The 230,686-nt window shown below is 69.9% G+C and carries 198 protein-coding genes and 4 pseudogenes (1 of these 202 cut by a window edge); 89 read left to right on the top strand and 113 right to left on the bottom strand.

Annotated elements, in window-relative coordinates:
* Positions 1 to 786: the 3' portion of an alpha/beta hydrolase gene (locus Ahu01nite_RS30920; protein WP_203840192.1), read on the top strand. 450 nt of this gene lie to the left of the window's left edge; the window shows 786 of its 1,236 coding nt (coding positions 451-1,236); its start codon lies off the left edge, out of view; its stop codon occupies positions 784 to 786.
* A 78-nt stretch (positions 787 to 864) separates the two neighbouring features.
* Positions 865 to 4,455, top strand: a complete 3,591-nt coding sequence (locus tag Ahu01nite_RS30915; protein ID WP_203840191.1) for a S8 family serine peptidase — start codon at positions 865 to 867, stop codon at positions 4,453 to 4,455.
* A gap of 29 nt (positions 4,456 to 4,484) precedes the next feature.
* Here Ahu01nite_RS30915 and Ahu01nite_RS30910 read toward each other — a convergent pair whose 3' ends face one another.
* Together Ahu01nite_RS30910 and Ahu01nite_RS30905 are read right to left on the bottom strand one after the other, a co-directional pair.
* Positions 4,485 to 4,985, bottom strand: coding sequence for a cupin domain-containing protein (locus Ahu01nite_RS30910; protein ID WP_203840190.1), 501 nt, complete (start codon positions 4,983 to 4,985; stop codon positions 4,485 to 4,487).
* Between the two features lie 14 nt (positions 4,986 to 4,999).
* A complete protein-coding gene (locus tag Ahu01nite_RS30905; protein ID WP_203840189.1) occupies positions 5,000 to 5,887 on the bottom strand; it encodes an NADP-dependent oxidoreductase in 888 nt (295 codons plus the stop codon).
* A 116-nt stretch (positions 5,888 to 6,003) separates the two neighbouring features.
* Here Ahu01nite_RS30905 and Ahu01nite_RS30900 point away from each other — a divergent pair, with 116 nt between their 5' ends.
* Entirely contained in the window at positions 6,004 to 6,435 is a 432-nt protein-coding gene (locus Ahu01nite_RS30900; RefSeq protein WP_203840188.1) for a hypothetical protein, read from the top strand.
* 36 nt (positions 6,436 to 6,471) lie between these two features.
* Positions 6,472 to 7,398: a DUF808 domain-containing protein gene (locus tag Ahu01nite_RS30895; protein WP_203840187.1), complete on the top strand. Its 927-nt coding sequence runs from the start codon at positions 6,472 to 6,474 to the stop codon at positions 7,396 to 7,398.
* Positions 7,399 to 7,423: 25 nt separating this feature from the next.
* Here the strand turns inward: Ahu01nite_RS30895 and Ahu01nite_RS30890 are convergent, their stop codons facing one another.
* The gene (locus tag Ahu01nite_RS30890) at positions 7,424 to 8,353 is read right to left on the bottom strand and encodes a class I SAM-dependent methyltransferase (RefSeq protein WP_203840186.1); all 930 of its coding nucleotides are present in this window, start codon (positions 8,351 to 8,353) and stop codon (positions 7,424 to 7,426) included.
* Positions 8,354 to 8,469: 116 nt separating this feature from the next.
* On the bottom strand, positions 8,470 to 9,027 hold the full coding sequence (locus tag Ahu01nite_RS30885) for an SDR family NAD(P)-dependent oxidoreductase (protein WP_203840185.1): 558 nt from the start codon (positions 9,025 to 9,027) through the stop codon (positions 8,470 to 8,472).
* A 44-nt stretch (positions 9,028 to 9,071) separates the two neighbouring features.
* Here Ahu01nite_RS30885 and Ahu01nite_RS30880 point away from each other — a divergent pair, with 44 nt between their 5' ends.
* Positions 9,072 to 9,506 carry a MarR family winged helix-turn-helix transcriptional regulator gene (locus Ahu01nite_RS30880; protein ID WP_203840184.1) on the top strand — a complete coding sequence of 145 codons (435 nt, stop codon included), beginning with the start codon at positions 9,072 to 9,074 and terminating at the stop codon, positions 9,504 to 9,506.
* A 107-nt stretch (positions 9,507 to 9,613) separates the two neighbouring features.
* The gene (locus Ahu01nite_RS30875; RefSeq protein ID WP_203840183.1) at positions 9,614 to 11,182 is read left to right on the top strand and encodes a cellulase family glycosylhydrolase; all 1,569 of its coding nucleotides are present in this window, start codon (positions 9,614 to 9,616) and stop codon (positions 11,180 to 11,182) included.
* A gap of 42 nt (positions 11,183 to 11,224) precedes the next feature.
* On the opposite strand, the gene Ahu01nite_RS30870 is transcribed toward Ahu01nite_RS30875, so the two are convergent.
* Positions 11,225 to 11,851, bottom strand: a complete 627-nt coding sequence (locus Ahu01nite_RS30870; protein ID WP_203840182.1) for a TetR/AcrR family transcriptional regulator — start codon at positions 11,849 to 11,851, stop codon at positions 11,225 to 11,227.
* A 158-nt stretch (positions 11,852 to 12,009) separates the two neighbouring features.
* On the opposite strand from Ahu01nite_RS30870, the gene Ahu01nite_RS30865 reads away from it, so the two are divergent.
* Complete coding sequence (locus Ahu01nite_RS30865; RefSeq protein WP_203840252.1) at positions 12,010 to 13,593, top strand: amidohydrolase family protein; 1,584 nt, start codon at positions 12,010 to 12,012, stop codon at positions 13,591 to 13,593.
* 23 nt (positions 13,594 to 13,616) lie between these two features.
* Here Ahu01nite_RS30865 and Ahu01nite_RS30860 read toward each other — a convergent pair whose 3' ends face one another.
* The 5 genes from Ahu01nite_RS30860 to Ahu01nite_RS30840 are packed head-to-tail and all read right to left on the bottom strand — an operon-like array spanning position 13,617 to position 18,223.
* The gene (locus Ahu01nite_RS30860; protein WP_203840181.1) at positions 13,617 to 14,657 is read right to left on the bottom strand and encodes an aldo/keto reductase; all 1,041 of its coding nucleotides are present in this window, start codon (positions 14,655 to 14,657) and stop codon (positions 13,617 to 13,619) included.
* Positions 14,654 to 15,844, bottom strand: a complete 1,191-nt coding sequence (locus Ahu01nite_RS30855; RefSeq protein WP_203840180.1) for an MFS transporter — start codon at positions 15,842 to 15,844, stop codon at positions 14,654 to 14,656. Before Ahu01nite_RS30855 ends, Ahu01nite_RS30860 begins: the two co-directional genes overlap by 4 nt.
* 19 nt (positions 15,845 to 15,863) lie before the next feature.
* On the bottom strand, positions 15,864 to 16,562 hold the full coding sequence (locus tag Ahu01nite_RS30850; protein WP_203840179.1) for an alpha/beta fold hydrolase: 699 nt from the start codon (positions 16,560 to 16,562) through the stop codon (positions 15,864 to 15,866).
* A gap of 12 nt (positions 16,563 to 16,574) precedes the next feature.
* Positions 16,575 to 17,420, bottom strand: a complete 846-nt coding sequence (locus Ahu01nite_RS30845) for an enoyl-CoA hydratase/isomerase family protein (RefSeq protein ID WP_203840178.1) — start codon at positions 17,418 to 17,420, stop codon at positions 16,575 to 16,577.
* Positions 17,417 to 18,223 (bottom strand): alpha/beta hydrolase, encoded by an 807-nt coding sequence (locus tag Ahu01nite_RS30840; RefSeq protein ID WP_203840177.1) that lies wholly within the window; start codon positions 18,221 to 18,223, stop codon positions 17,417 to 17,419. Before Ahu01nite_RS30840 ends, Ahu01nite_RS30845 begins: the two co-directional genes overlap by 4 nt.
* Before the next feature lie 141 nt (positions 18,224 to 18,364).
* Between Ahu01nite_RS30840 and Ahu01nite_RS30835 the strand changes: the two genes are divergently transcribed.
* Positions 18,365 to 18,823: a winged helix-turn-helix transcriptional regulator gene (locus tag Ahu01nite_RS30835; protein WP_203840176.1), complete on the top strand. Its 459-nt coding sequence runs from the start codon at positions 18,365 to 18,367 to the stop codon at positions 18,821 to 18,823.
* Positions 18,824 to 18,826: 3 nt separating this feature from the next.
* Here the strand turns inward: Ahu01nite_RS30835 and Ahu01nite_RS30830 are convergent, their stop codons facing one another.
* Complete coding sequence (locus Ahu01nite_RS30830) at positions 18,827 to 19,291, bottom strand: winged helix-turn-helix transcriptional regulator (protein ID WP_203840175.1); 465 nt, start codon at positions 19,289 to 19,291, stop codon at positions 18,827 to 18,829.
* A gap of 145 nt (positions 19,292 to 19,436) precedes the next feature.
* Here Ahu01nite_RS30830 and Ahu01nite_RS30825 point away from each other — a divergent pair, with 145 nt between their 5' ends.
* On the top strand, positions 19,437 to 21,074 hold the full coding sequence (locus Ahu01nite_RS30825; protein WP_203840174.1) for an FAD-dependent oxidoreductase: 1,638 nt from the start codon (positions 19,437 to 19,439) through the stop codon (positions 21,072 to 21,074).
* Positions 21,075 to 21,153: 79 nt separating this feature from the next.
* Positions 21,154 to 21,873 carry an SDR family oxidoreductase gene (locus tag Ahu01nite_RS30820; RefSeq protein WP_203840173.1) on the top strand — a complete coding sequence of 240 codons (720 nt, stop codon included), beginning with the start codon at positions 21,154 to 21,156 and terminating at the stop codon, positions 21,871 to 21,873.
* Between the two features lie 55 nt (positions 21,874 to 21,928).
* On the opposite strand, the gene Ahu01nite_RS30815 is transcribed toward Ahu01nite_RS30820, so the two are convergent.
* Positions 21,929 to 22,234 carry a VOC family protein gene (locus Ahu01nite_RS30815; protein WP_344572411.1) on the bottom strand — a complete coding sequence of 102 codons (306 nt, stop codon included), beginning with the start codon at positions 22,232 to 22,234 and terminating at the stop codon, positions 21,929 to 21,931.
* A gap of 101 nt (positions 22,235 to 22,335) precedes the next feature.
* Positions 22,336 to 23,322: a saccharopine dehydrogenase family protein gene (locus Ahu01nite_RS30810; protein ID WP_203840171.1), complete on the bottom strand. Its 987-nt coding sequence runs from the start codon at positions 23,320 to 23,322 to the stop codon at positions 22,336 to 22,338.
* Positions 23,323 to 23,403: 81 nt separating this feature from the next.
* On the opposite strand from Ahu01nite_RS30810, the gene Ahu01nite_RS30805 reads away from it, so the two are divergent.
* Positions 23,404 to 24,018: a TetR/AcrR family transcriptional regulator gene (locus tag Ahu01nite_RS30805; protein ID WP_203840170.1), complete on the top strand. Its 615-nt coding sequence runs from the start codon at positions 23,404 to 23,406 to the stop codon at positions 24,016 to 24,018.
* A complete protein-coding gene (locus tag Ahu01nite_RS30800; RefSeq protein WP_239159270.1) occupies positions 24,015 to 24,848 on the top strand; it encodes a helix-turn-helix transcriptional regulator in 834 nt (277 codons plus the stop codon). Before Ahu01nite_RS30805 ends, Ahu01nite_RS30800 begins: the two co-directional genes overlap by 4 nt.
* On the opposite strand, the gene Ahu01nite_RS30795 is transcribed toward Ahu01nite_RS30800, so the two are convergent.
* Positions 24,795 to 25,667 carry a helix-turn-helix domain-containing protein gene (locus tag Ahu01nite_RS30795; RefSeq protein WP_203840168.1) on the bottom strand — a complete coding sequence of 291 codons (873 nt, stop codon included), beginning with the start codon at positions 25,665 to 25,667 and terminating at the stop codon, positions 24,795 to 24,797. The two genes, Ahu01nite_RS30800 and Ahu01nite_RS30795, sit on opposite strands and share 54 nt — an antisense overlap.
* 102 nt (positions 25,668 to 25,769) lie before the next feature.
* Between Ahu01nite_RS30795 and Ahu01nite_RS30790 the strand changes: the two genes are divergently transcribed.
* Together Ahu01nite_RS30790 and Ahu01nite_RS30785 are read left to right on the top strand one after the other, a co-directional pair.
* The gene (locus tag Ahu01nite_RS30790; protein WP_203840167.1) at positions 25,770 to 26,471 is read left to right on the top strand and encodes an SDR family NAD(P)-dependent oxidoreductase; all 702 of its coding nucleotides are present in this window, start codon (positions 25,770 to 25,772) and stop codon (positions 26,469 to 26,471) included.
* A gap of 116 nt (positions 26,472 to 26,587) precedes the next feature.
* Entirely contained in the window at positions 26,588 to 27,436 is an 849-nt protein-coding gene (locus Ahu01nite_RS30785; RefSeq protein ID WP_203840166.1) for an SDR family NAD(P)-dependent oxidoreductase, read from the top strand.
* On the opposite strand, the gene Ahu01nite_RS30780 is transcribed toward Ahu01nite_RS30785, so the two are convergent.
* Positions 27,411 to 28,004 (bottom strand): TetR/AcrR family transcriptional regulator, encoded by a 594-nt coding sequence (locus tag Ahu01nite_RS30780; RefSeq protein ID WP_203840165.1) that lies wholly within the window; start codon positions 28,002 to 28,004, stop codon positions 27,411 to 27,413. The genes Ahu01nite_RS30785 and Ahu01nite_RS30780 overlap by 26 nt on opposite strands.
* Before the next feature lie 78 nt (positions 28,005 to 28,082).
* Here Ahu01nite_RS30780 and Ahu01nite_RS30775 point away from each other — a divergent pair, with 78 nt between their 5' ends.
* Together Ahu01nite_RS30775 and Ahu01nite_RS30770 are read left to right on the top strand one after the other, a co-directional pair.
* Positions 28,083 to 29,138 (top strand): aldo/keto reductase, encoded by a 1,056-nt coding sequence (locus tag Ahu01nite_RS30775; RefSeq protein ID WP_203840164.1) that lies wholly within the window; start codon positions 28,083 to 28,085, stop codon positions 29,136 to 29,138.
* Positions 29,139 to 29,223: 85 nt separating this feature from the next.
* Positions 29,224 to 29,586 carry a nuclear transport factor 2 family protein gene (locus Ahu01nite_RS30770; RefSeq protein WP_203840163.1) on the top strand — a complete coding sequence of 121 codons (363 nt, stop codon included), beginning with the start codon at positions 29,224 to 29,226 and terminating at the stop codon, positions 29,584 to 29,586.
* Here the strand turns inward: Ahu01nite_RS30770 and Ahu01nite_RS30765 are convergent, their stop codons facing one another.
* From Ahu01nite_RS30765 to Ahu01nite_RS30740, 6 genes are all read right to left on the bottom strand, one after another.
* On the bottom strand, positions 29,587 to 30,105 hold the full coding sequence (locus Ahu01nite_RS30765) for a peptidase M23 (RefSeq protein WP_203840162.1): 519 nt from the start codon (positions 30,103 to 30,105) through the stop codon (positions 29,587 to 29,589).
* A 130-nt stretch (positions 30,106 to 30,235) separates the two neighbouring features.
* Positions 30,236 to 30,877: a fasciclin domain-containing protein gene (locus tag Ahu01nite_RS30760; protein ID WP_203840161.1), complete on the bottom strand. Its 642-nt coding sequence runs from the start codon at positions 30,875 to 30,877 to the stop codon at positions 30,236 to 30,238.
* Positions 30,878 to 30,954: 77 nt separating this feature from the next.
* Entirely contained in the window at positions 30,955 to 31,683 is a 729-nt protein-coding gene (locus tag Ahu01nite_RS30755; RefSeq protein WP_239159269.1) for an anti-sigma factor, read from the bottom strand.
* On the bottom strand, positions 31,637 to 32,215 hold the full coding sequence (locus tag Ahu01nite_RS30750) for an RNA polymerase sigma factor (RefSeq protein ID WP_203840160.1): 579 nt from the start codon (positions 32,213 to 32,215) through the stop codon (positions 31,637 to 31,639). The genes Ahu01nite_RS30755 and Ahu01nite_RS30750 overlap by 47 nt, the downstream gene beginning before the upstream one ends.
* Before the next feature lie 36 nt (positions 32,216 to 32,251).
* Positions 32,252 to 33,544 carry a glycosyltransferase gene (locus tag Ahu01nite_RS30745; protein WP_203840159.1) on the bottom strand — a complete coding sequence of 431 codons (1,293 nt, stop codon included), beginning with the start codon at positions 33,542 to 33,544 and terminating at the stop codon, positions 32,252 to 32,254.
* Complete coding sequence (locus Ahu01nite_RS30740) at positions 33,541 to 35,616, bottom strand: glycosyltransferase (RefSeq protein ID WP_203840158.1); 2,076 nt, start codon at positions 35,614 to 35,616, stop codon at positions 33,541 to 33,543. Before Ahu01nite_RS30740 ends, Ahu01nite_RS30745 begins: the two co-directional genes overlap by 4 nt.
* Positions 35,617 to 35,782: 166 nt before the next feature.
* Here Ahu01nite_RS30740 and Ahu01nite_RS30735 point away from each other — a divergent pair, with 166 nt between their 5' ends.
* Entirely contained in the window at positions 35,783 to 37,066 is a 1,284-nt protein-coding gene (locus Ahu01nite_RS30735; RefSeq protein WP_203840157.1) for a DUF1800 domain-containing protein, read from the top strand.
* 13 nt (positions 37,067 to 37,079) lie between these two features.
* Positions 37,080 to 38,324, top strand: coding sequence for a DUF1501 domain-containing protein (locus Ahu01nite_RS30730; protein WP_203840156.1), 1,245 nt, complete (start codon positions 37,080 to 37,082; stop codon positions 38,322 to 38,324).
* A gap of 7 nt (positions 38,325 to 38,331) precedes the next feature.
* Here Ahu01nite_RS30730 and Ahu01nite_RS30725 read toward each other — a convergent pair whose 3' ends face one another.
* From Ahu01nite_RS30725 to Ahu01nite_RS30715, 3 genes are read right to left on the bottom strand one after another with little or no spacing between them, the layout of a single operon-like run.
* The gene (locus Ahu01nite_RS30725) at positions 38,332 to 39,945 is read right to left on the bottom strand and encodes a sensor histidine kinase (protein WP_239159268.1); all 1,614 of its coding nucleotides are present in this window, start codon (positions 39,943 to 39,945) and stop codon (positions 38,332 to 38,334) included.
* Complete coding sequence (locus Ahu01nite_RS30720) at positions 39,942 to 40,379, bottom strand: ATP-binding protein (RefSeq protein ID WP_203840155.1); 438 nt, start codon at positions 40,377 to 40,379, stop codon at positions 39,942 to 39,944. Before Ahu01nite_RS30720 ends, Ahu01nite_RS30725 begins: the two co-directional genes overlap by 4 nt.
* Before the next feature lie 44 nt (positions 40,380 to 40,423).
* Positions 40,424 to 42,262, bottom strand: a complete 1,839-nt coding sequence (locus tag Ahu01nite_RS30715) for a sensor histidine kinase (RefSeq protein WP_203840154.1) — start codon at positions 42,260 to 42,262, stop codon at positions 40,424 to 40,426.
* A gap of 262 nt (positions 42,263 to 42,524) precedes the next feature.
* Here Ahu01nite_RS30715 and Ahu01nite_RS30710 point away from each other — a divergent pair, with 262 nt between their 5' ends.
* The 4 genes from Ahu01nite_RS30710 to Ahu01nite_RS30695 all read left to right on the top strand — a co-directional run bounded on the left by Ahu01nite_RS30710 (position 42,525) and on the right by Ahu01nite_RS30695 (position 52,449).
* Positions 42,525 to 43,544 carry a glycoside hydrolase family 11 protein gene (locus Ahu01nite_RS30710; RefSeq protein WP_203840153.1) on the top strand — a complete coding sequence of 340 codons (1,020 nt, stop codon included), beginning with the start codon at positions 42,525 to 42,527 and terminating at the stop codon, positions 43,542 to 43,544.
* A 64-nt stretch (positions 43,545 to 43,608) separates the two neighbouring features.
* Positions 43,609 to 44,481: a hypothetical protein gene (locus tag Ahu01nite_RS30705; RefSeq protein WP_203840152.1), complete on the top strand. Its 873-nt coding sequence runs from the start codon at positions 43,609 to 43,611 to the stop codon at positions 44,479 to 44,481.
* Between the two features lie 72 nt (positions 44,482 to 44,553).
* Positions 44,554 to 49,584: a fibronectin type III domain-containing protein gene (locus Ahu01nite_RS30700; protein ID WP_203840151.1), complete on the top strand. Its 5,031-nt coding sequence runs from the start codon at positions 44,554 to 44,556 to the stop codon at positions 49,582 to 49,584.
* Positions 49,585 to 49,647: 63 nt separating this feature from the next.
* Positions 49,648 to 52,449, top strand: coding sequence for an AfsR/SARP family transcriptional regulator (locus tag Ahu01nite_RS30695; protein WP_203840150.1), 2,802 nt, complete (start codon positions 49,648 to 49,650; stop codon positions 52,447 to 52,449).
* Between the two features lie 7 nt (positions 52,450 to 52,456).
* Here the strand turns inward: Ahu01nite_RS30695 and Ahu01nite_RS30690 are convergent, their stop codons facing one another.
* Both Ahu01nite_RS30690 and Ahu01nite_RS30685 read right to left on the bottom strand, forming a co-directional pair.
* Positions 52,457 to 54,598 (bottom strand): hypothetical protein, encoded by a 2,142-nt coding sequence (locus tag Ahu01nite_RS30690; RefSeq protein WP_203840149.1) that lies wholly within the window; start codon positions 54,596 to 54,598, stop codon positions 52,457 to 52,459.
* A 139-nt stretch (positions 54,599 to 54,737) separates the two neighbouring features.
* The gene (locus Ahu01nite_RS30685; RefSeq protein WP_239159267.1) at positions 54,738 to 56,402 is read right to left on the bottom strand and encodes a ricin-type beta-trefoil lectin domain protein; all 1,665 of its coding nucleotides are present in this window, start codon (positions 56,400 to 56,402) and stop codon (positions 54,738 to 54,740) included.
* Between the two features lie 253 nt (positions 56,403 to 56,655).
* On the opposite strand from Ahu01nite_RS30685, the gene Ahu01nite_RS30680 reads away from it, so the two are divergent.
* Positions 56,656 to 57,795 (top strand): Fic family protein, encoded by a 1,140-nt coding sequence (locus Ahu01nite_RS30680; protein ID WP_239159266.1) that lies wholly within the window; start codon positions 56,656 to 56,658, stop codon positions 57,793 to 57,795.
* Between the two features lie 49 nt (positions 57,796 to 57,844).
* A complete protein-coding gene (locus Ahu01nite_RS30675; RefSeq protein WP_203840148.1) occupies positions 57,845 to 58,621 on the top strand; it encodes an SAM-dependent methyltransferase in 777 nt (258 codons plus the stop codon).
* Here the strand turns inward: Ahu01nite_RS30675 and Ahu01nite_RS30670 are convergent.
* Both Ahu01nite_RS30670 and Ahu01nite_RS30665 read right to left on the bottom strand, forming a co-directional pair.
* Positions 58,505 to 59,665: a LacI family DNA-binding transcriptional regulator gene (locus Ahu01nite_RS30670; protein WP_239159265.1), complete on the bottom strand. Its 1,161-nt coding sequence runs from the start codon at positions 59,663 to 59,665 to the stop codon at positions 58,505 to 58,507. The two genes, Ahu01nite_RS30675 and Ahu01nite_RS30670, sit on opposite strands and share 117 nt — an antisense overlap.
* 51 nt (positions 59,666 to 59,716) lie before the next feature.
* Positions 59,717 to 59,929, bottom strand: coding sequence for a hypothetical protein (locus Ahu01nite_RS30665; RefSeq protein ID WP_203840146.1), 213 nt, complete (start codon positions 59,927 to 59,929; stop codon positions 59,717 to 59,719).
* A 301-nt stretch (positions 59,930 to 60,230) separates the two neighbouring features.
* Here Ahu01nite_RS30665 and chvE point away from each other — a divergent pair, with 301 nt between their 5' ends.
* The 5 genes and pseudogenes from chvE (at position 60,231) to Ahu01nite_RS30640 (ending at position 65,464) form a co-directional block, all read left to right on the top strand.
* Positions 60,231 to 61,343, top strand: a complete 1,113-nt coding sequence (chvE, locus tag Ahu01nite_RS30660; protein WP_203840145.1) for a multiple monosaccharide ABC transporter substrate-binding protein — start codon at positions 60,231 to 60,233, stop codon at positions 61,341 to 61,343.
* A 7-nt stretch (positions 61,344 to 61,350) separates the two neighbouring features.
* The gene (gene mmsA, locus Ahu01nite_RS30655) at positions 61,351 to 62,901 is read left to right on the top strand and encodes a multiple monosaccharide ABC transporter ATP-binding protein (protein ID WP_203840144.1); all 1,551 of its coding nucleotides are present in this window, start codon (positions 61,351 to 61,353) and stop codon (positions 62,899 to 62,901) included.
* The gene (mmsB, locus tag Ahu01nite_RS30650) at positions 62,898 to 64,100 is read left to right on the top strand and encodes a multiple monosaccharide ABC transporter permease (protein WP_203840143.1); all 1,203 of its coding nucleotides are present in this window, start codon (positions 62,898 to 62,900) and stop codon (positions 64,098 to 64,100) included. The genes mmsA and mmsB overlap by 4 nt, the downstream gene beginning before the upstream one ends.
* A gap of 177 nt (positions 64,101 to 64,277) precedes the next feature.
* Positions 64,278 to 65,021, top strand: a pseudogene (locus tag Ahu01nite_RS30645) (GH12 family glycosyl hydrolase domain-containing protein); the annotation flags it as partial.
* An 83-nt stretch (positions 65,022 to 65,104) separates the two neighbouring features.
* Positions 65,105 to 65,464, top strand: coding sequence for a hypothetical protein (locus Ahu01nite_RS30640; RefSeq protein WP_203840142.1), 360 nt, complete (start codon positions 65,105 to 65,107; stop codon positions 65,462 to 65,464).
* Positions 65,465 to 65,479: 15 nt separating this feature from the next.
* Here Ahu01nite_RS30640 and Ahu01nite_RS30635 read toward each other — a convergent pair whose 3' ends face one another.
* The gene (locus tag Ahu01nite_RS30635) at positions 65,480 to 67,456 is read right to left on the bottom strand and encodes an alpha/beta fold hydrolase (RefSeq protein ID WP_203840141.1); all 1,977 of its coding nucleotides are present in this window, start codon (positions 67,454 to 67,456) and stop codon (positions 65,480 to 65,482) included.
* Between the two features lie 86 nt (positions 67,457 to 67,542).
* On the opposite strand from Ahu01nite_RS30635, the gene Ahu01nite_RS30630 reads away from it, so the two are divergent.
* Both Ahu01nite_RS30630 and Ahu01nite_RS30625 read left to right on the top strand, forming a co-directional pair.
* Positions 67,543 to 68,703, top strand: a complete 1,161-nt coding sequence (locus Ahu01nite_RS30630) for a sensor histidine kinase (RefSeq protein WP_203840140.1) — start codon at positions 67,543 to 67,545, stop codon at positions 68,701 to 68,703.
* Complete coding sequence (locus Ahu01nite_RS30625) at positions 68,700 to 69,356, top strand: response regulator (protein WP_203840139.1); 657 nt, start codon at positions 68,700 to 68,702, stop codon at positions 69,354 to 69,356. The genes Ahu01nite_RS30630 and Ahu01nite_RS30625 overlap by 4 nt, the downstream gene beginning before the upstream one ends.
* A 23-nt stretch (positions 69,357 to 69,379) precedes the next feature.
* Here the strand turns inward: Ahu01nite_RS30625 and Ahu01nite_RS30620 are convergent, their stop codons facing one another.
* Complete coding sequence (locus tag Ahu01nite_RS30620; protein WP_203840138.1) at positions 69,380 to 69,847, bottom strand: MarR family winged helix-turn-helix transcriptional regulator; 468 nt, start codon at positions 69,845 to 69,847, stop codon at positions 69,380 to 69,382.
* Positions 69,848 to 69,958: 111 nt separating this feature from the next.
* Here Ahu01nite_RS30620 and Ahu01nite_RS30615 point away from each other — a divergent pair, with 111 nt between their 5' ends.
* The 4 genes from Ahu01nite_RS30615 to Ahu01nite_RS30600 all read left to right on the top strand — a co-directional run bounded on the left by Ahu01nite_RS30615 (position 69,959) and on the right by Ahu01nite_RS30600 (position 72,452).
* A complete protein-coding gene (locus tag Ahu01nite_RS30615; protein WP_203840137.1) occupies positions 69,959 to 70,705 on the top strand; it encodes an SDR family NAD(P)-dependent oxidoreductase in 747 nt (248 codons plus the stop codon).
* A gap of 10 nt (positions 70,706 to 70,715) precedes the next feature.
* Positions 70,716 to 71,585, top strand: coding sequence for an NAD-dependent epimerase/dehydratase family protein (locus tag Ahu01nite_RS30610; RefSeq protein WP_203840136.1), 870 nt, complete (start codon positions 70,716 to 70,718; stop codon positions 71,583 to 71,585).
* Between the two features lie 9 nt (positions 71,586 to 71,594).
* Positions 71,595 to 72,200 carry an alpha/beta fold hydrolase gene (locus tag Ahu01nite_RS30605; protein ID WP_203840135.1) on the top strand — a complete coding sequence of 202 codons (606 nt, stop codon included), beginning with the start codon at positions 71,595 to 71,597 and terminating at the stop codon, positions 72,198 to 72,200.
* Between the two features lie 66 nt (positions 72,201 to 72,266).
* Entirely contained in the window at positions 72,267 to 72,452 is a 186-nt protein-coding gene (locus Ahu01nite_RS30600) for an alpha/beta fold hydrolase family protein (RefSeq protein WP_203840134.1), read from the top strand.
* On the opposite strand, the gene Ahu01nite_RS30595 is transcribed toward Ahu01nite_RS30600, so the two are convergent.
* From Ahu01nite_RS30595 to arfA, 6 genes are all read right to left on the bottom strand, one after another.
* Positions 72,442 to 73,359 carry a glycoside hydrolase family 43 protein gene (locus tag Ahu01nite_RS30595; RefSeq protein ID WP_203840133.1) on the bottom strand — a complete coding sequence of 306 codons (918 nt, stop codon included), beginning with the start codon at positions 73,357 to 73,359 and terminating at the stop codon, positions 72,442 to 72,444. The two genes, Ahu01nite_RS30600 and Ahu01nite_RS30595, sit on opposite strands and share 11 nt — an antisense overlap.
* A gap of 86 nt (positions 73,360 to 73,445) precedes the next feature.
* Entirely contained in the window at positions 73,446 to 75,560 is a 2,115-nt protein-coding gene (locus tag Ahu01nite_RS30590) for a glycoside hydrolase family 43 protein (protein ID WP_203840132.1), read from the bottom strand.
* A gap of 3 nt (positions 75,561 to 75,563) precedes the next feature.
* Positions 75,564 to 76,421: a carbohydrate ABC transporter permease gene (locus tag Ahu01nite_RS30585; RefSeq protein ID WP_239159264.1), complete on the bottom strand. Its 858-nt coding sequence runs from the start codon at positions 76,419 to 76,421 to the stop codon at positions 75,564 to 75,566.
* Complete coding sequence (locus Ahu01nite_RS30580; protein WP_203840131.1) at positions 76,418 to 77,362, bottom strand: carbohydrate ABC transporter permease; 945 nt, start codon at positions 77,360 to 77,362, stop codon at positions 76,418 to 76,420. Before Ahu01nite_RS30580 ends, Ahu01nite_RS30585 begins: the two co-directional genes overlap by 4 nt.
* 2 nt (positions 77,363 to 77,364) lie before the next feature.
* On the bottom strand, positions 77,365 to 78,690 hold the full coding sequence (locus Ahu01nite_RS30575) for an ABC transporter substrate-binding protein (protein WP_203840130.1): 1,326 nt from the start codon (positions 78,688 to 78,690) through the stop codon (positions 77,365 to 77,367).
* An 11-nt stretch (positions 78,691 to 78,701) separates the two neighbouring features.
* Positions 78,702 to 80,210: an arabinosylfuranosidase ArfA gene (gene arfA, locus Ahu01nite_RS30570; protein ID WP_203840129.1), complete on the bottom strand. Its 1,509-nt coding sequence runs from the start codon at positions 80,208 to 80,210 to the stop codon at positions 78,702 to 78,704.
* 148 nt (positions 80,211 to 80,358) lie between these two features.
* Between arfA and Ahu01nite_RS30565 the strand changes: the two genes are divergently transcribed.
* A complete protein-coding gene (locus Ahu01nite_RS30565) occupies positions 80,359 to 81,348 on the top strand; it encodes a LacI family DNA-binding transcriptional regulator (RefSeq protein WP_239159263.1) in 990 nt (329 codons plus the stop codon).
* A 138-nt stretch (positions 81,349 to 81,486) separates the two neighbouring features.
* On the opposite strand, the gene Ahu01nite_RS30560 is transcribed toward Ahu01nite_RS30565, so the two are convergent.
* The 4 genes from Ahu01nite_RS30560 to Ahu01nite_RS30545 form a co-directional block, all read right to left on the bottom strand.
* Positions 81,487 to 82,344 (bottom strand): AraC family transcriptional regulator, encoded by an 858-nt coding sequence (locus Ahu01nite_RS30560; RefSeq protein ID WP_203840127.1) that lies wholly within the window; start codon positions 82,342 to 82,344, stop codon positions 81,487 to 81,489.
* A 30-nt stretch (positions 82,345 to 82,374) separates the two neighbouring features.
* Positions 82,375 to 83,244, bottom strand: a complete 870-nt coding sequence (locus tag Ahu01nite_RS30555; protein WP_203840126.1) for an MBL fold metallo-hydrolase — start codon at positions 83,242 to 83,244, stop codon at positions 82,375 to 82,377.
* A 144-nt stretch (positions 83,245 to 83,388) separates the two neighbouring features.
* The gene (locus tag Ahu01nite_RS30550; RefSeq protein ID WP_203840125.1) at positions 83,389 to 84,981 is read right to left on the bottom strand and encodes a cellulase family glycosylhydrolase; all 1,593 of its coding nucleotides are present in this window, start codon (positions 84,979 to 84,981) and stop codon (positions 83,389 to 83,391) included.
* A 20-nt stretch (positions 84,982 to 85,001) separates the two neighbouring features.
* Positions 85,002 to 87,344, bottom strand: a complete 2,343-nt coding sequence (locus Ahu01nite_RS30545) for a glycoside hydrolase family 9 protein (RefSeq protein ID WP_203840247.1) — start codon at positions 87,342 to 87,344, stop codon at positions 85,002 to 85,004.
* 205 nt (positions 87,345 to 87,549) lie between these two features.
* On the opposite strand from Ahu01nite_RS30545, the gene Ahu01nite_RS30540 reads away from it, so the two are divergent.
* Positions 87,550 to 88,752 carry a pectate lyase gene (locus tag Ahu01nite_RS30540; RefSeq protein ID WP_203840124.1) on the top strand — a complete coding sequence of 401 codons (1,203 nt, stop codon included), beginning with the start codon at positions 87,550 to 87,552 and terminating at the stop codon, positions 88,750 to 88,752.
* A gap of 130 nt (positions 88,753 to 88,882) precedes the next feature.
* On the top strand, positions 88,883 to 92,059 hold the full coding sequence (locus tag Ahu01nite_RS30535; protein ID WP_203840123.1) for a S8 family serine peptidase: 3,177 nt from the start codon (positions 88,883 to 88,885) through the stop codon (positions 92,057 to 92,059).
* Positions 92,060 to 92,114: 55 nt separating this feature from the next.
* Here the strand turns inward: Ahu01nite_RS30535 and fabG are convergent, their stop codons facing one another.
* The 18 genes from fabG to Ahu01nite_RS30445 form a co-directional block, all read right to left on the bottom strand.
* Entirely contained in the window at positions 92,115 to 92,816 is a 702-nt protein-coding gene (gene fabG, locus Ahu01nite_RS30530) for a 3-oxoacyl-ACP reductase FabG (protein WP_203840122.1), read from the bottom strand.
* The gene (locus Ahu01nite_RS30525; RefSeq protein WP_203840121.1) at positions 92,813 to 93,220 is read right to left on the bottom strand and encodes a MaoC/PaaZ C-terminal domain-containing protein; all 408 of its coding nucleotides are present in this window, start codon (positions 93,218 to 93,220) and stop codon (positions 92,813 to 92,815) included. Before Ahu01nite_RS30525 ends, fabG begins: the two co-directional genes overlap by 4 nt.
* A complete protein-coding gene (locus Ahu01nite_RS30520) occupies positions 93,217 to 93,660 on the bottom strand; it encodes an FAS1-like dehydratase domain-containing protein (protein WP_203840120.1) in 444 nt (147 codons plus the stop codon). The genes Ahu01nite_RS30525 and Ahu01nite_RS30520 overlap by 4 nt, the downstream gene beginning before the upstream one ends.
* Positions 93,657 to 95,075: a class I adenylate-forming enzyme family protein gene (locus Ahu01nite_RS30515; protein ID WP_203840119.1), complete on the bottom strand. Its 1,419-nt coding sequence runs from the start codon at positions 95,073 to 95,075 to the stop codon at positions 93,657 to 93,659. Before Ahu01nite_RS30515 ends, Ahu01nite_RS30520 begins: the two co-directional genes overlap by 4 nt.
* 13 nt (positions 95,076 to 95,088) lie before the next feature.
* Complete coding sequence (locus tag Ahu01nite_RS30510; RefSeq protein ID WP_203840118.1) at positions 95,089 to 96,207, bottom strand: 3-dehydroquinate synthase II family protein; 1,119 nt, start codon at positions 96,205 to 96,207, stop codon at positions 95,089 to 95,091.
* Positions 96,204 to 97,091 (bottom strand): 3-hydroxyacyl-CoA dehydrogenase family protein, encoded by an 888-nt coding sequence (locus Ahu01nite_RS30505; protein ID WP_203840117.1) that lies wholly within the window; start codon positions 97,089 to 97,091, stop codon positions 96,204 to 96,206. Before Ahu01nite_RS30505 ends, Ahu01nite_RS30510 begins: the two co-directional genes overlap by 4 nt.
* Positions 97,088 to 98,362 (bottom strand): arylamine N-acetyltransferase, encoded by a 1,275-nt coding sequence (locus Ahu01nite_RS30500; RefSeq protein WP_203840116.1) that lies wholly within the window; start codon positions 98,360 to 98,362, stop codon positions 97,088 to 97,090. The genes Ahu01nite_RS30505 and Ahu01nite_RS30500 overlap by 4 nt, the downstream gene beginning before the upstream one ends.
* 19 nt (positions 98,363 to 98,381) lie before the next feature.
* Positions 98,382 to 99,431: a 3-oxoacyl-ACP synthase III family protein gene (locus Ahu01nite_RS30495; protein ID WP_203840115.1), complete on the bottom strand. Its 1,050-nt coding sequence runs from the start codon at positions 99,429 to 99,431 to the stop codon at positions 98,382 to 98,384.
* Positions 99,431 to 100,009, bottom strand: coding sequence for a flavin reductase family protein (locus Ahu01nite_RS30490; RefSeq protein ID WP_203840114.1), 579 nt, complete (start codon positions 100,007 to 100,009; stop codon positions 99,431 to 99,433). Before Ahu01nite_RS30490 ends, Ahu01nite_RS30495 begins: the two co-directional genes overlap by 1 nt.
* The gene (locus Ahu01nite_RS30485) at positions 100,009 to 100,239 is read right to left on the bottom strand and encodes an acyl carrier protein (protein ID WP_203840113.1); all 231 of its coding nucleotides are present in this window, start codon (positions 100,237 to 100,239) and stop codon (positions 100,009 to 100,011) included. The genes Ahu01nite_RS30490 and Ahu01nite_RS30485 overlap by 1 nt, the downstream gene beginning before the upstream one ends.
* Before the next feature lie 34 nt (positions 100,240 to 100,273).
* Positions 100,274 to 101,290 carry a beta-ketoacyl-ACP synthase III gene (locus Ahu01nite_RS30480; RefSeq protein WP_203840112.1) on the bottom strand — a complete coding sequence of 339 codons (1,017 nt, stop codon included), beginning with the start codon at positions 101,288 to 101,290 and terminating at the stop codon, positions 100,274 to 100,276.
* Positions 101,287 to 101,703: a PaaI family thioesterase gene (locus tag Ahu01nite_RS30475; protein ID WP_239159262.1), complete on the bottom strand. Its 417-nt coding sequence runs from the start codon at positions 101,701 to 101,703 to the stop codon at positions 101,287 to 101,289. The genes Ahu01nite_RS30480 and Ahu01nite_RS30475 overlap by 4 nt, the downstream gene beginning before the upstream one ends.
* On the bottom strand, positions 101,700 to 102,482 hold the full coding sequence (locus tag Ahu01nite_RS30470) for a beta-ketoacyl synthase chain length factor (RefSeq protein WP_203840110.1): 783 nt from the start codon (positions 102,480 to 102,482) through the stop codon (positions 101,700 to 101,702). The genes Ahu01nite_RS30475 and Ahu01nite_RS30470 overlap by 4 nt, the downstream gene beginning before the upstream one ends.
* Complete coding sequence (locus tag Ahu01nite_RS30465; RefSeq protein ID WP_203840109.1) at positions 102,479 to 103,669, bottom strand: beta-ketoacyl-[acyl-carrier-protein] synthase family protein; 1,191 nt, start codon at positions 103,667 to 103,669, stop codon at positions 102,479 to 102,481. Before Ahu01nite_RS30465 ends, Ahu01nite_RS30470 begins: the two co-directional genes overlap by 4 nt.
* Complete coding sequence (locus tag Ahu01nite_RS30460) at positions 103,659 to 103,925, bottom strand: hypothetical protein (protein WP_203840108.1); 267 nt, start codon at positions 103,923 to 103,925, stop codon at positions 103,659 to 103,661. The genes Ahu01nite_RS30465 and Ahu01nite_RS30460 overlap by 11 nt, the downstream gene beginning before the upstream one ends.
* Entirely contained in the window at positions 103,922 to 104,200 is a 279-nt protein-coding gene (locus Ahu01nite_RS30455) for an acyl carrier protein (RefSeq protein ID WP_203840107.1), read from the bottom strand. The genes Ahu01nite_RS30460 and Ahu01nite_RS30455 overlap by 4 nt, the downstream gene beginning before the upstream one ends.
* The gene (locus tag Ahu01nite_RS30450) at positions 104,193 to 105,014 is read right to left on the bottom strand and encodes a 2-amino-3,7-dideoxy-D-threo-hept-6-ulosonate synthase (protein ID WP_203840106.1); all 822 of its coding nucleotides are present in this window, start codon (positions 105,012 to 105,014) and stop codon (positions 104,193 to 104,195) included. The genes Ahu01nite_RS30455 and Ahu01nite_RS30450 overlap by 8 nt, the downstream gene beginning before the upstream one ends.
* Before the next feature lie 227 nt (positions 105,015 to 105,241).
* Positions 105,242 to 106,351 (bottom strand): LLM class flavin-dependent oxidoreductase, encoded by a 1,110-nt coding sequence (locus tag Ahu01nite_RS30445; RefSeq protein WP_203840105.1) that lies wholly within the window; start codon positions 106,349 to 106,351, stop codon positions 105,242 to 105,244.
* A gap of 266 nt (positions 106,352 to 106,617) precedes the next feature.
* Here Ahu01nite_RS30445 and Ahu01nite_RS30440 point away from each other — a divergent pair, with 266 nt between their 5' ends.
* Together Ahu01nite_RS30440 and Ahu01nite_RS30435 are read left to right on the top strand one after the other, a co-directional pair.
* On the top strand, positions 106,618 to 108,144 hold the full coding sequence (locus Ahu01nite_RS30440) for an MDR family MFS transporter (protein WP_203840104.1): 1,527 nt from the start codon (positions 106,618 to 106,620) through the stop codon (positions 108,142 to 108,144).
* A gap of 335 nt (positions 108,145 to 108,479) precedes the next feature.
* Positions 108,480 to 110,045: an AfsR/SARP family transcriptional regulator gene (locus Ahu01nite_RS30435; protein WP_203840103.1), complete on the top strand. Its 1,566-nt coding sequence runs from the start codon at positions 108,480 to 108,482 to the stop codon at positions 110,043 to 110,045.
* A 47-nt stretch (positions 110,046 to 110,092) separates the two neighbouring features.
* Here Ahu01nite_RS30435 and Ahu01nite_RS30430 read toward each other — a convergent pair whose 3' ends face one another.
* The 3 genes from Ahu01nite_RS30430 to Ahu01nite_RS30420 all read right to left on the bottom strand — a co-directional run bounded on the left by Ahu01nite_RS30430 (position 110,093) and on the right by Ahu01nite_RS30420 (position 112,380).
* On the bottom strand, positions 110,093 to 110,878 hold the full coding sequence (locus Ahu01nite_RS30430) for an SDR family oxidoreductase (RefSeq protein WP_203840102.1): 786 nt from the start codon (positions 110,876 to 110,878) through the stop codon (positions 110,093 to 110,095).
* Complete coding sequence (locus tag Ahu01nite_RS30425) at positions 110,875 to 111,561, bottom strand: response regulator transcription factor (protein ID WP_203840101.1); 687 nt, start codon at positions 111,559 to 111,561, stop codon at positions 110,875 to 110,877. Before Ahu01nite_RS30425 ends, Ahu01nite_RS30430 begins: the two co-directional genes overlap by 4 nt.
* 222 nt (positions 111,562 to 111,783) lie before the next feature.
* The gene (locus tag Ahu01nite_RS30420) at positions 111,784 to 112,380 is read right to left on the bottom strand and encodes a TetR/AcrR family transcriptional regulator (RefSeq protein WP_203840100.1); all 597 of its coding nucleotides are present in this window, start codon (positions 112,378 to 112,380) and stop codon (positions 111,784 to 111,786) included.
* A 197-nt stretch (positions 112,381 to 112,577) separates the two neighbouring features.
* On the opposite strand from Ahu01nite_RS30420, the gene Ahu01nite_RS30415 reads away from it, so the two are divergent.
* Genes Ahu01nite_RS30415 through Ahu01nite_RS30400 form a run of 4 tightly spaced genes read left to right on the top strand, consistent with a single transcriptional unit; the run spans position 112,578 to position 118,185 of the window.
* Positions 112,578 to 113,774, top strand: coding sequence for an FAD-dependent oxidoreductase (locus Ahu01nite_RS30415; RefSeq protein ID WP_203840099.1), 1,197 nt, complete (start codon positions 112,578 to 112,580; stop codon positions 113,772 to 113,774).
* Positions 113,775 to 113,787: 13 nt separating this feature from the next.
* Positions 113,788 to 115,347, top strand: coding sequence for a class I adenylate-forming enzyme family protein (locus tag Ahu01nite_RS30410; protein ID WP_203840098.1), 1,560 nt, complete (start codon positions 113,788 to 113,790; stop codon positions 115,345 to 115,347).
* Positions 115,348 to 115,363: 16 nt separating this feature from the next.
* Entirely contained in the window at positions 115,364 to 116,593 is a 1,230-nt protein-coding gene (gene hemA, locus Ahu01nite_RS30405) for a 5-aminolevulinate synthase (RefSeq protein WP_203840097.1), read from the top strand.
* Entirely contained in the window at positions 116,593 to 118,185 is a 1,593-nt protein-coding gene (locus Ahu01nite_RS30400) for a long-chain-fatty-acid--CoA ligase (RefSeq protein ID WP_239159261.1), read from the top strand. Before hemA ends, Ahu01nite_RS30400 begins: the two co-directional genes overlap by 1 nt.
* A 105-nt stretch (positions 118,186 to 118,290) precedes the next feature.
* On the opposite strand, the gene Ahu01nite_RS30395 is transcribed toward Ahu01nite_RS30400, so the two are convergent.
* The 5 genes from Ahu01nite_RS30395 to Ahu01nite_RS30375 form a co-directional block, all read right to left on the bottom strand.
* Entirely contained in the window at positions 118,291 to 120,549 is a 2,259-nt protein-coding gene (locus tag Ahu01nite_RS30395) for a putative bifunctional diguanylate cyclase/phosphodiesterase (protein ID WP_239159260.1), read from the bottom strand.
* Positions 120,550 to 120,618: 69 nt separating this feature from the next.
* Entirely contained in the window at positions 120,619 to 121,473 is an 855-nt protein-coding gene (locus Ahu01nite_RS30390; RefSeq protein ID WP_203840095.1) for a carbohydrate ABC transporter permease, read from the bottom strand.
* A complete protein-coding gene (locus Ahu01nite_RS30385) occupies positions 121,473 to 122,423 on the bottom strand; it encodes a carbohydrate ABC transporter permease (RefSeq protein ID WP_203840094.1) in 951 nt (316 codons plus the stop codon). Before Ahu01nite_RS30385 ends, Ahu01nite_RS30390 begins: the two co-directional genes overlap by 1 nt.
* A gap of 63 nt (positions 122,424 to 122,486) precedes the next feature.
* Positions 122,487 to 123,773, bottom strand: coding sequence for an ABC transporter substrate-binding protein (locus Ahu01nite_RS30380; RefSeq protein ID WP_203840093.1), 1,287 nt, complete (start codon positions 123,771 to 123,773; stop codon positions 122,487 to 122,489).
* A gap of 29 nt (positions 123,774 to 123,802) precedes the next feature.
* Positions 123,803 to 125,671 (bottom strand): glycoside hydrolase family 127 protein, encoded by a 1,869-nt coding sequence (locus Ahu01nite_RS30375; RefSeq protein ID WP_203840092.1) that lies wholly within the window; start codon positions 125,669 to 125,671, stop codon positions 123,803 to 123,805.
* 282 nt (positions 125,672 to 125,953) lie between these two features.
* On the opposite strand from Ahu01nite_RS30375, the gene Ahu01nite_RS30370 reads away from it, so the two are divergent.
* Positions 125,954 to 126,970: a LacI family DNA-binding transcriptional regulator gene (locus Ahu01nite_RS30370; RefSeq protein WP_239159259.1), complete on the top strand. Its 1,017-nt coding sequence runs from the start codon at positions 125,954 to 125,956 to the stop codon at positions 126,968 to 126,970.
* A 51-nt stretch (positions 126,971 to 127,021) separates the two neighbouring features.
* Here the strand turns inward: Ahu01nite_RS30370 and Ahu01nite_RS51705 are convergent.
* Positions 127,022 to 127,706 (bottom strand): annotated as a pseudogene (locus tag Ahu01nite_RS51705) (transposase); the annotation flags it as partial.
* Between the two features lie 282 nt (positions 127,707 to 127,988).
* On the opposite strand from Ahu01nite_RS51705, the gene Ahu01nite_RS30360 reads away from it, so the two are divergent.
* On the top strand, positions 127,989 to 128,351 hold the full coding sequence (locus Ahu01nite_RS30360) for a hypothetical protein (RefSeq protein WP_203840091.1): 363 nt from the start codon (positions 127,989 to 127,991) through the stop codon (positions 128,349 to 128,351).
* A 521-nt stretch (positions 128,352 to 128,872) separates the two neighbouring features.
* On the opposite strand, the gene Ahu01nite_RS30355 is transcribed toward Ahu01nite_RS30360, so the two are convergent.
* Positions 128,873 to 129,490 carry a Cap15 family cyclic dinucleotide receptor domain-containing protein gene (locus Ahu01nite_RS30355; protein WP_203840090.1) on the bottom strand — a complete coding sequence of 206 codons (618 nt, stop codon included), beginning with the start codon at positions 129,488 to 129,490 and terminating at the stop codon, positions 128,873 to 128,875.
* The gene (locus tag Ahu01nite_RS30350; RefSeq protein WP_203840089.1) at positions 129,487 to 130,371 is read right to left on the bottom strand and encodes a nucleotidyltransferase domain-containing protein; all 885 of its coding nucleotides are present in this window, start codon (positions 130,369 to 130,371) and stop codon (positions 129,487 to 129,489) included. Before Ahu01nite_RS30350 ends, Ahu01nite_RS30355 begins: the two co-directional genes overlap by 4 nt.
* 420 nt (positions 130,372 to 130,791) lie before the next feature.
* Here Ahu01nite_RS30350 and Ahu01nite_RS30345 point away from each other — a divergent pair, with 420 nt between their 5' ends.
* The 3 genes from Ahu01nite_RS30345 (at position 130,792) to Ahu01nite_RS30335 (ending at position 136,097) form a co-directional block, all read left to right on the top strand.
* Complete coding sequence (locus tag Ahu01nite_RS30345) at positions 130,792 to 134,334, top strand: serine protease (protein ID WP_203840088.1); 3,543 nt, start codon at positions 130,792 to 130,794, stop codon at positions 134,332 to 134,334.
* The gene (locus tag Ahu01nite_RS30340; protein ID WP_203840087.1) at positions 134,322 to 134,681 is read left to right on the top strand and encodes a CU044_2847 family protein; all 360 of its coding nucleotides are present in this window, start codon (positions 134,322 to 134,324) and stop codon (positions 134,679 to 134,681) included. The genes Ahu01nite_RS30345 and Ahu01nite_RS30340 overlap by 13 nt, the downstream gene beginning before the upstream one ends.
* Before the next feature lie 270 nt (positions 134,682 to 134,951).
* A complete protein-coding gene (locus Ahu01nite_RS30335) occupies positions 134,952 to 136,097 on the top strand; it encodes an endo-1,4-beta-xylanase (protein WP_239159257.1) in 1,146 nt (381 codons plus the stop codon).
* Here the strand turns inward: Ahu01nite_RS30335 and Ahu01nite_RS30330 are convergent.
* Positions 136,094 to 136,933: a hypothetical protein gene (locus Ahu01nite_RS30330; RefSeq protein ID WP_203840085.1), complete on the bottom strand. Its 840-nt coding sequence runs from the start codon at positions 136,931 to 136,933 to the stop codon at positions 136,094 to 136,096. The genes Ahu01nite_RS30335 and Ahu01nite_RS30330 overlap by 4 nt on opposite strands.
* Positions 136,934 to 137,000: 67 nt before the next feature.
* Complete coding sequence (locus tag Ahu01nite_RS30325; RefSeq protein WP_239159256.1) at positions 137,001 to 138,002, bottom strand: MsnO8 family LLM class oxidoreductase; 1,002 nt, start codon at positions 138,000 to 138,002, stop codon at positions 137,001 to 137,003.
* 141 nt (positions 138,003 to 138,143) lie between these two features.
* Here Ahu01nite_RS30325 and Ahu01nite_RS30320 point away from each other — a divergent pair, with 141 nt between their 5' ends.
* Positions 138,144 to 140,423, top strand: coding sequence for a DUF4153 domain-containing protein (locus Ahu01nite_RS30320; RefSeq protein WP_275411790.1), 2,280 nt, complete (start codon positions 138,144 to 138,146; stop codon positions 140,421 to 140,423).
* A 244-nt stretch (positions 140,424 to 140,667) separates the two neighbouring features.
* On the opposite strand, the pseudogene Ahu01nite_RS50700 reads toward Ahu01nite_RS30320, so the two are convergent.
* Both Ahu01nite_RS50700 and mptB read right to left on the bottom strand, forming a co-directional pair.
* A pseudogene (locus Ahu01nite_RS50700) lies at positions 140,668 to 141,027 on the bottom strand (DedA family protein); the annotation flags it as partial.
* Between the two features lie 89 nt (positions 141,028 to 141,116).
* Positions 141,117 to 142,592 (bottom strand): polyprenol phosphomannose-dependent alpha 1,6 mannosyltransferase MptB, encoded by a 1,476-nt coding sequence (gene mptB, locus Ahu01nite_RS30315; protein ID WP_203840083.1) that lies wholly within the window; start codon positions 142,590 to 142,592, stop codon positions 141,117 to 141,119.
* Positions 142,593 to 142,780: 188 nt separating this feature from the next.
* Here mptB and Ahu01nite_RS30310 point away from each other — a divergent pair, with 188 nt between their 5' ends.
* Genes Ahu01nite_RS30310 through Ahu01nite_RS30280 form a run of 7 tightly spaced genes read left to right on the top strand, consistent with a single transcriptional unit; the run spans position 142,781 to position 148,198 of the window.
* Positions 142,781 to 143,779, top strand: a complete 999-nt coding sequence (locus Ahu01nite_RS30310) for a sensor histidine kinase (RefSeq protein WP_203840082.1) — start codon at positions 142,781 to 142,783, stop codon at positions 143,777 to 143,779.
* Positions 143,776 to 144,438, top strand: coding sequence for a response regulator (locus Ahu01nite_RS30305; protein WP_203840081.1), 663 nt, complete (start codon positions 143,776 to 143,778; stop codon positions 144,436 to 144,438). The genes Ahu01nite_RS30310 and Ahu01nite_RS30305 overlap by 4 nt, the downstream gene beginning before the upstream one ends.
* A 46-nt stretch (positions 144,439 to 144,484) precedes the next feature.
* A complete protein-coding gene (locus Ahu01nite_RS30300) occupies positions 144,485 to 145,054 on the top strand; it encodes an RNA polymerase sigma factor (RefSeq protein WP_239159255.1) in 570 nt (189 codons plus the stop codon).
* Positions 145,055 to 145,071: 17 nt separating this feature from the next.
* Positions 145,072 to 145,896 carry a zf-HC2 domain-containing protein gene (locus tag Ahu01nite_RS30295; protein ID WP_203840080.1) on the top strand — a complete coding sequence of 275 codons (825 nt, stop codon included), beginning with the start codon at positions 145,072 to 145,074 and terminating at the stop codon, positions 145,894 to 145,896.
* Positions 145,893 to 146,753, top strand: a complete 861-nt coding sequence (locus Ahu01nite_RS30290) for an ATP-binding cassette domain-containing protein (protein ID WP_203840079.1) — start codon at positions 145,893 to 145,895, stop codon at positions 146,751 to 146,753. Before Ahu01nite_RS30295 ends, Ahu01nite_RS30290 begins: the two co-directional genes overlap by 4 nt.
* Entirely contained in the window at positions 146,750 to 147,562 is an 813-nt protein-coding gene (locus Ahu01nite_RS30285; protein WP_203840078.1) for a hypothetical protein, read from the top strand. Before Ahu01nite_RS30290 ends, Ahu01nite_RS30285 begins: the two co-directional genes overlap by 4 nt.
* 6 nt (positions 147,563 to 147,568) lie before the next feature.
* Positions 147,569 to 148,198: a hypothetical protein gene (locus Ahu01nite_RS30280; RefSeq protein ID WP_203840077.1), complete on the top strand. Its 630-nt coding sequence runs from the start codon at positions 147,569 to 147,571 to the stop codon at positions 148,196 to 148,198.
* A gap of 123 nt (positions 148,199 to 148,321) precedes the next feature.
* Here Ahu01nite_RS30280 and Ahu01nite_RS30275 read toward each other — a convergent pair whose 3' ends face one another.
* Positions 148,322 to 148,894 carry a DUF4760 domain-containing protein gene (locus tag Ahu01nite_RS30275; protein WP_203840076.1) on the bottom strand — a complete coding sequence of 191 codons (573 nt, stop codon included), beginning with the start codon at positions 148,892 to 148,894 and terminating at the stop codon, positions 148,322 to 148,324.
* 89 nt (positions 148,895 to 148,983) lie between these two features.
* Here Ahu01nite_RS30275 and Ahu01nite_RS30270 point away from each other — a divergent pair, with 89 nt between their 5' ends.
* On the top strand, positions 148,984 to 149,394 hold the full coding sequence (locus tag Ahu01nite_RS30270; protein WP_203840075.1) for an ATP-binding protein: 411 nt from the start codon (positions 148,984 to 148,986) through the stop codon (positions 149,392 to 149,394).
* Here the strand turns inward: Ahu01nite_RS30270 and Ahu01nite_RS30265 are convergent.
* From Ahu01nite_RS30265 to pdxR, 3 genes are all read right to left on the bottom strand, one after another.
* Positions 149,378 to 149,839 carry a DUF8821 family protein gene (locus Ahu01nite_RS30265; RefSeq protein ID WP_203840074.1) on the bottom strand — a complete coding sequence of 154 codons (462 nt, stop codon included), beginning with the start codon at positions 149,837 to 149,839 and terminating at the stop codon, positions 149,378 to 149,380. The genes Ahu01nite_RS30270 and Ahu01nite_RS30265 overlap by 17 nt on opposite strands.
* Before the next feature lie 110 nt (positions 149,840 to 149,949).
* Complete coding sequence (locus tag Ahu01nite_RS30260; RefSeq protein ID WP_203840073.1) at positions 149,950 to 150,297, bottom strand: hypothetical protein; 348 nt, start codon at positions 150,295 to 150,297, stop codon at positions 149,950 to 149,952.
* Positions 150,298 to 150,327: 30 nt separating this feature from the next.
* Positions 150,328 to 151,731 (bottom strand): MocR-like pyridoxine biosynthesis transcription factor PdxR, encoded by a 1,404-nt coding sequence (gene pdxR / locus Ahu01nite_RS30255; protein ID WP_203840072.1) that lies wholly within the window; start codon positions 151,729 to 151,731, stop codon positions 150,328 to 150,330.
* 47 nt (positions 151,732 to 151,778) lie between these two features.
* Between pdxR and Ahu01nite_RS30250 the strand changes: the two genes are divergently transcribed.
* From Ahu01nite_RS30250 to Ahu01nite_RS30235, 4 genes are all read left to right on the top strand, one after another.
* Positions 151,779 to 152,240, top strand: a complete 462-nt coding sequence (locus tag Ahu01nite_RS30250) for a carboxymuconolactone decarboxylase family protein (protein ID WP_203840071.1) — start codon at positions 151,779 to 151,781, stop codon at positions 152,238 to 152,240.
* Entirely contained in the window at positions 152,237 to 152,974 is a 738-nt protein-coding gene (locus Ahu01nite_RS30245) for an isocitrate lyase/PEP mutase family protein (RefSeq protein WP_239159254.1), read from the top strand. The genes Ahu01nite_RS30250 and Ahu01nite_RS30245 overlap by 4 nt, the downstream gene beginning before the upstream one ends.
* Positions 152,971 to 153,711, top strand: a complete 741-nt coding sequence (locus Ahu01nite_RS30240; protein WP_203840070.1) for a GNAT family N-acetyltransferase — start codon at positions 152,971 to 152,973, stop codon at positions 153,709 to 153,711. The genes Ahu01nite_RS30245 and Ahu01nite_RS30240 overlap by 4 nt, the downstream gene beginning before the upstream one ends.
* Before the next feature lie 118 nt (positions 153,712 to 153,829).
* Entirely contained in the window at positions 153,830 to 154,102 is a 273-nt protein-coding gene (locus Ahu01nite_RS30235) for a hypothetical protein (protein ID WP_203840069.1), read from the top strand.
* A gap of 749 nt (positions 154,103 to 154,851) precedes the next feature.
* Here Ahu01nite_RS30235 and Ahu01nite_RS30230 read toward each other — a convergent pair.
* Positions 154,852 to 155,088, bottom strand: a complete 237-nt coding sequence (locus Ahu01nite_RS30230; protein ID WP_203840068.1) for a hypothetical protein — start codon at positions 155,086 to 155,088, stop codon at positions 154,852 to 154,854.
* A gap of 438 nt (positions 155,089 to 155,526) precedes the next feature.
* Here Ahu01nite_RS30230 and Ahu01nite_RS30225 point away from each other — a divergent pair, with 438 nt between their 5' ends.
* From Ahu01nite_RS30225 to Ahu01nite_RS30200, 6 genes are all read left to right on the top strand, one after another.
* Positions 155,527 to 156,249: a hypothetical protein gene (locus Ahu01nite_RS30225; protein WP_203840067.1), complete on the top strand. Its 723-nt coding sequence runs from the start codon at positions 155,527 to 155,529 to the stop codon at positions 156,247 to 156,249.
* 17 nt (positions 156,250 to 156,266) lie between these two features.
* A complete protein-coding gene (locus Ahu01nite_RS30220; protein WP_239159253.1) occupies positions 156,267 to 157,607 on the top strand; it encodes a copper amine oxidase in 1,341 nt (446 codons plus the stop codon).
* Positions 157,608 to 157,678: 71 nt separating this feature from the next.
* Complete coding sequence (locus tag Ahu01nite_RS30215; RefSeq protein ID WP_203840066.1) at positions 157,679 to 158,236, top strand: DUF305 domain-containing protein; 558 nt, start codon at positions 157,679 to 157,681, stop codon at positions 158,234 to 158,236.
* Between the two features lie 152 nt (positions 158,237 to 158,388).
* Positions 158,389 to 159,627 carry an EAL domain-containing protein gene (locus Ahu01nite_RS30210; RefSeq protein WP_239159252.1) on the top strand — a complete coding sequence of 413 codons (1,239 nt, stop codon included), beginning with the start codon at positions 158,389 to 158,391 and terminating at the stop codon, positions 159,625 to 159,627.
* A gap of 367 nt (positions 159,628 to 159,994) precedes the next feature.
* On the top strand, positions 159,995 to 160,273 hold the full coding sequence (locus Ahu01nite_RS30205) for a hypothetical protein (protein WP_203840065.1): 279 nt from the start codon (positions 159,995 to 159,997) through the stop codon (positions 160,271 to 160,273).
* A 12-nt stretch (positions 160,274 to 160,285) separates the two neighbouring features.
* A complete protein-coding gene (locus Ahu01nite_RS30200) occupies positions 160,286 to 160,987 on the top strand; it encodes a response regulator (protein WP_275411792.1) in 702 nt (233 codons plus the stop codon).
* Positions 160,988 to 161,009: 22 nt separating this feature from the next.
* Here the strand turns inward: Ahu01nite_RS30200 and Ahu01nite_RS30195 are convergent, their stop codons facing one another.
* From Ahu01nite_RS30195 to Ahu01nite_RS30180, 4 genes are all read right to left on the bottom strand, one after another.
* Positions 161,010 to 161,762 (bottom strand): GNAT family N-acetyltransferase, encoded by a 753-nt coding sequence (locus tag Ahu01nite_RS30195; RefSeq protein WP_239159250.1) that lies wholly within the window; start codon positions 161,760 to 161,762, stop codon positions 161,010 to 161,012.
* Positions 161,763 to 161,924: 162 nt separating this feature from the next.
* Positions 161,925 to 162,344, bottom strand: a complete 420-nt coding sequence (locus Ahu01nite_RS30190) for a (R)-mandelonitrile lyase (RefSeq protein ID WP_203840064.1) — start codon at positions 162,342 to 162,344, stop codon at positions 161,925 to 161,927.
* An 11-nt stretch (positions 162,345 to 162,355) separates the two neighbouring features.
* On the bottom strand, positions 162,356 to 163,390 hold the full coding sequence (locus Ahu01nite_RS30185; RefSeq protein ID WP_203840063.1) for a zinc-binding dehydrogenase: 1,035 nt from the start codon (positions 163,388 to 163,390) through the stop codon (positions 162,356 to 162,358).
* A gap of 113 nt (positions 163,391 to 163,503) precedes the next feature.
* Positions 163,504 to 164,205: an SDR family oxidoreductase gene (locus Ahu01nite_RS30180; protein ID WP_203840062.1), complete on the bottom strand. Its 702-nt coding sequence runs from the start codon at positions 164,203 to 164,205 to the stop codon at positions 163,504 to 163,506.
* 93 nt (positions 164,206 to 164,298) lie between these two features.
* Between Ahu01nite_RS30180 and Ahu01nite_RS30175 the strand changes: the two genes are divergently transcribed.
* A complete protein-coding gene (locus Ahu01nite_RS30175) occupies positions 164,299 to 164,667 on the top strand; it encodes a MerR family transcriptional regulator (protein WP_438874844.1) in 369 nt (122 codons plus the stop codon).
* Here Ahu01nite_RS30175 and Ahu01nite_RS30170 read toward each other — a convergent pair.
* Positions 164,664 to 165,533 (bottom strand): NAD(P)-dependent oxidoreductase, encoded by an 870-nt coding sequence (locus Ahu01nite_RS30170; RefSeq protein WP_203840061.1) that lies wholly within the window; start codon positions 165,531 to 165,533, stop codon positions 164,664 to 164,666. The two genes, Ahu01nite_RS30175 and Ahu01nite_RS30170, sit on opposite strands and share 4 nt — an antisense overlap.
* Positions 165,534 to 165,668: 135 nt before the next feature.
* On the opposite strand from Ahu01nite_RS30170, the gene Ahu01nite_RS30165 reads away from it, so the two are divergent.
* On the top strand, positions 165,669 to 166,937 hold the full coding sequence (locus tag Ahu01nite_RS30165; RefSeq protein WP_203840060.1) for an SGNH/GDSL hydrolase family protein: 1,269 nt from the start codon (positions 165,669 to 165,671) through the stop codon (positions 166,935 to 166,937).
* Positions 166,938 to 166,977: 40 nt separating this feature from the next.
* On the opposite strand, the gene Ahu01nite_RS30160 is transcribed toward Ahu01nite_RS30165, so the two are convergent.
* Positions 166,978 to 167,925 (bottom strand): DUF389 domain-containing protein, encoded by a 948-nt coding sequence (locus Ahu01nite_RS30160; protein ID WP_203840059.1) that lies wholly within the window; start codon positions 167,923 to 167,925, stop codon positions 166,978 to 166,980.
* 147 nt (positions 167,926 to 168,072) lie between these two features.
* On the opposite strand from Ahu01nite_RS30160, the gene Ahu01nite_RS30155 reads away from it, so the two are divergent.
* Together Ahu01nite_RS30155 and Ahu01nite_RS30150 are read left to right on the top strand one after the other, a co-directional pair.
* Positions 168,073 to 169,770, top strand: coding sequence for a DUF1996 domain-containing protein (locus Ahu01nite_RS30155; protein ID WP_239159249.1), 1,698 nt, complete (start codon positions 168,073 to 168,075; stop codon positions 169,768 to 169,770).
* A gap of 100 nt (positions 169,771 to 169,870) precedes the next feature.
* Positions 169,871 to 170,305: a PRC-barrel domain-containing protein gene (locus tag Ahu01nite_RS30150; RefSeq protein WP_203840057.1), complete on the top strand. Its 435-nt coding sequence runs from the start codon at positions 169,871 to 169,873 to the stop codon at positions 170,303 to 170,305.
* Between the two features lie 44 nt (positions 170,306 to 170,349).
* Here the strand turns inward: Ahu01nite_RS30150 and Ahu01nite_RS30145 are convergent, their stop codons facing one another.
* The 15 genes from Ahu01nite_RS30145 to Ahu01nite_RS30075 all read right to left on the bottom strand — a co-directional run bounded on the left by Ahu01nite_RS30145 (position 170,350) and on the right by Ahu01nite_RS30075 (position 194,576).
* Positions 170,350 to 174,831: a glycoside hydrolase family 2 TIM barrel-domain containing protein gene (locus tag Ahu01nite_RS30145; RefSeq protein WP_203840056.1), complete on the bottom strand. Its 4,482-nt coding sequence runs from the start codon at positions 174,829 to 174,831 to the stop codon at positions 170,350 to 170,352.
* A 96-nt stretch (positions 174,832 to 174,927) separates the two neighbouring features.
* A complete protein-coding gene (locus Ahu01nite_RS30140) occupies positions 174,928 to 175,785 on the bottom strand; it encodes a carbohydrate ABC transporter permease (protein ID WP_203840055.1) in 858 nt (285 codons plus the stop codon).
* A 3-nt stretch (positions 175,786 to 175,788) separates the two neighbouring features.
* On the bottom strand, positions 175,789 to 176,775 hold the full coding sequence (locus tag Ahu01nite_RS30135; RefSeq protein WP_203840054.1) for a carbohydrate ABC transporter permease: 987 nt from the start codon (positions 176,773 to 176,775) through the stop codon (positions 175,789 to 175,791).
* Between the two features lie 7 nt (positions 176,776 to 176,782).
* Positions 176,783 to 178,069: an ABC transporter substrate-binding protein gene (locus Ahu01nite_RS30130; protein ID WP_203840053.1), complete on the bottom strand. Its 1,287-nt coding sequence runs from the start codon at positions 178,067 to 178,069 to the stop codon at positions 176,783 to 176,785.
* A gap of 190 nt (positions 178,070 to 178,259) precedes the next feature.
* The gene (locus tag Ahu01nite_RS30125) at positions 178,260 to 179,504 is read right to left on the bottom strand and encodes a CE1 family esterase (RefSeq protein WP_203840052.1); all 1,245 of its coding nucleotides are present in this window, start codon (positions 179,502 to 179,504) and stop codon (positions 178,260 to 178,262) included.
* 14 nt (positions 179,505 to 179,518) lie between these two features.
* Positions 179,519 to 179,632, bottom strand: a complete 114-nt coding sequence (locus Ahu01nite_RS30120; RefSeq protein WP_203840051.1) for a cellulose binding domain-containing protein — start codon at positions 179,630 to 179,632, stop codon at positions 179,519 to 179,521.
* Between the two features lie 14 nt (positions 179,633 to 179,646).
* A complete protein-coding gene (locus Ahu01nite_RS30115; protein ID WP_203840050.1) occupies positions 179,647 to 181,026 on the bottom strand; it encodes a non-reducing end alpha-L-arabinofuranosidase family hydrolase in 1,380 nt (459 codons plus the stop codon).
* 22 nt (positions 181,027 to 181,048) lie between these two features.
* Positions 181,049 to 182,377, bottom strand: coding sequence for an extracellular catalytic domain type 1 short-chain-length polyhydroxyalkanoate depolymerase (locus Ahu01nite_RS30110; RefSeq protein WP_203840049.1), 1,329 nt, complete (start codon positions 182,375 to 182,377; stop codon positions 181,049 to 181,051).
* Complete coding sequence (locus tag Ahu01nite_RS30105; protein ID WP_203840048.1) at positions 182,374 to 184,005, bottom strand: glycoside hydrolase family 27 protein; 1,632 nt, start codon at positions 184,003 to 184,005, stop codon at positions 182,374 to 182,376. Before Ahu01nite_RS30105 ends, Ahu01nite_RS30110 begins: the two co-directional genes overlap by 4 nt.
* A 3-nt stretch (positions 184,006 to 184,008) precedes the next feature.
* Positions 184,009 to 185,166 (bottom strand): ricin-type beta-trefoil lectin domain protein, encoded by a 1,158-nt coding sequence (locus Ahu01nite_RS30100; RefSeq protein ID WP_438874843.1) that lies wholly within the window; start codon positions 185,164 to 185,166, stop codon positions 184,009 to 184,011.
* A gap of 373 nt (positions 185,167 to 185,539) precedes the next feature.
* The gene (locus tag Ahu01nite_RS30095) at positions 185,540 to 188,242 is read right to left on the bottom strand and encodes an FtsX-like permease family protein (RefSeq protein ID WP_203840047.1); all 2,703 of its coding nucleotides are present in this window, start codon (positions 188,240 to 188,242) and stop codon (positions 185,540 to 185,542) included.
* On the bottom strand, positions 188,239 to 191,349 hold the full coding sequence (locus Ahu01nite_RS30090; RefSeq protein WP_203840046.1) for an FtsX-like permease family protein: 3,111 nt from the start codon (positions 191,347 to 191,349) through the stop codon (positions 188,239 to 188,241). Before Ahu01nite_RS30090 ends, Ahu01nite_RS30095 begins: the two co-directional genes overlap by 4 nt.
* Entirely contained in the window at positions 191,346 to 192,023 is a 678-nt protein-coding gene (locus Ahu01nite_RS30085) for an ABC transporter ATP-binding protein (RefSeq protein WP_203840045.1), read from the bottom strand. Before Ahu01nite_RS30085 ends, Ahu01nite_RS30090 begins: the two co-directional genes overlap by 4 nt.
* Positions 192,020 to 192,898 carry an ABC transporter ATP-binding protein gene (locus Ahu01nite_RS30080; RefSeq protein WP_203840044.1) on the bottom strand — a complete coding sequence of 293 codons (879 nt, stop codon included), beginning with the start codon at positions 192,896 to 192,898 and terminating at the stop codon, positions 192,020 to 192,022. The genes Ahu01nite_RS30085 and Ahu01nite_RS30080 overlap by 4 nt, the downstream gene beginning before the upstream one ends.
* Before the next feature lie 91 nt (positions 192,899 to 192,989).
* Positions 192,990 to 194,576, bottom strand: coding sequence for a sigma-70 family RNA polymerase sigma factor (locus tag Ahu01nite_RS30075; RefSeq protein ID WP_203840043.1), 1,587 nt, complete (start codon positions 194,574 to 194,576; stop codon positions 192,990 to 192,992).
* A 482-nt stretch (positions 194,577 to 195,058) separates the two neighbouring features.
* Between Ahu01nite_RS30075 and Ahu01nite_RS30070 the strand changes: the two genes are divergently transcribed.
* Positions 195,059 to 196,432: a glycoside hydrolase family 10 protein gene (locus tag Ahu01nite_RS30070; RefSeq protein ID WP_203840042.1), complete on the top strand. Its 1,374-nt coding sequence runs from the start codon at positions 195,059 to 195,061 to the stop codon at positions 196,430 to 196,432.
* Positions 196,433 to 196,507: 75 nt separating this feature from the next.
* Here Ahu01nite_RS30070 and Ahu01nite_RS30065 read toward each other — a convergent pair whose 3' ends face one another.
* The 5 genes from Ahu01nite_RS30065 to Ahu01nite_RS30045 are packed head-to-tail and all read right to left on the bottom strand — an operon-like array spanning position 196,508 to position 200,744.
* On the bottom strand, positions 196,508 to 197,104 hold the full coding sequence (locus Ahu01nite_RS30065; protein ID WP_203840041.1) for an energy-coupling factor transporter transmembrane component T family protein: 597 nt from the start codon (positions 197,102 to 197,104) through the stop codon (positions 196,508 to 196,510).
* Positions 197,101 to 197,796, bottom strand: coding sequence for an energy-coupling factor ABC transporter ATP-binding protein (locus Ahu01nite_RS30060; RefSeq protein WP_203840040.1), 696 nt, complete (start codon positions 197,794 to 197,796; stop codon positions 197,101 to 197,103). The genes Ahu01nite_RS30065 and Ahu01nite_RS30060 overlap by 4 nt, the downstream gene beginning before the upstream one ends.
* Positions 197,796 to 198,938 (bottom strand): thiolase family protein, encoded by a 1,143-nt coding sequence (locus tag Ahu01nite_RS30055; RefSeq protein ID WP_203840039.1) that lies wholly within the window; start codon positions 198,936 to 198,938, stop codon positions 197,796 to 197,798. Before Ahu01nite_RS30055 ends, Ahu01nite_RS30060 begins: the two co-directional genes overlap by 1 nt.
* Positions 198,931 to 200,190, bottom strand: coding sequence for a class I adenylate-forming enzyme family protein (locus Ahu01nite_RS30050; protein WP_203840038.1), 1,260 nt, complete (start codon positions 200,188 to 200,190; stop codon positions 198,931 to 198,933). The genes Ahu01nite_RS30055 and Ahu01nite_RS30050 overlap by 8 nt, the downstream gene beginning before the upstream one ends.
* Positions 200,187 to 200,744 (bottom strand): biotin transporter BioY, encoded by a 558-nt coding sequence (locus tag Ahu01nite_RS30045; protein ID WP_203840037.1) that lies wholly within the window; start codon positions 200,742 to 200,744, stop codon positions 200,187 to 200,189. Before Ahu01nite_RS30045 ends, Ahu01nite_RS30050 begins: the two co-directional genes overlap by 4 nt.
* A gap of 67 nt (positions 200,745 to 200,811) precedes the next feature.
* Here Ahu01nite_RS30045 and Ahu01nite_RS30040 point away from each other — a divergent pair, with 67 nt between their 5' ends.
* From Ahu01nite_RS30040 to Ahu01nite_RS30025, 4 genes are all read left to right on the top strand, one after another.
* Positions 200,812 to 201,441 (top strand): TetR family transcriptional regulator, encoded by a 630-nt coding sequence (locus tag Ahu01nite_RS30040; RefSeq protein WP_203840036.1) that lies wholly within the window; start codon positions 200,812 to 200,814, stop codon positions 201,439 to 201,441.
* A 382-nt stretch (positions 201,442 to 201,823) separates the two neighbouring features.
* Positions 201,824 to 202,588, top strand: a complete 765-nt coding sequence (locus tag Ahu01nite_RS30035; RefSeq protein WP_239159248.1) for a TetR/AcrR family transcriptional regulator — start codon at positions 201,824 to 201,826, stop codon at positions 202,586 to 202,588.
* Between the two features lie 144 nt (positions 202,589 to 202,732).
* Positions 202,733 to 203,491 carry a DUF2382 domain-containing protein gene (locus Ahu01nite_RS30030; protein ID WP_203840035.1) on the top strand — a complete coding sequence of 253 codons (759 nt, stop codon included), beginning with the start codon at positions 202,733 to 202,735 and terminating at the stop codon, positions 203,489 to 203,491.
* 76 nt (positions 203,492 to 203,567) lie between these two features.
* Complete coding sequence (locus Ahu01nite_RS30025; RefSeq protein WP_203840034.1) at positions 203,568 to 203,993, top strand: YsnF/AvaK domain-containing protein; 426 nt, start codon at positions 203,568 to 203,570, stop codon at positions 203,991 to 203,993.
* Positions 203,994 to 204,164: 171 nt separating this feature from the next.
* On the opposite strand, the gene Ahu01nite_RS30020 is transcribed toward Ahu01nite_RS30025, so the two are convergent.
* Complete coding sequence (locus Ahu01nite_RS30020; RefSeq protein WP_203840033.1) at positions 204,165 to 204,614, bottom strand: universal stress protein; 450 nt, start codon at positions 204,612 to 204,614, stop codon at positions 204,165 to 204,167.
* A 185-nt stretch (positions 204,615 to 204,799) separates the two neighbouring features.
* On the opposite strand from Ahu01nite_RS30020, the gene Ahu01nite_RS30015 reads away from it, so the two are divergent.
* The 8 genes and pseudogenes from Ahu01nite_RS30015 (at position 204,800) to Ahu01nite_RS29980 (ending at position 215,238) form a co-directional block, all read left to right on the top strand.
* Complete coding sequence (locus Ahu01nite_RS30015; RefSeq protein WP_203840032.1) at positions 204,800 to 205,804, top strand: Acg family FMN-binding oxidoreductase; 1,005 nt, start codon at positions 204,800 to 204,802, stop codon at positions 205,802 to 205,804.
* 186 nt (positions 205,805 to 205,990) lie between these two features.
* Complete coding sequence (locus tag Ahu01nite_RS30010; protein ID WP_203840031.1) at positions 205,991 to 206,719, top strand: hypothetical protein; 729 nt, start codon at positions 205,991 to 205,993, stop codon at positions 206,717 to 206,719.
* Between the two features lie 88 nt (positions 206,720 to 206,807).
* A complete protein-coding gene (locus Ahu01nite_RS51455) occupies positions 206,808 to 207,419 on the top strand; it encodes a P-type ATPase actuator domain-containing protein (protein WP_275411789.1) in 612 nt (203 codons plus the stop codon).
* Complete coding sequence (locus tag Ahu01nite_RS50690) at positions 207,326 to 209,392, top strand: cation-translocating P-type ATPase (RefSeq protein ID WP_275411788.1); 2,067 nt, start codon at positions 207,326 to 207,328, stop codon at positions 209,390 to 209,392. The genes Ahu01nite_RS51455 and Ahu01nite_RS50690 overlap by 94 nt, the downstream gene beginning before the upstream one ends.
* A complete protein-coding gene (locus Ahu01nite_RS30000; RefSeq protein ID WP_203840030.1) occupies positions 209,389 to 210,327 on the top strand; it encodes a universal stress protein in 939 nt (312 codons plus the stop codon). Before Ahu01nite_RS50690 ends, Ahu01nite_RS30000 begins: the two co-directional genes overlap by 4 nt.
* A gap of 841 nt (positions 210,328 to 211,168) precedes the next feature.
* A pseudogene (locus Ahu01nite_RS29995) lies at positions 211,169 to 211,490 on the top strand (ATP-binding cassette domain-containing protein); the annotation flags it as partial.
* Positions 211,491 to 211,900: 410 nt separating this feature from the next.
* A complete protein-coding gene (locus Ahu01nite_RS29985; protein ID WP_203840028.1) occupies positions 211,901 to 214,042 on the top strand; it encodes a two-component system sensor histidine kinase NtrB in 2,142 nt (713 codons plus the stop codon).
* Positions 214,039 to 215,238 carry an HDOD domain-containing protein gene (locus Ahu01nite_RS29980; protein WP_203840027.1) on the top strand — a complete coding sequence of 400 codons (1,200 nt, stop codon included), beginning with the start codon at positions 214,039 to 214,041 and terminating at the stop codon, positions 215,236 to 215,238. The genes Ahu01nite_RS29985 and Ahu01nite_RS29980 overlap by 4 nt, the downstream gene beginning before the upstream one ends.
* Here Ahu01nite_RS29980 and Ahu01nite_RS29975 read toward each other — a convergent pair.
* The 3 genes from Ahu01nite_RS29975 to Ahu01nite_RS29965 are packed head-to-tail and all read right to left on the bottom strand — an operon-like array spanning position 215,204 to position 219,711.
* On the bottom strand, positions 215,204 to 216,355 hold the full coding sequence (locus Ahu01nite_RS29975) for a response regulator (RefSeq protein ID WP_203840026.1): 1,152 nt from the start codon (positions 216,353 to 216,355) through the stop codon (positions 215,204 to 215,206). The genes Ahu01nite_RS29980 and Ahu01nite_RS29975 overlap by 35 nt on opposite strands.
* The gene (locus tag Ahu01nite_RS29970) at positions 216,352 to 218,544 is read right to left on the bottom strand and encodes a PAS domain-containing protein (protein WP_203840025.1); all 2,193 of its coding nucleotides are present in this window, start codon (positions 218,542 to 218,544) and stop codon (positions 216,352 to 216,354) included. Before Ahu01nite_RS29970 ends, Ahu01nite_RS29975 begins: the two co-directional genes overlap by 4 nt.
* Before the next feature lie 30 nt (positions 218,545 to 218,574).
* Positions 218,575 to 219,711: an FIST N-terminal domain-containing protein gene (locus Ahu01nite_RS29965; RefSeq protein ID WP_203840024.1), complete on the bottom strand. Its 1,137-nt coding sequence runs from the start codon at positions 219,709 to 219,711 to the stop codon at positions 218,575 to 218,577.
* Positions 219,712 to 220,030: 319 nt separating this feature from the next.
* Here Ahu01nite_RS29965 and Ahu01nite_RS51445 point away from each other — a divergent pair, with 319 nt between their 5' ends.
* From Ahu01nite_RS51445 to Ahu01nite_RS29945, 4 genes are all read left to right on the top strand, one after another.
* The gene (locus Ahu01nite_RS51445; RefSeq protein WP_203840023.1) at positions 220,031 to 220,633 is read left to right on the top strand and encodes a TetR/AcrR family transcriptional regulator; all 603 of its coding nucleotides are present in this window, start codon (positions 220,031 to 220,033) and stop codon (positions 220,631 to 220,633) included.
* Positions 220,634 to 220,862: 229 nt separating this feature from the next.
* A complete protein-coding gene (locus tag Ahu01nite_RS29955) occupies positions 220,863 to 221,897 on the top strand; it encodes an aldo/keto reductase (RefSeq protein ID WP_203840022.1) in 1,035 nt (344 codons plus the stop codon).
* A gap of 11 nt (positions 221,898 to 221,908) precedes the next feature.
* A complete protein-coding gene (locus Ahu01nite_RS29950; RefSeq protein WP_203840021.1) occupies positions 221,909 to 223,375 on the top strand; it encodes an MFS transporter in 1,467 nt (488 codons plus the stop codon).
* A 139-nt stretch (positions 223,376 to 223,514) separates the two neighbouring features.
* Entirely contained in the window at positions 223,515 to 224,621 is a 1,107-nt protein-coding gene (locus Ahu01nite_RS29945; protein ID WP_203840020.1) for a DICT sensory domain-containing protein, read from the top strand.
* Between the two features lie 204 nt (positions 224,622 to 224,825).
* Here Ahu01nite_RS29945 and Ahu01nite_RS29940 read toward each other — a convergent pair whose 3' ends face one another.
* The 5 genes from Ahu01nite_RS29940 to kdpB form a co-directional block, all read right to left on the bottom strand.
* A complete protein-coding gene (locus Ahu01nite_RS29940) occupies positions 224,826 to 225,278 on the bottom strand; it encodes a hypothetical protein (protein WP_203840019.1) in 453 nt (150 codons plus the stop codon).
* A 246-nt stretch (positions 225,279 to 225,524) separates the two neighbouring features.
* Positions 225,525 to 226,202: a response regulator gene (locus Ahu01nite_RS29935; RefSeq protein ID WP_203840018.1), complete on the bottom strand. Its 678-nt coding sequence runs from the start codon at positions 226,200 to 226,202 to the stop codon at positions 225,525 to 225,527.
* Complete coding sequence (locus Ahu01nite_RS29930) at positions 226,199 to 228,697, bottom strand: DUF4118 domain-containing protein (protein ID WP_203840017.1); 2,499 nt, start codon at positions 228,695 to 228,697, stop codon at positions 226,199 to 226,201. Before Ahu01nite_RS29930 ends, Ahu01nite_RS29935 begins: the two co-directional genes overlap by 4 nt.
* A 21-nt stretch (positions 228,698 to 228,718) precedes the next feature.
* Positions 228,719 to 229,570 (bottom strand): potassium-transporting ATPase subunit C, encoded by an 852-nt coding sequence (locus Ahu01nite_RS29925; RefSeq protein ID WP_203840016.1) that lies wholly within the window; start codon positions 229,568 to 229,570, stop codon positions 228,719 to 228,721.
* Position 229,571: 1 nt separating this feature from the next.
* Positions 229,572 to 230,686 (bottom strand): potassium-transporting ATPase subunit KdpB (gene kdpB / locus Ahu01nite_RS29920; protein ID WP_203840015.1); only part of this gene is annotated, 1,115 nt, incomplete at its 5' end.

Below are 230,686 nucleotides of genomic sequence, written 5' to 3'. Positions count from 1 at the left end.
TACGAGCAGATCCAGAAGGACGCCGCAGCGGTGGTGCGGTTCGCCGCCCGGTCGCCGCGGGTCGACCCGTCGAAGATCTTCCTCCTCGGCCACAGCGAGGGCACGAACGTGGCCGCCAATCTCGCCGCCGAGCCCGCGAGGTTCGGGATCCCGAAGCCTGCCGGGGTGGTCGAGATGGGCGTCGTCGGCCTGCCGATCAAACAGCTGCTGACGTTCCAGATCTACGGCCGGCTGCTGGCCCAGCTGCACGACGAGTTCGACGTCGACGGCGACGGTCAGCTGACCGCGGCCGAGGCGGCCGACGGCCTGATCGGGCAGCCGGCGCAGGTCGCCGACCAGTTCCGCCCGGTCCTGCTCGACGGCCGGAAGGTCGCCGCCGCGACGGACAGCAACCACGACGGCCGGATCGCGATCGACGCCGAGGCGGGCGTCGTGCTGCGCGAGATCACCCACATCGGTCTCTACCCGAACCTGCCTGACCTGGACGCCTACACGATCAGCTACGCGAAGGACATCGCCCGCTTCCCGACGGTGTCGCAGGCGCTGCCGAAGTTCTCCGGCCCGACGCTGCTCCTCAATGGCGAGAACGACATCCAGACCCCGGCCCGCGCCGCGCTCGTCGCCGACGCCGCGGTCGCCGCGGCCGGCAACAAGGACCACAGGATCGTCATCTACCCGGGCATGGCGCACACCATGAACATCACCCCGAAATTCACGCCGGAGTTCGCCGGTCCTGACCAGCAGGTCATCACCGAGATCCGGGGCTGGCTCAAGTCCCACCGCTGACGAAAGTTACGAGATCAGTCCGAAATAAACGGTCCCCATAGTGTGCGGTGACACCCCATCGATCATCGTGAGGTTCCGTTGTCACTGTCACGCCTGCGTGGGATCGGGCTGGCCGTTCTCGTCACCACGCCGCTCACCATCGCCCCGGCCGCCGCGTCCGCTGCCGGGGCGCCCGCCACGCCACCGCCGCTGAGCAAGCCGGCGAGCACCGTCACCCTGATCACGGGTGACGAGGTCACCACGGCCACCGACGGCGGGGTCCAGGTGCGAGATCCACAGGGGCGGCCGGCCGGATTCCTCACCGGGCATCAGGGCGGTGACACGTACGTCTACCCGCACGACGCCCTGCCCTACCTGGCCTCCGGGCTGCTCGACGAGCACCTGTTCAATATCACCGAGCTGGTGGCGGACGGCTACGACGACGCGCACAGCGCCGGGATCCCGCTGATCGTCACCTACAACGGTACGGCGGCGAAGTCCCGGGCAGCGCCGAGCGGGACGAGCGGCGTACGCCCGCTCGAAAGTATCGGTGGTGCGGCACTGACCGCGGACCGATCCGGAGCGTTCTTCTCCTCGATCGCCGGCGGGACGAAGGCGAAGGCGAGCCTGCAGAGCGGCACCGTCAAGAAGGTCTGGCTCGACGGCAGAGCCGAGGCCGCCCTGGCCGAGAGCACCGCGCAGATCGGCGCCCCCGAGGTGTGGCAGAAGGGCAACGTCGGCACCGGCGTCGACGTGGCCGTGCTGGACACCGGCATCGACACCGCACACCCGGATCTGGCGGGCCAGGTGGCAGCCACCGCGTCCTTCGTGCCCGGCGAGTCGATCGAGGACGGCAAGGGGCACGGTACGCACGTGGCGTCCACGATCGCCGGCACCGGTGCCGCCTCCGCGGGCAAGGAGCAGGGCGTCGCGCCCGGGGCCCGGCTGCACATCGGCAAGGTGCTCGGCAACGACGGGTTCGGGCAGGACTCGTGGATCATCAGCGGCATGGAGTGGGCGGTGCGCGAGCAGCACGCCCGCGTCGTCAACCTGAGTCTCGGCGCCGATCCGACCGACGGCACCGACCCGATGAGCGTCGCCGTGAACGAGCTCAGCGCGGAGACCGGTGCGCTGTTCGTGATCTCCGCGGGCAACAGCGGGCCGGGTGCGTACACGGTGGGGACGCCCGGCGCGGCCGACGCGGCGCTGACCGTCGGCGCGGTCGACAACCAGGATCTGGTCACGTTCTTCTCCAGCCAGGGGCCGCGGCTCGGCGACCGGGCGCTCAAGCCCGATCTCACCGCGCCCGGGGCCAATATCCTGGCGGCCCGCTCGCACTACATCGAGGAGGGCGAGGGCTCGTACCTGTCGATGAGCGGCACGTCGATGGCCGCCCCGCACGTCACCGGCGCCGCGGCACTGCTGCTCGCCGAGCATCCCGGCCTCACCGGGCAGCAGGTCAAGGACGCGCTGGTCAGCACGACGAAGGCGACGCCGGACGTCACGGCGTACCAGGGCGGTTCCGGGCGGTTGGACGCGGCCGTCGCGACGAGCGCGCCGGTGTTCGCCACCGGGTCGGTGAACTTCGGCTATCCGGACTACCCGACGGCTCCCACCGGACCGGTCAACCGGACGATCACGTACACGAACGTCGGCGCGGTGCCGGTGACGCTCGCGCTGTCGTCCTCATTGGACCTGATCACGTTGTCGGCCGGGCAGATCACCGTTCCGGCGCACGGCACGGCCTCGGTGACCGCGACGACGTCGTTCGACAAGGTGCCCGCCGATCAGGCGTTCTCCGGCTTCGTTTCCGCGGGCGGGCTGCGTACTTCGGTGGCTGTGGGCCAGGAGGGCGTACGCCATCATCTGGTTCTGAAGGCACTTGACCGTGCGGGAAAGCCCGTCGCCGGTCAGCTTGTGTTGCTGGGCAAGGACAGCACGACAACCCGGCAGATCGATGCCACGGGTACGCTCGACCTGCGCCTGCCCGAGGACACGTACACGGCGTGGTTGAGCACCGACGTCGAGGGCACCCACGGGCCGGGCTCGAAGGGTCTCGCCGTGCTCCCCGTCACGAACATCGCCCTGAACCAGGACCGCACGGTCGTGTTCGACGCGACCAGGGCCCGCCGATCCACCGCGACCACACCCCGGCAGTCCACCGTGGCCGCCTCGCGGTTCGAGCTGATCCGCGATGTCGGCGGGAGCCCGTGGCTCGACGCGTGGTACCCGGGCCAGGAGTACGACAGCGTCTGGGTGCTCCCGACCGGCAAGGCCGCGCAGGGCCGGTTCACGCTGGCCGCGCGCTGGCGCCTCACCCAGCCGGCGCTGACCGTCGCCGGGTACGACGACCTGCGGGTCCAGCGCGGCGCGACACCGCTACCGGCGAGCGTGCACAGCCTCGAGGTCGTCACCGGCGGCAACGTACGCGGTAAGGCGCTGATCGTCCGGAACAGCGATACCGTCACGATCCAGGACCAGGCTGCTGCTGCTTCGGCCGCCGGAGCCCGGCTCCTGCTCGTCGTCAACAACGGCACGGGACGGCTCGCGCCCTGGCCGGGATCGGTGTGGGCGCCGGCCGACCCGCCACCGCTCACCGTCGCCACGCTCACCAGGGACGAGGGCGGCAAACTGATGACCCGCCGGAACGTACGGCTTGACGTCACCTCACACCCGGCCACCGAGTACGCGTACGACCTCGTCACCGACTACGACGGCACGATTCCCGCGGACCTCACCTACCGGGCGACGTCTCGCAACCTGGCGCGCGCCGACGTGTCGTTCCGCAACTGGCAGCCGGGTCGGGCTCTCGAGCAGCGCTCCGACACCGACCCGCTCGGGTCTACCGCCTCCCTGGAATACGCCGAGGCCCCGGCGCGCGGCGACCGCACCGACTGGGTCACCGCGGGCGAGAAGTGGGTGGCGGACGTGCTGATCCCGGGTGAGCAGTCACAGCACTCCGCGCCGGTCGCGTACCAGGCCGGGTCGGCTCACCCGGAGCGCTGGTTCGGGCCGGTGCAGCGGCCGCGGCTGGTCGACGAGCCGACCGGGCTCAGCGTGTTCCGGCAGGAGGGCGGCTGGCTGTTCGCGAACATCTCCGGCTGGGGCGACTCCGGCACCGCGCACGCGGGACGCACCAACGACAACCCCGCTGTGGACAATCGGATGGCGCTCTATCAAGGGGACAAGCTGGTCAGCTCGGCGGACCGGTACAGCCCGCTGCTGGTGGCGGGCCCGCTGGCCGCCGAGCGGCTTCCGTACCGGCTGGTGTCGGAGAACGACCGGGGCTCGTGGGCCGGGCCGTACTCCACGAGCACCCGCACCGAGTGGGCGTTCACCTCCGGCGACGTGGCCTCGGGAACGGTCGTCTCGCCGCCGTTGATCCAGCTCGACTATGCCGTCGACACCGACCGCGACGGCAAGGTGCAGCGCACCTTCGAGCTGGGAGTCGGCGCCTCCACCCTGCAGTCCGCAACCGGGCCCGGGAAGATCAAGGCGGTGACGGTCGACGTCTCGTACGACGACGGCGCCTCCTGGCACCGGGCGACGCTGAACACCCGTGCGGGCGGCTGGAGCACCCGGATCTCCGCACCTCGCGCCGCCCGGTTCGTCACCCTGCGCACCACGGCCCGCGACACCGCCGGCAACAGCGTGGATCAGCGCATCACCCGGGCCTTCGGCCTGCGATAACCGGCTCAGCATCACGGGCCACAACCGGCTCAGAGGAACTCGCTGCGATACGTCGCGGCGAGTTCCGCGGCCCGGCGGCGCTGGTCGGCCTGCTCCTCGGCCGACTTCTGCGGCGCCGGGGCGTCCCAGCCGTCGACGACGTCGCCGATGCGCAGGAAATACTCGTCCTGGCCGGCGGGGGTGCACATGCAGAGCATGCGAGCCGGTGCGCCGGAGACGTTACGGAAGTTGTGCGGCGCGTTGGCCGGGATGTTGACCGTGGACCCGGCAGGCACGACGTGCTTCTCGCCGCGGAACGTGAACTCGATCTCTCCTTCGAGGATGGTGAACATCTCCTCGAAGTCGTGGCGGTGCGGCGGCGGGCCGCCTCCGTCGGGGACGCGCATCTCGATGAGGCAGTACTGGCCGTTGGTCTGCTCGCCGGTGACGAGCATGGCGTACGTGTCGCCCACCAGGGACACGAACGTCGTCGCGGGATCGGCGGGGTTGGCCACGGTGAGCGTACGTTCGGGATTGTCGTCGGGAATCATGGTTTTCTCCTTGCTCAGAGAGTGACGGTGATTTTTCCGCTGGGCAGTTCGCCGGCGGCGGCCCGGGCGTGCAATGCGGGGAGCTCGGCCAGCGGCACCCGCTCGGCGATGTCGACGCGCAGCTGACCTGCGTCGACCTGGGTGACCAGCTGGGCGAGTTCCTGGGCGTCGCTGCGGACGAACATGTTGATTCCCGTGACGCCGCGCTTGTCGTCGGAGGGCGCGGGCATCCACACGGTCGTGTTCACGAGGGTGCCGCCGTCGCGGATGAGGGTGACGAGCGCGCCGAGCTGCTCGGGCTCGACGGGGGCGAGGTTGAGCACGACATCGACCGGCTCGATCGTCTCTTCGGTGGCGGCGGAGCTCCGCGGGCTGCCCTTGGCGATGACCTGCGCTCCGGCGTTCCCGGCCAGCTGGACGGCGTACCCACCGACAGCCCCACCGGCCCCGTTGATCAGGATGCGCTGCCCGGCGGTCAGCTTGGCGTGCTCGAACAGCGCCTGCCAGGCGGTGAGCCCGACCGTCGGAAGCGCGGCGGCGTCGGCGAGCGGAATGGTGGTGGGCGCCGCGGTCAGGACCTCGGCGGGTGCGATCACGTACTCGGCGGAAGCGCCGGCTCCCGTCATGGGCAGGAACCCGATGACCCGGTCACCGACGGCGACGTTGTCAACGCCGTCGCCGAGCGCCTCGACGGTCCCGGCCACGTCGATGCCCGGGGTGTGCGGCAGCTCAACGGGGATCGGGCCCTGCATGAAACCGCCGCGGATGTTCGCGTCGACGCCGTTGAACGAGGTCCCGGCCACCCGCAGCAGCACCTGCCCGGCACCCGGCACGGGCACCTCGACGTCCTCGTAACGCAGGACGTCCGGGCCGCCGTACTCGTGGAATCGAACTGCCTTCATGACAAGCTCCCTTTTCACTTTGCTTCGAACTCGAAGCACTTCTGAACAGTAGCATGCTTCGAATTCAAAGCAAGTGGGGCTTGTCACGTCCGGCAGGGTGTGATCGTCCTGGGCGTATGACTCTCCGCAGCAAACGCGTGTGCGTGCTTCTGCTGGCCGTGCTGGCCACCGTGGTCGGCACCTGGGCGGCGGCGTTCCCGGCGTCGTTCTACCGTGACTTCCCGTCGCCCGGCTGGGGCTGGGTGTCCGCGCTGGGCCCGTACAACGAGCACCTGGTCCGCGACGTCGGCGGCCTCTACCTGGCCCTCGCCGTCCTCAGCGTCTGGACCTGGCGCCGGCCGACATTCGCCCTGCTCCGCGTCACCGGCGGCGCCTGGCTCATCTTCAACGCCGAGCATTTCCTCTGGCACGCCCTGCACCTGAGCGTGTTCTCCACCTCGCACGCGATCGGCATCCTGGTAGCGCTCGGCGTTCCGCTGCTGCTGTCGATCCTGCTCCTGACCCCCGACCGGCTCTCAGTGACCTTTCAGCAAGCTCGGCGAAAATGAACAGGCCCGCGTTACTCGACCTTGGAAGGACTCCCCTTGGCCGGCGGACTCGTAGCCCTGCTGGATGACGTCGCGGTGCTGGCCCGGGCCGCCGCCGCGTCCCTCGACGATGTCGGCGCCGCTGCCGCCAAGGCCGGCGTGAAGGCCGCGGGCGTCGTCGTCGATGATGCCGCCGTCACCCCGCAGTACGTGCGGGGCCTGGCCGCCGAGCGGGAGCTGCCGATCATCAGGCGCATCGCGCTGGGCTCGCTGCGCAACAAGTTCCTGATCATTCTGCCGGTGGTGCTGCTGCTGAGCCAGTTCGTGCCCTGGCTGCTCACCCCGATCCTCATGCTCGGTGGCGCCTATCTGTGTTACGAGGGCGCGGAGAAGGTGTGGGCCAAGGTCGCCCACCATGAGTCGCACGGTGCTGACGACGCGGTGAAGGACGAGAAGTCGCTGGTGTCCGGGGCGGTGCGGACCGACCTGATCCTCTCGGCGGAGATCATGGTCATCACCCTGAACGAGGTGATCGACGAGCCGTTCTGGTCCCGCCTGGCGATCCTGGCCGTCGTCGCGGTCGTCATGACGGTCCTGGTGTACGGCGCCGTCGCCCTCATCGTGAAGATGGACGACGCCGGTCTGCGCCTGTCCCAGCTGCCCGGCGCCATCGCCGGCTTCGGCCGCGGCCTGGTCAAGGCGATGCCCGTCGTGCTCACCGTGCTGACGGTGGTCGGCACGGCCGCGATGCTCTGGGTCGGCGGGCACATCCTGCTCGTCGGCACCGACGAGCTGGGCCTGCACGCCCTCTACGAAACGGTCCACCACTGGGAGGAAGCCGCCCACGACGCCACGGGTGCGCTCGGTGGCCTCATCGGCTGGCTGGTCAACACGGCGGCCAGCGCCGTCCTCGGCCTGATCATCGGCGCGCTGATCGTCACGGTCATGACGTTCACGCTGCACCGCCGCAGGGCCGCCCACTGAGCTCCCGGTGGCCACTGCCTCCCGCTCAAGCCGCGGACGGCACGGTGAAGTCCCAGTAGCCGTCGACGTGGTGGTAGGCGTTCGCGCAGCCGTGGCAGGTCGCGGTGTCCGAGGTCCAGAACAGTGAACCCCGGCACGCCGGGCAGCGCATCCGGGCCGGCATCGACTCGGCGTCCGCGAGCTGGGGCAGGATGCTGCCGCGCTGGGCGTACACAAACTGACTCGGGCCCCACCAGCCGCGACCGCCGTGCCGGGCAGCGGTCTCCACGGCCTGCGCGACCGGGCGCAGCGTTCGCACCACCGCCGACGGCAACGCGCGGTCCCAGCGGCGCAGGTTGTTGACGCTGCCCGTCAGCCGGGTGTCCCAGCCCGCGGCGTAGAGCTGCTCGCGCACGGTGGACAGCTTGAAGTTCCAGAACGGCGTCTCGGAGTGCCCGGTCCGCAACGGCTGCGGGCCACGCACCGCGGGCAACTCCCCACGGACCGCCGCACGGGCCAGCCCGAGCGCGTGATGCTTGATCGGGATGTCCAGCAGCCACCGGTCCCGGACCGTCCGGCCCATCTCGACCAGCGCCGCCGCCATCTCGGGCAGGTGGTGCAGCACCCGGACGACCATGGCGGAGTCGAAAGCGGCATCGACGAACGGCAACCGGTTCAGATCAGCCCGGATCAGGAACGCCCGCCCGGTGCCGACGTCCCCGGCAAGCTCCCGCGCGGCGTTACGCAGGTTGGTGGCCGAGTAGTCGACGAGCACATAACGGCGGGCCCGGTCCCGGTAGTGCTTCGCGTTACGCCCGAAGCCGCCGCCGAAGTCCACCATCCAGTCCGGACGGCCCAGCAAAGGCACCATGTGCTCCAGCGCCCGATCCTCAGCCCACGCCTCGTAGTCCCGGCCGTCCCAGTAGGAACGGTAGTCGTAGTTGTTGCGGTCGTAGTCGGTGATGACTGCGCTCATGTCGATCTCCTCAACCGTGCGGTGACTCCGATGGCCTATTTCTAACGGCCACCACACATCGAGAGCCCTCATCACACCGACCGTGGCATGAATCCGCGAGACGACCGGTGGATCCTTCAGCCGTACACCGCGACCGGGAAGCGGGTGGCGGACTCCCGGAACGCCGTCGCCCCGGCCATCAGCCGCGCATGGAACTCGGGGGTGCCGGTGGGTCCATAGCCGATCTCCTCGGCCGCGCCGGTGGCGAGGACTCGGACAACCGTGTTGCAGAAATCGTCGACAGGAACCCCATGGCTCGCGCCGGGGCCGGCGAGCAGGATGTCGATCTCGGCCTGCCGCTGCTTCCACGGTGCGTCGTCCGCCGCCAGGGCGGTGCGTCGCTGGACACCCGCGTTGTTGATGAGCAGGTCGAGCCCGGGCATGGTGGCGCGTACGTGCGCAGCCAGCTCTTCGCGGCTTTCCGGCCGACCGACGTCGCCGGCGAAAGTCGTCAACCCGGGGTAAGCCTCGGCGGCCGTTTCGAGTTTCGCAAGGGACCGGCCGGCGATCAGGACGGTGCTGCCACCGGCCTGAAACCGTGCGGCCAGACCCAGACCGATGCCGTCGCTACCCCCGGTGATCAGGACATTCTGCACAGAATTCTCCACGGTCTCGACGTGTTTACATGTCAACACTAACCGGATCGTATTGACATGTAAACACCGGCTAGGCTGAGCGCATGGTGCACAGCCTCGACCCGGTGGAGATGGCCGGGTGGACGGCCTGGAAGCGGGCCGGCGACGTGGTGATGCGGGCCGTCGAGCGAGAGATCACCGCCGCCACCGGACTCTCCGCGGCCGACTTCGCGGTCCTCATCCGGCTCGTGGAGCTCGGCGACGGAAGCCTCCGGCAGCAGGAGCTCGCCAAGCTGCTCGGCTGGGAACGCAGCAGGCTGTCGCGGCAGATCTCCCGCATGCAGACCCGAGGGCTGGTCGACGCGGCCAGCGACGGCCCAGCCCGCATGATCACCGCCACCGACACGGGCCGCGACCACATCGCCGCAGCCCGCCCGGCCCACGCCGCCGCGGTACGCCGCACACTGCTGCAACTCGTGCCACCCGAGGACGCCGCCGCGTTCTGGAGCACGGTCGACAAGATCGCACAGCACCCATAACCGACGGGCCACTCCATCCCCGCCGGGGCGATTGCCGTGGAAGCGCTCCCATGTAACGATGAGCTTCAATACGGCCGATCCGCTTCGCCACCGAATGGAGTCGGGCCATGTCCTCAGCACGACTACGACCACGATCCGTCCTCGCTGCGGCAGCCGCCGTCCTCACGGCTGCAGCCTCCCTGCTCATCAGCACCGCCGCCCCGGCCTCCGCCGCGGCAGCCGCCGGCACCGGGACCGGGTACCTGCACACCTCCGGCAACCAGATCCTCGACAGCACGGGCGCCACCGTCCGGCTGACCGGGATCAACTGGTTCGGCATGGAGACCGACAACAAGACCTTCCACGGACTCTGGTCCAGCAATCCGTGGCGGTCCCAGCTCGACACGATGGCCCGGCTCGGGTACAACACGCTGCGGGTGCCGTTCTCCGACGACGCGCTCGCCTCCGGTGCGGTCGCCACCGGGATCAACGACTACGTCAATCCCGATCTGCTGGGACAGTCGCCGTTGCAGATCCTGGACAAGGTCATCGCGTACGCGGGCAGCAAAGGCATGCGGATCATCCTCGACCGCCACCGCCCGACGGCCGCGGGGCAGACCGCGCTCTGGTACACGGCGGGCGTACCCGAATCGACCTGGATCGCGAACTGGCAGGCCCTCGCCCGGCGCTACGCCGGCAACACCACGGTGATCGGCGCCGACCTGCACAACGAGCCGCACGCGGAAGGCACGAACCCCGCCGCGACGGGCTCCTGCTGGGGCTGCGGGGACACGGCTCGTGACTGGCGATTGGCCGCCGAACGCGCTGGTAACGCCATTCTGGGCGTACAACCCAATTGGTTGATCTTTGTGGAGGGCGTGAGCTGCCCGAGTGGCGGTCTTTCCAACGTCTGGGACAACGATCCCAGCAACGATGAGGACTGCGGGTGGTGGGGTGGCAATCTTTCCAAAGCAGGCCAGTTCCCGGTACGCCTGAACGTGGCGAACCGGCTCGTCTACTCCCCCCACGAGTACGCCACCTCGGTCTACCACCAGGCGTGGTTCGACGACCCGAGCTACCCCGCGAACATGCCGGCCATCTGGGACCACTACTGGGGTTACCTCTACAAGCAGAACATCGCCCCGATCATGATGGGTGAGTTCGGCACCACCCTGCAGAGCGACATCGACAAGGTGTGGCTGCAGAGCCTGCTCGCCTACACCGGCACCGGCTCGACCGGCATGTCGTTCACGTACTGGTCGTGGAACCCCAACTCCGGGGACACGGGCGGCATCGCGAACGACGACTGGACCACGATCAACACGGTCAAGCAGGCGATCATCCAGCCATACCTGATCGCCCCGGTCGCCACCACCGACCCCGGCACCCCCACACCCACCGCCGGCTGCACCGCGACCTACCACCAGGACAGCGTCTGGCAGGGCGGCTTCCAGGCCACTTTGACCGTACGCAACACGGGCAGCGCCACCGTCAACCCGTCAACGGTCACCTGGAGCTGGCCTGCCGGAGTGACCCTGGGCAGCGGCTGGAACGCCACCGTCACCCAGTCCGGCACCACGGTCACCGCGACCGGTCCATCACTGGCACCCAGCTCCGCGGTCACCATTGGATTCACCGCCAACGGACCGGCCACGGCCCCGGCCACGGTGAAGCTGGGCAGCGCCACCTGCTCATAACGCTGAGCCGCCCCGGCATCCCACCGGGGCGGCGACGCCGCGCTAAACCAGTTCGGCGATGAGGGATTCCCCCGCGCCGAACATCCGTAGTAGATCGGCGGCCAGGGCGTCCGCCATGCGGGCCTGCTCCGCCGGGTCACGCTCAGCCATGGCCCGGCGGATCGCCGCGATGGCACCGGCTGCGGCGATCACCGTGACCTCCGGGTCGGCGCCGGGCGTGGAAGGAGCCGGGCGCAGTTCGCGTACCGCGGCTGCTATGTCGTGTGCCAGGCCGGGGGCCGCAGCCGGGCTGTGGGTCGCGGACTCCGCGAGGCGGTGCGTCAGGATCCTGGACAGGCCCGGCTGCAGGGTGGAGAGCCTGCCGGTGAGCCGGACGTTCATCACGAATCTGCGCACCGGGTCGACACCCTCGGGCAGCTGAGCGTCACGCCAGGCGGCGTACCGGTCGAAGGCATCCTGGAACGCCGCGTCGAAGAGCGCTTCCTTGCTCGCGAAGTGGTTGGAGAACGACCCGAAGCCGACGCCGGCGCGGTCCGCGATCGCCTGGATGCTCACGCCGGTGTCGCCGCCCCCGGCCAGGATCTCCTGCGCGGCCTGGATCAGGGCGGCCCGGGTCCGGGATCTGCGCCGCGCGTGCCCGTTGACGGGCGCCCCGGTCTGCTCTGCCACAAGCCGCGACCCTACCCGACGGGCAGGCGCGATCCCGCACGTGGCGACCGCCTTGACAAAGTTTGATGATCTCATCAAACTTTTGCCCATGCCCCTGACAGCGGCGGTTCCTGCACCCAGGCCTGAGACAACTAGGCGATCGAGCGAAGGATGACGAGATGCCTGAGAACAACGACGGGCCGGACACTGAGCAGGGAGAACGTGGGAGCTCTCGGCGGACCTTCCTGAAGCGTGCGGGACTGGGTACCGCCCTTGTGGGGCTCGGGGTGGCCGCCGACGAGGCGATCGGGAGCGCGACAGCGCCGGCGGTGCCGCCACGAACCACCGTCACCGCTGCGGACGGCGTGCGGATCGACGACGTGACCGTCATAGACCCGGCCGACGGCAGCAGACGCGCCCGTCACACGATCTTCGTACGCGACGGGCGCATCGCCGACGTCATGGCGACCGCGTCGGCGCCGGTCGAGTCGTCTCTGCGGGTCATCGACGGCGCGGGGCGCTTCGCCGTTCCGGGCTACAACGACATGCACACCCACGTGCTTCAGTCACCCGACACCGAGCTCGGCTTCGCGCTGATGCTGGCCCAGGGCATCACCGGGATCCGCCAGATGGAGGGTTCCGAGGAGCTGCTGATCCGGCGCGCCGAGAACCGGCTCGGGCTGAACGAGACAGCCCCTCGGCTCCTGCATCTGCCGGGCGCACTGCTCCTGCCGTTCAACGCGAACACCGCCGACGACGCGCGAACCGAGATCGCCCGCCAGTGGGATCAGGGTGCCGACTTCATCAAAATGGTCCTCACCGACCAGGACGTCTTTTTCGCCGCTATTGAAGCCGCGCACGAGAAGGGCCTGCGCATCGCGGGTCACCTGCCTCCGCCGGTGCACATCGACGCCGCGGCCGAGAAGGGCTTCGACTCCATCGAGCATCTCGGGACCGGTTCGAGCGTCTTCCTCACGCTCTCCACGCGGGCCGACGAGCTCTGGGCACAGACCCCGTCCACGCTGCCGTTCCCCACGTGGGCGGCGAGGATCCCCTTCGCCGGCTGGGCCTTCGACAAGTTCCTGAAGAAGAACTTCCTGGGCCCGGCCACCAGCACCACCGACGCCGCCCAGCTCGCCCTCCTGAAACAGGCCTTCGCCACCTACTCGGAGGACCGCGCGGCCCAGCTCGCCGGATCCTTCATCGAGAAGCGGACCTGGAACATCCCGACCATGGCGAACATCAGGAGCAAGTACGTTCTCGACGATGCGGAGTTCCGTGACGACCCCTGGCTCCAGCGGCTCCCCGCCAAGGACCAGGAGGAACACCTCGCCACCGTCGCATCGTTCCGCTCCATCCCGCCGGCCGACCTCGACATCTTCCACGAGTACTACGAACGCACCCTGCAGACCGTGGGCATCTGGGCGAGGGAAGGAGCGCCGATCATGACGGGAACCGACGGCAACGGTCGCGGGGTCGGCAACAGCTTCGCGATCGAGTTCCGCGAACTGGGACGCGCAGGTCTCACCCCGCTGCAGGTGCTGCGGGCCACGACCAGCCAACCGGCAAGCTACCTCGGCCGCACCGACCGGATGGGCCGGATCGCGGCGGGGATGGACGCCGACCTGCTCCTTCTCGACGCTGACCCACTGGCCTCGATCGAGAACCTGAGCTCCATCTCCCTCGTCATGCGCAACGGACACGACTACACGTCCGCCGATCTCGCAGCACGCGTCGAACGGCTCATGACGGCGCAGGACTGATCCCCCGTCACCGGGCAGGCGCCTTACCGCCCTCGGAAGATGCGGAAGTTGTCCCGCTGCCCGCCGAGGACGGTGTCGAGGATGGCGGGCAGCCCCTCGTGGGGAATGCCGAGGGTGGGAGCGCTGACCGTGTCCAGTCGCGCGTAGTGCGTGGCAGCCAGGGTCACATCGAGAGCCTTCAGGTACGCGTCGAGCTGAGCCGGGGTACGCGGGCCGATGATCGGAATGATCGCGGTGGTTGACCTGCGGGCGCGTTCGAGCAGCCAGGCGATCGCGAGCACGGCGGGTTCGGTGCCGGTCTCGTCGCTGATCGCGAGGAGTTCGTCGACCGTGGCGGTCTTCTGGGCGTTGTCCTCACGCTGGATGATCGAGTTCATGGTGCTGAGCCGGCCCTCGGCGCTCGTACGGTACTTGCCGGTGAGCAGCCCACCCCCGAGCGGCGAGTAGACGGCGGCGCCGAGACCGAGGTTGTCCGCCATGGGCAGCAGCTCGCGTTCGCCGTCCCGCGCGGCCAGGCTGTATTCGAACTGGGTCGCGATGATCGGCGTACGGTGCTGCCCGGCGACGGCCGCGGAGACCTGCCAGGCGGGGAAGTTCGACAGCCCGCCGTGCAGGATCTTCCCCGCCCGGACGAGGTCGTCGAGCGCGCCGACCACCTCGTCGAGCGGCGTCACCGTGTCCGGCGCGTGGACCCAGTAGAGGTCGAGGTAGTCGGTGTCCAGCCGCTTCAGGCTGGACTCGAGCGCGTGCCGCATCGCCTTGCGGCTGTTACCGGTCTTGCCGACCCCGGTCTGCCCGGCGGTCCCGAACGTGAACTTGCTGGCGAGCGTGAAGTGTTCACGGTCGGAGGCGAGCAACGTCGCGAGGTACGTCTCGGAGTCACCCTGCTGGTAGGTGTCCGCGGTGTCGATGAACGTCCCACCGGCCTCGGCGAACGTCGTGAAGATGCGCGCCGACATCGCCTCGTCGGCGCCGGTCGGCCAGCTGGTGCCGAAGTTCGACGTGCCGAGGGCGATCTCGGACACCCGCAGTCCCGTACGGCGGCCGAAGGTCGTGTATTTCAAGGCTTCTCCAGGGTGCGGGACGTGGTGGCGACGGCGATGAGCGCCAGGGCGGCGACCACGGCGCTGTAGCCGAGGGCGGTGTGGGTCAGGCCGAAATGGGTGCTGACGATCCCGGCGATGATGGCCGGTACGGCGAAGGTCGCGTACCCGATGACGTAGGTGGCGGCGATGAGCGCGCCGCGCTCCGCCGGCCGGGCGAGCGCGACCAGGCTGCGGAAGGTGCCGGAGAAGGCCATACCGAAGCCGATGCCGGAGATGACGGCGCTGACGTAGAAGAGGTTTGCGCTCGTGAGGGCCGTCGCGACGACGGTCAGGCCCGATCCTGCGGCGAGGACCGCGCAGCCGCTCAGCATGCAGGTCCGGGACGCCCAGGTGCGGGTGGTGATGGTGCTCAGGCACGCGCAGCCGGTGAGCAGCACGACCGGGATCGCGCCGGGCAGGTGGCTGGTGCTGTGGCTGAGGGTCTTCGCGAGCGACGGGCCGAGGGAGAGGTAGAAGCTGTTCAGCGCCCAGGTCGCCAGCAATGACGGGATGGCCGCGGCGAAGGCGGTGCGGGCCTCGGCCGGTACGGCAACCCGCATCCGGATCCGGATGCGGGGCGTGGCTGTGCCGGTGACCGTTTCGCCGGCTCGGACCGTGACCGTCAGCGCGAGCACGATCAGCGCCACGAGGATGACGACGTAGGTAAGGCGCGCGGGGCTCCACGCGTACTGAACGAGCAGGCCGGACAGCAACGCACCCGCAGCCAGGCCGCCCGTCGAGAGGCTCGCGCCGAGCAGTGACGCGAGGCCGGGGCGGTGGCGTGGCTGGAGGTCCAGCAGCGCGGCTGAGGCGACCGCGGTGAGCAGCCCGGTGGCGAAGCCCTGCAGTGCCCGGGCGGCGATCAGGAGGGTAAGGCCGTCCGCGACCACGAACAGGACCAGGCTGACCGCGAGCAGGAAACTCGCGGTGAGGGCGACCGGCTTGCGGCCGATCTCGTCGGAGATGCCACCGAAGACGAGCAGAGAGATCAGCAGGGGTACGGCGTACACGGCGAAAACAACGGTCAGGGTGCTGTCGGTGAAGTGCCAGCGGACGGCGTAGTCGCCGTAGAGCGGGCTCGGGGCGCTGGCCGCGACGTAGAACAGCGCCAGCAGACCCGCGAACGGCCAGAATCCGCGGGCGTCGCCACGTGGGCCGGGACTCACGTGGCGACGGGTCAGCGTGTCAGGAGACGGCACGGACGGCGTTTGCGATGACGGTGGCGACCTCGTCGGGGCGGGAGATGGCGATGCTGTGCGAGCCGCCGTCCAGTTCTGTTGTCGTGGCGCCGATCTTCTTGGCGGTGTCGCGCTGGTAGCCGGGGTTGATGGCGTTGTCGGCGGTGCCGAAGACCCACCAGCTGGGTACGCGGCGCCAGGCCGGTTCGACGCCGAGGGGTTCGCCGAGGCCGGCTGCGGCGATGGGACGCTGGGTCGCGGCGCCCAGGGCGGCGTCCTCGGTGGACAGATCGGCGGCGAAGACGCGGTGGTACTGGTCGGCGTCGATGCTGAGCTCGGGCAGGTCGCTGCCGGGGTAGGTCCGGGGGCGCAGGGCCGCGATGAGGTCCGGTTCCGGGTAGCCGGCAGTGGCGGTCTGCGCCGCCTCACCCTGGTCGAGCCCGAAAGCGCCGACGAAGACGAGGGCTTTGGCGGTGCTTCCCGCGTACGTTATGACGGCCCCGCCATAGCTGTGGCCGACCAGAACGACGTCGCCTTCGGTTTGCGCGACGACGCTCGCGACGTAGTCGCCGTCGGCGGTGAGCCCGCGCAGCGGATTGGCCACGGCCCGCGCCGTGATGCCCTGCTGCCGCAGCCGGGTGATGACGTTGTTCCAGGACGAGCCGTCGGCGAAGGCGCCGTGGACGAGCAGGACGGTGGCGGTCATGGGGTGCGCTCCTCAGGCCTGGGCGATGGCGGCGATGTCGTCGCCGAGGTGGTATTCGAGCGGTCCGCGCTCCTGCAATCCCTTGTCGAACAGCCGCGACGCGGTGGTCCGGAACTCGGGGCGTCCGGCGGCACCCCAGAACGCGTCGGAGTGCAGCGGGAACTCGGTGTCGGGGAGCCGGGTGTACTTGTTGATGAAGGACTTGATCTCGCCGAGCGCCTGGTGGTTCCAGCCGGACACGCGCCGGGCGTAGTCGGTGACGAACGCTTCGAACTGCTCGTCGGGGATGGCGCGGTTGACGTAGCCGTACTTCTCGGCCAGGGCGCCGTCGTAGTCGTTGCCGCCGAGCAGGATCTCGAACGCGCGGCCCCGGCCGACCAGCGCGGGCAGCCGGCCACCGGCACCGCCACCGGCGACCGCGGCGAAGCCGACCTCCATCTGGCCGAGGACCGCCTTCTCCAGGCTCGCGAAGCGCATGTCGGTGGCGAGCGCGAACTCGCTGCCGGCGCCGCGGGCGATGCCGCGGATCGCGCTGATGGTGACGGCGGCGAGCTTGCTGATGCGTACGGTGATGTCAACCCAGGCCGCGTACCCGGTAGCGCTCGGCAGCGCCTCGGCCAGTGCGGGGTCTGCCGCCAGGTCGTAGTGCGCGAGGAAGAAGTCCGGGTCGGCGCTGTCGAAGAGCACGACGTTGACGGTGGTGTTGCTCTCCAGCTCGGTCAGCAGCGTCTTGAGGTCGCTCATCATCGCCGGGCCGATGACGTTGACCGGCGGGTTGTCGAAGGTCACGCGCCAGAACGCCGGCGACTCGGCGGTGACGGTCAGGTGGGTGGGCTTGAAGTCGTCGAGGAATGTCATCGGCCGGAGAGCTCCTTCTGGGAGAGGCTGGCGATCCAGCCGAGGGCGTACTGGGCCACGTCGCGCCAGCCGCTGTCGAAGACCAGGGAGTGGCCGCGGCCGGCGAACGCGTGGTATTCGGTGACGGACGGTGAGTTCGCGTACAGGCCGTACGCCTGGCGGCTCACGACCTCCGGCACGGTGTGGTCGTCGGCGGCGCCGGTGATCAGCAGCGGTCCCCGGGCGGCGGTCACATCGACCTCAGTGGGCGAGCTCGGGTCTTTCTTCGCCGCGGTGAGTTCGAAGATGGGGCGGCCGGGGCCCGGGATGGCGTACGCGTCGAACAGCCGCCGCGACTCCTCCTTGCTGATGGCGTTGCCGAACCCGTAGCGGAACTGACGTTCGCTGAGGGCGACCGCCCGGGTCTTGTTCCTGGGGTTGCTCAGCACCGGCAGAGCGGAGCGGATCTGGGCGAGCGGCAGCTTGGTGGCGCCCTTGATCGGCGCCGGACTGATCGCGACGGCGGCCTCCGCGGCACCGGTGGCCAGCAGCTTCTGCGCGATCAGGCCGCCGAAGGAGTGCCCGACGACGATCGGCCGGACCGGGAGCTTCGCGAGGTAGCGGGCGTAACCCTCGGTGAGCTCGGCGACACCGAGACCGGCCATGGCCTCGGGCCGGCTGCGGGTGGCGGCCGGCGTGGCGCTGTCACCGGTCCAGCCCGGGGCGTGGGTCTCGTAGCCGGCCTCGGCGAACAGGTCCTGCCAGGGTTGCCAGGCGGCGCTGTGGATCCAGAGGCCGTGGATGAAGACGACAGGGGTGGACATGGGGACTCCTTGCTTCTGCGGAGTTCGAGCATGACTCGCTGACTTGGAAAAAACAACTTAGATGTGTACCTTGTCACAGCTGGATTGGAAAAGTTGTACGCTGGAGGGAGCTGGACCCGGCACCCTCGGAGGCGAAACCCCATGCCCATCACCAAGCTGCAAGACAGCCCCTGCTCGGTCTCCCGCAGCCTGTCGGTCCTGGGCGAGCGCTGGACGCTGCTCGTCCTGCGGCTCGCGTTCGAGGGCGAGACCCGCTTCGAGGGGTTCCGCACCAACCTCGGCATGGCGGCCGACGTGCTCAGCGACCGGCTCAACACCCTCGTCGAGAACGGCGTGATGACCAAGCAGGCCTACCAGGAGCCCGGCAGCCGCGCGCGCTACGAATACCACCTGACGCCGGCCGGCAGGGAGCTGCACGTCGTCGTCGCCGGCCTGCAGCAGTGGGCCGACGACCACCTCCCCTGGAAAGAAGGCCCGACGGTGATCCGCCAGGCCCACGAGACGGCCGCCCGGGTCCGGGTCGCCTTCATCGACGACAGCGGTTGCGAGGTTCCCCTCGACGACGTCGACGCGGTGCGCACCGCCGCCTATCCGCGCTAGTCCTTACGTACGGTTCGGGTAACCACTGTGGTGGACCACGTCGATTTTCTCCTCCGGTAGCTGCCGCCCGCCCTCGTCGACGAACGCGACCCGGACCGGCTTCCCGGTGCGCCGATCGAGCCGCTCCGTCGACGGCCCGGACGGCCACGGCAGGTTCGCGTCGCCCCACATCTGCAGACCCCCGATGACGACGTGCAGCTGCCGGCCGGCATCGGTCAGGTGATATTCGCACCGGGACCGCGCCCCGGGCTCCTGGTAACTGCGCTTCTCCAGGATGCCGAAATCGACGAGTGTCGCCAGCCGATCGGCGAGCACGTCCGCGCCGAGACCCAGGGACTCCCGGAAGGCCTCGAACTTCGTCATCCCGCTCAACGCGTCGCGAACGATCAGCAGCGTCCAACGTTCCCCGAGGACGGACAGACTGCGCGACACCGAACAACTGGTCCTGGCGAGCTTGGCGATGGTCACAGCAGCTCCCTCACACCTCGGCGGTTTCCGGCGAACAATCCGGCGCCGCTGCGTTCGTCAGGACCGTAACGTACTTGGGTTGTAAAAAACAACCTAGCTGAGCCATCTAGATTGTAATTTCCAATTCAGCCGGTACGGTGGCCCCATGGACAACCGACCCGCTTCCGAAGCACGCCCCGTTCTCACCGGCGAGCAGTGGGCGCGCCTTCGCGCCTACGGCACGCCCTCCCAGCTGCCGGCCGGCGCCTGGATCTTCCAGGCCGGTGACGAGGTCAGCGACATGATCCTGGTCGAGTCCGGCCGGGTGGACATCGTGCGCCCGTCCACGAGCGACGATGACGAGGTCACCGTGGCCAGTTACGGCGCCTGCGAATTCAGCGGGGAGCTCAACCTGCTCACCCGGCAGTCGGCATATCTCAGCGCGTGCGCCGCCGAGGCGTCGGAGATCCGCCGGATCGGGCCGGAGGCGTTCCGTACGCTGATGGACAGCGACCCGGAGCTTTCCGACATAGTGCTGCGCGCGCTGATCGCCCGGCGCCGCGATCTGCGCGACGGGCAGGCAGCGCGCAGCCTGGAGATCGTCGGCACGGAGGCCTCCGCGGCGGCACTGGCACTCCGGACGTACGCCGCCCGCCTGCAACTCCCCCACACCTGGAACGAGATCGGCTCCCCGGCCGGGGCGGCGCTGGCCCGCGCGGTCTCCGCGACCGCCGGCGACCTGCCCGTTGTGATCACTTCCGGGGCGGTGCTGCGCCGCGCGACCACCAGCCTGCTCGCCGGGCACCTCGGGCTCTCCTACACGCCCGCCCCCGGCGAACAGGTGGACCTCGTGGTCATCGGCGCCGGTCCGGCCGGACTCGCCGCCGGGGTGTACGGCGCGTCGGAGGGCCTGCGAACGCTGGTGCTGGACTCGGTGGCAGCGGGTGGGCAGGCGGCGGCCAGCTCGCGTATCGAGAACTACCTCGGGTTCACCTCCGGCATCAGCGGTACCGAGCTGACCGCAGCCGCGGCGGTGCAGGCACAGAAGTTCGGTGCGCGGATCGCCAGCCCGTGCGAGGTCGCGGAGCTGCACTCCGAGCCCCACCGGGTACGCGTCGTGCTGAGCGACGGCACCACGATCGGAGCCGGGGCCGCAGTGATCGCCACCGGGGCGAGGTACCGCGCACTCCCCCTGGAGCGGTGGGCGGAGTTCGAAGGCGCCGGGATCTACTACGCGGCGACCGAGATCGAGGCCCGCGCGTGCGGGGCGAAACCGGTCGCGGTCGTCGGCGGCGCGAACTCGGCCGGGCAGGCGGCGCTCTACCTGGCCGCCAGGGGAAGTCAGGTCACGCTCGTCGTGCGCGGCGCCGACCTGCGCGCGGGCATGTCGTCGTACCTCGCCGACCGGATCGACGCCGACCCGCACATCACCGTGCGGACCGGCACCCACGTCACCGCGCTGCACGGCAACACCTCGCTGGAGCAGATCACACTCACCGGGTCACCGGCGCAGGAATGCGTGGGACTGTTCTGCTTCATCGGCGCCACCCCCGCCACGGCCTGGCTCGACGGGATCGCCGGGGACGAGCACGGCTTTCTGCGTACGGATGCACAGCTCGACAACGGCGACCTCGGCGAGCAGTGGACCGAGCTGGGCCGGCGTCCCCTGCCGTTCGAGACCAGCCGCCCGCGCATCTTCGCCGCCGGCGACGTCCGGTCCGGCTCGATGAAACGCGTCGCCGCCGCGGTCGGCGAGGGCGCGAGCGCGGTCAGCTCGGTGCACGCCGCCCTCCGCGAATCCTGAGTGGTTTTTCCACTCCAGATGGCCCGGCACGCCCCCGCACTGCTAGGTTGGTATTTCCAATCCAGAAGGAAGACAGCTCATGACCAGCATCAAGAACGCGGTGGTCCTCGTGACCGGAGCCAACGGCGGCCTCGGGCAGGAGTTCGTCAAGCAGGCCCTGGAGCGCGGCGCGGCCAAGGTGTACGCCACCGCCCGCACCCCGCGCGACTGGCACGACGAGCGCGTGGTCGCCCTGCGGCTCGACGTCACCGACGAGGCCTCCGTCACCGCCGCGGCCGCCGCAGCCGGTGACACCACCATCGTGGTGAACAACGCCGGGATCTACACCCACGGCGACACCATCACCGGCACGTCGTTCGCCCACATCCGCGAGATCTTCGAGACCAACTTCTTCGGCGCGGTGCTCGTCAACCGCGCCTTCGCCCCGATCCTCGGCGCGAACGGCGGTGGCGCGCTCCTCGACGTGCACTCCGTACTCAGCTGGCTCGGGGTTGCCGGTGCCTACAGCGCGGCAAAGGCGGCATTCTGGTCGGCCACCAACTCGTTCCGCGTCGAGCTCGCCGGCCAGCACACCCAGGTCGTCGGCCTGCACCTCGGCTACACCGACACCCCGATGATCGCCATGGTCGACGACGACAAGAACGACCCCGCCGACATCGTCCGCGCCGGCTACGACGGCCTCGAGAACGACGAGCACGAGGTCCTCGCCGACGACCGTGCCGTCGCCGTCAAAGCCGCCCTCTCGGGCAGCATCGCCGACCTCTACGCCCTGCCCGGCGTGCCACCCCGCACCGAATGAGCACCTGAGCCGTCCAGGCCGCACACTCATGCGATCTGCGGCCGGACGAATCCACTCAGGACGCCGGAGGGTGCTCGGCGACGCAGAACAGGTTGCCCTCCGGATCGGCCAGGGTCGTCCACTGCACGTGCGGCACCTCGTCGAGCACGTCCCACTTGTAGGTGGCGCCGAGGCCGAGGAGCCGGTCGACCTCGGCCTGCCGCGAACCCCAGGGGACCGTCAGGTCCAGGTGCGCTGCCTGGCGTTCGAGGCGGGGACCTGCCATCAGCCGGAAGAACATCGCGAACCCTCCCGGCCCCGCCGGCGGCAGGTAGACCGTGCCGCCGCCGGGTGAGGGAACGGCGCCGGTGACGGCCCCCAGAACGCGGCGAGTTCGATGGGGTTCCTGGCTTCCAGGTTGATCGCTCCGAGGGTGATGTTCTGAGTGGTCATGTTCATGATTCTCCGTCAGGGCGGGTCGGGTCAGAGATCGGTGATGCGGGTGCCGGCGATGCTCGTAACGAGGTCCGGGCCGAATGCCGAGGTGGGTGTCTGGAAGCCGGCAGGGTGCTGCCCGGCGAGTACGCGGCGGGCGGACTCCACTGCCGAGCGCTGCGTGAACGTGTAGCCGGTCGGCGTCTCGAGGATCGAACGGACGACGCTGCCGTCCGCGTCGGTGACCTCGGCGAGCCACCAGTACCGGCCCTCCTCGCGTTCGGCGGCCGTCGGCCCCTCGGGCAGTTCCGTGCCGGGCGCGGGGATCGCCTGGTCGGATCGCATGAATACCTCGATGTTCCCGAGCCCGAGCGAGTGCCACGCGGTGATGAGGTCGCCCATCGGCACAGGGATGAATTCCTCGGGACCCGACCCGACGTCAAAGGTCGCGGGCGCCGGATCGATGCGTACGAGCTGACCGCCGGCACGCACCATGCCCATCAGGTCGCCCATCCCGGCAGCACTCGAGACCGAGCCGCGAGAGAACCCACCGGTGACCTTCTGCGCCACGCGCAACCCGGCCGGCTGCTTTGTCCTGCCCGCGGTGTGCACGGCGATCCCGTCGCCGGCCACTCCCGCCCCGACGCCCGGCACGAGCATGACTCCGGCCGCTACCGCGGCGGCGGATCGCTCCTCGGCCAGCACGAAGGTCGCGAGCTCGGCGGTCGTGTCGAGGTAGTGGACGCCCTCGGCGATGCACGCGTCGATGAGCGGTTCGGCGGTCAGGCTGAACGGGCCCGCGACGTTCAGCAGGACCCGGACGCCCCGCAGCTCGTGCCGCAGGACCGTGGAGTCGTCGAGCGTGAAGGTCCGGCCGGGGACGCCGAGCCGGTCGGCGAGCGCCTGGACCTTGCCGTTGTCGCGGCCCGCGACGGCGAAGTCCAGGCCGAGGCGGGCGGCCTCCCCGGCGATGAGGCGTCCGGTGTATCCGGTGGCGCCATAGATGAGCAGAGCGGGTGGGGTGATCGTCTCCATGCTCCGACCGTAGCAGGAACGGAGAGCATCTCTCCGTTCGGAGTGACCGGCTCCATTCGGAGTGGCTTGTATGGTTGGCGGATGGTGGACACGGCGGCCGATGTGGCGCCCAAGGAACGGGCGGACTCGCGGCGTAAGCGCCTGCGGCTGATCGAGGCCGCCCGCGCGGCGATCGCCGAGCACGGCCTCCAGGCATCGACGACCGACATCACGGAACGCGCCGAGGTGGGCGTCGGGACGCTCTACCGGCGCTTCGGATCGAAGGAAGCCCTGATCACCGACGTGCTGGTCGACGGTCTGGCGGAGATCCAGTCGTGGGCCGAAGCCGCCCTCGACGACCCCGACCCGTGGGCCGCCCTGTCCGGCTTCCTCGTCGCCTTCACCGAGGCGCAGCTGGCCAACCTGGGTCTCGCGGAATTCACCAGCGGCAAGGCGCACGAGCTCCCGCCGGAAGTGGTGGCCCGCGGCGCGACGCTCGCGGAGGTCATCGACCGCCTCGTCCGCCGCGCGCAGGACCACGGCGTCCTCCGAGCCGACGTGACCTGGCGTGACCTGGTCCTGATCTCCATCGCTCCGATCGGCGGCACCGAATGCCTCGGAGCGACCACGGGCGAGGGCCAGTGGCGCCGCACGATCGCGATCGCCCTCGACGGCCTCCGCGGCCCGGCCGCGAGCACCCTGCCCCCCGAAGCGTGAATCAGGATCTGGGAGCCTTTCTGCGGGCCTACCGTGCCCGCGTCACGCCGCAGGAGGCCGGGCTGCATACCGGCGGCGACCGCCGGGTCGAGGGACTGCGGCGCGAAGAGGTCGCCGTGCTCGCCGGCGTCAGCGCCGACTACTACACCCGCCTCGAGCAGGGCCGCGAACGTACGCCCTCCGCGCAGGTCGTCGACGCCCTGTGCACCGCGCTGCGGCTGGGTCCGGACGCCCGCCTGCACGCCTTCCGCCTCGCCAAGCTGTCACCCACCGCGCCGGAGACGGTCGACCAGGTCAGCCCCGAGCTGCGGCAGATGATGGACGCCTTCCCGCACGCCGCGGCGTACGTGACCAATCCCGCTTTCCGGGTGCTCGCCACCAACGCGGCCGCAGCCGCGCTGATCGCGCCCCTCCAACGGCCCGAAGGCATCCTCAGCACCATTTTTCTCGGCGACATCGCCCGCGACTACTACACGAACTGGGACGAGGTCGCGCGCGCCTCGGTCGGCGCGCTACGGCTGGCGACCGGCTTCACACCCCCGCACCCCGACGTCGCCGCCCTGGTTACGCAGCTCCACCGCGACAGCGCCGACTTCCGCCGGCTGTGGGACGACCAGAGCGTCTCGGGCCTGACCCTGACCCGCAAGACGATCCGGCATCCCGAGGTGGGCGTCCTGCACCTCAACTATCAGACCCTCGACGTTCGCAGCGCCCCCGGCCAGCAACTCACCGTCGTCACCGCCGAGCCCGGCTCACCGAGCGCCGACGCGCTGGCGCTACTGGCGACCCTCGGCACCCCGGCGTACCCGGGTCGATCCTGCCGCGGGTGACTCGGCGGTGGCGGCGAGGGTGCCGAGCAGGGCCAGCGCCTCGGCGGAACCGGTGTCCGGCGCGGCGTGGTGGATGACGAGTTGCATGCTGCCGCTCGTGTCGACGTCGAGCTTCTCGTGCAGCAGGTGCAGCTCGCCGACCTGGGGATGGTCGAGGTGGCTGACGCCGTTACGGCCGTCGGAGACCTCGGCGCGGGCCCAGAGCGACCGGAACCGTTCGCTGCGGATCGACAGTTCACCGACCAGCTCGGCGAGGCGGGGATCGCCGGAATCCATGGCGGTCCTGGAGCGCAGCCCGCCCACCATTCCCGCGGTGATGCGCTCCCAGTCGACGTAGAGCGCGCGGTCGGCCGGGTCCAGGAAGAGCTGACGCGCGATGTTGCGGCCCACCATGAAGCTGGGCGACAGCACTCCCGCGATCGGGTTCGCCGCCAGAACATCAAAATATCTACCCACCACGTACGCCGGCAGCGGCAATTCGGTAACCAACCGGCTGGTCCCCGCCGGGACCTTCTCCGCACGGCGGCGCACGGAACGACGCGGAGCCGGTGACGAGAGCCCGTGGATGTGCGCCGTCGCGATCTCGTCGAGCCGCAGCGCCACGGCCAGCGCCGCCACGACCTGATGCGACGGATGCCGGTCCCGCCCCTGCTCGAGGCGCAGGTAGTAGTCCGGGCTGATGCCGGCCAGCAGCGCCAGTTCCTCGCGGCGCAGGCCCGGGACTCTGCGCCGGATGCCGGGTGCCAGTCCCACGTCCTCGGGCGTGACCGCGGCCCGGCGGGCCCGCAGAAACTCCCCGAGCGCGTTGGATGTCTCCATCCACCCAGCGTAGAGGCGTCCCCGTCGCTGAGGCTGTCCCTGGCGCACCCAGGATGAGCAGGGCTTACCTTCCGTCAGCGGCGCGCCCCGAGAGTCAGTCCCATGACAGTCACTGTGATCACCGGCGGCAACAAAGGCCTCGGCTACGAAACGGCACGCCAGCTCGTCGAGCTGGGTCACAAGGTCTACATCACCGCCCGCGACGAGAAGCTGGGCCGTGCGGCCGCCGACCGGCTCGGCGAAGGCGCACACCTGCTCGTCATGGACGTCACCGACGACGCCTCCGTCGCCGACGCCGCCGCCCTGCTCGCCAAGCACGAGGACCGGCTCGACGTTCTGATCAACAACGCCGGCGTCACCGACGGATGGGTCGGCGCCCAGGACGCGACCGGTGAGGACATGCGGCGGGTGTACGACGTCAACGTCTTCGGCATCGTCCGCGTGACCAGTGCGTTCCTGCCTCTGCTGCGGGCCTCGGACGGCGCCGCGATCGTGAACGTCAGCAGCGGGCTCGGCTCGTTCGGCATCGTCACCGACCCGGAACGCTTCGAGCACCGGTGGGCCGTACCCGTCTACGCCTCGTCCAAGGCCGCGGTCGCCATGCTGACCGTGCAGTACGCGAAGGGCCTGCCCGGCATCCGCGTCAACGCCGCCGACCCCGGCCCCACGGCGACCGACCTGACGAACAACCAGGCCGCCCAGACGGTCCAGGAGGGCGCCGAGCCGATCGTACGACTGGCCGCCCTGGGTGCCGGCGCGCCGACCGGGACGTTCTCCGGACGTACGGGAGACATCCCCTGGTAGGTCCCCGATCCCGATTGGTCCTGGGTGCGCCACACCCAGGACCACACACCCTTGTTCGCCTTCCCGCCCGCAACGAGAGTCGTCGGTGCGGATCACTGACGATCGTGAGGAGCACTGTGGGTTCATTGGCCGGCAAGGTGGCTGTCGTCACCGGTGCCACCAGCGGTATCGGGACGCGCATCGCCCGTCTGTTCGTCGGCGAGGGTGCGCAGGTGGTGCTCGCCGGGCGGCGGGAGGCCGAGGGTGCGCAGGTTGCGGCCGAGCTCGGCGATGCCGCCACGTTCCGGCGGGCCGATGTCTCTGCCGAGGAGGACGTCCGGGCCCTCGTGGAGTACGCCGCCGAGCGGCACGGCAGGCTCGATGTCATGGTCAGCAATGCCGGCGGCCCGGGGCACTGGGTCGACGTCGCCGACGTGGACCTCGCGGCCTTCCGGGAGGTGATGGACGTTCATCTGTACGGGGTGCTGCTGGGCATGAAGTACGCCGCCCGGGTCATGGTTCCGCAGGGCTCGGGCAGCATCATCAACATGGCCAGTGTCAGTGGCACCGAGGCGGGCTGGTCGGGGCTCGACTACTCGGCGGCCAAGGCGGCGATCATCCATCTGACCCGGTGCGCCGCGATCGAGCTGGGCGAGAGTGGCGTACGCGTGAACAGCATCGCGCCGAGCGTCGTACTGACCGGGATCTTCGGTAAGGGTGCCGGGCTCGACCCCGCCGTCGCCGACCGGACCGCCGATGGGCTCGCCGGAGCGTTTCCGCTGATGATGGGCGACTACCAGGCCGTTCGGCGCCCGGTCAGCACCGAGGACGTCGCGCAGGCCGCGTTGTGGCTGGCCGGGGACGCGGCGGGCATCGTCAACGGCGTCAACCTCGCTGTCGACGGTGGTGTCAGCGCGGGCCGGCCCGTCTCGGTCTCACGGGCGGAACGCGTACGGCTGGCTACGGCTTGGGGATCGCGTGGGTGATCAGTGTGGCCGCGGCGGTGCGCGCCTGGGCGTACGGTGCGATGTCGTTGAGAGCGGCCGCCCGGGCGCTCGCGCCGTCGAACAGGATGGCCAACTGATCGGCCAGGGCCTTGGGGTCGGCGGCGCCGGCCTCGCCTGCGATCGCAGCGGCGCGGGCCGCGAAGTCCCGTTTGTGGTCCGCGACGAAGACCCGGACCGGGTGCTCGGTGTCCGCGATCTCGACGGCGGTGTTGCTGAACAGGCAGCCGCGCAGCGGGAGATCGCCGTTCGGCGGCACGAACAGCGCCAGCAGCCGTTCCACCGGGGGCAGGTCGGTGCGCTCGAGGGCCAGCTCGTTGCCGAGGACCTGGTCGTCCTGAAAACGCCGCAGGCAGGCCTCGACCAGCTCGTCCTTGGTGCGGAAGTGCTGGTAGAGCGTGCGCTTGGAGACGTGGGCCGCCTCGGCGAGCTCGGCGAGCCCGGTCGCGTTGACGCCGTTGCCGTAGAAGAGGTCGGCTGCGGCCTCGAGGATCCGCTCCCGCGCTCCGCGTCCGCCCTGGGCGTGCCGCGCCCTCGGTGCAGTGGTCATGCCACCAGGGTACCGATCGACTTACTTGTGGTGCTAGCCTCCAAACCAAGTCGATCGTCTTACTTTTAGGAGCGGGTCGTGCGCTACACCACCTTCGGACGACGGACAGGCCTGCGGGTCTCCGAATACGCACTGGGCACCGGGAACTTCGGAACGGCCTGGGCCAGCGGCACGGGCCCCGACGACGCCCGCAAGATCTTCGACCGGTTCGCCGAGGCCGGCGGCACACTGCTGGACACCGCGGGCATGTACCAGGCGGGCGAGTCAGAATCGATCCTCGGCGACCTGATCAGCACGGATCGCGATCACTTCGTCGTCTCCACCAAGTACGCCGCGAGCGATGGTGCGCAACCGCACGTCTCCCTGACCGGCGGTGGGCGCAAGAACCTCGTCGCGTCGGTCGAGGCGAGCCTGAAGCGGCTGCGTACCGAACACCTGGATCTGCTGTTCGTCCACTTCGCCGACGGCGTAACGCCGATCGACGAGATCGTCCGCGGCATGGACGACCTGGTGCGCTCCGGAAAGATCCACCACGTCGCGCTGTCGAACTTCCCCGCGTGGCAGGTGTCCGCGGCGACGATGCTGGCGGACCTGCGTGGCTGGGCACCGATCGTCGGCATCCAGACGGAATACAGCCTGATCGAACGCTCCGCCGACCGCGAGCTGCTGCCGATGGCCGAGGCGCTCGGGCTTGGTGTGAACCTGTGGTCCCCGCTCGCCGGGGGCCTGCTGACGGGCAAATACCGCACCGGCGGCGAGGGCCGGGCGACCGACCCCAGCCGCTTCGTGACGCCGGAGTCCACGGACCAGCGGACGGCCGTCATCGACGCGGTCCTGGCGATCGCGCAGGAGACCGGCGCTAGCGCGGCCCAGGTGTCCATGGCCTGGCTGCGCGAACGCGGCACCCGGTCAGCCGCGACCATCGTGCCGGTCGTCGGCCCGCGGACGCTCCATCAGCTCGACGAATACCTCGGCGCGCTCGAGGTGACCCTCACCGACGGGCAGTACACCCGGCTCGACGAGGTCAGCGCGGTCGAGGCGGGCGTCCCGCACGGCATCAACACCATGCTGCACGAGCACCTCCTGGGCGGCGACGCGAGCCGGTTCGTCAACCCGGTCGTGCCCGTCGCATAACCCCTCGGCCGACCTCTTCCTGGGTGTCCCACACCCAGGAAGAGGCAACCTTCTCCGTTCACCGCATCAGCGCGAGGCTCATCGCATGAAGATCACCGAGAAGCAGGCAGCGAACTGGGTCGCCGGATACGTCAAGGCCTGGAAGAGCACCGACCCGGAGGACATCGCCGCCATCTTCGCCGAGGACGGCGAGTCGCACGAGTGGCCGTACGAGACAGCCTGGATCGGTCTGGAAGCGATCGTCCGCGGCTGGCAGGCCCGCGAGGACTGGCAGCAGGGCGGCTGGACCTTCGACTGGGAACTGCTCACCATCAACGGCGACACGTTCGCCGTCAAGGGCGTCGGCGCCTATCGCGAGCTCGGCAACTTCGACAACCTGTGGGTCGTCACCCTCGACGACGACGGCAGGTGCGCGGTCCTGCGCATGTGGAACAACGAGATCAAGTAATCAGTGCGCGCAGGAGGCCCGGGCGCTCAGCGCGCCGACCAGGCGGGTGGCAGCGGGGGCATGCTTCGCGTACGCCTCGGGGCGCCCTGAGATCTGCACCGCCTGAGCGGCGTCGGTGAGCCGCATGTCCTGCCATCCGTCGACAGTGAGCAGTTTGGTGTAGAACTTCCGGGTCTGGTACGCCGGGTCGGCGAGCTGCCGGGGTGTCCCCCAGCCCTGGCTGGTCCGCTGCTGGAACAGCCCCACGGAGTCCCGGTCACCGCCGCGCAGATTGCGCAGGCTCGACTCCTGCAGAGCGGTGGCGACCGCGATGACCTGCCCCTCGACGGGGATGCCACGCTCATCACCGATGGTGACGATGAGCCGCGCGTTGGCGATCTGCTCCTTGCTCCATCCGTCCAGAGCGGACGACGGGGCGGACGCCGCGGGTGCGGGTGTACAGCCCGCGTCGGCTCGCATCAGAGGACTGAGGACAAAACCTGCCAGCACAGCGACAGCGATCACGAACAACGCGCGCACGACGTGAGAAACCTTCCGGTCCGGGAGCCCGGCGAAGAGTACAGGTCATTCCCGCCGCCGTCACCATCGATCCCGGCCGGTGCGATGTGGCGGTGGTCCCGGCCACCACATCGCACCGGTGCCCGCTACATCAGGGCAGGTCGATCGGGCGCAGCACCCCGTCGATGCCGTGCGCGATCTGCCGGTTGCCCTTGTTGAGGTCGAACTTGTTGATGCGGGGATCACGATCGCTGCGGTCGGCGTCGATCAGTTTGACGCTCTTCCAGCAATATCCGTAGACGTCCACCTTGACGGTGGAACCGGCGGCGGTCGTCAGGCGGGCGCCGTCGGACTTGAGCGCTGCCGTGCGGGTGATGGTGGCGCCCGGGACGACGTGGTAGAGCAGCACCGACTCGACGGTGTCGATGCCGAGTCCGGCCACCGCGGTGAACGCCGCCTTCTCGCTCGGCAGGCGCTTGCTGTGCTGGATGTCGGCGACGAGCTTCTCGAACGCCGTGTCGCTGGGAAGGAAGGCTGTCAGCGCGGTCGTGCCGTCGGTCAGGACGCCGACGGGACTACCCGGTTTGGCCTTGAGCACGGCGAGCACCGCCGCTGTCAGGATGTCGTAGTCCCGGCCGTTGCGGTCGAATCCGCTCTTGTCGGCGGTCAGCACCGCGGCCAGTGACCTGGTGCCGAGCGGCTTGGACTTGCCGGTCGCGGCGGCCGGGCCCGCGACCAGGGGCACAGCGACAACGGCGGCGGCCACAACAGCGGCCGCGCGGGTGAACCTCATAGGACGTTCCTCTCGGTACGGGGTGGAGGGAGCCCCACCACCCCGTACTTCGCCGGGGACCGGCCGTGCGGATGCACTCAGGACGTCAGAGTTCCGCGCAGCAGGCTGTGCCCGGAGTGGGCCGCGTCGCCGTCGTGCGGTTCGTCGGAGACGTCGACCAGCCGGTAGCGGTTCAGATCCACACCGGGCGGCACCGGCAGGAGCGCGTCCTGGTCCTGGGAGAGGTTGCCGAGCGCCACCATCCTGGTGGTGTCGGCCGGGTCGATCAGCCACACCTCGTGGAAGCCGGTGGTCAGCGGCAGATCGCGGGTGTCGATCTCGATCGTGCCGTCGGCCAGCACGGTAGCGGTGCCGTGCGCGGCGGGTGGCACCTCCGGCAGCGGGCTCAGCGTGGCATGGGCGGCGACGTGCTCGGCCGGTTGCCGATCCGCCGTCCGTGTCACCGTCAGCGTGCCCGCCACCGCCAGCACTGCCGCCGCGGCAGCCGCGAGCACCGGCGCGAGCAGCCGGCGCGGCCGGCGTCGGACCGCCCGCTGGTATCCGAGGTTGCCGCCGGGCTGATCGGGTATCCGTACCGGCCGGTCCGGCTGCGCGATCTGGGCCTCGATCGCCTGCCACACCCGGTCCGGCGGGGCGGGCTGCTCGCCCAGCGACTTGCCCTCGGCGGCGAGAGTGGCGACATGGTGCAGGCTCTCGAGGTCGCTGCGGCAGCCGGCGCACACGGCGAGATGCATCGATTCGCCCGGCTCGCCCCGGTCCTCAGAGAGCGCGAGTAGGACCAGCCGATCGGGATCCAGATGTTCCACCGTCCACCTCCCACCGTCGTCGCAGGTTGGCCATTCCGCGCCGGATATGGCTCTTCACCGTCCCGAGGGGCAACCCCGTGACAGCGGCTATCTGGGGGTGGGTCAGATCGTCGAAGAACGCCAGTTCCAGGGTGCGGCGCTGGTCCTCCGGCAGCCGGCCCAGTTCGTCCGCCACGATCAGCCGGTCGACGATACGGTCGGGCGTCTCGGGCGGCTCCGCCAGGGGCAGCTGGGCGAGTATCGTCTCCGCGATCCGGTCACTGCGTGCGGCCGAGCGCAGCCGGTCGACGGCCTTGCGCCGGGCGATCCCGAGCAACCAGCCGAGCAGGCTGCCACGCGCGGGGTCGAACGTGTCCCGCCCGGTCCAGGCCGCGACGAACGTCAGCTGCGTGACGTCCTCGGCGTCGGCCCGGTTGCCCAGCAGACGCTGAGCCAGATAGAGCACGGCGGCGCCGTACAGGTCGTACGCCGCACGCAGTGCCTTCTCGTCTCCGCCCCGCAGTTGCCCGGCGAGTTCGTCGTCGGAGTTCATCGACCTCCCTTCCGCACCTGAATCCTCCGTGGTTCCTCACCGCGGCGGGTGGTCATGAGCCAGTGTGTACGCCAGGCCGGGCCCGGGGTCATCCCGCAGCTGCCCGCCGATCGCGCGGGCTGCCGGTGCACAGCCGAGTGCCTGCTCCACCGCGGCGGCGATGTCGTGCGCCGTCGCGGCGTTCGGGTCCAGGGCGACGCCGACCCCGGCGGTCTCGATCGCTGCCGCGCCCGCGAACTGATCGGTGGAGAACGGGAGCGCGAGCATGGGCACTCCCGCGGTGAGGGCCTCGGTGACGCTGTTGTTGCCCGCATGGGTGACGGCCAGCGCCGCCCCGTCCAGCAGCGCGGTCTGCGGCAGGTAGGTGGCCACGAGCCAGTCGGCCGGGGTGGGCGGCAGGCCCTGGGCCGACCCGGTCGCCAGGGCCACCCGGAGGCCGGTGCGGCCCAGCGCGGTGATGACAGTGCTCAGCACGTCTGCCCGGGCCGACAGGAAACTGCCGAAACTGACATAGACGTACGGCCGGTCGCCGGCGTCCATCCAGGAACGCACGTCCGCCGCGGGCGTTTCCGTGCGGCTCGCGGATCCGAGAAAGGCGTGCGGCACCGGCAGCTGTCTACGGGCCGAGTCGTGCAGCGCCGCCGGGTAGTTGTAGAGCACCAGGTCGCCATGTCCGGTGAACGCGTCCACCACGGGTGTGGCACCGGGCGCGAGGGTGTGCAGTGCGGCGTTCCACTCACCGGTGAACTCGTCACGCACGGTGCGGCACACCCGGTGCAGCTCGGCGAGCTCGGCCTCAGCGGGGTGGAAGGCGGCCGGCCAGGCCGTCGGATAGCCGTAGACCTCGGCGCCGACGGGCAGCGCCGACGGATGACCGAGCACGACGTCGACGTACGGGATGGCAGCCGACTCGAGGGCGAGCCGGGCGCTGAAGGCGAGATGATCGACGACGATCCGGTCCGGCCGGACCTGCTCGATCACCTTCAGCACCGCGTGCGCCCGGTCGACCGGCTCCCAGAGCAGGTCGTTACGGCGTGCCTCGGCCTGGAAGCGCAACGTCTCGACCATCCCGCGGTAGGTCGCCGCGAAGAACCCGCGCAGCGCGTCGTCCTCACCCGCCGGCTGCTGCTCGGCCCGGATCACGCCCGGGTTGGAGCCACGGCCGAGCGAGAGCTCGGTGTGCTCGAAACCGAACGAACCGGCCAGCGCCGCGGTTGCCGGACCGGTCGCCACCACGACCCGTTCACCGGCCCGCTGCCACGCGGTGGCCAGGGCCGCCAGCGGCAGCAGGTGCGAGGCGTAGTCCGGGCTGATCACCAGCAAGGTCATGAGTGGGGCTCCTGAGCGGTCACCGAGGCATAGATGCCGGTCAGGGCAGCTGCCATGGACTCTACGGTCAATCCGTCGCTGATCCGCTCGCGCGCCCGCTCGATTCGGGGACCCGCGGGCAGGGTTGCCAGTTCCAGGGCGGCGCTGAAGGCGGTAGCCAGCTCGGCCGGGTCGCCGGCCCGGACGAGCACGCCGGTGACACCGTGCTCGATGTAGGTTGCCGGTCCACCGGCGTCCGGGCCGACCACGACCAGACCGGCCGCGAGCGCTTCCAGCAGGGCGAGACCGAACTCCTCCTTCAGGCTGCCACACACGTAGACGCTGCCGGAACCGATCAGCGATCCACGGCCGGCACAGGCGGCGGCGAGCCAGCGGGCCACCACGCCGTGGGGGCGGTGACCGGGCATGATCAGCCCGTCGGCGGCCTCCGGGTGCTCCCGCAGAACCCCGGCGATGAGCTCGAGCTGCTCGCGCTCGTCCGGCGACGGATCCGTCAGGTCCCCGCCGACGATCAGCAGGTTGCACCGCTCGCGCAGCGCCGGCTCCCGGGCCCAGGCCTGTACCAGGGTGGCCATACCTTTGACGCGGTGCAGCCGGCCGACGCTCACGGCCAGCGGCAGGCCGTGCCGGTGCTGCGGCAGTGCCGCCACGAGAGCCTCGAGCTCACCCGGATCGGGCGAGCCGGCGGACGCCGCGAGGCTGACCTGCAGGTCGATGCCCTCCGCGACGACGCTGAACCGGCCTGCCTCGCCGTCGACGTCGATGCCGGTGAGCGCCTTGATGTCCCTGGCCACCTCTGGGCGGGGGAAGAGGACGACGTGATCAGCCGCGGTCGCGAGCCGTTGCACCAGCCGCGCCCGGAACCAGTAGTGCTCGCGTTCGTCGATCACGCCGAAATTGTCGCGGCGCAGGCCGCCCGTGCGTTCCAGAGCGTCGATGGTCGTGTGCGGGTCGGGCGCCAGGGTGAACACGACGGGGAGGTTCAGCTCCGCTGCCACCTCGGCCGCCGCCAGGCTGCCCACCTCCGCCATCCGCAGGTGGATCGCGTCCACCCGGTAGGCCCGCAGCAGGCGGCGGATGCCGCGCCGCACGGCGACCCGGGCCGGCCAGGCGTTCACCGCGTTCACCGCCGGTCCCGGCATGGGCACGGCCGCGAGCACGTGTTTCTCACCGCTGCCGAGGGTGGTCAGCGCATGCTCCGCGGTGCCCCGCGAGATGGTCAGCACCCGCCCCACGCCGGGCCGGGCGGCAAGCGCGTCCCCGAGCCGGACCAGCAGGGTGGCGACGCCGCCGTTGTCGCCCGCACCGGCGCGGCTCAGCTCCCGGTCGATGTCCGCGTGCAGGAACAGCTGAGCGACCCGAAAGCCCGGTTCGTCACCGTCCGGGGCGGCACCGGCCACCATGCCGAGGTCGACGGCGGCCAGCCGGGCCGCTGCCCCGGGCTCACCGTCCGCCGCCAGGAGGGAGCCGATCGCCGTCATCGCGGCCGGGTCGCCGTACCGGTCACCCAGCGCGGCAACGGCCCTGGCCCGGGCCGCCGGGCTCTCGTCCGGGTCGAGCGCGATCCAGCGGACGCTCTCCCCTGCCCTGTCACCGGAGACCAGGCCGAGGGTCTCGACCAGGCGCGCGCGGGCCTGCGGGTCGCGAGCCCCGGCCAGCAGCCGCAGGAGTGCGGCGGCGATGTGGTCACCCGCCGGGCCGCCCCAGCTCTCCAGGGTCCGCTGGGCGAGCATGCCGGCGAAGCCACCCCCGGCGGTGACGCCGGCGAGACGGTCGATCGCGTCGAGCCGCGGCAGCCTGGACCGCAGGACCCAGGCCGCGTGCTCGCGCAGAAAGGTCCGCGGATGTGACAGGAGCCGCGAGAGCACGGCGTCCGCCTCGTCGTCATCGACCGCACCGATCCCGTGCACCGCTGCCACAGCCGCCAGCTCGTCGGCCCCGTCGACCGCCGCCGCCAACTGCCTCATCGCCGGGTACGGCCACAAGGCGGTGCCCCGGTCGTCACGGAGCACATCGAGCACGGACGCGGCACGGCCTACCTCGTGCAGAACGGAACCAACAGTTGACGCCATACTCACCTTTCGGCGCCGTAGCCGTCTGTGGATGCGGATGGACGCCGCCAAAAGAGTGCTCCACGACACGTTTGCCACGCCGGATTCGGAAAATGGTCCCCGAACCCGGGCCGCATGCTGACATCACCCTTACCGTCCTCGTACATTGCCGCCCTACGTTCGGGGCATGACCGACCGCCAGACCGTCTCCCACGTGCTGCGCCGCCTCACGTTCGGGCCTACCGCGACCGAGGTCGACAAGGCCGAGGAAGCCGGCGCCGCCGCCACGATCTCGACCGCGCTCGCCCACCGGACCGCGCCACCGGGCCCCGGCCTGAGCACCGGCCCACCGCCCGCTCAGGACGCGGACCGCGATGCCCGGCGCAAGGCGCGCGCCCGGCAGAACGCCGAACTCGATCGCTGGTGGCTGCGGCAGATGGCGGCGGACAGCACCGCCGGCGAGAAACTGACCTTCTTCTGGCACGGACACTGGGCGACCAGCATCCAGAAGGTCAAGTCGGCGGCGCTGATGTACCGGCAGCAGCAGACGTTCCGGCGCTACGGCACCGGCGACACCGGGCCTTTCATCCGGGCCATGCTGCGCGACCCGGCGTTGATCCTCTGGCTCGACGGGCAGCAGAACACCGCCAAGGCACCCAACGAGAACCTCGCGCGCGAACTGATGGAACTGTTCACCCTCGGCGTCGGGAACTACACCGAGGACGATGTCAGAGCCGGCGCCCAGATGCTGACAGGCTGGACGGTGGACCGCGCCGCGGGCACCTCGAAGCTGATACCGAAAAGACACGCTCAGAGCCCGGTGACGCTGCTCGGCACGACCGGCGTCACCGACATCGACGGTTACGCCGACCTGCTGGCCCGGCACCGGGCGCACGCCCCGTTCCTCGCGGCACGTTTCTGGTTGCGCTACGGCTCCGGTGCGGCGCCGTCGGCGGCGGCGACCGAGCGGCTGGTCACCGCGTTCGGGCCGGGACGCGATGTTACGGCGATGCTGCGCGCACTGGTTCTCGACCCGGAGTTCCCGGCGACCAACGGGCAGCTCGTCAAGCAACCCGTCGAATGGGTCGTCGGCGCGGTCCGCCAGCTCGGCATCGATGCCGGCAAGCTCGACGACAAGCAGCTCAAGCAGCTGTCGGCCATGATGCGGGCGCTCGGTCAGGTGCCGTTCCGGCCGCCGTCCGTCGGGGGCTGGCCCGCCGGTACCGCGTGGCTGACCACCGCATCGGCCCAGGTCCGGCTTCGCAGCGCACCGAACCTGGTCACGCTGGCCCCGGCCGCTGTCGCGACGCTGGAAGAGGCTGCCCGGCCGGATCGTCTGGACGCCCTGGCCCGGCTGCTCGTGATCGACCGATGGACCGACCGCACCGCCGCCGTGCTCGCCCCCGCGGCGCAGGATCCGAAGAAACTGCTCACGCTCGGGCTGGCCACCCCCGAATATGCCGTGCACTGAGAGAGGAACAACCATGGACCTGCTGACCCGCCGTAAGTTCCTGCTCGCCAGCGGCGTGACCGGGGCCGCGGCCCTCGTCGCCGGTGGCACCGCGTACGGCCTGGCCGACATCCTCGGCTCCGGCGACGACCGCCCGGAAGGGGCCGGAACCCTGGTCCTGATCACCCTCTACGGCGGCAACGACGGCCTCAACACCGTCATCCCGTACGGCGACGACGCGTACGCCAAGGCCCGCCCCACCCTGGCCTACCCGCCCGACCAGGTGCTGAAGCTCGACGACGGATTCGGGCTCAACCCCGGCCTGGCCGGGCTGCACAAGCTCTACGGCGCGGACAGGGTGGCGGTGGTCCGCGGCGTCGGCTACCCCACGCCCGACCACAGCCACTTCCGATCGATGGACATCTGGCAGACCGCGGACCCGGTCCGGCCCCAGCCGACCGGCTGGATCGGGCGCTGGCTCGACACGGCCGGCGGCGATCCGCGCCTGGCGATCTCGTTCGAACCGGTCCTGCCGCCGCTGCTCGCCGGCGCGACCAGCGCCGGGGCAACCGTGCCCGGCGGGGCCCTGAAGCTGCCGAAATCCGTGACCCCCCAGCTGCTGAAGGGCTTCGGCACCGCGTCGGCGCAGGACACCGCGGCACTGGCGCGGGCAGCGGGCTGCTTCACCGACCTGAGCCGCGTCCAGGACCTGATGGACGATGTCGCCGAGTCGGCGCCGGACGAGACACCCGACGACAGCGCCGAGGAGCCCGGCGCCACGGCGACGGGCGGGGCCGCCGGGCCGCTGGAGCAGCAGCTCGAGCAGGTCGCCCGATGTGTGGAGGCGGGCGCGGTGACCCGCGTCTACTCGGTGTCGCTCGGCGGGTTCGACCTGCACGCCGACGAGAAAGGCGCCCAGCAGGGACAGCTCGAACGTCTCGACAAACCGCTCGCCGCGTTCATGGACCGGATGACCAGGTCGGAGAAGGGCAAGGACGTGGTGGTGGCGATCTACTCCGAGTTCGGGCGCCGGGTGGCGGCCAACGCCTCCGACGGCACGGACCACGGCACGGCGTCATCGGTCTTCCTGATCGGCGATCGGATCAGGGGCGGCCTCTACGGCGAGCCCCCGAGCCTGACCGACCTCGACAACGGCGACCTCAAATACACCACCGACTTCCGGGACGTGTACGCGAGCCTGCTGCGCACCGTGCTGGACGGAGAACCGGACCGGGTACTCGCCGGGTGGAAGGGCGAACTGGACGACGTCTGGACATGAGCCGAGGTCACCCGCGCGGGATCCGGACCACCACCGTGGTACCCCGGGGCCGGTTACGGCTCAGGTCGATGCTGCCGCCGTGGAGACGCACGATGGTTCGCACGACGCTGAGCCCGAGCCCGGAGCCGGGTACGCCGTGGTGGCGTACGTTGCTGCCCCGGAAGAACCGGTCGAACACCCGCTCGTGCTCCCCGTCGGGCAGGCCGATGCCGGCATCGCTGACCCGCAGTTCCACCACGTCCCCGGCGCAGGTCAGCACCACCCGGACGACGCCGCCGGGCTCGCTGTACTTGATGGCGTTGGCGAGCAGATGGTCGGTGACCTGGCGCAGCCGGCGCTGGTCGCCGGCGACCACGATCTCCCCGGCCGCCCCGACGTCCAGCGCGAGACCGCGCCGCACCGCCTCGGCACGGGCGGCCGCGGCGGAATCGGTGACCAGGGCGGTGAGGTCGACGTCGTGCACGGACAGCGGCAGGTGCCCCGATTCGAGGCCCGCGAGGTCGAGCAGGCTACCGACGATGCCGTGCAACTCGGTGACGTTGCGGGTCATGGACTCGATCATCGTTCGGCTGTCGGCGTCGTACAGGTCGCTGTCCTCGCCGAGCATGCCGATGTGGGCCGAGATGGAGGCCAGCGGGGTGCGCAGTTCGTGGCCGACCAGGGAGACGAAGTCGTCCTGCATCCGGGCCAGCTCCCGGGTGAGACTCTCGGCCCGGCGCAGGGCGACGAAGGCGCCGATCTGGGCGGCGATCCCTTCGAGCAGCACCGTCAGCAGGTCCTCGTCCTGCTCGGCCGCACCGGCGTAACAGGTCAGCACCCCGAGCACCTCGTTGCCGTCCTGCACGGGGACCGCCAGGACGGTGTTGATCCCGTGGCTCACGCAGACGGTCGCCCGGGCCCGCTCGAACGTCGTCCCGTGCTCCGCGATCTCCGCCAGCTGCGGGATCCACACCGGCGATCCTTCCTGCCACACCCGGCCGGTGACGCCGAGGCCCTTGACCGGCACGTGGTCGAAGAAGTCCACCGGCTCGTCGCGCCATTCGCTCCAGTGCCCCACCGCTCGCAGCTCACCGGTGGTGGCGTCGACCAGGAACAGCTCCGCGGCGGGCCAGCCCAGCGTCGTACCGACCGCTTCCAGCGCCGGCGGCGCGGCCGCCGGCAGCGTGTCGGCCGTCCGGAGCGCCCGCCCCACCCGGCGATGGCATTCGCGGAACTGCTCGGCTCTGCGCAGCGCGGTCACCTCGTGCGTCACCGCCACTGCACCCCGCTGGTGGCCGTCGGCGCCGGTGATGGGACGGGCCGTGGCCGCGAAGGTCCGCCTGCGCCGGCCGGGAACGGCGATGACGATCTCGGTGTCGTCGACGTACTCCCCCGACCGGGCCCGGTTCAGGGGCATCTCGGCCGGGACGAGTGGCCGCCCGTGCAGGTCGAGCACCACGTCGGCGAGGCCCCGCACGTAGTCGGCCGGCTGAGCGCCCTCGGGGATCTCGTGCACCTCCCGTAACGCCCGGTTCATCAGCACGATCCGGCCCTCGGCGTCGCACGCGATGACGCCGACGGCGAGGCTGTCCAGGAGCGCGTCCAGGAAGCCGTCGGCGCGATCGGCACCGGCAGGACTCAACGGTCGTCCTGATGTTCGTCGTCGTGGAACCGCGCCCAGACGTGCCTGCCGGAGCCGGTCGCGTACCAGCCGACCTCCGACGAGAACCGCTGCGCCATCCGCAACCACAACGGGGTGTTACCGGATTCCTCCACCGCGGCGGACCCGGGCAGCGCCCGGACGTCCCCGTCGACCACATCCAGGACGAAATCGGCGCCGCAGCGGCACAGCCGCACCGTGGTGGGCGGGAGACCGGTCACCAGCGCGTTGGTGGCCAGTTCCGTGGCGACCAGCACCATCCGGTCCGCGACCCCGCCGAGGGTGAACTGAGCCACCAGGTCCTGACCGGTCACCGTCGCGAACAGCGACCCGCGCATCACCCGTAACTGCGCGGCGTCCTGCAAGGTCCAGGCCTGAAGTTCCTCGATGCCCGGCGGAGGCCGGACCGATCCCATGACAGGCACCCTCAGAACGTAGCCCTCTTGCGATGCCCCGGCCCTCAAACGGCCAAGGCCGCCGGACTGAGGGCACCAGGGGCCGAGCCGACCGCCGGCAGGGTGACCCAGAAAACACTGCCACCGTGGTCGTTGCCGTCCACCCCGACGTGCCCGCCGTGGCGCTCGACGATGCGCTGCACGATCGCGAGGCCGAGACCCGTGCCCTCGTAACCCAGGCTGGTCCCCGCCCGGGTGAAGGCAGCGAAAATCTTGTCGCGCTCCCCGGCGGGGATGCCGATGCCCCGGTCGGAGACCTCCACCCGCCAGCTCTCCCCCCGCTCCTGGGCGGTGATCTCGAGGTGGGGGATCTGCCCGGGCCCGGTGTACTTCAGCGCGTTGCCGATCATGTTGTCGAGGACCTGCCTCAGCAGAGTCGGGTCGCCGTCGACGACGGGCAGCGGCCCGACGGCGATGTGCGGGACCTGTTCCGCGGGAGCGCCCGTACGCTCGGCGATGATGTCGGCCACGACGGCGCCGAGGTCGACCCGGGAGATCCGCAGCGACCCGTTGTCGGCGGTCGCATAGTCGAGCAGGTCGTCGAGCAGGAGTTGCATCCGCGTCGTGCCGCCCCGCACGCGTTCGAGAAACTCGCGGTGCTCGGAGTCCAGGCCCGGCGCGGCCTCCTCGCGCAGGAAATCGGTGTAGGCGCTGATCCGGGCGAGCGGGCCGCGCAGGTCGTGGGCGATCACCCCGGCGAAGCCGACGAGCTCCTCCTCCCGCCGGCGTAACTGCTCCTCGACCTGTTCACGGCGGGTGATGTCGTCGCGCAGGGCGGCTGTCGCCTCGTCGACGCGCAGCAGCGCCCGGTCGCGCGACGACGTCACGGCGGCGGTCAGCACGGCGAGCAGCACGGTGATGATGCCGCCGGCAAGCCAGGTGAGGGCTTCCAGGTGCAGCGGGGGTCCCGGGAGCAGATGGTTCGTCGCGGACACACTGAGCTGCCAGACCCGCTGCGGGGCGTCGATTGCCACGGTACGCGGACCGATGTCACCGACGACCGCGTCCGGGGGTTCCCACCTCGCCAGGACCGTCTGCTCCCCGGCCCGGGACGTGTCGTGCAGCGTGACGGCGACGGCGTTCCTGGCGACCACCCCGATGCTCTCCCGCAGGAAGTCCCCGCCGCGCACCCCGAGCACCATCCAGCCCCGGAACAGGTCACGGTCCGCAGCCGCCGACGAGGACGAGTAGACGGGGGTGGCGGCGATGATCGACAGCTGCCGCTGCTCCGGGGGCAGGTCCTCGTCGCGCAGAAAGACATAGGCCCGGCTCACCGTGGTCCTGCCGGTGCGTCTCGACAGGTTGAGCGCGTCGACGGCGGCGCCGGCCGGGGCGAGATCACGGCCGATCGACACGGTCGCACCGTCCAGCGACCGGAGCAGAACGACGAACAGGTGCGAGTCGGCACCGGGGACCGGGTTCAGGACGAGACCGGAAGCACCTCGCGCCCGCCAGTACGCCTGCAGTTGCGGGATCTGCGCGGTGGTCGCCGGGATGATCAGCGAGACACCGGTCGCCCCGGGGAACCGTTCCCGGTCGACCTCCGCCGTGATCGCCGCGAACTCCGACGCCTCGAGCCGGGCCTGCGCACCGGCCGCGGCGGCCAGGTCGTCGAGCGTGCTGGCGTACCTGCGGATCTCCGCCGACACCGTCTTCGCGACGACGTGCGTCTGTTCCTCGAGCGCCTGCACTGCCCTGTTCTCGTCGGCGCGGCGTAACGCAGCCACAGCTAGGCCCGTGCCCAGCAGCCCCAGTGTCACCACGACCAGCACCAGCACCAGCGACCGGCGGCGGAGGCTCGCGGCGGCACGTAACGCCGACCCCGCTGCCCGAAGACCGGTCACCCTGCCGACGCTACGCGGTGCGGCCTTGCGGCGTACCCGAGATCAGGTTTCCGGAAGTTTCGGGTTTCAGATGGGGTCAGTTCGATCAAATCAACTCCGCTAGGCACGACGATTACGCACTTTGAACAGTTATCAAGCCCGATCACAACTTCCGGAAGTTTCCGGAAATCATTGACAACTCGACCGGCCGGTTTTAATACTGCGTTACATCGACGCACATCAACCCGTGGGTCCGGGGTCCGGTCCCGCAAGGAGGACAGCGATGCATCGAATTGAAGCCCGTCCGAAGCTCAGCGGACGTGGCCGTCTGCGGCTGCTCATCAGCGCCGTCTGCGCCGCGGTGCTGGCGGCCGTCTCACTCGCCGTGGCAGGTGTCGCCCATGCGGAGGCCGACCGGACCATCACGTCGAACCTCACCGGCTACCACAACGGCTACTTCTTCTCGTACTGGAAGGACTCCGGCAACGTCTCCATGACACTGGGCTCCGGCGGCAGCTACCGCGTCCAGATGAGCGGCATCAACAACTCCGTCGTCGGGAAGGGCTGGAAGCCCGGCTCCAGCCACACCGTCAACTACTCGGGCAGTTTCAACCCGAACGGCAACGGCTACCTCGCGCTGTACGGCTGGACCACCAACCCGCTCATCGAGTACTACATCGTCGAGGACTTCGGCAGCTACAACCCCAGCACCGGCACCACGCGGCTGGGCTCGGTCACCACCGACGGCAGCACCTACGACATCTACCGCACCCAGCGGGTCAACCAGCCCTCGATCATCGGCAACGCGACGTTCTACCAGTACTGGAGCGTCCGCCAGCAGCATCGCACCAGCGGGACCATCACCACCGCCAACCACTTCAACGCCTGGTCCCGGCTCGGCCTGACCCTCGGCACCCACGACTACCAGATCCTGGCCACCGAGGGCTACCAGAGCAACGCCACCTCCACGATGAACGTCAGCGAGGGTTCCGGCGGCACCCCCACGACCAGCCCGACAGCCGGCAACCCCGGCGGCGGCTGCACCGCGACGCTGTCGGCCGGGGAGAGCTGGAGCGACCGGTACAACCTGAACGTCGCGGTCACCGGCTCCAGCGCCTGGACCGTCACGATGAACGTCCCGGCCCCCGAGAAGATCAGCTCGACCTGGAACACCACCGCCACCTGGGACTCCAGCGGCCAGGTCATGACCGCCAAACCCAACGGCAACGGCAACACGTTCGGCGTGACCATCATGAAGAACGGCAGCACCACCTGGCCGGCGGTCTCCTGCAGCGCCGGCTGACCGGCAGGGCCGGGCTGACGGGACGCGTAGTGTTGGCATTCTTCCGAGCTTGGGGAGTGCGGCAGTGCGACGTACCGCGGAGTTTGACGCCTTCGGACCCTGGATCGACGAGGTTCACACCACGGCCGAGCTGCCCCGGCTCTACCGCGACGCCGGCATCGACCCCGCGGCGTCGCGGCTGGTGCTCAAGGTCCCCCGCGCGATCGAACGGCGGGATGCCAACCCCGATATGCACCTGTACGACTTCCTGATCGCGGTCGGCACCTCGCAGCTCACCGTCCTGCGCCGCCGCGACGACTGGTACGAGCGGGCACGTCTCCCGTTCGCGCAGATCACCGCCATCGAGGACAGCGTCAGCCTGCTCGACGGCCGGCTGACGGTGCACACCGCCGACGGCGCGGCCACCCTCATCTCCTACAACGCCCTCGACCCGGCCCCGATCACCATGTTGACGCGGTTGCTGCGCAAGCTGTACCTGCCGTGGCGCGCGGGAATTCCCGCGCCCCCGGTGGCATCCCCGCCGCCCGACCTCGGCGGTGGCGACATGGGGCTGGTCACGGCGTACCGGCAGGTCCTGGCCACCGAACCCGGCATGCGCCTGATCAGCGCCGCCCGGCGTGCGGCCGTCGGCCGGGGAAACCGCGTGTCCCGCCTGCTGCGCCCGGTGACGCTGCACGCCTCGATCCTGCTGGCCGACGACCGGGAGATCCAACTGCTGCACCGCCGCGACCGCCTCGTCCAGGGCCGCGACAAGCCGCACTCCATCGCCCGCACCGTCGTTCCCCGCGCCGGCATCGCCGGGTTCCGGGTGCGGCCCCACGACACCCACCCGCAGGTCGACATCGTCACCATCTGCAGCGCCGACGCGGCCCTCGACTTCCCGACCCACGCCGGTGCGGAAACCGACGCCCTCCTCGCCCTGCTCAGCACCGCCTGAGCCGGAATGTGCCGGGAATGTACGCCATCTCTCTAGCGTCGCGCCGTGATCCGCAGATGGTGTTCCGCGTTCATGTCCATACTCATCGCCAGTGTTGCTTGCGTCTCGCTGGCCGTGCTCCCGTCCGCCGCTCCGGCGCGGGCGGACGTCCGCCCGGCAGCGGGGCAGTTCGTGCCGGTCACGCCGGTGCGGATCGTCAGCGGGGGCAAGGTCGCGCCCGCGGAGAGCTACTCCCTCGGCCCGCTGGGGCAGGGCGGGATCCCCGCCGGCGGCGTCTCGGCCGTGGCCTTCCAGTTCTCGGCGCTGAGCACGGATGACGGCTGGCTCGTCGTGCATGCGAGTGATGTGGCCCGGCCGGGCGCCTCGAACCTGAACTACCAGGCCGGGGTTACCGCCACCAACCAGGTCGTCACCGGGCTCGGCGCGGACGGCAAGGCGAAGATCTACAACGGCGGCGCCGCGGAGGCCGCGATCTCCGTCGACGTCATCGGCTACTTCACCTCCGGCACGGGGCAGAGCGCGGGGTCGACGTTCGTACCCGTGGCTCCGGCCCGGATCGCGAGTGCGCTGGAGATCAAGGCCAAAACGGCGCTGCCCGTCGCGCCGCTCGGCCTGGGCGGCATCCCTGCCACAAACGTCACCGGGATCGTCGCGCACCTCACGCTCAGCTCGACGGTCGCCGGGCAGGTCACGGTCTACGCGAGCGACGCGAAACAGCCGGCCACCGTGGACGTGACCTACGGCAGCGACCCGAACTACACCAACCTGGTCCACGCGCCGCTCGGCAGCGACGGCAGGTTCCTCGTCTACAGCACCCAGCTCGCCAAGCTGACCGTCGACGTCGTCGGCTACTACCAGAAGCCCGCCGGCACCGCGTCCGGATCGAGCTATGTCGCCCTCACCCCCACCCGTTTCATCGCCGGGGAGACGGTGGCTGCCAGCACCCAGGTGGACTACCCCGTCGCCGGGGTCGGTGGCGTACCCACCAGCGGTGTCGCGGCGGTGGTGTTCAACCTGACCGCGAACAAGGCCACGAAGGCGGGTGCGCTCAGCACGTGGGCTACCGGGACGGACAAACCGGTAGCGCGGCAGCTCACCTATCGCGTTGGCGGAAGCTGGCCCACGCTGCAGATCAGCAAGGTCGGCACCGGCGGAAAGATCTCCCTCTACAACGCGGGCGACGCCGTCCGGATCCTGGGTGACATCGTCGGCTACTACCGTGCGGCGACCGCGCCCGGCGTGCCGGGCGCGGTGCGCGCGACGGCAGCCGGCAGTGGCACGGCGACGGTCTCGTGGGATCCGCCGGCCACCGACGGGGGCGCCGCGATCACCCGGTACACCGTGACCGCCTCCCCCGGTGGTGCCACGGCCTCCACTGCGGACGACGGTACGAGCGTGCAGGTGCCGGGGTTGAGCAACGGGGTGGCGTACACGTTCTCGGTGACCGCCACCAACGCGGCCGGGACCTCGACGGCGTCCGCGCGCTCGGGCGCCGTAACACCGGAGGCACCCGTGGCGCCGGGACAGCCGTTCGTGACCGATGTGCTGGCCCGCGACGGCGCGGTGGCAGTGACCTGGAGCCCGCCGCCCGCAGGCGCCGCGACGGTCACCACCTACCGGCTCGTGGCCACACCGGGCGGGGTGTCCGCCGAGGCAGCGGGCGACCTCACCGAGGCGATCCTGCCGGGTCTCACCAACGGTACGGCCTACCGCATCACGGTCACCGCCACTAACGGCAACGGCGCCGGTACGTCCTCGGCGCCCTCCGCCACGGTCACGCCCGGACCGGCCCAGCCGCCGCTACGGCCCGCCGTCACCTCGGTCGTCGCCCTGAACCAGCGGGTCGACCTGCAGTGGGTCGCGCCTCCGGACGGCGGCGGGACGATCACGGGTTACGCGGTCACGACCAGCCCCGGCGCCAAGGTGGTCGAGGTACCGGCCGGCACGACGGTCGCATCGGTCACCGGCCTGGCCAACGGTACGCCCGTCATCCTCGCCGTCACCGCGAAGAACTCCGCCGGCGCGGGGCCCGCCACGGAGGTGACCGCGACCCCGGCCGCGACCCGCGCACCCGCCGCCCCCACCGAGCTACGCGTCTCGGCGACCGGCGCCGGCCAGCTCACCACCGCCTGGAGCGCGCCCACCGACGTCGGCACGAGCGCCGTGACGGGCTACACCGTGACCGCGTCACCGGGCGGAGCCACGGTCACGGTCGGCGCCGCCACCACGACCGCGGTCCTGAGCGGGTTGAACCAGGCGACGGCGTACACCGTGACGGTGAAGGCCACGAACGCGGCCGGAACCGGCGCGGCGAGCCCGGCCTCCGAGCCCGTCACGCCGAAGGTGGCGATGAAGACGCCACCCACCGTCCTGACCAGCGCGTCGATGGCCACGCTGCGCACCGCCCAGCAGGACGGCACGCTCACCTTCGAGCAGCCCACGGCGCAGGTCGCGGCGCTGAAGACCGGTGCCCTGCTCGTCCTGACACCCAATGCGGTCACGCCGCGAGGCTTCTACGGCCGCGTCACCGGTGCGGTGACCCGCTCCGGGCTGTTCGTGGTCGCCACGGCCGAGGCCGGCCTGGACGAGGTGTTCACCGCGGGTGGCCTGTCGGTGGACGGCAGGCTCACCACTCAGGACGTCGCGTCGTTCACGCCGCTGGTGCCCGGCGTCCGCCTCGCCGAGCCCACTATCAAGGGCCGCACCCTCGCCGAGGGCGCCCCGAAGGTGGCTATCGGGACGCCGGACATCGGCATCCGCGACGGCGCACTCGTGATGGAGTACGCCTTCGCTCCGCAGCAGGACTCGGCCGGGCACGGCGCCCGGACCGAGATGCAGACCAAGATCACTCCGACGTACGGCGGCCGGCTGGACTACGCGTTCCCGATCGGGGTCAAGGGCCAGTTCACGCTTGGAGCGAAGACCGAGAGCCAGGTCCAGGCCAAGGTCGGCGTCTCGATGGACCTGCTCGACTGGCACCGCCGGCTGGGAACGGTCCGGGGCTCCTGCGTCACCGTCCCGATCGGTATCGTCCCCGTGGTGATGTGCCCCGAGTTCGGGGTCGACGTCGCCGCCACCATCACCGCGGGCGGCGGGTACAGCTTCTCCTTCTCGTTCGACCGGTCCTTCTCCGTCGGCATGGCGATCGACGGCACCAAGGTGACCCCGACCGCGTCGAACTGGTCGGACGGCTCGCCGTCGGCGACCATCAACGCGTTCGGCGACGCCAACGCCGAACTGGACACGCCGGTCTCGATGACATTGTTCTTCTACGGTGCTGCGGGGCCGAGCGTGCTCTTCACGCCCTACGTACGGTTCTTCGCCGACACGACGCAGAACCCGTGGTGGGAGGCGCGGGTGGGGCTGCGCGTCAACGCGGAGCTCAAATCCCGGAAGATCCTCGGCGTCACGCTGGAGTTCTCGAGCCCGAACATCGTCAACCTGTTCCTCACTGTGGCGCAGGCCGCCGGTGCCTACACCGGTATCGCGATCACCCCGAGGGCGCCGTCGACGTCGGTGAACACGACCGTCGACTTCGGCGTCACCGTGGTCGGCTGGCCCGACGACATCCCGATCGAGTGGGCCGTGACCGACGGTCCCGGGCGCATCGACCAGAAGGGGTTGTTCACCTCGCCGCAGGAGGGCACCGCCGAGATCACCGCCACCAGCCCGGGCGACCCCGCCAACCTGCGGCCGCCGATGCAGGCCACCACCGCGGTCCGCATCGGCGCCCGGGCTCCGGACGCCCCACAGGACGTCAAGGCGGTCGCGGGATCCTTCACCGCGAAGGTCACCTGGAAGGCACCCGCGGACAACGGTTCCCCGATCACCGGTTACACACTGACCACGCTGCCGGCGACCGTATCGGTGATCGCCCCGGCAGGGGCGACCACCGCGCAGCTCAAATACCTGAATCCCGGTACCAGCTACCTGGTCTACGTATGGGCGACGAACGCGAAGGGCACCGGACCGGCCGGCTCCTCCACACAGTCGATCTCGCCGGCCGACGACAGCTTCCTGCCGATCGGAACGCAACCGGTCAACATCACGGCAGCCGACCCGGCCATGAGCACCCTGCACTGGGGTGATCCCGTGCTCTCGCGCACCGGGCGCTACGTCGTCTACTCGCTGAGCCCGGACAGCCCGCTCGCCCCGGCCGACCTGGCCGGCGCGAGTGCCGGCGGCTACCTCGTACGCCATGACCTCGTCACCGGCGATATCGTGCTGGTCAGCCGTGGCCCGGACGGCGTCACCCCGGTCACGGCGGGCGACCCGGCGATCGACGGCTCCGGCAACCTCGTCTCCTACCTCGTGGGCGCCGGCAGCACCCGCCGGATCCTGGTCCACGACCTCGCCCGCGGCACGGTCACCGATGCCAGGCCGGGCAACATGCCCGCGATTCCCCAGCATCAGGAACTCAGCGCGGACGGCACCACGCTGCTCGTCTGGGCTCAGGCGACCTCCACCCTGCGCGGCTCGGTGTGGCGCTCGGTGATCGGTTCCGGCACGGCGACCCAGGTGAGCCGCTGCTGGGTCGAATACACCTGCACCTCCGGCCCGTACGTCGCCGACGGCAAGCGTTTCGCCGTCTCCGGCACCGGTCGCTACATCGTCTACGCCGAGCAGGCCGAGAACGGCGGCCTGACGAACTACCTCTACGACGCCACCACCGGCGCGTGGAAGGAGATGACCCCGCAGACCACGGACGGCCTCGCGTACGAGGTGAGCGCGATCTCCGCCGACGCCTCGCGGACAGCCGGCTTCTACGGCAGCTACAACACCACCACGGGTACCTACACCATGGGTCCGTACGTGCGGACCGGCCGGGCGGGTACCCCGACGGCGGCCGACATCGTGCTCCTGGTCCCGGGCGGGCAACCCGTGACCTGGACGGTGCCGCAACTCAGCGACGACGGCTCCGTGGCGTTCGCCTACCACGAGTCTGCCCCGGCCGGCAGCAAGGACGGGTTCACCGTGGTCAGTGCCGAACAGACCGTCGACATCGGAGTCCCGGCGCAGTGGGGTGCGATGAGCGGTGACGGCCGGGTGGTGGCTGTGCTGCGCGAGGACCAGCCGGGAGTGTGGATGCGGCGTGTGAGCTGAACCTCGCCCCGCGGAAGTGATCATGGACGACGGCCGGGGTTAGCATGGGCTGTGCTGTACCGGGTGCTGGGACCGACCGAGCTCCCGGGACAGACCCTCGCTGCCAAACCCCGGCTCGTCGCCCTGCTGCTGCTGACCGCGGGACGACGACCGGTGTCGCTCGACTTCCTGGTCGACGAGGTCTGGCCGCAGCGTCCGCCCGCCTCCGCGGTGGCCAACCTCCGCACCTACCTCTCCCAGCTGCGCAAGCTGTTCCCCGGCAGGATCAGCTCCGACAGCGGTGGTTACCGGTTCGAGGTGGCCGAGGGTGAGCTGGACCTCGCCGAGTTCGGCGCGCTGCTCACCGCCGGGCGCAAGGCCGCCGTCGATCGGCCGGAGGCTGCGCGGGCCGGCCTGCGGGCGGCGCTGGAGCTGTGGCGCGGGCAGCCGTTCGCGGGTGAGCCGGTCGGACCGGTGCTGCGGGCGCGGGCGGCCGCCGCGCAGGATGACTATCTCGCCGCAGTCGAGTTGTACAGCGAGTTGCTGCTGCGCGGCGGTGAGCCGGCAGCGGCCCAGGCACTGCTGCGCGCCACGGTGAGCGAGCATCCCCTGCGCGAACATCTGCGCAGCCTGCTCGTCCTCGCGCACTACCAGGGCGGGGATCCGGCCGGGGCGCTGCTGGCGTTCCAGGACGCCCGGTCGGTGCTGGCGGCGAGCCTCGGCATCGACCCCGGCCCCGAGCTGACGGCGATCCACCAGGCGGTGCTGCGCCGGGACCCCCGCCTGCTGCCCGCCGCCGACGACAGCGCCGACCGGCTCGCGACGCCGTTCCAGCTGCCGCCCGCGGTGGCCGACTTCGTGGGACGCGAGGACGAGATCACCCGGCTGACGGAGCTGCTGCGCAAGTCGGACCCCGTACCCGGTGCGGGGGTCACGGCCCTGATCGGCGGCATGGCGGGCATCGGCAAGAGCACCCTGGCGGTCCGCGTCGCGCACGAGGTGGCGGACCTGTTCCCGGACGGGTGCCTCTACGCCGATCTGCAGCAGACCGATGGCAGCGCGGTCCCGTTGGCGCGGGTTCTCGGACGGTTCCTGCGGGCGCTGGGCGTACCCGGCGAGACGCTGCCCGACGACCCGCAGGAGCGCGCCGATCAACTCCGGTCACTGCTGGCCGGTCGCCGGGTCCTGATCGTCGCCGACAACGCGACCGAGGCTGCCCAGGTGCGCCGGCTCATGCCGGGGCCGGGCGGGGCGCTGCTGGTGACGAGCCGTTCGCTGCTGACCGTGCCGGGTGCGCACATCCTCGAGCTGCGCCCACTGAGCACCGGGGCCGGGGTCGCGCTGCTGGCCCGGATCGCGGGGCGGGCCGCTGTCACCGCCGAGCCCGATGCCGCCGCCGCGCTCGCCGACCTGTGCGGCGGCCTGCCGCTGGGGATCCGCGCGGCCGGCATGCGGTCGGCGTCGCTGCCGGGCCCGGCGCTCGGGCGCATCGTCGCGCGGCTCTCCGACGAGCATCAGCGGCTCGACCGGCTGACCGTCGGCGACATCGACATCCGGGCCAGCCTCGCGCTCAGCTACCGCAGACTCTCGCCGCGTGCCCTCGACCTGCTGCGGCTGGTCAGTATCCTGCCGATGCGTACGTTCGCGGCCTGGCTGCCTGCGGCGCTGCTCGACGTTCGCGAGCCGGAGGCGTATTCGCTGGCCGAGGAGCTGTGCGACGCGCAGGTGCTCACCCGGGCCGGTGGCGAGCGGTACGGGCTGCACGATCTGGTCCGCCTCTCGGCGAGTGAGCAGCCGGGGCCACCGGCCGGGGAGCTGATCGCCGCCGCGGGACGGGCGTACCTGGCCGCCGCGCTGACGGCGAACCGGCGGCTACCGGGCCGGCCGATGGCACTGCCCGCGCCGTCGGCGCCCGTGCCGGAGGCCGGCGCCGCACCGGTGGAGTGGTTCGAGGCCGAGCTGGACGGCCTGCGCGCGCTCGTGCCGTCGCTGGCCGGGACCGGGCAGGTCGAGCTCGCCGCGCGGCTCGCGACCGCCACCGTCAACTTCTGTGTCCTACGCGGACGGATCGACGACTGGGCCGCGACGCACGACGTGATCCCCGCCGGGACGCCGTTGCCGCCTGCCACCGCCGCGTTGCTGGCGCTGAGTGTGGGAAGCCTCTTCCGGTTCCGCGACGACAACCAGGGGGCGTTGCCGCATCTACGCCGGTCGTACGAGCTGTATCGCGGGCTGGATGATGCCGCGGGGATGGCGGGGGCCGCGCTCGGCTGGGCCGTGGCCGAGCAGCAGCTGGGCCACGTCGGGGAGGCCGTCGCCGCCTTCGAGCGGGCCGTGGCGTTGCTTCCCGTGCTGGACGGGACTCCCGCGGCCGGCTACATCCAGCTCACCTTCCGGCAGCCGTTCAGTTCCTCCCCCGAGGAGGAGAACGCCGCACTCGGCCGGGCTCTGACGATCTTCGAGGCCGCCGGCGACGTCTGGGGCGCCGCCGAGGCACACACGTTCCTCGCCGCGGGCCATCGGCGCCGCAACCAGCCCGCGGTCGCCGCCCGGCATGCGCGGGAGGCCGTGCTCGCGTACACCGATCTGCGCGACCAGATGCAGCTGACCGTCGCCGAGATCGTCCTCACCGACGCCTACCTGGAGCTGGGCTCGATCGACCAGGCCCGGGTCCTCGCCGGGCAGTGTTTCGCCCGCGCCACCCGGATCGGGCACCGCTGGGGCATCGCGTCCGCCCGCCGGGCCGCCGGACGGATCGAGTTGCTCGAAGGCCGGCCCGCGGCGGCGGCCGAGTTGCTGACCGCCGCCGAGGCCGGCTTCCGCGAGATGGGGCTCGTCCGGCCCGCCGAGCAGACACATTCACTGCTCTTGCAGGCTTTGCGCTGAGCCGGCGTCACATCTTGTTGGCCGCGACCTCCGCCTTGTAGGCCGCGGGTGCGAGCGGCCCGATCGGGGTGTCGCTCAGCGAGGAGCGGATGTACGCGCCGGGCTCGTCGAAGTAGGACTCGTAGGCGAGGTCACCGGCATTGTCGGCGAACCAGCCCATGTAGTCGTGGATGTACTGCGGGTTGTCGCCACCGGCGTGGCCGTACCACTGGCAGTTGAGGTCGGGGTCGGCGTTGTAGATGTTGCAGGCGACGCCCCACTCCGCGACCGCGAACTTCGTGCCGTTGGCCGTGGCGAGGGCGAGCGACTCGTTGAGCCGGCGATAGCCGTTGAAGTGCTCGTCGGTGCCGGCGGTTCCGGTGTCCGGGTTCCAGGAGTCGTACGAGTCGATCGCGTACACGTCGACGTAGTCCCGCACTGCCTCGAAGACCTGCACGCTGCACTCGTTGTCGCAGGTCTGGTCGGCGCCCTTGTTGGGGTTGTAGACGATCCGCAGCCCCGGGGCGGCGGCCTTCATCCACTGCACGGCCTGGATGAAGGAGGCCTGCCAGGCAGCCTGGTTGGCGTCGGTGAGCTTCCAGTACCAGTTCGGCAGGTTCATCTCCCAGCCGAGCCGCACATACGCGTCCGGGTCGGCATCAGCGATCGTCCTGGCCAGGTCCTGCCACTGGGTCTGCGTACCGGTGAAGGAGACGTTGTTGACGCCGCCGCCGGGCCACAGCGGGATAGTCATGATCAGGTCGTCACGGGCGGGGGTGAACCCGGACGGCAGACCGTCCTCGATCCACTGGGCGTCGTCGACGGTGTCCCAGTTGTCACGCCGCGGGAAGAGGGTGACGTTGTCGACCTTCGCGCCGCGGAAGTCGGCGAAGTCGTCGGCCCGCTCGGTGGTCTGACTCTGCGGGTTGACGCCGGAGCTCCACGGCAGGCCGCTCGCCCGTAGCCCGGTCGGGGTGTAGTAACCGAGCACGTCGATGAGCAGCACGACGCTGCCCGCGGCGGTGTTGTGGATCGCGACCTTGCCGTCCTGGCTCAGGTGCGACACCTGCTGGGTCGGCCAGCGTCGGGTACTGGCCTGATAGGACAGCTGCCGCGCGACCGGCTGCGCCTCGTCGGCCGCGTAGACGCTGAGCCCACCCGCCAGGGTGCCGCTCTCCGAGTAGGCGGTCAGGTTGAACGCGACGGCGGACGACCCGGTCGCGGGCACCCCACCGAGCCCGGCAAGCGCGAACGTGCTGGTGGTGTCCGCCGTGATGACCGGCCGGCCGAGGACCCGGGCGGGCGTGACCGCGGTGAACACGGACCCGGTGGCCGAGCCGGTGGCATCCTGGAAGTAGCCGACGATCTCCACCCACAGCGTCACCGCCGTGGTCGTGTAGATCCGGAACGTCCCGTTGGTGCCGAGCTTGACCGTGGTCTGGGCCGTGAAGCGCCCGCCGGTGGCGTAGTGGTTGTCCGAGGCGGTCGGGTGGGTCGCACCCAGCGGGAAGGCGAGCAGCGCCCCCGCCGTGCTGGCCGTCGTCGTCACGTGCGCCACGACGGCGGTGACCCCACTGTGCGGCACTCCGCCCTGACCGAGCGGCGTCACATCGTAGTAGGCGGCGGCCGCGTTGGGCTTTTCGCTGACGATCCGGACCGGCTTGAGCGGCACATAGGTCGAGCCGACCGTGGTGGAACCGGCAGCCGTGTAGTAGCCGACGACGTCGACGTTCACGTCGGCCTCCGCCGCCGTGGTGGAACCGTTGTAGAGCGAGATCTGGCCGCCGGTGCCGAGCTTGGTCACGACAGCGTTGTCAGCCCACACGTCCTTGACGAAATTCAGGTTGGACGTGCCGGGCGGACTGCTACCGGCAACCGCGGGAAACGCGGTCACCGTGCCGTTGCCAGTGGCGCTCAGCGCGTGCAACTGGTAGGCGATGGCCGAAACACCGCTGGCCGGGACCCCGCCCTTACCGAGAGGCGAGAACGTGTACGTCGCCGCCCCGGCCACGGGCTGGAGGTTGACGATGCGCGCCGGGGTGAGCGGCACGTACTGCCCGGCCACGGGCGTCGCGGCGGCCGCCTCGGCGGGCGATCCCCCACCCGCGACGGCAAACGACAGCACCAGGGTCAGGGCAGCGAGAAGGGGTACAGCACGTGGTCTACGCACGAAGGCTCCCGTTAGGACCGAATTTGACCTCAGGAGGCTAGAGACCAGCGATACAGCCGCCATACATTCCCCGCCGCAGGACCCCGATGCGCGGGCACCATCCGCTTCCGGCCCCTGGTGCCCGCGCGCGGCGAACGGGTCAGGCCAGGGAGAACTTCTGCGCGGCGGCGCCGTTGCAGTCCCAGATCTGCAGCCGGGTGCCGTTCGCGGTGGCACCGTTCGGGGAGTCGACGCAGCGGCCGCTGGCCGGGTTGGACAGGGAGCCGTCGGCGTTGACCACCCAGTTCTGGTAGCCGCCGCTGTTGCACGTCGCGAGCTGGAGCTTGGTGCCCGCGGTGCTGGTGCCGCCGGCGATGTCGAGGCACTTGCCGAGCGTACGCAGAGTCTGGCCGTTGAAGGTCCATTTCTGATCTGCCGCCGTGGCCTGCTGGCAGTCCCAGAGCTGGACCGCGGTGCCGTCGCCGCCCGTGTCGTCGCCGGCGACATCCACACACTTGCCGCCGGGGCCGTAGATCGGGGTGCCGATGGCGAACTTCTGCGCGGCGGCACCGTTGCAGTCCCAGATCTGCAGCCGGGTGCCGTTCGCGGTGGCACCGTTCGGGGAGTCGGCGCAGCGGCCGCTGGCGGGGTTCTTCAGGGAGCCGTCGGGCTGGGTGACCCAACTCTGGTAGCCGCCGCTGTTGCACGTCGCGAGCTGGAGTTTGGTGCCCGCCGCGCTGGCACCGCCGGCGATGTCCAGGCACTTGCCGAGGGTCTGCAGGCTCTGGCCGTTCCAGGTCCAGTGCTGGTCCTTCGCGCCGGACTGGCAGTCCCAGAGCTGGACCGCGGTGCCGTCACTGCCGGTGTCGTCGCCGGCCACGTCCACGCACTTGCCGCCCGGGCCGGTCAGGGTCTGCCCGGTCACCGAGCCGCCGCCTCCACCTCCTTTGTTGTAGACGGCCACCGAGTCGATGATGAGTTTGCCGCCGGAGACCGTGGCGGCGGTCGGGCCGCCGCCGAACGCGTCGGGGAAGCCGCCGCCGATCGCCAGGTCGTAGATGATGAAGAACGGGTGATCGATCGCGTCGGCCCACGTGGTGGCGTCGACGGCGGTCGCCTTGACGGTGTAGAAGTTCGCGCCGTCGAGGTAGAACCGGATCTCCTCCGGCGACGTGGAGCGGTCGATCTCCACGGCATAGTCATGGAACCCGGTCTGGCAGCCGGAACAGGCCCGCTCCCCGGAGCCGATCCCGGTCGACTCGTTGCAGGGCCCGCCGGGGTTCACGCCGCAGTGGATGGTGCTGAAGACCGAGCTGCGGCCGTTGATGTCCTCCATGATGTCCACCTCGCCCGACTTCGGCCAGGTGACCCCGGACCGCAGCGGCGCGCCGAGCATCCAGAACGCGGGCCAGTACCCCGCACCGTTCGCGGTGGTGACGTTGGGCTGCTGCAGGACGGACTCCATGCGTACGACTCCGCCTGCTGCGGCACCGAACGTCGCCGCCTGGGTCTCCACCCGCCCGGAGGTCCATCCGCTCCTCGGGTCGGAGCCGGAGTGCAACGCCTGCAGCACCAGGTGTCCCCCGCCGTCGTAGTAGACGTTCGAGGTACTGCTGGTCATCGTCTCGATCTCGCCGGTCCCGAAGCTGCTGCCCGGCCCGGTGTCGTACTTCCACAGGCTCTGATCGATGCCGGTGCCGGCCGCACCGTTGAAGTCGTCGCTCCACGTCAGCGTGAAACCGGCCGGCGGGGCGGGAACGGCCGCGTGCGCCACCTGCGGCACGGCGGTGGCTATGGCTGTCGGCAGGAGTACGGCTGCGAGCACAGAGAGCGCTCTCCTGCGGGGTGAAACCGATGTCGAGGGCATGCGTCCAGACCTCCGGGGATGACAGAGCGCTACGGGGGTCCGTCAAGCCGCGTGAGCGACGATGCCCGTCAGGACATCGGGGGAACGCCATCCGGCCGGCGGATCCCCAGTATCACCACCGATCCATGCATTTGGATAGATCCAAAATTCGGGAACGACCTGGCGACGCATCGCCCTTGACCCCGTGACTGCGTGGTTCCAAAGTCTGCTTGTGCTGTTCCCCACCCCACCACTGACCGCGGCTGACCGAGCGGTCCTGACCCACGTCGAACAGATGCGCGAGCAGGTTCGCCACCAGCTGCGAGGGCGACCCGGCAACTGGACATCCGGGCTCAGCAGATTCCTGACCGCGGACGCTGTCGCCGCATCGAACTCCATCGAAGGATTCCGCGTCTCCACGCAGGACGCCCAGGATCTGATGGATGGCGAGCGGGACGTCGATGTGTCCGACGAGAACCGCGAAGAGACCCTGGCGTACCAGCGCATGATGACCTACGTGCAGTCCCTGCACGATGCCCCCGACTTCCAATACAGCAAGGGCCTGTTGAACGCTCTGCACTGGATGCTGCAAGGTCATCACCACACTCAGCGCAAACCAGCCGGGCAATGGCGCCGCGGACCGGTCTACGTCACCGACCCTCGCAATCCCCGGGTCGCGGCCTACACCGCGCCCGATGCCGGTGACGTCCCCGAGTTGATGGGCGAACTGGTCGCCTGGCTCAACGCCGACGACGAAGCCCACCCGCTGATCCGGGCGGCCATGGCCCACCTGCACCTGGTGTCCATCCACCCGTGGGCCGACGGCAACGGCCGCATGTCCCGGTCACTGCAGACACTCCTGATCGCCCGCGAGGGTGTCCTCGCCCCGGAATTCTCCTCGATCGAGGCATGGCTCGGCATGCCGGGCAACACGTGGGAGTACTACCGCGAGTTGCAGCGCCGCGGCGCTACGTACCAGCCCGACCGGGAGGTTTCCGGCTGGATCAGGTTCAACCTGACCGCCTACCACCAGCAGGCACAGACGGTTCTGCATCGCATGAACCAGTCCGCGGCGGTGTGGGATCAGCTCGCGACGTTCGCCGGCGCCGCCGGGTGGGACGAGCGTGTCGTCTCAGCGTTGCACGACGTCGCGATCGACGGCCGGGTCCGCCGTGCACGATACGAACAGGCCGAGGGGCTCACCCTGCAGCAGGCCCAGCGCGATCTGCGGGATCTGGCGAGCGCCGGACTCCTTGCACCGGTCGGCCGCACCCGCGCCCGCTACTACACCGAGGGCCCACGCTTCCCCGAGGCAACACTGGAGCTGGCCCGCACCCCGTTCTCCCTCACCTCGCCGTACCCGAACGACTGACCGGATTCCACGGTGGACCGGGCTGTGGATGCGCTTCTACGCTGCCGGGATGGACAAGCCGAGCATGGCCCGCATGTACGACTACTATCTCGGCGGCAATCATCACACCCCGGCGGACGTCGCCGCGGCGGAGCGGGTGCTCGTCGCCGTGCCCACGTTGAAGGAGATCGCCCGGGCGAACCGCGCGTTCCTGCGCCGCGCCGTCACCGAGCTGACCGCGGCCGGCGTCCGGCAGTTCCTCGACATCGGCTCCGGCATTCCCACTGCCGGGAACGTCCACGAGATCGCCCAGCAGCACGCCCCGGACAGCCACGTCGTCTACGTCGACATCGACCCTGAAGCGGTCGCGCACAGCAACGAGCTGCTCAACGGCAACCATGGCGCGGCGGCGGTGCAGGCCGATCTGGGTGACCCGGCGAGCATCCTCGAGCACCCCGAGGTCGAGCGGCTGCTGGACTTCGACCGGCCGATTGCGCTGCTGATGCTGTCGGTGCTGCAGTTCCTGCCGGACACGACCGCACTTCCGGCCGTACGCAAGCTGCGTGAAGCCCTGCCACCCGGCAGCTTCCTCGCCCTCACCCACCCCGCCACCGACGCCCTCACCCAGGGCCCCCGCGACACGGTCGACACCGTCTACCGCACCACGAACGCCCCCACCACGACGCCCCGCAGCCGTGCCGAGATCGCCGCGCTGTTCTCGGGTTTCGAGCTACTGGAGCCCGGCCTGGTCTGGGTCCCCCTCTGGCGTCCCGGCCACGACCCCGGCCCGGTCGACCCCACCACCATGCCGATGCTCGCCGGCGTCGCCGTCCGGCAGTATCGGTGAGGTGCCCGGGGGTCGGGCGGCGGGGCCGGTGCTGTCGCGGATGATCAGCTCGGTGGGGAGGAGGAGCTGTTCGGGTTTGGCCTCGCCCCGCATCGCGGCGATCAGGGCGGCCGCGGCGGCACGGCCCTTGTGCACGACGTCCTGACGTACGGTCGTCAGCGCCGGACGGAAACGCAGCGCAGCTGGACTGTCGTCGAAGCCGACCACGGAGACGTCACCGGGGACGCTCAGGCCCAGCTCCCGCGCGGCGTCGATCACGGCGATCGCGATGACGTCGGAGAAGCACAGCACAGCGGTCGGCCGGTCGGGGCGGTCGAGCAGCAACCGCGTCGCCTGCCGGACGTCGTCGAAGGCCACCTCGGGCACCCGGGCCGCGGTGATCAGCGCACCCGCCGGACCGAGGGCGTCCAGCCAGCCGGCCAGGCGCTGCTTCGAGGCGTACCCGTCGAGGTCGGAGGCGACCGGGTCGATCAGGCCGTGCGGGCCGTGCAGACCGCTCATCAGCAGCGCGACCCGGTGGTGCCCCAGGCTCACCAGGTGCTCAGCGGCGGCCCGGGCGCCATCGCGGTCGGCGACGTTCACGCTGGTCAGGCCGTCCTGGGGGACCTGGTCGATGTGGACCAGCGGCAGACCGCGGCGGGTCAGCAGATCCACCGCCGGGGATGCCGGGTCGCACGAGTAGACCAGCGCGCCGTCCATGGCGACGTCGCGGGCCGGGACCACGTCACTGGTGGAGCTCGCGGTCAGCAACGTCAACGCCAGCCCGGTCGGCGTCAGCTCCTCCGCGATCGCCCCGAGGAATGCCGTGGCGACGGAATCGGAGAACGCGTAGCTCAGCGAGTCGGTCAGCAGGATCCCGACCGCGCCCGTCGTCCCCCGGGCCAGCGCGCGGGCGGCGGGATCCGGGCCGACATAACCGAGCTCGTCAGCAGCGGCCAGAATCCGGTCACGCAACACGCGGGAGAGCTGATCCGGCCGGGAGAACGCGTTCGACACGGTCATCCGGCTCACGCCCACCCGGTCGGCGATCGTCTGCAGCGTCACCCTGGCCAACCGCCGTCACATCCTCTGGTCAGCCCCGACGATATCTCGCCGCTACGACCGCGCGGCGCACGAGGCGAGCACCGGCCGCGGCTCGTCCACCGCCACGAACCGCGCGGTCGCGAACAAGACCCGGGACACAAGCTGACGGGTACGCGGCAAGCGCGGCACCTCGGCCTGCGCACGAACCGGCCCGTCCAGCCGCGCGTCCTCGAACTCACGGGCCACGGCCCGGACAGCCACGATGTACGCCGTCGGCATCAGCATGATCGCACTCCTTCGTCGGCTCAGCTTCTATACCGGTACAGTAGCGACCGCTTCTGTACCGGTCAAGACTGACTCGAAGATCACCTTTGCCAACTGTTGATCAATTGACGCTAATGGATCTTGAATTGATATGCCTACATGTCGGGACGGAATTCGTCGACGTTAAGCATTCGTTACAGGGCACCGCGTCGGCGACATCAATCCCGACGCTAGGTTGAGACAGCAACAAAAATCAGGTCCCAGGGCACCACTCAGACACGGCCCGCAATGCCGTGGGCCGATGAGATGAAGGAGCCACCGAGTGGGTACAAAATTCCGTGTCCTCGCGGCGCTGACCACGGTCGCAGCGCTGGCGGCGACGACGGCGTGCAGCCAGACGCGCGACGACACGTCCGACTCAGGATCCAGCTCGAACCTCATCGGCATCGCGATGCCGACCCGCAGCCTCGAGCGCTGGAACAACGACGGCGCTCACCTCGACGACCTGCTGAAGAAGGCCGGTTACACGACCACACTGCAGTATGCCGACAACAAAGTCGACCAGCAGATCACGCAGCTCCAGAATATGATCAACCAGAATCCGAAGGTGCTGGTCGTGGCGTCGATCGACGGCACGGCGCTCGGCCCGGTGCTGGCCAAGGCCGCGTCACAGAAGATCAAAGTCATCGCGTACGACCGCCTGATCAACAAGACGCCGGACGTCGACTACTACGCGACCTTCGACAATTATCAGGTCGGCAAACTCCAGGGCGATTTCATCGTCAAGCAGCTCGGCCTCGACGCCGGCAAGGGCCCGTTCAACCTCGAGCCGTTCGCCGGGTCGTCTGACGACAACAACGCCAAGTTCTTCTTCGCCGGCGCGTGGGACGTGCTCAAGCCGTACGTTGACAGCGGCAAGCTCGTCATCCCGTCCGGGAAGAAGCTCGCGAGCGACGCCGACTGGAAGAACGTCAGCATCGACGGCTGGCTCTCGCAGAAGGCCCAGTCCGAGATGGACAACCGGATCAACTCGTTCTACACCGGCGGCAAGAAGGTCGACGTCGTGCTGTCCCCCAACGACTCGCTGGCGCTGGGCATCGAGCAGTCGCTCGAGTCGAAGGGTTACAAGGCCGGCGCGGGCTGGCCGGTCATCACGGGTCAGGACGCCGACCTGGCGAACACCAAGAACATCCTGGCCGGCAAGCAGTCGATGACCGTGTGGAAGGACACCCGGACCCTCGGCGACCAGGTCGCGAAGATGGTGGACCAGATCGTCAAGGGACAGACCGTCGAGACCAACGACACCAAGACCTACGACAACGAGGTCAAGGTCGTCCCGGCGTACCTGCTCCCGCCCGTCGTCGTGACCAAGGACGATGTCAAGACCAAGCTGGTCGACTCCGGGTTCTTCACCGCCGACAAGCTCGGCCTCTGACCCCTCCATGACCGACACGGGTCCCATCCTCGAGATGCGCGGCATCACCAAGACCTTCCCCGGCGTCAAGGCCCTGCAGGACGTCACGATGACCGTGGCGCGGGGCGAGGTGCACGCCGTCTGCGGCGAGAACGGCGCGGGCAAATCCACCCTGATGAAGGTGCTCAGCGGGGTGTACCCGCACGGCAGCTATGACGGCGACATCGTCTTCGAGGGCGACCCGTGCCGGTTCAGGAGCATCCGCGACTCCGAGGAGCGCGGCATCGTGATCATTCACCAGGAGCTGGCGCTCAGCCCGTACCTCTCGATCGCCGAGAACATCTTTCTCGGCAACGAACGGTCCAAGCGGGGCGTCATCAACTGGACCGCGACCAACACGCAGGCCGCCGGGCTGCTGGCGCGGGTCGGCCTGGACGAGCATCCCGACACCAAGATCATCGACCTCGGTGTCGGCAAGCAGCAGCTCGTCGAGATCGCGAAGGCATTGTCCAAGCGGGTGAAGCTGCTGATCCTGGACGAGCCGACCGCCGCGCTCAACGGCGCCGACAGCGCCCACCTGCTCGACCTGATCCGGCAGCTCAAGGAGCAGGGCATCACCAGCATCATCATCTCGCACAAGCTCAACGAGATCGCCGAGATCGCCGACACCACGACGATCATCCGGGACGGCCGGTGCATCGAGACGCTGGACATGCACGGCGCTGAGGCGGTGAGCGAGGACCGCATTATCCGCAGCATGGTCGGGCGGGACCTCGCCCACCGATTCCCGGAGCACACCCCGAAGATCGGTGCGGAGATCCTGCGCGTCGAGGGCTGGACGGTGCACCACCCGATCGACCGGTCCCGGGTCGTCGTCGACGGCGCCGGGCTGAGCGTGCGCGCGGGCGAGATCGTCGGGCTGGCCGGCCTGATGGGCGCCGGGCGCACGGAGCTGGCGATGAGCATCTTCGGCCACAGTTACGGCAGCTCCATCTCCGGGCAGTTGTTCCTGCACGGTGAGCCCGTCACGATCAGGACGGTGGACGCGGCCATCGGGCACGGGATCGCGTACGCCACCGAGGACCGCAAGCACTACGGCCTGAACCTCATCGAGGACATCAAACGGAACACCTCGGCGGCGAAGCTGCAACGGATCTCCCGGTTCGGGGTGGTCGACGCGGCGGACGAGATCACCGCCGCCGACCGGTACCGCCGCGAGATGAGAACCAAGGCCGAGAGCGTCGACGTGCTGACCGGCAAGCTGTCCGGCGGCAACCAGCAGAAGGTGGTCCTCAGCAAGTGGCTCTTCGCCGAGCCCGAGGTCCTCATCCTCGACGAGCCCACCCGCGGCATCGACGTCGGCGCCAAGTACGAGATCTACGAGATCGTCAACCGCCTCGCGGACTCCGGGAAGGCGGTCCTGGTCATCTCCTCGGAGCTGCCCGAACTGCTCGGCGTCTGCGACCGGATCTACGCCATGAGCCAGGGCCGCATCACCGGCGAGCTTCCCCGCGCCGAGGCCACCCAGGAGGGCCTCATGCGCCTCATGACCATGCAGAAGAGCGGAGCACCGCAGTGAGCGCGCCGGCCGATCCTCCCCCCGGGAACACGAGCGGAACACTGACCGCCTATCTAGGGCAGAACCTGCGGCAGTACGGCATGATGGCGGCCCTGGTCGTGATCGTCGTGCTGTTCCAGTTCACGACCGGCGGCAAGCTGCTCTACCCCAACAACATCGCCGCCCTGATCCAGCAGAACGCCTACGTGCTGATCCTCGCGATCGGCATGGTGATGGTCATCGTCGCCGGGCATATCGACCTGTCGGTCGGCTCGGTGGTCGCGTTCCTCGGCGGCCTGTGCGCCCTGATGATCAGTGATTACGACGTGCCGTGGCTGCTCGCCGTGCTCATCTCGATCGTCCTCGGCGGCGTCGTCGGCTGCTGGCAGGGCTTCTGGATCGCGTACGCAGGCATCCCGGCCTTCATCGTCACGCTGGGTGGCATGCTGCTGTTCCGCGGCCTGGCGATCGTGCTGGTGGGAACGACGGTGGCGGGCCTGCCGGCGGGCTTCAACGACATCAGCAACGGCTCGCTGCCCAGCGCCCTGGGCTTCCTCGCCGACCTGGACGGCCTGACACTGCTCATCGGCATCGTCGCCATCGCGGGCCTGGCCGTCAGCCAGATCCGCGCCCGGCGCTCCCTGCTCCGCAACAACCTGCGCGTCGAACCGTTCCCCGCGTTCGTCATCAAGCTCGTTGTCTCGGCCGCGGCGATCGCCTACATCACCTACCTGCTGGCGAAGAGCGCCGGCGGCACCCCCATCGTCCTGATCATCGTCGCCCTGCTGGTCCTGCTGTACACGTTCATCATGAACAACACCGTCTTCGGCCGGCACATCTACGCCATGGGCGGCAACCTGCCGGCCGCGGTGCTGTCCGGCGTGAAGACCAAACGCGTCAACTTCATGATCTTCGTGAACATGGGCCTGCTCGCCGGCGTGGCGGCCGTGGTCACCACCTCCCGCGCCGGTGCCGCGGTGGCCGCCGCCGGCCAGAATTTCGAGCTCGACGCGATCGCAGCCGCGTTCATCGGCGGCACGGCCGTCAGCGGCGGCATCGGCAAGGTCACCGGCGCCATCATCGGCGCGTTCATCATGGGCGTCCTGAACATGGGCCTGTCCATCATGAACGTCGACCCCGCCTGGCAGATGGCGGTCAAGGGCCTGGTCCTCATCATCGCCGTGGCCTTCGACATCCTGAACAAGCGCCGCGGCAAGTAGGCCCGCGGGCAGCCGCTCAGCGGGTGATCACCGCGGCGGCCGTCTTTACCCAGAATGCAATTACATAGTCGTACTTCGATATGTTAACGCCATGGGCGGGAAATTTCGGGGTTACCACTTCAGTCGTCGATCGTGACGGCGGATGCTGGGAGCGCTCCCGAGACCCTAGGAGATCCCATGAAGAAACTGCTCATCGCCTGCGTCCTCGCAGCCGGCACCCTCGGCGTCGTGACCCCCACCGGCCCCGCCCGGGCGGACACCCGCATCTGTGATCAGTACGGCAGCACGACCATCGGTGCCCGCTACGTCGTGATGAACAACCGCTGGGGCACCAGCGCCGAACAGTGCATCAACGTGACCGGCAGCGGCTTCAGCATCGTCAGCCAGAAGGGCACCGGAAACACCAGCGGTGCTCCCGTGTCGTACCCGGCTGTCTACTACGGCTGCCACTACGCCAACTGTTCCCCCGGAACGGTGCTGCCGCGCCAGGTGAGCGCGATCACGAGTGCCACCAGCAGCATCAATTACACGTACGTCGCCGGAGCGACCTACGACGCCGCGTACGACATCTGGCTGGACCCGACACCGCGGACCAACGGCGTCAACCAGCAGGAGATCATGATCTGGTTCAACCGCCAGGGCAGTATCCAGCCCATCGGCTCGGTTGTCGGCACGACCACCGTGGGCGGCCGGAGCTGGCAGGTCTGGCGGGGCAGCAACGGATCCAACGCGGTCATCTCCTATGTGGCACCGTCCGCGATCACGAGCTGGAGCTTCTCCGTCCTGGACTTCATCAACGACGTGCGCAACCGCGGCGCCATCACGAATTCCTGGTATCTGACGAGCATCCAGGCGGGATTCGAGCCCTGGATCGGCGGATCCGGCCTGGCGGTGTCCTCCTTCTCGGCCGCGGTCACCGGCTGACGGAGCATCCGGTCACCTGAGTTCACAAAACCGGTTCAGTTAACGGGTGTGGACTTCCCGGACGAGGAAAAGACAGATGCATGGCAATCCATACTGACGATCTGATCAGCTGCCCGGCCAGGATCACGCTCGACGCGGCACAACTGGCGTTCTTCAATGAGCTCCCCGTGGATGCGCCGAGCGTGCAGACCGAGCTCAGCTGCGAACTCGAACAAGGTCATGAGGGATCACACGCCGCCCTCGGTCAGCAGGCCGACACGACCATGTGGTGGATCCAATGGACGTTGAGCGCGTCGGAGATCAACCCGTTCACGTGGTGCCCGGTGAAACAGCAGCCGGGAGTGCCGGACCGTGACGACCTGGAATGCACCCTGTTCGCCGGGCACTCCGGTAAGCATTCCTCCACCAGGCGCTCCTGGCACAGCGAGGAGGCCGCCTGAACCGGTTTCAGCGGTTCAGGCCTCGGCCGGTTCCTCGCCGCCCACCGGCCGGCGAAGGCGTGTTTCCAGGATGACCAGGGCAAGGTTCGACGCCGCGGCCGCGCCGGCGATCGCGGTCAGCGCAGCGGTGAGGGCCGAGCCGGCGCTGTAGCCGAGCAGAGCCCCCGCGAGGGCCGCACCGAGGGCGACGGCCAGGGCGGTTCGCCGCGGGCGGTCGTGCCGGACCCACACCGCCCAGGTACCGAGGCCGACGGCTGCGCCCACCGCGGGAACCACCACGGCGGTGCCGATGATGAAGGCGTTCAGGTCCAGGGTCCAGACGAGCAGAACGGCGAGGAACCAGCCGCCGAGACCGAGCGGGAGCGGGGTGAGGATCCGTAGCCACATCCCGGCCCGGGGGCGGAATCCGCCGCGGCGTGCGCGGCGGGCCAGCGCGGCCAGCAGTGCCAGGGCGAGCAACGATCCGCCGGCGGTGACACCGGCCAGGATGGTGGCGATGGCCGGCATGGACAGCGATCCGGGCTCGAAGTCGACCGGGCGGTTCCCGAATGCCGCGTCGTCGACCCTGCCGCTGTCGTAGAAGGTGTTCAGCAGGTGCCGGCTGGCGTCCGCGTCGTCCCAGAAATCGGCGCTGTGACCCCGTTCCGGCAGGATGACCTGGTGGCCGTTCGACAGCAACGGCAGCAGATCAGCGGTGGCCGTCCGGGCCGGAGTGGAGAAGTCGAGGGTGCCGCTGATCAGGAGGGTCTCGACGTCGGTGGGCCGCGGCGTCCGGTATTGCGCGTTGTCCGGGCTGTCCGGCCAGACCGTGGCGTAGCCGGCGGGCCCGCCCCAGAGGAAGTTCGTGCCGTCGCTGCGCAGGACGGAGCCGGGATCGCCGCCGGCACGGTAGAAGCTCTCCGCCGCGGGCGCGTCGATCATCGCGAACGAGGCGAACTCGCCCCAGACGATCGAGCTGGGTAGTTGCAGCTCGCCGAGCACCGACATGGCCCACAGGGCACCCGGCCCGCTGAGGTAGGCGTCGATCACGGTGGGGGCGTTGAGCGGTGCGGAGCTGCGGCCGTTGTGGTGCATGCCGAACATGCTGGCGGCCCGCACGGAGCCGGCGTGGATGGCGAACGGGCCCCAGCGCCGCGGCATGGCGGTGGTGACGTCGCGCATCGAGGCTGCCAAGTCGTCCGTACGCGCGGAGCACCCGGAGTCGGCGGCGCACAGCTGGCCGTACCGGGAGATCTGCTCGTCGGTGATCGCCGGGTCCCAGACCATGTGGCCCGGCGGGTTCACCCCGACCATCGCCGAGCGGAGCAGTGACGTGGGGTGACGCCAGGAGTAGACCATCGCCGTACGGGTCCCGGCGCTGGTGCTGAACAGGTTGATCTTCTGGTAGCCCAGGGCGGTGCGGGCGGCTTCGAGGTCGTCGACGCGCTGAGCGACGGAGTACCCGGTCAGGTCGACGCCGTCGCCGGTCAACCGCCGGGCGCAGGCGGTGAAGCCCAGGGTGGCGGCCTGCTGGGACTTCGCACCGGTGAGGTCGCCCTTGGCTTGTCTGAGCCCGGTCACCTCGGGGCAGTCGAGCCGCCGCGAGCCGTCGACGCCCCGGTAGCCGACGAGGACCACGTCCCGGTCCGCGGTAAGCCGGCTCGCCTGGGGAAAGGTCATGTTCGTGGAGCCGGGGCCGCCGCCCAGCCGGAAGACGGGTTCGCGGGGTTGCGGCGCGGTGGCAGGGATCCGGATCACCGGTAACGCGATCAGGTCGGCTGCCGGGTCGTTCCTGTTCTCCGGCACCACCAGGGTGCCGCAGTCAGCCCGCACATCGCCTGCTTCGGTTCGGTAGTCGCATCGGGCCATTGCCAGGTCACCGGCCCGTGCGCCGTCCGGCACGGCGAGGGTGCCGTGCGGCCACACCGCCAGCGCGGCCAGGGTGACGAGGATCCCTGCGGTGAGGACCAGGGCGACTGCCCGGGGCAGAGCGCGGCGGCGGATGTCTTCCATGGCAGCAGAAGCTAGGACTTCTCGCCGCCCGTTGCCTCCCTCACGCGGGGGAGGCGCGCGGGGCGGTTACCCGTCATGATCACCGGGTGAGTCGTTCCGACCGGGCACGCCGTTTCCTGGCCGGTCAGTCGCTGCTGGTGGCCGGTGCGTGTGTGGTCGTCGATGTGCTGGCCTTCGCCGTCCAGGGTCTCCCGCCCGTCACCTTCACCTGGGTCGTGGCACTGCTCGCCGTCATCGCCGCCGACGCGCTGCTGGCCACCCCGACCCGGTGGTCCGGCTGGGTCGCCGCGGCCGCCGTGGCCGTCAACGCGGGCTGCGGCCTGCTGCTGGGCGGGCCACCGAGCCTGCGGCTCAACGAGGCCGGCGTCCTGGTCGCCGCATACCGGGCGGGGGCGTGGTTGCGGGGCGTACCCGCTGTCGTCTCCCTCGTGGTGGTGATCGGAGGCATAGTGCCGGCGTTCCTCGCGCGCGGGCATCCGCTCGACTGGTACGTCGTCATCGCGGCCGTCAAGACCGGCCTCGTGTCCTGGGTGGTGGGCCGGTACACGACAGCCCGGCGGGAATTCCTCGACGAGCTGCGACGACAGGCCGAGGAGGAGGAGCGCGACGCCCGCGAGGCCGTGAGCCGTGCCATCGCCGCGGACCGCGCCGGGATCGCGCGGGACCTGCACGACGTGGTCACCCATCACGTCAGCGCGATCAGCGTGCACGCCGGCGCCGCGCGGCTGCGGCTGACGAGGACGGACGCCGATCCGGCCGCGCTCCTGTCGCTGAGATCGGTGGAGGACGCCAGCCGCTCCGCACTCGGCGATCTGCGCAACATGCTGGACCTGTTGCACGGCGTACCCTCCGCACCGCAGCTGGGTCTGGCCGACATCGATGACCTGCTGCACGGTTTTCGCGCGGCGTCCATCCCCGTCCGGCTGCACATCACCGGCGAGCCGTTCATGCTGCCGCCGGCCGTCGACATCGCGCTCTACCGCGTCGCCCAGGAGATGCTGACCAACGCTCTGCGCCACGGTGACGGTGGGGTCATCACCGTCACCGTCCGGTACGAGGGCCGTACGGTCGAGGTCACGACGCTCAACCCGTACCGGCAGCCGGGACCGGTGAGCGGTGGTGGCCGCGGGCTGGCCGGCATCCGCAACCGTGTCCACGCGCTCGGGGGCCGGCTGCACGCCGGCCCGAGCGCGCAGGGGCGTACCTGGAGCACCTCGGTCTCCTTCCACCTGCCGGAGCTGACATGACGATCTCGGTGCTGATCGCCGACGACCACGAGGGGTTCCGCTCGGGGTTCCGGGCGATCCTCGACACCCAGGACGACATCGTCTGCGTGGCGGAGGCCGGCGACGGTGAGCAGGCCGTCGCGCTGGTCCAGCGGCTGCGACCGGACGTGGCGGTCCTCGACATCCGCATGCCGCGCCGGGACGGCCTGGGCGCGGCGAAGGCCATCCTGGCGTTGCCCGGCAACCCCACGCAGGTCGTCGTCCTGACAACGCATGACACCGACGAGTACGTCCACCAGGCCGTCCACGCCGGAGCCCGGGGCTTTCTGCTCAAGTCGATGCCGCCGGAGGAACTCATCGCCGCCGTCCGCATCGCCGCCCGCGGTGACGTCCTGATCGATCCGTCGATCGTGCGCCGGCACCTCACCCGGTTCGCCGATGCCCTGGACCCGGTCGCCCTGCCCGTGGAGCTGGAACAACTGACCGGGCGCGAACGTCAGGTGCTGCAGTCGCTGTCGCGGGCACACAGCAACGCCGAGATAGCCCGCCAGCTCCACATCGGCGAGCAGACGGTCAAGACCCACATCTCGAACATCCTGCGCAAGCTGCAACTACGCGACCGCACCCACGCGGTCGCCTACGCCCACCTGACCGGATTCGCCGATCGGCCCTGAGACCGGACCTCACCCCGGAGTTGTCAGCAGTCCGTTTCGACGGGAACGCCCGACTCTCGCTGGGCGGTCTGCGCGACCTTGGACAGCAGGGCGCGTAACTGCCCGGCCTCCTGCTCGTCGAGGTCGGCGAGGACCCGGGCCTCGGCGGCGGTGAGGCCCTGTCTCACCTGGTCGAGGCGGGTGCGGCCGGTGTCGGTGATGAGGACCTGGCGGGCGCGGCGGTCGCGGGGATCGGGGCGGCGGGTGACAAGACCCTGCGCCTCGAGGTCGTCCAGCAGGTAGGTCATCACGGTGCGGTCGAGGCTGACCTCCCTGGCCAGCGCGAGCTGCGTGGGCGGCTCGCCGCCGGCGAGGGCGACCAGGACAAGGTAGCCGCGCGGCCCGCCGGGCAGGCCGGCGACGGATTCGATGGCGGCGCGGCTGAACGCGCTGGAGACCAGGCGGATCGCCCAGCCCAGATCGGTTTCCAGCGCCAAGCCGGTTTCTCTCACCCAGCGAGCCTACCTCAAGAGCTAATGAGCAGATGTTCTTGCGAGCAGAACATCTGCCGTGCATAGTTGTTCGAGCAAGCGACGAACAGCTATCGGAAGGTGAGACGACCCATGAGCAACGCATTGCACGGCAGGACGGCGCTGGTGACCGGGGCGACCTCGGGAATCGGCTCGGCCATCGCGCTGAGCCTGGCCCGGCAGGGCGCCGGGATCGTCCTGCACGGACGGGACGAGGCTCGCGGCGCGGCGGCGGTGAAGGAGATCACGGCCGAGGGTGGCATCGCCCGGTTCGTGGCCGCGGACCTCACCGACGCGGAGGACACGCTGCGCCTGGCCCGCGAGACCGGCGACGTGGACATCCTGGTCAGCAACGCGGGCCTGTACGAGTTCGCCCCGACGTCCGCGACCGGCGCCGCGAGCTTCGACCGGCACATCGCGGTCAATACCCGAGCACCGTTCCTGCTGGTCGGGGCGCTGGCGCCGGGCATGGCCGCGCGGGGCCACGGGTCGATCGTGCTGGTGGGGTCGAGTGCGGCACGGCAACCCGCCGCCGTCGGTGCGGCCTATGGCGCCTCCAAGGCCGGAGCGGAGATGCTCGTCCGCTACTGGGCGACGGAGTTCGGCCCTTCCGGCGTACGCGTCAATGCCGTCTCACCGGGCCCGGTGCGCACCGAGGGCACCGTGGCGATGCTCGGTGACCACATCGCGGCACTGGACACGACCAACGCACGCGGGCGGGCAGGCAGTCCCGGCGAGATCGCCGATGTCGTCTCGTTCCTGGTCAGCGATGCCAGCAGCTACGTCAACGGCGCCGTCCTGTTCGCCGACGGCGGCGAGCGCAGCGCCCTGCCCGGCTGAGGACGAGCAGATGAACGTCTTCGTCATCGGTGCCACCGGCTTCGTCGGCGGAGCCCTCGCCCGGCACTTCGCCGACGGCGGGCACCGGGTAACCGGCCTCGCCCGCACCGAGCCGGCGGCAGCCACCCTCGCCGCCCAGGGGATCCACCCGGTATCCGGCGACCTCGGAATCAGGCGATCCGCCACGGTGCGCGCGGCGCTGCGATCCGACGTGGTGATCTATGCCGCCCAGGCCGATCCGGCGCAGGAGACCGCAACCGTCGGGGAGCTGACTCGCGCGATGGCCGGGACGGGGAAGACGCTCATCTTCCTCTCCGGCAGCGGTGTCCTCCTGCAACGCACCGCGGGCGCCTGGAGCCAGGACACCTTCGCCGAGCACGATCCCTTCACCGTCGAGCCGCTGGCCGCGTTCCGCAAGGCAGCCGAGGACACCGTCCTCGGTGCCGGCCTGCGTGCGATGGTCATCCGGCCCGGACTGATCTGGGGCCCCGGCGACCACGGCCACGTGCCGATGATCTACCGGTCGGTCGCCGCGACCGGGGCGGCCTGTTACGTGGGTCCAGGCCTGAACACCTACAGCCACGTCCACATCGGAGATGTGACCCGCCTCTTTGGCCTGGCCATCGAGAAGGGCCGCCCGGGCGGGCTCTACCACGCCGTCGCCGGGGAGGTCCCCAACCGCTGGATCGCGGAGCGGGTCGCCGCCGACCTCGGTGTCGAAGCCCGCAGCATCACGCCGGCGGAGGCGACGGCGGTGTGGGGCGAATTCGGCGCCCTCGTCATGGCCGCCTCCAGCCGGCTCCGGGCGGTCAGCACCCGCCGCGAACTCGGGTGGGAGCCCGAGCATTTCGACATGTTGTCCGCAATCGGCAAACCCTAGGAGGACAAAGTGCCCGGATTCACCACGCACACCGTCGACACCAACGGCACGACCCTGTCGGTGGCCGTCGGCGGGGACGGGCCCACGATGGTCCTGCTGCACGGCTGGCCCCAGACCGGCCACGCCTGGCGGCACGTCATGGGACAGCTAGCCGAGCGGTACACCGTCGTCGTTCCCGATCTCCGCGGAGCCGGAGCCAGCGCGCTCGCGGACCACGGCTACCGCAAGACCAACCAGGCGCAGGACATGCGCGGCGTACTCCAGCATCTCGGCCTGTCCGGGCCGTCGGTCGTCGTCGGCCACGACATCGGCGCCATGGTCGCCTTCTCCTGGGCCGCCGCACACCCGGACGACGTCGCGGCCCTCGTCCTCCTCGATGTCCTCCTCCCCGGCTTGGGGCTGGAGGAGGCCATGGACGTCGCGAACGGCGGGATGTGGCACTTCGGGTTCTTCATGCAGCCGCGCCTGCCCGAGATGCTGTTCGACGGTCACGAGCTGGAGTTCTTCACCGCGACGTTCACCGCCATCAGCAACCCGGGCACGTTCTCCGACGAGGACCTCGCCTATTACGCCCGCGCCTATCGGGGCAGAGAGCGGCTGGCCGGCGGCTTCTAGCAGTACCACGACCTGCTGGAGGACGGCCGGGAGAACCGCGCGCTGCTGCAGGGCCAGCCGCTGACCATGCCGGTCCTCGCGATCGGCGGCGGCGACCGCACCGGTTCCGCCGTCGCCGAGGCCCTGCTCCCCCACGCCCCACGACTCACCGGGCTCGTCGCCCCGACCGGGCACTTCGTCGTCGAGGAGGATCCCGCCTGGTTCCTGCAGGCCCTCACCGGCTTTCTCGACCCCGCCCCGGTCAGCCGGTGACCAGCGGGGCGGGCTGGGGGTCGGCGGTCGGGCCGTGGACGACCGGTTTGCCGTCCACCCAGTCGAGGCGGTCCAGCCACATCTGGCGGCCGGGGGTGGCGCTGCCGATCGCTACCGGTTGCCAGGCGTGGTAGAGCAGCCAGGTCGTTCCGTCGGGCAGGGTCACCGGGTAGCAGTGGCCCGGGCCGGCCGCGGATGCCGAGGACTTCAGGATCGGGTTCTCGGGGGCGTCGTGGCAGGGGCCGGCCGGGGTGTCGCAGGTGGCGTAGCCGACGGCGTACTTGTCGGAGTCGTAGGCGTTGGCCGAGTAGAACAGGTAGTACCTGCCGTCGTTCAGGACCATCTCGGGGGCCTCGATCACCGCGCCCTGCCACGGTTTGTCGTTGGTGAGCAGGATGGTTCGCTCGCCGACCAGCGACAGGCCGTCGGCGGACAGCTTCTGGGCGTAGAGGTGGGTGGGCTCGCCGACGCGGTTACCGTCGTTCTTCCAGTAGAGGTAGAGCGTGCCGTCGGTGTCGCGGAACGGGTTCGCGTCGATCGAGCCGCCCTCGTCGTCCTGGCAGATCAGCGGTTCGTCGGTGGGTGTGAACGGGCCGTCGGGGGTGTCGGCGACGGCGGTGCCGATGCACTGGCGGTAGGCCTTGGTCCAGGACGCGGTGTAGTACATGACGTACTTGCCGGCGTCGGTGCGCAGGACCTCGGGGGCCCAGGTGTCGCCGGTCTTCGCCCACTTGCCGACCTCGGGCAGGACGTCGCCCTTCTCGGTCCAGTGGACGAGGTCCGTCGAGGTGAGCAGCGGGATGTTCGCGGCCGGGCTGTTGGTGCCGTACGCGTAAAAGGTGTCCCCTACCTGGAGAACGCCGGGGTCGGGGAAGTTGCTGGTGTAGACGGGGTTGCTGAAAGTCACGGGTTCTCCCTGAGGAGGAGGCGGGGGCGAGGAGGAGCAGGCGGCGGCCGTCACGAGGACGACCGCCGCCGCCGCGAGCCTGCGGATCACGGTTGGTGGATCCGGACGTAGTCGAACCGGGCGGTCACCGCCGGGGTGGCGCCGCCGTGCGCGTCGAGGCCGATCTTCGGGGTGGTGCCGGCCGGGAAGGTCCAGGTGCCACCGAGCGTCCATGTACGCCCGTCCGTGCTGGACTCGGACCGGAAGTGGTGCTCGCCGGTCCGCGGGTCGAGCGTGTGGACCAGCCGCAGCCACGTGGTGACGGCCGGGGTGCCGACGGTGACGCCGCCATACGCGAGCTGACCGGCGTACGGGAATTCGCGGCCGAACTCGATCTGCCGGGTGTTCCAGATCGCCACCGTGTCGAGGCGGGCGAAGTCGTCGTCCCCGGCGTAGGCCACGAGACCGGCCTGCTGATAGTTGCGCACGTCGTCGACGCCCACGTCGAGCGTCACCTTGGTCTCGACCGTGTAGTCGCCGCGGGGTGCGGTGCGGGTCAGCACGCCCGCGGTGTTGGCGGTGCCGCTGAGGTCGCCCGCCTCGACCGGCCAGTTCAGCGTGCCGCCGGCGATGGTGACCGCGTCGTCCTGCCGCACCCAGGTCCAGCCCGCCTTCAGCGCCGGGCCGGAGAAATCGTCCGACCAGGTCACCCTGCCGAGCCTGGGCGCCGCGACGGCCCCGGTCACCGGCCGGTAGAGCCGCTGGACGCTGAAGTTGTCGACGTCGCCGCGCCCGGTGAATCCGGCCGTGGTGCCCGGCATGACCTTCAGGCTCACCGCGACGATCGGGCCGCTCTGGCGGGCCTCGGTGACCTCGGCGGTCAGCTGGTTGCCGCGGATCGAGACGGCCAGGTTGTGCCAGGTGCCGAAGTCGAGACCGGACGGCAGGGCTGCCCACGCACGACGGGAACCGGAGGTGGCGATCAGCCGGCCCGCCCTGCGGTCGATCGTGACCGTGGCCGGGCCCGCTGTCAGGCCGAGGGCCGAGTCGGCGGGAACACGAAGGTCGGCTTCGACGCGTACGTCACCCGCGCCCGACTGTCGCCGGACCGTTCCGCTGCCCGTCGCGTACCCGTCAACGGTCTTCCAACCGCGAGGCAGCCAGCCGGGCGCCGTGCTGAAGTTCTGCGACCCGGCCGTGACCGGCGCCGCCTGGGGTGTGTCGGACGCACCGGCGCCGGCCCGCACGGTCGGCCAGCCGCCGATCCAGTCGAGCCGGTCGACGAGCATCGGCCGCCGGTTGATCCCGTACGCGGCGTCGAGATACGGATTGTTCCGATCGATCCCGTGGTAGACGAGGTAATCCTGGCCGGACAGATCGGTGACCATCCCGTTGTGCCCCGTACCGACCCACTTGTTGCCGTTCTGGGTCAGCACGGGGGTGCCACCGGTCCGGGAGGCGAGCATCGACATGCCGTTCGCGTCGGTGAACGGCCCGAGCGGCGAGGCCGAGCGCCCGACCGAGACCGCGTAGCCGGTGGCCGGGCCGGCGCAGCAGTTCGACGACGACGCGAAGAGGTAGTAGTAGGCGTCGTGGCGTACCACGTAAGCGCCCTCGTACTTGTTGTCCAGCGCGACCTGCGTCGCCGACCCTGCCGGGTGCAGCCCGTCCGCGCTCAGCGGCACCACCGAGATTCCGCCGTAGTAGCTGCCGAAGTATAGGTACCGGGAGCCGTCGGCCGCGGTCAGCTCAGCCGGGTCGATGGTGTTGAGCCAGCCGCCGGAGCCGCCCGGGCGGGGCGCGACGACCGGTTCGCTCTGCTGGGTCCACGGGCCGGCCGGGGTCGGCGAGGTGGCCACACCGATCGCGAAGTCGTTGGTGTCGGTGGACGTCGTGGTGTCGGTGACGCCGTAGTACATGACGTACCGGCCGTCGAGGTATCGCACGTCCGGTGCCCAGTACGAAGCTCCGGGCGCGACGTAGGGTGCGGCCGTTCCGGTCAGGGCGTCGCCGACGTACGTCCAGTCGGTCAGGTTGCTGGATCGGCCGATGGGGATGCGGTGTGCCGTGCCCTCGCCCGACTTGAGCGGGTCGGAGGTGCCGTAGGCGTACCAGTAACCGTCCTGGCCGTGGATCACGGTCGGGTCGGCGAACGTGTCGGCGAACCCGTGACTCACCGGGTTGACCAGCATGGATGTCATCAACAGGAGGGCTCGGAGCATTCTTTACCCCTTCAGACCGCTGTGCGTGACGCTCTGGATGACGTGGCGCTGGGCGGCCACGAACAGGATGAGTACGGGAACACTGGCGACAACCGCACCGGCCATGGCCAGCGGGTAGTTCGTCGTCGCCGAGCTTTGCAGGGTGGACAGGCCGGCCGGAAGGGTCTGATGCTCCGCGCTGAACAGCACGTAGACCGGCCACAGGAAGTCGTTCCAGTTCGTCAGGAACGACAGGACGGTGAGGGTGGCCAGTGCGGGCCGGGCCAGCGGCAGCACGATCCGGGTGAAGATCTGCCACTGGTTGGCGCCCTCGATGAGCGCCGCCTCCTCCAGGTCGACCGGCAGCGAGGAGAAGAACTGGCGCAGGAAGAACACCCCGAACGCGCCGCCCGCAGACGGGATGATCAGCGCCCACAGCGAGTCGAGCCAGCCCAGCTTGCTGACGATCAGGAAGTTCGGGATGAGGAAGACGAACGGCGGCACGAACAGCGTCGCGACCACGGTGCCGAACGCGAACTTCTGGCCACGGAACCGCAACCGGGCCAGCGCGTACGCGGCCAGCGCGTCGACCGTGACGACAAGTACGGAGTTCGCCACCGCGACGAGCAGGCTGTTGAGGAACCAGCGCAGCACCGGCGTCGCGGAACTGGCGGTGAGCACTGTCTTGTACGCGTCGGTGGTGAAAGGCCGCGGCAGCCACGACAACGGCAGCGCGGTGGCGTCCTCGTTGGTCTTGAACGAGGTGGACACCATCCACAACAGTGGTGCCACGAAGATCACCGTGAGCACGACCAGGGTGAGCCAGAAGAACACTCTGCCGGGCGTCCACGGTTTGCGGCGGGTGGTGGTCAGCGTGCTCACGAGGCCTCCCGGCGCCGGGACAGGCGCAGGTTGAGCGCGCTGATCCCGATCAGGATGATGGCGAGGATGTAGCTCATCGCGGCCGCCATGCCCTGGCGGTTGCTGCCCAGGCCGGTCGAGGCGATGTACATGATGGCGGTGCGGGTCTCGTTGGCCGGGGCGCCCTTGGTGACCAGGAACGCCTGGCCGAACATGTTCGCCGAGGCGAGCAGCGTCACCGTGGTCACGAACGCCACCACCGGCCGCAGCCCGGGCAGCGTCACGTTGCGGAACTGGTCCCACCGCGACGCCCCGTCGACCTCGGCCGCCTCGTAGAGCTCGGGCGATATCTCCTGCAGGCCCGCCAGGTAGATGATCGCGTTGAACCCGAGCGTCCACCAGACGGTCATGGCGACCAGTGAGATCCACGCCCACGGGACGTCGGTCGTCCACGGGATCGCGTGGCCGAGGTAGCTGTTGACCAGGCCGATGTTGGGGTCGAGGAGGAACCGGAAGAGCAGCCCGACCACGGACACGCCCAGCACGTACGGTGCGAAGAACACCGCCCGGAAGAATGAGCGCCCGCGGAACGCCCGGTTGAGCAGCAGCGCCACCCCGAGCGGGCAGACGATCAGGAACGGCACGCTGAGCACGGTGAAGATGCCGGTGGCGAGCATGCTGTGCCAGAAGTCGCCGCTGTCCCGGCTGCCCGGGGTGAACAGGTCGAGGTAGTTCTGCAGGCCGACCCAGGGCTGGCCGGGCAGCAGGTAGTTGTAGTCGTGCAGGCTGACCCAGAGCCCGAAGATCGCCGGGACCAGCACAAAACCGATGAACAACACCGCGAAGGGCGCCAGGAAGAGGTACGGCGTGAGCCGCCCGTGCCGGGGAATCGTCCTCGGTTTCCCCGGCACCCCGGCGTCGGATCGGCTCTCCGGGCGTACCGGAGGGGCCTGGACTGTCATGATCAGGCCCCGTACTTCTTCTTGTTGGACGCCAGGATCTTGTTGGCCTTGTCGGCGGCCGCACCCAGCGCCGCAGCCGGCTCCGCCTTGAGCAGCACCGCGTTCTGGACGCCGGTGTAGAGCTCGGTCAGCGCGTCGCCGATGCCCGCCACCGACGGCGGGAAGTGGGTGAACTGCACGTCGGCGGCGAACGAGCTGAGGCCCGCGATCGCCTTGAAGTCCGCGCTCTGCGCCTGCGAGGTCTTGGCCGGCACCTTGGCGCTCTTGGCCCAGTCGGCCGAGTGCTGCGTGAACCAGTTGATGAAGAACCGGCTCGCGTTGGACTTGTCGGCGTCGGTGGTCGTCTTCTTCGGCAGCACGAACTGGTGGCTGTTGCCCCACACGCCGCCGGTCGAGCCGATGACGGGCAGCGGGGCGGTGCCGATCTCGAAGTTCTTCAGCGTGGTGGCCTCGTTGACCTGCCAGATGCCCTGCCAGTTGAAGACGTTCTTGCCGTTCTTGAGCGAGATGTAGTCGGCGTCCTGGCCCACGTTCTTCGGGCTGTAGCCGTTCTTGACCAGGTCGACCATCCAGGTCAGCGCCTGCACACCCGGGTCGGCGTTCCAGGTCGCGCTGGCGTTGTCGGAGCTGAACACGTCGCCGCCGAACTGCCACAGCAGCGACTCGAACATGAAGCCGCCGGTGAACTGGAACGGCGAGACCCACGTACCCTGGATGCCCTTGCTCTTGAGCGTGTCCAGGGCGGTCATGTACTCGTCCTTGGTCGTCGGCGGCTTCTCCGGGTCGAGGCCGTTCTTCTCCATGACCGTCTTGTTGTAGAACAGGCCCAGGTTGTGCACGTCGATCGGGATGCCGTAACGCTTGCCCTGGTAGGTGCCGCCGTTCCAGACCGCCGGGGCGTAGTCCGAGTCCTTCAGTGACAGCGCGGAGGCCACGTCGTCGAGTGGCACGATGACCCCCTGCGCGACCTGGGTCGGCAGGTCGTCGATGTGCATGGCACCGACGTCGGGGCCGTTGCCGCTCTGCACGGCGGCCGGCAGTTTCTGGAAGAAGTCGGTCCACTGGAAGACGCTCATCTTCACCTGGACGTTCGGGTTGTCCTTGTTGAACTGGTCGACCATCTTCTGGGCGGTGGCGCCGTCGCTGCCGGTCCAGCCGTTCCAGAACTGGATGGTGACCGCGGGGCCGCTGTAGCTGGCGCCGCCGTTGCCACCGACCGGGGCCGTGTTGGGCGGGGTGGAGGTGCCACCACAGGCGGCCAGGGCAGCAGCCGCGCCGGCACTACCGGTCAGCGCGAGGAATCGGCGGCGGGTCAGGTCAGAACTCATGGGGAGTGCTCCTATTCAGCGGTGGTGGAGAGCTCGAGAACGTTCCAGGAAGCGGGCGGAAGGGTGACCGTGAGCGTGCCGCCGTCGACGTGGCCGGTCAGCTCGCGGGGAACGACCCGGTCGGGGTGGGACTGGGTGTTGGTGGCGCGCAGGTCGTCGTCGGCCAGCACCTTGTGGGTGCGCAGCTGGGCTCCGGGCAGGGCCCGCAGGTCGACGGTGAGGGTCAGCGGGTTGGTGCTGTCACGGTTGACCGCGAACAGCGCGGCCTGGCCGGTCGCCGCGTCGTAGCTCGCGGCCGCGGCGATCGCGGGCACCGGGCCGTACGCCTTGGTGTCGATCAGCGGCGCGTCGGGCTCGACGCGCAGCGCCTCGCCACGGGCCAGCTGCGCGGTGAGCGCGAACGGGTAGAAGATGGTCTGCCGCCAGGACGGACCGCCCGGTTCGGTGCGGATCGGGCCGATCACGTTGGCGAGCTGGGCCTGGCAGGCGATGCCGACCCGGTCGGCGTGGCCGAGCATCGAGATCAGGTAGCTGCCGACCACGACGGCGTCGAGCACGTTGTACTCGTCCTCGATCAGGCGCGGGGCCTGCCGCCAGTCGAGCGAGTCCTCGCCGCCGAAACGGTCCTGGTTCCAGACGTTCCACTCGTCGAACGACAGCCGCAGGCGCTTGCGGCTACGGGTGCGGGCCTGCACGGCGTCCGCGGTCGAGACCACCTCGTCGATGAACGCGTCCATGTCGACCGAGGAGCCGAGGAAACTGGCGACGTCGCCGTCGCGTTCCTGGTAGTAGGCGTGCAGCGAGATGTAGTCGACCTGGTCGTAGCACTGCTCGAGGACCGTGGTCTCCCAGGAGCCGAACGTCGGCATGTGCCGGCCCGAGCTGCCACAGGCCACGAGCTCGATCTCGTTGTCGAGGCGGTGCATGGCCCGGCCGGTCTCGGCGGCGATCCGGCCGTACTCGTGGGCGGTGCGGTGGCCCATCTGCCAGGGGCCGTCCATCTCGTTGCCGAGACACCACAGCTTCACGGCGTACGGATCCGGGTCACCGTTCTTGATCCGGCGGTCCGACAGCTCGGTGCCGCCCGGGTAGTTGCAGTATTCGAGCAGCTCAAGGGCCTCGGCGATGCCCCGCGTGCCGAGGTTGACCGCCATCATCGGCTCGGCGCCGAGCCGGCGGATCCACGCCATGTACTCCGCCAGGCCGAACTCGTTGGTCTCGATCGAGCGCCAGGCCAGGTCCAGCCGGGTGGGCCGGGACTCGCGGGGCCCGACGCCGTCCTCCCAGCGGTAGTTCGAGACGAAGTTGCCACCCGGGTAGCGCACGACGCTGACGCCCATCTCCCGGGCCAGGTCGAGCACATCGGTACGCAGGCCGAGCTCGTCGGCGTCGGGGTGACCGGGCTCGAAGACGCCGGTATACACGCTGCGGCCCATGTGTTCCACGAACGATCCGAACAGGCGCCGATCGATCGTGCCCAGCCGGAAGGCAGGGTCGAGGGTGATCCGGGCGTCGGTCACGAGGCCTCCAAAGTTGTTCTTGGTGACCTGCTTTTTACAACGTTGTGTACAACGTTGTAAAGACCCGGAAACGAGATCGACTAGGCTGGCCTCGGCAACTTTCATCGCAACAGGAGGGGGCAGCGCGGTGGGCGCCAGCATCAGGGACGTGGCGCAGCGCGCCGGGGTTTCCGTCAAGACGGTGTCCAACGTCGTGAACGGTTTCCCTTTTGTCTCCGACGCGACCCGGGCCAAGGTCCAGCAGGCCCTGACCGAATTGGATTACCGCCCCAACCTCGGCGCCCGACTGTTGCGCGGCGGCCGCACGGGCACGGTCGCGCTCGCCGTCCCCGAGATCAGCTCGCCCTACTTCGCCGAGCTGGCCGCCCAGTTCGTCCAGCAGGCCAAGCAGCACGGCTGGACGCTGCTGATCGACGAGACCCAGGGTGGCAAGGACGGCGAACGCCTCGTCCTCGACGGGATCAAATCGCACCTGGTCGACGGCCTGATCGTGAGCCCCCTCGCCCTGACCGCCCAGGAGCTCAGCGCCCGCCGCGACCGCACCCCCCTGGTCCTGCTCGGCGAGCGGCTCATCCACGCCCCGGTCGACCACGTGACCATCGACAACGTCGCCGGCGCCAAGGCCGCAACCGATCACCTGATCGCTCTCGGCCGCACGCGGATCGCCGCGATCGGCAGCCAGCCCCACATCTCCGGCGGCACCGCGGCACTACGCCTGCGCGGTTACAAGGCGGCACTACGCGCGGCGAAAATGCCCTTCGACGGCGACCTGGTGATCCCGGCCAAGAGCTACCACCGCCCCGACGGGTACGCCGCGATGACGGCCCTGCTCGACCTGCCCCGGCCCCCCGACGCGGTCTTCTGCTTCAACGACCTGATGGCGATCGGCGCGCTGCGGGCCCTGCACGAACGCGGCCACCGGGTCCCGGAGGATGTCGCGGTGATCGGCTTCGACGGCATCGAGGAGGGCGACTTCTACCAGCCGTCCCTCAGCACGATCGCCGTGGACAAGACCCAGATCGCCCGGCTCGCCCTCGACTTCCTGCGCCGGCGCATCGACGGCGGCGCCACCGCCGAACCGCAGGAAGCCTTCGCCCCCTTCGAGCTACTCCCCCGCCAGAGCACCCTCGGCGGCTGACCCCCGCGCCACCTGGCCCTGCCTGGCGGGCGCTGCCGCCTGGTGGTCAGGGCATGATCGAGCAGCTCACCCGGCACGGTCGCGAACCTCCGTCGAATTCCGGGTTTCTGAGGTGAGCGACCGCTCGAGCCGCCTGCTTCAGGGTGGGCCCGAGCCGGCCGACAGGGGTTTCTGCCGGCTGTGCCGGCGGTAGCGACCGGCGGAGATGCCGTACTCGCGTTTGAAGGCGTTGGCGAACGCGTACGCGGAGCCATACCCGCTGCGCTGCGCGACGACGGACAGCGGAACATCGGTCGTCTGCAGCAACCGCGCCGCGACGGTGAGCCTCCACCAGGTGAGGTAGGTGAGCGGCGCCTGCCCGACCATGGCGGTGAACCTGCGAGCGAAGGCGGCCCGCGACAGCCCCGCATACGCGCCCAACGACTCCACGGTCCAAGGATCGCTGGGCCGTTCATGCACGGCGCGCAACGACCGGGCGATCACCTTGTCATCCAGAGCGACACACCAGCCCGTGGTCCGCGGCCCCGCATGTTCCATCAAACCGGCGCGAATGAGATGCACGAGCAGTACGTCCAGCAACGCCGGGAGAACCACATCCCTGCCGTACATCTCCTCGCCGAGCTCACCACGCATCAACTCGATCGACGCCTGCAGCCCCGGATAACGCTCCGCCCGGGCCGGCGAACTCACCACAGGGGGCAGATCCTGGAACAGCGGATGAGGCCGGACCTGATCGAGCCGATGAGCACCCGCAAGAAACCGAGCCGCGACCTCGGTGTCGTTGACAACCGTGTGCGCAGTCCCATGCGGGAACAGCACGGCGTCGCCCGGCTCCAAAGCCTCGTCGCCCACCCGGATGCGTCCCGCGGTAACGACGTAGAACCGGGCACCCGCAAAGGCCGGAATCGCCATCTCCGACAACGGGTCGACAACCGTCAGCGACAACGCGGGGCGGCCCAGCCGCATGGTGCCGATCACATCGCTGAGCACGTCCATACGAGGATCCTCCCCCGATCCCGAACCGGATCAGACGTCGGAGAACACCGCCCACCTCTTGATCGAGAAAGTCCCCTCCGACCGTACGACCTCCGCGGCCCCCGCCCCGCCGAAATGCGCCGGCACCACCAGGCTGTTCGTCGCGGCCGCCTGGTCCAGAACACGGCGCCGGGAACGGGCAGCCCCCGTCCGGTCCTCGCTCACGCAGATCTCGTGGCCGGGTTCGATCAGCTGGAGCGGGCTGTGGACGATGTCGCCGACAAACAACGCGCGGTCCGCGCCGGACTCCAGCCGCAGCACCGCCGAGCCGGGCGTGTGACCAGGCGCCAGTTCCAGCACGAGGTCCTCGTCGATGCGGTGGCTGTCGCCGTCCCACAGGTGCACCTGACCGGCCCGATGGACGGGCAGAACCTTCTCGTTGAACATCGCTCCGGTATCGGCGGCGGAATGGAACGGCGACCTCGGTACGTGGCCGTTGACGGGGTTCCAGTAGTCGAAGTCGGCACGGCTGATCAGATATCGCGCGTTCGGAAACGTCGGAACCCACTCCCCGCCAACCAGCCGCGTATTCCACCCCACGTGGTCACTGTGCAGGTGGGTGTTGACGACGAGATCCACGTCCTGCGGCCGCACCCCGACCGCCGCCAACCGCTCGAGCAGGTCATTGCCCAGCCCCGTGTCGACCAGAACGGTACGGCCGGCGCTGCGCAGAACCCACGTCTGCAGGGTCGTCTGCCACTCGCCCGTCGAAGCGTTCAAGAAGTCGGGCGCCAGCCAGGACTCATGCCGACGCCACACCTCGCCGGGTACGGAAGGGAACAGCACGTCAGTCGCACCGAACGCGCCCTGCCACTCGACCACCCGGGTGACCTCGACGCTACCGAGAATGATTTTTTGCACCCGTTCACCGTACGAGCGCGGTATGAGACGGAAAATGCTTCAAAGTATCTACTGTTTAAGCCAGCGTCTCGCTCCCCATCGCCGACGAGGCGGGGGAGGAACCGCCGATCCCGGTATCGACGGAACCCCCTCCCCCTGCGCGGGTCAGGTGCAGGTGGTGCCGTTGAGCTTGAAGGCGGTGGGGGCGGCGGCGTTTCCGGTGTGGGTGGCCTGGAAGCCGATGCTGGCCGAGCCTCCTGCCGGGATCGCGGCGTTGTAGCTGGCGTTGGTCGCGGTCACCGTGCCGCTGGCCGGGGCATAGGTGGCGCTCCAGCCGGAGGTGATGCTCTGGCCGGTGGCCAGGGTGAAGGCCAGGGTCCAGCCGTTGATGGCGGTGGTGCCGGCGTTGGTGATGGTGATGCTGGTGGTCAGGCCGGTGTTCCACGCGTTGACCGTGCTGGCGACCCGGCAGGTGCTGGTGCCGGGACTGGTCGGCGGTGTGGTGGTCGGGGGCGTGCTGGTCGGCGGGGTTGTGGGGGTGCTGGTCGGCGGGGTGGTGCCGACGCCGGTCATGATGGCGGTGATGATGCCCTGTTGGGTGACCGTGGCGGCGCTCCGGTCGAACAGGCCGAAGCCGTGCTGGCCGTTGTAGCCGTTGTCCCAGTAGGCCGTGGCGGCGCCGTATTTCTTGGCGGCGGCGACAAGGGTGCGCGCGAAGTCCGCACGGTAGGTGTTGTTCGCCGAGTCGTACGCCGTCTTGTCGATCGAGCCGTATTCACCGACGAAGACCGGGTAGCCGCGTACGACGAAGGTGTCGTAGGTCTTCTTCAACTGGGCGTCCAGATAGTCTTCCTGGCCCCAGGTCGACGTCTTCGCCGGGTTGGTGGCGTTCGGCCCCCACTGCGTGATGACGCCGTCCTCCTGCCCGGTGAAGTCCCACGGGTCGTAGTAGTGGACGGAGATCATGATCCGCTGCTCGGCGGCGGGGATGGTCGACGACCGGTACTGATCGGTGGGGAGCGCGAAGCCGAAATTGCCCACGGTGTAGTCGATGTTCGTGTTCCAGCCGGGCACCAGCAGCCAGCGGGAGGCGTTGGTGCCACCCGTCCGGCGTACGGTGTCGACGAAGCTCTGGTTGTAGGCGTTGATGTTCGAGTAGCACGGCTGGGTGGGGTTGCCGTACTGCCCGTCGAACTCCTCGTTCATGGACTCGAGGATCAGGTGCTCGTTGTAGCTCTGGAACTTCGTCGCGATCTGCTGCCAGACCTTCGCGTACTTGTCCTTGATCGTCGTCTGGTCGGACGAGTCGCAGATCAGCCAGGATCCACCGACGCTCTTGTAGCCGTCGCCGTGCATGTTGACGACCACATACAGGCCCTGGCTGTACGCGTAGTCGACGACCGCGGCGATCCGGGTCAGCCACGCGGCGTTGACCGTGTAGTTCGGGCCGGCCCCGATGTTGCCCAGGTAGGAGACCGGGATCCGGATTGTCTTGAAACCCGACGCCTTCACCCGGTTGATCAGGGCCTGGGTCACGACCGGATTCCCCCACGCCGTCTCGCTGGGGACCCCGTTGCTGTTGGCTTCCAGCGAGTTTCCCAGGTTCCAGCCGGCACCCATGTCGGCGACCAGCTGGGACGCGGTGAGTGCGGCTGCGGCCTCGGCCGGCACCGGTCTCGTCACGCCGTAGACTGTTCCGGCGAGGGTGAGGGCGGCGGCCAGGACCGCGAGCCCCGCCTTCTTTGTTCTCAGCATCATCGATCTCCCTCTCGTACGACTCAGCTCGCCGGACAGGCGGAACCGTTGACGGTGAACGAGGCCGGCCGGGGGTTGCTGCCGCTGTAGGAGCCGGTGAAGCCCAGGCTGACCGTCGCGCCGGGGGCCACGGCCCCGTTCCAGGATTCGTTGGTCACCGTGACGTGGGTGCCCGCCTGGCTCCATGTGCCGGACCAGCCCTGGGTGACCTTCTGGTTGCCGGGGAAGTCGAAGGCGAGGGTCCAGCCCGGCCACGCCGCCCCGCCGGTGTTGGTGATGGCGACCGTACCGCTGAACCCGGCACCCCAGTCGTCGGTGCTGTACGCCAGCCGGCAGCCGGCAGTCGGCGAACCCGTCGGCGTGGGGCTCGGCCCCGGCGTTGTGGGGGTAGGTGACGGCGTCGTGGGGGTGGGTGACGGTGTCGCCGTGGGGGTCGGCTCCGTTGTCGTGCCGGGCTCCTGGCCCCAGATCCGGGTGCCCGCCTCGTACAGCGGGACCTTGGGGTTCACCGCGGTGCCCGGCAGGTACGACGGGTCGTTGGCCGGATCCCAGGTCCCGCCGTCCGCCACGCCGACCTTGAACTGCACCTCCATGCGATACGCCGACTGGCCCGCCGGGGCGATCGGATACCCGGCGCAGTTCACCTCGACGTACCAGATGTCGCCGGAATACTGCTTGGCGGTGGCCGGCGCCGGGCAGCCCTGCGTGTAACCCGGGGTGACCTGGAGCGCCGCGGTGCCTTCGCGACGGAAGTAGTACCGGTACGACGCCTGGGTGAGCGCACGCGCCGGGAACGCCGACTTGTTGTAGATCATCACCTTGAGGGCGGTACCGCGGGCCTCGTTCTGCATCACCGTGGTCTCCACCGTGATCTCGTCCAGGTCCGGCTGCTCGGCCACCGGGAAGGTCGCCGAGGGCGGGCCGCCGTACTCCCCGTAGAGCCGGGCCAGCGCGGAGGTGAACCCGGCGTTGTAGTCGGTGGCCACCTCGTTCATCACGTAGTCGGTGCGTACGTCCTGGTAGGCGTCGTCGGGCGCGGACGGGCCGCCGACCAGCGCGCCGTACAGCACGTGCCGGGTGTTCACCGGGGTGCCGCTGTTGTCCCACCAGGACCCGTGCGCCGTACGGTGATGCGGGTTCTTCGGGGAATTGGTGCCGAAGCCGATCAGATAGCTGGACCCGCGCGGGTTGTCGCCGAGCGCGTAGTTGATCTGCCGGACCGCGAAGTCGTGGTAGCGGGTCTTACGGACCGTGTCGGTGGTGATGTCGCTGTAGACCAGCGCGGCGAACGCGGTGTTGGCGGCGTACCGCAGCGACCCCCAGCTGTCCAGCACTGCTTCGCCGCCCGGGGAGTAGCGCACCTTCTCGCCGTTGACGCCGACGGTCCACCAGTCGAGCCAGCGGTTGGCGTCGTCGGTGTACTTCTGCTTCCCGGTCAGGCCGGCGAGCAGCACGTACGCCGCGAACTGCTTGTTGTCCCAGGCCAGCGTCCACTTGTACGAGTGGGTCGTGGTCTGCGGTTCCGTGCCGAGGGCGTCGTACCCGTTCTCCGCCTTGGCGAGATACGTGGCGTCGCCCGTCGCCCGGTACAGCCAGATGGCGCCCCACACCAGCTCGTCCTGGTAACCGCTCCAGGACTTGTAGTAGGCGGCGGCGTCGGTGATGCAGTCGCTGTAGACCTTCCGGACCGTGTCGGCGAAGGTGTAGAGCTGCCGGGCGTGGGTGAGCAGCTTGTCGGCGTAGGCCGCGTCGGTGGGCCGGAAGACCATCGAACTGGCAGCCATCGCGGCCGCCGTCTCTCCGGCGAGGTCCGAGCCACCACAGGTCGCGTCGATCTTGTACGCCGGCCGCGCCATCGGCATCACCTCGGCCGGACCCCACCACTTGTGGTCGTCGTCGCCCCTGCCCACCTGCCCGTACAGCACGTTGGCCGACGGGTGCGCCTTGATGAAGTAGTCGTTGGGCACCCGCAGGTTGTTGAGGAACGTGGTGAGCTGCCCGGACGCGGCGTACGCGGCCCTGTTCTCGACCGCGCCCCAGGCCAGCATCGTGGTGCTGAACGCCATCGGGAAACCGAACTTGACGTGGTCACCGGCGTCGAACCAGCCGCCGGTGAGGTCGAGCCCCACATCGGACCCGTCCGCCATGGCCGCGTCGCCGCGCCACGACACCTGGCTCCACGCGGGCTTCTTGCCGGCGATCTGGGCCTGGTAGAAGAACATCGACTTCTGCAGCGCTTCGCCGTAGCTGAACGCGGGGGCCGCCGCAGCCGGTTGCGCACCGTTGCTGATGACAACGGCCGCAGCGATGAGCGTGAGGGCCACGACCGCTGTGGCGGCGCGGGAGTACCAGGGGATCGACCGCATGAGGCCCGCCTCCTCCTCGGAGATTTGATTGACGTCCACCTATGGAAGCGCTCCCACACCATAACCGCCATGTTTCAGATTTGTGAAGACTGCAAACACTGCAACTCCTTGTCACGGAATCGATGCGTATCTATCGTCGGCTGGTAAGCGCTTTCCTCCAGGTAGGCGGTGGCGCACGTATTCGATGATGAAAGTGGGACACCGGATGAAACGATCAGTCGCACTACGGTGGGTAGCCGCAGGGGCTACCGCGCTCACGAGCGCCGCGATCATGCTGACGCTGCCGCCGAACGCGATGGCGGCCGCCGGCAACCTGAGCATCGGCGCCGGCGCCGACGGTTCCAGCAAGGCCAGCGGCACCAGCTACGGCAACGTCATAGACGGCAGCGCCAGCACCTACTGGTCACCGAACAGCGCGACCGGGTACGTCTCCGTCAAGTGGAGCAGTGCCACAACGGTGTCCTCGGCAGTCATCACGCAGGCCTCGGGCGGCGGAACGATCAGCTCCTGGCGGCTGCTCAACGCCGACACCAGCGCCGTCCTGAAAAGCGGCAGCGGCAGTCCGGGCACCGTCACCTTCACCTCGACGTCGCTGAAGAAGATCACCTTCGAGATCAGCACCGCGTCCAGCGCACCACGGATCGCCGAGTTCGAGACGTACGCCGGCGGCAGCACGACCCCGACCACCACCCCGACCGCGAGCCCGACCACCACTCCTCCGAGCACCGGCACGCCGACCGGCGCGTGGCCGAGCTCGGCCGGCTCGGTGTCGATCTCCGGCACGGTCTCCGTCTCCGGCACCTTCGACGGCGGCATGAAGACCTACTGCTGCATCGGCGACGGCTCGCAGGACGAGTCCCAGGACCCGATGTTCGAGATCGCCAACGGTGGCACCCTGCAGAACGTCATCCTCGGCTCCCCCGCCGGTGACGGCGTGCACTGCCTGGGCACCTGCACCATCCGCAACGTCTGGTGGAACGACATCGGCGAGGACGCCGCGACCTTCCTGGGCACCAGCGGCGGCACGAGTTACGTCATCGGCGGCGGCGCGCGGGCCGGCAGCGACAAGACGTTCCAGCACAACGGCAACGGAACCGTCAGCATCTCCGGCTTCTACCTCAGCGGCTCCGGCAAGCTCTACCGCGGCTGCGGCAACTGCACCAACTCGTACCAGCGCAACGTCAAGATCGACAACGTCCTCCTCAACGACATCGACATGGTCGCGGGCATCAACACCAACTGGGGCGACATCGCCACCATCACCCGCGTCACCCTGACCAACAGCTCCAGCGCCACGGTCTGCGGGATGTACAAGGGCGTCCCCAAGGGCAGCGAGCCGAGCTACCTCGGCGAGGGCTGGAACACCACCAACTGCAAGGTCACCCAGAGCGACATCACCTACAAGTAGGCCCCGGGGTCCGCTGCGGGCCGGCCTCACCGGGCCGGCCCGTTCGGGCCAAAATTCGAAACGAAGCAACCTTTGGCGGCGGTTCATCGCTCGTAGGGGTATGAAGAGCTTCCATTTAGGACTGGCCGGCGTGACTGCGCTGGCCGCCGCGCTGGTGGTGCCCGCCGGACCAGCCGATGCCACGACGCCGGCCACCGCCCCGGCCTCGGAGCCGGTTGGGGGGTACACCGTCACGCTGGTTACCGGGGACCGGGTGACGGTCGGATCGCGGGCGGCCACCAGGGCGTTCGTGGAGCGGGGGGCCGGGCGCGGGAAGGTGTCGTTCGCGCAGACCGTGGTGGGCGGGCATCTGATGGTGATTCCGTCGGATGCGGCTCGGCTGGTGCAGACGCAGCGGGTCGATCGGCGGCTGTTCGACGTGACCGGGCTGATCGAGGGGGGCTATGACGATCGGGCTCACGCAGGCGTACCGCTGATCCTGGGGTCGGAGACCGCGACAAATTTCTCGGCCGTGCGTAAGGCGGTGGGTTCGCATGCGACGCGGGAGATGACGTCGTTGCGGGCCTTGGCGGTGAGCGCGCCGAAGTCGTCGTCGATGTGGCGAGCGGTGACCAAGAGCGATCATGTGTGGCTGGACGGGCGGCGGAAGCTGTCCCTGGACGCGAGTGTGCCGCAGATCGGGGCACCGGCGGCGTGGCAGGCGGGGCTGACCGGGGCGGGCATGAAGGTCGCGGTGCTGGACTCCGGGGTCGACGCCACGCACCCGGATCTTGCCGGGCGGGTGGAGGAGAAGAACTTCACCACGGCGCCGGGCGGCGACCAGGTGGGGCACGGTACGCACGTCGCCTCGACCATCGCGGGCTCGGGGACGGCTTCGAACGGGAAGTACCGGGGTGTGGCGCCGGACGCGACGATCCTGTCGGGCAAGGTTTGTGGTGACCAGTTCTGCGAGGACTCCGCGATCCTGGCGGGCATGCAGTGGGCGGCCGTGGAGCAGCATGCCCGCGTCGTGAACCTGAGCCTCGGCGGGCCCGACTTCGACGGCGACGACCCCCTGGAAGAGGCGGTGAACACGCTGTCGGCGTCGACCGGGGCGTTGTTCGTGATCGCCGCCGGCAACGAAGGGCCGTCGGCGTCGACGGTCGGCTCCCCGGGCAGCGCGGATGCCGCACTGACCGTGGCCGCGGTCGACAAGTCCGACGTCACTGCGGAATTCTCCAGCCGGGGGCCGCGGGTCGGTGATGCCGCGATCAAGCCGGACATCGCCGCGCCGGGGGTGGACATCGTGGCGGCGCGGGCCGCGGGGACGTCGATCGGGGAGCCGGCTGCTGACTTCCCGGACACGTACATGACGCTCAGTGGCACGTCGATGGCCACACCGCACGTGGCGGGCGCTGCGGCGCTGCTGGCTCAGGCGCATCCGGAGTGGGACGGCGCGCGGTTGAAGGGGACGCTGATCGCGTCGTCTGCGCGTACGGGAGATGGCAGGGCTTTTGAGCAGGGAGCCGGACGCGTCGACGTAGCCCGGGCAATCACGCAGGTGATGACGGCGGAGCCGGTGTCGGTGTCTTTCGGGTTGCAGAAGTGGCCGCACGAGGACGACGCCGTGGTGAGCAAGCAGGTGACCTATCGCAACGGCGGGACCGTGGACCTCACGCTGGCGCTCGCGCTGACCTCGGGCCAGGCGTTCACGCTCGACCGGCAGACGGTCACCGTCCCTGCCGGGGGCACAGCGGCGGTCACCGTCACCGCTGACACGAGGGCGTTGCCGGTCGGCGACTACACCGCGGACATCGTGGCGACGGCGGGCACGCAGCGGGTGATGACCGCGGTCGCCGTGCAGAAGGAGCCGGAGCGCTACGCGCTCACGCTGCACCACCTCGGCCTCGACGGCAAGCCGGTGATCAACTACCTGACGGGGATCTTCCAGGTCGCGGGCGACTACTTCGCCCTGCCGTGGGACCCGAGCGGCACGGTGACGCTGCGGCTGGCGCCGGGGCGTTACACCGTCGGCACATACCTGGACGAGTCCGCGGCGCAGGACGGTTCGCAGCAGGCGATGATCTACCAGCCGGTGCTGGACCTGACCGGGGACACGTCGATCACGTTCGACGCGCGGGAGGCGACGCCGGTGAAGGTGTCGGTGCCGGATGCGTCCGCGGCGGCCGTCGAGTCGTGGATCGGCACCGAGCAGCAGACCGACGAGGGCACGGTCATCTTCGGCACGCTGCAGCCGGGCATCGAGAATCTGCGGGTACGCCAGCTCGGCCCGCAACTGCCGGGAACCGCGACGGTGTTGAGCACATGGGCCCGGAGCGGCTCCGGTCCTCGCGGGACCGACAGCCCGTACGCGTACTTCGTGGGCGAGCGGGTGCCGGTCGCGCAGGTGCTGAACGGGTACGACCGCGCATACCGGCGAACTGAGCTGGCTGCGGAGAAGCAGGTTTTCCACGGCGGTTCCGTTGTCCAGCAGTGGGCTCAGCTGAGTGACGCGCAGGGCGAGGTCTACGGCGTGGGCATCGCTCGGGCGCGGCCCGGGGCATCGCGGGTCAACTATCTGTCCACTGGTAACGGCGCGCGGTGGCAGACCGACACGCGGCTCGGGGTCAGCTTCGACGAGTACGGGTTCCTGCAGGGGCTCGACTTGAACGGCTCGTACCGATCTGGAGCTTCCACTGTGGAGCATTGGGGTGCGGCGCCGCTGCAGACCCGGTTCAGCAGCCGGTACGAGTGGGTGGGCCGCGAGGGTGACATTCTCTACGCGCAGCTTCCGCCGTTGACCGACGCCGCCGGGCATCCGGGGTACAGCCAGCTTCTGGACTCCGTGAGCACTCGGCTTTACCGGGGTCAGGAGCTGCTCGGCGAGTCGGATTGGCTGTACGTCGACGCTGCCGGGTTGCCCGATGGTGACGCGGTCTATCGGGTTGTGCAGGAGACGACTGGTGGCTTCGGCGGGCTCTCCACGCGTACCAGCACCGAGTTCACCTTCACGTCCGGCGCCGGTGCGCAGGGGCTGGTGCCGGTCTTCACCGTCAACGTTGCTCCGGCGCTCGACGCGTCCGGCGCCGTTCGTGCCGGGAGCGTCGGACAGGTTCCGCTGGTCGCCCGCGACCAGAAGGGGAGCCTGGTGCAGGGTGCCGCTCTTGGCCTCGAGGTGTCGTTCGATGACGGTGCTACCTGGCGTGCTTCCGGGCCGGCGGTGCACTATCCGCGGGGGAAGGGCTATGTCTCCGTACGCGTGCATGGCAAGAACAAAGCGGGCACCTCCGTCAGCCAGACGGTGATCCGCGCGTACCGATATCGGTAGATCCGGTCCTGCAGCGCCCGCCACGGACCCTCACCCGTGGCGGGCGTCAGCGCGGTCAGTGGCCCATTCCCGCGCCGCCGTCGACGGGGAGGACCGCACCGGTGATGTAACGGGCCTCGTCGGAGGCCAGCCAGCGGATCGGCCCGGCCACGTCCTCCGGGTCGGCGTGCCGCCCGAGTGGCACCGCCGCGAGCATCTCGGCCCTTCGCGCGGCGGACAGCTTCCCGGCCATGTCGGTCAGGACGAGACCCGGGGCGACGACGTTCACCGTGATGCCCCGGCTGCCGAGCTCCCGGGCGAGGGAACGGGCCAGGCCCACCATCCCGGCCTTGCTCGCCGCGTAGTTCGCCTGACCGGTGGCGCCGGACAGCGCGGACACCGACGACACCAGGATGATCCGCCCGCGCCGCGACCGCAGCATGCCCGGCACGGCCCGGCGCACCACCCGGTACGCGCCGGTCAGATTCGTGTCGAGCACCCGGGTGAACCGCTCCGGCGGCATGCGCAGCAGCAACGCGTCGTCGGTGATGCCCGCGTTGGAGACGAGCACCTCCACGGGGCCGTGGGCGGCCTCCGCCCCGGCGAACGCGGCGTCCACCTGATCGGCGTCCGTGACGTCGCACTTCACCCCCAGCAGTCCGGCCGGCGCGGAGCCGCGATGGGTGACGGCCACCCGGTCACCCTGCGCGGCGAACGCGCGGGCGACGGCCAGGCCGATGCCCCGGTTGCCCCCGGTGACCAGCACGGATCGTGTCATCGGTCCCCTTCCTCGGGCAGCCGGACGACGGCTTCGCCGCGCACGGTGACGGGGCCGTCCTCGATGTGCACGGCGAGGTCCAGCCGGGCGAGCGAGCGGCCGTTCACCCGCTCGACGGAGACGACGTCCGCGGTGCACCGCAGCCGGGCTCCGACCGGGGCGGGTGACCGGAAGGTCACCCGGAAGGAGACCAGGTCCGTCACGGGCACCCAGCCGGTGAGCAACCGGCCCAGGAAAGCCATGGAGAGCATGCCGTGCGCGATGACGTCGTCGAACCCGGCGGCCACCGCCGCGCCGGTGTCCAGATGGAGGGGATTGAGGTCGCCGGACGCCGCCGCGTACCCGGCGAGCAGGTCCCGGGTGACGATCGCCGGCTCCAGTTCGAGCCGCTCGGGGCCGCTCATGGCGTGCCCTCCGCGTGCCGTACGGCCAGGACCTGGTGCAGATCCGCGACGGCGGCCCCGTCCGCCCGGGTGACGGCGGTGTCCGTGGTGATCAGCTCCAGCCGGCCGCGCCGGTGCGACCGGATGGACACGACCACCGGCGCGAACGTGATCCGGTCCCCGGCATGGGCGAGCTCGTGATACTCGAATCCCTGCTCGACGTGGAGGACCCGGTCCAGGGAAACCCCGATGCCCGCGAGCCCCTCCCGCTCGAGTTCCAGGCAGAACAGGTAGGTCGGCGGCACCGGGAGGTCCGGGTGGCCGGCCGCGCGGGCGGCGGCGACATCGTGGAAGATCTCGTCGGCGGCGCCCACGGCCGAGGCGAACCGCTGGATGCGGCCCCGCTCGACGTCGACGGTGAAGCGGGGCAGGTGGGTGCCGGCGTACGCGGGATCGATCACCGGATGATCGCCTGCCGTTCCCGTTCCCGGCTCGCGTGCAGCAGCTCCCGGTTGCGGACGGCCTTGCCGTTCGCGGTGCGCGGCAGTTTGCTGACGAAGTGCAGCGCCTTCGGCACCTTGTGCGGGCTGAGCTGATCGCGGCACCAGGCCAGCAGCTCCCCCTTGGTCAGCGAGGGCTCGGCCACGACATGACTCTCGATCGCCTCGCCATAGACGACCACCGCCTCCGTCACGGCGGGGTGCCGCGCGAGCACGGACTCGATCTCCGTCAGGTCGACGTTGAGCCCGCCGATGACGACGGTGGAGTCGGACCGGCCGAGGATCTCCAGGACGCCGCTGTCCGGTTGTGCCTCGCACCGGTCGTACGTGTCGAGCCAGCCGTCCTCGTAGCGCCCGGTCCGGTCGGCGTGCAGATACGGGTCCTCGGGCAGCCGGACGTGCAGGGTGCCGCCGGCGATCCGGGTCTGCATGCCGGGCACGGGTAGCCCCACGGCCGGCGGGGCGTGCCGCCCGGCGAGGTCGGTGGCGATGATGCCGGCCTCCGTCATGCCGTAGGCCTGCCCGATCCGGACGCCGAAGGCCCGCTCGAACCGCTCGAACACCACCGCGCCCAGCATCTCCCCACCGCAGACGGCCAGCCGTAGCGCGGGCAGGTCACCGGGCCTGCCGACCCGGCTGAGCAGGTCGAAGTGGACCGGCACACCGAACACCGCACCGATCCGCCGCTCCGCCAGCAGCCGGAGCAGATCCCGCGGTTGCGGGCTGCCGCTGAAGTGCAGGGTCACCCCGTGCCGCAACGCGTGCAGCACCCCGCCGATCAGCCCGAAGGAGTACGACATCGAGCTGAGCAGCAGCACCTGATCGCCGCCGCGCGGCATCTCGGGCAGGGCGGCGAAGCGGTCGAGCTCGTCGAGCAGCGACTGCCCGGTGCGCCCGATGACCTTGGGCAGGCCGGTCGAGCCGGAGCTGAACTGCACGAGCCGGTGCGGGGTCTCCGCGGGACGCCCCGAACGGCGCGGCAGGACCACGATCTCGCACTCCTCGCGGAAGGAGGCGAGCGTGGGCACCGGCCCGTCCACGGCGAGATGGAACTGCGGCTCGCACAGGTCCAGCAGCCGGCCCGTCTCGGCCGGGGTGAGCCGCGGATCCATCAGCAGGACCTGCGCACCGGCCGACCAGGCGGCGAGCACCGTCCACAAAAGCGTGCAGCTGGGCAGCAGCTGGACGGCGACCGTGTTGCCGGCACCGATACCGTGCGCCGTGAGCAGTTCCCGGGTCCGCGCCGTCTCCCGCCTCATCCGCCCGAAGGTCACCGCCCGGTCGGCGTACCCCCAGATCGCGTCGTCCGAGGCGTCGCTCGTGAGCGCCGAGCCGAGCCAGCGCTCGAACGCCGCGGCGCCGGTGTCGATCGTCATGAAAGACCTTCCGTCATTTCTCGATGCAGAACTCGCCGACGGGCCAGCCGACGTGCCGCTTGTCGTCGGCGAGATAACCGAGCAGCTGGTCGCCGGTCTTGAGCTCCGTGACGTTGAGCACGGCGGCACCCGGGCCTAGCACCCGGACGTGCCAGTCGTCCTGGACGGTGAGGCTGACCTCCACGCCGCTCTGCGAGACCGCCCGGATCGTCAGCATGGGACGGGACTCGAGCTTGACCCGGCCCACCACGATCCGCCGGGTGCGGCCGTCGGTGGTGACACCGAGCACGGTGCTGCCGGCCTGCAGCTCGCTGAGGTAGTTGGTGCGGTTGTTCTCCCCCATCACGTAGGAGTGCAGGGCACCGGCGTTGACCCGGAACGGACGGGTGGGCATGTACGGCAACGGGTGCGTCTCGCTGACACACAGCACGAAGCCGTGGGCGTACGAGCCGACGAGGATGCCCTCGTCCTGGCCGAAGTGGGAGCAGGTGTCGACGCACACCCGGTCACCCAGCCCGTTGTGCTCGATCGACCGGACGGTCAGCGCGGTGAGCGCCAGGTCCTCGCTGGTGTCCCGCAGCAGGTCGACCAGGCCGAAGACGTCGTTGGCGTCCCGGGGCGCCAGCAGCAACCCGTCCGACCCCTTCTCCAGGACGTCGATGATGATGCCGGCCTCCTCGAGGTCACCCGCCGCGCAGATCAGCCGGCCCGGGCTGCGGTCGGCGGCGGCGATCACGATCTCCAGCGGGATCTTCGTCGGATCGCGGAACTCGACGGCTGTGTTCGTCAGCGACTGGGCCGCCGCGCAGGCGACCCGCAGCGTGGCGTCATCGACGACCTCGATGAAGGCGGCGGTGCGGGCGGGGGCGCCCTCGGCCTCGAGCTTGAGCTTGTCGAGCTCGGCGGCGGTCTCGACGCGGGTCAGGACGATGTCGGCGATCTCGTCGGCCTCGGCGGGCAGCGGCGTCCCGGGCGGTGGCAGCAGCACCTTGGTGACCGTCGGCGGCAGGGTGCGCAGGACGTCGAGCCTGTCGTCGAGCACGCCTTCGAGCCGGGCGTGGACCGCGGCGTCGACGACACCCTCGCGCCGGTCCTCGGAAAGGGAACGCAGGTCGATCCAGGCGAACTTCACGGGAGTACCTCCGGTTGCAGCGATGCGGACGGGTCGTCGTAGTCGTGGAATCCGTGCCCGGTCTTGCGGCCGTGCCGGCCGGTCTCCACCAGGTGGTCGAGCAGCGCGGGCGTGGCGAACACCTGGTGGTCGTACTCCTTGGCCAGCACGGCCACGACCTCGCGCAGAACGTCGAGCCCGGCCTGGTCGGCGGTGGCCAGCGGGCCCATGGCATGCCCGAAGGCGAGCCGGCAGGCCCGGTCCACCTCGGCGGCCTCGCAGATGCCCGTCTCCACCAGACGGACGGCCTCCAGGACGAACGCGATGATCAGACGGGTGGTGACGAAGCCGGGCAGGTCCTTCGTCACCACGATGCACTGCTTGCCGATCCCCTCGGCGAAGGCGCGGGCCGCCGCGACGGTGCGGTCCGTGGTGGCGCGGCCCCGGACGATCTCGCACAGCTCCATCCGGGGCACCGGGGAGAAGAAGTGGGTGCCGACGACGTCGCCGGGCCGGCCGGTGGCCTCGGCGACGGCGGAGATCGGGATGCCCGAGGTGTTGGTGGCCAGCAGGGCGCCCGGCGGGCACAGCCGGTCCAGCTCGGTGAAGACGCGCCGCTTCACCTCGAGATCCTCGGCGACCGACTCGACGGCGACGGTGCACCCGGCGATCCGGTCCAGCTCGGTGGTCACGGTGATCCGGGCCAGCGTCCGCTCGGTCTCTTCCGCGGGCCTCCCGGTCCGGGCTGCGGACCGCTCCAATGAGGAACGTACGGTACGCAGCGCCGCGCCCAGCGTCGCCCGGGAACGGCTGTAGAGAACCACCTCGAGCCCGGCCGCGGCGGTGACCTGGGCGATGCCCGCGCCCATGACACCGGCCCCCACGACGGCGACGGCCGCCGTCATCGCGTGTCCTGCAGCTGCTGCCAGATGCGCAGTCCCCGCTCGGCGAGGTCCTCGTGGCCGCGGAAGATCCGCCCGAGGATCTCCGCGCAGTCCTGCCGGTCGCGCACCGTGCGGGTGGTGACCGTGCCCCGCTCGGCAACGGTGAGGTGGTTGTTGACCAGCCACACCTTGCCGCCGCGGATGCCGCGGGAGCACATCAGGGTGCGGGCGGTCTCGGAGCGCGTCTCGCCGTCGAGGTGCCACGCGACCGCTTCCCGCAGGAAGAACTCGGTGGTACGCGGGCTCAGCACGAACCGGTAGAGCGGCAGCCAGCCCTCGTCGTCGCGACGCTGGACGACGTACCAGTCGTCGTCGGTCAGCACCCGGTAGGTCCAGCCGTCCTGATGGTACTCGCCGGCGACCAGTTCGATCGGCTCGACGTACACCAGGCTGGTGTAGCTGGCGTCCACGAGCCACTGCCTGCCGTCGATGCGCACCATCAGGATCAGGTGGTCGCCACCCTTGCTGAAGTATCCGCGGTGCCCGACCCAGATATGGGCGGCCAGCTCGGTGACGTCGAAGCCGATCTGCCGCAGCTGGTGCGCGAGCAGGCCGTTGGCCTGCAGGCAGAAACCGCCGCCGCGACGGGTGACGATCTTGTCGTAGGCGCCCGCCCAGTCGATCACCGGGCGGCGTCCCTCGGGCCCTTCGAGTGCCTCGAACGGCACCTCGAGAACGTGTTTGCGGCAGATCTCCCGCAGGACGTCCAGCGTCGGCTCCAGCGGGCCGTGATAGCCGATCCGTTCCCAGTACGGGTCCCGGGGCGGCGGTGCGGATTGCATGCTGAGTCGTACCTTCCTGTCGGCGGTGGTGGTGGGCTGTGCTGTCCGGCGCAGGCGGCACGTGAGCCGGGCCGTGCACAGGCGCCGGCCGTCCGCGGCGGTGACGACGATCTCGTAGGTGGAGACGGAACCGCCGTGGTGCACGGGGACGCAGGTCCCGGTGACGATTCCGGCCCCGGTGTCCTCGTGGTGCGCGACGGACAGCTCCTGGCCCAGCACGATCCCGCTCGAACCGGGTTCGAGGGCCGCCGCGACCGAACCGAGGGTCTCGGCCAGGACGGCGAGGGCCGCGCTGTCGAGGCGCCCGTACGCGTCGCGGTTGCCCTCGACGGGCAGCGTGCCGACCAGCCTGCCGGGCTCCCACCGGGTGATCCGCACACCGACGGTCGTGGTGACCAGCTCCGCGGGGTCGAGCGTGCCGATGCTGATCGGCAGCGGCCAGGATTCCATGGTGTTCCTTCCTGCGGGGTCAGACCGCGGCGAGGAAATCCTCGGGGCCGCTCCAGGTGATGAGGGTGCCGCCGAGGGCGAGCCCCGAGCCGAAGGACACCAGGGCCACCTTGTCGCCCCGGGCGATCCGGCCCGTGTCGACCGCCTCGCGCAGGGCGAGCACGGACCCGGCGGCCGAGGTGTTGCCGTACCGGTCGACGTTGATGACGGTCCGGTCGTACGGCAGGCTCAGGCCGTCCATGATGCCCTCGACGATGCGCCGGTTGGCCTGGTGCAGGATCAGCATCGTCAGGTCCTCGGGCGTGAGGTTCTCCTCCTCGGTCAGCTTGCGGACGAAGCCGGGGACGGTGTCGAGCGCGAAGTTGCGGATGTCGCGTCCGACGATGCGGATGAAGTTCTGCCCGAAGGCCGACTCGACCCGGTTGCCGTCGCCGTCGGTGACGGGGTCCCGCGACACCAGGGCCGACGAGAAGCTGTCCGGGTCGTTGCGCAGCATGGTCGCGCCGATGCCGCTGCCGGGCACCGTGGGCTCGACGATGTAGCAGGCCGCCGCGTCGCCGAAGATCACCGCCGTCATCCGGTCCGTGGGGTCGAGCAACTTGGTGACGGTGTCGGCGAGGACGACGGCCACCCGGTGGTAGGCGCCGGAACGCACGTACTTCACGGCCACGTCGAGGGCGAAGACGCTCCCGGCGCACCCGCCGCTGTTGACGTCGAAGGCCACCGCCTGGGTCAGCCCGGCCCGCCGCATGATGTCGACCCCGGCGGCGGGTGCCATCAGGTCGGGCGTGACGGTCCCGCAGATCAGCAGGTCGATGGAGTCCTTGTCGATGCCCGCGCGGGCGCAGGCGTCCAGCAGCGCCCGCGTACCCATCGTGACCGTGGTGTCGTCCTCGGACGCGAAGCGCCGGGAGTGGATCCCGATCTTCTCGAGGATCCAGTCGGCGTTGGTGTCGATCATCGTCTCCAGGTCGGCGTTGGTGACGATCCGCTCGGGCAGGTACTGGCCGATGGTGCGGATGCCCACGCCGGACGGTTGTGCCGCGGCGGTCGCACGGGGATCGGACATCACAGGGCTCCTTCGTGTGGGGTTGGCAGGACGGTGGCGGGCTCCGCGAGCTGCCGGTAGGTGCCGCGGTGGAAGATCAGGGGTTCGGCGTCGGCGGGGCCCTGGTGCAGGGCCTCGACCCGGCCCAGGACGATCACGTGGTCACCCGCCGGCACGCTGCCGGCGACCCGGCACTCCAGGGCTGCCACCGCGGCCCCGACGAGCAGGCACCCGTTGCCACCGGGCCGGCCGCGGAGAAGCTCGGTCGCCTCGGTGCCGTCCGGGCGGCTGCGGCCGGCGAACCGTACGGAGTGCTCACGCTGACCGGCGGACAGCAGATTGACGGTGAACCGCGCCGCGTCCAGCAGCGGCGCGAGGATCGAGCTGTCGTCCCCGAGGCAGACCGACAGCAGCAGCGGGTCGAGGGACACCGACGTCACCGAGTTGACGGTCACCGCACGCGTCAGCGGCCCGCAGCCGAGGGTGAGCACGGCGACCCCGGTGGGGAACCGGCCCATGGTGCGCCGGTAGGTGTCGCGGTCGGGCAGCTGCCGCGGCTCGTCCAGGATGTGGCCGGTCCGGCCCGGTGCGGTGGCCATCAGACCGGGGCGCCACGATCGCCGATGAGCTGCGCCATGGCGCCGATCGTCGGGGTGTCCAACAGCTCGTCGTCGGTGACGCGTACGCCGTGGTCCTTCTCCAGGATCATGGAGAGCTCGACGACGGACAGCGAGTCCAGCCCCAGTTGCTCCAGGGTCGCGTCGGGGGTGATCTTCTCGCGGTCGACCTTGAGAGGGCCGGCGAGGATGTCCCGCAGTGCAGCGAACATGATGAGTCGTCTCCTTGCGGACGGGATGGGTGGCTCAGCTGCCGGGCAGCTTGGGCCAGGTGAGCGTGGTCGCGCCCCAGGCGAGCCCGCCACCGAAGGCGGTGAGCAGCATGCGGTGACCCGCGGCGAGGGTGCCGTCGGCGTGGGATTGCGCCAGCAGCAGCGGGATCGACGCCGCCCCGGTGTTACCGACGTCGGCGATGTTGGACAGTTGCCGGTCGGCGGCGATGCCCAGCCGCTCCCCCACCGCCGTCAGGATCCGCGCGTTGGCCTGGTGCGCCGCCAGCCGGTCGACGTCGGCGAGCGACCAGCCGGCCGATGCCACGGCCTGCTGGGAGGCGGCGGTCATCCGCTCGACGGCGTGCCGGAACGTGTCCCGGCCGTCCATCTGGAAGAACTCCTCGCCGGGCTCGTGCGACCGGTTCAGGGAGCGCTGCCGGGATCCCCCTGCCGGTACGCGGATCAGGTGGCTGAGCGTCCCGTCGGTGCCGAGAACCACCCGGCCCAGCGCGCCGGGTTCGTCGCGGTGGCCCGCGCGCAGGACGACGGCGCCGGCCCCGTCCGCGAAGATGACCGCCGTCGAGCGGTCCTCGGGGTTCACGATGGTGGTGAACGCGTCGGCGCCGATGAGCAGCACGCGCTCGGCGGTTCCGGCGGCGATCAGACCCGCCGCGGTGGCGAGCCCGTAGAGGAACCCGGTGCATACGGCGGACACGTCGAACGCGGCCACGCCGGCCAGGCCGAGCCGGGCCGCCACCACCGGGGCGGTGGCCGGGCAAAGCTGGTCGGGGGTGGTGGTGGCGAGCACGACGGCGTCCACCCGCGGGTCCCCGCTGCTGTCGAGGGCCCGCCTGCCGGCCTCCACGGCGAGATCCGAGGTGGCCATGCCCGGCGATACCCGGTGCCGGGTGCGGATCCCGGTCCGGGTCCGGATCCACTCGTCGGAGGTGTCGAGATACGCGGCGAGATCGTCGTTGGTGACCACGTCCGGCGGCACCCAGCCGCCCACACCGGCCACGACCGCGGCCCGCTCGCCGAACGCCTCGATCATGCCCGCTCCTTCGCTGTGCCCGTGCCGGTCGCACGCCGCAACCGGCAGGTGAGCCGGGCCGAGGCGAGCCGGTTGCCGCGCTCGTCGAGCACGGCGACGTCATAGGTGCCCGTGGTGTCGCCGAGGAAGAGCGGCGTGCACACGCCGTCGACCCAGCCGGTGCCGCGCGCCGCACGATGGTGCGTGCAGGACATCTCCTGGCCGGTGACCTGGCCGCCCGGTCCGGCCTCCAGGGCTGCCGCGTGCACCGCGAGCACCTGTGCGAAGGCGGCGCTGGCCCCGCCGTGCAGGAAGCCGTACATCTGGCGGTTGCCGCGCAGGGGCATCCGCGCGACGAGCCGCTGTGGATCGCCGGACAGCACCTCGATGCCCATGCGGGCCGCGAGCGTGCCCGGGGCGAAGGCCGCTGTCACGACGGGCTCCCGGGTTCCACGATGTAGGGGTACGGGCCCGGGACCTGGATCGAAGCGGCCGGGTCCGCGCCCGGGCGTACGGTCTCGCCGGCGGCCACGAGCGGAGCGAGCCATCCGAAACGGGCGTAGCGCGGTTCCGGTGCGGCGGCGTGGATGCCGGCGGCGGTGCGCAGCGTCGCCGGTCCGTTGCCGTCCCGGGCGAGCAGCAGGGCGACCGCGCAGTCACCGTCGGGCAACGCGTCCAGGCCCTCCGCCGCGAGGCGCCGGTGAATCCAGGTGGCCCGCTCGTTGGCGGCGAGTTCCACACCGATCAGGAGCACCTGATCGACGTCGTCCTGGTCCAGCATCAGATCGGCGGCGAACAGGGCCTCGGCGGCACCGTCACGCGCGGCGGACAGGCACTCGACGGGGCCGGAGATGCCGTACGTACGGCCGAGATGCCCGAGGATAGAGGTGGTGACCGACTGGAAGAACAGCATCGGGCTGTGCACCTGTCCCCCGGCCAGCCGCCGGGTCGCGGTGTCCAGCGTCACCGTGTCGCCGAACATCGTGGCGAGCACCATCCCCGTGCGGGGGCCGCTCAGGTCGCCGGCCGAGTAGGGGGTCCCGAGACACGCGGTCGCCACCGCGTGCACCAGTGGGCTGAACCGGGAGGTCACGAAGCCGACCACCGAAGCCAGCGGGACCGGTGCCGCACCTGGCAACCCGGTGGCCGCACCGCCCCACGGGGTGGTGCAGGCGGCCGAGCGGATCGCGCGCGCCCTCGCCCGGGTACTCATGCCCGCTCCAGGACGAGCGCCGCGTCGACGCCGCCGAACGCCGCGTTCAGTGACAGCGCGTGGGTGATGGGCACCCGGCGGCCGACGTCGCGGACGTAGTCCAGATCGCAGGCCGGGTCGGGTTCCCGGCCGTTGATCGTGGGCGGCAACAGCCCCTCACGCAGGGCCAGCAGGGTGATGACCGCCTCGACCGCGCCGGTCGCCTCCAGCATGTGGCCGGTGCTGCTCTTGGTGGAGCTGACCGGTACGCGCGGCGCGTCGGCGCCGAACACCTGGTGCAGGGCGGCGGTCTCCGCGACGTCGTTCAGGGGCGTGCCGGTGCCGTGGGCGTTGACGTAGCCGATGCGCCCGGGCTCGACGTTCGCGGTGCGCAGGGCGGCCTGCGCGGCCTTGGCCAGACCATCGCCCTTCGGGTGCGGCTGGATGACGTGGTGGGCGTCGGATGCCATGCCCCAGCCGGCGAGCCAGCCGAGCACCTCGGCGCCGCGGCTGCGGGCCCGGCGGGCCGATTCGAGGACCAGGACGGCGACACCGTCACCGTGCAGCAGGCCCTGGCGACGCGCGTCGAAGGGGCGCACGGCGTCCTCGGTGGACAGCGCCCGGCCGGAGTCGAACTTCGCGAAGACGTCCTCGCAGACCAGGTAGGCTCCGCCGCAGACAACCGTGTCGGCCAGCCCGCGCCGGATCAGCGTGGCGCCCCGGGCAAGGGCGTTGGTCCCAGCGACGCACGCGTTGACGAAGGCGGTCCGCGGTTCGCCCAGACCGAGCTCGCGGGCGATCAGCTCGGGCAGCCGGGCGGGGACGCTGTCCAGGGTGCGGGGGTCGGCGGCGACGCGGCTGCCCGGCACCGACCAGAAGTCCGGGGCGGTGGAGTGATCGCCGTTGGTACCCAGCAGCACGGGGGCGTCACCACCGTCCGTACCGGCCATCCGCAGGGCCTCGGTGGCGCAGGCGAGCAACACCTCCGCCTGGCCGGGCGTGACCCCGGGACGCACCGGTACGCCGGGGATCCCGGGACCGTCACCCTCGAAGGTCGCCGCATACCGGGCCCGGTAGGGGGTGGGGTCGAAGCGGGTGACCGGGGTGAAGCCCGGCCGCCCGGCGAACACCCCGTCGAGCAGCGCCTGCCGGCCGAAGCCGAAGGCGGTGAGGACTCCGTAGCCGGTGATGGCGACGTCATGAGCCATGAAGGACCTCCGGGAGAACGTGCTCACCGGCGGACCGCTGCGTGATGAACCGGCGCAGATCCCCCACTGTGGTGCAGGAGGCCAGGCCGTCCTCGTCCTCGATCGCCACGATGAGGCCGTGCCGTTCGTCGAGGAGGTGGGCGAGCAGGACCAGGGTGAGCGAGTCGAGGACGAGCTCGGTGCCGTCGTCGAACGTGGTGTCGGCGGTACGCAGTCCGCAGTCGAGCAGGAGCTGTCCGAGGGTCTCGTCGTTCACCGCCCGGCTCCGTCGGTGACCGCCTCGCCGCGCAGAGCGGCCACGGCGGCCACGAACTGACCCAGCGTGGTGTCCTGCCGGGTCTCGTCCTCCTCGTCGGGGAGGCTGATGCCGTACGCGCCCTCGAGCTGGATCGCCAGCTCCAGCCGCGACAACGACTCGAGGCCGAGGCCGTTGTCGCCCAGCGGGGTGTCGTCGGTGACGTCCCCGGGGACCGGCAGGTTCAGCGTGTCCCGGATGGTCGTGAGGACGAAGTCGCGGATCTCGTCATGCATGGGTGTCTTCTCTCTGCTGCGGGGCGAACCGGATGTGCCGGGCCGCCGGCTCGTCGCCGTGCACCACCGACGCCAGGGCCTTGAGGGCGGCGGTCGGGGCGGGGCTGCGGAAGACCCGCCGCCCGACGGCCAGACCGGCGCAGCCGGCGTCCACGGCGGCGGTGGCATAGGCGACGAGATCGGCGCTCTCGTCGTCCCCACCGGCCACGAGCACCGGGACCGGGCAGCTCGCGGTGATCGTGGCGAGCTCGGACATCGGCACCGGCCACGTCGTCTTCACCAGCGTGGCGCCCAGATCCGCGGCCACGTTGACCGCGTGGGCGAGCAGGACCGGATCGTGCGGGTCGGCGATGCGCGGCCCGCGCGGGTAGATCATGGCGAGCAGCGGGACCGACCAGCGCTGGCAGGCGTCCGCCACGGCGCCCAGATCGGCGAGCTGGCGGGCCTCGGTGTCCGAGCCCAGGTTCACGTGCACGCTCACCGCGTCCGCGCCGAGGCGCAGGGCCTCCTCGACCCCGCCGACGAGGACTTTGGCGTTGCTGTCGGGCGAGTGCGGCGTACTGGCGCTGAGGTGCACGATCAGCGAGCAGTCCCGCAGCAGGGCCGGGTCGATGGTGCGCGCCCGGCCCTTGTGCACCACGATCGCGTCCGCCCCGCCCGCCACCACGGACCTGACCAGCTCGTCGAAGCCGGCGGCGGGCACGATGGGCCCGTCCGCCACGGAGTGGTCCATCGGGACGAACAGGAACCGGCCGTCCCGGTGCCGGGCCAGGCGGGCCAGGCGGACCCGCGTCCCGGCGTCGAGTGTCACCATGCTGCATCTCCCCTGTCCACACCCGTGAGTACCTGCTGTCGTCGTGCATCTCGAGTCTGTGGCCGGCGGCGCGGACGCAGAATCCCCGAACGGGGTGGCTGTCCGGCAGGGCTCCGAGGCCAGGGCCGAGGAGGTGGCCGGACGGGCAGGGTCCGATCGGGATGGACACGCGAAAGGGCTCTGTCCGGCCCAGGGGGAGACCGGACAGAGCCCTCGACAAACGGGGATCAGGTACGCGCGAGCGCGCGCGCCACACCCGCAGTCCACTCGTAGGAGTCCGTGACCCCCGTGAGCGAACCGTTGAAGCGGGGTGCGACGAACCTGGCGAGCAGCTCCAGGCTGCGCCGGCCGGACTCGCGTCCCGCCCAGTCCATGACGTTGACCAGCAGCCGGCCGAAGCCACCGGTCTCCGCCTGCACGTCACGCAGCGCCTGGGTCACCTCGTCCACCGAGCCGACAAGGGTGCTGCGCTGCTCGATGAGCTCTTCCAGGGCCTTGCGCGCCTCGGTCCGGGAGTGCACCTGCGGGGTGCCCAGCAGGGCCCAGTACTCGTTGCGGTAGCGCATCCAGCCGTCGACGATCTCATCGAGGGCCTGGCCGCGGCTCTCCGACACGTGCACGCTCAGGGCGACGCGCCACTGTGCCCGGTCGAGCTTGTGACCGTGCTCTGCGGCGGACTCCTCGGCGTGCTGCCACTGCCCCACGAGGTCACCGATGCGGCTACCCGGCTTCGGGGGGATGCCGAACGACAGCGGGGCGATGCCGTACCGGCCGGCCAGCCGCATGCCGAACGGCGAGACCGCGCTGGAGACCGCCATCGGCAGTCCCCCGGCTGTGCACGGCCGCAGCTGCAGCCGGGCGTCGCGGAGCTGGAACCAGTCCGTCTCCACCGTGACGGGCTCGTGCCCCGCCACCAGCCTGCGGATGGCGTCGAGGGACTCGGCCGTACGCCGCCGGGTCTGCGCCGGGTCGATGCCGAGGAAGTGCATGTCGGTCGGCAGCGATCCGGCGCCGACGCCGAGGGTGAACCGCCCGCGGGTGAGGTGATCGAGTTGCAGCGCGCGCGTCGCGACCATGTAGGGATGGTGGTACGGCAGGCTCACCACACCCGTGCCGAGGCGGATGTGCCGGGTGCGCTCGGCGGCGGTGGCGATGAACAGCTCGGGCGAGCCGATGGTCCCCCACCCGGCCGAGTGATGTTCACCCACCCACAGCTCCTCGTAACCGAGCTGGTCGAGCCACTCGGCGAGATCCAGGTCGCGCCACAGGCTCAGGGCCGGGTCCTCGCCCAGCGGATGCAGGGGCGACAGAAAGGCTCCGAAAGCGATCCGATCCATGGGGCTCCTCAGTCAGGAAGTCACCTGAACCAGGGCGTACGGGCACGCCCTGCGGTCGTGCGGGTCCAGTGTGGTGCCGCGCGCGGGCGGGAGTGGTGCCCGAACGGACTGGCCCTTCGGCGCCGTCCCCCGCCGAGCTCATCTATACAACATTTGTTGCATATGCTGCATCTGTTGTGGAAACCTGGACGCGATCCATCCACGAACTGAGAGACCAGCCAGTGAGAGAGCCGCCAGTGAGAGACCAGCCAGTGAGAGAGCCGACAGTGACGACAAGTCAGCAGCACGCTACGGCAGACGACTCCGCCCGGATAAGCCCCGAACTGTGGTGGCTCGCCGGGATCATGGCCTTCGGCAGCTTCGCCGGCCTGCTCGACGCCACCATCATCAACGTGGCGATCGGCCCGCTGGCGACGGCGTTCGACACCGAGATCGGCACCGTGCAGTGGGTGGTGACGGGCTACCTGCTGGCCATCACGGCCACACTCCCGCTCGGCTCGTGGGCGATGGCGCGTTTCGGCGCCCGCCAGATCCTCCTGTTCTCCCAGGTGGTCTTTCTGTTCGGGTCGCTCATGTCCGGGCTCGCGTGGGACGCGCCCAGCCTGATCGGCTTCCGGATCCTGCAGGGCATCGGCGGCGGCCTGGCCCTGCCCGTCTCGCAGGCCCTCATCGCCCAGGCGGCCGGCCCGAAACGGCTGACCCGCCTGATGTCCGTGGTCACCGTGCCGGCACTGTTCGCGCCCCTGGTGGGCCCGTCGCTCGGCGGCGTCATCGTGGACCATGTCAGCTGGCGCTGGATCTTCCTCGTCAACGTGCCGCTGTGCGCCGTGTCGATCACCCTGTTCGCGTGGCGCGTGCACAATGTGGTCCGCCCGGTGAAGAACGCCGCGCTCGACGTGGTCGGGCTGGTGCTGCTGGTGCCCGCCCTGGCCGGGATCGTGTGGGGGCTGTCCGAGGCCGGCACCACCGGCTCGTTCACCGACACCAGGGCGCTGATCGGCCTCGGCGGCGGCCTCGTGCTGGGCGTCGCCTTCGTCGCGCACGCGCTGCGCAGGCGCACCGAGGCGTTTCTCGACCTGCAGCTCTTCCGCGTGCGTGAGTTCACGGCCGGCAATCTGACCAGCATGATCATGGCCGTTGCGATGTACGGCGTGCTCATCCCGTTGCCGCTGTACTTCCAGGTGGTCCAGGGCACCAGTGTGCTCGTCTCCGCGCTGATGCTGCTCCCGCAGAGCATCGGCTACCTGATCGCTGTCATCCTTCTGCAGCGCCTGACCCAGATGCTGGGGGTCCGCACCGTCACGATCGCAGGCGCGGTGCTGGTGGCCGTGGGCACCCTGCCGTACGTCGTCCTCGATGACGACCCGAACCAGTTCCTGCTCGGCGCGGCGCTGGTGGTGCGTGGTCTGGGACTCGGCGCCTCGATGATGCCGACCATGACGGCCGCCTTCGGCAGCGTGCCCAGGGACGTCGTTCCCCGCGCGACCAGCGCATTCCACGTCTTCCAGCGCATCGGTGCGTCACTGGGCACCGCCCTGCTCACCGTGATCCTGCAGCAGGAGGCGTTGAAGCACCTGCCGGCCGGCGTCCCCAGCCTGACCGCCGTGGTGCCCGACAGCCCTACCGCTCACGCGCTGGCGACGGCGTTCCGGGCGCCGTTCTGGTGGGCGCTGGCCTTCACGGTGCTCGCGCTGGTCCCGGCGTTCTTCCTGTCCGGTCGCCGGACTCCCCCGGCCCCGGAAGCGGCCGCGGCTGCCCCACGCGCCGCGGCCACGACGGGCCTGCCGGAGTAGACCGGCGGTCGATCCGGGCCCGGGCGCACCTTGCCCCCGGAGAACGAGCGACGGGGGTACGGTGTGCTCCGGGCCCGGCAATTGATCGACCATCTTCAAATAATGGGACCACGCGCCACGGAGGCATTCGATAAACTGACGACAAAGCGCACCATCCGCGACAGGTCAGCGGCGACCTCGGGGGAATGGACGCACCGGAATGCTGAATGACGCACGTCACATTGACGTGCATACATTTGTGAATTGCCGCTCAATGGGGTATTGCGGCGCGTTTCCACCGGAATTCAGTGACGACCGTACTCGATCATTCATTCGTGGACTGAGGCGAGGCCAACGTGCGATTCCACATTCTGGGTCCTCTCGAGGTGATACGCGACGGCGAGCCCGTTGCGCTCGGCGGTTACAAACAGCGCGCCACGCTGGCGATGCTGGTGCTGAATCTCAACCGCGTGGTGCCCGCCAGCAAGCTGCTGGAGTCGCTCTGGGGCAGCGAGGTGCCGGCCACCGGGCGCAAGATGCTGCAGAACGCCGCCTCCGAGCTCCGCTCGATGCTGACCACCGGTGCCGGTCCGGCCGATTCACCCGCCCTGCTCACCCATGCCCCCGGCTACCTGCTGCACGCCGACCCGGAGAGCGTGGACGCCGTACGCTTCAGCCGGCTGGCGGAGCAGGGCCGGGCGTTCGCCGCAAGCTCGCAGTGGGAGCGGGCGCGACACGACCTGCGGGAGGCGCTCGCCGCATGGCGTGGCCCGGTGCTCGCCGATCTGTTCGAGTCCCGGGCGCTCTGGCCGGATGCCGTCGCGGTGCAGAACACCCGGCTCGACGTGCTCGAGGATCTGTTCGACGTGGAGCTCGCCTGCGGACGGCACCGGGAGATCGTCGCCGAGCTGGAGCCCCTGGTCGAGCAGGAGCCGTCGCGGGAACGCCTGGCCGCTCAGCTCATGCTCACCCTCTACCGGTGCGGGCGGCAGCTGGACGCACTCGGCGTCTACCGGCGCACCCGCGACTCACTGATCGACCGGCACGGCCTGGAACCGAGCCGGGAGCTGCAGGAGCTCGAACGGTCCATCCTGAACCACGACGCCGGCCTGGACCGGCGGCCCGAGACAGCCGTCGTGGCCGTGCCCGGACGCCCGCGGGACACCGCGCCCTGCCCGGAGCCCACCGAGCCGGTCCCGGCCGCCGCCGGATGGCAGTCCGTCAGCATGCTGGCCGTGCTCGCCGATCTGAGCCAGCCGCCGGGTGGTGACGACGCCCGCACCGCCGCCGTCGTCGGCGAGCTCTCCGGCCTGGTGCACGGGGAGGTCGCCCGGCACGACGGCAGGGTGATCAGCAGCGTTGCAGGAATGACCTGGATCGTCTTCGACGGCACCGGCGACGCCGCCCAGCGTGCCGTCCGCACCGGTCTCGCGATCCGCGACGCGCTCGCGGCCCGCCCCGATCTGCCCAGTGTCCACGCGGCGGCGATCTGCGCGGACGCAATCGTCAGCTACGAGCCGGGCGACGGCAATCCGCGGGGACTCAACGGCGACGCGGTCAGCCGCTGCCTGCGGCTGGCGATGTCCGCCCCCGCCGGTGTCGTCCGGGTGGGGCCCGAGACCCGCCGGGTCACCGAGGCCGACATCCGTTACACGCCCGCCGACGAGGGCTGGGACGCCATCGAGCTGCGGCCGGTCCGGCCGGCCCCCGTGCAGATCACGCTCAGCCTGTGTCAGGACAGCCAGATCCAGGAATTGTGCGGTCTGCTCACGAGCATGGGCGGGCGGCGGGCAGCGTGGCTCGCCGACCTGCTCGACCAGCACGACACCACGCGCTCGGGGGTGGTGGTCGAGCTCGCGGTCAACGTCGTGCCCCGCAACGTGGACGAGATGCCCGAGTGGGCCCTGCGGGAGGGCGCCTGACATCCTGGCCGGTCCAGGACCGGCCAGGATGTCCACACGCCACGGCCCTACCCGGCCGCGTCCAGGACGGACGGTCCGGCGAGGCTCCATCCGCCGTCGCACGCGATTACCGCACCGGTGATGTATTCCGCACGAGCAGTGCACAGGAACAGCGCCAATTCGGCCACGTCCGCCTTGCTGCCCAACCGCTGCGCCGGAATGGCGCGTTGCAGCCGCTCAGCCTTCTCCGCGGTGTCGATCAGACGGGCCACCCCCTCGGTCTCGGCGATGAACCCGGGTGAGATCGCGTTCACCCGGACGCCCGCCGCCGCCCATTCCAGCGCCAGCGAACGGGTTAGCGCGTTGATTCCCGCTTTGGCCGACGCCACGTGCGCCTGTCCCGGCATGGGCCGATCGGCCATCGGCGCGGAAATGCTGAGAATGGACGCTCCGGGCTTGGTCAGGAACGGGTACGAATGCTTCGCGACGTGGTATGTGCCCACCAGATCGATGTCGACCACGGTGCGGAACCCGTTCGGGGACAACCGGGTCGCCGGGGCCACGAAATTGCCCGCCGCCCCGGAGATCACCAGGTCGAGCCCGCCGAACTGCTCCACGCAGGTCCGCAGGGCCGCCGCCACGCCGGGCGAGTCCCGGACGTCGCAGGCCGCCCAGGCGACCTCGCCACCGTCGTTCGCGATCAGCTTCGCCGCCGATCTCAGCCGCTCCGCGTCCCGGCTGATCAGCATCACCCGGGCGCCCTCGCGCGAGAGCCGCCGCGCGATCGCCAGGTTGATCCCGCTGGACCCACCGGCGACGAACGCGACCTTGCCCGCCAACTCCGGCGCGCTCACGCCAGCAGGCCCTGCTGCAGGGCCACGGAGACCACCTGAGCGCGATTGGCGCAGTTGAACTTGGCCAGCAGGTTCGCCACGTGCCGTTTGACGCCGTGCTCCGAGATGCCGAACCGGTGCGCGATCATGCGGTTGCTCAGTCCCTCCGCGATGAGCCCGAGGACCGCCCGCTCCCGCGGGGTGAGCTGGACGCGCAGGCCACGGTGGCCGCCCCGGGTGCGTCCCGCCTGCGAGATGAACAGGCGGGCCAGCGCATCGGGAATGGGCAGCTTGCCGCGATCCAGCCGGGACAGCGCCTCCGCGATGGACTCCGCCGTCAGATCTTCCTGGATGAGGTAGCCGTCGAACGGGATCGTGGCGATCCACGGGATGAGCCCCGGTTCGGCGCTCTCCAGCAGCAGGAGGACCTTCACGCCGTACGGCGTGGCCCGCTCGACGAGCTCGGTCAGCTGTGGCTCGCCGTAGGCCGCCGAGACGATCAGCAGGTCGAACGATTCCGTGCGTAAGCGGTCCACGGCTTCCCCGGGACTCGCGCAGGCCTCGGTCGCCGGTCTGCGGCTCAGGCCGTCCAGGAGACTACCGATCCCGCGCCGGGTGATCTCGTGTGGCAGGACGGTCAGCACGGCCGGCCCGGCTCCGGGCCAGGCCCTGGGTTCGTCGCATTCCGCCTGGGTGAACGACATCGTTTCTACACCTCTCATCAAGACCTGAACATGCTGCAGACGCATGTGGGGGATTCCGCGTGCTCACGCACACGAAGTCCTCCGGTCTTCCCCCGTGTTCAGGTGCTTCCCGAACTGTCAGATCCAGAGTGACAGCGTGCCGGTGGCGCCCATAGACGCAACGTTCCACAATCGATCCACTGTGTGTCACCGGGGACCGGCAGATGTGTTACCGAGGGGAGGTCAGCACGTGCGGTTCGTCGAGGACAGCGCGTGCCAGGCGTCGATCGCCATGGTCTCCGCGGGAACGAGCTCCGGCGATGTCAGCCAGTGCCGCAGCACGCCGATGAACGCACCCGCCGCGCAGTGCCCGCGCAGAGTGATGCCGACGAGGCTCCGGGTCTCCGCCGCCTCCGCCGTCAGCCGCTGCTCCACCTGGGCGGCCACCAGCTGCTGAAGGCGGTTCATGAAGCGGGCGGAGCCGCAGGGCCCCAGCATCCGCCGGTAGAGCACCACCTGGGACTCGACGTGGCGGAAGACGTCGGCGAACTCGGCGGGCGTGCCACCGGTGCCGTCGGGCAGCGGGCACCGGGCCAGCAACGCCACCAGCCCGGTCAGCTCGTCCTCCATGGCGTCGACGAGCAACGACTCGAGATCGCTGTAGTGCTGGTACACCGTCGCGCGGTTGATCGTGGCGCGGTCGGCGACGTGCGCGATGGTGATGTTGCCCCAGTCGTACTGCGCGGCCAGCTCGAGGGCGGCCGTCCGCAGCAGCGCGCGGGTGCGCCGGACACGAGGATCGACGCGCTTGGTGAGGGGTGCGGCCGTCGCATCGGGCATTCTGCCAGCGTACACGCCGGTTAACAGTTGTCACAGAGTCACCGGACGTGCACGGCGGCCGGTGCGGGACCACCGCACCGAAGGATCACCGGCCCGTGCGGGCCCCTCGGACGGGGCGCCCGTACGGGTCTTCGCGACCGGCCGTCCGCTGGCGACGATGACTACGAAACCCGCAGCCGGACACGCCAGGAGCGCCGATGACACCAGACGACCAGTCCCCCGCCGGTACCGCTGCCATCGAGACGGACGTCTTCGTGGCCGGCGGTGGGTCCACGGCACTCTTCGCGGCGCTGCTGGTTGCGCGGGCGGGCCACTCCGTGCTGCTGGTCACCGCCGAGCCGGAGTTCGAGCCCGCGGGAGCGGGCATCTCGCCCCTGGTGGCGCCGCCCACCCTCGGGCTGCTGGCGGAGCAGGGTCTCGAGGAGGAGATTCTCGGCAGCGGCCAGCGCGTCCTCGGGGTCGACGACCACGGCCCCGCCGGGCTGCTGCACGGCTGGCGGTACGCCGATTTCCCCGGGATCACCCGGCCGTACGGCCTGACGCTCCCGACCGGAACGCTGGTGCAGGCACTCCTGCGCCGGCTGCGTGCGGAGCCCACGGCGACGGTACGGACCAACGCGCGGGTGACAGCCGTCGACCAGGACGACAACGGTGTCCTGCTCACGCTGACCGACTCGGCGCTCGTCCGGGCCCGTTACGCGGTCGCCGCGGACGGCCGTCGTTCCCCGCTGCGCGATCTGACCGGCATCTCCCTGCACGAGGCCTCGTTCGGGCGCCCCGGCTGGCTGGTCGCCGCCCCCGTCGTCCCGGACCGCGAACCGGTTGCCCTGGTGCGGCACCCGGCGCCGCAGGTCCTGTTCACCATCCCCACCCCGAACGCCTCGATGGCCGTCGTCTGGTGCCCCGGCCCTCAGCAAGCGGAAGCCCTGGGACAGGGTGATCCGGAGGTCTTCGCCGCGCAGATCAAGGCCGTGGACCCGGAGCTCTCCGACTGGCTCGGCAAGGTCAGGGACCGCACCTCCCCGGTGTTCCGGGTCGACTTCTCGATGTGGCAGGCAGCCTCCTGGCGCGCGGGCCGGGTGCTGCTGCTCGGCGAGGCGGCGCACGGTTTGCACACCCTGGGCGGTCAGGGGCTGAACCAGTCCGTGCAGAGTGCCGCGTCGCTGGCCCACGCGCTGGACGACGCCCTCACGCACGGGGATCCGTCGCGGGCCGGGGCGTACGAGCGGATCCGGCGGCCCTTCGTGGAGCGGCTGCAGGAGTTGCAGTGGTCCACCCCAGCGCTGCGTTCGTACAGCGCCGAACCGCCGGCCCGCGGTGCCCACGAGGACTTCGTCGACGTCATGACGAACCTGCAGCCGGAGCTTGCGGCGCAACTGCGTACCACTGTCTGAACAGGAGGCCGACATGGCGTTACCCGACAACTGGTGGGCACCGCACGACGGCTACGTCGCGCGGATCCTGTCAGCCCTGACGACCGACCCCGGCCGCCCGGTGCTGCACTGGCGCGACGAGACGCTGACGGCGGGACAGTTCGCGGCCTCGGTCGCCGGGACGGCCGGTGTCCTGCGGTCGCTGGGCGCCGGCCCGGACACGGTCGTGGGCATCCTGACCGCGTCGAACAGCCCCGGCATGCTCCGTGCCCGGTACGCGGCCCATCTCCTGGGCGCCGCGGTGTGCCACGTCCGGTCCACCAATCCCGGATCGTCGGCGGACCCGCTGCCCGTGGAGACCCAGCTGCGCATCCTGCTCGACACCCGGGTGCGGGTGCTGGTCACCGACGCGGAGAACAGCGAGCGCGCTCATCTGCTCGCCGGGAGGTGCCGGGGGCGGCTGACCGTCGTGAGCCCCGGCACGGCGGGCAGACCGGATGCCGCCCGCCCGGCCGCCTGGCACGCCCCCGCCCTCGCCGTGATCGGATTCACCAGCGGCAGCACCGGGCGGCCCAAGGGCACCCGGCTGTCGGCGGCGGCCTGGGACAACCTCGTGGAGGTGACCGGGCAGGCGTTCGGCGCACCGGACACGGGCGAGGCCCGGTTGCTGGTGACCACCCCGCTGAGCCACACCGTCGCGACGATGGCCGATGCCGTGCTGGCCGGTGGCGGCAGCGTCGTGCTGCACGAACAGTTCGAGCCGGATGCCGTGCTGCGAGCCGTGGCCGGGCACCGGATCACCCACACCTTCATGGCCACCGCACACCTCTACCAACTCCTGGACCACAGCGGTCTGCCCCACGCGGACCTGTCCTCGCTGCGGCAACTGATCTACACCGGCAGCGCCGCAGCGCCGGCCCGGATCGCCGAGGCCGTCCGGTTGCTGGGTCCCGTTCTGGTGCAGGGATACGGCACCACCGAGAGCGGCCGGATCACCTTCCTGCACCCCGGGGACCACCAGGACCAGGCCCTGCACACCACCGTGGGCCGACCGTTCGGCGAGAACGAGATCGCCGTGCACGACCCGGACACCGAGGAGGAGGTCGCGCCCGGGGTCGTCGGCGAGGTCTGGGTGCGGTCACCGAACCTGATGGACGGCTACTGGGCCGACCCCGCGTCGAGCCTGCGGGCCCTGCACCGGGGCTGGTACCGCACCGGCGACCTCGGCCGGCTGGACGAGCGCGGCTACCTGCACCTGCTGGGCCGGATAGCCGACGTGGTCAAGACGGACGGGGTGCTCGTGCATCCCGACGTCGTCGAGCGGCGGATCCTCACGATGCCCGGCGCGGCACAGGCTGCCGTCTTCGGCGTACGCGACAGCGACCTCGTCGAGCATCTGCACGCGGCCGTCGCACCCCGGCCGGGCGCACGACTGTCCATCGAGGACGTCAAGGCCCACATCGCCGCCGGGCTGAGCGCCGGCCACGTACCCACCGAGGTTTCGATCCTCGACGAGCTCCCCCTGAACGCGGGAGGCAAGCCGGACAAGCACCGGCTGCGCCTCGCCACCACCTCCGCGACCGTCGAAGCATGAGAGGCGAGTTGACGCCATGAACCAGCATCTGCAGTTCTTCACCGACGAGACGGCGGCGCCGGGCGCACAGCGCCGGGAATTCCTCGAGATCGGCCGTCGCGCCGGCCGCTTCCCCAGCGCCCTGGCGCGCAGGCACGACGGCTCCTCCGATGTGGAGGTCAGCGTCTGGTGCAGCAACGACTACCTCGGCATGGGCCAGCACCCCTCGGTGCTGGAAGCGGCCAAGACCGCAATCACCGCCTTCGGGGCCGGCTCCGGCGGCTCCCGCAACATCGGCGGCAACAACTTCTACCACGTCCTGCTCGAACAGGAGCTGGCCGAGCTGCACGGCAAGGAAGCGGCGCTGATCTTCTCCTCCGGGTACACGGCCAACGACGGGGCGCTCACCGTGCTCGCCGGTCACGCACCCGGCACCCTCGTCTTCTCGGACGCGCTGAACCATGCCTCCATCATCGACGGGCTGCGGCACAGCCGTGCCGAGAAGCGCATCTTCCGGCACAACGACGTGGCCCACCTGCGGGAGCTGCTGACGGAGGCGGACCCCGCCCGGCCCAAGCTGATCGTGCTGGAGTCGGTGTACTCGATGTCGGGCGACGTGGCGCCGCTGGCCGGGATCGCCGACCTGGCCGAGGAATTCGGCGCCACGACGTTCGTCGACGAGGTGCACGCCGTGGGCATGTACGGCCCGCAGGGCGCCGGCATCGCCGCACGCGAGGGGATCGCGGACCGCTTCACCGTCTACATGGGTACGCTCGCGAAGGGCTACGGCACCGCGGGCGGCTACATCGCGGGGCCCGCCGCCCTGGTGGAGGCCGTGCGTTCGCTGTCCCGGCCGTTCATCTTCACCACGTCCCTGCCGCCGGCGACCGCTGCCAGCGCGCTCGCCGCCGTGCAACACCTGCGGTCCTCCGACACCGAACGCGACCGGCTCGCCGCCAACGCCCAGCTCCTGCACCGGCTGCTGAAAGACGTACGCATCCCGTTCGTCTCCGACGGCTCGCACATCGTGTCGGTGTTCGTCGGCGACGACGCCCAGTGCCGGCGGGCATCCGAGATCCTGCTGACCCGGCACGGCATCTACGTCCAGCCGATCAACGCGCCCAGCGTCCGGGAAGGGGAGGAGATCCTGCGCATCGCCCCGTCCGCGACGCACACGCTCGGCGACGTGGAGAAGTTCGCGGATGCGCTCGACGGCATCTGGCAGGAGCTCGGCATCGCGCGCGGTGGCGTACGCGGAGTGGCGTGATGTCGCTGTCGCTGGCCGCCGTGCTCGCCGGCCCGGCGGCCCTGCACCCGCACCGCCCGGCGATCGTCTTCGGCGGGCAGACCTGGTCCTACGACCACCTGTGGCGCCAGGCAAGGCAGTACGCCACGGTGCTGACCGGCCGGGGCGTGCTCCCCGGGGACCGGGTGGCGTTGCTGCTGTCCAACACCCCGCACTTCGCGATGGCGTACTTCGGCGCCCTGGCGGCCGGTGCGGTCGTGGTGCCGGTGCACGCGCTGCTGAAGGCCGAGGAGATCGCGTACGTTCTCGAGGACTCCCAAGCCCGGCTGCTGGTGTGCTCCGGCGCCCACCTCGCCGCGGGCAGCAAAGCGGCCGAGGTCGCGGGCATCCCGGTGCTGACAGTGCTCGCCGGGGATGACGAGCACGCCGGCAGGTTGGACGTCCTCGCCGAGGCCGCGGAGCCCGTGAGCGGCTACCTTCCCCGCGAACCGGCGGACGCCGCGGTCGTGCTCTACACCTCGGGGACCACCGGACGGTCCAAGGGCGCGGTGCTCACCCACGCCAACCTCGTCATGAACATCGGCGTCACGATGATCTCGCCGTTCGATCTCACCACCGGCGACGTGCTGCTGCTGGCGCTGCCGTTGTTCCACACGTTCGGCCAGATCTGCGGCATGGGGGTGTGCTTCCGGGCGGGCGCGACCATGGTTCTCATGCCGTCCTTCGACGCCGGCGAGACCCTCGACCTGATGGTCCGGCACGGGCCCGTGGTGTTCATGGGCGTCCCGACGATGTACCTGGCCCTGCTCGACGCCGTCCGGGCGCGCGGCGGCACGGACCGGCCCCGGATCGAGCGCGCCTACTCCGGTGGTTCCGCGCTGCCGGTGCGGGTCCTGGAGGAGATCGAGGAGGTGTTCGGCTGCCCGGTCTACGAGGGGTACGGCCTGACCGAGACGTCCCCCGTGGTCGCCTACAACCAGCCGGGGCTCCCCCGCCGCCCGGGCACTGTCGGCTGGCCGGTGTGGGGTGTGGAGGTCGCGGTGGCCGCGGCGGACGTCGAGGGCCGCATCGAGCCGCTGGCCCCCGGCGAGATCGGCGAGATCATCGTCCGCGGCCACAACGTGATGGCAGGCTATCTCGGGCGCCCCGAGGCCACGGCCGCGGTGCTGGTGGACGGCTGGTTCCGCACCGGCGACCTGGGCCACCTCGGCCCGGACGGCTGCCTCACCCTGGTGGACCGCAAGAAGGACCTGGTCATCCGGAACGGCTACAACGTCTACCCGCGCGAGGTCGAGGAGGTGCTGGCACGGCACCCGGCCATCGCCCAGGTCAGCGTGATCGGCGTCCCGCACCCCCGCCACGGTGAGGAGGTGTGCGCCGTGGTGCGCCCCGCCCCCGGCAGCGGCGGGACCACCGGGCTCGGCGAGGAGATCGTGGCCTGGAGCCGGGAACGCCTGGCCGGTCACAAATACCCGCGCCGGGTCGAGTTCGTCGACTCCTTCCCGCTGGGCCCGAGCGGAAAGGTCCTCAAACGCGAGCTGACGGCCCGATACGCAGCCGATCAGGAATCGAGAAGCACAACCCGCGTACCAGCCATCAGCGTGGGCGAATGAGCCCGACATACGCGCTGACGGAACTCACCTCCGACGGCGCGGCAACCATCGCGGCGCTGGTCAGGAGCGCTCTGGTCAGGAGCGCTCTGGTCAGGAGCGCTCTGGTCAGGAGCGCTCTGGGCTGAGCCGCGCGGTGAGTAGCCCGGCCAGGGCGGGGCCGGGCATCGGGCGGGCGAAGTGGTAGCCCTGGCCGTAGTCGCAGCCCATCTCGGTCACGCAGCGGGCCTGTTCAGCGGTCTCGATCCCCTCGGCCACCACCTGCAGGCGGTACGCCTTGGCGAGCCGGACCAGTGCCTCGGCCACGGCGTACGTGTCGGGGTCGGTGTCGATGCCCGTGATGAACGAACGGTCGATCTTCAGGACACTGACCGGGAGGGTACGCAGATAGCTCAGCGCCGAGTAACCGGTGCCGAAATCGTCGACCGAGATGCCGATGCCCATGGCGCGCAACGCCTCCAGCCGTGCCACGGTCGCCTCGTCGGGGTGCAGGATGACGCTCTCGGTCAGCTCCAGCACCAAGCGGTCGGCGGGGAACCCGGTCTCGGCCAGGATGTCGCGGATCGTCTCGACCAGCCCGGTCCGGGTCACCTGGCGCGCGGAGAGGTTGACGCTCAGATTCACCGTCTGCCAGCCGGCGGCCTGCCGGCATGCCTCGCGCAGCACCCACTCCCCGATAGCGACCACCGCGCCGGTCTCCTCGGCCAGCTCGATGAAGGCACCCGGCATCAGCAACCCGCGGGCCGGGTGGTTCCAGCGCACCAGCGCCTCGACGGTCATGCCCCCGCCGTCGCCGGTCAGCCGGACCACGGGCTGGAAATGGACAACGAACTCGTCGTTCTCCACGGCGCGCCGCATCTCGGCGTCGCGTACGCGAATGTCCAGCTCGGGCGTGTAGACGCCGTAGCGGCCACGGCCGGAACGCTTCACCGCGTACATGGCGGCGTCCGCGTGCGCGAGCAGCTGCTCGATATCGGCCGTGGTCTCGTCCCGGAAGGCGACGCCGATGCTCGCCTCGACGCCGAGAACCGCCTCACCGAAGATCACCGGGGTACGCAGCGCGTCGACCAGCCGCTGCGCGATGCCCTCGGCGGCGGCCCGGCTCGGCAGCCCCGGGAGCACGACGGCGAACTCGTCACCGCCCAGCCGCCCGGCGGTGTCACCGGACCGGATCACCGCGCGAAGCGCCACCGCGACCGCCTTGAGCACGGCGTCCCCGGCCTCGTGGCCGTACGTGTCGTTGATCGGCTTGAACCGGTCCAGATCGATCAGCAGGACGGCACCGTGGCGGCCCTCGCGCATCGGCTGCCGGACCAGCTCGGTGAGCCGCTCGGCGATGAGGGCACGGTTGGACAGCCCCGTGAGGGGGTCGGTGACGGCGAGCCGGCGGTTCTCCCGCTGGGCGAACAGCTGCCGGGCGATCACCAGGGACGTGATCGCGACCCCGCCGAAGATCATCCCGCCGAGCGGATACAGGGCCTGGTGCCGGGCGACAAAGGCGATCAGTCCGTACGCCAGGACGATCGCACCGTACGGCAGCCAGCCGAGCCGCTTGCGACCCCGGCGCCGGGCCTGCGTCAAGCCGTCCTGGCACAGCCGGCGATGGACGGCGAGCAGCGTGAGGAAGGATCCCGCCGCCCACAGCAGGAAGGGCCAGCTGCCCGGCCGGTAAGAGATACCGAACTGGATGTACGCCACGGTGTACGTGCTGTCGGCGACCACCTTCAACGCCATGGAGCCGCTCAGCAGGCTCACCGCGGCACCCGCCTCCGGACGGCGCAGCAGCAGGATGATGAGCGCGAAGACCAGCAGCAGGTCGAGGACCGGCACCGCGGTGGAGAACGCGATCACCGCCGGGTCCGCACCCGGATACTGCAGCATCGGGCCGATCTCCAGGTACCACAGCGCCATACAGGCACCGGCCACGATGATGAGCGAGTCGATCAGCAGCTTGAGCCGATCGCCGCGGTCCCGCCGCGCGGCCGGGAGCAGCAACAGCCCGGCGACCACGAACGGGATCGCCGCCAGATACAGGTAGTCGGAGACGTTCGGATACGGGGGCGACCCGGGCTGGAAGTCCCGGATCAGCGACGCCACATGCGCCACAACCTGCCCGAGGAACGCCACCTCCAGCAGGACCCAGGCACGGCGCTCCCGCCGGTGCAGGCCGCCTTTGGTGATCAGCCGGAGCCCCAGCGCCGCGGTCAGCAGGGTGACCGGCACATACGCCAGGTCATTGAGCACCCGTATCTGGTGATCGGTGCCCCACCCGGTCACCATCTGCACCACGATCACCGCGAGCACCGCACCCGCCCCCCACACGGATGCCGTCAGCAGCCGGGAGGAGCCCGCTCGCAGATCTGCCATACCCACACGATCGACAGCAAACCCGCAGAGTTGCACCGAACACCGGTGTTGATTGGTGGCGCGGGAAGGTCACTTGACGGAGCCCGCGACCAGGCCGGCGACGTAGTAGCGCTGGAGGAGCAGGTAGAGCACGATGCAGGGGATCGCGGTGACCGCGACGCCGGCCTGCATGATGCCCCAGTTGAGGGTGCCGAGCTGGTTGGAGGCGAGGACGGTCAGGGTTACCGGCAGGGTGAACTTGGATTCGTCGGTGATCAGGATGAGCGCGGCGAAGAATTCGTTCCAGCAGGTGAAGAACGTGAACAGGGCGGTGCTGATCAGGCCCGGGACGGCGACGGGCAGCAGGACCCGGGTCATTGCGCCGAAGAAGCCGCAGCCGTCGATGAAGGCCGCTTCCTCGATGCCGGCGGGGAGCGAGGCGAAGCTGTTGCGCATGAGGAAGATGCCGAACGGCAGCTGGAACGTGGTGTAGACCAGGGTGAGGCCGAGCAGGGTGTTGCTCAGGCCGAGGCCGTGCAGGATCGAGAAGAGCGGCGTGATGATCGCCTGGAACGGGATCATGAACGTGGCCAGGATGATGAAGAAGAGCACGCCGCTGCCGCGGAAGCGTAGTTTCGCGAAGCCGTAACCGGCGAGGGTGGCCAGGGCGACGGTGAGCAGGGTGGCGCCGCCCGCTACGGCGAGGCTGTTGCCGACGTGCTGCCAGATGCCGTACTGGCCGGTGTCCTGCAATGCCTTGTAGTTGTCGACGGAGAGCTGGTGGGGGTACATCGTCGGAGGGTTCTCGGCCGCTTCGGCGCCACTCTTCAGTGACTGCGACAGCATGACGTAGAGCGGGTAGAGCACGAGGACCGAGACGCAGAGGCAGGCGGCCCACCAGGCGGCGCGGGGCAGGCTGCGGCGTACGTCGGTGAGGGTGTCCATCAGTTGTCCGTCTTCCGCAGCAGGAGCATCTGCAGCGCGCTGACTGCCGCCAGGACCACCATCAGCATGGCGGACAGCGCGGCGCCGTAGCCGAGCTCGAAGTTGATGAAGGAGGTGCGGTAGATCTGGTAGACGGCGGTGATGGTGCCGTTGGACGGCCCGCCCGAGGTCATGATGTAGAACTGGTCGAACGCGAGCAGGGAGCCCGCCACCGAGAAGACCAGCACCAGCGCGAGGGTGGGGCGCAGCAGCGGCACGGTGACGTAGCGGAACGTCTTCCACGGGCCCGCGCCGTCGATCAGCGCGGCCTCGTTGACCTCGACGGGGATCGACTGCAGGCCTGACAGCAGCAGGACCATCTGCATGCCGGCGACCTTCCAGACCACCATCAGGCAGACCAGCAGCAGGCCGCTGGTCGCGGTGGCGAACCAGTTGGTGTCGCGGCCGGCGATACCCAGCTTCGCGGCGAGGTCCGACAGCGGGCCGAGGCCCGGCTGGGCGAGATAGAGCCACAGGTACGCCGCGGCGGCGAAGCCGATGACCACCGGCAGGAAGAACACCGACTGGAACACCCTCGCCGCCCGGCCACCACGGTGCACGAGGAACGCGAGGGCGAGGGCGACGATCAGCAGTACAGGCGTGATGATCAGGGTGTATTCGAGGGTGAAGCGGATGGCGTGCAGCCACTCGCTGTCCTGGAACGCCCGGCGGTAGTTGTCCAGGCCGATGAAGCGGTGCTCGCCGAGCAGCGGCCAGTCGTGCAGCGACATCCAGAACGTCATGATCAGCGGCACGATGAAGAAGACGGTGACGACGGCGAGGGCCGGCGTCACGAGGGCCAGGCCCGTCAGCAGCCGTCGCCGCCGGTTGGTGAGCCAGGGACCGCGTACGGGCTTCGGTGCGGCCGCCCGCGACGCCCGCGACGCCGTCCGGCTGGTGGTGTCCGTCATGTGTCCTCCCCTCCCGGGAGAGTCGGGCCCGCCACGGGGTGGCCGCGGCGGGCTCCGGGGAGCTCAGCCCTTGTCGATGATGGCCTGGGCGGCCTTCTGCGCGGTGGCCTGGATGCTCGTGATGTCGCCGGTGCCGAAGACGGCCTGGTTGATCATGGTGGCCCAGGAACCGTTGTTGTCGTTGATGATGGCGTTCTCGACCACGCTGTACGGCGTCTGGCCGGTCGACATGGCGTCGCCGAGCGCCTTGTAGCGCGGGTCGAGCGGCGCGTAGATCTTGTCGATGAGGTCGGTCCGGACGGGGACGATCGCGTTGTTCGCGAGGATCGTCTGCGCTTCTTCGCTGGTCGACCACTTGACGAAGTCGTACGCGACAGATTTGTTCTTGGCAGTCTTGGTGACCGCGATCTCGTCGCCGCCGGCGAACGATGCCGTGCCGCCCGTCTTGCCGACGATCGGCGTCACCCCGAAGTCGATCTTCTTGTCCTTCACCAGGTTTCCCACGAAGAACGCGCCGAGGTTGACCATGCCGACCTTGCCGCTCTGGAAGGCGGTTGACTGGACGGTGCCGTTGTCGGTCTTCGCCGTCGGGGGCATCAGGCCCTCGGTCTGCATCTGCCGGTAGAACGTCAACGCGTCGGTGACCTCGGGGCTGTCGAGCTGGGCGGTCTTGCCGTCGTCGGAAAGCACGTTGCCGCCGCTGGCCCACACGTGCGGCGCGAACTCGAAGACGTTGCAGCCACCGCACTGCCCGGCCATGGTGAAGCCGTAGTAGTCGCCGCCGAGCTTACGGATCGCGCGGGCGTCGGCGAGCATCTCGTCGTAGTTCGCCGGCGGCTTCGCCGGATCCAGGCCCGCCTTCTTGAAAAGGTCCTTGTTGTAGAACGTCACCGAGGCCTCGGCGGTGAACGGCAGGGCGTACGTCTTGCCGTCGTAGATCGCGAGCTTCTTGTGCGCCGGGCTCAGTCCGTCCTTCCAGGACAGTGAGTCGAGGACCGGACTGAGATCGTCGAGTACGCCCTTGGAGGCGAAGTACGGCAGGTAGACCAGGTCGATCGAGGCGATGTCGGGGCCGGAGCCCTGCGCGGCGGCCGTACCGAACTTCTGCACGAAGTTCGCGGACGGGACGATGGTGACCTGGACCTTGCCGTCATGGGTCTTGTTGTACTGCTCGGCGAGCAGGTTGATGAAGGCCTTCTCGTTGTCCCGCGCCCACAGCGTCGCGGTGCCGGTCGGCTTGTCGGTGGCGCTCGAGGTCTTCTCGTCGCTGCCGCCGCAGCCGGAGAGGACGAGGGTGAGGGCGGCCGTGGCGGCGAAGGCCGCCGCGAGCCGGGAGTTACTCCTGACCATGGTGGAGTCGCTTTCTGCGATGTGAGCGGTCAGGCGAGCGGCAGCCAGACGCGCATGGCGCCCGGCCCCCGGTTCGCCCAGGAGTGGTAGGGAATCGCGGTGAAGGTGATGGACTCGTCCCCGGCGGCGGGCGCCGGTTCGTGGGCGGGATAGAGGTCCGGGTCGTCCTTGCGGGCGAAGCCCGACAGCCGCAACCGGGTGCCTTCCTCGGTGACGGCCGCGGACGGGTCCAGGCGCAACTGCTCGACGAGTACGCCGCCGGGCAGGTCGGCCTGCTCGACGCAGTAGACGACCGGGCCGCGCAGCACGGCCACGCAGCCGCGGACGGCGTCGACCCGTTCGTCGGCGCGGACCAGGCGCGGGGTCATCGGCAGGGCCAGCCGGACGGTGGTGTCGCCCGCGCAGGCCACGCGCAGGTAGCCGCCGGGCGTGGCCCCGGCGAGGATCTGCCCGCCGGTCACCTCCACCGCGGCGTCGGCGGCCCAGCTCGGGACGCGTACGGACAGCTCGCCGGTGCCGTGGGCCGTGATCAGGACGTCGCCGTCGTACGGATAACCGGTCTCGACCCTCGCGGTCAGCCCCGGGGCGCTGAACTCGCCCGCGGTGATCAGGTGCAGCTGCAGGCCGGTGTCGTCGCCGGTCGCGGCGTACGCGTGCACGGAGGCGAGCAGCCGGGCCAGGTTGGGCGGGCAGCACGCGCAGCGGTACCAGGGCAGCCGCTCGCTGGGCGAATCCTCGCTCGAACCGTCGTGGCCGGTGCGCAGCTGCAGCGGATTGGAGTAGAAGAACGCGGTGCCGGTCTCCGACGTCGACGCGGCGATCGCGTTGACCAGGGCGCGTTCCATCTCCTCGGCGTAGCGGGGCTTCCCCGTGGCCAGCAGCAGCCGCCAGCTCCATTGCAGCGCGGCGATGGAGGCGCAGGTCTCGGCGTAGGCGCGGTCCGGCGGAAGTTCGTACGGGTCGCCGTACGCCTCGTCGCGGTGCCGGGAACCGTGCCCGCCGATCACGTACATCTTCGTGCCGAAGGCGCTCTCCCAGAGCTTCTCCTGCGCGACCAGCAGCGCCTCGTCGCCGTTCTCCAGGTACAGATCGGTGACCCCGGCGGCCAGGTAGAGCTGGCGCACCGAGTGCCCGGCGGCCTCGGTCGCCTCGCGCACCGGCGCGTGGTCCTGGAAGTAGACGGCGCCGAAGTGGCCCGGGCCGAGCAGCCCGTGGCCACGCCGCTCGATCTGCAGCTCCGCCGCCCGCAGGTAGGCCTGGTCACCGGTCTCGCGGTAGAGCTCGACCAGGGCCGTCTCCACCTCGGGGTGCCCGTCGATCAGCGCCCGGCCGTCCTCGCCGAACTCCCGGACGACCAGGTCGGCGATGCGGCGGGCGACGGTCAGGAAACGCTCGTCGCCGCTGCCGCGGTGCAGAGCCACGGCCGCCTGCACGAGGTGACCGGCGCAGTACAGCTCGTGGGTGTAGTCCGGGCGGGCGAACCGCTGCTCGCCCGGCGTTCCCTGCACGTACGTGTTGAGGTAGCCGTCCGGCTCCTGCACCCGTTCGAGCAGGCCGGCCACGTCGTCCAGCAGCTGCGCCCAGCGGTCGGTGCCGCTGCGGCCGATCTCCCAGCCGACGGCTTCGAGTGTTTTGTACAGGTCGGAGTCGGCGAACCAGAAGCCTTGGAAAGCGCCCTGCGGGCCGCCTTCGACGAGCCGCCGGAAGTTGGCGAGCACGCCGCTGGTCTCCAGGTTGTCGACGCAGTGCCCGATGGTCGCGTCGGCGTTGAGCTGCTGCCAGGCGCCGAGGAAGGAGCCGGGGGCGAGGCGGGCGGCCGGGGACGGCAGCGGGGTCAGCCGGGCGGTTCGGCGGGGTGCGACCGGTCCGGCGGGGCTTGGCGTGGTGCGAAGGCTCACGAGCTGGCCTCTCGATTGTCCACGGGGCGCGTCCGTCAGGCCGCGCACACGGCAGAGCAGGAAGAAAACGATCGGAAACACTTTGGAAACCGTTTGCCTAGCGCCAAGTTAGGATGTTCACCCCGGTTGGTCAAGACCTAAGTCACACTGGCTTGTTAGCGCTAACCTTTGGTCGGAAAACCTTTTCCGCCTATGCTCTGCTCGCGCCCACCGATTTCGCCGCCCCCGCTTCGCTACCTGCCCTTGCGCTGCCCACCCTTTCGCTGCCCGCCGGAGTTGCCCATGACCGACAGCACCGCCTCCCGGGCGATGACGCGGCGAGCCGGCATCGCCGACGTCGCCGCTCTCGCCGGGGTCTCCCCCGGCACCGTCTCGAAGGCGCTCAACGGCCGGGGCAGCCTCCGGGAGGAAACCCGCGCCCGGGTCCGCGCCGCCGCCGACGAGCTCGGCTTCAGCCCCAGCACCGTCGCGCGCAGCCTGCTCAGCGGCCGGACCTTCACCGTCGGCATCATCACCACCGACAGCTACGGCCGCTTCAGCATCCCGGTCATGCGCGGCGTCGAGGATTCCCTCGGCGTCGGCGAGATGGACGCCTTCCTCTGCGACAGCCGCGACGACCCCATCCGCGAGCGCCACCACCTGCGCAAACTGCTCGACCGCCAGGTCGACGGCATCATCGTGGCCGGGCGCCGCACCGACGCCCGGCGCCCGCTGAGCGACGACCTGCCGGTCCCCGTCGTCTACGCCTTCGCCCGCAGCACCGACCCGCAGGACTGCAGCGTCGTCAGCGACGAGCGCGGCGCCGCCCGGCTCGCCATCGAGCACCTGGTCAAAACCGGCCGCCGGCGCATCGCCCACATCACCGGCCCCCAGTCACACGCCTCGGCACGCGAGCGCGCCGCCGGCGCCGCCGAGGCACTCGCCGAATTCGGGCTGGAGCTCGCCGGAGATCCCCTGTTCGGCGGATGGACCGAGGTGTGGGGACGCTTCGCGGCCGCCCAGTTGCTGCGCAGCGTCCCGGACATCGACGGCGTGTTCTGCGGCAACGACGTGGTGGCCCGCGGCGTCGCGGACGGCCTGCGCGAATCCGGGCTGAACCTGCCCGAGCAGGTCGGCCTGGTCGGCACCGACAACTGGGCGGTCCTGGCCGAGGCCGCCCGCCCCCCACTGACCACAGTCGACCTGGGCCTCGAGGAGATCGGCCGGCGCGCGGGCGACCTGCTGCTCGCCGCGATCGACGGCAACCCCGCCCCGGGCACCCACGTCGTCCACGGCCACCTGGTGGTCCGCGAGTCCTGAGCCTGCCGAGGCCTGTTTCATAACCGAGGTCGGAGCGAGGCGGAGTCCAGATTTCGGCGGGGCGCGGCTGGGCAGGTGCTCGACGGTGAGCCGGATGACCGTGCCCTCGATGACCGGCAACGCCTGGTCGTGATCTACCCAGGCGGCGCGGCGGGACAGCCGCGGGTGCAGCCGTCCCACGCCTGGGCGCGAGCCTGGCCATAGAGGCGGGTGTTGGTACGGGTGACCGCGTGCTCGACGTCCCAGGTGGCGGGGTCACCGAAGACGAACTCGCCGCCGTGCCTGGCCGGCCGACCACCCAGTGCCTGGTAGACGCGTGGCAGGGTCGCTCGGCGCAGCACCCGGTCGGAGCGCATCCGGCCGCGGATCTCCACCGGCAGGTCGCGCAGCAGCCAGGCGATGCGCGGGGCTTCGTAGCCGGCGTCGAGCAGGACGGTCCAGGAGGTGCGGCCGGTCTCCAGGGCGGCAATGAACGAGTACGGCCAGCCCGGGATCATCCGATGTCCGTCCTTGCCACGCCCGTAGGTGTGGCAGAAACGAGCGCTGCGGACTGCAGTTGCGCTGGCGCAGCACCTCGACGTCGGTACGGCCGTGGTTGAGCGCGTTATACATGGGCGCCGTGGCCGCGCCGGTGCTCCGGCGCAAGTGACAACCCGACCAGCGTTTTGACCGGTCCGTCGGTACACAGCAGCGCCTCAGTCAGCTCGAATAAGGCGTCCGCCCGCCGGGTCATGCATCAGCATGCCGAAGCGTCAACCCCAGCCTCCGCATGACGCTCTGTCACAGCAGACGGCTCGGAGGCCACCCCGACGAGTACACGGATCTGCCGATGACAGCAAGGCGGCCAACGAACTCGTGGCGCGGTGAGCCCGAGGATCGCTTCCCGGGATCCATCCGCGACCACTTCATGGCTATCCGAATACTCGCTATCTGCCATTCTAATTTGTGTGATCCCCCTCAACCCTACAATGGCACACCCGCCCTTCCGATCATGGTGCTCCGTGAGAATAATCAAGGAATGAAATACGCTCAGCTGGAGATCTTTACGACCGTTGAACTGGCGTGGATGCGTGACCCGACACGGCGCCGGAACCACTCCGCGGCAACCGAAGAGTTCCGGCGTGAGCACAAGGTTCGGCGGGCCTTCGGAAAAGCTCTCGGCCACACCACCCGGCTACGGCGCGACTCTCCCGAAGCCCGGACACCGGACGGCAAGCTGATATGGATCGAGGCCGCACGAGCGTTGTTCCGTGAGGCGAACTCCCACCGGGCACACGCCGTCGCCGAAGATGAGCGGGACCGCAGGCGTGCCGCCGGTGACCTGTTCGACTGGGGCCGGTTCACCAACCGCTGGCTGGTGAAGTACACCGCCGCCTACTAACCCACGAACACCGAACTCTCCATCACACCCGGGGCTTGACACGACAATTAACGCGCGGATGTGACAGCACTCAACCCAAGTCCACAACCGGTGGCGAGTCCGGCGGGAATGGACACGACATGGGCGACGTGGTGGCTCTACGCGGACGAGCCGGACACAGGAAGGCATTCCTGCGTAACGGAGGAAATCCCGCGCGCCTTATTCACGAGGCCCGCCCATGCCGTACTTCGCCTCGGCAATGACAGCAACCCTGCCGCTAACGAGCAACAAACCAATCTTCGACCACTATTCCGGCGGCACGCTCTCATGGCCGCGATGCGGGGCTAGCGGCGCACCGTCATCTAGCCAAGAAGAGCGGCGCCATCTAGCCAAGGTCGATCCTGTTGGCCGACCGTGAAGATCACCAACCGGCCGGCCGACCGCGATGGCCCATCCGTGCTGGCATGTTCGGGTAGGCCCACATGCGCCCGCCAGTTGGGCAATCTCCCTCTTGTGGCGCCGACAGCATCGATGTTCGCCGGTCACGCGAAATAGGTGGCTGCTTCGAGGAAGTCGTCTGCCAGTTTGTGGTGACGCCGGGTGAACTCAAGCTGGCCTTTGCTGTCGCGGTCGGTCCAGTAGCGGCCGGTTAGTCGCGAGGCGGGACTTCCGGATACGTCGAAGACCGTCGACCCGTGATGCATCCTGCTTCGGGGTTCGACACGTATGTCGGGGCGGTTGAGATAGAGATAAGCCAGCGTCCACGCGTTGTCCACGACGGATACGGCGGCCAGCGTGGAAGTCGACCGTGATTCGTCGGTGAACAGCTTGACGGTGGCAAGGGTGGCGGTCTGGTGGATGACCAGGTAGACGGTCTTGGGTGCTGGTGACGCCCCGGTTGCAGGGTTGACCCAGAAGGAGGTGAGGGTTCCCTGCCAGGTTCCGCGTACACAGCGGGGGATGCCCGGAATCCGCTGGACGAGGCTAAGTCGCCAGAGCCAGAGATCCCAGGCGCCCAGGATCAGGGTGGCGATCAGGACGGCGGCGGAGAAGACCCGCATCCAGCCCGTGTCGAGTTTTCCGCTGGTCAGCCAGGTGCCCGCAGCCAGGACGATGACGACCACCGCGGCGACCACCCGGATGGTGATGCTGCGTTTCATGAAGTCAGGCCGAGATAGGTCCAGGTGGCTTGGGCAAAGGCGCGTCCGTCGGCCCGGGTCCAGGCCTGGCCAGGCTGGAAGAGCCATTTGCATTCACTGACTTCGAGCCACCGCTGGGAGGCGTCGGAGGGTTCTGCGCCGTCGAGGCCGTGGTAAATGTGGTTGATGACGCCGCGCACGACGTCGGTCCACGTCGACCGGGAGAAGATGTCGTCCGGGCAATGGTAGACGAGGCATTCGACGAAGAACGACGGCACCTCGCGGTGTTTGCCGTCGAGGACCATGGCGTTTTCGACGCGCTTCATAATCCGGACGGTCTTCTTGTAGTTCTTGCCGGTGCGGTTGTTTTTGTCCCGGCCGTTCGCGAGCTGCTGATCGGGATAGTTGATCAGGCTGAAGCCGTCCTTCTTGAACACTTTGGCGCCGTCGCGGCCGCCGGAGGCGAAGTAGTACCGGTAGTTGAAACACGGCACCACGTCGGCGTCCACCCGGGCGCTACCCGAGTGGATACGGAAGGCGGTCGAGCCGGACGTGTCTACCTGGCCCGGAAACTTCTTCACCAGCGCGTTTTGGAGCTCGGAGCGCAGTTTCGTGGGAGTCCAGATGCCCTGGTACGGCGAGGTGGAGGTGTGGATACCGGGCTTGGCCTCGTCCCAGTACATGACGTCGCGGCATTGCACGGCGATGTCCACGTCGCTGTCGGTTTTGACGTTCGTGTTGTTGGCGTACGACCCTTTGGCGTAGATCCGAAGATCGCAGGCGTCGAAGGCCGCATGCTCTTTGATCGCCTCACGGATCATCCGTTCAGTACGTTCTTGCTTGTCTTGCTCCGTTGAGCTGGACGGCCCCGTCCAACCCGCCAGCTTTTCTTCCAGCCCCAACTTAGTGACTCCTTCGCCTGATCAGCTTGCTCGGCCGAGCAAGCCAGGGTCAGGGTACTGGGAGCCTCTGACAAAATATCCGGAGCATTCTGTGTGGTGTCATTTGTTATTAAAGTGAAGACTTATCACGCTTGCCGGTAAGGAAGTAGAATCTTGATCGCTTGGCCAAGCAGGCCGAAGTGGATGCACGGATCTGCCGCAGAGAACGCGCGTTCGGTCCCATCGCCTCCCGCGTTCAGCGCACTGGACGGCACGCACCGTAGTCACCCTTCATGACGCAGCGACGTCGGGGTGGGGCGCGAGGTTAAACGGCAAGCTGAGGGAAACTGGACGATCAGCCGGCCGGACGGTGAACCGGGGACGTCCCGCGGTGCGTGTATTCGCTACCGTGGATGTACGCCGAGACCGGGAGGGTGATCGATGGCGGAACCCGGCCGGATCCCGCTGGAGGCCGCGCTGGTGCGCGTCTGGCGTGGCGATCGGCCGGAGGGCGCCGGGATGCTCGTCGGCCCCCGCCAGGTGGTGACCGCCGCGCACGTCGTGGCGAGCGCTCTCGGTCACTCCCCCGGCGGGCCGCGGCCGGCTGGGCTCGTGGAGGTCGACTTCCCGCTGCTCGCCCCGGGCCGCCGGCTGAGGGCCAAGGTCGTGGCCTGGGAGCCGCTGCTCGCCGACCGCACCGGCGACGTGGCCGGGCTGCGGCTGCTCGACGACCCACCCGCCGGGGCACGGCCGCTGGTGCTCGACGCGCATCACCGGCCCGGTGGCGGCCAGCTGATCATGGTGGGTTTCCCCCGCGGGCTGGAGCTGGGCAGCTGGGCCTACGGCCGGGAGGGCGGCCCGGTGGCCACCGGCTGGGTCGAGATCCTCAGTGAGCCGGGCCGGGAGTCCACGCTGGATCCGGGGTTCTCCGGGGCGCCGGTGTGGGACCCCGAGGCCGACGCCGCCGTCGGCATGGTGATGCAGCGGGTCACCGGGGCGCCCCCGAAGATCGGCTACCTGTTACCCGCCGCGCGGCTGCTGGACGCGTGGCCGGAGCTGGCCGGGATCATCGAGCGGGCCCCGCCGTTCCGGGGTCTGCGACCGTTCACCCAGGACGACACGGCGGTCTTCTTCGGCCGCGAGGAGCTCACCGACCGGCTCGTGCGCCACGCGCAGGGCGCGCCGGTGGTCTGCGTCATCGGCCCGTCCGGTGTGGGCAAGTCGTCGCTGCTGCTGGCGGGGGTGCTTCCCCGGCTTCGTGCCGCCGGGACACCGGTCGTGGTGCTGCGGCCGTCGGACGCCGGCACACCGCTGCGCGCTCTGGCCCTGGCTCTCGACCTGCTGCTCGTGCCGGCGCGGGACCCGCTGGGGCGCCTCGACGCGGTGACCGAGCTGGCCGCCCGGCTCGGCCGCGGTGAGCTGCCGGACGTGGCCGCTGCCCTGCTGACCGGCACCGGCGGGCGGTTGCTGATCGCCGTCGACCAGTTCGAGGAGCTGCTGACCAGCCCGGCCGCCGACCGGGCGGCGTTCAGCCGGGCGCTGCGGGCCGGGCCCCGCGTCGGAGTGCTGCTCAACCTGCGGGACACGTTCCTCGGGGCGAGCCTGCGGGCCCCGGAGCTCGCCGAGCTGGCCACCGTGTGGCTGCCGGTGACCGTCGGCGAGATGAGCACCGGCGAGCTGCGCCGCGTGATCACCGGGCCGCTGGCGGGGATGGGCACGGTGACGTACGAGAAGGGCCTGGTCGAAAGGATCCTCGAAGACGTCGAGCTGGCAGCCGGAGCACTGCCGCTGTTGCAGTTCACGCTGACCGAGCTGTGGGAGCGCCGCACCGGGGGGCTGCTCACCCACGCCGCGTACGACGAGCTGGGTGGCGTGCGCGGCGCGCTGGCCGGATATGCCGACAGCGTCTGGGACAGCCTGGCGCCGGCCGCCCAGCACGCCGGCGAACGGCTGCTGGTCCAATTGCTGCGGCCACTGCCCGACGACTCGCTCACCGTGCGGCGCACGGCCCACCGCGACGAGCTGGACGACGCACAGTGGACGGCGGCGCAGCGGCTCGCCACCAGCCGGCTGTTGGTGTTGCGGTCCGCGCCGGACCCGGGTGTCGAGCTGGCCCACGAATCGCTGCTGGCCAGCTGGCAGCGGCTGGTGCAGCTGGCCGGCCAGAGCCGCAACTTCCGGCTGTGGCAGGAGGGTATGCGCCAGCGCCGGGCTCAGTGGCTCGCCGAGCTGAAGGCCGGGCGCAGGCTGCTCGCCGGCGCCGAGCTCCGCGACGCCCGGCGATGGGCGAAGGGCCCCCGCGCCGCCGACCTCACCGCCGGCGAGCACGAGTACATCACGGCCGGGGTGAAACGCCGGCGCAAGTGGGCCACGACGGCGCTCGCCGTGGTCGTCGTCCTCGCGGTGGCCATCACCCTGACCTATCGCAGCACCGGCCGGCAACGCTCGGAGCTGGCCGCCGCCGATCTGGCCGCCACCGCCACGCGACTCGGCGGATTCGACAGCTGGGGTGCTGCCCAGCTCGCCATCCGCGCGGAGCGTACCGACGGGAACGTCACCGCCCGGCAGAGCGGTCTCGGCGGCATCGACCGGCTGGTGCCGGACTACTTCGCCGCGAGAACCGACACGTCACAGCCGCTGCCGTCAGGCTCGGCGAACCCGTCGACCGGGCGCTGGGCGTCGCAGGACACGTCGGCGCCGGCGGGCCGGATCAGCGCCGACGGCACCGCGATGGTGACCAAGGACCCGGCCAGGCGCGGCGCGCTGTGGCACCTGTCCGGGGGTCAGGTCACCCGTGACCCGGCGTTCGACAAGCTGTTCGGCAGCATCGACACCCTGGTCGAAGCCACCATCAGCAGCAGCGGCCGGTTTGTCGGCTACGTCGCCAAGCTGTACCCCACGCTGCCGGCGAACCCGGACGCACCGGTCGACAAGGAACGGCTGCCGAAGCCCGTCCCGAAGGCAGTGCCCACGTGCCCGGTGGTCAGCATCGCCTTGACGGTCGGCTGCCTGGTCGTGTGGGACAACGAACGCCATCAGGTCGTCTACGCGGCCCAGGTCGACGGGCTGATCCCGCCGGTGACCGCGCTGAGCTTCGACCCGGACGAACGGACCATGGCGTACGTCCTGACGAACGGGACCCTGTTCTCCAGCCCGGACACGGTGGTCAACGAACTGCACACGGTGGACCTGGCCACCGGCGCCGAGCGGACGCCACGCACCCTGCCGTGGCACAGCTGGCTCTACGGCCTGTGGCTTGGGCCCGGCGGACGTCAGGCGCTGGTGACCGAGTTCCTGCCGAGGCCCGGGCAGGTCTACTACGGTCGCGCCGCGCTGGCCCGGGTGGAGCTGACCAGTGCCGAGCCTGCCCGCCAGGAGCTGATCGAGCGGGTCAACAGCATCGCGGTCAGCCTCGACCGGTCGACGGTGGCGGTCACGGTCCCGGCGGCGAACAGCAGCGTGGACGCGGTGGTGCTGCGGGCCTGGTCGGCCGGGCCGGCCACCCGGATCACCGGGCTGACCGGGCCAGAGCAGCACGGCTCACCGGCACTCACCGCGGACGGGTCGGTGCTGATCATCCCCGCGGCGGTGGAGCTGCCGACCGTGCGGGCGAGCGACATTCGGCAGATCAACGAGCAGGCGCGTACGGTCCTCTCGGCATGGACCGTGCGGGACGGCAAACGGCAGGCCAAGGGCGGGTTTTCGGGTTCGGCCCTCGACACGGCGTGGCAGGCGCTGCTGCCGCTGGGCCGCGACCCGGGCGGCCCGGTCCTCCTCCTCGACACCAGCACGATCGGGGTGGTGCTGGTCCAGGACGGGCAGCCGGCACCCCTGCGCCGGCTCGCCGACGCGGCCACGGCCACCCACGCCGAGTACGCCGACGCCGACCGGCTCTGCGCGCTGATGGCCGGTCCGAACATCGACACGGCGGCGCGAAAAAACGTGCCGAAGGATGCCTACCAGGGGGAACTGTGTCCGAACTGACCCGCTTCGAGCTTCAGGACGGAGCCTTCGTGTACGCCGAGGACGGCGCGGACGGGCCCGTCATCTCCACGGTGTCGCGGACCGGGGACGTACTGCACTCCGCCACAGCGTCGTTCGGGGCGGCGCTGCGCCAGGTGCGTACGGCCGCGGAGGAGGCCCTCACCACGCTGCGCGACATGGACACCCGACCGGACCGGGTGGAGCTCGAGTTCGGGGTGAAGCTGAGCGCCGAGGCCGGCGCCGTGATCGCCCGCACCGGCGCGGACGGCCACTTCAAGGTCAAGCTCACCTGGAACGGCGACGGTGAACCCGAAGCGGAGGGACAGGGAGAGGGCGAGGATTCCTGAGCGGGCCCGACGTCACGATCAACCGGCCGTGACGGCCTCCGCGGTCTGGAACTTTCGGAACGAGGAAGGGCTCAATGATCGACTTTCATCTATCTTGACCCTGATCGACGAGCCTGCATAGGATCCGGGCAGCCGAAATAGCCCCGAAACTTTCAGCTCGTCCAGCACCGGCGGCCGGACGCTCCCGAAGGGACCGATATGACCGAGCAATCCGCACGGCGCCGGCACCAACTCGGTATCACGCTCCGGACGCCGTTTCGGGTGGGGGCGGTGCTCGCCGTTCTGACCACGGCCGGTGCGGCAACGCTCGTCGCGGCGCCCGGGCCCGTCGCCGCCGAGACCGCCCGCCAAGCTCAGACCACCCGGCCCCCGAAGGATTCTCTCGGCGCGCTGGGCTCACGCATCGGATTGCGCATCGGCAATGCCGTCAACGATGACAAGCTCACCACCGACGCCACCTACACGGCCATTCTGGCCGGCCAATTCACCACGGTAACGGCCGAGAACGCCATGAAGTGGGAGGTCGTGGAGCCGAGCCGGGGTGTCAACGACTTCGCCGCCGCCGACCGCCTGGTGACGTTCGCGGCCGCCCATCGTCAGCTGGTCCGCGGCCACACCCTGCTGTGGCACAACCAGATCCCCGGCTGGCTGACCTCCGGGGTGACCGACGGTTCCATCAGCAGGAGCGAGCTGCGTACCATCCTCAAGCGGCACGTCACCACCGAGGTCACCCACTTCAAAGGCAAGATCTGGCAGTGGGACGTGGCCAACGAGTTCTTCACCGACAGCACCCCGTCGACCATCAACCCCAACGACTTCTGGGTCGCCAACCTCGGCGAAGGCATCATCGCCGACGTCTTCCGATGGGCCCGCGCCGCCGATCCCAGGGCACTGCTGTTCTACAACGACTACAACATCGCCGGCGAGGACGGAACCAACGCCAAGGCCGACGCCGTCCACGCATGGGCGAAAGGCCTCAAGCGCCAGGGTGTCCCCATCGACGGCATCGGCGACCAGGGCCACCTCGACACCCAGTACCCGTTCCCCACCACGATGACCGCGAACCTGCGACGCTACGAAGCAGCCGGCTTCAAGGTGGCGATCACCGAAGCCGACGTACGGACATTCGTCGACAACGCCACCGATCAGAACCCGACGGACGCGCTGGCACTCATGGCCCAGCCGTACGAGTTCTCGCAGATGCTGAAGGCCTGCCTGGCCGTCCGGGCCTGCATCTCGTTCACGGTCTGGGGCGTCAACGACCGCGACTCCTGGATCCCCGGCTTCTTCACCGACCCGCTGCAGGGTTACGCGACCCTCCACGACGTACATCTGCAACCGAAACCAGCATTCACCACGCTGCAGCAGGACCTGACACTGGCCGCCGGCGGCGCACCCCGGCGCACGAGCGCCTAGGGCTGTGACCGCTGCCAGAAGAACGCGATGCGCGCGGCACGGCTCACCGGAACGCTGACCGGGCCGAGCTCCGAGCCCATCGTGAGACTACCGGCCAGGAGATCTTCCATCCCGGCCCGCATCATCGCGGCCGCCCCTTGGGCGCTGTTCCCATCGGGCGCGGGGGCGATGTTGACGAGGTCCTTCGGCAGTTCGTCGTCGGGAACAGCGGCGCCGTGCTCGGCATCCCGCTCGATGCCCAGGTAGAGCGCCTGATCGGTGGCGGTCTCGAACCTCGCACCACTGAGAGCGATCCACACGTACGCGGCGCGGTGCGGATCGATGCGGTCAAGCTCGACGGTCGTGTCGGTCTCGCCGGGCCGGAACGTCACCGTCGTGCTGTCGTCCGCACTGTTGGACCGGTCATTGATGTTGAAGACGTAGTGCACCGCGATGTCGACGCTCACCATCGGCGACGTGTCTCCCTTCATGGGCGCCACGGTGTGGTGTGCCGCGTTCTCGTACTCGTAGTGCTTCCCGGTGCCGGACGCTTCGATCTCGTCATGCGAGCTGCTGAATGCGGGATGGGTGATCAACTCCATGCCCTCGCGCAGCACTCTGATGCGCAACTTCCCGGGATCGCTCTGATCGGCGCCCTCCCCCGGCTGCCCGTCACCCGTCACGGTCCGGACGTTGCGCCGTCCGTGCAACGCCAGCCCCAGCACCGTGGCGGGCTGTCGCGTGACGGTCCCGTGCGCCGTGGTTGAGTGCGACCCCTCGACCACCATCGCCGAGCCGTCCTTGATCCGGCCGGCGTGCACCTCCTTGCCGTACGCGTGCCAGTTCTCCATGCTCATCCGACAGACCACCCTCTCCGCAGTCGTTCCTATGGCTACCCACAGTGATTAACCACTGCCTTCTAGGCTAAACCGGCAAATGCCACATTTGCGGACGGGAAAACATCGCGGCGAGGGCGGCGTCGGAGGCGTGCAGGGCGGCGCGGTCGAAGGTGCTGCCGGCGGCGACGAGTTCGGCGGCCCCGGTGCGGTCGAGCAGGTCGGTGAGGCGGTGCGCGACCTGGTCGGGGGTGCCGGTGACTGCCGCGGCGGCGGTCTGGTCGAGGTAGTGCTGCTGACGTGGGGTACGCGTGGCAGCTCGGACGGCGGCGACCGGTTCGAGGGGCGGGAAGGCTCCGGTCGTACGGCCCTGGGCCATCGCCCACGCCTCGGGGAGGAGCAGGTCGGCGGCTTCCGCGGGAGTGTCCGCGATCAGCACGTCGAGGCTGATCGCGACCCAGGGCTCGGATTGCTGTTCGGAGGGTTCGAAGGCGCGCCGGTAGCCGGCCAGGGCCTCGGCACCGCCGGCGCCCAGCAGCGGACCACCGACGATCACCGGGAGACCGAGGCGCGCCGCGATCCGCAGACCGGTTCCGGTGGCCAGCACGTACAACGGGATGGGGCCGGCCGGCTGGGGATGGAGGGTGATCTCCGCCGTACCCGTCAGGAAGTCACGCAGTTCGGTGAGGTCGGCAGCGAAGTCGCTGTCGGTCTGGCGCAACGCCCGGCGCACCGGCGGGGTGAAGCCGGGCGAACGGCCCAGCCCCAGGTCGACGCGGCCCGGCGCGAACGCGGTCAGCGTGGCGAACTGCTCGGCGACGACGAGCGGCTGATGGTGCGGCAACATCACCCCGGCCGAGCCGAGCCGGATCGTCGTCGTGGCACCGGCGACGGCGGCCAGCAGCACTGCCGGGGCGGCGCCCGCGATGCCGGGTACGCCGTGGTGCTCGGCGACCCAGAAGCGGTGATATCCGAGCTGCTCAGCGTGCTTCGCGCGGGCGACGGTGCCCCGCAGCGCGCTCGTCTCGGTCTCACCCGCACGGGTGCGTGACCGGTCCAGCAGCGAAAGTCGAACCCCGGCGTTGATCACAGAAGTGCCAGCGCCCGGACGCCGGGGCTTGTTCCCGTGTCTTACGCTCCAGGCGTCGCGGCGATACGGACCCGTTCCAACGTAGATATCGACGCGCACACGTCCTAGAGTGAGCCGAACTGAGCAACCCAGGAGGGTGCAGTGGCGCATCAGCCCCCGAAGCAGCCCGGTCCCCCGGACCCGGCCAACGACGTCCCCGCCACTCCGGCGCCACCACCACCCCAGCTGCTGGTCATGCAGCCCACCGACGCGATCCCGTCGCTGGCCTGGCCGGGAGCCGAAGGGGAAACCGCCTGGGCGATCCCGGTCCAGATCCCCTCAGGTACGCGCGGATATGCCGTTTTCCTCCCGATGGTCCCGGTCGAGGCGGCAACCCCAACCGCCACCACCCCAACCGCCACCACCCCAGCGGTCACCACCCCAGCCGTCACCGCCACCCCTGCCGTCACCACGCCGGCAGTAGCCACCCCAGCCGCCATCACGACCCCGGCTGTCACCGCGCCGCCCGCGGTTACTCGGGCACCCGCCGAGAGCACCACCCCGGCGCCCCAGAAGCCAGAGCCGCCCAAGCCAGAGCCGCCCAAGCCAGAACCGTCCGGGCCAGAACCGTCCGGGCCAGAACCGTCCACCAAGCCAGAACCGGCCACCAAGCCAGAGCCGGCCAAGCCAGAGCCGGCCAAGCCAGAGCCGCCCGCCAAGTCAGAGCCACCGAAGCCAGGGCCGGCCGCCACATCAGAGCCCGCCAAGCCAGAGCCGGCCAAGCCTCAGGCGCCGAAGCCTCAGCCGGCGGCCGTTCAGCGCCCGCAGCACCAGCCGGCACCTGCCCAGCGGCCGCAACCTCAGCCGGCACCTTCCCAGCGGTCGCAGCACCAGCCGATCCCGACCCCGTACCCGGCGCGCCCGATCGGCACGTACGAGCCGAGGCAGACCCCCTGGCAGAAGTTCCGCGAGAAGAGCTGGCCCGGGCCGCAGACGGCCAAGGGCTGGACCGTCCCGGCCGGGGTGATCGCCGGCGCCCTCGGCTTCCTGATCTTCCTGCCGCTGAACCGGGTGGGCATCGGCTGGTTCCTCGCCTGGCTGACGCTGACGCTGGGAGTCGGGTTCGCGGTCCGGAACTCGAAGGATCTGCCGGTTCCCGAGCGGCTGATCCGGTCCGGCTGGGCCGTGGCGGCGCTGGCCCTGATGCTCATCCCGGCGTTCCGCAACGCGTGGTGGCTGGTGACGTTCAGTGTGCTGGGCGCGATCGGCTGCACCGCGCTGGCGATCGTCGGCGGGCGGCGGGTCCGGTCGATCCTGTTCAGCCTGTTCGCCGCGCCGTGGGCGGCGTTCGCCGGTATCCCCTGGGTCCGCAGGCACCTGAAAGCGGGCCGTAACCCGGGAATCGCCCGGCGGATCTTCTTCTCGGTCGCCCTCACCGTCGTGGTGCTGCTCGTCTTCGGTGCGCTGCTGTCGTCCGCCGACCTCGCGTTCTCCCAGCTGCTGGATGACGCCGTCCCCGACTTCAACCTCGGCGCGATCTTCCAGTGGATCTTCCTGGCCGTGACCGGTGCCCTGCTCGCCGTCTCCGGGATCTACACGCTGGCCAAGCCCCCGGCGACGGCCGGCATGGACACCGAGGGCAAGGGCAGGTTCGGCCTGATCGAGTGGGCGCCGGCCGGGGTCGCGCTGGTGCTGCTCTTCGCCGGGTTCGTCGCGGTGCAGTTCACCGTCCTGTTCGGGGGAAGCCGGCACGTGCTGAAGACGGCCGGGCTCAGCTACTCGCAGTACGCCCGCAGCGGCTTCTGGCAGCTCGTCGCGGTCACGCTGTTGTCGCTGGCCCTGATCGCGGCTCTGGCCCGGTGGGCGAAGCGCGATCAGCCGGCCGAACGGCTGCTTCTCCGCGTACTCCTAGGATTGCTCTGCGCTCTGAGTGTTGTCATCGTGGCGTCCGCACTGTCGCGGATGTGGGAGTACCAGCGGGTCTACAGCTTCACCGGCGAGCGGATCTTCGTCATGGCCTCGGAGATGCTGCTCGGCGTGATCTTTGTGATGATCGCCGCCGCCGGCGTCAAGTGGAAGGGCCGCTGGATCCCCGCCACGACCGTAGGCCTCGCCGTGGTGATGCTGCTCGGCCTGGCCGTCCTCGACCCCGAGGGCTACGTGGCCAGCCGCAACGCCGCCCGCTACGAGGGCTCCGGCAAGATCGACGCCTGGTACCTGCGGGCCCTCTCCGCCGACGCGACCCCGGCCCTGACCAAACTCCCCGACCCGGTACGCCGCTGCACCCTCAGCTGGATCGCCAAGGACCTCGAGGAACCCGACCCCTGGTACGCGTGGAACCTCGGCCGCGAACGCGCCCGCGACGCCCTCGCCCAGCTACCCCCCGGCGCCATCGGAACCCAGAAGGACTGCCGCGCCGCCGACGAGTTCGCCCTGCGCTGAGCCGACCGGGGCGTGTCGCGGTGTTCACTGCCGTGGCACGTCCCCGGTCCGCGGCGCCGGGATCAGGATGCCGGGCGGCATGACCGGGGCCGGGTGGCACAGCTGATCTGGCGCGCCGTGCGGCGGTGCGCCGGCGGATCAGCTCGATGACGCCACCCAGTACGAAGGACAGGCCGAGGCCCGTCGCGACGCCGGCCAGCGGATTCTCGAGGAACACCGCCCCGCCCGCGAACCCCAGCCCCGCGGTGTAGGCGGCCCAGGCCAGCGCGGCGATCGCCGAGGCGGGGCTGAACCGTGACAGCGGCAATCCGGCCGTGCCGGACGCCAGATTCATGGCCACCCGGCCGCCCGGCAGAAAGCGTGACATCACGATGAGCAGAGCGGGACGGCGGTCGAGTTGCCGGTGCGCCGATGCGACGGCCCGGCTGACGTGCCGGGACCGGTTGATCAGCCGGGCGCCGAGGACACTGCGGCTGAGGCCGTACGCGAGGTGATCTCCCAGGAAGACGCCGAGAGCCGTGGCCACGACGACCAGCGCCAGACTCGGCGTGCCGGCGTGGGCGAAGTCGCCGGCCGCCAGCACCACCGCCTCGGACGGGACCATCGGCACCACGCCGTCCAGGCTGGTCAGCGCCGCCAGCAGCGGATAGAGCAACGACGACGTCATCAGCGGGACGGCCAGACCCATCGGGTTCATCGGGCCGCGACCACGGTGGAACCGACCGTCGCCGGAGTTTCTGCCGGCCGGCGTGTCATGGGGAGGAGACAACGCCGGCGTACGGCGGGGATCGCGGCCGTCGCGGCCAGCACCGTGATCGCGATGAGGTAGCCAACGACCAGGTGCGGCGCCGCGGCCGCCAGCGGTGGCGTCACCAGGGCCACCACCGCGCTGACGGCGATCATGACGACGCGCGCCCGGTGCCGGTGCGTGGTCGCGGCGAGAGGCAGCAGTGCCCAGAGCAGGTACCAGGGCTGCACGACCGGCGCGCACAGCAGCATGGCGGCGAAGATGAGGCCCAGCGATCGCAGAGCGCTGATCCTGCCGCGGTAGACGCTCAGCAGCAACCGGAGCGCCAGGAGCAGGAAGACTGCCAGACCGGCGATGTTGAGGACGGTGACCACGGCCGCCGTGTCCCTGCCGCCCGACGCCAGGCCGATCAGCAGACCGGTGCCGGTGGTGGGCGACATCCAGCTGTAGACGGTCGTACTGCTGCTCATGGCGCTGATCCAGCCGAATCCGCCGATGCTGGAGAACACGGTCATGCCCGCCGCGGCGCCGAGCAGTACGAGCAGGGCCGAACGGACCGGGCGGCCGTAGCGGCGCGCCAGCTCAGCGGCCACACAGCAGATCGCCACGACCGCCACCACCTTGATGCACGCCGCGATCGTCAGCAGCGTCATTCCGGCCGCGAACCGGCTCCATCCGCCTTGCTCGTCGCGGTTCAGGGCGCTGAGCGCCAGTTCCATGCCGACGAGCATCGTGCCGATCATCAGGGCGTCGTTGTGCGCGCCCGCCACCAGATGCCACAGCACGAGAGGGTTGAGCAGACCCAGCCACAGGGCGGGCACCGGTGACACACCGCCGCGCCGTGCGAGCCGTGGCAGCGCCCAGCCGATGAGGAACACACCGGCCAGCGCGATCAGGCGATAGAACAACACGCTCCGCAGGAGGTTGTCCCCGGCCATCTCGGCCACGGCACGCGACACCGTCAGCCAGACCGGCCCGTACGGCGCCGGTGTGTCGACCCAGTAGTGGCTGACATGCTGGGTCACCGCCGAGTCCGGGCCGAGTGCCTGCGCGGGCCCGAGGGTGTACGGGTCGAGTCCTTTCGCTGCCGTCAACCCCTGCGCGAGATAGCTCCACAGATCGCCGCTGAACAGCGGGCGCGCCACGGTGAGGGGCAGCGCCCAGATCACCGCTATCCGATACACGTCCGGCACCCTCATGATGTGCACCCGGCGTTGCAGAGCCAGCCACACCAGGACCAGCATGCCCACAGCGATGAGACTCAGGGCGACGCCGTACGACGGCGAGAAGAAACCGGACGTGACAATCGCGAGCAATGCGGCGGCCGCGAATCCGGTGACTGCGAATCCGGTGACCGCCGAATTGCGCCGGCCGGCGACCCGATCGTGGGCGCGGAAGGCCCTTTCGCCAATTGTGGCCATGGAGGGGATTTCCTTTCAAGGGTCGCCGGAGAGGCCGTACGACGTCGTTGTTCCTGACCCAAGGCTGACGTGACAGGGGCATCACGCGCATTGGCCCGCGGACCACAAAACCAGGGTCGGCAGGTAGCCTCCGGGCTTACGCCCGGGAGCTGATGTGTGGCTCCAGCAGTGCGGATAGACTCGGCTGCATGCCCGCCGACCGAGTACGAGGACGCACCGGCGTGCGCCTGTCCGTGCTCGCGGTGATGGTGGCCGGCTTGGTCTTCGTCATGCTGATCAAGCCCTCTTCGGGCCTGGTGATACCGCTGATGGTCGCCGCCGACGTCGTGGTGGGATTCGCCGCCGCCGCCGAGCCGCCGCGCCGGGTTCTGCCGGCCGCGGCCCTGACCGCCGTCGTGCAGGCTCTGGCGACAGCCGACGGATCGTTGCTCGACGTTTCCCTGGTGGCCATTGTCGAGATCCTCGCGATCGCCACTGCCTGGTTGATCGGCAATACTGTCCGGCAACGCCGCAATTACGCGACCATTCGACGCGAGCAGGCCGAAACCGAAGCGGTGCAGGCGGAGCGCCTGCGGATCGCCCGCGAACTGCACGACATGATCGCGCACAGCTTCGGAGTGATCTCGGTCCAGGCGGGGATGGGACGCCGCGTTTTCGACACCCAGCCCGACCAGGCCCGCAACGCTCTGGCGACCATCGAGGAGACCAGCCGGGAGACCGCGGGCGCGCTGCGCCGGTTGCTGGGCACCCTGCGCAGCTCCGACCCCGGATCCGGCCCGGAACTGCGAGAACCGGTCCCGGGCGTGGCTGACCTCGACGCGCTGGTGGCTCGGGCCGCGGATGCCGGCGTTCAGGTCAGCCTGCGCCGGGACGGCGACCGGGCGCCGCTCGCACCCGACATCGATCTGGCCGCGTACAGGATCATTCAGGAATCGATCACCAACGTCATCCGGCACGCCGGCACCGATCGCTGCGACGTCGTCGTCCGGCACCGCACCGGCGAGCTGCTGATCGAGATCATCGATGCGGGCCGCGGCGGCCGGCCTCAGTTCGGCTACGGCCTGTCCGGCATGAGGGAACGGGTCAGCCTGCTCGGTGGTGAGTTCGAGGCCGGTCCGCGTGCGGGTGGCGGCTTCCGGATCCTGGCACGGCTCCCCCTCCCCGTCCTGTCGCCCCCGATCCCATGACCATCCGCGTGCTACTGGCCGACGATCAGCCGCTGATCCGCAGTGGACTGGGGGTCCTCATCGACAGTGCCGCCGACATGGGCGTCGTCGCCGAGGCCGGCACCGGTGCGGAGGCTGTCCGGCTCGCTCAGGAACATCAGCCGGACGTCATCGTCATGGACATCCGCATGCCGGTCATGGACGGCATCGAAGCGACCCGTCACGTCGTCACCGGCTCGGCGCCCAGCCGCGTCCTGGTCCTCAGCACCTTCGACGACGACGAATCCGTCTACGCCGCGCTCCGCGCAGGCGCCAGCGGTTTCCTGGTCAAGGACATGGCACTGGACGACATCCTCAACGCCATCCGCGTGGTCGCCGCCGGGGACGCACTGCTCGCTCCCAGCGTCACCCGGCGCCTGATCGATCACTTCGCCGATCACTCCTCGAGCCGCGGTCCCACCCCGGCCAACCGCTCCTCCGCCGGCCTGACCGACCGGGAACGGCAGGTGCTGACACTGGTCGGCCGCGGCCGGTCCAACGCCGAAATCGCCGCCGACCTCTTCATCAGCCCAGCCACCGCCAAGGCCCACGTGGCCCGGCTACTCGCGAAACTCGAGTCCCGCGACCGCATCCAACTGGTGATCGTCGCCTACGAGATGGGCCTGGTCTCGCCCGGCTGACGCCCGGCCGTGAACCATTTGTGGCTCGCTCCGCGATAGTCCTTGTGTGAGGCGGAGAAGACAGCCACCGGCCGCTCCGGTGACCGAGCAGTCCAGCGATGCTCAGCTGCTGCGCGCGGTGGCGGCCGAGGACATGGGCGCGCTGCGTCTGTTGTACCTGCGCCATGCCCCCTGGATGCGGCTGCGACTCGCGCGCCGGTGCGCGGACCCCGACGCGGTCGACGCCGCCGTGCAGGACACGTTCGTCGCCGTCTGGCGTGACGCTCACCGTTATCGCGAGGGCGGCGGCGAGGCGGCAGCTTGGCTGTGGACCATCGCCTTCCGGCGTCTGGTCAGCACACTGCGCAGGCCAGGACAACGCTGGGTCGGGGACGCCACCGGAGGGGACGACGAAACCGTGCCGTCGGCCGAGGATCTCGTTCTGCTGCGGATCGAACACGGGGATCTCGGCGCTGCCCTCGACCGCTTGTCCCCGGAGCTGCGGGCGATCATCCAGGCCACGGCGCTGGACGGCCTGACGGTGCGGGAGGCCGCGTTGCTCCTGGGCGTCGCCGAGGGCACGGCGAAGACCCGGTTGATGAGAGCGCGGGCCCGGCTGCGGGAGCTGCTGGCTTGACTTCGCGAGGAGAGAGCATGACCTGGCACGTTGACGCCGAGTTGCTGCAGGAGTACGAGCGCGGATCGCTCACCCCGAGCCGGGTGATGGCGGTCGACGCGCACGTACAGGCATGTGCTGCCTGCCGGGCGGCCGTTCCCGCGGACACCGCCCGGCTCGACCGCACCTGGCTGGCGGTCGCCGACACGATCGTCACCGGCCGGCCGGGGCGTGCGGAGTGGCTTCTGCGCCGGGCGGGCCTGCCTGAGCACCGTGTCCGGTTACTCGCGGCGACACCGGCTCTGCGCTGGTCCTACCTCGCGGCGACGGCGGCGGTGCTGGCTCTCGCGGTGGCCGCCGCGTACACCGGTCAGAGCGCCGCGCGTACCACTCTGGTGCTGTTCCTCGTCTTCGCGCCGGTGCTGCCCGTGCTCGCGGTCGCCACCGCGTACGGCCCGCCCGCCGATTCGATGCACGAGATCACGTCGGCCACGCCGATGGCTGGTCCCTCGCTGGTCCTGTGGCGAGCCACGGCCGTCGTCGGCCCGGCCATGGGAATGGAGATGATCGCCGCGGTGGCGTCGCCCGGGCCGGGCTGGTGGGCGGTCGCCTGGCTCCTGCCGGCGTTCCTGCTCTGCGTCGGCACGCTGGCCCTGGCGACCGTGCTGCCGCTGGCCAGGGCGGCCGGCCTGCTCGGCGGCACATGGTTGCTCGTCGCGCTCGCCGCAGGTTCTTCCGCGCCGCTGGTTCAGGGTGTCCTCTTCGGCCCGGCCGCTCAGGCCGGTTACCTGGTGGCTGTGATCGCGGCCATCGTTGTCCTGACGCTACGGCGTCGCCATCTCAATCCGGGAGAGAACCGATGACTACCGTACGCGTGGGCGAGCTACACAAGCGCTTCGGCGCCACCGTCGCGCTCGACGGCCTCGACCTGGAGATCGGTGTGGGAGTCACCGGCCTGCTCGGTCCCAACGGCGCCGGTAAGACGACCCTGCTGCGGTGCCTGGCGACGGCGCTGGCACCCGACCACGGCCGGATCGAGGCGTACGGGCTCGACCCCGCCGACTCGCGCCAGCGAACCGCGTTGCGCCGCCGGCTCGGCTATCTGCCGCAGAGCCCGGGGCTGTATCCGAACTTCTCCGCGGCAGCACTGCTCGGCTACGTCGCTGTGCTCAAGGAGATCGTCGATCCGCGAATGCGCCGTGCCGAGGTCCACCGGGCACTGGAGGAGGTCGGCCTGTCCGATCGCGCGAATGTCAAGGTTCGCAAGCTCTCCGGCGGTATGCGGCAGCGCCTCGGCGTGGCACAGGCGTTGCTCGGGCACCCCGATCTGATCATCCTGGACGAGCCGACGGTCGGGCTCGACCCTGAACAGCGCATGTTCTTCCGTACGTTGATCTCGCGGCTGGGTGAGACCCGCACGGTCCTGCTCTCGACCCACCAGACCGAGGATGCCGGAGCCCTCTGTGAACGAGTGGTGGTCCTGCGGGAAGGTCGCGCTGTCTTCGACGGTGCGCCACGAGCGCTGGCGCAGCTCGCCGAGGGCCAGGTGTGGAGGTCGGCCGGGCCGCCGGAGGGCAGGACGATGTATTGGCGCACGGCGGAAGGCGACTACCGGACTCTCGGCCCGCAGCCGCCGGACGGTGTCGCGGTACCGCCCTCCATCGAGGACGGCTACCTCAAGCTGCTCGGGCCGGCGCCGGCGGCAGGGACGATCCGATGACTGCCGCTCCCGTGTCGCCCCGGGTGGCGACACGGCTGCTCGCGTCGACGGAAGCCCGGCTGCTGGCGCACAGGGCGGCACTATGGGCGGGGTTCGTCCTGGCTGTGGCACTCTGCGCTGTCTGGAACGGTGGTGCGAACCCCACGTGGGAGGCCTTTGCCGCCAACTCAGGCAGGGCGTCCCTGGTCCTGGCCGCCTTTCTCCTTCTCATCGGACATCTCGCGACATCCCGCGACCACCGGCACGGCGCCGCCGAGTTCACCGGCACTCTTCCCGCATCGCCCCGGCGCAGGGCGATCGCCCTGTTCGCATTCCTCCCCGTCGCCGCCGCGGCGGGCTTGCTGGCGGAGGGTGTCGAGCTTCTGATCCTGGTCCCGTCCCGGCTGTCCGGCAGCTTCGACCCCTGGCTCGTCGCCGAGCCGGTGGTGGCACCCATGGCCGGTGCCGCCCTGGGTATCGCAGCGGGACTCTGGCGGCCCTCCGCCCCGGCTGGTCCCCTGACCCTTTTCGCCGCGGCGGCCGTGCTCGCAACGCTGCCGATCCTCGGATCGGGCCCGGGAGACCTGCCGTGGCTGCTCTTCCCGATCGTCCTGGACCGGTCGGCGGCCCCGGACGCTACCGGCTGGCACGTGCTCTACCTGGTCGCTTTGCTGACCGTTGTCATCGGCGCAGCACTTGCCCGGCACTGGCGCCTGTGGGCGACCATTGTCGTGACAATTGCCCTCACTGTTGCGGTGGTCGCAGTACGACGCCAGCAGATGGCGCAACCCGCCGCCGACAGGGCCGCTGCCATGTCACACCTGGGCTGACCCGCCATGTATCTGCGAATCCGCCAGGTCGCGCTGCTCACCGTTCCGGTGACGCGGACGGTCCCCTGGGCTCCCACAGCGACCGCCGTCACGCTGTCACTGCTGGCCTGCCTTCCCGCCGTCGTCGGAGCGGCAGCGCCGGCAAGCCAGGTATGGGCGCTGCGCATCGCCGGGTTCCTCCTCGGTGCGGGCGCGTGCTTCGCGTTGATCGAGCCGTTCGTCCCGGTGGCGGCGACACCGACACCTCGCTGGCTGCGGCAGTGGCTGAGAACCGTCGTCGCCCTCACACCAGTGATCGCGGTATGGCTGGCGTTGTTCTCGCTGGCCGCCTGCAGCCTCCCCGCGGGCGGCCTGCCGTTCGCAGATCTGGCAGCCGAGGCTTCCGTGTGCGGGCTGACCGGTGTGGCCGGCGCCGCCGTGGCAGCGCGAAGAGCGCATTCGCTGACCGGCGCCCTGGTCGGCCCCGCAGCACAGGGCGCCCTCATCGCGGCATCGCTGTTCCTGTCCGGAGACCACTCGCCCTGGCTTCTACCAGGGGCAGCCGGGCCGGCGGCGATCGACTCCTGGTGGACTGCCGCAGTGCCCATACCGCTTCTGATCGTGAGTCTGGCCAACCTGGAACACCGGCCCGCCTGACCGCGCGGCACCACGGGTCATCCTTCGATCGCCACGATGATGTGGGGGCGGGATTCGGCGGCGACCTTGCCGAGTTTCTCGGCGCGGACCACCGTCCGGGCTTGCCGGTCCGTGGCGTCGGGGTCATCCACCGTCGGAGGGTGCAGGGGGCTTGCGTCGCGGCCGGGGGAGGACTCGGCCGGTCGAGATGGTGTAGCGGTGCAGGCCCAGCTTCGCGTGGATGACCTGGGGCGGTGTGCGGGTGGCGCGGAAGGCCAGATCCTCGAGGTAGATCCACAGGTTGCCGCTGCGTTTGCGACGCTCGGCCAGCACGAACGGTTCGACCGCCTCCCAGATCCGCCGGGCCTGGATGCCGTTGGAGCCGATGACCAGCTCCTCCCGGACGATCCCGTGAGCGACCAGTTTGCCCAGGTCGTCGTAGAGGCCGGCCACCATCCGGATGTGCGACCGCGCCGCCAGCGGGAGATCGGTGTACGGCGTGTCCGGGTCGAAGTCCCGGTTCAGGTCATCGAACAGGAACTGCTGGGCGTCGAAGAATTTCTGCGTCCGGAATTGGCTGAAGACGCCGAGGACCACCGGGAGGGCGTACCCGTCGACTGCTGTTCTTATCTGCCGGAAAGCCATGAGACCGGAAACGGTCAGCGAGACGAGAGAGATGGCGATGGTGACGACGGTGATCACCGTCTTGGCATCCACGCATCCAGGCTAATCGATGAGCTGGCCCGCCGCCGATCAGAAACGGCCCCGTCCGTTTATCTGCCCCCGATCGCGGGCAGGTGAACGCCATGCGGGAGGGCAACGGCACGGTGGAACTTCTCCGGCATCAGTTCCGTCACGGCGCGCCCGCGCTGCCGTTGAGGCACAGTGCCCGGAGTGCTCTGCGGCCCGCCGCAGGGCAGGAACCCGACGCGGAGTGGATCGACGACGTCATGATCGTCATCAGCGAGCTGGTCCAGAACGTCAGTCAGCACACTCACAGCCACGGCGAGCTCATCGTCAGCATCCAGCCCGGAACCGTCCTGGTCGAGGTGGGCGACAGCAGTACCACCGTCCCGCTCACCCCACACCCCGGCCCGCTCCGGGCCGGCGGCCGAGGACTGCGGCTGATCGACGCGATCTCTCAGCAGTGGGGTGTCCGCACCTGCCCGGAGGGCAAAGTCGTCTGGGCGCGACTACCTGTCAGTGCTCGTTCTTGATGACGAAGTAGGAACCACGGATGGTCCCGGCCAGTTTCGACTTCTGCCGGGCGAACTTGAACGAAGCGAGCTCCGACGGCACGTCCATCCCGTCGGACAGCTTGAACCCGACCGCACGCTTCCCGGCTTCGCCGAGGCCGTACATCACGTTGATCGACAGGCCGCTCTCGTAGAAGACGTACGCCATCCGGATATTCTCGACCTCGAACCCGGTCGCCTCCAGCGGCCGCGACGAGATCTCGATGTCGCGCTCCTGCTCGAGGATGGAAGTCACCCACTCGACGGTCGGCACGGCGTCCTCGGCCGGTTCGACCGTGAACACGTGGCCGTACTTGTTCTTGAAGTAACGAGCCTCGTTCGCCCGCAGCCCGGCGAGCGCGTCCGCCACCGGCGACGACTCCAGCCCCACGGTCGACACGGTGACAAAATCCACGACATACGACATGACCGACTCCCCCGCCACAGGTCCGCTCCCCTTCTCGGAACGAGTCACCCCTGCTCAACGGATTGTGCGCGCCCACCCCGCCGACCTGGACGTGGGCGCGCCGACGGGGCTCAGCTCAACGTGGCGCAGACGTCCTTGGCGATGCGGTAGCCGCCGGAGACGGTGAGATGCCCGTCGGCGCTGATGTCGATCCGCCAGGCGACGCCGGTGAGGTCGTAGAGCCCGCGGGGCAGGTTACCGTTGCCCTCCCGGAACCGGACCAGCAGCGGGCCGCTCAGCAGCCAGGTCTGTGAACCGTCGTCGTGGTGCGTGATCAGCCCGCTCGAGCTCGCGTCGGCCCTGGTCGCCTCGCCGGTGGACACGTTGGTGACCCGGTAGACCAGCGGCCCGGCGGCGGCCTCCGTGCGGGGCGTACCGTCCGGCTTGGTGGTCAGGGTCTTGAAGTAGACCGCGTCCACCAGGGAAAATCTACTGTGGACGAAGATCCGTCACATCGGCGGAACGGCCGGAGCCGCACCCCCCACCACGAGCGTCCTGGCCAGCACGTCGAGGGCAGCGAGGTAGCCGGCCTGGCGCGGGGTGGCGTACCCCAGAACGAGACCTTGCATGCCCGTGGTGGCCGGGGTGTGCCGATGAGGGCCGAGGGTGGTGAGGGCGAGCCCGTCGGCGGCGGCGCGGGTGGCGATCTCGTCCTCGCCGGGCCCGTCGCCGGGGAGTTGGAGCAGGGCGTGCAGGCCGGCGGCGATGCCGAGCAGGTGGTGACGGCTGCCGATCCGGTCGGCGAGCAGGTCGCGGCGGCGGCGGTAGGCCAGCCGGCGGGTGCGGATGTGGCGGTCGTACGTGTGGGTGGTGATCAGGTCCGCGAGGGCGAGTTGCCCGATGCTCTCGGTGTGCAGGTCGCTGAGCCGTTTGGCGTGGCTGACCGGTTCGACGAGAGGGCCGGGCAGCACCATCCAGGCGAGCCGCAGACCCGGGCCGAGGCTCTTGGCGGCCGTGCCGATGTAGGCGACCTGCCCGGGCGCCATGCCCTGCAGGGTGCCGACCGGCTGCCGGTCGTAGCGGAACTCACCGTCGTAGTCGTCCTCGATCAGCAGTCCGCCGTGGTCCCGGGCCCAGGCGACGGCGGCGTGGCGACGGGCCGGCTGCAGTGTCACGCCGATCGGGTACTGGTGTGCCGGGGTCAGGACCGCGGCCCGGACGGCGCCGGTGAGCAGGTCGGTGCGGGCGCCGTCGCTGTCCACCGGAAGAGCGACGACGTCGGCGCCGGCATGCCGGACGATCTCGCGGTGGAACGGCAGGCAGGGATCCTCCATCGCGATCGCGCCGCCGATGACACCGGACAGCAGCGAGAGTGCCTGGACATAGCCGGAGCAGATGACGATGTGGTCCGGATCGGCGAGCACGCCGCGGGTGCGCCCGAGGTACGTCGCCAGGGCGGTGCGCAGCTCGGGGCGGCCCTGCGGGTCGCCGTAGTCGTAGACCGAGGCCGGCGCCCGGGAGAGCGCCCGCCGGGTGGCACGGATCCACGCCTCGACCGGGAACGTCGTCACGTCGGGGCTGCCGGGCCGCAGGTCCAAGCGGGGCGCGGGCAGCGCTGCGGGCCGGGCAACCGGGACGGGCGGGGCGGCCTGCGCGGCGACGGTGGTGCCCGAACCCGGACGCGCGGCAAGGTAGCCCTCCGCGATCAACTGCTCGTAGGCAGCGGCGACGGTGTTGCGGGCGAGGCTCAGCTCGGCGGCCAGCGCCCGGGTCGACGGCAGCCGCGCTCCCGGAGCGAGCCGCCCGGACCGGATGGCGTCGCGCAGTGCCTGCTCCACCCGGGAACGCCGGTTCCCGCCGGCGCCGAGGTCGAGGTGGAGATCGACACCCAAATTGGCCCAAGAATCTGACACGAGAGTGGACCTTAGCAAGGATCCAATCTGCGCCCTACGGTCGTCTCATGTCCCTCGTGATCAAGGAAATCCCGATCCGCGTCGCCGTCGGCGACCTCGCCCCGCACATCGACAAAGCCATGAACGCTCTCGACGCCGCGGCGCGGGACACCCGGCTGGAGACCGGGCTGCTGGAACTCGTCCGGACCCGCGCCTCGCAGATCAACGGCTGCGTCTACTGCGTCGACACCCACACCCGGGACGCGACCGGGGGCGGCGACGACCCGCGCCGGTTGTTCGCGTTGCCCGTCTGGCGGGAGGCACCGTTCTTCACCGCCCGCGAGCGGGCCGCCCTGGAACTCACCGAGGCGATGACCCGGCTCAGCGAGGCCCCGGTCGGCGACGACACGATCGCCCGGGCGGCCGCGCAGTTCACCGACGTGGAACTGGCCGAGCTCATCTGGTCGATCACCGTCATCAACGCGTGGAACATGCTCGGCGCCACCGCCCGCCCCTGGCCCCTTTCGTGACGAAGGTCGCCGAGCTGCGGGACCTGCACCGGCCGGGTGTTCCGCTGGTTCTGCCCAACGCCTGGGACGCCCGGTCGGCGCGGCTCGTCGCGGCGGCCGGGTTGCCCGCGGTCGCCACCAGCAGCGCCGCGGTGGCCGGCAGCCTCGGCTACCGGGACGGGGAGGACACCCCGCCCGGCGAGATGTTCGCCGCGACGGCTCGCATCGTCGCGGCGGTCGACGTGCCTGTGACGGCCGATGTGGAGCGCGGCTACGGGCTGGCCCCCGTGGAGCTGGTCGAGCGTCTCATCGCCACCGGTGCCGCGGGGTGCAATCTGGAGGACTCCGATCCGCGTACGGGCACCTTGCTCGACGCGGACCGTCAGTCGAGCTTTCTGGCGGATGTGCGCGCTGCCGCCCGTACCTCGAGGGTCGATCTTGTGATCAATGCCCGCATCGACACCTACCTCGCCGGGACCGGTGAGCCCGCGGCCCGCCTGGCCGAGACCATCCGGCGAGCGCGCCGCTACCACGAGGCCGGAGCCGACTGTGTGTACCCGATCCTGATGAACGACGAGCGGGACATCACCGACCTGATCGCGGCCATCGACGTGCCGGTCAACATCCTCGCCGGCCGCGGACGCACGGTGGCGGAGCTGGCCCGGCTCGGCGTCGCCCGCGTCAGTTTCGGCCCGTCCCTCTACGACGCCACCGGCGCGCACCTCGCCGAGCTGATCGGCGCGATCGAAAGGTGACCATGCCCCTGTCCCCCGCCGAGGCCGCACGGCGCCAGGCCCGCAACTCCGCCGCGTTCTGGACGGCGACCGGCCTGGCCCGCGGCCACCCGCTGATCCATCGCCCGGGCTTCCTCGCCGTCGCCGGTGACCAGCGCGCGGGCCTGCGCATCCTGATCCAGGAACCGGTCCTCGGCGCACCGGACCTGGCCGAGATCGCCACCCTGACCCGCGAGGCCCCGGGCCCTGTCAATGCCGAGGACCCGTTCAGCGCCACCGATCTCGGCCACCTCGGCCTCCGCAGCTGGCAGATGCCGATCATGCTGCGCACCCCCGGCGCCACCCCCACCCCAGCAATGCCGATCATCCGTGTACGCGACGAGCCCGCTCTGCACGCCGCCGAACGTGTCGTGCTCGACGGTTTCGACCTGACGCGATTCGAGCCGTACCGCGCCGGCGAATTCTTCCCGATGCCGCTGCTCGGCCGGCCGGGCGTGGACGTGTTCCTGGCATACCTCGACGGCACCCCCGCCGGAGCCTGCGTCACCGTGACAGCGGAAGGCTTCGGCAGCCACTACTGGGTCGCCACCCCCGCCGCCCACCGCTCGCGTGGCGTGGGCCGCGCGATCATGCTCGGCTCCCTGGCCCCGCTGGCACACCTGCCGGTCACGCTCACCGCTTCCCGGCTGGGCCGTCCCCTGTACGAGTCGCTGGGCTTCACCGCCACGACCTCATCCACCTGGTGGTCCTCCCGCTGACAGCGTGGTGGCGTCGTTGACAGGTCGAAGGCTCTCACCACGCATGGGTGCGACCCATCGCGGGCAGAGTTGCCAGCAGACCGGCTACGGCCCCATGAGCGAACAACGAAGGATCACGATGACCGCCACCGCCCACGACGTCGCCGACACTCTGAACCGCGCTTTCGCCGAGCCGTCCATGACGATGCCGATCCTTCTCGCGGACATCATCCCGGCCCTCGCGGAACTCGACCAGGAGGCCACCACCGCCGCCGACCCGGACAGTTACCACGACCGGATCGTGCTGAACGACGGCAGCATCATTCTCTACGACCCCCGCACAGAACTCTGGGCCGTCAGCAGCACGGACGAGGTGGCCGCTTCCGATCATCGACGCCAGACCCCGGCCTGAAGCCCCTGTTCCTCGGCCTTCAGATCCGGCACCCAGAAAATCTCCGCGTTGCGGACTAGATTTTCTGGCGGACATGGGTTAACGTTCTTCCTGTCGAACGAAGAAGTAATAAAGACGCAGACGAGCACCGCCCACCAGGGCGAAGGAGCCGGACCGACAACGCCCCGGCTCAGGCACGGCGAAGTTTGACGTGCCAGATGTGGTAGTTGGCAAGGAAGTTCGGAAACACCCCGGAGGTCGGGATTTCACGATCCCCGGATGATCCAGGTGGCGTGGCCGAAGGTGTTTCAGGGCCCCGCCGCAAGCAGGAGTAGTTCGTCGCACGTGTCCGGAGCCATGAAGTCGCGTGGGGTTCCGACACCGGCGGACAGCACGAAGGAAAAGGAAGTCAGAGGAAAGGGAGGGTCCTGCACCGTTGGATCGCCCGCCACCAACCGCACTTCGGGGTTGGGCGCGGACACCGCAGTTTCCATCGAACGAGAGGTGGTCTCCGGTCACGCTTATGCGGTCCTCACATCCGAAACCCTTACACAGGGCTGGTGTGGAAACGACAATCCGACGCTTCTGTCGGTAGATGGTGTATCTAGTCCCGTAACCCTTGGGCCCCGGCGCTTCGACAGCGCCGGGGCCCTCGTTCTGCGTCCCGGCCATATGCTCGCTGGCCATTCCACCCGGCCGACACGACATGCCGGGCCTGCCGGGCGCACCACCGGGCCTGCCGGGCGTGCCTGGCCTTTCCCTGCGGGCGGTCACGAGCCGCCGCAATCGCCGCCCGTCAAGTGGTCCGCGCGCCGCTGGATGTCCTCCACCTGCGCTGACACGTCGTCCGCCAGGGCTTGCAGCCGCGCCGCCGTCTCCGGGTTCGGTGCCGCCGCCGCAGCGGTTCCGAGGATCTGCGCGGTCAGCCGCAGCTGTTCAACCGTCGATAGCATCACCGCGACGGTCCGTTCCCACTGCCGGCTGCCGACATCCGCCCCGTCGTCCACCGCTGACCGGTACCCCGTGTCGGTGGCGTCACGCCTCCGATCTTCCCGATGGCACCACAGAGGGGGGAGATGGAGTCATGGTGATGCGCAGCGAACCTTTCACCGAGGCCAACCGGCTCGCCCAGCACCTGCTCGGTGCTGCCGGCCCCGGGACGTGGTCGCAGCCGGCAGGGATGCCGCCGCTCCCGGCCCGGCCCGGCCCGGCCCGGCCGCAACGCGTCCGACGACACCGACTTGCGACCGACCGATCCGGGCAACCCGATCCGGGCAACCCGATCCGGACGACCCGATCTGGGCAACCCGATCTGGGCAACCCGATCTGGGCAACCCGATCTGGGGCATCGATCACCGTTACTAGAAAGACATCAATTTACGCCTATCTCACACCCTGGTCGGCAAGGTCCACGGCGGACCGCCGAGCAGGGAGGAAAGTCGACAGTGCGCAATTTGAGACAGTGGGGGTGGGGGCTCGGCATCGCGAGCGTCACCGCGGTGGCCGCCTTCGGGGTGGCGTCGTGGCAGGCGAACGCGTCGCCGGGTACGCCGTCGAGTCCGCCGCTGACGCTGCCGCGGGTGTCCGACCCGAGTGCCGGGCCCGAGCCGGCCGCCGGGGCCGGGAGCGATGCGCTGACCAGTACCGAGGTCGACAAGGCCCGCGCCGCTGCCGTCACCCCGCAGCTCGCGTCGGGTGCCCGTGACGCGGCAGGCAAGGCCGGGCCGGAGTATCTGATGGCCGATCTTGACGAGGACACCGGCCGGCAGGCCGAGTTGTACTACTACGACTACAAGACCGACAAGCTGATCAAGCAGGTCGTCGATCTGGAGACGGGCAAGCTCGCCAGGTCCTTCTCCGCCGCGGGGATGCAGCCGCCGGCCTCGAAGCAGGAGGCGTCCGTGGCGTTCGACCTGCTGCTGGCCGACCCGCTGGGTGCCGAGTTCAAGGCTGCCTACCGCAAGGCCGCGGGCAAGGAGCTCGCCGGCAAGGAGGGGCTCACCGTCACCGCTCACATCTACACCGCCAGGCCGGCCGACAAGGGTGCGCGCCAGTGCGGGGCGAAGCGGTGCGTGCAGCTCATCGTGGAGACCGCCGACGGGCGCTTCATCAGCGTGAACGACCTGATCATCGACCTGTCCGGGCGCACGGTCGCCCGCCTCACGTGAACGGGGATCCCGGCAGCATGACGTACCGGAAGAGTGCCGGCGCCGCCGCGATCCTGGCCGCGGCAGCCCTGGGTCTCGCAGCACCGGCCCCAGCGCTGGCGGCCCCCGAGCCCGCACCCTGCGGCACGGCGGCGATGGTCAAGGAGACACTGCCCAACGGGACGACCTGGCAGCTCTGCTGGCGCGTCAACGACCGGGCGGGGCTGGTCCTGACGAACGCCTTCGTCTCCACCAAGCGTCAGCCCGAGCCCGTGCAGGTGCTCAACTCGATCCGGCTCGCCCAGCTCAACGTGCCGTACGACACCGGCGACACCGAGTACAACGACCTCACCTCGTACGGCTTCGGCAGCTACGACATGGAGACGCTGACCGGGGACGACTGCAAGGGCGGGTCCGTGCGTACGGGCTCCGACGGCGGTGAGGACCCGCAGCAGCGCGGGCTGCTCTGTGTCAGCGCCGAGCCGGCCGGCCTGGCGAACCGCCTGCACGACTACGACTACGACCCGGAGACCGGGGAGGAGAAGGAGACCGTCTACTCCCAGCAGGGGCACGACCTGGTGCTGCGTACGATCAGCAAGGTCGGCTGGTACGAGTACGTCTCCGAGTACCGCCTGGGCGACACCGGCCAGATCTCGGCCCGCCTCGGCGCGACCGGCGACCTGGCTCCGGGCGAGTATTCCGAGGCCGACCGGGGCTGGCCGATCGGCAAGCAGGCCCGCGACTACGCGTCCATGCACTACCACAGCGCGTTCTGGCGGGTCGACTTCAACATCGGCGGCAAGGGCGGCGAGACCGTCGAGCAGTTCGACACGAAGCTCGACGGACAGGGCACCATGGCCGCCAAGCTGACCACCACGAAGAAGACGATCGCCAAGGAGGGCAACTTCACCAAGGTGGACCGCCGCTGGTGGCGCCTGGCGAGCAAGACGAGCCTCAACGCGGACGGCCACCAGCGCTCGTACGAGCTGGGCCTCGGCGCCGACGACCCCTACGAGGGCCACCCCGAGACGCAGCCCGACGTGACGTTCACCCAGGCCGACCTGTGCGAGAAGTGGGCCAGCGACAACCTCTCGGACCCCGAGTGCCCGCTGGACAAGAAGACGCTCATCGACTTCGCGAGCGACAAGCAGAAGCTCGCCGACCCGGTGATGTGGGTCCGCGTGGGCTTCCACCACGTCCCCCGCGACGAGGACCAGAGCCCGATGCCGATGCACTGGCAGGGCTTCGACCTCCTCCCCCGCGACTTCACGGCGATCAACCCGATCGCCCCGGACGGCCGCGAGAACGTGAACGGCAACCCGTACCCGAACGAACCCTCCGCGGAACCCTCCGCAGAACCGTCTGCCTCGCAGGACTGACGTGACACCGGCCCGGTCGACGATGACCGGGCCGGCTCACCCCGTACCCGTCGTCATTGAGGAATTTGATCGTGGTTCTTCGCCGCCTGGCCGTCGCTCTGGTCCTGGCCCTCACCGGCCTGGCAGTGTCGTTCGTCAACGCCACCCCTGAGAACAAACCGGCCTCGGCGTCCGTGGTCGCGCCTTCCGGCGCCGACGTGCACTTCGCGCAGATGATGGTGGACCACCACGAGCAGGCGGTACGGATGAGCCGCGCCCTGATCGCCAAGCCGCAGGTCCCGGAGCGCATCCGCCTGATCGCCGACTTCGTCGCCCACGACCAGCAACGCGAGATCGACGAGACGAACGCCTGGTTGTCCGCCTGGGGAGCACCGCCACCGAGCCCCGGCCCCGGGCACGGCATGCTGACCGAGGCCCAACTGACCAGCCTCGACCAGGCAAGCACCGCGGACGCCCCGGCCATCTTCCTGCGCCTGATGATCGAACACCACGAGGGCGCCATCACCATGTCCCGCTCTCTGCTCGACGGCCCCACCGGCAACGTCTACGTCCACGGCCTGGCCAAGCACGTCATCAACGAACAGACCGCGGAGATCGACGCCATGCGCGCGCTCCTGCCCCGCACCTGACGGCGCCGGCTGTCATCGGGCGCGGCAGAACCCGATCCGATCGGGCTTTGACCGGCGATTTGCCTGGTGACACGTCCTGACCGACCGATATCAGGGCTGTAGCCATCCGAGCGGGCCGGCTGCCACTCACATTCACGTCGAGAGGTACGCCGGTGGACGCCCTGAAGGAGATCGAACAGCTCCTGGCCGAGGCCAGGAAGCACCTCGGGACCGAGGTCGCCTGGCTGTCCCGCTTCACCGGCGAGGAACAGACCATCATTGCCGCCAGCGGCGAGACCGAGGCCATGAACGTTCAGGTGGGCCGGGGCACGGACCTCAACGGCTCCTATTGCGTACGGGTCCTCGCCGGCGCGGTCCCCGCCGTCATCACCGACACCAGGCGGCATCTCGTGGCCCGCGAGCTGCCGGTGACCGGCGAACTGCGCCTCGGGGCCTACGCCGGCGTGCCCTGGCACGATCGGACGGGCGCGGTCGCCGGAATGCTCTGCTGCGTCAGCCGGCATCCCGAACCGACCCTCGATGAACGCTCGACGTGGTTCCTCACCTTCATCGCCGGGCTCATCACCGACCGGCTCGGCGACCCGGCGGCGACTCCCCACCGCCAGGCCGACCCCACCGAGACCGCAGTCCACTCCCTGTTCGACGAGCACGCCCTGCACATGGCGTTCCAGCCGATCGTCCGGCTCCAGGACGGCTCCTCCGAGGGTTTCGAAGCGCTGTCCCGTTTCACCCACGCCCAGTTCCCGACCCCCGACAAGGCGTTCGCCGCAGCCACGCGCTACGGGCGCGGCATCGACCTCGAGCACCTGGCCATCCGCCGGGCCCTGGACCGGATCGACGAACTCCCCGGCAACACCATGATGAACGTCAACGCCTCCGCCGAGGCCGTCCTCGACGACCGGGTGCAGAATCTGCTCCTGGCGTACGCCGACCGCCGCATCGCGGTGGAACTGACCGAGCACACCCCGGTCAACGACTACCTGGAACTGATCTCCGTCACCGAACGGCTGCGCGCGGCCGGCCTGCTGATCGTCATCGACGACGCGGGGGCGGGCTATGCCAGCTTCCGCCACATCCTGCAACTACGACCCGACATCATCAAGCTCGACATCGGCCTGGTCCGCGGCATCGACACCGACCCGATCCGGCAGGCCCTGACCCGGTCCCTGGTGGCGTTCGCCGCCGAGATCGGCTCGGCACTCATCGCGGAGGGCATCGAAACCCACGCCGAACACGAGATGCTCCGGCAACTCCAGGTCGGCTACGGACAGGGCTACCTCCTCGGCAGACCGGCCCCGTTCGCCTTCACCACGGCGAGATCTGGCAGGGCCGAGGAAAGCGCGTGTGCTGAGATACCAACTCCGCCGCTTGCGCGACGGCTCCCGAATTGAACGGGATAGAAGGAAGCGCTCGCATCTGCACCCTAGGCGGGCATCAGCTCGCTCAGCCGTCACCGGCCGCACCGGCGCTCGCCGGCACGCGCAGCTTCGGACCCCTTCGTGACGACCCGGCCGGGCCCTCTAGGCTGCCGGTGGCGTCGTTACATGCCCACCAAATCTGTTACCTCAGGCATAGATATTCTGGGGTCGCACGATTACTATCGCGCTGGTCACATGGTCGCAAGGAGGTTGACATGGCATCGTTGAGCATTAACGGCTCGCTGAGCGACAGCCGAGGTTTCGAGCGCTCGCACAGGAACACCTTTGTCGAGGTGGCAGGCTGGCCCCGACGCGAGCAGAGCCGCTGCGGGCTGCCGCTATGACGACCTACTCAGGCCCGGCCAGGCTGATCCTCGCCGATGGGACCCCGTTCGCCGGTATGGCTTCACTCAGCACGAACTACAGTGGCGGTCAGACCACCTGGAGCGGCACCTTCCGCCCGAATCAAGCCACCGCAGAGCTTCAGGACGTCAGCGACGAAGTGCAGCTGGAACTGCCCTACGAGCAGACCGGAGCGGTTGCCGTCACCGGCGTGCGCAAGTTTCTTGCGTCGCAGCTCATGATGTCGCTGGCAGGCCGTGGGCCGGCACCGTTCTGAGTTCACCGAAAGATCGGCTTCGCCGGCGGCCTCTCCCGGAGCAAGGCCGGCGCCGAGGATGACCTCCGGCAGGCCGAGGTGGTCCGGCGGTATCTGGAGGCGAGCGGATACCGCGCCCCGGTCGTGCATGGCGGCGTGGACGCGATCGAGGAGGTCCGGCGGTCCCGGCCGGACCTGCTCGTGCTCGATGTGATGATGCCCCAGCTCAACGGCATCGAGGTCTGCCGGGTGCTGCGCCGGGAGAGCAACGTCCCGGTGCTGATGCTGACCGCTCGCCGCGACGAGGACGACCTGCTGCTCGGCCTCGACGCCGGTGCGGACGACTACCTGATGAAGCCGTACAACCCGCGCGAGCTGATGGCGCGGGTCCGCACGATGCTGCGCCGGACCCGGTGGACGCCCGCCGAGCCGCAGACCATGCTGCGGGTCGGTGAGATCGTGGTCGATGTCCGAGGCCATCACGTCACCAGTGTTGGCCGCCGGGTGGACTGTACGCCCGGCGAGTTCGGAAGCCAGAAAAGTCGCTACATGGCCTTGTACCGCCGGGATCACCGGCATCGCCGGGTCACCAACGCCGCTGTCCGTAGAGCCCTGGTGAACCTGAACAGCGACCTGCCCTCCGATAAGGGGAAAGCTGGACGGTGGCTGACTGATCCAGCCGAGCGCAGCGCCGTGCTGGCCCTCTGGGGAGTGGAAGACCCCGGCACGCCGTGACGCTCCTGACGTTGATCAGTCGTCAGTACAGGTAGGTCCAGGTCTCCAGAGTGCGGAAGCCGAGGGACTCGTACAACGGCACGGCTTCGGTGCTGGATTGCAGGAAGGCGCGGGTGGCGCCGGCTGCGAATCCATCGCGGAGGACCCGTTCGCTGATTGCCCGGCCGTGGCCGCGGTGGCGGTGCTCCGGCAGCGTACCTATGTTGTAGATCCCGAGTTGGTCACCGGACATCGCGCCGAGGCCCGTTCCCACGGCGACACCGTTGTGGACGGCGATATAGCCCGTGCAGCCACTCGCTTTCAGCTCACCGTCGAGCAGCGCGCCGAAAACGTCGCGTGGTGCCTCGAAAGCCGCCGCCATGGTGACCGCGTAGTGCTCCGCATCGCTGACCTTGACGACGTCGATGACCGCCGTGGACCTCGGCGCCGTCGCGTATCGGACGCCCGCGGCCGAGCAGGACATCAGCGGTAGCACCTCGCGTTCGCGCAGGCCGTGATCGTCGGCGACGCGGAGGATTCCGGGGCCGGGCTCACCTCGTACCTGAAGGCAGAAGTCCCACCCGGAACCCGCCATGCGGCGGGCCATCACCGCGACCTCGGCCTCGTCCGGTTCGCCGGGGCTGAACACGCCGTTCTCCAGCGAGATGTCATTGGCCGTGACGAACAACCGGGTGCCACCGGGGCCTGACTCACTACGCCCGCCGGTGGTGTGGACGGCGAAGGCGTGCATCACGTCGAACCAGGCCGCCGTCACCTGATCGTTCTCGCTGGTCATCCGATGCCTGCCCTTCCGGGTACGGGCGAGGCCTGACCGTAACGAACCGGTCACCGCATCGTCACGTGCGGCCAGCGGTATGCGCAGATCGTGGTGGTAATGGTGGTACCGGGCCGGCGCCCGCGTGCGAAGACCACCGGCCCGATCGCGAAAAGCCGCAGGTCAGGGAGTATCGGTCGGAAGTACTCCCCTGCCGTACTCGGCGTCGGTGACGAGTTCGCCCCAGGTGCTTTCCGGGCTGCCGTCGCCGGTGCCCTCCCAGATCGCCAGGTGGGTCATGAAGTGGGTGGGGGCGGCGCCGTGCCAGTGCCATTCGCCCGGCGGGGTGTGGACCGTGTCACCCGGGCGCATGACGATGATCTCGCCGTCGCGGGCCTGCACCAGGCCGATCCCCTCGGTGACGTGCAGTGTCTGCCCGACCGCGTGGCTGTGCCAGGCGGTGCGGGCGCCGGGTGCGAACCGTACGGTGTTGACCCGTACCCGTGACGGTTCCGTCCCGGCGGCGATGACGTCGAAGTACACGTCACCGGTGAACATCTTCTCCGGTCCCTTGACCGAATCCTGCTTGCTCAGCTTTTCCATGGTTTCCTCGCTCAGAGCTGGATGAGGACTTTGAGGGCGTCGCGGTCGTCCATCGCCCGGTAGCCGTCGGGGGTCTGCTCCAGGGGGACCGTACGGTCGAAGACCTTGCCCGGATTGATCGCACCCCTGAGTACGTCGGGCAGCAGCTCGTCGATGTAGTGGCGGACCGGAGCGGGCCCACCGGTCAGGGTGAGGTTACGGCCGAACAGGTTCCAGCCGATGTCGCCGTCGTCGTACTGCGGCACGCCGACCCGGCTGATCACACCACCCACCCGGGCGACACCGAGGGCCTGCTCGTACGCCGGCTTGTGCCCGACGCATTCGAGGACGGTGTGGGTGCCGTCGCCGCCGGTCAGCTCCAGCACCTTCGCGATGCCTTCCTCGCCGCGCTCGGCGACGACCTCGGTCGCGCCGAACTCCAGACCCAGATCGGTACGCGTCTTGTGCCGGCCCATGAGAATGATCCGCTCCGCACCGAGCCGCCTGGCCGACAGCACCGCGAGCAGCCCGACCGCGCCGTCCCCGATCACCGTGACGGTGGTGCGCTGGTTGACGCCGGCGCGCACTGCGGCGTGGTGACCGGTGGCGAACACGTCCGACAGCGTCAGCAACGAGGGCATGAGCGCGGAATCTTCGCCGACCGGCGCCTTGACCAGCGTACCGTCCGCCAATGGCACCCGGACCGCCTCGGCCTGACCGCCACCGATGCCGCCGGCCGCCCAGAACCCGCCGTGCCGGCACGAGGTCTGGAACCCCTCCCGGCAGAACTCGCAGGTGTTGTCCTGCCACGCGAACGGCGCGATGACCAGGTCACCGGTCTGCACGCCCGACACGACCGATCCGGTCTCCTCGACCACGCCGACGAACTCGTGACCCATCGGCGTGCCCTTCCCACTACCAGGCATGCTCCGGTACGGGTGCAGGTCGCTGCCGCAGACACACGCCGCGACGATGCGTACGACCGCGTCGGTGGGCTCTTCGATCTTCGGGTCCGGCACATCGATCACACGTACGTCGCCGGCACCGTACATATATGTCGCTCGCATCGGGGTGTGGCCTTTCCTCGTGATTCGTGGTCCGCCTACAGGGAACCGCCGATCACGAAGACCTGGGAGTCTCCACCGATTCAGGTAACGCCAGAACCCCCCTCACGGACCCGTCAGGCGGCCGCCGGGTAGAAGTCGCGCGGGTCGGCCGACAACGCGGCCTTCGCCCCGGTGGCGAGGTCGTCGACGAGGATCTCCAACTGGTCCGCCTCGAGCCCGTCGAGCATGGCGCCGACCGCGACGGCCGGGTCGCCCATCGGGCCGTCCCACCACTGCTGGTGACCGGTGTCCGTCATGCCCAGATACACGCCGGCCACGCGCGTGTTCTGCGACGCCAGCTCGAGCCGGACTCCGCTGGTCAGCGCCCACTGCGCCGCCTTCGCCACGTGGTAGGCATTGGCCCGGTCCGCGGCGACCCAGGACATCGCGGAGTTCAGGTTGACGATCGCCCCGCCCCCGTTCGCCCTGAGGATCGGCGCGAAGGCCCGGACCATCTCCAGGGTCCCCCAGAAAGCCGTCTCCAGCTCGAGCCGGATGGCAGCCTTGTCGCCGGTGACCAGGTCGGCGAACGTCGCGATGCCCGCGTTATTGACCAGCAGGGTGACGTCCTGCGCGGCGGCTGCTGCCTGCGCCACCGACTCGGGGTCGGTGATGTCCAGGCGGAGCACCTCCACCCCCGGGAGGTCGACGAGTTCGGGGCGGCGGGCGGTCGCGTAGACCTTGGCCGCTCCGCGTTCCAGCAACTGCTGCGCGAGATGCCGTCCGAGCCCGCGGTTGGCACCGGTGACGAGTGCGACTGAGTCCTTGATATCCATGGCGGCAACTCCCGCGTAGTAGGTGATATCGACCGGCCTACGGTATGAGTTGACGCCGGCGTCAACACAAGCCCGACATCTGCTGGAGGCACCGTGATCCATATCCGCGACCTGGCCGCCCGGGCCGGGGTCAGCACCCGCGCGCTGCGCTACTACGAGCAGCAGGGCCTGTTGCGGGCCGCCGCTCGTACCACCAGCGGTCAGCGCGTCTACACCGAGAACGCGGAGGAACGCGTCGAGCTGATCCAGCACCTCTACTCGGCCGGCCTGTCGAGCCGCGACGTCGCCGTGCTGATTCCCTGCGTCGAGAACCGCGAGGCCCCCGCCGAGGCGGTCACGATGCTGCACAACGAGCGGCAGCGCCTGGCCCGCGAGATCAAGGAACTCCAGGCCCGCCTCACCCGCCTCGACGAGGTCATCGTCATCGCCACCGTCCCCGGCGCCTGCACCACCGAGCCCTAAGGCGAGATCTGACGGGTACGCGCTTCAAGTGCGGTGACGACCCCGGCCATGTCAGCGCCACCGTGACCCTGGGCGACCGCCTCGCCGAACAACTGCTCGCACACGTCGAGCAGCGGCGACGCGATCCCGGCCCGCCGGGCGGCGTCGGCCACCAGCTCGCTGTTGTAGTGGACGTCGCGGATCGCGGCCTGCACCCCGAACTCGCGGTCGCGCAGCTTCACCGTCTTGATCCGGGAGATGTCGCTGGCCATCTGGCCGGCGTTGAGCACCGCCGTCAGCCGTTCCAGGTCGAGGCCGTGCCGTTCGGCGAAGTGGTACGCCTCGGCCAGCCCCGTCACCAGGTTGATCAGGTAGACGTTGACCGCCAGTTTCATCAGCAGGCCCTGAGGGACCGGGCCGCACTCGATCGCGTCGCGGACCATCGGTGCCAGCAGGGGCCGGACAACCGCCACGTCGTCCGGCTCACCGGCCAGCATGGTGACGAGCTGAGCGGCCTCTGCCGGTTTACGCGAGCCGGAAACCGGTGCCTCCACATACCGGCCGCCCGCGGCGATCACGTCTGTGGCGAGGCCTGCGGAATACTCAGCTGCGGTCGTACCCATATGAACGATGATCTTGTCTTTGACCGCACCGAAGAGCTCGGTGCCACGGCCGAGAACCGCGTCGATGGCCGCACCGTTGGCCAGCATCAGCAGCACCACATCGGCGAGGGCGATGGCCTCGGCGGCGGTCGGTGCCATCAGGGCGCGCAGCTCGTCGCTCGCCGGCCGGCGCCGGCTCCACACCACCAGGGGTGTGCCGGCGCGGGCCAGGTTGAGTGCCATCGGCTCGCCCATCACGCCGAGCCCCAGAAATGCAATGACCATGGTCGTACGGTAGGCGTTTCTGCTTGATCAGGAAGCGTACGGGTGCAGATAGGCCAACATCGATCTAACGGTGGCGGACATCGACGTTTATGACAACGATGTCGGTATGACGTCCTCATTCACCGGAGGTATGTGATGCCAGGTCCACAAGTCCTGCTGGCCGCCGTTCTGGCCCTGACCACGGCGGCTCCGGCCGCACCCGCCCAGACAGCCGCCGCCCAGACAGCCGCCGCCCCGACAGCCGCCGCCCCGGCGTCCGGGCTCAACTACGTCGCCATCGGCAGCTCCTTCGCCGCCGGCCCCGGAATCCAGCCCGTGCAGTCGGGCACCGGCGCCTCCGCGTGCTCCCGATCGGACAACAACTACCCCAGCGTCCTGACCCGCGAGATCGGCGCGAACCTCACCGACGTCTCCTGCAGCGGCGCCACCACGGCCAACGTGCTGACCACCAGCCAGAACGGTCAGCCACCCCAGGTCAACGCGGTCAGCAGCAGCACCCAGCTGGTCACCGTGACCATCGGCGGCAACGACGTGAACTACCTCGGCAGCCTCGGTGCCTACACCTGCCAGGCCGACGGTGGCAGCAACTGCGCAGGCGTCGACCGCAACGCGATCGACCAGGCCTTCACCGCACTGGGCGGCCGCCTCGAAAACGTCGTGAACGCGGTGCATAGCGCCGCCCCCAGCGCCCACGTCTACCTGGTCAACTACTTCACCATCCTGCCGGACTCCGGCGGCTGCACCGGGGTCCCGCTCAATGCCGACCAATTGGCGTACGAACGCAGCATCGCAACCCGCCTCGCCACAGCAACCTCGAACGCGGCATCGGCGACCGGCGCGACCCTCGTCGACCTCGCCGCCGTCAGTCACGGTCACGACGCCTGCGCCGCCGAACCGTGGGTGGAGACAGGACACCCGGCAGCGGGCCGCTCCGCGTATCACCCCAACGAAGCCGGAATGCGGGCGGCTGCGGCAGCCGTGGAGACCGCGCTCGGCTCGACCGGCCAGCTGCACACCGCCGAGTTCCGCTCGGGCATCGCCGGCAAGTGCGTGGATGTGTCGAACGCCGGCACGGCCGACGGCACCGCGGTTCAGCTGTGGAGCTGCAACGGTTCGCGGGCCCAGTCGTGGGCGTACACGCCGGGAGCGGGTGGCACCCTGCGCGCCCTCGGCAAGTGCCTGGACGTCAGCAGCGGCGGCACCGCCGACCGTACGAAGGTGCAGCTGTGGACCTGCAACGGCTCCGGCGCCCAGCGCTGGGTGACCAGCACCAACTCGTCGCTGGTCAACCCGCAGTCGGGCCGCTGCCTGGACGACCCGGAAAGCTCCACCACCGACGGAGCCCGGCTGCAGATCTTCACCTGCAACGGCACAGCGGCCCAACGGTGGACGCCGGCCGCCTGACCCGCGAGGACGATCCGGCCGGGCGAGTGTGCCCCTGCGATCACTCGTCCGGCGGGTTCGTCACCGGCCTGCGGTTCCCACGCCACGCCGTGTGCTGCACCAGCAGGGTGAGCACCCCACCGAGCACGATCGCCGCCAGGTTGATGAGCAGCTGCAGGGCCGAGCCGACCGCCTCGTCCCGGACGCCGTAGGTCAGCGCGACGACGGCGTTGGCCGCCGCCGGGATCGTGGTCACGGAGATCAGCACGCCGACCAGCGTGCCGGCCTTGGCCGAGGTCAGCGACAGGATCCCCGCGATCCCGCCCAGGAAGCCGATGACCCAGGACAGCGCGTCAGGCCGCCAGATGAACTCGGTCAGCGGGCGGTCGGCCAGCAGCATCGACTTGTCCACCAGCCCGGCGATCGTCAGCAGCCACACAGCCCCGACCGTGACGAGCATGCCCACCGGGAAACCGACCCCGAGCGCCAGCGCCGAGCGGCGTACCAGCCAGGCTTTGCGCTGGACGAGGCCCACGCACAGGGCGGCGAGCGGACCGAACTCCGGGCCGACCACCATCGACCCGACGATCAGGATCGGCTGATCCAGCAACACCCCCACCGCCGCGATGATCATCGCGACCGTCATGAACGCCAGGAACGACGCGGACAACGCCGTCTCCTCACCGGTCTGATGCTCTATCTCGTGCCACACGACCGCGTCCACACCAAGACCGGGAACCTCACGCTCCGCACGGTCCGCCGACGCCGACATCGTGCTGTCGATCCGTTCCATGATGATCGCACCGTCGCGGTCGAGCCCGAGCTCGCGCAGCTGATCCAGAACAGGACTCGCACCCTCGCGTACGACGTCGAACTCGATCACGTCGCCCTGCGGTGACAGCGCGGCACCGGTCAGCACGACCAGGTGCGTGACGGCGGCGTCGGCCTCGAGCAGGCGCAGGGCCTGCTCGGCGACCCGGCTCGGTGCGATCACCCGTACATGCAGCATGATCGCGAGTGTAGGGGTCCTTTTCGCTCACTTCTTACGGCCCTCTTACATGCCCCGGCACCCCCGGTCCGCAGGCGTCCGCGCGCCGTACTGCAGGACGGCACCCGGTCCCGGGCCGCCGAACGGGTGAAACAGCGAGGAGTCAGCGTGCGGAAGAGATCACGCCGGAGCGCCGTAAGGATCACCATCGCTGTGGCGGCCGTGGCCGCGACAGGGGCACTGACCGCCGTCTTCGTCTCCGGCGGAGGCAAGGGCAGCGCCGATGCCTCCACCGAGCGGGACCAGTTCGTCCGGATCGAGAAGGTCCAGCCCAACGTGGTGAATCCCCGGCCGGGCCGCCGGGCCTCGACCGGTACGTTCACCGTCGACTGCGGTACCAACGGCAACGGCAAGTTCAGCCCGGACAACCCGGTCGCGCAGCCAGGAATCACGAACGGCGCGGAGCATGTCCACGATTTCGTCGGCAACCTGGCGATCACCGCGAAATCGTCCGACGCCGATCTGGCTGCCTCCGGCACGACCTGCACGAACGGCGACCGGTCCTCGTACTTCTGGCCGGTGGTGCGGATCGACAGGACCGTACGGTCGCGGGCCGAGACGCAGCAGGCCCTGGCTTCGACCACTCCCGCGGTGACGTGTCCTGACGTCCGTGACCGGCTGCCCGCCGTGCCGGTGCGGGCCAGACCCGCCGTCGACAGCCGGCTCGCGCAGATCGACCGTGCCTACGCCGACGCGAACACGCGGATGGCGACCGGCAAAGGACGTGTCGACGCCGACTTCAACGAGTCCGTGCTCACCGTCCTGCGGACGCAGCGCGCTCAGTTGATCAGAGGAATCAGTGACAGCATCGCCGCTGCCGGCGGCGGACGGACGACCGGCCTGCTCTCGCTGGTGGAATGTGACACGAACTACGACGGCATGCACGCGTCCATGCGGCACACCGCCGCCGACGTCAAAGCTAAGCAGGTCGCCACTCAGCAGGTGCGGTGCCCTGCAGTCCGCGACCGGCTGCCCGGCGTCCCGAGTCAGGCGCTCGACGAGGTCAACCGTGGTCTTGCGGAACTGGACCGGCAGATCTCCGACGCCAACGAAAGCCTGGTGGTCACCCGCGGGAACGCCGTCCTGGGTCCGCTGAACGCCAGGCGAACGGCCGTCCTGGATCGCATCAGCACCGCTATCGGCCGCAACGCCGCTCGTCCGCAAGGGCTCGAGAAACTCGCCCCCTGCACCGTGACCGGCCAGCCCACGGCCTCAGCCGGCAGCACTTCCGCCCTGCCCGACCCGCAGGGCCCGAACCTCGAACTGCCGAACAACACCGGTGGCATCGTCCGCCCCGCATCCGTACTGATCCAGTACCGGGGCAACGCCGCCAGAAAGGTCGTCCCGATGCCCAGGTTCCTGCGGGAACTGACCGGCGACGCCAAGCCGACCAGCCGCGGCCCGGCCAACGCCCGCGCCACCTGGACCTGCTCAGGCTTCACCGACCGGCTCTCCGACAAGTACCCGATCTGCCCGCGCGGCCAGCAGGTCCAGCGCGTCCAGGACTTCCCCGGCTGCTGGGACGGCACCAACATCGACAGCACCAACCACCGCGACCACGTCGCCTTCGCCGACACCACCACCGGCGCGTGCAAGAAGGGCTTCGTCGCCATCCCCCAGCTACGGATCACCCTGTCCTACAAGATCCCCCAAGACGTCCAGGTCGCGGGGCAGTACGCCCTGGACTCCTTCCCCGAGGAGGACCACAACCCGTTCTCCGACCACAACGACTTCATCAACGTCAACGGCACCCGTCAGATGCAACGCATCGCCGCCTGCATCAACAAGAACAAAACCTGCCGCTGAGATCGGGTCCGGTCCGCTCCGGGCACCGACGATTCGGCGCCTCTCTGGCGGGTATCCCGTGAGAGAAGGGCAGCAATCAACGTCAACTTTGGAGGTCGTGATGCAACCACTCTCGTTCGTTCCGTGGGCCTGGCGTGAGCCGGGGACCCTGGGCGGTCCCGCCGCCACTGACGACCCCGATCGCACCGGCAACGACAGTGCCCACGCCGACGAGCAGGCGAGCGCGGATCTCGCCGGCTACAGCGTCGAGGCCACCGACGGGAGTATCGGCAAGGTCGACGAGGCCACGTACGACGTGGGCAGCGCCTTCCTGGTGGTCGACACCGGTCCGTGGATCTTCGGCCGTAAGGTGCTGCTGCCCGCCGGCACGGTCCAGCGCATCGACCACGACGAGCGCACCGCGTACGTCGACCGGACCAAGGATCAGATCAAGAATTCCCCGGAGTACGACAAGGACACCTTCAGTACGCCGCAGTACCGCGAGCAGGTCGGCAGCTACTACACCGGGAGCTACCGCGACACTCCCCCGATGTGATCACCCCGCGCCCCTCGTGAAGCCGTAGGCGCGGGAGGTGTGGTTCAGCAGTCGAGGCGGGCGTACGCCCAGTCGCCGTGGTCGTTGCCGTTGCCGTCACCGGCGTCGGTGACCCTGAGGTTCATGGTGGTGGCGCCGGATATGTCGAGGTCGAGGGGCTGGGCCGGGTCCGTGCCGGTGCGGGTGCCGGACGCGAACCGGCGCTCGCCGTCCAGCCAGATCTCGAAGGCGACCGTGCCACCGCTGCCGGTTTCGTCGTCGACGCCGACGTCGGCGCGGAACCGGGTGCAGGAGCCGCCCAGGGGGACGTCGATCGACGAGGTCGCGTGGGCGCCGAGGCCCTTGTCGTAGACGGTTCCGCCGATGGTGAGGGCGTTGCCGTCGGTGGCGCCCTGTTCGCCGTTGCTGCGGTCCTTCTCGACCGGGCCCCAGCCGTTCGAGACCGGGGTGTACGGCCGGTCGCTGAGCCACGACCAGCCGGCGGGCAGCGGCACGGCGACCGTCGTGGTCGCGGTGGTGCTGGAGCGGAACCCGGTGGGGGTTGTGGTGACGGCCGTGGCGGTCAGCGGGTACTTTCCGATGTCGGTGCCGGCCGGGGCGGTGACGGTGAAGGTGGCTGTTTCGCGGTCGGTGACGGCGCCGAGTGAGACCGATTCCGGGGAGACCGTCCAGCCTTCGGGCGCTGCCAGGCGTACGGAGGCGTCCTGCAGGCCGGACGCGCAGCGTGACTGGACCGGAACCTGGACGTCGACGGGGGTCGCGGGCTGGATCTGCGCCGGCGCCAGCACGGAGACCGAGGGTGGGCAGGGTGCCGGGACGTCCGAATCGGGCACGCCACCGGCCGCCGCCTCCGCGCGGGTGAGGGGGCGCAGCACCAGTTCCTGGTGGTAGGGCTGGGTCGGGGAGAGCCGGTAGGGCGCGAGGACCGAGTTCGGTGTCTCGCCCATGCCCGTCTCGCCGGCCTCGGCGTGCAGGGTGACCCAGCCGCGGTTGCGTACGAGCGGGAGCTGATGGTCGTACTCCGCGCGGTCCAGGTTGTCGTAGGCGGTGACGCTGACGTCCTGGGTGCCGCCGACGAGCAGCCCGGCGCGCCCGTCGGTGAGGGCGGCCCAGCGGGTGTCGGTGTGGTTGCCGTTGGCCTGGGGCCGGGAGTAGCGCACGTACTGATCGTCGACGGTGCTGGTGTAGACCCCCATCGGGGCGCCGCTGCGCCGGTCGTTGTAGCTCTCCTGCGGGCCGCGGCCGTAGTAGGCGAACCGATGCAGGGAATCGGGCACCTGCAACGAGATGCCGACCCGCGGCAGGTACGGCAGGGAGGTGATCCGCGGTCCGGAGGGCACGACGTCGTGCGCGAGGATGATCGTGCCCCGTTTGTCGATGCGGTACCGCATGGTCTGGCCGAACGAGATCCCGGTTCCCGCCGCGGTGCTGCGGACCTCGACCACCACGGCGTCGGCCTCGGTGCGGGTCGTGACGCCGGTGACCGTGGTGCGCAGGGCGTCCAGACCGGTCTCGTGCCAGATGCGGCGGTCGTCGGTGCCCCAGTCGTACGTCTCGTTGCTCGTCGGTGGCCGGTAGACGTCCAGGGCCGGGGTGCCGTGCAGCAACTCACGGCCCGCCGCGCGCATCGAGGTGAGCAGGCCCGCGTCGAAGCGGTAGGTGAAGTCCTTGCCGGACACCGTGATCCGGTCGCCGTTGCTGGAGAGGGCCGGGGCGCCGGTGACGGGAAGCGGCAGGATGCCGGGCACCGCGTGACCGCCGGCCGCGAACTGGTCGTGCCCGACGATCCAGCCGCGACGCGCCCACGCGTGATCGGTGTCGCTGGCCGCTTCGACGCTCAGGAAACGCTCCCGGTCGCCGGGATTCGCCGGGAGCGGACCCGGGTCGAGGTCGTAGGTCGCGCCGGGTTCCAGCCGGACCTTACGGCTGCCGCTGCGCAGCGTACGGTCCTGTTCGGTGAGCTTCCAGCGCAGAGTGACCGCGAACGCGCCGGCCTGCTGCTCGTTGTGCACGTGGACGGTGTCGCCGTCGCGGGTGAACCGGATCGGCGCCTGCGCCCAGGCCATCTCGGCGGTCTCGGGCTGCACGTAGCGGTCCGAACCGACCAGTCCGTCGGTGCCGGAGAGGCTGATGCCGAGGCTGAGGAAGTCGCCTCGACGCTGGAACGTGTCGAAGTTCAGGGCCAGCACGGCGGTACCGGACGGGTCAGCGGCCAGGTCGTCCGGGGAAAGCGCCTTGGAGTAGATGCGGGCGTCGTCGATCAGGCCGCGGCCGAGGCGGGCGCTCCACAGGTCGTTGTCCTGCTGCGTCTCGGCGTTGTGGCCCAGGTTGACCTCCCACAGGCCGGGGTCGACCGCGCCGCTGCGGGGTGTCGTGGCCCGTTCGGTGCCGTCGATCAGCAGGTGAAGGGTGGTGCCGTCGTAGCTGCCGGTGACGCGGTGCCAGCTGCCGTACCAGTCGGCGGGAACGTCCGCGGTGACGGCCTTTCCGTCGACGCGGAATTCCAGCGTGTCGCGATCGGTCATCTGCAGGGCGTACGACTGCCCCTTGGTGAGGATCGGGAAGCTGCCGGCCCACTCCCCCGGCTTGACCCACGCGTCGAGGGTGAGGGGGCCGGTCAGGTCGAGGCGCGGGTCGCGGAAGACGTCGACGAAGTCGTCCAGGCTGGACAGTTCGACGGCGTTGCCGTGGTGGCCGGTGGTGGTGCCGGGCTTGCCGACCAGGAAGGCCTGGATCCCGTTCGCCGTGTCGGGGGTGACCACGAGCGGCTGGCGCAGGTTCTGCTCAGCCCAGTCCCAGATGAAGCCACCCTGCATCTGCGGATACTCGCGGGCCAGGGCCCAGAACTGGTCGAAGTTGCCGAGCCCGTTGCCCATCGCGTGGGCGTACTCCCCCATCACGATCGGTTTGGTGCTGCTCAGCGTGCGGCTCTCCAGCCGGGCCGGGGTCGGGTAGCGGGGGCCGTCGACGTCGGCGTACGGTGCGTCGCCGTCGGGGCTGTTGGACTGGTGATAGAGCAACCGGGTCGGCTCGTTCGCGTCGGCCCACGCCGCCATCGCGTAGTGCGCGGCGCCGAGCCCGGCCTCGTTGCCGGTGTCCCAGAAGATGACGCTGGGATGGTTCTTGTCGCGCTCCACCATCGCGCGGAACCGGTCGGCGAAAGCGGCCTGCCATTCCGGGCGGTCCGCGAGACAGACCGACGGGCAGGACTCGTGGTTGTGCGTCTCGATGTCCACCTCGTCGTCGATCCACAGACCGTGCCGGTCGGCCAGGTCGTAAAGATAAGGATCAGACGGATAATGCGATGTCCGTACGGCGTTCAAGTGCAGTTTCTTCATCAGGAAAACGTCGTCGCGCTGGGCTTCGCGGGTGACATGCCGGCCGGTGTCGGGATCGGTCTCCGCGCGGTTGGTTCCCTTGATCATGATGCGCTTGCCGTCGACGAGGATCTGCCGGTCGCGCACCTCGATGTCGCGGAAGCCGACGGGCTGCGCGGTGGTGTGCAACGACCTGCCGCGGCTGTCGAGCAGTTCCAGCACCAGCGTGTAGAGGTTCGGCTCCTCCGCGCTCCACCGTGCCGGGTTCACCACGGGTGCGGTGAGCGTGACCCGGCCGGTGCCCGTCGACGCGCTGACGGTGGTGACGGTCCGGCCGCTCGCGTCGCGCAGGGTGCCGCGGACGGTGAACCTGCCGGCGGCACCGGCGACGTCCACCCGGGCGCTCAGCGTGGCGCCGTGGGTCGTCAGGTAGGCGTCCCGCAGCCGGGTCGGCCCGGTCCGGTAGAGCCACACGTCGCGGAAGATGCCGCTGTAACGCCACTGGTCGAAGTCCTCGAGGTAGGCGCCGGAACCCCAGCGATGCACCTGCACGGCGATCGTGTTGCGGCCCGGGTGCAGGCGCTCGGTGACGTCGAACTCCGCCGGGGTGTAGCCGCCCTGGTCGTAGCCGACGTAGCCGCCGTTGACCCAGACCAGATAATTGCTGGTCACACCCTCGAAGCGGAGGAAGACACGGTCACCGGACCAGTCCTTCGGCAGGTCCACCGTACGAAGGTAGGCGCCGGTCGGGTTGACGTCGTGCGGAACCTTCGCCGGGTCGTCCGGGACGATCTCCGAGGGAATGTTGCGGAACATCGGGTGGTCGATGAAGTCGGACTGCCACGTGTGCGGCACCCGCGCGGCAGGCCACCTGCTCGCGTCGAACCCGGCGTCGTGAAAGGCCGCGGGAACGTCATCGGGCCGGTCGAAGATCTTCAGCCGCCAGTCGCCGTTGAGCGAACGCACCTTCGGATTTGCCGCGTTGTGGCTGGTCACATCGGCGGCCGCGGCGGAGGCATCCGGGTACGGCCGCAGGTCGGCGTGCGGCTCCTCCTGGCCCTCGCCGGTGAGCTGGGGATCCTCGAGATACCGGTAGACCTCCGCAGCCGTCCGGGGCCCACCGGGCACGGGTTCCACCGGCGCCGCCGCAGGAACCTGGCCCGGCACGACCAGCACGGCGACAACGGCGGCTGCGGAGATCCACGACATCGGGGGCTCCCGTCAGTAGGTATTGCATCGAACACAATCAATGCAATGCCGTTCTGTCAACCTCCATCCGGGTACCGGCGGCGCGGGAACGAGACCTCACCCCTTGACCGCGCCGGTGAGACCGCCGACGATGCGGCGTTGGAACAGGCTGAAGAACACCAGCGCCGGGATCATGGACAACGAGGTGAACGCGAGCACCTTGGCGGTGTCGACCGAGTACTCCGACGCGAATGCCTGCACACCCAGCGGCAAGGTGAACGTGTCCTGGTCGTTCAGGAGGAAGAGGGGCAGCAGGTAGCTGTTCCAGCTGTTGACGAACGCGAGGATCCCCGTGGTGATCAGCCCCGGCACCGAGAGCGGCAGCACCATCCGCCAGAAGAAGCCGAGCCGGCTGCATCGGTCGATGGCCGCGGCCTCTTCGATATCCTTGGGGATCGCCTGGAGGAAGGGCACCAGGATGATGACCGTCGTGGGCAGCGCGAAGGCGATCTGGGGAAGGATGACCCCGGGCAGCGTGTTCACCAGGCCCAGGTTCTTCACCAGAATGTACAACGGTGTGATCGCCACCGTCGCCGGGAACATCAGGCCCGCGGCGAACAACGCGTACATCGCTCCCCGCCCCCGGAACCTGTACCGGGCCAGGACATAACTGGCCATGACACCCAGCGTGACGACGCCGGCGGTGGTGGCCCCGGCCACGATCGCCGAGTTGCCGACCTGGCGCCAGAAGGCGTCGCTCGCCAGGACGCCGGTGTAGTTGCCGAACACCCACGGGTGAGGCAGCCCCGCGGGATCGGTGGTGATCTGGGAGTTGGTCCGGAAGCCACCGATGATGATGTAGAGGACGGGTCCGAGCATGACCCCGATCAGCACGAGAGCGACGGCGTAGACGATCGGGTCGCTTCCGCCACGGCCGTGGCCCCCGCCCCGCCGGGACGACCTGGTTCCGGCCATGTCCTACCGTCCTCCCGTGAGAGCGCCCTGGGTGTCACGGCGCAGGACGAAACGCTGGTAACCGAGCGCGATGATCATCGAGATGAGGAAGAGGACGACCGCGACGGCGTTGCCGTACCCGTAGTTGCCGGCGTTACGGCCCTCGGTGACCAGGTACGTCGCCATGGTCGAGGTGCCCGCCGTCGACGAGACGTACTGTCCCCAGATGATGTAGACGAGATCGAAGAGCTGCAGCGCACCGATGATCGACAGGAAGATCCAGATGCGGATCGTCGGCCCCAGCAGGGGCACCGTGATCCTCCGCTGGGTCTGCCAGTACGACGCGCCGTCCATCGCGGCCGCCTCCGTCAGTTCCTCCGGGATGTTCTGCATCCCGGCCAGGAACAGGATGACCGCGAAGCCGATGTACTTCCAGGTCAGGATGAACATCAGGGTCCAGATGGCGAGCTTCGGGTTCGCCAGCCAGTCCTGCGCCAGCCCGCCGAGACCTATCGACCTGAGGACGCCGTTGACCGCGCCGCCGGCTTGCAGCAGCAGGCCCCAGGCCGTCCCGGCGATGACCTCGGCGATGACGTACGGGACGAAGATGAGCACCCGGATGACCGACTGGCCCCGCATCCTCTGATTGAGCAGCAGGGCGAGACCGAGCCCGATCGGGCCCTGGATGAGGAGCGAGAGCACGACGATGAGCCCGTTGTGCCACAGCGCTTCGCGAAACGCCTTGTCCTGCAGGATCGTGACGTAGTTGTCGAGGCCGACGAAGGTGGTCGGCACGCCGAAACCCTTCCACCGGTAGAAGCCGTAGTACGCGGCCATCAGCACGGGAAGGATCACGAAGGCGAGAAAGATCAGGATCGCCGGACCGGACAGCGCTGCGATCTCCAGACGCTGCGCCCAGCCGATGCCGCGCCGCCGGCGGCGGACCGGAGACGGGGGCTGCTCGCCGCCCCCGATCCGCACGCGGCTGCCGGGCACATCCTCCGTGAGCACGGCGCCGTCAGCCCTTCTTGGCGGCGTCGTTCACGGCCTTGATGATTCCGGCGACGTCGCCCTTGCCGGCGAGCAGGTTCACGACACCGATGTTCAGCGCGTTGCCCACGTTCTGGCCGTAGACCGTATCGAGCCACTGCGAGACGTACGGTGCCGTGTTGTAGGCCGCCAGAACCGCCTTGAGATAGTCCTCGGTGACAGCTCCCTGAGCCTGCTTGTTGACCGGCAATGAGTTGAAGGCCTTGTAGTAGGCCTCCTGCACGTCCTTTGTCAGCAGGTAGTTGAGGAAGTCCGAGCACTCGTCCGGTGCGTCCTGCGAGCACGAGTAGCCGTCCGTGCCACCCATGATCGCAGCGGGGCCGCCCTGGCCGCCGGGTACCGCCGGGAAGGGGAAGAACCCGAGATCGGGCAACGGCTTGGTGTCCTTCGTCAGGGAGGCGATCACACCGGGATCCCAGGAACCCATCAGTTCCATGCTCGCCTTGTGGTTGGCCACCAGGCCCGCGGAGCTTCCCGCGCCCTGCTGGGCCGAGATGGTCAGGAAGCCCTCGGTGAACGGTTTCGTATCGGCGAAGGCTTTGAGGTCGGTGCCGGCCTTCGTCCAGCAGGGGTCGCTGAACGTCCGGTCCTTGGCGGCCGCGTCCAGCGTGGCCTGGCTGCAGGCGCGCAGAGCGAAGAAGTAGTACCAGTGGGCGGCAGGCCACGCGTCCTTGGCGCCGAGGGCGATCGGCGTACCGGCCGCCTTGAGTTTGCTCACCGCTGTGGTGAGATCGTCCAGGGTGGCCGGTGGGGCGGTGACACCGGCGCTGCGGAACAGATCCTTGCTGTACCAGAAACCTCCCGGCAGGACGGAGATGGGTACGGCGTACGCCTTGCCGTCGACCTGCGCGGTCCGCAGCGCCGCGTCGCCCACCGCCTGCTTCGTCTCGGCGGTGATGTCGTCGGTGATGTCCTTGAGCTGGCCAGCCTCCACCATGGCAGCCATCTTCCCGCCGCCGCGCTGCAGGAAGATGTCCGGCGCCGAGCCGGAGTTCAGCGCGGTCTGCAGCTTGCCGTCCAGATCCTCGTTCTGGACGGCCTGCACCTTGATCGTGACGTTCGGATGGGCGGTGTGGTAATCGGCGGCCGCCTTGTCCCAGAACGCCTTGCCCGGCCCGGTGGTGGAGTTCTCCCACAACTGCATCGTGACGTTGCCACCTCCCGACCCGTCGTCATCTCCGCCCGAACAGGCAGCCAGGCTTCCTACGCCGATGACGACGGCTGCGGCCAGAACAAGGGCTTTGCTGGGAGCCACGAGAATCACCTCTCGGATCCGAAAGTTACGGAATGTTTCCGGAACGTGACGCTCAAGGTAAGAAGTGATACATGGGCATGTCAAGATATTGGTGAAGAACGATCGCTGGCTGCATATAGCGGCCAGAGATCGATAATTATCGGTAATTTCGCGGATATGGCAGAGGCAGTACCTGGTTGTCACTCCAAGGTCAGACCGGGGTGCAGGTGGCTGACGGAACACTGTTGGTGCCGGTCCAGGTGCCGAGGAACCCGAAGGTGGCCGACGCACCCGCACCGAGGGTGCCGTTGTAGGTCTCGTTGGTGACGGTCTGGGTGCTCCCGCTCGAGGTGGTGCGGCCACCCCAGATCTGACTGACGGTCTGGCCGTCGGCGAACGTCCAGCCGACCCGCCATCCGCTCAGCGCCGACGCACCGGCGGTCACGGTGACCTCGGCCTGGAAGCCGCCCTGCCACTGCCCGGTGATCCGGTACGCGGCGCTGCAGGCCCCCGCCCCGCCCGGGGGCGGCGAGCTCGGTGAGGCCGGTGGCGAGCTCGGTGAGGCCGGTGACGAGCTCGGTGTCGTGCTCGGCAGCTGGGTGAAGAACCGCCAGATCTCCCCACCCACCCAGGTGCGGGCACCGCTGGTCGCGGTGGTGCCGTCCACCGGCTCCGGGGTGTGGTCACCGTCGAACGCCGCCCACTCCACCGGGTACCCCGCCCGGCAGCCCGAGTACGTCGTCGCGATGCGGGTGAGGCTGCCCTGCGCCGGCTCCGGCGGGTTCTGCGGGGTGCATCCGTTGTTGCGGACGAAGGTGTCGCGGATGGACCGGCCGAGCGAGATGTTCAGCACGCTGTCGTGGATGCCGTGGATCCCCAGGTAGGCCACCGGCTGGGTGCCGGGGCTGCAGCCGCTGAGGTTGGCGCCGGACAGTACTGCCACCGCGCGGAAGACCCCCGGCCGCGCACAGGCGACCGCATAGCTCATCGAGCCGCCGTAACTCCAGCCCAGGGCGAAGAGCTGCGACGTGTCGACGCACAGGTCGCCCTCGATCAGGGCGGTCAGGTTGTCGACGAGGGTGAGGTCCCGGCCACCGGTGTTCGCCCAGCCGTTGTCGATGCCCTGCGGTGCGACCAGGACAGCCGAGTTGTCCGACAACTGCTGGAGCCCGTAATAGCCGGCGCCTGCCACATTGCCCGCGGTCCCGTTCAGCCAGTGAAAGGCGAAGATCAGTTTGTACGGATGGTTCCGGTCGTAGTTGTCGGGCACCCGCAGGATGTACGACCGGTTCTGGCCGCCGCTGGAGATCGTCCGGGTGCCACTGGTCAGGGTGGGCGCCTTACCGCACCCGGCGGTGACCGCGGCGTCGGCGGGAGCCGCCGTCACGATTGCCAGCGCCGTCGCCGCGGCCAGCACTCCAGCCACGGCGGCGCCGGCGAGTCTGCGTACCAACATCATGGTTCCTCGATTCACGAGACGGTGGAGCAGGAGATTCCGGTTCCGCCGCCGGACCCTGTGCCCTGGAAACCGAAACTGGTGCTCTGGCCAGGGGCCAGCCGGCCGTTGTGGCCGGCGTTCGTCATCGTGACGGTGCCGCTCAGCGCTGCAGGGTGAGCAGGCCCGGCCGCCACGGCAGGCTGTTGTAGTCGCCACCGGCATTGGGGTCCTTGCCCTGGTACAGCAGCTGCAGGTTGCAGGGATCGACGGTCTTGGTCTGATCGGGATTGGTGCGCACGAGGTCGCCATGGCTGATGTCGTTGGTCCACGTCGCACCGCTGTTGGCCTTGCCCGCGAACGGGTTGCTCTCCGTGGCGGCCTGCGGGGTCCACGTGCCGCCCAGGCTGGAGGACGTGAACGACCGGAAGTAACGCCCGTTCGCGCCGATCGCCTCGACGATCATCAGGTACTGGTTCTGGCCCTGAACCTTGTAGACCTCGACCGCCTCGAAGAGGTTGTTCGTCGAGTCACTCATGATCGTCGTGTACGACGAACCGAAGCTGCCCGGGAAGTTCCCGATCGGCATACTCGCCCGATAGATCTTGCCGTTGTCCCCGGCGAAGAACAGGTACATGTTCTGCCCGTCACCGATGAGCGTCTGATCGATCACCCCGGTGCTGGAACCGGTGATGCTGCCGGTGAACAGCGTCTGCGCGGAAGACCAGCCGTTGGGGTTGGCCGGGTCGGTGGACGTCTTGTAACTGAACGCGGTCGGACCCCACTGATACGCCAGCACCCAGATGTTTCTCGGAGCGAAGTAGAACAGCGTCGGCGCCACCGTGCCCTGGCTCATCCCGTTCTGACTCGCCGACGCCATATCGGACCAGTTCGTGAACAGACCGAAATTCATCGAACCGTACGAACCACCGGACACGTTCGACGCGTACACCAGATGCTTGCCGTTGTAGACCACATTCGTGAAGTCCTTCAACGAGGTCCAGCCGTTCTTCGGACTCGTCAGCGAACCCGTCGAGCTCCAGCGGTACGTCGACGGGAGCGCGCACGTGGCGGGCGGGGACGACGAAGGAGGTGACGCCGGCGGGGAGGTCGGCCCGGTCGATCCGGTGCAGGTCACGCCATTGACCGCGAAGCTGCTCGGGGCGGGGTTGCTGCCGCCGGACGACCCGGTGAAGCCGAACGACACCGTGCCGCCGGTCGCGACCGCGCCGTTGTAGGCGACGTTCTTCGCGCTCACCGCGGCCCCGCTCTGCGTCACGGTTGCGTTCCACGCCTGCGCCACGGTCTGCCCGGCTCCGTACGACCAGGTCAGGGTCCAGGTGGTGAGCGCATCACCGAGGTTGGTGAGGGACACGTCGGCGTTGAACCCGCCCTGCCATTGCGACGACACGGCGTAGTTCACCGAGCAGCCCGCCGTCGCGGCGTCCGCCGGCAGCGCCGCGAGGACCGCGGCCGAGGCCAGTAGCGGCAGGCCGGCCGCCAGCGCGGCGTATCGGAACGTTCGGGACCGGGAAGTGGTCATCGGAGATCTCCTCCTTGGGGAGTCATCGGGTGCAGAGGGTGCCGTTGAGGGAGAACGCGGTGGGCGTACCCGTGGTGCCGGTCTGGCCGGCCTGGAACCCGAGGTCGACCGACCCGTTCGCCGGGATGGTGGCGTTGTAGGACACGTTCGTCGCGGTCACCGCTCCGGAGAGGGGCGCGTAGGTGGCGTTCCAGCCGGAGGTGATCGTCTGTCCGGCGGGCAGGGTGAAGGCCAGCGACCAGCCGTTGACGGCGGCACCCCCGGTGTTGGTGATCGTGATGCTCTCGGTCAGCCCGTTGTTCCAGGCATTGACCGTGGCGGCGACCCGGCAGGAGCCCGAGCCGGGAGTGCCGGTGGACGGCGAGGTCGACGGCGGCGTCGACGACGGCGGGGACGACGGTGGGGTGGTGGTGCTGTCCAGGCCCAGGAAGGAGATCGCGTACGCCAGCTGCCCGGTCTGCGGCAGGGCGTGCCCGACACCGGCGATGCTGACGCCCTCGACCGTCGCCCGGGTCCCGGTGTCGCCGTAACGGGCACGCGTCCAGGACTGCTGGGGATGATCGGTGAACGCGGGCGTCTGGCTCAGCCCGTGCAGTGCCGTCCACTGCTTGATCTCCTCGCCGAAGTTCGGATAAGCGAGGGTGGTGTCGGTGTCGCCGTGCCAGAGCTGGATTCGCGGGTAGGCGCCGGTGTAACCCGGGTACATCGCCCGGGCCTGGCTCGCCCACTGGTCGGCGGTCTTCATCAGGCGCCCGCCGGAGCAGGTGCTGTTCCACAGCGATCCGTCGGTGGTGGCGAAACAGCCGGCCGGCACGCCGGAGAACGCCGACGCCGCGGAGAACACGTCCGGATACTGCGCGGCGAGCACGTTGGTCATCATGGCGCCCGAGGAGAAGCCGCTGACCACGATCCTCGCCGGATCAACGTTGTAGTGCGACCGGGCCCAGGCGACCATGGACATGATCCCGGTGGAATCGCTGCCGCCGTCACGACGCAGCGCCTGCGGGCTGGATACGTCGAAACAGCTGCCGCTGCGGGTGGCTTCCGGCAGGACGATGACGTATCCGTAGCGGTCGGCCGCGGTCACGTAGTCGTGGCCGTTGCCGTTGAAGATCCCGGCGGCCGAGCCGCTGCAGTAGTGCACGAGGAGCAGCAGGGCCGGCTTCGGTGCCACGTTGTTGGGCACGTAGACGTACATGTTGAGGTTTGTCGGATTGCTGCCGAAGCCGGTCACCCGGGTCAGAGCCGCGGCCTGTGCGGGCCCGGCGGCCAGCAGCACGGATGCGGCGATCAGGGCCAGCAGGGCAGCCGCGAGCACAGCGCGGAGGTTGGTGATGCGTGATCCGTTCATGATCGTGTCCAGCGCTGGTTGGCGGCTGCGGAGCAGGTCCACAGCAGGGTGAGGGTGCCGTTGGCGGTCAGGTTGTGGTCGACGTCGAGACAGAGGCCGGACGCGGTGCCGCGTACGGTGCCGTCGGTGCCGAACGTCCACTGCTGATTGGTGGCGCCGTTGCAGTCCCAGAGCTGCACCTTCGCGCCGGCCGTGGCGCCGATCGGGGCGTCCAGGCACTTGCCCAGCGCCTGCAGGGTCTGCCCGGACACGGCCCACCGCTGGTTGGTGGCGCCGTTGCAGTCCCAGATGACCGGCTGCGTACCGTTGGTGGTGGCGCTGTTGGGCACGTCCAGACAGCGTCCGGATGACGCGCTGACCAGGGTTGTCGTTGACGGGGTGGGTGGGTTGCCGGTGCTGCCGCCGCTCACCCGGTAGACGACCGTGGCGTGCGAGGGAACGCTCGCGGAGATCGTGCCGCTGGTTGTCGTGGTGGCGCCGGTCCAGGCGTCGACGAGGGTGAACGACGAGCCGCTCTTGCCGATCGCCGCGGCCGTGGTGGAGATCGTCCGGGTGGAGCCCGACTGGTTGAACAGCGCTACCGCGACGTCGTCGTTGGCCAGGCGCTTGGCGAGCACCCGCTGGTTGCCATCGGCCACGATCGAGCTCGCCTGCAGGCCCAGGGTGTCCTGGTTGATCGCGATCAGCCGGGTGTTCTTCAGGATCGTCTGGGTGGCGGAGCTCATGGAGCGGATGTCGTTGCCGGCGATCAGCGGGGACGCCATCACCGCCCACAGCGCGAAGTGGGACCGCTGCTCGGCGTCGCTGAGCGTGCCGCGACCGACCTCCATCATGTCCGGGTCGTTGAAGCCGCCCGGCCTCGCGTACCCGGCGAGCGGGACGTTGACGTCGACGATGTTCTTGACGCCCATCGGGTACCCGTTGGTCTGGCCGGTGTCCCAGGAGAGCTGGATGTCCTCGGTGGTCCGCCAGATGTTCGCCACGTCGCCCCAGTTGCGCTGCGGGCCGGTCTTGGCGTGCACGCTGTTGGAGTTGATGCTGTAGAGGATCGGCCGGCCGGTGGCAGCCAGCGCGTCGCGCATCTTCGCGAACGTGGAGACCTGGTCGTTGATGGTGCCGGTGGGCGAGCACCAGTCGTACTTCAGGTAGTCGACTCCCCATGCGGCGAACTGGCGCGCGTCCTGCGCCTCATGACCCTGGCTGCCGGTGGCGCCCGGGTACGAGTTGAAGTACTGCGCGCACGTCTTGTCCAGCGGCGCCTCGTACAGGCCGAACTTCAGGCCCTTGCCGTGCAGGTAGTCGCCGAGCGCCTTCATGCCGCTGGGGAACCGTGTCGGATCGCCCTGCAGATTGCCGGCCGAGTCCCGGTTGGGGTTGAACCAGCAGTCATCGACCACTACGTACTGGTAGCCGGCATCCCGCATTCCCGTGCTGACCATGGAATCGGCCATCTGCCGGATCAGTGACTCGCTGATGTTGCAGCCGAACGTGTTCCACGAGTTCCAGCCCATCGGCGGGGTGCGGCCCACGCCGTTGTCCAGTGCCTGCGCCGCGGGTGCGAAACCGGCTGTCACAGTGCCGGCCGCCAGCAGCAGCCCGGTCAGGAGTGCGGTTCTCAGACGTCTCATGACTCATCGCCTCGTCCAGATTTGGTTGGTTGCCGTGCCGCAGGTCCAGAGGATGACCGGGGTGCCGTTGGCGGTGGCCCTGCCGCTCACGTCGAGGCACAGCCCGGACTGCGCGTTGCTGATGGTGCCGTTGGCGTTGAGGTTCCACTGCTGGTTGGCGGCGCCGCTGCAGTCCCACAGCTGCACCTTCGAGCCCGCGGTGGCACCGGTCGGTGAGTCCAGGCACTTGCCCAGGGCCTGCAGTGTCTGGCCGGTGGCTGTCCAGCGCTGGTTCGCGCCGCCGGAGCAGTCCCAGATGACCGGCTGCGTGCCGTTGGCGGTATTGCTGCCCGGCACGTCCAGGCAACGGCCGGAGGCCGAGCCGACGAGCGTGCCGCCGGCGCCGCCGGTGCCGGGGTCGCCGATCGAGCCGGACACCGAGCGCAGAGCCGAATACCAGGTGGCGGCCATCTTGTCGTAGCCGCCGGAAGTGGGATGCACGCCGTCGATCAGATCGCCCGTGGTGAGCGCGGCGTGCATGTCGACGAGGTGGACCCGCTTCCCCGCGGCGGCCTTGCTCTGCACGATGCCGGGCACCGCGGCATTGAACGTGCGGGCCGCGGCCTCCTGGCCGGCCGACGCCAGCGGGATGATCGTCGCCACGAACACGTCGGCCGAAGGCGCCGCGGTGGTGATGTGGTCGATGAGGGTGGACAGCCGGGCCGGTGCGCCGGCGACGTTGTAGTTCTGCAGGATGTCGTTGGTGCCGATGTGCAGCAGCACGGTGCGTGGAGCAGCACCGGCCAGCCAGCCGGTGACGTTGGCGTCGATCTGGTCGATCCGCCAGCCGGGGTGGCCCTCGTGGTCGTGGTCGCCGAGCGCGGCCGGGCCGTTGAACTGGGTGCCGACCAGGTCCACGCGGTAGCCCGCGGCGGCCATGCGCTGCCACAGCCCGATGCGGTAGCCGCCGGGCACCTGGGTGCCCTCGGTGATGGAATCACCCAGCGGCATGACCCGCACGCCGCCGTTGGACTCGGCGGCGGCGATCTCCGCCGGAACGGTGATGCCGGCCGCTGCGATCATCGCACCGAGCACGGCCGCGAAGAGCCGACGTCTTCTCCCTGACATGGACAGTTCTCCTTCCTCGTCGCCCATCGAGGCCATGGCAACGATCGACGTCAATGCAAAAAGGTATTGAATCGCGCGACTGAGGGGAGATCAAACCACTTACTTCGAACAACAGTGAGCGTTAACAACGAATATCACGGATGTTACGGGAGCGCTCCCACTTGCACAACGTAGCCGGTCATTCATCTGTGGAGGTTTATCGATGTCCAGCCTTGAGCTGCATTGCAGCGGACAGGGGCTGCGTGAGGACGCGCGTTGTAACAGTTTTTTCCGCTACGGTTTACGCTCATCCTGAACTACGCGAGCGTGCCCATTAGGGCGAGCGCCGTCGTCAACGCTTATGGCGTCGACATGCTCAAATAGGCGTTGAATCGGTGCGGGCCACCATGACGGTGACGGCCGCGTCGTCCGGCAGCTTCACCCCGGGTCAGGCGCCGCCGACGCGGAGGACCTCGCTGAGGCGGTTGCGGCGGCGGACGGCGGCCTCGACCCGCACCACAGCCACCACCATGACCAGGAACGCGGCGGCGACGACCACCACGCCGGCCCAGGGCAGGAGCAGAGCCGGGTCGCCGGGCTGGCCGGTGAACAGGCGCAGCCCGAGCGGCCCGAGCGTGAGGACGGCGAGCAGGACGCCCAGCACCGGCCCGCCCAGGGCAGCGACCAGGGCGAGCGGCAGCAGCTCCCCGGCGGCGACCCGGCGGGCCTCACGGGTACGCAGGCCGAGCGTCCGCAGCCTGCTCAGGGTCTGCCAGCGTTCCGGTGCCCCGGCCGCCGCGTCGAGCGCGAAGCCCAGCAGCCCGAGCGCGAGCAGCGTGAACGCCGATGCCCAGGCGAGCCGGATCAGCCCGGCGACCAGCGGTGCGTCCCGGCGTTCCCGCAGCACGTCGGTGCGGGCGACGACGTTCGCGCCGGCGGTGGTCTCCGCCGCGGCGGCGGCGCCGGGCCCGGTGACCCAGATCGTGTTCGGGACCATCGGGACACCGGCCGCGGTCAGCGTCGCCGCATCGGCCAGCACCACGTCGCCGGTGTCACCGATCGCGTCGGTCGTGGCGACCGCGGTGAGCGTGACCGCGGGTGCGCCTTCCGCCTTCAGATCCATGGTGTCCCCGGCCCGCAGCGTGCCCTCCGAGGAATGCACCAGCACCGGGACCGGGCCGGCGGTGGCGGGCAGTGCGGGCAGCGGCGGCCGCGCGGAGCCGGCGAGCAGAACGCGATAGGCGGCACTGTCGACCACGATCAGCCGGACCTGCCGGGAAGCGCCTCCGACGACCACCGGGGTGGCGGTGGTGACCTCGGCGGCGACCGCGTGCCGGACACCGGGAGCGGCGGCGACCCGCTCGATGAGGGCGGCGGTGGTCATGGCCGGCTGGTCCGGAAGGTCGATCCGGGCATCCGCGCCGACGCTGCGCCAGGCACCGTCGGCGAGCCCCGCGCCGACGGTGCCGCTCAGGGTGAGCGCGAAGGTCGCCAGCGCGGCCGAGGAGACCAGCGCCAGCACCGGCAGGACACGCCTCGCCGCGAACGCCGCCCGCGCTGCACCGAAGACGGCCAGGGGCCTCGTCGACTTCAGGGCCTGCCGCAGGGCCAGCCCGGTCGTCACTGGTAGCAGTCGCAGCAGCAGTAACGCACCGGTCAGTGCCCCCAGGGCCGGTGCGGAGGCCGGAAGCAGCACCGTTCCCCCGGCCGACGGCGAGGCGCCGCGCTGGTGCAGTACCGTCACGGCGATCGCCGCTGCCGCGGCCACGGCCAGCTCCGCGGTCAGTCTGCGCAGCGCCCCTGTCCGCTCGGCCCACCGCCGGGCGCTGCGGTTGGCCGGGCTGCGCTTGTCCCGGGTGGCCCGGTACGCCGTGACCATCCCGAAGCCGGGCCCGGCCAGCACCGCGCTCACTCCGGCGGGCAGCAACCATCCCCACGCGACACCCCCGGCGACCGCCCACGCGATGAGCGCACCCACCACCGTCGCGGCGACGGTCAGCACCACCGATTCGAGCAGCAGCTCGGTGCCGAGCGCGACGATCGATGTACCGCGCTGCCGGGCCACGGTCAGGGCCGCGGCCCGCCTCCCGGCCAGCAGCTGCGCGGCCAGCAGCAGAATCAGAACGGTGACCAGCAACACCGCGCTGAGCAGCACCGATGCCTGTGCTTGCGCCGCGTCGACCCGCTCTCGCACATCACGCAGCACCCGGTCGAGCTGGGTCGTCCACTGCGCTGCTCCACCGCGTCCGGCGGAGGACCCGGACGTCGCCTTGAGTGTCAGCACAGCCGCCGCGAGCCGCTCGGCGGAGTCGAGGGTCAGCACCGAGGCGTCGGGGCGGAACCGGACGGTAAGGCTCACATCGTCGATGTCGAACGCGAGGCGCGCGTCGGGCAGCGACTCCGCGACGAGCAGCCCCCCGAACCGGGTGATGCCCGGCCCGTCCGCACCGGGCTGCGGGTCGAGCAGCCACGGAGCGACCTGCCACGCGAGGTCGTCACGGTCCACCGGGCGGAACACGCCGCTCACCCGTACGTCGCACGGGTTGCCGTCCACGTCCTCGGTCTGCAGCCGGTCACCCGGTCCGATCCCCAGCCGCGCCGCGGCGGTCTCGGAGATTCCGGCCTGCACCGGCCACGGGTCTCCCGTGTACGGCACCTCGCTGTCCGGCTGCTCGGCGGAGGATCGGGGCGCGGCACCGGAGATCCAGGTGACCGCCGGTTCCGAGGTGCCCGCGACGTAGGCGAGCCGGAAACTACGTGGCTCGCTGCCCCCGAGGATCTTCAGGTACGGACCGCCGGCGAACTCGATCGGCGGGGCCAGCTGATCGCGCAGCGGGCCGAGCTGATCGAGGGCCCGGTCACGCAGGCTGTCGAGTTCCTCGGCGGAGCGCGGGTCGCGGACCCGGCCACCGCTGACGCCGTCGTCGTACTCCCAGTCGGAGCGGACCTGAACGTCAGCCTGCTCACCGGCCGTCCGTACCGCCTGCCGGACGGCCTGGTCCGCGGTCTTGGTCAGCAGCACCGGCACGGAACCGGCCAGCACCGTGACGGCCGCGACCACCACAGCGGCCAGCGTGAGCGGACCCGCGTCGGCCCGGGCTCGGCCCCGGACGCTGGGCCAGTGCACCGCGGGGAGCAGACGCCGGATCATGACGCCACCCGCAGCTGCGCGGCACCGGCTCGCCGGGCCTGGACGGCGGCGACCACCCCGACAGCAGCCGAGCAGCCGGCCAGGAGCACGAGGATCAGGAGACCCTCCGTGGCCCAGGGCCAGACCGGAACGACCCCGGGCACGGGTGGGGCACCGGTCTCCGAACGCACCATCAGCGGCGTGACGATCCACGTGGCCAGCGCGCCGACCAGTGCACCCGCGCACAGCAGCGGGATCAGGACGAACGCGTGCTGGCCCAGCAGAACGGTGCGGATCTGCCTGCCGGTCAGGCCCAGACCACGCAGGCGTGCCACCTCGACGGCCCGGTCCCGCAGGTCGTGGGTGACGTGCAGCAGCATTCCGGCGAACAGCAGCAGCACCGCGGCCGGGACCAGCAGGCGCAGCACCGCGGGGAGCCCGGCGTTGAGCGGACCGGCGGTGAGCCGCGCGCTCTCGCCGTCACGGGTGGTGACGGTGCCCAGGTGCAGCGCGGCGATGTCTGTCCTCTGCGGTGCTCCGGCCCACCAGGCGTCGACCGGGCTCTGCAGATCGCCGTGCGCGGCCAGAACCCTGGTGAGCGTGTCGAGGTCGGCCAGGACGGCGGCGTCGCCGGGTGCGGAGGGAACGCCCGGCACGACGCCGGCTACCTCGACGGGTACGCCGGTGTTTCCGACCAGGACGTCCAGCTTCGCGCCCGTCGTCACCCCGATGCCGTCGGCCAGGGCCTGGGAAAGGATCACCGGCACCGTCCGTGGCGCCCGGAACGCCGTCGCGAGCAGGGTCGGCGTCGCGTTCGAGTCGCCGCCGATCTGCACCCTGGCGGTCATCCGGACGGTGCTGCCGGTGGCGGCCAGGGCCGGTTGCAGCAGTTGCCCCGCGTCCGGCAGGGCCGACGTGACGGTCCAGGAGCTCAGGTCACCGACGGGCGCGGCAAGGCGGAGATCGGCGGTTACAGCAACGGTGTTACCCGGCGAGAAGTAACCGGGCGCGGTCTCGACCGGCAGCGCCACCGCGATGAGTTGCATCCCGGCCACCGGCACGCATCCGGTGATCGGATGCCGGGTCCCGTCGAGGGGGACGGACGCGGTCGTGCAGGTGGTCCGCAGACCGGAGGAATCCTGCAGGAGCAGGGCCGGGGTCGTGGTCAGCGGGATGTCACCGGCTCCCGTCGCTGCCACCGAGAACGTGCTGCCCGCTTGCAGGGGCACGCCCTGGACCGGTCCGTCGGGGGCGAGACCGCGGGTCACCTGCGTCCAGTCCCGCTTCCCGGGCAGTCTGCCGCGGAACAGCTCGTTCGCGTGGGTGGTGTCCGCGGCGACCAGCCGGGGCGGTGTGCCGTCGCCGAGCCATTGGCCGACGGCCAGGCCCCGGTCCGCGGCGGGGCTGACGACGGCCGCGCCGGTGGCGGCGGTGATCGCGGCGCCCTGCCCGGCGACCGGCGGGCGTGCGAGCGCGACCGCCAGGTCGGTGCCGACGGCCAGGGCCGCCTGGTCGCGCTGGGACCGGTGCCAGGTGCTGTCGAACGACACCCCGAACGTGGCGGTGGCCGTCGCCAGGCAGATCAGCAGCCCGGCCGCGGCGGCCTGGGGGCGGCGTGCCGCCTCGAACGCGGCGAGGGGCAACGGCAGCGCGTCGGAGCGGCGGGCGAGCCGGTCGGCGACCCGCAGCGCGGGCGGGACCAGGCGCAGAGCCAGCGCGGCACCGGCGATCAGCAGGAGCGCGGGGGCGAGCACCTCCAGCAGGCCGGTGCCGGTGCCGCGGGCGTGCAGCTGCCACCAGCCGAGCGCGGCGAAGGCGACCAGGAGCAGGTCTGCCCCGGAACGGGCAAGAGCCTCCCGTCGTCCCCGGTCACCGTGCGGGGCTTCGGTGCGGATCGCGAGGAGCACCAGGACGACAGTCAGGGTCAAGGCACCGGCCGCCACCACGAGCAGCTGCGCACCCGCCAGCTCCGGGCCGGTGGTCAGCCCCGCACCCGCCATAGGCGGAAGGTGGCTGAGGCCGCTGTGGACCAGTGCCGACAACGGTACGGCCAGCGCCGCCGCCACGAGCGCGATCGCACCCGCCTCCACGATCGCCATGGCCACGCGCTGAGCCTGGCTGGTGCCCATCGCTGACAGCAGCGACGTCTCCGCCGCGCGCAGTCCGGCGGTCAGGCGTCCCGCGAGGGCGAGGGCGACCGCGGTCAGAACGGTCCCGAGCACCGCGACCGCGAGCACGGCCGCTTCGGTGACGTCCTGCTGGTGCTGCTGGGCGCGCAGGGCATCCGGAAGTTCCGAGGCGACCCGGGTCAGCCTGGCCCGGTCGCCGAGCGTGCCGGTCAGCCGCGGATCGGCGTCGCGCACCCCGGCGGCCACCGTGGCCAGCGTGGCCGGTGTGGCGCCGGAAAGGTCGGGTCGGGCGACCACCTCCATGCGGCTCAGCGAGGAGCCGCCCGTGACGAGGCCGTCGAGGCCGACGAGGAACGGCCCGTACGTCGGGAACCTCCGCATGGTGCTGCCGTCGTTGAAGTCCGCCTGGTAGCCGGTGCCGGCGAGCAGGTCGCGGTCCCATCCGGCGTTGGGCAGCGGCCGGGCGATGCCGACAACGGTCAGGTCCACCGCGGGAGCGGGATTCTCCGGTGGCTTCGCGGCCAGGTGGACGATGCTGCCGACGCGCAGGCGCAGCAGCTTGGCGGTCGGCTCGAGAAGCACCGCTTCCCCGGCGGCTCCGGGCCAGCGGCCCGAGGTCAGCGCGGCCCGGTCCGGGAGGTCCTCGACGCCGGAAAGGTATGTCCTCGCGTCGTCGTCGCGCCCGGGTAACGGCCGCAGGACGGAGGAAGCGCGAGCCGCAGTCCGCGCGGGGAACGGCGCCAGCGCTGAGGTCAGCACGTCACGGGTGGCGTCGACGACCGCCGCCGCGTCCGGCCCGCCGACGGATGACGTGTACGCCGTCACGGTCGTCTGCTCCGGAGCGGTCCGGTTCGCCGCCACCCCCAGCGCGACGTCGGCGCTACGGGCCACGAGCAGCGCGCACACCCCGAGCAGCGTCGCGCCGAGCGTCACCACGGCGAGCAGGGCGGCCAGGACCGGCCATTGTGCGCGAGCCCTGCGGCGTACCAGGGCGATCATTGCTCGAGACGCCCGTCGCCGATCCGGACCACCCGATCCGCGAGCGCCATCATCACCGGGTCGTGCGTGGACACCAGCACGGTCACGCCTTCAGACTCGACCACACCGCGCAGCAGCGCCATCACCGATCGGCCGGTGTCCGCGTCGAGTTGCCCTGTCGGCTCGTCGGCGATCAGCAGCCGGGGCGAGGCCGCCAGGGCACGGGCGATCGCCACCCGCTGCTGCTGCCCGCCGGAGAGCTCACCGGGGCGCTGCTCGGCGTGCTCGGCGAGCCCGACCAGGTCGAGCAGCAGCCGTACCCGTTGCTCACGCTCGGCGGCCGGGGTGCGGGCCAGCCGCAGCGGCGCGCCGACGTTCTCCGCCGCGGACAGCACCGGGATCAGGCCGAAGGTCTGGAACACGTACGACACCTTGTCGCGCCGCAGCTGGGACAGGCCGTCCTCGTCCAGGCCGGTGATCTCCTCGCCGTCGATCAGCACACTTCCGGCGTCCGGGCGGTCCAGTCCGCCGATCACGTTGAGCAGCGTGGTCTTACCCGAGCCCGAACGACCCACGAGCGCCACCATGCGCCCCGCCTCGACGTCGAAGGAGACATCACGCAGGGCATGCACGGCGGTCGGTCCGGCGCCGAAGGTCCGGCTGATGCCCCGTACGGTAACCAGCGGCGCGATCACCGGCCGGACCTGTCGGGGTGGATCTCGACGTGCCCGGTCTCCAGAGCGAGCCGCACCCGGTTCGACAGCTCGAGGGTCTCCCTGTACTCACGCGGTATCTGCACCCGGCCCGCCCGGTCCATCACCGCGTACTCCTCGGCGATCACGTGGGTGTCCCCGTCCTCGTTCGTGGCCGTGCGCCGCAGCACCTCACTGCTGGTCCGGCCGTCGCGGATCGCCACGGTCCGCTCGACCTGGCCGCTCACCGCCTGATCATGGGTGACGATGACGACGGTCACGCCGAACTGCCGGTTGACCTCCCGGAGCGCCCCGAAGACCTCGGTCGAGGTGGCGGTGTCCAGCTCACCGGTCGGCTCGTCGGCGAACAGCACCCGCGGTTCGTTCGCCAGCGCGACCGCGATCGCGACCCGCTGCTGCTGGCCGCCGGACATCTGGCCGGGCTTGCGGTCCGCGCAGTCGGTGACCCCCAGCGCCGCGAGCAGTTCGTCCGCGCGTTCACGGCGTTCCTTCACCGGTCTGCGGGCGGCCACCATGGGCAGGTCGATAACCTGCCGGGAGGTCAGGTACGGCACGAGGTTGCTCGAGGTCTGCTGACGCACGAACCCGACCATGTGCCGCCGGTACCGGACCCGGTCCGCGCGGGACATGGCCAGCAGATCCCACTCCTCGACCCGGGCCTTGCCTGCGGTCGGTGCGTCGATCCCGGCCAGGATCGACAGCAGCGTCGACTTACCGGACCCGGACGCACCCACCACGGCGACCATCTCGCCGCTGTCCACGACCAGGTCGAGGCCCTGCAATGCCTGCACCTCGATCGAGCCGGTCTGATAGATCCGCACCAGGCTCTCACAGACGATCAGCGCGCTCCGGGACACCGTTCCCCTGCCATCGGCTCGTTCATGGGCGGATCTTTGTATCACGGCGTTGCCTGTACGCAGCAGGAACTGAGCATTTTGCCCGGACGCACTATCGACTGCTCACGGTGAAGGTAGATGCCGCGACGTACGCAGCGGTGGTCTCCGCCGGATCGAGCCGCAGTTGTCCCGCGACCACCCGGATGAACCGGTCCGGGTAGTTGAACGATCTGAACCGGACCGTGCCGGCGGCGGCACCCTTCTGGGGGCAGAAGGTGGCGTCCATGCGGAACAGTTCCCGGTCCTCCTCCGCGCTCAGCATGATCCGGAAGGAGGCATGCCTGAGGTACCGGCCGCCGGTGTCGCGGAACGAGACACAGGACCGATCGGCGATTCCCGGGCCGGCGGTCACGACTTCTCCGGAAGCTCCGGCCGCCGTGACCAGGTAGTCGCCGCTCAGCGTCACCGCCGCGCCCGGCTGACCGGCCGGCCGGATCACCACGGGCCCGGGCGGGACGAGAACGGTCGTGCTGGGTGAGGCCCGCACCGCCGGGGCAGCGGCTGAGGGCGTGGGCGTGGATTGCCGCGTGGGTGCGGCAGGCTCGGTCCTCGGGAGCTCGGCAGCGGAGGACGTTCGCAGCGGCGCGACGGCGCCGGCCTCGGGCGCGGGCCGGTCGGAAAGAACGAGATAGGCGCCGCCGGATACGGTCAGCCCCGCCAGGACGGCGGCCACCGCCTTCACCCCGAGGGCCTGCCCCAGCCAGCCTGCGGCGCCGGCACCCAGCGAGGTCCCCGTCCCGGAGGCTGCGGCCCCGGCAGCGGCGCCTCCTCCGAGCGCGCCTGCCGCGGCGAGTGCGCCGGCGGTGGACGGGAGCGGCACCAGGGAGGCGCCGAGCACCAGACGCTCCAACGGTACGAATCCGGCCCGAGCCCCACCGCACACGTCGCAGGTGCGCAGGTGACGGGCGAAGCGTTTACGCCATCTCGGGCCGGGCGCGCCGTTCCATCCGTCGGTGAGCGCGTCCAGGTCCTGGCAGCGTGGTTCGGCGTCGAGAGCGGCGACCAGGAAACGGCTCAGCTCCAGTTGGCCGCGCATGCGCTGGATGCGGACGCGGGCATGCGCCGCGCCGACTCCCGTCGCGGCGACCAGTTCCGCCCGGGTGAGGTCGCCGGCCACCTCGCGCCACCACAGCGCGGCCAGCTCGCGGTCGTCGGGATCCAGCCAGCGGGCGGCCTCCACGACCTGTTTACGCTGTTCGGAAAGGTTCAGCCGCAGCAGGGTGACGTCGGCGAACTCCGCATCCGGATCGGGAATCTCCGCTGCGTCGTCGAGGGTTGCCGACCGGCCGCGCTCCTGCTGCCATGACCGGAGCCGGCTGCTGATCTGGTGGGTGGCGATGGCCACCAGCCAGGATCGGAAACTTTCCGCCGAGCGGAGCGTCGTCAGATCACGATGGGCTCGCAGAACCGTCTCCTGGACGACGTCGTCGACGTCGGCGTGCCCGTCCAGCGCCCGGCCGACGATCCGGTAGAGCAGCGGAAGATGGGCCGTGATCAACTCCTCGGCGGCACGCCGGTCGCCGTCCCGGGCGGCAGTCACCAGATCGGTCAGCTCCGGGCCGTTTTCTGTTACGGCGTCGTGCCGTCCTGCGCCTCCCTGGTGGGCACGGCCCCCGGCTCTGCCGCCATATACCGACATCCAGGCCTCCGTGCCATCCGATGGTGGTCGATCGATAAGTGGAGATCCTATAGCCACAAGCCCGAAACAATAGCTGGCCACCCCTGGGATCGAAACGGCAGAAGATCGGCTTTCAAATACCCTCCGCAGACCGTGCGACATTCTGCCCACCAGTACCGGAAATAATTCAGGAGACGCTGCTTCGATTTGTGTTACGCACGGCTCGGAGCGAACGCCGATGACCGGCACCCATTTGTCACGAAGCGAAGTTCTCCCAGCTCAAAGCCGAGTTCAACAAATCATCGCGACAGCACTTGATGCCAGCCGTAACACTCTGGCAATATAGGTGATCCTGGATGGAAGCGCTCCCATAAAGATCGGCCCACAGCGACTTCACCGTTCAGATCACGCCGACGCCGCACGCGAATACCGCGCCGGAATTCCCCTCCCCCTTCTGCTGGAGCAACCATGCCCAGAAAAGTCCCCTCGGAAAGGCTTCCGTGATGAACCCCAGATCGATCCTCCGACGCCGGCGCTCCCTGCTGCTCTCGGCAGCGGGTGCGGCTGTCGTCCTGGCCGCGAGCGTCGCCGTCGCCGGCACCGCCGAAGCGGCCAGCACGCTGGGCGCCTCCGCCGCGCAGAGCGGGCGCTACTTCGGTGCGGCCATCGCCGCCGGCAAACTCGGCGACTCGACCTACACCGGCATCCTCACCCGCGAGTTCAACGCGGTCACCCCCGAGAACGAGATGAAGTGGGACGCCACCGAGCCGTCGCAGGGCCGGTTCACGTACACCAACGGCGACCGCATCCTCAACCAGGGCCTCTCGAACGGCTCCAAGGTACGCGGCCACGCCCTGCTCTGGCACGCCCAGCAACCGTCCTGGGCCCAGTCGCTGTCCGGGAGTGCCCTGCGCAGCGCGGCGATCAACCACGTGACCCAGGTCGCCACCCACTACAAGGGCAAGATCTACGCCTGGGACGTCGTCAACGAGGCGTTCGCCGACGGCGGTGGCGGTGGCCGCCGCGACTCCAACCTGCAGCGCACCGGCAACGACTGGATCGAGGCAGCGTTCCGGGCCGCGCACACGGCCGACCCGAACGCCAAACTCTGCTACAACGACTACAACACCGACGGCGTCAACGCGAAATCCACCGGCGTCTACACCATGGTCCGCGACTTCAAGTCCCGCGGCGTCCCCATCGACTGCGTCGGCTTCCAGTCCCACCTGGGCACCGGCATCCCCGGCGACTACCAGGCCAACCTGCAGCGCTTCGCCGATCTGGGCGTCGACGTGCAGATCACCGAGCTCGACGTCGCCCAGGGCGGCAACCAAGCCTCCATCTACAGCAGCGTCACCAGGGCCTGCATGGCGGTCACGCGCTGCACCGGCATCACGGTGTGGGGCATCCGGGACAGCGATTCATGGCGTACGGGTGAGAACCCGCTGCTGTTCGACAACTCCGGTAACAAGAAGGCCGCGTACACCTCGGTCCTGAACGCCCTCAACGCCGGTGGCCCGACCGTTCCGCCCACGTCCGGCCCGACCTCACCGCCCACCTCGAGCCCGACCACCCCGCCTTCAGCGGGCGCCTGCAGCGCATCGGTGACGCTGAACTCGTGGAGCGGCGGCTACACCGCGACCGTGAAGGTCACCGCCGGATCCGCGGCGGTGAACGGCTGGGCGGTCACGGTGAACCTGCCGGCCGGTGGCGCGGTGACGAACGCGTGGAACGCCACCAGCACCGGGACGAGCGGGACGGTGGGCTTCGCCAACGTGTCCTACAACGGCCAGATCCCGGCCGGCGGCTCCACCGAGTTCGGCTTCCAGGGCACCGGCAGCGGGCCGTCGGCAACGCCCACCTGCCGGGCGTCCTGACCGTCCACGTCGGTCGGCCGGCCCGGTGAAGCCCGGGCCGGCCGCGGGATCCGGCTGATGCTGCCCGGCGGGCGGTCAGTCGGCGCCACGGGCGACCAGGGCGTCGGCCAGGTCGTCGGCGTGCTTGAGGGCCATGACGAGCAGGGGTACGACGGCCGCGAACGGGGAGACCGTCACGCCCCGGGCGCGCTGGGCCTCGCGGATCCGGGCGGCGAAGCCGGCGATGACGGGGATGGTGGTGATCGTCATCGACAACATGAGGGCCACCCGGTCCGAGTTGACGCCGAGTTTGCGCAGTGGACGCAGGGCGCGTTCCAAGGCGTCGATGAGCCTGTCCGTACGAGTGGTCAGAGTGATCAGGTTTGCCACCAGCACCACCGCGCCGACCCGGATGACGTTGGCGGCTACGGCGAGCACGGGCAGGAAGAACACCTGGCTCAGCGACACGACGAGCAGCACCCAGCGCAGCCGCCACAGTTGCCGGCCGGCCTCGGCAATCCCGGTGCCGGCCAGCAAGTAGCAGCCGGCAACAGCCACGAGAACAGCGGCCAGCAGCAGCGGGTTCGCCGGAAGCAGGGAGATCGCCGTTGCCAGGCCCGCCACGACGACCAGCTTCGGCCCGGCGGGCATGCGGTGCAGCAGACTGGTCCCGGGACGGTAGAGCGAGATCATGGCTGTTCCTGGTCTTCCTCGTACCGCGCGATGACCGGTCCGGGTTCGCCCTGATCGGACAGCCGGCCGCCCTCGAATCGCAGCGCGATGTCACAGCGCGCGGCGAGCCGTAGATCATGGGTGATCAGGACCAGCTGCTGCGGCATCCGGTCGAGCAGGAAACCCGCGATCCGGCGGCTGTTGGCGGCATCCAGGTATGCGGTGGGCTCGTCGGCGACGACCAGGCCCGGCTCGCCGATGAGCACCGCGCACAGGGCCAGCAGCTGTTTCTGGCCGCTCGACAGCTCGTGCACCGGGGAGTCGGCCTCCGCGGCGAGGCCGAAGTCGTTCAGCGCCGCGGTGACCCGGTCGCGGATCTCCGCACGGGGCAGCCCGCGCCGGCGCAGGGAGAAGGCGACGTCCTCGGCGACGGTCGGCATGATGATCTGGGTGTCCGGGTTGCTGAAGATGAAACCGACCCGCTGCCGCACCTGCTTGGGCTCGCGGGCCGGATCGATGCCGTGGACGCGGATCTCGCCCTCAGAGGCGACGATCAGACCGTTGAGCGTACGGGCGAAAGTCGACTTCCCGGAACCGTTGGACCCGATGACCGCGATCCGCCGCTGCTCCAGTCGCACCGAAACGTCCCGCAGCGCGGTGTGCCGGGCAAAACGCACCGAGACGTGCTCGAACCCGATGACGTGATCGCTCATCAGCGGACGACCTCGAACAGGGCTGCCACACCGAGTCCCCCGCCGACCGCTGCGGTGGCGAGGCCCAGAGTGCCGGCCGGTGCGCCCGCGCGTACCAGCCGGGTGAACAGCCGCACCACAATCACGGCCGCGCTCGCACCCCACGGGTGACCCAGGGCGAGTGCGCCGCCGCCCGCGCACACCCGGTCGTCGATGTCGTCGCCGTCCGCGAGGCCCAGCCTGGTGAGTGATGCCAGGGTCTGCGCGGCGAACGCCTCCACGATCTCGATCGCGGCGATGTCCGCGAGGCTGATTCCATTACGTGCCAACAGGTTGCGCACCGCGACGGCTGCGCCGAGGCCGGGCAGCGCCGGATCGCAGCCCACGGTCACGGTGGCGCGCACGGCGAGACCCGGTGCGCTCCCCCGCATGCCCTGCGCGACGATGGCGACGGCCGCTGCGCCGTCGCTGTCGCGGCACGAGTTGCCGGCCGTGAGCGTGCCGCCGTCCGGGAACAGCACCGGGAAACGCTTCAGCATCGCGGGCAGCCGCCGACGCGGGTTGGTGTCGGTGGTGAAACCGTTGAGGGGTACGAGTTCAGCGTCGTACTCGCCGGACTCCTGGGCACGCAATGCCAGGCGGTGGCTGCGGGCGGCGTACGAGTCCTGTTGGTCGCGGCTGATCCCGTCGTGGACGGCGAGATCCTGGGCGGCGCGGACCATGTCGGGGTCGGGATGTCCCGCGGGCGTGAACGGTGCCCGGCGGTAGACCACGCCGTCGATCGCCCGGGTGGGTGCGGTGGAGCAGCTCTCCACGCCGCCGGCCACGCGCAACCGGGTGTCGCCGGCGCGGATCGCCTCCGCGGCGCTGATGATCGCGGCCAGGCCGCTGCCGCACTGCCGGTCGACGGTCATCCCCGGCACGGCGTACCCCAGCCCCGCTCCCAGCGCGGCGACCCGGGCGAGGTTGCCACCCGGGCCCATGCAGTTGCCCAGCACCACGTCCCCGACCGGACCGGACGAGCCTGTCGCCCGGGAGGCATCCTCGACGCAGGCCCGCACGACCGGGACGGCGAGTTCGGCCGCGCCGAGGCCGGCGAGAGCGCCACCGGACGCGGCGATCGGGGTGCGCCGTGCCGCCACGACGACGGGGTACTCAGACAATGCGGGACACCCGGCCCTCCAGAGCGTCACGGCGGATCTGTTCACGGGCCGGCTTCCCGGTGGGCGTACGCGTGAGCCGGTCGGTGAAGAACCACAGGCGCGGCCGATGCGTACCCGTCAGGAGGGTTTCCGTCCTGGCCCTCAACTCCCCGGCCGACGGGGGCCGATGTCCCGGTTCGAGCTCGATGACCGCGGCGAGCAGATCTCCCGTGCGGGCGTGCGGGAACGCGAACACCACCGCGTCGGCGATGCCCTCGACGCGCGGCAGAATCGCCTCGACGTCCTCGGGGATGACCGTCGCCCCTGCCGTCAGGATCGCGCCGTCGTCACGCCCGAGCAGGCGCAACCGCCCGGCCCCGGTCTCGGCGGCCAGGTCACCGACCGTCGCCCAGCCGTCCGCGTCACGCCGCAACGGGCCGCCGGTGCCGGCCAGATAGCCGCCGGCCAGATAACCGCCGGCCACGTACGAGGATCGCACCCACAGCACCGAGTTTACGTCGACGCGCAGCTCAACCCCGTCGAACGGGCGCAATCCGTGCCCGTCCGCGTCCACTGCCACGAAGGACAGTTCGGCGGCTCCGTAGTAACTGACCACCCGGATCCCGGCGGTTCCGGCCCGCGCAAGGAGGTCGGGATCGAGCCGGGCGCCGCCGATCAGGGCCACCCGTAGCCGGTGGGCCGCCCCGCCTTCGATCCGTTCGAGCACGTCGCGGAGCGCGTACGGCGTACCGTGCAGCACCGTGGCAACGCTGAGGTCCGCAGCCGAAACGGTGTGGGTGCGCGGCAGCAGGACGGTGGCGCCGAGGTGCCGGGCGTGGGCGACGGAGAAGACGGTCATCGAGGAGACCAGCGGCGCCGGCAGGTAGACGACGTCCGCGGCGGTGAGACCGGTCAGCCGGGTCACGGCTGCAAACGATTCGGACCAGGATTCTTCGGTACGCAGAACCGTCCGCGGCGCGCCCGAACTGCCCGAGGTGAACGTGGCCCACGCCATCTCGGGCACCGGTGCCGCAGCCCTCACCCGATCGCGCAACTCCGCCCAGTACGCGGGGTTCCAGCGGTCGTCGCCGATCAGCGGCACGCCACCAGCATCGCGGACGGCGAGCGCACGGATCAGCGCGGCGACCCGGTCGGAGTCCACAATGGGCACCACCCGGCCGGGCACGTCGACGCCCGGATCCGTCGCGGCGATCCGGCGAGCCAGCTCGCTCCCGGTCAGCTCGCCATCGCCGCAGATCAATGCCGCGGTCACTTCAGCTCGAAAGCCCGCGGGTACGCCCGCCACAGCGCCATCGTGACGATCGTCGCGAACACCACTTTGAGCAGATCCCCCGGCACGAACACCAGCGCGGACAGCACGGTCTTGCCCAGCGGGAGATGCGTGACAGCGGCCTGGACCGGGACGCCGATCGCGTACACGACGGCCATTCCACCGACAAGGCAGCCCAGCGCCGTCCGCCACCACACCGGAGGCCGGCCGCGGAACCGCACGATGACGCCCACGACGAACGCCCCGAGAACCCAGCCGGCCAGGTAACCCGCCGACGGGCCGACGAACACCCCGGCCCCGCCGCGCCCGCCCGACAACAACGGCAGGCCCGCGAACGTCAGCACGAGAAAGACAATGATCGAGGTGGCACCGCGCCACGGCCCCAGCACGGCCCCGGCCAGCATGGCGCCCATCGACTGCAGGGTGATGGGCACCGCGCCACCGAACAACGTGACCGCACCCGGTAACCCCAGGACAGCCATGATCGCCGCGAAGACCACGATCCTTGCCACATCCCGCGTCTCGAACCGCTCCACCAGCACCCCTCCTGAACGCCGTTCACCTGAACACCGTTCAGGACGATGCCGTCACTATAGTGACGACGTGCCGAGACCTTCAAGCGCCGGGTACGCCCGCAACAGCCGCGAGGACGTGCTGGCCGCCGCCCTGCGGATCCTCGACGAGCAGGGCCTGCCCGACCTCACGATGCGGCACCTGGCCACCACCCTCGGCGTGCAGCCCAGCGCGCTCTACTGGCACTTCCCCAACAAGCAGGCCCTCCTGGCGGCCGTCTCCGACCAGATAATCGCCAGCGCCCGCCCCGCCGACACCGCCACCGGCGACTGGCGCGACCGGGTGCGTCACGAGGCGGCAGCACTGCACGACGCGCTCCTGGCCTACAAGGACGGCGCCGAAGTCGTCTCCAGCACCCTCGCCCTCGGCCTCGGCGCCGACGGCCTCGCCCACCGCCTCGCCCGGGCGATCAGTGGCGGCGGCTTCGACCAGCAGACCACCGGCCTCGCCGCGGAAACCATGGTCCTCTTCCTCGTCGGCCACGCCTTCCACCAGCAACAACGCCTCCAAGCCGACAGCCTCGGCGCGGTAGCCGGCGCCCACTCCCTCGACCGCGACGATCCCGCCGGCCCCCCGAGCGGGCCGCAAGCCTTCGACCTGGGCATCACCCTGCTCGTCGCCGGCCTCGACACCCAGTCCCGCATGGCCCGTCCGGCCTGAGCCGAAACCACGACCGGGCCACGACCCCCTGCACGCGCTACCGGAGACAGCTTGATGGAACCCACGACCGCACCCCGGGTGACGACCGCCGGCCTCGGGGCCTGGGTGCTCAAGGGCAACGTCACTGGACCTGGCCATCGGATCGCCAACCGCCCGGGTGAGCCGGCAGACGATCCGGGCTGACGCCGGAACAGACCAGTAGGGGCGGTTGCAGCCTCCTTCCCTCACACGATTTTTGGATCTTGTTTACGCGCTAAACGCGTACACATATGCGCTCGTATTGCCTTTTCCTGCCGTGACCGAATGGTCATGAACCCTGCCTGAGGATGATCTATGGGAGGCTTGTGCGGTAGGTGACGCGACAGGCCGCCCGGGAGGCGCGATGGCAGACCCCGACACCCCGCAGGCGCGCGGCAAGGCCGCCGCCGCCCTCCCCGCCGGGGGTCCCGGTTCCGGGCGTGGCGGGCTGGATCAGCGGCGCATCCTCGGCGCGGCGGTGCGGTACATCGACGAGAACGGCCTGCGGATGCTGACGATGCAGCGCCTCGGGGCCTACCTCGGCGTCGAGGGCATGGCGCTGTACCGCTACGTCCCCGGTCGTGAGGCGCTGCTGGACGGGGTCGTCGAGACCGTGGTCGACGAGCTGTTCGGCGATCCCGACGTGCACCTGGAGGCCCACGCCGGCTGGGTCGACTACCTGCAGCGCCTGGCGCACGGCCTGCGCCGCATCGCCCTCGCCCATCCCGAGGTGTTTCCCCTGGTGGCCACGCGTCCACCGGCCGCGCCCTGGGTGCGGCCGCCGCTGCGCAGCCTGCGCTGGATCGAGTCCCTGCTCGAGGTGATGACCGAGGCCGGCTTCTCCGATGAGAACGCCGCCGCCGTCTACCGCGCGTTCAGCAGCTTCCTGCTCGGCCACCTGCTGCTCGAGGTGTCCTCCCACGGGGTCGAGACCGGGCCCGTCGAGGAACCCGACGTCTCCCCGATCGAGGACCTGAGCGGTTACCCGATCCTGCAGCGCCTCGAGCCGCACCTGTCCATCGACGTCGCCGCCCAGGACTTCGAGGAAGCCTTGGAGGCGCTGCTCGACCGGGTCGCGCTGCTGCTGCCACGGCGGCGCCGGCCCCCTCGCCTGACGGAAGGGAAATAAACATTCCGGGTGGGTAAATTAACTGCGGGGTCAAGGTTGTTTATGACCTAAACGGGCGGGCATCTCCACGGCGTCAGGGTCGAAGAAAATCACCATTTGTGACCCTTGGCGACCGTGTGCGATCCCTCTTGGAAGGACTCCCCCGTGATCACGCAGAATGACATTGCCCGGCTCACCGGCTCCGACGTGTACGGCACCGACGGCGACAAGATCGGCTCGGTCGGCCAGGTCTACCTCGGCGCCCAGAGCGGCGATCCCGAGTGGGTCACGGTCAAGACCGGCCTGTTCGGCACCAAGGAGACCTTCATCCCGCTGAAGAACGCGAACGTCGCCGACGACCGGGTCACCGTCGACTACGGCAAGGACCAGGTCAAGGACGCCCCGCGGATCGACGCCGACGGCCCCATGTCACGCAGCGAGGAGAGCGAGCTCTACTCCTACTACGGCCTCGGCTCCGCAGGCGGCAGCTCCCGGACCGGCGCGACCTATGACAGCACGGCCACCGGCCGCCAGAACACCCGCGACAACGACGACGACGCCATGACCCGCTCCGAGGAGCGCCTGGTCGCCGGCACCCGCACCGAAGAGGCCGGCAAGGCACGACTGCGCAAATACGTGGTCACCGAGCAGCAGCAGGTCCGCGTCCCGGTCTCGCGCGAGGAAGTACGCCTCGAGCGCGAGCCGATCACCGACGCCGGAGACGCCTTTGACGGCGCCGAGATCACCGAGGCCGAGCACGAGGTGACCCTGCGCGCCGAGCGTCCGGTCGTCGACACCGAGACCGTACCCGTCGAACGGGTCCGCCTCGGCAAGGAGACCATCCGCGACGAGGAGAGCGTCACCGGCGAGGTCCGCAAGGAGCAGATCGAGTTCGACGGCCCCGAGGGCAACACCCGGCGCTGACCGCACTCCCCACTCATGCCCGGTGCCGCCGGTACGCCGGGCACCGGGCATGACCACGCCGCCGAAGGAGAAGAACGTGGACAGCAACCTATCCCCGGACACCGGGGAGGCGATGACCCGCTCCGAGGAACGACTCGTCGCGGGAACCGAGGTCTACGAGACCGGGCGGGCCCGGCTGCGTAAATACGTGATAACCGAGGACGTGCAGATCACCGTCCAGGTACGCCGTGAGGAACTCCGCCTCGAGCAGGAGACGATCCCCACGGCGGCCCGCGGGCTGGTCCACGACCCCGACGTCTTCGGAGCCGACGAGGTCTACGGCAGCCCCGACGGCGGCACGGTCTTCGAGATCGTCCTGCACGAGGAACGCCCGGTGATCACCACCGAGATCGTCCCCGTGCAACGCGTCCGCCTGACCAAGGTCGTCCACACCGACGAACACGTCGTCACCGGCCAGGTCCGCAAGGAACGCATCGAAGCCGATGAGCTCACCGCAGGCTGAATCGAGACCTGGCCCGCGAGAAGAGCGGCCGGTAGACGTAGCCGGTGACGGCTGCCAGCGCGGTAGCGACCAGGACTGACCCGAGGGTGGTGGCGGCGGAAGCGTCCGGATCGCGCCGAGTCCCACCAGCCCGGCGCCGAGCAGGCGCCCGTCCGTCCTCATCCGTCGCGCCTATTCCGGAACGACAACAACAGGGCAGGGCGCATGGTGTACGCAATGCTGGCTGACCGACCCCAGCAACATCCCCGCGAAGGCACCATGCCCACGATTGCCGACCACCAGCAGTCGCGCCCCCGCGGCGACGGCCGGCAGCACCTGCGATGCGAGCCCCTGGACCACGGTGGTCGTGACCTCGACGACCTGGTCCTGCGGGTTAACCGTCTCGGCGACCGTTTCCGCCAGCGCCTTCTCGGTGAGGGTGCGGACGCTGCTGTCGTCGAACTCGGCCGGCGACCATCCGTACGCGTAAGTGGTCATGGCCGGGCTCTGCCACGCCGCGACGGCCTCGACCGTTGAGCCGGACAGTGCGGCCTGGGCCAGTGCCCAGCGCAGCGCCGCCTTCGAGCCGGATGAGCTGTCCACTCCGACGACGATGCGCCGGTCGTACTGCTGATCGGTCATAACAAGCTCCTGACGATGGGGGTGAGGCACCCTCACCATCGCCCCCACCGCGCGGAAAAGACCGGGCCGTCCAGCCCCACCGGACGGGACCTGAGACCTTTCCTGGCCGGAGCGGGACTTTCGGCCCTGCCCGGTCAGGGCCGGAACGGGCACCGTGGAGGACGACGAGAAATGAGGTCTCCACCATGAACGTCTCCTCCAGGCGACTGACCAGCGGTGAGACGACCGCTGTCCTCACCGCCGCCGCGCAGGCATCGCTGCGGGCACCGTCGGTGTTCAACACCCAGCCGTGGACCTGGCACATCGCCGGTGAAACCCTGGAACTCTCCGTGGACCGCAGCCGGCACCTCAGCACCGTCGACGCCGACGGCCGGCTGCTCCTGATCAGCTGCGGCATCGCCCTGCACCACGCCCGCACCGCGCTGGCCGCGACCGGATTCGCCGTCACCGTCGAAAGATTCCCCGACCCGGACCAGCCGGACCTCCTCGCCCGCATCCGCCTGGGCACCGAGATCCCGGCCGACCCTGAGGCCCAGCGGATGGCCGCCGCGATCCACCGCCGCCGTACCGACAGGCGTGCGTTCGGTGACCGGGTCGTATCCGAGGAAATGCTCACCCGCCTGCGCCGATTCGTCGAGTTCGAGGGCGCCTACCTGCACGTCGTCCCGGCGGACCAGATCCCGATGCTGGCCGTGTCGACCGAGCGCGCCGCCCACGCCGAGCACGAGGACCCGGCCTATCAGGCGGAACTCGACCGCTGGACGAGCCGCCCGATCTGGCGCAGCGACGGCGTACCGCCCGCATCCATGGTCCAGCCGGACGCCCGGCGGGTCCCGGTCCGCGACTTCACCCCCGAGGGCGCGACCGCGGGCCTGACCACCGGGGACGGCGACGACAAAGGCGCGGCGTACGTCATCGTCTTCGGCACCGACGACCAGCCCCTCGACCTGCTCCGAGGCGGCGAAGCCGTCTCCGCGCTGCTCCTGCTGGCCACCGCGGAGGGCCTCGCCACCGCCCCACTCAGCGAGGCCGTCGAGGTGACCTGGCCCCGGCACCTGTTGCGCGGAATGCTGTCCGATCTCGGCGTTCCCTTCCTCGCCGTCCGGCTCGGCTACTCGGTGTCGAGGCCCCTGCTCCCCGCAGTCCCCCGCCGCGACGCAGCCGAGGTGATCACGATCGACTCACCCTGACGGCCCGGCCGGGGCACGTCCATCGCGTGCCGCCATGATCAGCCCGGCGTCCCAGCCCGGAGCCGCGATGGCGGCACTGGTGACGTGAAGGCAGGATGAGCCCTCGGTGTGAAGGACCCGTAAAACCCGGGAGGGAGGGGACCAAAGCCTCTGCGTGAGCGGGCCCGGACGGAACAGGGTGAGGTCATGACACAGGAACATCCGTTCCAGCCTCATCCCGCTCCCGCGGTGCAGCGAACCGATCTACTGCACCGGATGCTGCTCGTCCGGCACCTCACCGAGCACCACGCCGCTTCCCCGGGCAGCATCTCGGGCGACTTCCCGGTGCACTTCCACGCCGGTGAGGAAGCTGTCGCCGCCGGTTTGCTCGCCGCACTCGGCCCCTCCGACGCGATCGTGTCGACCGTCGGGGAACCAGCGTTCGCGAACAGCTTTCAGTGGGCCATCGCGCGGGCGCGCGATGACGTGCAGTCCCGGCGGCGCGGAGTGACTGTCTGCCTGGTCGAGGCCGGTGGGCAGCCCTTGGCCCCGTGGTTGGACGCCGCCCGCCGAGCACAGTTGCCCATACTGTTCTGCAGCATCGCAGGCACCCCTCCGGAGCCGGCTGGGCAAGAGCCGTGCCCGGACGAGACTGCCGACTGTTCCGACGTGGAGGCGGTGCTGACGGCAGCCCGGACAAGCTTGCGCAACGTACGGGACAGCGGCGGCGCACGGCTGCTCGACCTGGCCGGGACCTACGGGCCATCGCGGCTCGATCCGATCGAGGTCCTGGCCCTGCGAATGGTCACGGACCACCAGCTGGACGACAACGCGTTGTGCGCGATCGACACCAACGCCGCCGCGCGCGCCGAGGCAACGCTGGCGGCATCGGTTCCGGAGGCTCTCGCTTCGCCGCCTGGTGGGTGCCAGGAGTGACCATTTCGCTGACCCCCTGATGCGGTGCCGCCCCGGCAGCAAGGTAACCGCATTCATCGCTCGCGAGTTGTTCGGAGAGGCGGCGGTTGTGACAACCGAAACCCGCACGTCAGAGGCAGGCACCGGGCTCACGTCGCACGAAGCGGCTCGGCGGCTGGTGCGCGATGGTGGCAACGTGCTGCCCACCCGGCGACCACCATCGCTGTGGCGTCGCGTCGTGTCGCAACTGCGTGACCCGCTCGTCCTGGTCCTGCTCGCCGCTGCGGCCTTCACCCTGGCCACCGCCGATTTCACCGACGCGTCCGTGATCCTGTTCGTGATCGTCGTGAACACCACCGTCGGGGTGATCCAGGAAGTCAAAGCGGAACGGGCGATCTCCGCCCTGTCCGCCCTGACCGCACCCGACGCCCGGGTCGTGCGCGACGGCGGTCAGCGTGAGGTGCCCGCGGCGGACCTGGTCGTGGGGGATCTGCTCGTGCTGGCCGAGGGCGACATCGTGCCCGCGGACGCCACGGTCGTGCAGGCCGTCGCCCTGCTGGTCGACGAGGCAGCACTGACCGGGGAATCGGCACGGTCGACAAGTCCGCGGCAGGAACAGGCTCGGAGGTGTCCGCGGGAACCGTGGTCGTCCGCGGGCGCGGGCAGGCCACGATCACCGCGACCGGCACAGCGAGCGCCATGGGCCGCATCGCGGCGATGATGGTGGCGCCTCCCACCCTCACTCCCCTGCAACATCGCCTCGCCGGGGTCGGCCGGTTCCTCGCCGCCGGTGCTCTGGTGCTGTGCGCCGTCGTTCTGGCGCTCGGGTTGTTCCGCGGGCAGCCGCTGCAGCTGATGATCGTCACCGCGATCACCCTCGTCGTCGCGGCCGTACCCGAATCCCTGCCGGCCGTCGTCACGCTCAGCCTCGCGCTGGGCGCCCGGCGGATGACCGCCCGGCACGCCGTCATCCGGCGGCTGCCGGCGGTCGAGACCCTCGGCTCGGTGACCGTGCTGGCCACCGACAAGACCGGCACCCTCACCGAGGGCCAAATGGTGCTGCGCCGGCTGTGGACACCCGTCGGGGAGGCCCTCGTCGACGGCGCGGGCTATGCACCGCACGGCGACGTCCACCGCGATGGTGCCGTCCTCACCGGAACCGATGCCCCCGACCTGACGGAGCTGTTGCAGGCTGCAGTGCTGTGCAACGACGGCGCCTTGCATCCGCCGGACAGCGACAACCCCGACTGGCAGCCGGTCGGTGACCCCACCGAGGTCGCCCTGCTCACCGCCGCCGCGAAACTCGGCATCGATCACGACGAACTCCGCAACCAGCTGCCCAGGACCGGGGAACGACCATTTGACAGCGTACGCAAACGCATGTCGACCACCCACCGGCTGCCCGGCGGCACCACCCGGATCATCTGCAAGGGCGCGCCGGAAGCGGTCCTGCTACCGGAAGTCCTCAGCGACCCGGCAGATCTGATCGACCGGGCCACCGCACACGCCGGCGCCCTCGCCGCCGACGGCTACCGGGTGCTCGCCGTCGCCCGATCCGACCGCGCAGCCGGCACTGATCCTGCCCTACCCGAACAGGGCCTGACCCTGCTCGGCCTCGTCGCCATCTTCGACCCGCCCCGGGCGTCGGCCGCCGCGACCATCGCCGCCTGTCAACGCGCCGGCATCACTCCCGTGCTGATCACCGGCGACCATCCGGCCACCGCCGGCGCGATCGCCGTCGACCTCGGCATCATCCACGCCGGCGACGATGTGGTCGACTGCCGCACCACCGACCCGGGTACGCGGGCCGGGCACGGTGCGCGGGTCTTCGCCCGGGCCACCCCGCAGCAGAAGGTCGCCATCATCGACGCGTTGCGGGCCGCCGGGCAGGTCGTCGCCATGACCGGCGACGGTGTCAACGACGGCCCCGCCCTGCACCGCGCCGACATCGGTGTCGCCATGGGCAAACGGGGCACCGAGGTCGCCCGGCAAGCCGCCGACCTGGTCCTCGCCGACGACGAACTCGCCACCGTCGTCGCCGCGGCCGAGGAAGGCCGCCGGGTGTACGCGAACATCCGCCGTTTCCTTCTCTACGCGCTGTCCGGCGGTGCCGCCGAGATCGCCGTGATGCTCGCCGGGCCCTTCGCCGGGCTCGCCCTGCCCTTGCTTCCCGCCCAGATCCTGTGGATCAACCTGATCACCCACGGACTGCCCGGCCTCGCCCTGGGCAGCGAACCCGTCGACCCCGACGTCATGAACCGGCCACCACGACCGCCGTCCGAAACGATCCTCGGCGCCGGTCTGTGGTTACGCATCCTGCGCGTCGGCACGGTCATCGCCGCCGTCACCATCGGCGTCGGGGTGTGGGCACATGCCACCGACCGGCCCTGGCAGACCCTGACCTTCCTCGCCCTCGGTGTCACCCAGCTCGCCGTCGCCCTCGGCTCCCGGGCCCGGCCCGGCACCCGGTCCAACCCGATGCTGCTCGCCGCCGTCGCCACCGCACTCGCCCTGCAACTCGCCGGCATCTACCTGCCTCCGCTGCAGTCCCTGCTCGGCACCCAACCGCCGGCGATCACCGACCTGATCATCGTTACCGCCCTCTCCACCCTCGGCTACGCCGCGATCCGCCTCGACCGCCGCGTACACACCCCCTCCACAAAAGCCGGGCCCCTCCAGGAAAGGCCGACATGACGAACCTGGACCGCCAACGAGCGAACCGCGACGCCCAGCACAGGGTCGCCGCCACGCTCACACCAGCCAGCTCCTACGGCAGAGCCGTGAACCGCTATCTCGGCGCGTTCGGCTACCTCGACCGCCTCCCCACCCAGCCCGGCCCCACCGACCCGCACCCAACCGCCGTCGTTCGCCCCACCGTCGCGGTCGGAGTGCACGATTCACCTGCGAGTTCCATCGCCGTGGACCACGCGGGAATCGAGGCGGAGCTACGCGGCGCGGACCTGCGCCTGATCCTCATCGAGACCGCCATCCGGGACCAGTCCGCCGAACACGAGCGCGGGGCAGCGCTACTGACCTACCTCGTCGACCGCGTCCACGCGGGCACCGTCCACGTCTCCGCGAGCAGTCGCCTCCTCACCGGTTCGCCGGCGACACTGCTGCTCGACGAGGTCCGCGACGCGGACCTCGTCGTCGTAGGCAGCGAACACGGACGGATCAGCGACGCGGCCGGCACCTCTGTCAGCGCGCACATCGCCGCCCACCACCCCGGTCCGGTCATGGTGGTCCGGATGCCCGCCTGGCCCGCCGGAACGGACTTCACCACCCGCCCGATCGTGGTTGGCATCGACGGGACAGCGTCCGATCCGGCTGTCGCGTTCGGCCTCGACGAGGCCCGCCTGCGCGGATGTGAACTCATCCTGCTGCACGCCGCCGACAGCAACGAAACCGGCACCGACCAGGTCATCGAGCAGGCCGAGAGGACCGGCGTGAAGGTCCACCGCCGCACCGCGCACGGCTCCGCCATCACAGCACTCACCGAGGCCTCACTGCACGCCGCCGCCGTGATCATCGGCGGCCGCGGTCACCACGGGCTGCCGGGACTACTGCTGGGCTCCGTCGGCCAGCAACTCATCCGCCAAGCCCACAGCCCGGTCTTCATCGTCCGCTGACCCACGCCGGCGACCGCCACCTGCCCGCCGACCACCCCGCCTGAACGAACAACGATGAAATCGCCGAACTCGTCGGAGACATGGTGTCCGAACCGCAACAGGTCATCCGCGCCGCCCTCGACAACGACACACCACTCGGTCTCGCCTGCACGAGGCAGCCCTGCGCGGCGGGCGCCTCGGGTCGGCCAGCCACGCCGTTCTGCACCACGCCGCCTGCCCGTCGCCATCGTCCGGTAAATCCCCCGCCAGGCTCGTGAACCAGCCGGACAGGGCTTCCACGGCGCTAGTCGCTCGTTCGTGACGCGACTACTGCGCAGATCGGTGATGTCGTAGCCTTTCCGGCAGTGCGGGGCCGGTCCTCGCGTTCAGTCGCCTCAGACCCCGGCGGCGTACGTCTTACGTCGCCTGGGAGTTGCGGTGCCACCGTTGACATGTCACTCGAATTTCCGCGGTTCCCCGTCCTGCGAACCGGACAGTGACCCGCAGCGACTGCGGTGGTTGATCCTCAGAATCGCCGACAACAACCGTGACGCGTTCTCCGAGTTGTTCGACCACTGCTCCGGCCGGGTGTCATCCGTATTACGACGTCAGGTGTCGGACCGGCATCGCATCGCGGGCATCCTCGCGGGCACCTTCGTCGAAGTGTGGTGGCTCGCCGGCAGCAATATGGCTCCGGGCACCGACGTCGTGGCGTGGATCGACGAGATCGTCCAACGTCGCGTCACCGAGAGCCAGCCCGCCGCCTTGTCAGCAGCAGTCGCCGCTTGGCCCGGCCCGGGCTCACTCGGCGCGCAGTGGGCGCACCGCGTCGAGCTGGAACTCGCAGGACTGCTCAGATGGCGTCACTCACCAGGCACCGAAGGTGCGGGACATCGCCATGGTGTTCCAGAACTACGCGCTCTACCCGAACATGACCGTACGGCAGAACATGGGCTTCGCCCTGAGGCTGCGGCACGTCGACAAGGCGGAGGCGGCGCAACAGGTATCCGACATGGCTGAGGTGCTCGTGCTCTCCAGCCTCCTGGACCGCAAACCGGCCGCGCTGTCCGGTGGTCAACGGCAGCGCGGTGCTGGACCGGGGCCGGTTGCAGCAGGTCGGCACTCCCGAAGAGCTATACAGGTCACCGGCCAACCGCTTCGTCGCCGGCTTCCTCGGTTCGCCGAGGTACCCCGGCAAATTCTCGCCCTCTGCGAGGCCGCGCACGTGCCGGCCATCTGGGCGACCCAGGTCCTGGAGACCCTCGCGAAGACCGGACAACCCGCTCGAGCCGAGATCACCGACGCGGCTGCCGGTGAACGCGCCGACTGCGTCATGCTCAACAAGGGACCACACATCACCGAGGCCATCCAGACCCTCGACGACATCCTCGCCCGCATGGACGAAGTACAGACCAAGAGCCGCACCCTCATGCGCTACATCCACTCCTGGGACACCAGCCGGTTGTGAGGCCCCGCTGACCACGCCGGTCGGAGCCGTCAGACCTTGCTGGGCTCCGGTGATCCTCCGCTCCCGCAGTCAGTTGCCGATAGGAGTTGTACACAGCATCGTCGAGCGTCGGCGGAGGACCGTTTCGTGACGAACCTGGCCCGGTGGCCGTGGCTGAGCGCCGGCAAGGGCTCGCTGCTGGGACAGGTGCGCCTGCTGTTCCTGCTGTTCTGCCTGCTCTGGTCAGTCATCGGCGTTTTCGGCATCACCGCGAGCGACAACCGCGCGGGGGCTGCCGAGATCACCGCCATCGTCGTGGTCGCAGCGTCGTTGTGCCTGGGTTACCGGCGCGGCCGTTTCCCGCTGGCGCTGTGGCCGGTCGAGGCCCTGTGCGTGGGTCTGGTCGCCGCGGCCTCCGATTACGGCGTCACCATCGGCCTGCTCTTCGTGTGGATCAACTTTCGCGCACTGTACGGACGCCGCCTCGATCTCGCGCTGGGGGCAACCTGCGTCGTCATCATCATGGGGGCCGGAGTCGCGTCGGCCGGCGTGCCGGTCTCCGACGCCGTACCGCTGACAGTGACCGCCCTGATCGGTCTGACCATCAACCACACCCTGGCGCAGGGCATCCGCGCCCGGGACCGCGCCGCCGCCCGCGAACGGGTCGTCGCCGCGGCCGGTGCCACCTTCGTCGCGGCAGCCGACCGCGGCCAGGCGGCACAGGCCGCCGCCGAGGCAGCGTTCGCCTTGGACGCGCGGATCGGGGCGACGCTGGTAACCACGATCACCGCCGGGTCGGTCCGGGTCATCGGGCGGGCCGGTGCCGCCGGCCCGGATACGGTGAACCGCACAGCGTCGCTGAGCACGGCCGGCCCCGGCATCGAGCAGGCCCTGCGACCAGGTGGTTCCGCGGTGCTCGCCAGGGCGGATGCTCTCGTGTTCACCGCGCTGCTGGGGATGCCGCCCGCCGAGCGGCTCCACCTGGTTCCGCTCGCCGTGCACGGCGAGGTCTTCGGCCTGCTCGTCGTCTCCTATGAGCGGCGACCCGCCGACGACCTGTCCGCGGCGCTGTCGACGCTGGCCGACGAGGCCGCGCTGACCCTCGACCAGCTCTTGACCCGCTCCCGGCTGAGCATCGTGGTGGAGCACTCCCCCGATGCCCTGTTGCTGGCCGGGGAGCAGGGGATCATCCGTTTCGCCAACCCGGCCGCCGCCCGGCTCCTCGCGACGACCCAGGACGACCTCATCGGAGGCGAACTGCGGTCGTACATCCATCCCGAGGAGGTGGCAACGGTACTGGGACCGGAGCCGGCCGGTGCACAGATCCGGCGGCTGCGCGGACCCGGCGCCGAGGAGTGGACCGAGTTCGAGGTCCTGGTGGAGTTCGTGACCGAGCACGACGGATCCCGGAGCCTGATCCTCAACGCCCGCGACATCTCCGAGCGGCAACGCCTCGAACTCGAGCTGCGGCACGCCCAGAAGCTGGAGTCGGTCGGCAGGCTCGCCGCCGGCATCGCACACGAGATCAACACCCCGATGCAGTTCATCGGCGACAATGTCCGTTTCCTCGACGAGACGTTCACCGATCTGGTGGCTCTGGTGGCCGATCTGCGGGGGCGGCTAGGGCCCACCGACGCGGACCTCACGGAGCGACTGCGTGACCTCGACGTCGACTTCCTGATCGAGGAGGCACCGGCGGCGATCCGCCAGACTCTCGAGGGTATCGACCGGGTAGCCACCATAGTCCGGGCGATGAAGGCTTTCGGCCATCCCGGCGCCCAGGACAAAGCTCCGGCGGATCTCGACGAGGCGATCCGGAACACGCTGGTCGTCGCCGCCAACGAGATCAGGTACGTGGCCGACGTAGAGACGGACCTGGCGAAGCTCCCGCCGGTGTGGTGCCACGTGGGCGACATCAACCAGGTGGTGCTCAACCTGCTGGTGAACGCCGCGCATGCGATCGACGCCGCGGCGCGGGGGCGGGGAAGGATCCGGGTGCGGACCCGCCGCGACGGCGACGACGCTGTCATCGAGGTCACCGACACCGGCACCGGGGTGCCGCCGGAGATCGCGCACAAGCTGTTCGACCCGTTCTTCACCACCAAAGGGGTCGGCCGCGGCACCGGGCAGGGGTTGCCGCTGGTCCGCAGCCTCGTGGTCGACCGGCATCAGGGGTCCATCGGATTCACCAGCGAGCCCGGCACCGGCACCGTCTTCACCGTACGGCTGCCGATCGAACTACCCGCGTCCCCGCCACCCACGTCAACTCCTCAGGAGGTCACGGTATGACCGGCAAGCCTCATGTCGTATTCGTCGACGACGAGCCCCGCATCCTCGACGGCCTGCGCCGCATGCTCCGCACGGAACGCAACCGCTGGGACATGTCCTTCGCACCGGGTGGTGCCGAAGCGCTGGAGACGATGCAGGACCGCGCGTGCGACGTGGTTGTCTCCGACTTCCGGATGCCCGGCATGGACGGCGGGCAGTTGCTCAGCCAAGTGCGGACCCTGTACCCGGGCACGGCGCGGGTGATCCTGTCGGGGCAGACCGGGGAGGACGATGTGCTGCGCGTCGTCACGCTGGCCCATCAGTTCCTGAGCAAGCCCACCAGCCGGGATCAGCTGGTGCAGACAGTGGACCGGCTGATAGCCGCACAGGCCGCCTCCGGTGGTGACTCGGCACGCCGCGACGTATCCATGGTGCAGTCACTGCCCAGCGCCCCGGGGATACTGCCGGAGCTGATCGCGGCCCTGGACACCGAGGAGGCCTCCGCCGGTTCGGTAGCCGCGATCATCGAGCAGGACCCGGCAGCCGCGGCCAAGGTGCTGCAACTGGCCAATTCCTCGGCGAGCATGATGGGTCAGGAGGTCAGCGACGTCACGCAGGCCATCGCCCTGCTCGGCACCCAGACGGTACGCGGTCTGGTGCTCATGCACGACGTGGTGCGCAGCCTCGACCCCGCCGGTCTGCTGCCCGCCCGCTGGATCCAGGAACTGACCGACCACGCCGTGCACACCTCACAGCTGGCCAAACAACTCGCCCGCAATGCCGCGTGGCAGTATCAGGCCTTCACCGCGGGGCTGCTGCACGAGGTCGGTCAGCTGGTGCTCGCGTCCTCACGAAGCGCCGGCTATCCCGCGGTGATCCGCGCGTGGAACGACAGCAAGGAATCCGAGCCGGTCTCTCTCGACACCGTCGAACGTGAAGCTCTGGGAAGCTGTCACAGCGATGCCGGCGCGAACCTGCTGACCCTGTGGGGCCTGCCACCGTCGGTGGTAGCGGCGGTGTCCGGCCATGCGGGTCCCGGGGCATGGCATCCGGTTCACGATGCCGGATCCGCGGTGGCACTGGCCCACCAGGTCGTGGAGGCACAATTCGGGGCGGTCTGCGAAGCGGCCGGCCACGGGGAGGCCTTTCAGGAGAACGATCTCGGCGCTGCGGAACGGGAGATCATCGAGCGATGGCGGACAACTCTGCGACCGTGACGTCCGCCCCCACGGTTCGCACCATGAGCGGTTCGGCAACACCATCGTCCAGGGACGCGAAGTTCTGCAGCCGGCTCAACAGGCTCGGGGTCACCTCCTGACCCTCGTGGACCAGCAGGGTGCCCGATCCGCTGTGCACGCCGGCGGCCAGCACCATCCCGATGCCCAGCTCCTGCAACGCAACCGCAGTGACCGCCCCGAAGCTGTCGTCGCGCACCTCCACCGTCAAGGCCGCCAGCAACGCCGGGTCGTACCAGCCTTCCCTCGCCTGCAGGGTCAGGCACGCGATCTCCGCCGTCGCGCCGCCTTCGACCAGCAGGTCGTAGTCCCGCACCAGGCGGAGCAGGCGGGCGCCGTACGGAACGTCTTCTCCGGTGCCGGCGCGCGACCCCCGGATGGCGTCGGTCACCACCGTCAACCGCGGGATACCGGCGATCAGGCGTTCCGCGACGTCCGGGACCTCGTCGAGCATCCGCTGCTCGGCCTCGGTCAGCGGACCGCCGGCGCTCAGTTTGTCCGTCACCGCCGGGGGCAGCGACACGGCACCCAGCTGGGACATCATCACCGCCAGTTCGACGGCCCACCGGTCGGCGGCCGGAACCCGGTCGAGAACCGCAGCAGCCGTACGCCGCATCCGGGACGCCCTGGCGAACGCCGCCGGATTGGCCAGGGCCAGCACGTCCATGAGGGCCTTGACGCTGCCGTGCAAGGTCTGTTCGAGCAGTTCCCGCTGGCCGGTCACGAGGCGGTACTGGGCCACGCAGTCACGCAGCGCAGCGGTCATCGTCTCCTGGTCCACCGGCTTGAGCAGCATACGGAAGATGCCACCGTCGTTCACCGTGCTCGCCGCGTCGGCGAGGTTGGTGTGACCGGTGAGCAGCATGCGGGTCGCGTCGGGTGCCGACTTGCGCACCGCCGCCAGGAACTCGGCCCCGTTGATCCCCGGCATCAGAAAATCGGAGACGATGACCTCGAACGGGCCGTCCTTGAGCGAGAACAACCCGTTGGCAGCCCCGACCGCGGTGACCACCTCGAAATCGCGGCGCAGCTGACGGCGCAGACCGTTGAGCAGGTTGGGCTCGTCATCGACGAGCAGGATCTTCGGCAGCGTGGTCATTCGGCTTCGGCCTCCACCCGGATGGGCAGCTCGATGATGAAGGTGGCGCCTTTCCCGGGGCTGGACTCGACCCGGATGGCCCCGCCGTGCTTCTGCACGATGCTGGAGTAGGCCATGCTCAGTCCCTGCCCGGTGCCTTTGCCGACCTCTTTGGTGGTGAAGAACGGATCGAAGATGCGCTGGCGGGTGGCGACGTCCATCCCGGTGCCGTCGTCGCCGATGGAGATCTCGACCGCGTCAGCGGACCGGCGGGTACTGATCACGATGTGGCCCAGCCCGCCTCCGGGCCGGGGCCCGGCTGCCTCGACGGCGTGTGCGGCGTTGACGATGAGGTTGAGGATCACCTGTTTGAGCTCACCCTCGTAGCAGGGCACCAGGCCCACACCGGCGTCCAGGTCGAGGCTCAGCTCGGCGTGGTATTTCCATTCGTTGCGGGCCACCTGGGAGGTGCTCTCCACCGCCCTGTTGATGTCGACGTCCGCGCGGCCCTGACCGGGATGGGAGAAGTCCTTCATCGCCCGGACGATCTGAGCCACCCGCTCCAGGCCTTCCATGGATTCGGTGAGCGCCGTCGGCACCTCGTCCAGGATGAAGTCCACGTCGATGTCGCGAAGCAACTCGGCCAGCTGCGGGTCGGATTCCGCCGGGCGCGCCCGAAGTGCCGCGACCAGGGTCAGCAACTCGGTGAACGACTGCTCCACGAACCGGGTGTTGTCGGAGACGAACTGGATCGGCGTGTTGATCTCGTGGGCGATTCCCGCGGCGAGCTGACCGATGGCCTCGAGCCGGTTGGCCTGGTGCAGCTGGCGCTCCAGCTCGCCGAGGTGCGTGACGTCGGCGCCGATACCGATCACCCCGCCGGCGCCGGGGCGTGGCAGGACGCTCATGAGGAAGGCGCGTGGGGCGCCCCCGACGCCCGTCACGGTGACGTGGTGATCGACGACAGGCTCACCGGTTCTCAGCACCCGCGCCTCCAGCTCGGCCAGGATCGGGGCGAGGTCGTCGGCGACGCCGACCTCGCGCTCCGGCCGCCCGGTCAGATCGGCGTCGCCGGCCAGACCGCGTACATCCCGGAAAGCGGCGTTGTGGCCGCCGTACCGGCCCAGGGAGTCTTTCCAGTAGATGAGGTGCGGGATCGCCGAGATGACGCCGGTGAGCACCGCGCTCTCCACGGACAGTTCGTGAGCCAGGGCCTCGGCCCGCGCCTTGGCCGCCAGCCGGGACCTTTCGGCCTTGACCCGCGCGGTGACATCGCGTTCGACCGCCACCATCCGTACGATGCCGTCGTCGTCGACCACCCGGTAGAGCTCCGCCCGTAGCCAGTACCGGCGCCCGTCCTTGGCCCGGCTCTCGAAGTCGGGCATGACCACCGAGTCACCGGCTGCCATGGCCGCCAGGTCGAATGCGGGCGGGGGGTTGGTGCCGAAGAATTCGGTACGCAGCCGTCCCGCCACCTCGTCCAGGGTGTACCCACTCATCTGGGTGAAGGCGTCGTTGACCCATTCGATGCGGCCCTCGGCGTCGGCCAGCACCACCGCGTCGTCCATGTGCCGCGCCACCAGGGCGAGATGCGAGGCTCCCCGGATGGCCTCGCGCAGCTCATCCCGCGTACGGATCGCTGTTGTCTCGTCGGTGAGGTTGAGCACCGCACGGGCGGCGCCGTGACCGCGCACAGGGGTCACACGCACCTGCCACCACCGCGGCCCCTCCGAGGTGTCGACGTGATGAGTGCTGATCGGGGCATTGTGCCGGCCGGCCAGCACCTGACGGACCGCGGCCGCGGCGTCGCGCAGCAGATCGCCCAGACCGTCGCCGCACTGCGCGGCGAGGGTGAAGAACGACGGCTCGTCGCTGACGACGCCGTCGACCTTGGCCAGCATCACGGGCCACACCTGGTTGATGTCGACGATGAGGCCGGACCCGTCCAGAATGCACAGGCCGGCGTCGGTGGAGTCGATGACCGCGCGCAGAACCTGTTCCGCGGCGCGGATGCGCTCGGTGCCTTCCACAAGCCGGTGGCGCAGCGTGAGGTTCCGCTGCCAGGTGGCCAGCGCCGCACTGTCGGGCTCAGCGGCTGTCCGGCGTTCGGCGGCCAGGATCAGTGCATCGATGGTACGACGCTGTTCCTGCACCGTACGACGCAGCACGGTGACCTCGTCGCTGCCGCTGAGCGTCGCAACCTCCACCACCTCTGTCCTCCTCGCTGCCCGGCAAACGGTTCACGCGAAAGCGACGGCAACCAGGGTCTGGTTCATGTGCATGCCGTTGAACTGCTCACCGTAGGAACTGAACCCGGTCGCGTGATGGGCGGCCAGTAGCGCCCCCACCTGCCCGGTCAGGCCTTCACTCTCGAACTCGAGGCGACGCAGGATGCAGTCGAAGACCAGCATGCCGCCGATCGAACCCAGCTCCGCGGCCACGCCTTCCAGACATGCGCCGAGCTTCTCCAGCATGGCCTGCGGACGGCCGAGGCGCAGCACGTCGCCGACATCCACCCGGGCGAACATGCGCAGGAAGTCGTGGGCCTCGACCTCGGCGATGCTCCGGATCCAGCTCGTGCCACCGGCGTTGAGCAGAAGGGGATACCGGGAGAACACCGTGGGTGTCAGCTCACCGACGGGCAGACCGACAGCCTCGGCGTACGCCCGCGCCGCGGGCCGGCCGTTGATCGCCCGCACGATCCGGCGGTCCGGGTCGACATCGGTCGCCACAAGCACCGTACCTGTGGCCTCATGATGTTGCACCCGCATCAGGCGGAACGGCGCATCGGTGCGTACGACAGTGACCGTGGCCAGGTTTTCCGAGAACTGACCGTTGTAGTAGACCGCGGTACGCCGAAAGGTCAGATCGTCGCCGGCCGACGCGCCGATGATCGGAACATCACCCAGAGCCGCCATGAGGCTGGCGGTGAGCACGTCCTCGTTGCCACGTAATCCGTCGGTCAGCAGGACAGCGAACCCGTCGGCGTCTCCTATCCCCGCCCGCAGCTCAGCGATCGCCGCGCCGTTCTCCTCCACCACGGCGCATGGGTCGTCGAGCGGGCCCAGTGCGATGGTGCGGGCGCTCAGGGCACCTCCGGTCAGCGCTATCGCGCCGATCCCGGTGAGGTCATAGCCGTTCGCGCCGATGTTGCCGGCGCTCGTGCATCCGATAACCCGGTCGCCGAAGGCCGCACGAGTCGCTGCCGCAACGGCTGCGAGGTCGAAGCCGGGCGCTACGAACACCGCGTACAGATCCGCCTCCTGGCCCAGCGCCGCAACCAACTCCCCCACGGCAAGGGAGGCATCAGACTGATGCGACACCGCGGAGCGCACCACGACGCGGGTCTGACTGTTCGAGCCTGCCAGTGTCGACACCTGCGCTCCCCCTCGGCGAGAATTGGCTCCGCCGGTCGGTGCTGCCGTGAAAGTCGTACGCCCCGGCCCAGGGCGATTCTTCACGACCGGCTCCTCGATCGCGCGCATATCGGCCCGAATCGGCGTCAGGAACGTCGGCTACTCGCATCTTGCAGGACGGAGCTCGGCGGCGGGGCCGTGCTTGGTGTAGCACTGCTGTCCCCGGCAAGAATGCGCCTGCAGGTGCCATGTGGGATCGACAGCGCGGAGGCGAGCGTCACAGCGAAACCAGCCGTTACCGGTACTGGCCATTACCGGATACGGCCGGTACCGTTAGGGCATGCCCGAGAACGATCGCACCCGGACCACGCGGGGCCGCCAGCTCGACCCCACCCGGGATGCGGCCATCCTTGACGCAACGCTCGACGTCCTGGCTGAGGTCGGGTACACCGGCATGAAAATCGAGATGGTGGCCGAGCGGGCCAAGGCGGGAAAGGGGACGCTCTATCGCCGCTGGCCCTCGAAGGAGGAGCTTGTCATCGAAGCGGTGACCCGGATGGGTCAGCGTGACGTCGGTGCCGAGCAACTTCCGGATACCGGAACACTCCGCGGTGACATCATCGCTCTGATCCGTCCCGAGCTGATGGAGGAACAGAGCCAGAAAGTTCGAGTGATCGCCGGCCTCACGTCGATGCTTGCCAGCCATGAGGGGCTCGCCGAATCGGCGAACAACGCGAATATCGGGGCGTGGATCACCGCGAACCGGGTGCTCATTCAACGGGCGGTAGACCGCGGCGAGGCCAAAGCGGATGCCGACGTCGACTTTCTGGCACGCCTGATCCCGTCGATGTCGGCGCATCGCATCGCCCTCGAGGGAAAAGCGCTCGACAAGGATTTTCTCGTCAAGCTGGTCGACGAAGTATTACTGCCCGCTCTCCGGTAATCGTTCACTAAATCATATTTAGGCCGACTCTGCCCTGGGCGTCTGGCCGGCCATCGCCATGCCCTTTTTCAGGAGACTTTTGAGTCCGAAGTCTTTGATTCCGGCCGGCATGGCCGTCGTCGTCGCGACCGGGGTTTCCGGCGCCTCGCGGCGCCTCTTTGTCTCCGGCGTCATCCTCGCCCTTTTCCCGTAGTCCACCAACGCCAGCCGACCGAAAGAAGAACCTGCCATGCAGTACCGCATGCTCGGCGCCACCGGCGTCCAGATCAGCCGGCTCGGTCTGGGCACCATGATGTTCGGCGCCTGGGGCAACCCCGACCACGACGAGTCGATCAGAATCATCCACGCCGCGCTCGATGCCGGGATCAACTTCGTCGACACCGCCGACATGTATTCCCAGGGCGAGTCCGAGGAGATCGTCGGCAAAGCCCTGCAAGGTGCCCGTCGAGATGCCATCGTGCTTGCCACCAAGCTCCACAACCCCATGGGGCCCGACGTCAACGCCCGGGGCAACTCCCGCCGCTGGATCATGCGCGCCGTCGAGGGCAGCCTGCGCCGCCTGAGAACCGACCACATCGACCTCTACCAGGTGCACCGTCCCGAACCGGGCACCGACATCGACGAGACCCTCGGCGCGCTCACCGATCTCGTGCGGCAGGGCAAGATTCGCTACGCCGGCAGCTCCGCGTTCCCCGCCCACCAGATCGTCGAAGCACAGTGGACCGCTGAACGCCGCGGACGCGAACGATTCGTCAGCGAGCAGCCGCCGTACTCCATCCTCGCCCGCGGTATCGAAGCCGATGTCCTGCCCGTCGCTGAGCGGTACGCCATGGGCACCATCACCTGGAGCCCCCTCGCAGGTGGCTGGCTCACCGGCCGCTACCGCATCGGCGCAGACGCTCCCGGTAACAGCCGCGCCGCATGGATGCCGGCACGCTACGACCTGACCAACCCCGAGAACGCGATCAAACTCGAGGCCGTCGAGGCGCTGGCGGGGCTCGCCGACAGTGCGGGCATGTCACTGATCCATCTGGCGCTGGGCTTCGTCCTGGCCCACCGCGGCGTCACCGCACCACTGATCGGCCCCCGCACCATGGAACAACTGCAGAGCCAGGTCGGCGCCGCCGACCTGGTACTCGAGGACGACCTGCTGGACCGCATCGACGACATCGTCCCACCCGGTCGCACGATCGACACCGACGACGCCGGATACCTCCCACCCGCCCTCACCGACGCCACCCTGCGGCGCCGGCCGCAACGCTGAGAAAGCGACCGATGTCCACAGAACCGATCTCCTCGTCCCGTGCCAAGAATCTGGCCCTCGCCTTGCTGGCGATGACCCAGTTCGTCGTCGTCATCGACGCCTCCATCGTCAACGTCGCGCTGCCCTCGGTGGGGAGCGCACTCGCCATCTCCCAGGACAATCTCTCCTGGGTGGTCAACGCTTACACCCTGACCTTCGGCGGTTTTCTGCTGCTCGGCGGACGGCTCGCCGACCTGCTGGGCCGCCGGCGGATGTTCATCATCGGCATGGTCGTCTTCACCCTTGCCTCACTGGCCGGCGGCTTCGCCCAGAACGAGGCCTGGCTCATCACCGCTCGCGCCGTTCAGGGGCTCGGCGCGGCTGTCATCTCCCCGGCTGCGCTGTCCATCGTCACCACCACCTTCAGCGAAGGCCAGGAACGCAACCGCGCCCTCGGGATCTGGGGAGCCGTCGCCGGTGCCGGTGGTGCGGCGGGCGTGCTGCTCGGCGGTGTGCTCACCGAATATCTCGGCTGGGAGTGGGTGCTGTTCGTCAACGTGCCCATCGGCGCCCTGATCGTCTGGCAGGCACCCCGGCTCCTCAAGGAGTCCACCAGCGGCGAGGCGCACCGCGCTCTCGACATCCCCGGTGCGGTCACCGTCTCCGCCGGCCTGGCGCTGCTCGTCTACACCCTGGTCGACGCCTCCGCCGTGGGCTGGACGTCAACGGCCACATTGCTCCGAGGGCTGGGCGCCGTGATTCTGCTTGCCCTGTTCGTGGCCATCGAGCAGCGAACCCGCCGGCCGCTGGTGCCGTTCTCCATCTTCCGGCTGGGTACGCTGCGCGGCGCGAACGTGGCGGGACTGCTGGTCGGGATGTCGCTCATCTCGATGTTCTTTCTCGTCACGCTCTACCTGCAACAGGTACTCGGCTTCAGCGCCCTGCAGGCCGGGTTCGCCTACCTGCCACTGGCCATCTCCATCATCGTCGCCGCGGGTCTCGCGTCGCCGCTGGTCACCCGATGGGGCTTCAAACCCGTCCTCATCGGCGGTCTCGCCTTCGTCGCCGTGGGCCTCGCATGGTTCTCCCAGGCCGGCGCGGACGGTTCGTACGCGGGCGATGTGCTCGGCCCGTCGATGCTGGCCGGTGCCGGGCTCGGCCTCACCTTCGTCCCGGTGACGATCGCCGCGGTCACCGGCACCACCCCGGCCGAGGCCGGACTCGCCTCCGGGTTGATCAACACCAGTCAGCAGATCGGTGGCGCACTCGGCCTGGCGATCCTCGCATCGGTCGCGAACTCGTCGACCAGGGACGCGTTCGATTCAGGAATCCGCGACGCGAAAGTCGCCCTCACTGCCGGGTTCCACGACGCGTTCCTGGTCGGCGCCGCCTTCGCCGTCGCAGCAGCCGTCCTCGCCTTCTTCATGATCTCGTCACGGGACAGCCGCCACCACGCCGAGGCCGCCCAGCGCGGCGACGTCGACCTACCCGCAGTCTGACCGCACTGGCACCGGGCAACGCAGTCGGGTCGTAGTCGCCGCCGCCGAAAGCCACGTCACCACCTGTGCATCATCTCGATCTTGATCGAGGATCCGGTCAGCGGATGCGGCGACAGGACGGTGTCCTTAGGCTACGGCGGTGCCCGATGTCCCGGCCGTGCAGCGGCTGACCAAGAAAACACTGGTGACCGTCTCACATGCGCTGGAACAGGCGGCGCTCGCCGCCGCTGAGGACGGACCCATGGTGGTTGTCGCGCTGTTCCAGCGTCTGCCCTACTTCGAACGGGAGCGTCAGGTCTACGAGCGCATCGCGACCCTGGCCGCGATGACCCTGGTAGGCCTGGTCGCCGACCAAGCACCGGACATGCCGGCCGGTGCGTACCCTGTGCTGCTCGACGAAAAGGAGGATCTGGCACGGGAGTGGACCGTCGTGGTGTTGACGCCGCGATTCGGTGCGCTGCTGGTGGCCCACGATCTTGAGCAGTTCCAGCCCGGCGCCAGTTCGCTGGAGAGTGGGCGCGTTTTCGACGGCCGCTCCAGCTTCCGCCGTGACGAGGCGCTGCACGAGGTGCTCCGCCTGCGTAATCAGCTCGGGGACCGGCTGTCACCAGCCGCACTGTCCGCCATGGATGCGGCCCTCGACCGGGTACGTGAACTGCCGGCGACCCAGGGCGAGAGCCGAGCCGATGCGGCGCTGCGCCTGTTCGCGGCACGGGCCGAGCGGGACCACACCAGAGCACGGGCCGCTGCCCACCGCCCGGGACAGGATACGGAGCCCGACAATACCGGTGATACCGACCTGAGCGGCGAACCCGGAGTGCGGCGATGGGCGGGAGCCACCGGTGTCACCGCGTCGGGGGTGCTGCCGGTGGCGTTGCTCGCCGTCCGGATCAGCCACACAGCAGGAGGTGACGAGGGCCCGATCGGGCGTACGGGGACCCGGCAGCACCAGGCTGCTATCGAACTGCTCGTCAGCCGGTTACGGCCGGGTGATCGCGCGAGCAAGGTCGGCCAGGACGACTTCATGCTGTTCCTGCCGGCGCTGGGCCATGATGACGCGGTGGCATTCGCCTATGAGCTGGTGGCCGACTTCGCCGCCGCCGACGCACGCAGCGCGTTCCTGTCCGCGACGGTGACAGTGGCGCTGACCGTCACCCGCCGGCGGCCGCTGCCCGAGGAAGCACTGCGTCAGGCGCTGCAGTGGGCGATCACCCAGAACGCCCCGGTCGTAACCATCGACAGCTGACCTGCAGGTCGGTCAGCCTTCCCGCTGAACACCGAGGCCGGCGGAGTCGGAAGCCGACGGCGGATCCTGTAACCCTTCACCGGTACACACCCGGGCGCCGTCGCATTGCACCACCAGCACCAGGCAGGAGCGGATCAGCTCACCATCGACCCGGACCTCGCAGCCGCCGCAGGAACTGATCCCGACGGCCGGCATTCCGGCGCCCTACCCGCCGGTGATCGTCGAAAGCCGCTGCACCGGATGCGACTCCTGCACGCCCTCGAGAACGCGAGTGGACGACGGCAGCATCTTGGGCGACGCCCCCTCACCAGCTGGTGCTGCTGCCTTCATCCAGCGGCGGCCACGGCCGAGCAACGCGGCGAACGCGATCAGCGGTGTGTAGCTCCACGGTTCGGGATCACCGGTCAGTACGGCGTACCGGTGCGTCAGAAACCCCACGTAGACCAGGGCCGAAACCACCACCACCGTGACGCACACCCGCCGATCCGCCACCCACGTGGCGAGCACCGCGGTAGCGCCCGCCATCACCAGCGCCCGCGCGAACGATTCGGCGCCCGAAAACAGCCAGGCCGCGGCGAAACCTGCCGCGACCACGGCCACCATCGTGGCGGCGAGTTCGAAGGGTGCGCTCTCCTGCACGTCATCGTCGGTCTGCATGCGGGGCCGTCCTGTCCGCTGTGGCTCCACCGGCATCGTGCCGGGAGCTCTCGGAGCAATAGCAGCTCAGCGCAGACGTGCTGATCATGGGTGTTGACGGAGCTGATACGCCTGACGGCCCGATGTTGACGTCGTGTTGACGCTGTCACGTCGTGGCTGTGGCTACTGACATTTCAGCGCGGTTCTGACGACGCGTCGCACCGTCGCGGGTCGTACCGACTATGACCAGGCCGCCGGGTGCGGTGTTCATGGTTTGAAGCGATAGCCCATGCCCGGCTCGGTGAGCAGGTGGCGGGGGTGGGCAGGGTCGGTTTCGAGCTTGCGGCGCAGCCGGGCCATGTACTGGCGCAGATAGTTGGTTTCGGTCGAATACTGCGGACCCCATACGTCGTGCAGCAGCGCACGCTGGCTGAGCAGTTTGCCGGGGTGGCGCAGCAGGTGTTCGAGGAGCTGCCATTCGGTGGGGGTGAGCCGCACCGGGCGGTCGCCGCCGTCGATGGAGCGGGTGCCGAGGTTCACGGTGTAGCGGCCGAGTGGAACGGTGGTGGTCGTCTCGCCGGGCGGCTGGATGCGGCGGGTGACGGCCCGGATGCGGGCAAGGAGCTCGTCGATGCCGAAGGGTTTGGTTATGTAGTCGTCGGCTCCGGCGTCGAGGGCGTTGACCTTGTCGTGGCTCTCGGCCCGTCCGGAGAGCACGATGATGGGGATGGTGGTCCAGCCACGCAGGCCGCGGATGACCTCGGTGCCCTGCATGTCGGGCAGGCCGAGGTCCAGGACGACGAGGTCCGGGTGGTGGTGCGTGGCTGCGCGCAGCGCGGACGCACCGTCGGCCGCGGTGTCGACCTCGTACTGGCGTGCGCGCAGGTTGATGCGCAGCGCTCGGACGATCTGCGGTTCATCGTCGACAACCAGGATCCGCGTCATGCGGCGGCCGCCGTGGGCAGGGTAAGGATCATGGTGAGGCCCCCTCCGGGGGTTTCTTCGGGGGTCAGTGTGCCACCCATCGCCTCGGTCAGGCCACGGGACAGGGCCAGACCGAGGCCGACGCCGGTGTGGTTGTCACGGTCGCCGAGGCGCTGGAACGGCAGGAAGACGTCGTCCCAGCGGTCCTCGGGGATGCCGGGTCCGTGGTCGATGACGCGGATCTCGACTTTGTCACCGAGAGCGCTCGCGGTGACGGCGGGTGGCCGGTCGGCGGGGCTGTAGCGCTGGGCGTTGGCGAGCAGGTTGACGATGACGCGTTCCAGCAGGCCGGGGTCGGCATGGACGTAGGGCAGGTCGTCGGGGATGTGCGCGGCGACATCACGGCCGGTTGGTCCGAGGTCGTCCAGGGCGCGGGGTACGACCTCCTCCGCGCCGACGGCGATGGGGTGGACTCCGAGGGCGCCGGCTTGGAGGCGGCTCATGTCGAGCAGGTTCTCCACCAGCCGGGTCAGCCGATCGAGGGATTCGTCCGCGGTTTCCAGGAGTTCGGCGCGGTCGTCGTCGTCGAAATCCACGTCGGGGCTGCGCAGGCTGGCGACGGCGGCCTTGGCGGAGGAGAGCGGGGTGCGCAGGTCATGACTGACCGCGGCGAGCAGGGCGGTGCGCATCCGGTCGGCCTCCGCGAGGGGTTTGGCGGTCGCCGCCTCCGCGGTGAGTCGCTCCTGGCGAAGAGCCACAGTTGCCTGCGCGGCGAAGGCCTCGATGATGCGCCGGTCGCTGGCCTGCAGCGGCCGGCCCTTCATCAGCAGGGTCAGCTCGTCGTCCACCTTGACCTCCGCGTCGGCGTCCACCGATCGGGTGCAGACCCGCCCGCCTGCCTCCGCGACGACGACGCCTTTCTCCAGCAGGGTCACGGAGTCGAGTGTGAACGTCTCCCGCAGTCTTTCCAGAAGCGCGAGCAGGGGCCGTTCGCCACGCAGGACCCCGCCCGCGACGGTCGCGAGGATCTGCGCGTCCGTGCCCGCCTGCGCGGCCTGGCGGGTCTTGCGGGCGGCGGTGTCGACGACCCAGCTGACGGCGAGCGCGACCGCGACGAAGATGGCCAGGGCGAGCAGGTTGTCGCCCTCGGCGATGGTGAAGCGGCCCACTGGCGGGGTGAAGAAGTAGTTGAGCATCAGGGATCCCGCGACGGCGGCGAGCAGCGCCGGCCAGAGACCGCCGATCAACGCGACGCCGACAACTGCGGCCAGGAACAGCAGGATGTCGTTGGTGAGCGACAGCGACGGGCCGGCGGACAACAGCGCGGTCAGGGCCGGCAGTCCTGCGGTGGTGGCGACGTACCCGGCGATCCGGCGGCCGCGGGACAGGGCCGCCGGTATGCGGCGGGCGCTGCGACCCTGGCTGGCGCGTTCGTGGGGTACGAGGTGGACGTCGATCGAGCCGGACAGCGAGGTGGTGGTCACGCCTACGCCGGCGGACAGCATCTGGGCGAACTTGCCGCGGCTGCTCACCCCGAGCACGATCTGCGTGGCATTGACGGCGCGGGCGAAGTCGAGCAGGGCTTGGGGTACATCGGCGCCGGCGACCTGGTGGTAGGAACCGCCCAGGCTCTCCACGAGGATCCGCTGCCGGGCCAGGGTCGCCGGGTCGGCTCCGGCCAGACCGTCGTTGCGAGTGACGTGTACGGCCATCAGGTCCACGCCACCGGATCGCGGTGACGCCGTCCGGGTGGCGATGCGGGCCGCCCTCCGGATCAGGGTCTCGCCCTCGGGGCCGCCGGTCAGCGCGACGACGACCCGTTCCCGTGTCTCCCACGTCTTGTCGATCTTGTTGTCGGTGCGGTACTTGTCGAGCTGGTCCTCGACCTTGTCGGCGAGCCACAGCAGGGCGAGCTCGCGCAGTGCGGTGAGGTTGCCGGTCCGGAAGTAGTTGCCGAGCGCGGCGTCGATCTTCTCCGGCTGGTAGATGTTGCCGTGTGCCATCCGCCGGCGCAGCGCTTCCGGGGTCATGTCGACGAGCTCGACCTGCTCGGCGGCGCGGACCACGGCGTCGGGGACGGTTTCGCGCTGTTCGACGCCGGTGATCTGCGCGACGACGTCGTTGAGCGATTCGAGGTGCTGCACGTTCACGGTGCTCAGGACATCGATGCCCGCGTCGAGCAGCTCGTTGATGTCCTCCCAGCGCTTGCCGTGGCGGGAGCCGGGCACGTTGGTGTGCGCCAGCTCGTCCACCACCACCAGTTCCGGCGCGCGGGCCAGGACCGCGCCGACGTCAAGTTCCGTGAAGTCGACGCCCCGGTACTGCACCTTGCGGCGGGACACGACCTCGAGGTCGGCGAGCATGGCCTGGGTGTGGCGGCGCCCATGGGTCTCCACCAGCGCCACGACTACGTCGGTGCCGCGTTCGGCGCGCCGGTGTGCCTCCTCCAGCATGGTGTAGGTCTTGCCGACGCCGGGTGCGGCGCCGAGGTAGATGCGTAGTTCTCCGCGTGTCATCTCCGCGCCGCCTCCCGTCCGTTACTTCTGGCCGTCGAGGGCCAAGTTGAGTTTCAGTACGTTGACCGCCGGCTCGCCGAGGAACCCGAGCGCCCGGTCGGTCGTGTTGTCGCTCACCAATGTGCGGACCGCGTCCTGCGACAGTCCCCGTTCCCGGGCGATCCGGGGGACCTGCAGCGCCGCATACGCGGGGCTGATGTCGGGGTCGAGCCCGCTGGCGCCGGCGGTGACGGCGTCGGCCGGGACAGCGGGCGTGGCCGGGGCGTCGCCGCGGATCGGGGTCATGATGCCGCCGAAGGCCTGGTAGTCGTCGCCGATCTTGGCGGACTCGACGGTGACGCCCTCGTAGGTGGCCACGAACGGCGTACCCGTCTGGTTGACCGACACGACGCGGGTGACCGGACCGGTGAGGCCGTCGCGATGGAACACCGCGAGGACCGCGCCGACGCCGTCGGTGGTGCAGTAGGGCCGGCGGCCGTCGACACCTTCGAGGGTGCCGACGGCGAGGCTGCGGGCGCAGACCTGGGTGAGCAGGCTCTGCGACGCGTCTTCCTCGTTGGCGGCGAGGGTGTCGACAATGCTGTTCGGGCCGAGGTTGCTGGCCGACGTCGCGGTGGGATCGTAGCCGTCGCCGGCCGCGGACGGGCGGCTCTGGAAGTAGCGCGGCACAGGGTTTCCGTCCGCGTCGGTGAAGGACTGGCCGATGATCAGGCTGCCGTTGGCGACCAGGGAACCACCGGCCTTGTCACTCAGACCGGGGATCCGGCCCACTGCGGTCAGTAGCAGCGGGTACGCGAGCCCGGTGACCACTGTGAGAACGAGTAGCGCTCGCAGGGCGGCGAGGTGCTGGGAGAGCCAACTAGGAAGTCGCATGTCAGATCCCGGGGATGAACTGGATGAGGAGGTCGATGAGTTTGATGCCGAGGAAGGGGGCGATGACGCCGCCCAGCCCGTACACAAGGAGGTTTCGTCGTAGCAGTGAGCTGGCACTGGAGGGTGTGTATCGCACGCCTTTGAGGGCGAGCGGGATCAGTGCGACGATGACGAGGGCGTTGAAGATGACCGCGGACAGGATCGCGGAGCCTGGTGAGTGCAGCCGCATGACGTTGAGCGTGTCGAGGCCGGGGTAGACGGCGGCGAAGATGGCCGGGATGATCGCGAAGTATTTGGCGATGTCGTTGGTGATGGAGAACGTCGTCAGTGCGCCGCGGGTGATGAGCAGCTGTTTGCCGATCTCGACGATCTCGATGAGTTTGGTCGGGTCGGAGTCGAGGTCGACCATGTTGCCGGCCTCCTTCGCGGCCGACGTGCCGGTGTTCATGGCGACGCCGACGTCGGCCTGTGCGAGGGCGGGTGCGTCGTTCGTGCCGTCGCCGGTCATCGCGACCAGCCGGCCGCCCTCCTGCTCCTTGCGGATGTAGGCGAGCTTGTCCTCCGGGGTGGCTTCGGCGAGGAAATCGTCGACGCCGGCCTCGTCGGCGATGGCCTTGGCGGTGCGGGGGTTGTCGCCGGTGATCATGACGGTGCGGATGCCCATCCTGCGCATCTCGTCGAACCGCTCGCGCATGCCCGCCTTGACGACGTCCTTGAGGTGGATGACGCCCAGGATGCGGCCCTGCTCCGCGACGACCAGCGGGGTGCCGCCGGAGGAGCTGATGTCGTCCACAATGGAGGCGACTTCGGCGGTGGCTCCGCCGGCCCAGGCGATCACCGCGGCTGCGGCGCCCTTGCGGATCTGCCGGTCGCCGAGGTCGACGCCACTCATCCGGGTCTGCGCGGTGAACGGCACGAACGTCGCGTCGGCGATCAGGCCGGGTTCGCGCTCCCGCAACCCGAAATCCGTCTTGGCGAGGACCACGATCGAGCGCCCTTCGGGCGTTTCGTCGGCCAGGCTGGCGAGCTGCGCGGCGTCCGCAAGGGTCGATGCCGTGACACCTTCGACGGGTACGAACTCAGCGGCCTGACGGTTTCCCAGAGTGATCGTGCCCG

Origin of the sequence: Winogradskya humida, assembly GCF_016862215.1 — a bacterium.
Taxonomy (GTDB): Bacteria; Actinomycetota; Actinomycetes; order Mycobacteriales; family Micromonosporaceae; genus Actinoplanes; species Actinoplanes humidus.
This window is presented reverse-complemented; position numbering and strand designations above follow the sequence as displayed.

Coding starts and splice junctions, on each gene's coding strand:
- Ahu01nite_RS30910 (WP_203840190.1), bottom strand. CDS start 4,985: ATGATTCCCGACGACAATCCCGAACGTACGCTCACCGTGGCCAACCCC.
- Ahu01nite_RS30905 (WP_203840189.1), bottom strand. CDS start 5,887: ATGAAGGCAGTTCGATTCCACGAGTACGGCGGCCCGGACGTCCTGCGT.
- Ahu01nite_RS30900 (WP_203840188.1), top strand. CDS start 6,004: ATGACTCTCCGCAGCAAACGCGTGTGCGTGCTTCTGCTGGCCGTGCTG.
- Ahu01nite_RS30890 (WP_203840186.1), bottom strand. CDS start 8,353: ATGAGCGCAGTCATCACCGACTACGACCGCAACAACTACGACTACCGT.
- Ahu01nite_RS30880 (WP_203840184.1), top strand. CDS start 9,072: ATGGTGCACAGCCTCGACCCGGTGGAGATGGCCGGGTGGACGGCCTGG.
- Ahu01nite_RS30875 (WP_203840183.1), top strand. CDS start 9,614: ATGTCCTCAGCACGACTACGACCACGATCCGTCCTCGCTGCGGCAGCC.
- Ahu01nite_RS30865 (WP_203840252.1), top strand. CDS start 12,010: ATGCCTGAGAACAACGACGGGCCGGACACTGAGCAGGGAGAACGTGGG.
- Ahu01nite_RS30850 (WP_203840179.1), bottom strand. CDS start 16,562: ATGACCGCCACCGTCCTGCTCGTCCACGGCGCCTTCGCCGACGGCTCG.
- Ahu01nite_RS30845 (WP_203840178.1), bottom strand. CDS start 17,420: ATGACATTCCTCGACGACTTCAAGCCCACCCACCTGACCGTCACCGCC.
- Ahu01nite_RS30840 (WP_203840177.1), bottom strand. CDS start 18,223: ATGTCCACCCCTGTCGTCTTCATCCACGGCCTCTGGATCCACAGCGCC.
- Ahu01nite_RS30835 (WP_203840176.1), top strand. CDS start 18,365: ATGCCCATCACCAAGCTGCAAGACAGCCCCTGCTCGGTCTCCCGCAGC.
- Ahu01nite_RS30825 (WP_203840174.1), top strand. CDS start 19,437: ATGGACAACCGACCCGCTTCCGAAGCACGCCCCGTTCTCACCGGCGAG.
- Ahu01nite_RS30820 (WP_203840173.1), top strand. CDS start 21,154: ATGACCAGCATCAAGAACGCGGTGGTCCTCGTGACCGGAGCCAACGGC.
- Ahu01nite_RS30810 (WP_203840171.1), bottom strand. CDS start 23,322: ATGGAGACGATCACCCCACCCGCTCTGCTCATCTATGGCGCCACCGGA.
- Ahu01nite_RS30805 (WP_203840170.1), top strand. CDS start 23,404: ATGGTGGACACGGCGGCCGATGTGGCGCCCAAGGAACGGGCGGACTCG.
- Ahu01nite_RS30795 (WP_203840168.1), bottom strand. CDS start 25,667: ATGGAGACATCCAACGCGCTCGGGGAGTTTCTGCGGGCCCGCCGGGCC.
- Ahu01nite_RS30790 (WP_203840167.1), top strand. CDS start 25,770: ATGACAGTCACTGTGATCACCGGCGGCAACAAAGGCCTCGGCTACGAA.
- Ahu01nite_RS30780 (WP_203840165.1), bottom strand. CDS start 28,004: ATGACCACTGCACCGAGGGCGCGGCACGCCCAGGGCGGACGCGGAGCG.
- Ahu01nite_RS30770 (WP_203840163.1), top strand. CDS start 29,224: ATGAAGATCACCGAGAAGCAGGCAGCGAACTGGGTCGCCGGATACGTC.
- Ahu01nite_RS30760 (WP_203840161.1), bottom strand. CDS start 30,877: ATGAGGTTCACCCGCGCGGCCGCTGTTGTGGCCGCCGCCGTTGTCGCT.
- Ahu01nite_RS30750 (WP_203840160.1), bottom strand. CDS start 32,215: ATGAACTCCGACGACGAACTCGCCGGGCAACTGCGGGGCGGAGACGAG.
- Ahu01nite_RS30745 (WP_203840159.1), bottom strand. CDS start 33,544: ATGACCTTGCTGGTGATCAGCCCGGACTACGCCTCGCACCTGCTGCCG.
- Ahu01nite_RS30740 (WP_203840158.1), bottom strand. CDS start 35,616: ATGGCGTCAACTGTTGGTTCCGTTCTGCACGAGGTAGGCCGTGCCGCG.
- Ahu01nite_RS30735 (WP_203840157.1), top strand. CDS start 35,783: ATGACCGACCGCCAGACCGTCTCCCACGTGCTGCGCCGCCTCACGTTC.
- Ahu01nite_RS30730 (WP_203840156.1), top strand. CDS start 37,080: ATGGACCTGCTGACCCGCCGTAAGTTCCTGCTCGCCAGCGGCGTGACC.
- Ahu01nite_RS30720 (WP_203840155.1), bottom strand. CDS start 40,379: ATGGGATCGGTCCGGCCTCCGCCGGGCATCGAGGAACTTCAGGCCTGG.
- Ahu01nite_RS30710 (WP_203840153.1), top strand. CDS start 42,525: ATGCATCGAATTGAAGCCCGTCCGAAGCTCAGCGGACGTGGCCGTCTG.
- Ahu01nite_RS30700 (WP_203840151.1), top strand. CDS start 44,554: ATGTCCATACTCATCGCCAGTGTTGCTTGCGTCTCGCTGGCCGTGCTC.
- Ahu01nite_RS30675 (WP_203840148.1), top strand. CDS start 57,845: ATGGACAAGCCGAGCATGGCCCGCATGTACGACTACTATCTCGGCGGC.
- Ahu01nite_RS30665 (WP_203840146.1), bottom strand. CDS start 59,929: ATGCTGATGCCGACGGCGTACATCGTGGCTGTCCGGGCCGTGGCCCGT.
- mmsA (WP_203840144.1), top strand. CDS start 61,351: ATGACCGACACGGGTCCCATCCTCGAGATGCGCGGCATCACCAAGACC.
- Ahu01nite_RS30640 (WP_203840142.1), top strand. CDS start 65,105: ATGGCAATCCATACTGACGATCTGATCAGCTGCCCGGCCAGGATCACG.
- Ahu01nite_RS30635 (WP_203840141.1), bottom strand. CDS start 67,456: ATGGAAGACATCCGCCGCCGCGCTCTGCCCCGGGCAGTCGCCCTGGTC.
- Ahu01nite_RS30625 (WP_203840139.1), top strand. CDS start 68,700: ATGACGATCTCGGTGCTGATCGCCGACGACCACGAGGGGTTCCGCTCG.
- Ahu01nite_RS30615 (WP_203840137.1), top strand. CDS start 69,959: ATGAGCAACGCATTGCACGGCAGGACGGCGCTGGTGACCGGGGCGACC.
- Ahu01nite_RS30610 (WP_203840136.1), top strand. CDS start 70,716: ATGAACGTCTTCGTCATCGGTGCCACCGGCTTCGTCGGCGGAGCCCTC.
- Ahu01nite_RS30600 (WP_203840134.1), top strand. CDS start 72,267: ATGCCGGTCCTCGCGATCGGCGGCGGCGACCGCACCGGTTCCGCCGTC.
- Ahu01nite_RS30590 (WP_203840132.1), bottom strand. CDS start 75,560: ATGCTCCGAGCCCTCCTGTTGATGACATCCATGCTGGTCAACCCGGTG.
- Ahu01nite_RS30580 (WP_203840131.1), bottom strand. CDS start 77,362: ATGACAGTCCAGGCCCCTCCGGTACGCCCGGAGAGCCGATCCGACGCC.
- Ahu01nite_RS30575 (WP_203840130.1), bottom strand. CDS start 78,690: ATGAGTTCTGACCTGACCCGCCGCCGATTCCTCGCGCTGACCGGTAGT.
- Ahu01nite_RS30560 (WP_203840127.1), bottom strand. CDS start 82,344: ATGGACGTGCTCAGCGATGTGATCGGCACCATGCGGCTGGGCCGCCCC.
- Ahu01nite_RS30550 (WP_203840125.1), bottom strand. CDS start 84,981: ATGATGCTGAGAACAAAGAAGGCGGGGCTCGCGGTCCTGGCCGCCGCC.
- Ahu01nite_RS30545 (WP_203840247.1), bottom strand. CDS start 87,344: ATGCGGTCGATCCCCTGGTACTCCCGCGCCGCCACAGCGGTCGTGGCC.
- Ahu01nite_RS30540 (WP_203840124.1), top strand. CDS start 87,550: ATGAAACGATCAGTCGCACTACGGTGGGTAGCCGCAGGGGCTACCGCG.
- fabG (WP_203840122.1), bottom strand. CDS start 92,816: ATGACACGATCCGTGCTGGTCACCGGGGGCAACCGGGGCATCGGCCTG.
- Ahu01nite_RS30525 (WP_203840121.1), bottom strand. CDS start 93,220: ATGAGCGGCCCCGAGCGGCTCGAACTGGAGCCGGCGATCGTCACCCGG.
- Ahu01nite_RS30515 (WP_203840119.1), bottom strand. CDS start 95,075: ATGACGATCGACACCGGCGCCGCGGCGTTCGAGCGCTGGCTCGGCTCG.
- Ahu01nite_RS30505 (WP_203840117.1), bottom strand. CDS start 97,091: ATGACGGCGGCCGTCGCCGTCGTGGGGGCCGGTGTCATGGGCGCGGGC.
- Ahu01nite_RS30500 (WP_203840116.1), bottom strand. CDS start 98,362: ATGGAATCCTGGCCGCTGCCGATCAGCATCGGCACGCTCGACCCCGCG.
- Ahu01nite_RS30495 (WP_203840115.1), bottom strand. CDS start 99,431: ATGTCCGATCCCCGTGCGACCGCCGCGGCACAACCGTCCGGCGTGGGC.
- Ahu01nite_RS30490 (WP_203840114.1), bottom strand. CDS start 100,009: ATGGCCACCGCACCGGGCCGGACCGGCCACATCCTGGACGAGCCGCGG.
- Ahu01nite_RS30485 (WP_203840113.1), bottom strand. CDS start 100,239: ATGTTCGCTGCACTGCGGGACATCCTCGCCGGCCCTCTCAAGGTCGAC.
- Ahu01nite_RS30480 (WP_203840112.1), bottom strand. CDS start 101,290: ATGATCGAGGCGTTCGGCGAGCGGGCCGCGGTCGTGGCCGGTGTGGGC.
- Ahu01nite_RS30470 (WP_203840110.1), bottom strand. CDS start 102,482: ATGAGTACCCGGGCGAGGGCGCGCGCGATCCGCTCGGCCGCCTGCACC.
- Ahu01nite_RS30465 (WP_203840109.1), bottom strand. CDS start 103,669: ATGGCTCATGACGTCGCCATCACCGGCTACGGAGTCCTCACCGCCTTC.
- Ahu01nite_RS30455 (WP_203840107.1), bottom strand. CDS start 104,200: ATGCATGACGAGATCCGCGACTTCGTCCTCACGACCATCCGGGACACG.
- Ahu01nite_RS30450 (WP_203840106.1), bottom strand. CDS start 105,014: ATGGTGACACTCGACGCCGGGACGCGGGTCCGCCTGGCCCGCCTGGCC.
- Ahu01nite_RS30445 (WP_203840105.1), bottom strand. CDS start 106,351: ATGGATCGGATCGCTTTCGGAGCCTTTCTGTCGCCCCTGCATCCGCTG.
- Ahu01nite_RS30425 (WP_203840101.1), bottom strand. CDS start 111,561: ATGTCGTTCACCCAGGCGGAATGCGACGAACCCAGGGCCTGGCCCGGA.
- Ahu01nite_RS30420 (WP_203840100.1), bottom strand. CDS start 112,380: ATGCCCGATGCGACGGCCGCACCCCTCACCAAGCGCGTCGATCCTCGT.
- Ahu01nite_RS30415 (WP_203840099.1), top strand. CDS start 112,578: ATGACACCAGACGACCAGTCCCCCGCCGGTACCGCTGCCATCGAGACG.
- Ahu01nite_RS30410 (WP_203840098.1), top strand. CDS start 113,788: ATGGCGTTACCCGACAACTGGTGGGCACCGCACGACGGCTACGTCGCG.
- hemA (WP_203840097.1), top strand. CDS start 115,364: ATGAACCAGCATCTGCAGTTCTTCACCGACGAGACGGCGGCGCCGGGC.
- Ahu01nite_RS30400 (WP_239159261.1), top strand. CDS start 116,593: ATGTCGCTGTCGCTGGCCGCCGTGCTCGCCGGCCCGGCGGCCCTGCAC.
- Ahu01nite_RS30395 (WP_239159260.1), bottom strand. CDS start 120,549: ATGGCAGATCTGCGAGCGGGCTCCTCCCGGCTGCTGACGGCATCCGTG.
- Ahu01nite_RS30390 (WP_203840095.1), bottom strand. CDS start 121,473: ATGGACACCCTCACCGACGTACGCCGCAGCCTGCCCCGCGCCGCCTGG.
- Ahu01nite_RS30385 (WP_203840094.1), bottom strand. CDS start 122,423: ATGACGGACACCACCAGCCGGACGGCGTCGCGGGCGTCGCGGGCGGCC.
- Ahu01nite_RS30380 (WP_203840093.1), bottom strand. CDS start 123,773: ATGGTCAGGAGTAACTCCCGGCTCGCGGCGGCCTTCGCCGCCACGGCC.
- Ahu01nite_RS30370 (WP_239159259.1), top strand. CDS start 125,954: ATGACCGACAGCACCGCCTCCCGGGCGATGACGCGGCGAGCCGGCATC.
- Ahu01nite_RS30360 (WP_203840091.1), top strand. CDS start 127,989: ATGAAATACGCTCAGCTGGAGATCTTTACGACCGTTGAACTGGCGTGG.
- Ahu01nite_RS30355 (WP_203840090.1), bottom strand. CDS start 129,490: ATGAAACGCAGCATCACCATCCGGGTGGTCGCCGCGGTGGTCGTCATC.
- Ahu01nite_RS30345 (WP_203840088.1), top strand. CDS start 130,792: ATGGCGGAACCCGGCCGGATCCCGCTGGAGGCCGCGCTGGTGCGCGTC.
- Ahu01nite_RS30330 (WP_203840085.1), bottom strand. CDS start 136,933: ATGAGCATGGAGAACTGGCACGCGTACGGCAAGGAGGTGCACGCCGGC.
- mptB (WP_203840083.1), bottom strand. CDS start 142,592: ATGGCCACAATTGGCGAAAGGGCCTTCCGCGCCCACGATCGGGTCGCC.
- Ahu01nite_RS30310 (WP_203840082.1), top strand. CDS start 142,781: ATGCCCGCCGACCGAGTACGAGGACGCACCGGCGTGCGCCTGTCCGTG.
- Ahu01nite_RS30305 (WP_203840081.1), top strand. CDS start 143,776: ATGACCATCCGCGTGCTACTGGCCGACGATCAGCCGCTGATCCGCAGT.
- Ahu01nite_RS30295 (WP_203840080.1), top strand. CDS start 145,072: ATGACCTGGCACGTTGACGCCGAGTTGCTGCAGGAGTACGAGCGCGGA.
- Ahu01nite_RS30290 (WP_203840079.1), top strand. CDS start 145,893: ATGACTACCGTACGCGTGGGCGAGCTACACAAGCGCTTCGGCGCCACC.
- Ahu01nite_RS30285 (WP_203840078.1), top strand. CDS start 146,750: ATGACTGCCGCTCCCGTGTCGCCCCGGGTGGCGACACGGCTGCTCGCG.
- Ahu01nite_RS30280 (WP_203840077.1), top strand. CDS start 147,569: ATGTATCTGCGAATCCGCCAGGTCGCGCTGCTCACCGTTCCGGTGACG.
- Ahu01nite_RS30270 (WP_203840075.1), top strand. CDS start 148,984: ATGCGGGAGGGCAACGGCACGGTGGAACTTCTCCGGCATCAGTTCCGT.
- Ahu01nite_RS30265 (WP_203840074.1), bottom strand. CDS start 149,839: ATGTCGTATGTCGTGGATTTTGTCACCGTGTCGACCGTGGGGCTGGAG.
- Ahu01nite_RS30250 (WP_203840071.1), top strand. CDS start 151,779: ATGTCCCTCGTGATCAAGGAAATCCCGATCCGCGTCGCCGTCGGCGAC.
- Ahu01nite_RS30235 (WP_203840069.1), top strand. CDS start 153,830: ATGACCGCCACCGCCCACGACGTCGCCGACACTCTGAACCGCGCTTTC.
- Ahu01nite_RS30220 (WP_239159253.1), top strand. CDS start 156,267: ATGACGTACCGGAAGAGTGCCGGCGCCGCCGCGATCCTGGCCGCGGCA.
- Ahu01nite_RS30205 (WP_203840065.1), top strand. CDS start 159,995: ATGACGACCTACTCAGGCCCGGCCAGGCTGATCCTCGCCGATGGGACC.
- Ahu01nite_RS30195 (WP_239159250.1), bottom strand. CDS start 161,762: ATGACCAGCGAGAACGATCAGGTGACGGCGGCCTGGTTCGACGTGATG.
- Ahu01nite_RS30190 (WP_203840064.1), bottom strand. CDS start 162,344: ATGGAAAAGCTGAGCAAGCAGGATTCGGTCAAGGGACCGGAGAAGATG.
- Ahu01nite_RS30185 (WP_203840063.1), bottom strand. CDS start 163,390: ATGCGAGCGACATATATGTACGGTGCCGGCGACGTACGTGTGATCGAT.
- Ahu01nite_RS30180 (WP_203840062.1), bottom strand. CDS start 164,205: ATGGATATCAAGGACTCAGTCGCACTCGTCACCGGTGCCAACCGCGGG.
- Ahu01nite_RS30170 (WP_203840061.1), bottom strand. CDS start 165,533: ATGGTCATTGCATTTCTGGGGCTCGGCGTGATGGGCGAGCCGATGGCA.
- Ahu01nite_RS30165 (WP_203840060.1), top strand. CDS start 165,669: ATGCCAGGTCCACAAGTCCTGCTGGCCGCCGTTCTGGCCCTGACCACG.
- Ahu01nite_RS30160 (WP_203840059.1), bottom strand. CDS start 167,925: ATGCTGCATGTACGGGTGATCGCACCGAGCCGGGTCGCCGAGCAGGCC.
- Ahu01nite_RS30150 (WP_203840057.1), top strand. CDS start 169,871: ATGCAACCACTCTCGTTCGTTCCGTGGGCCTGGCGTGAGCCGGGGACC.
- Ahu01nite_RS30145 (WP_203840056.1), bottom strand. CDS start 174,831: ATGTCGTGGATCTCCGCAGCCGCCGTTGTCGCCGTGCTGGTCGTGCCG.
- Ahu01nite_RS30140 (WP_203840055.1), bottom strand. CDS start 175,785: ATGGCCGGAACCAGGTCGTCCCGGCGGGGCGGGGGCCACGGCCGTGGC.
- Ahu01nite_RS30125 (WP_203840052.1), bottom strand. CDS start 179,504: ATGTTGGTACGCAGACTCGCCGGCGCCGCCGTGGCTGGAGTGCTGGCC.
- Ahu01nite_RS30120 (WP_203840051.1), bottom strand. CDS start 179,632: ATGACGAACGCCGGCCACAACGGCCGGCTGGCCCCTGGCCAGAGCACC.
- Ahu01nite_RS30115 (WP_203840050.1), bottom strand. CDS start 181,026: ATGACCACTTCCCGGTCCCGAACGTTCCGATACGCCGCGCTGGCGGCC.
- Ahu01nite_RS30110 (WP_203840049.1), bottom strand. CDS start 182,377: ATGAACGGATCACGCATCACCAACCTCCGCGCTGTGCTCGCGGCTGCC.
- Ahu01nite_RS30105 (WP_203840048.1), bottom strand. CDS start 184,005: ATGAGACGTCTGAGAACCGCACTCCTGACCGGGCTGCTGCTGGCGGCC.
- Ahu01nite_RS30095 (WP_203840047.1), bottom strand. CDS start 188,242: ATGATCCGGCGTCTGCTCCCCGCGGTGCACTGGCCCAGCGTCCGGGGC.
- Ahu01nite_RS30090 (WP_203840046.1), bottom strand. CDS start 191,349: ATGATCGCCCTGGTACGCCGCAGGGCTCGCGCACAATGGCCGGTCCTG.
- Ahu01nite_RS30075 (WP_203840043.1), bottom strand. CDS start 194,576: ATGTCGGTATATGGCGGCAGAGCCGGGGGCCGTGCCCACCAGGGAGGC.
- Ahu01nite_RS30070 (WP_203840042.1), top strand. CDS start 195,059: ATGAACCCCAGATCGATCCTCCGACGCCGGCGCTCCCTGCTGCTCTCG.
- Ahu01nite_RS30065 (WP_203840041.1), bottom strand. CDS start 197,104: ATGATCTCGCTCTACCGTCCCGGGACCAGTCTGCTGCACCGCATGCCC.
- Ahu01nite_RS30060 (WP_203840040.1), bottom strand. CDS start 197,796: ATGAGCGATCACGTCATCGGGTTCGAGCACGTCTCGGTGCGTTTTGCC.
- Ahu01nite_RS30035 (WP_239159248.1), top strand. CDS start 201,824: ATGGCAGACCCCGACACCCCGCAGGCGCGCGGCAAGGCCGCCGCCGCC.
- Ahu01nite_RS30020 (WP_203840033.1), bottom strand. CDS start 204,614: ATGACCGATCAGCAGTACGACCGGCGCATCGTCGTCGGAGTGGACAGC.
- Ahu01nite_RS30015 (WP_203840032.1), top strand. CDS start 204,800: ATGAACGTCTCCTCCAGGCGACTGACCAGCGGTGAGACGACCGCTGTC.
- Ahu01nite_RS30010 (WP_203840031.1), top strand. CDS start 205,991: ATGACACAGGAACATCCGTTCCAGCCTCATCCCGCTCCCGCGGTGCAG.
- Ahu01nite_RS30000 (WP_203840030.1), top strand. CDS start 209,389: ATGACGAACCTGGACCGCCAACGAGCGAACCGCGACGCCCAGCACAGG.
- Ahu01nite_RS29980 (WP_203840027.1), top strand. CDS start 214,039: ATGACCGGCAAGCCTCATGTCGTATTCGTCGACGACGAGCCCCGCATC.
- Ahu01nite_RS29975 (WP_203840026.1), bottom strand. CDS start 216,355: ATGACCACGCTGCCGAAGATCCTGCTCGTCGATGACGAGCCCAACCTG.
- Ahu01nite_RS51445 (WP_203840023.1), top strand. CDS start 220,031: ATGCCCGAGAACGATCGCACCCGGACCACGCGGGGCCGCCAGCTCGAC.
- Ahu01nite_RS29955 (WP_203840022.1), top strand. CDS start 220,863: ATGCAGTACCGCATGCTCGGCGCCACCGGCGTCCAGATCAGCCGGCTC.
- Ahu01nite_RS29950 (WP_203840021.1), top strand. CDS start 221,909: ATGTCCACAGAACCGATCTCCTCGTCCCGTGCCAAGAATCTGGCCCTC.
- Ahu01nite_RS29940 (WP_203840019.1), bottom strand. CDS start 225,278: ATGCAGACCGACGATGACGTGCAGGAGAGCGCACCCTTCGAACTCGCC.
- Ahu01nite_RS29935 (WP_203840018.1), bottom strand. CDS start 226,202: ATGACGCGGATCCTGGTTGTCGACGATGAACCGCAGATCGTCCGAGCG.
- Ahu01nite_RS29930 (WP_203840017.1), bottom strand. CDS start 228,697: ATGACACGCGGAGAACTACGCATCTACCTCGGCGCCGCACCCGGCGTC.
- Ahu01nite_RS29925 (WP_203840016.1), bottom strand. CDS start 229,570: ATGCGACTTCCTAGTTGGCTCTCCCAGCACCTCGCCGCCCTGCGAGCG.